This is a genomic window from Algoriphagus namhaensis, assembly GCF_042649705.1.
In the GTDB taxonomy this organism is placed as follows: domain Bacteria; phylum Bacteroidota; class Bacteroidia; order Cytophagales; family Cyclobacteriaceae; genus Algoriphagus; species Algoriphagus namhaensis.
Window position 1 is genome coordinate 806757 of the sequence record NZ_JBHRZS010000006.1, and the last position, 230686, is coordinate 1037442.

At 42.7% G+C, this 230686-nt stretch carries 206 protein-coding genes, 2 tRNA genes and 1 riboswitch (2 of these 209 only partly in view); of the genes, 125 read left to right on the plus strand and 83 right to left on the minus strand.

All coding sequences use genetic code 11. The features are described from left to right. Window positions 1-162 carry the start of an aspartyl protease family protein gene (locus ACFOSV_RS07050; RefSeq protein WP_377904813.1) on the minus strand. Its footprint begins 1194 nt before the window's first position, so 162 of the gene's 1356 nt are visible here — the first part of the coding sequence; its start codon is at window positions 160-162; its stop codon lies beyond the left edge, outside the window. Window positions 163-263: 101 nt separating this feature from the next. On the opposite strand from ACFOSV_RS07050, the gene ACFOSV_RS07055 reads away from it, so the two are divergent. After that, window positions 264-737 (plus strand): Fur family transcriptional regulator, encoded by a 474-nt coding sequence (locus ACFOSV_RS07055; protein ID WP_377904815.1) that lies wholly within the window; start codon window positions 264-266, stop codon window positions 735-737. Here ACFOSV_RS07055 and ACFOSV_RS07060 read toward each other — a convergent pair. Both ACFOSV_RS07060 and ACFOSV_RS07065 read right to left on the minus strand, forming a co-directional pair. Then, entirely contained in the window at window positions 734-1177 is a 444-nt protein-coding gene (locus ACFOSV_RS07060; RefSeq protein ID WP_377904817.1) for an SRPBCC family protein, read from the minus strand. The two genes, ACFOSV_RS07055 and ACFOSV_RS07060, sit on opposite strands and share 4 nt — an antisense overlap. A 103-nt stretch (window positions 1178-1280) precedes the next feature. Further along, window positions 1281-1886, minus strand: coding sequence for a cytochrome c oxidase subunit 3 (locus tag ACFOSV_RS07065; RefSeq protein ID WP_377904819.1), 606 nt, complete (start codon window positions 1884-1886; stop codon window positions 1281-1283). A 129-nt stretch (window positions 1887-2015) separates the two neighbouring features. Here ACFOSV_RS07065 and mfd point away from each other — a divergent pair, with 129 nt between their 5' ends. The 5 genes from mfd (at window position 2016) to ACFOSV_RS07090 (ending at window position 13269) form a co-directional block, all read left to right on the plus strand. Then, window positions 2016-5369, plus strand: coding sequence for a transcription-repair coupling factor (mfd, locus tag ACFOSV_RS07070; protein WP_377904821.1), 3354 nt, complete (start codon window positions 2016-2018; stop codon window positions 5367-5369). Window positions 5370-5545: 176 nt separating this feature from the next. Then, window positions 5546-6769, plus strand: coding sequence for a gliding motility lipoprotein GldJ (gene gldJ / locus ACFOSV_RS07075; RefSeq protein ID WP_377904823.1), 1224 nt, complete (start codon window positions 5546-5548; stop codon window positions 6767-6769). Between the two features lie 205 nt (window positions 6770-6974). Then, window positions 6975-10214 carry a WD40/YVTN/BNR-like repeat-containing protein gene (locus tag ACFOSV_RS07080; protein WP_377904825.1) on the plus strand — a complete coding sequence of 1080 codons (3240 nt, stop codon included), beginning with the start codon at window positions 6975-6977 and terminating at the stop codon, window positions 10212-10214. 200 nt (window positions 10215-10414) lie between these two features. Then, entirely contained in the window at window positions 10415-12847 is a 2433-nt protein-coding gene (locus ACFOSV_RS07085; RefSeq protein WP_377904827.1) for a S9 family peptidase, read from the plus strand. Window positions 12848-12912: 65 nt separating this feature from the next. Further along, window positions 12913-13269: a hypothetical protein gene (locus tag ACFOSV_RS07090; protein ID WP_377904829.1), complete on the plus strand. Its 357-nt coding sequence runs from the start codon at window positions 12913-12915 to the stop codon at window positions 13267-13269. 2 nt (window positions 13270-13271) lie between these two features. Here ACFOSV_RS07090 and ACFOSV_RS07095 read toward each other — a convergent pair whose 3' ends face one another. The 4 genes from ACFOSV_RS07095 to ACFOSV_RS07110 form a co-directional block, all read right to left on the minus strand. Beyond that, the gene (locus ACFOSV_RS07095; RefSeq protein WP_377904831.1) at window positions 13272-13814 is read right to left on the minus strand and encodes a hypothetical protein; all 543 of its coding nucleotides are present in this window, start codon (window positions 13812-13814) and stop codon (window positions 13272-13274) included. 119 nt (window positions 13815-13933) lie between these two features. Beyond that, window positions 13934-14659 (minus strand): tetratricopeptide repeat protein, encoded by a 726-nt coding sequence (locus ACFOSV_RS07100; RefSeq protein WP_377904833.1) that lies wholly within the window; start codon window positions 14657-14659, stop codon window positions 13934-13936. A gap of 43 nt (window positions 14660-14702) precedes the next feature. After that, window positions 14703-14990, minus strand: coding sequence for a winged helix-turn-helix domain-containing protein (locus ACFOSV_RS07105; protein WP_377904834.1), 288 nt, complete (start codon window positions 14988-14990; stop codon window positions 14703-14705). After that, window positions 14987-15553, minus strand: a complete 567-nt coding sequence (locus tag ACFOSV_RS07110; RefSeq protein WP_377904835.1) for a hypothetical protein — start codon at window positions 15551-15553, stop codon at window positions 14987-14989. Before ACFOSV_RS07110 ends, ACFOSV_RS07105 begins: the two co-directional genes overlap by 4 nt. 140 nt (window positions 15554-15693) lie before the next feature. Between ACFOSV_RS07110 and ACFOSV_RS07115 the strand changes: the two genes are divergently transcribed. From ACFOSV_RS07115 to ACFOSV_RS07125, 3 genes are read left to right on the plus strand one after another with little or no spacing between them, the layout of a single operon-like run. After that, window positions 15694-16146, plus strand: coding sequence for a DUF1569 domain-containing protein (locus tag ACFOSV_RS07115; RefSeq protein ID WP_377904837.1), 453 nt, complete (start codon window positions 15694-15696; stop codon window positions 16144-16146). Then, window positions 16143-16511, plus strand: coding sequence for a glyoxalase (locus ACFOSV_RS07120; protein ID WP_377904839.1), 369 nt, complete (start codon window positions 16143-16145; stop codon window positions 16509-16511). Before ACFOSV_RS07115 ends, ACFOSV_RS07120 begins: the two co-directional genes overlap by 4 nt. A gap of 49 nt (window positions 16512-16560) precedes the next feature. After that, window positions 16561-17013 carry a copper resistance protein NlpE gene (locus tag ACFOSV_RS07125; RefSeq protein WP_377904841.1) on the plus strand — a complete coding sequence of 151 codons (453 nt, stop codon included), beginning with the start codon at window positions 16561-16563 and terminating at the stop codon, window positions 17011-17013. Between the two features lies 1 nt (window position 17014). Here ACFOSV_RS07125 and ACFOSV_RS07130 read toward each other — a convergent pair whose 3' ends face one another. Then, entirely contained in the window at window positions 17015-17947 is a 933-nt protein-coding gene (locus ACFOSV_RS07130) for a hydrogen peroxide-inducible genes activator (protein WP_377904843.1), read from the minus strand. A gap of 140 nt (window positions 17948-18087) precedes the next feature. Between ACFOSV_RS07130 and ACFOSV_RS07135 the strand changes: the two genes are divergently transcribed. The 3 genes from ACFOSV_RS07135 (at window position 18088) to ACFOSV_RS07145 (ending at window position 20420) form a co-directional block, all read left to right on the plus strand. After that, window positions 18088-19392 carry a Gfo/Idh/MocA family protein gene (locus tag ACFOSV_RS07135; RefSeq protein WP_377904845.1) on the plus strand — a complete coding sequence of 435 codons (1305 nt, stop codon included), beginning with the start codon at window positions 18088-18090 and terminating at the stop codon, window positions 19390-19392. A 171-nt stretch (window positions 19393-19563) separates the two neighbouring features. Continuing rightward, the gene (locus ACFOSV_RS07140; RefSeq protein ID WP_377904847.1) at window positions 19564-20010 is read left to right on the plus strand and encodes a MarR family winged helix-turn-helix transcriptional regulator; all 447 of its coding nucleotides are present in this window, start codon (window positions 19564-19566) and stop codon (window positions 20008-20010) included. Further along, the gene (locus ACFOSV_RS07145; RefSeq protein WP_377904849.1) at window positions 19998-20420 is read left to right on the plus strand and encodes an organic hydroperoxide resistance protein; all 423 of its coding nucleotides are present in this window, start codon (window positions 19998-20000) and stop codon (window positions 20418-20420) included. Before ACFOSV_RS07140 ends, ACFOSV_RS07145 begins: the two co-directional genes overlap by 13 nt. Window positions 20421-20470: 50 nt before the next feature. On the opposite strand, the gene ACFOSV_RS07150 is transcribed toward ACFOSV_RS07145, so the two are convergent. Continuing rightward, the gene (locus tag ACFOSV_RS07150; RefSeq protein WP_377904851.1) at window positions 20471-21445 is read right to left on the minus strand and encodes an NADPH:quinone oxidoreductase family protein; all 975 of its coding nucleotides are present in this window, start codon (window positions 21443-21445) and stop codon (window positions 20471-20473) included. A 104-nt stretch (window positions 21446-21549) separates the two neighbouring features. Between ACFOSV_RS07150 and ACFOSV_RS07155 the strand changes: the two genes are divergently transcribed. Beyond that, on the plus strand, window positions 21550-22938 hold the full coding sequence (locus ACFOSV_RS07155; RefSeq protein WP_377904853.1) for a dipeptidase: 1389 nt from the start codon (window positions 21550-21552) through the stop codon (window positions 22936-22938). Between the two features lie 54 nt (window positions 22939-22992). After that, window positions 22993-25083: a protein-disulfide reductase DsbD family protein gene (locus ACFOSV_RS07160; RefSeq protein WP_377904855.1), complete on the plus strand. Its 2091-nt coding sequence runs from the start codon at window positions 22993-22995 to the stop codon at window positions 25081-25083. A gap of 50 nt (window positions 25084-25133) precedes the next feature. On the opposite strand, the gene ACFOSV_RS07165 is transcribed toward ACFOSV_RS07160, so the two are convergent. The 7 genes from ACFOSV_RS07165 to dapF all read right to left on the minus strand — a co-directional run bounded on the left by ACFOSV_RS07165 (window position 25134) and on the right by dapF (window position 34533). Further along, window positions 25134-25784, minus strand: coding sequence for a response regulator (locus ACFOSV_RS07165; protein ID WP_377904857.1), 651 nt, complete (start codon window positions 25782-25784; stop codon window positions 25134-25136). A 7-nt stretch (window positions 25785-25791) separates the two neighbouring features. Next, a complete protein-coding gene (locus ACFOSV_RS07170) occupies window positions 25792-27654 on the minus strand; it encodes a tetratricopeptide repeat-containing sensor histidine kinase (RefSeq protein WP_377904859.1) in 1863 nt (620 codons plus the stop codon). 83 nt (window positions 27655-27737) lie between these two features. Beyond that, on the minus strand, window positions 27738-28511 hold the full coding sequence (locus ACFOSV_RS07175) for a S1/P1 nuclease (RefSeq protein WP_377904861.1): 774 nt from the start codon (window positions 28509-28511) through the stop codon (window positions 27738-27740). Between the two features lie 59 nt (window positions 28512-28570). Further along, window positions 28571-29761, minus strand: coding sequence for a M20 metallopeptidase family protein (locus tag ACFOSV_RS07180; RefSeq protein ID WP_377904863.1), 1191 nt, complete (start codon window positions 29759-29761; stop codon window positions 28571-28573). Continuing rightward, the gene (locus ACFOSV_RS07185; protein WP_377904865.1) at window positions 29742-30284 is read right to left on the minus strand and encodes a hypothetical protein; all 543 of its coding nucleotides are present in this window, start codon (window positions 30282-30284) and stop codon (window positions 29742-29744) included. Before ACFOSV_RS07185 ends, ACFOSV_RS07180 begins: the two co-directional genes overlap by 20 nt. Before the next feature lie 7 nt (window positions 30285-30291). After that, on the minus strand, window positions 30292-33669 hold the full coding sequence (gene secA / locus ACFOSV_RS07190; RefSeq protein ID WP_377904867.1) for a preprotein translocase subunit SecA: 3378 nt from the start codon (window positions 33667-33669) through the stop codon (window positions 30292-30294). A 93-nt stretch (window positions 33670-33762) separates the two neighbouring features. Then, the gene (gene dapF, locus ACFOSV_RS07195; RefSeq protein ID WP_377904869.1) at window positions 33763-34533 is read right to left on the minus strand and encodes a diaminopimelate epimerase; all 771 of its coding nucleotides are present in this window, start codon (window positions 34531-34533) and stop codon (window positions 33763-33765) included. Window positions 34534-34746: 213 nt separating this feature from the next. Between dapF and ACFOSV_RS07200 the strand changes: the two genes are divergently transcribed. The 3 genes from ACFOSV_RS07200 (at window position 34747) to ACFOSV_RS07210 (ending at window position 36011) form a co-directional block, all read left to right on the plus strand. Then, a complete protein-coding gene (locus tag ACFOSV_RS07200; RefSeq protein WP_377904871.1) occupies window positions 34747-35019 on the plus strand; it encodes a hypothetical protein in 273 nt (90 codons plus the stop codon). 34 nt (window positions 35020-35053) lie between these two features. Beyond that, on the plus strand, window positions 35054-35467 hold the full coding sequence (locus ACFOSV_RS07205) for a superoxide dismutase (protein ID WP_377904873.1): 414 nt from the start codon (window positions 35054-35056) through the stop codon (window positions 35465-35467). A 76-nt stretch (window positions 35468-35543) separates the two neighbouring features. Beyond that, window positions 35544-36011 (plus strand): pyrophosphohydrolase domain-containing protein, encoded by a 468-nt coding sequence (locus ACFOSV_RS07210; protein ID WP_377904875.1) that lies wholly within the window; start codon window positions 35544-35546, stop codon window positions 36009-36011. Between the two features lies 1 nt (window position 36012). On the opposite strand, the gene ACFOSV_RS07215 is transcribed toward ACFOSV_RS07210, so the two are convergent. From ACFOSV_RS07215 to mutS, 5 genes are all read right to left on the minus strand, one after another. Next, on the minus strand, window positions 36013-36858 hold the full coding sequence (locus ACFOSV_RS07215; protein ID WP_377904877.1) for a mechanosensitive ion channel family protein: 846 nt from the start codon (window positions 36856-36858) through the stop codon (window positions 36013-36015). A gap of 77 nt (window positions 36859-36935) precedes the next feature. Further along, window positions 36936-37019: transfer RNA gene (locus ACFOSV_RS07220), tRNA-Leu, on the minus strand. Between the two features lie 66 nt (window positions 37020-37085). Further along, a tRNA-Gly gene (locus tag ACFOSV_RS07225) sits at window positions 37086-37158 on the minus strand. A 131-nt stretch (window positions 37159-37289) separates the two neighbouring features. Then, window positions 37290-38087, minus strand: a complete 798-nt coding sequence (locus ACFOSV_RS07230) for a LuxR C-terminal-related transcriptional regulator (RefSeq protein ID WP_377904879.1) — start codon at window positions 38085-38087, stop codon at window positions 37290-37292. Between the two features lie 50 nt (window positions 38088-38137). Further along, window positions 38138-40741: a DNA mismatch repair protein MutS gene (gene mutS, locus ACFOSV_RS07235; RefSeq protein WP_377904881.1), complete on the minus strand. Its 2604-nt coding sequence runs from the start codon at window positions 40739-40741 to the stop codon at window positions 38138-38140. Between the two features lie 87 nt (window positions 40742-40828). On the opposite strand from mutS, the gene ACFOSV_RS07240 reads away from it, so the two are divergent. After that, a complete protein-coding gene (locus tag ACFOSV_RS07240; protein WP_377904883.1) occupies window positions 40829-41362 on the plus strand; it encodes an RNA methyltransferase in 534 nt (177 codons plus the stop codon). Between the two features lie 54 nt (window positions 41363-41416). Here ACFOSV_RS07240 and ACFOSV_RS07245 read toward each other — a convergent pair whose 3' ends face one another. From ACFOSV_RS07245 to ACFOSV_RS07280, 8 genes are read right to left on the minus strand one after another with little or no spacing between them, the layout of a single operon-like run. Beyond that, window positions 41417-41866, minus strand: a complete 450-nt coding sequence (locus ACFOSV_RS07245) for a PaaI family thioesterase (protein ID WP_377904885.1) — start codon at window positions 41864-41866, stop codon at window positions 41417-41419. Between the two features lie 7 nt (window positions 41867-41873). Continuing rightward, window positions 41874-42449, minus strand: a complete 576-nt coding sequence (locus ACFOSV_RS07250) for a hypothetical protein (protein WP_377904887.1) — start codon at window positions 42447-42449, stop codon at window positions 41874-41876. A gap of 4 nt (window positions 42450-42453) precedes the next feature. Then, window positions 42454-43878, minus strand: coding sequence for a pyridoxal phosphate-dependent decarboxylase family protein (locus tag ACFOSV_RS07255; RefSeq protein WP_377904889.1), 1425 nt, complete (start codon window positions 43876-43878; stop codon window positions 42454-42456). Window positions 43879-43880: 2 nt separating this feature from the next. Beyond that, complete coding sequence (locus ACFOSV_RS07260) at window positions 43881-44639, minus strand: SDR family NAD(P)-dependent oxidoreductase (protein ID WP_377904891.1); 759 nt, start codon at window positions 44637-44639, stop codon at window positions 43881-43883. 1 nt (window position 44640) lies between these two features. Beyond that, a complete protein-coding gene (locus ACFOSV_RS07265; RefSeq protein ID WP_377904893.1) occupies window positions 44641-45540 on the minus strand; it encodes a hypothetical protein in 900 nt (299 codons plus the stop codon). Continuing rightward, window positions 45540-46955, minus strand: a complete 1416-nt coding sequence (locus ACFOSV_RS07270) for an MBOAT family O-acyltransferase (RefSeq protein ID WP_377904894.1) — start codon at window positions 46953-46955, stop codon at window positions 45540-45542. Before ACFOSV_RS07270 ends, ACFOSV_RS07265 begins: the two co-directional genes overlap by 1 nt. 27 nt (window positions 46956-46982) lie before the next feature. Then, the gene (locus ACFOSV_RS07275) at window positions 46983-47507 is read right to left on the minus strand and encodes a YfiT family bacillithiol transferase (RefSeq protein ID WP_377904896.1); all 525 of its coding nucleotides are present in this window, start codon (window positions 47505-47507) and stop codon (window positions 46983-46985) included. A gap of 6 nt (window positions 47508-47513) precedes the next feature. Continuing rightward, window positions 47514-48203, minus strand: a complete 690-nt coding sequence (locus ACFOSV_RS07280; protein ID WP_377904898.1) for a ComF family protein — start codon at window positions 48201-48203, stop codon at window positions 47514-47516. A gap of 75 nt (window positions 48204-48278) precedes the next feature. On the opposite strand from ACFOSV_RS07280, the gene ACFOSV_RS07285 reads away from it, so the two are divergent. The 29 genes from ACFOSV_RS07285 (at window position 48279) to ACFOSV_RS07425 (ending at window position 83364) form a co-directional block, all read left to right on the plus strand. After that, window positions 48279-48620, plus strand: a complete 342-nt coding sequence (locus ACFOSV_RS07285) for a carboxymuconolactone decarboxylase family protein (RefSeq protein WP_377904900.1) — start codon at window positions 48279-48281, stop codon at window positions 48618-48620. 8 nt (window positions 48621-48628) lie between these two features. Next, window positions 48629-48988, plus strand: a complete 360-nt coding sequence (locus ACFOSV_RS07290; RefSeq protein WP_377904902.1) for a hypothetical protein — start codon at window positions 48629-48631, stop codon at window positions 48986-48988. A gap of 3 nt (window positions 48989-48991) precedes the next feature. Next, complete coding sequence (locus ACFOSV_RS07295) at window positions 48992-49753, plus strand: exodeoxyribonuclease III (protein ID WP_377904904.1); 762 nt, start codon at window positions 48992-48994, stop codon at window positions 49751-49753. A 34-nt stretch (window positions 49754-49787) separates the two neighbouring features. Next, window positions 49788-50189: an ATP-binding protein gene (locus tag ACFOSV_RS07300; protein ID WP_377904906.1), complete on the plus strand. Its 402-nt coding sequence runs from the start codon at window positions 49788-49790 to the stop codon at window positions 50187-50189. Between the two features lies 1 nt (window position 50190). Next, complete coding sequence (gene ybeY, locus ACFOSV_RS07305; RefSeq protein WP_377904908.1) at window positions 50191-50616, plus strand: rRNA maturation RNase YbeY; 426 nt, start codon at window positions 50191-50193, stop codon at window positions 50614-50616. 61 nt (window positions 50617-50677) lie between these two features. Then, window positions 50678-52543: a tRNA uridine-5-carboxymethylaminomethyl(34) synthesis enzyme MnmG gene (mnmG, locus tag ACFOSV_RS07310; protein ID WP_377904910.1), complete on the plus strand. Its 1866-nt coding sequence runs from the start codon at window positions 50678-50680 to the stop codon at window positions 52541-52543. Window positions 52544-52551: 8 nt separating this feature from the next. Then, a complete protein-coding gene (locus ACFOSV_RS07315; RefSeq protein WP_377904912.1) occupies window positions 52552-53451 on the plus strand; it encodes a class I SAM-dependent methyltransferase in 900 nt (299 codons plus the stop codon). Next, window positions 53448-55118, plus strand: coding sequence for an Ig-like domain-containing protein (locus ACFOSV_RS07320; protein WP_377904914.1), 1671 nt, complete (start codon window positions 53448-53450; stop codon window positions 55116-55118). Before ACFOSV_RS07315 ends, ACFOSV_RS07320 begins: the two co-directional genes overlap by 4 nt. A gap of 458 nt (window positions 55119-55576) precedes the next feature. Further along, a complete protein-coding gene (locus tag ACFOSV_RS07325; protein ID WP_377904916.1) occupies window positions 55577-57325 on the plus strand; it encodes an AMP-dependent synthetase/ligase in 1749 nt (582 codons plus the stop codon). 240 nt (window positions 57326-57565) lie between these two features. Continuing rightward, the gene (locus ACFOSV_RS07330) at window positions 57566-58036 is read left to right on the plus strand and encodes a MarR family winged helix-turn-helix transcriptional regulator (protein ID WP_377904918.1); all 471 of its coding nucleotides are present in this window, start codon (window positions 57566-57568) and stop codon (window positions 58034-58036) included. 25 nt (window positions 58037-58061) lie between these two features. Beyond that, window positions 58062-60467, plus strand: a complete 2406-nt coding sequence (locus ACFOSV_RS07335) for a 3-hydroxyacyl-CoA dehydrogenase/enoyl-CoA hydratase family protein (protein ID WP_377904920.1) — start codon at window positions 58062-58064, stop codon at window positions 60465-60467. Between the two features lie 43 nt (window positions 60468-60510). Beyond that, entirely contained in the window at window positions 60511-61686 is a 1176-nt protein-coding gene (locus ACFOSV_RS07340; protein WP_377904922.1) for an acetyl-CoA C-acyltransferase, read from the plus strand. Between the two features lie 24 nt (window positions 61687-61710). Continuing rightward, window positions 61711-63507, plus strand: a complete 1797-nt coding sequence (locus ACFOSV_RS07345) for an acyl-CoA dehydrogenase family protein (protein WP_377904924.1) — start codon at window positions 61711-61713, stop codon at window positions 63505-63507. Between the two features lie 102 nt (window positions 63508-63609). Then, window positions 63610-64617: a DUF3500 domain-containing protein gene (locus tag ACFOSV_RS07350; protein ID WP_377904926.1), complete on the plus strand. Its 1008-nt coding sequence runs from the start codon at window positions 63610-63612 to the stop codon at window positions 64615-64617. A gap of 80 nt (window positions 64618-64697) precedes the next feature. After that, complete coding sequence (locus tag ACFOSV_RS07355; RefSeq protein ID WP_377904928.1) at window positions 64698-66539, plus strand: CBS domain-containing protein; 1842 nt, start codon at window positions 64698-64700, stop codon at window positions 66537-66539. 131 nt (window positions 66540-66670) lie between these two features. Next, complete coding sequence (locus tag ACFOSV_RS07360) at window positions 66671-67060, plus strand: response regulator transcription factor (protein ID WP_377904930.1); 390 nt, start codon at window positions 66671-66673, stop codon at window positions 67058-67060. Between the two features lie 10 nt (window positions 67061-67070). After that, a complete protein-coding gene (locus ACFOSV_RS07365) occupies window positions 67071-69101 on the plus strand; it encodes an LruC domain-containing protein (protein ID WP_377904932.1) in 2031 nt (676 codons plus the stop codon). A 169-nt stretch (window positions 69102-69270) separates the two neighbouring features. After that, the gene (locus ACFOSV_RS07370; protein ID WP_377904934.1) at window positions 69271-70047 is read left to right on the plus strand and encodes a sugar transferase; all 777 of its coding nucleotides are present in this window, start codon (window positions 69271-69273) and stop codon (window positions 70045-70047) included. A gap of 3 nt (window positions 70048-70050) precedes the next feature. Continuing rightward, complete coding sequence (locus ACFOSV_RS07375) at window positions 70051-71202, plus strand: acyltransferase family protein (RefSeq protein ID WP_377904936.1); 1152 nt, start codon at window positions 70051-70053, stop codon at window positions 71200-71202. Between the two features lie 11 nt (window positions 71203-71213). Then, the gene (locus ACFOSV_RS07380) at window positions 71214-71921 is read left to right on the plus strand and encodes a TolC family protein (protein WP_377904938.1); all 708 of its coding nucleotides are present in this window, start codon (window positions 71214-71216) and stop codon (window positions 71919-71921) included. Window positions 71922-71923: 2 nt separating this feature from the next. Further along, entirely contained in the window at window positions 71924-73966 is a 2043-nt protein-coding gene (locus ACFOSV_RS07385; protein ID WP_377904940.1) for a GumC family protein, read from the plus strand. A 5-nt stretch (window positions 73967-73971) separates the two neighbouring features. Beyond that, the gene (locus ACFOSV_RS07390; RefSeq protein WP_377904942.1) at window positions 73972-75096 is read left to right on the plus strand and encodes a hypothetical protein; all 1125 of its coding nucleotides are present in this window, start codon (window positions 73972-73974) and stop codon (window positions 75094-75096) included. 113 nt (window positions 75097-75209) lie between these two features. Next, window positions 75210-76658, plus strand: coding sequence for an O-antigen ligase family protein (locus tag ACFOSV_RS07395; protein WP_377904944.1), 1449 nt, complete (start codon window positions 75210-75212; stop codon window positions 76656-76658). Next, the gene (locus tag ACFOSV_RS07400) at window positions 76655-77833 is read left to right on the plus strand and encodes a glycosyltransferase (protein WP_377904946.1); all 1179 of its coding nucleotides are present in this window, start codon (window positions 76655-76657) and stop codon (window positions 77831-77833) included. Before ACFOSV_RS07395 ends, ACFOSV_RS07400 begins: the two co-directional genes overlap by 4 nt. Before the next feature lie 112 nt (window positions 77834-77945). Further along, window positions 77946-79085: a glycosyltransferase family 4 protein gene (locus ACFOSV_RS07405; RefSeq protein WP_377904948.1), complete on the plus strand. Its 1140-nt coding sequence runs from the start codon at window positions 77946-77948 to the stop codon at window positions 79083-79085. Next, window positions 79085-80383 (plus strand): lipopolysaccharide biosynthesis protein, encoded by a 1299-nt coding sequence (locus tag ACFOSV_RS07410; protein WP_377904950.1) that lies wholly within the window; start codon window positions 79085-79087, stop codon window positions 80381-80383. Before ACFOSV_RS07405 ends, ACFOSV_RS07410 begins: the two co-directional genes overlap by 1 nt. A gap of 7 nt (window positions 80384-80390) precedes the next feature. Then, window positions 80391-81197 (plus strand): class I SAM-dependent methyltransferase, encoded by an 807-nt coding sequence (locus ACFOSV_RS07415; protein ID WP_377904952.1) that lies wholly within the window; start codon window positions 80391-80393, stop codon window positions 81195-81197. Beyond that, window positions 81194-82084 carry a glycosyltransferase family 2 protein gene (locus ACFOSV_RS07420; RefSeq protein WP_377904954.1) on the plus strand — a complete coding sequence of 297 codons (891 nt, stop codon included), beginning with the start codon at window positions 81194-81196 and terminating at the stop codon, window positions 82082-82084. Before ACFOSV_RS07415 ends, ACFOSV_RS07420 begins: the two co-directional genes overlap by 4 nt. Window positions 82085-82191: 107 nt before the next feature. Next, a complete protein-coding gene (locus tag ACFOSV_RS07425) occupies window positions 82192-83364 on the plus strand; it encodes a glycosyltransferase family 2 protein (protein ID WP_377904956.1) in 1173 nt (390 codons plus the stop codon). On the opposite strand, the gene ACFOSV_RS07430 is transcribed toward ACFOSV_RS07425, so the two are convergent. Together ACFOSV_RS07430 and ACFOSV_RS07435 are read right to left on the minus strand one after the other, a co-directional pair. Further along, window positions 83361-84092: a LytR/AlgR family response regulator transcription factor gene (locus tag ACFOSV_RS07430; RefSeq protein ID WP_377904958.1), complete on the minus strand. Its 732-nt coding sequence runs from the start codon at window positions 84090-84092 to the stop codon at window positions 83361-83363. The two genes, ACFOSV_RS07425 and ACFOSV_RS07430, sit on opposite strands and share 4 nt — an antisense overlap. Window positions 84093-84140: 48 nt before the next feature. Further along, window positions 84141-86558, minus strand: coding sequence for a PAS domain S-box protein (locus tag ACFOSV_RS07435; protein WP_377904960.1), 2418 nt, complete (start codon window positions 86556-86558; stop codon window positions 84141-84143). 173 nt (window positions 86559-86731) lie between these two features. Here ACFOSV_RS07435 and ACFOSV_RS07440 point away from each other — a divergent pair, with 173 nt between their 5' ends. Genes ACFOSV_RS07440 through ACFOSV_RS07450 form a run of 3 tightly spaced genes read left to right on the plus strand, consistent with a single transcriptional unit; the run spans window position 86732 to window position 92120 of the window. Then, entirely contained in the window at window positions 86732-88402 is a 1671-nt protein-coding gene (locus tag ACFOSV_RS07440) for a PQQ-dependent sugar dehydrogenase (protein WP_377904962.1), read from the plus strand. Beyond that, window positions 88399-89679 carry a serine hydrolase domain-containing protein gene (locus ACFOSV_RS07445; protein ID WP_377904964.1) on the plus strand — a complete coding sequence of 427 codons (1281 nt, stop codon included), beginning with the start codon at window positions 88399-88401 and terminating at the stop codon, window positions 89677-89679. Before ACFOSV_RS07440 ends, ACFOSV_RS07445 begins: the two co-directional genes overlap by 4 nt. A gap of 17 nt (window positions 89680-89696) precedes the next feature. Continuing rightward, window positions 89697-92120 (plus strand): poly(ethylene terephthalate) hydrolase family protein, encoded by a 2424-nt coding sequence (locus ACFOSV_RS07450; RefSeq protein ID WP_377904966.1) that lies wholly within the window; start codon window positions 89697-89699, stop codon window positions 92118-92120. Between the two features lie 153 nt (window positions 92121-92273). On the opposite strand, the gene ACFOSV_RS07455 is transcribed toward ACFOSV_RS07450, so the two are convergent. Both ACFOSV_RS07455 and dgt read right to left on the minus strand, forming a co-directional pair. After that, window positions 92274-95276, minus strand: coding sequence for an AsmA-like C-terminal region-containing protein (locus tag ACFOSV_RS07455; protein WP_377904968.1), 3003 nt, complete (start codon window positions 95274-95276; stop codon window positions 92274-92276). A gap of 217 nt (window positions 95277-95493) precedes the next feature. Further along, entirely contained in the window at window positions 95494-96840 is a 1347-nt protein-coding gene (gene dgt, locus ACFOSV_RS07460) for a dGTP triphosphohydrolase (RefSeq protein WP_377905308.1), read from the minus strand. A 102-nt stretch (window positions 96841-96942) separates the two neighbouring features. Between dgt and ACFOSV_RS07465 the strand changes: the two genes are divergently transcribed. Genes ACFOSV_RS07465 through ACFOSV_RS07480 form a run of 4 tightly spaced genes read left to right on the plus strand, consistent with a single transcriptional unit; the run spans window position 96943 to window position 100081 of the window. Beyond that, window positions 96943-97746 (plus strand): DUF4382 domain-containing protein, encoded by an 804-nt coding sequence (locus ACFOSV_RS07465; RefSeq protein ID WP_377904970.1) that lies wholly within the window; start codon window positions 96943-96945, stop codon window positions 97744-97746. A 40-nt stretch (window positions 97747-97786) separates the two neighbouring features. Next, window positions 97787-98581, plus strand: a complete 795-nt coding sequence (locus ACFOSV_RS07470) for a DUF4382 domain-containing protein (protein ID WP_377904972.1) — start codon at window positions 97787-97789, stop codon at window positions 98579-98581. Beyond that, the gene (gene ribD / locus ACFOSV_RS07475; protein ID WP_377905310.1) at window positions 98581-99606 is read left to right on the plus strand and encodes a bifunctional diaminohydroxyphosphoribosylaminopyrimidine deaminase/5-amino-6-(5-phosphoribosylamino)uracil reductase RibD; all 1026 of its coding nucleotides are present in this window, start codon (window positions 98581-98583) and stop codon (window positions 99604-99606) included. Before ACFOSV_RS07470 ends, ribD begins: the two co-directional genes overlap by 1 nt. Next, window positions 99599-100081, plus strand: a complete 483-nt coding sequence (locus tag ACFOSV_RS07480) for a GAF domain-containing protein (RefSeq protein ID WP_377904974.1) — start codon at window positions 99599-99601, stop codon at window positions 100079-100081. The genes ribD and ACFOSV_RS07480 overlap by 8 nt, the downstream gene beginning before the upstream one ends. Here ACFOSV_RS07480 and ACFOSV_RS07485 read toward each other — a convergent pair. Next, the gene (locus ACFOSV_RS07485) at window positions 100078-100848 is read right to left on the minus strand and encodes an alpha/beta fold hydrolase (protein ID WP_377904976.1); all 771 of its coding nucleotides are present in this window, start codon (window positions 100846-100848) and stop codon (window positions 100078-100080) included. The genes ACFOSV_RS07480 and ACFOSV_RS07485 overlap by 4 nt on opposite strands. Before the next feature lie 12 nt (window positions 100849-100860). After that, window positions 100861-102774 (minus strand): 1-deoxy-D-xylulose-5-phosphate synthase, encoded by a 1914-nt coding sequence (gene dxs / locus ACFOSV_RS07490; RefSeq protein WP_377904978.1) that lies wholly within the window; start codon window positions 102772-102774, stop codon window positions 100861-100863. Between the two features lie 179 nt (window positions 102775-102953). On the opposite strand from dxs, the gene ACFOSV_RS07495 reads away from it, so the two are divergent. The 4 genes from ACFOSV_RS07495 to ACFOSV_RS07510 are packed head-to-tail and all read left to right on the plus strand — an operon-like array spanning window position 102954 to window position 108084. Then, window positions 102954-103703 (plus strand): segregation and condensation protein A, encoded by a 750-nt coding sequence (locus ACFOSV_RS07495; protein ID WP_377904980.1) that lies wholly within the window; start codon window positions 102954-102956, stop codon window positions 103701-103703. 2 nt (window positions 103704-103705) lie between these two features. After that, window positions 103706-104764 carry a lysylphosphatidylglycerol synthase transmembrane domain-containing protein gene (locus tag ACFOSV_RS07500; RefSeq protein WP_377904982.1) on the plus strand — a complete coding sequence of 353 codons (1059 nt, stop codon included), beginning with the start codon at window positions 103706-103708 and terminating at the stop codon, window positions 104762-104764. Between the two features lie 2 nt (window positions 104765-104766). Then, window positions 104767-107238 (plus strand): bifunctional UDP-N-acetylmuramoyl-tripeptide:D-alanyl-D-alanine ligase/alanine racemase, encoded by a 2472-nt coding sequence (locus ACFOSV_RS07505; protein WP_377904984.1) that lies wholly within the window; start codon window positions 104767-104769, stop codon window positions 107236-107238. Window positions 107239-107274: 36 nt separating this feature from the next. Beyond that, the gene (locus tag ACFOSV_RS07510) at window positions 107275-108084 is read left to right on the plus strand and encodes an ion transporter (protein ID WP_377904986.1); all 810 of its coding nucleotides are present in this window, start codon (window positions 107275-107277) and stop codon (window positions 108082-108084) included. On the opposite strand, the gene ACFOSV_RS07515 is transcribed toward ACFOSV_RS07510, so the two are convergent. Then, a complete protein-coding gene (locus ACFOSV_RS07515) occupies window positions 108076-109311 on the minus strand; it encodes a voltage-gated chloride channel family protein (RefSeq protein WP_377904988.1) in 1236 nt (411 codons plus the stop codon). The genes ACFOSV_RS07510 and ACFOSV_RS07515 overlap by 9 nt on opposite strands. 223 nt (window positions 109312-109534) lie before the next feature. On the opposite strand from ACFOSV_RS07515, the gene ACFOSV_RS07520 reads away from it, so the two are divergent. Continuing rightward, complete coding sequence (locus ACFOSV_RS07520; RefSeq protein WP_377904990.1) at window positions 109535-110419, plus strand: TIGR01777 family oxidoreductase; 885 nt, start codon at window positions 109535-109537, stop codon at window positions 110417-110419. Window positions 110420-110428: 9 nt separating this feature from the next. Here ACFOSV_RS07520 and ACFOSV_RS07525 read toward each other — a convergent pair whose 3' ends face one another. The 3 genes from ACFOSV_RS07525 to ACFOSV_RS07535 are packed head-to-tail and all read right to left on the minus strand — an operon-like array spanning window position 110429 to window position 111105. Further along, on the minus strand, window positions 110429-110602 hold the full coding sequence (locus ACFOSV_RS07525; RefSeq protein WP_377904992.1) for a PLDc N-terminal domain-containing protein: 174 nt from the start codon (window positions 110600-110602) through the stop codon (window positions 110429-110431). Between the two features lie 12 nt (window positions 110603-110614). Further along, complete coding sequence (locus ACFOSV_RS07530; protein WP_377904994.1) at window positions 110615-110845, minus strand: PLDc N-terminal domain-containing protein; 231 nt, start codon at window positions 110843-110845, stop codon at window positions 110615-110617. Further along, entirely contained in the window at window positions 110842-111105 is a 264-nt protein-coding gene (locus tag ACFOSV_RS07535) for a PLD nuclease N-terminal domain-containing protein (RefSeq protein ID WP_377904996.1), read from the minus strand. The genes ACFOSV_RS07530 and ACFOSV_RS07535 overlap by 4 nt, the downstream gene beginning before the upstream one ends. A gap of 159 nt (window positions 111106-111264) precedes the next feature. Here ACFOSV_RS07535 and ACFOSV_RS07540 point away from each other — a divergent pair, with 159 nt between their 5' ends. From ACFOSV_RS07540 to ACFOSV_RS07550, 3 genes are all read left to right on the plus strand, one after another. Then, a complete protein-coding gene (locus ACFOSV_RS07540) occupies window positions 111265-113820 on the plus strand; it encodes a M14 family metallopeptidase (protein WP_377904998.1) in 2556 nt (851 codons plus the stop codon). Window positions 113821-113948: 128 nt separating this feature from the next. Continuing rightward, on the plus strand, window positions 113949-115079 hold the full coding sequence (locus ACFOSV_RS07545) for an amidohydrolase family protein (RefSeq protein WP_377905000.1): 1131 nt from the start codon (window positions 113949-113951) through the stop codon (window positions 115077-115079). Window positions 115080-115089: 10 nt separating this feature from the next. After that, window positions 115090-115575, plus strand: a complete 486-nt coding sequence (locus tag ACFOSV_RS07550) for a hypothetical protein (RefSeq protein WP_377905002.1) — start codon at window positions 115090-115092, stop codon at window positions 115573-115575. On the opposite strand, the gene ACFOSV_RS07555 is transcribed toward ACFOSV_RS07550, so the two are convergent. Beyond that, window positions 115576-116952 carry a methyltransferase RsmF C-terminal domain-like protein gene (locus ACFOSV_RS07555; protein WP_377905004.1) on the minus strand — a complete coding sequence of 459 codons (1377 nt, stop codon included), beginning with the start codon at window positions 116950-116952 and terminating at the stop codon, window positions 115576-115578. Between the two features lie 73 nt (window positions 116953-117025). On the opposite strand from ACFOSV_RS07555, the gene ACFOSV_RS07560 reads away from it, so the two are divergent. Next, on the plus strand, window positions 117026-117388 hold the full coding sequence (locus ACFOSV_RS07560; protein WP_377905006.1) for a DUF1304 domain-containing protein: 363 nt from the start codon (window positions 117026-117028) through the stop codon (window positions 117386-117388). A 27-nt stretch (window positions 117389-117415) separates the two neighbouring features. On the opposite strand, the gene ACFOSV_RS07565 is transcribed toward ACFOSV_RS07560, so the two are convergent. Then, window positions 117416-118942, minus strand: a complete 1527-nt coding sequence (locus ACFOSV_RS07565) for a magnesium chelatase (protein ID WP_377905010.1) — start codon at window positions 118940-118942, stop codon at window positions 117416-117418. A 2-nt stretch (window positions 118943-118944) separates the two neighbouring features. Then, window positions 118945-120045, minus strand: coding sequence for a vWA domain-containing protein (locus ACFOSV_RS07570; protein WP_377905012.1), 1101 nt, complete (start codon window positions 120043-120045; stop codon window positions 118945-118947). A 59-nt stretch (window positions 120046-120104) separates the two neighbouring features. Here ACFOSV_RS07570 and ACFOSV_RS07575 point away from each other — a divergent pair, with 59 nt between their 5' ends. The 3 genes from ACFOSV_RS07575 to corA are packed head-to-tail and all read left to right on the plus strand — an operon-like array spanning window position 120105 to window position 122402. Beyond that, window positions 120105-120326, plus strand: a complete 222-nt coding sequence (locus ACFOSV_RS07575) for a hypothetical protein (RefSeq protein WP_377905014.1) — start codon at window positions 120105-120107, stop codon at window positions 120324-120326. A 35-nt stretch (window positions 120327-120361) separates the two neighbouring features. Continuing rightward, window positions 120362-121297 (plus strand): tRNA epoxyqueuosine(34) reductase QueG, encoded by a 936-nt coding sequence (gene queG, locus ACFOSV_RS07580; protein WP_377905016.1) that lies wholly within the window; start codon window positions 120362-120364, stop codon window positions 121295-121297. Beyond that, a complete protein-coding gene (corA, locus tag ACFOSV_RS07585) occupies window positions 121290-122402 on the plus strand; it encodes a magnesium/cobalt transporter CorA (protein ID WP_377905018.1) in 1113 nt (370 codons plus the stop codon). The genes queG and corA overlap by 8 nt, the downstream gene beginning before the upstream one ends. On the opposite strand, the gene nadC is transcribed toward corA, so the two are convergent. After that, complete coding sequence (gene nadC, locus ACFOSV_RS07590) at window positions 122399-123256, minus strand: carboxylating nicotinate-nucleotide diphosphorylase (protein WP_377905019.1); 858 nt, start codon at window positions 123254-123256, stop codon at window positions 122399-122401. The two genes, corA and nadC, sit on opposite strands and share 4 nt — an antisense overlap. Window positions 123257-123307: 51 nt before the next feature. Next, a complete protein-coding gene (locus ACFOSV_RS07595; protein ID WP_377905020.1) occupies window positions 123308-123700 on the minus strand; it encodes a DUF4783 domain-containing protein in 393 nt (130 codons plus the stop codon). Window positions 123701-123821: 121 nt separating this feature from the next. Here ACFOSV_RS07595 and gpmI point away from each other — a divergent pair, with 121 nt between their 5' ends. Together gpmI and ACFOSV_RS07605 are read left to right on the plus strand one after the other, a co-directional pair. Continuing rightward, complete coding sequence (gpmI, locus tag ACFOSV_RS07600; protein ID WP_377905022.1) at window positions 123822-125348, plus strand: 2,3-bisphosphoglycerate-independent phosphoglycerate mutase; 1527 nt, start codon at window positions 123822-123824, stop codon at window positions 125346-125348. After that, window positions 125345-125914 carry a hypothetical protein gene (locus ACFOSV_RS07605; protein WP_377905024.1) on the plus strand — a complete coding sequence of 190 codons (570 nt, stop codon included), beginning with the start codon at window positions 125345-125347 and terminating at the stop codon, window positions 125912-125914. Before gpmI ends, ACFOSV_RS07605 begins: the two co-directional genes overlap by 4 nt. Before the next feature lie 19 nt (window positions 125915-125933). On the opposite strand, the gene ACFOSV_RS07610 is transcribed toward ACFOSV_RS07605, so the two are convergent. Further along, the gene (locus ACFOSV_RS07610; protein WP_377905026.1) at window positions 125934-127607 is read right to left on the minus strand and encodes an amidase; all 1674 of its coding nucleotides are present in this window, start codon (window positions 127605-127607) and stop codon (window positions 125934-125936) included. A 74-nt stretch (window positions 127608-127681) separates the two neighbouring features. Between ACFOSV_RS07610 and ACFOSV_RS07615 the strand changes: the two genes are divergently transcribed. The 13 genes from ACFOSV_RS07615 (at window position 127682) to ACFOSV_RS07675 (ending at window position 142422) form a co-directional block, all read left to right on the plus strand. Further along, window positions 127682-128122 carry a hypothetical protein gene (locus ACFOSV_RS07615; RefSeq protein WP_377905028.1) on the plus strand — a complete coding sequence of 147 codons (441 nt, stop codon included), beginning with the start codon at window positions 127682-127684 and terminating at the stop codon, window positions 128120-128122. Window positions 128123-128143: 21 nt separating this feature from the next. Then, entirely contained in the window at window positions 128144-128956 is an 813-nt protein-coding gene (locus tag ACFOSV_RS07620) for a hypothetical protein (protein ID WP_377905030.1), read from the plus strand. A 169-nt stretch (window positions 128957-129125) separates the two neighbouring features. Next, window positions 129126-131969: a DNA polymerase I gene (gene polA, locus ACFOSV_RS07625; RefSeq protein WP_377905032.1), complete on the plus strand. Its 2844-nt coding sequence runs from the start codon at window positions 129126-129128 to the stop codon at window positions 131967-131969. Between the two features lie 3 nt (window positions 131970-131972). After that, on the plus strand, window positions 131973-133346 hold the full coding sequence (radA, locus tag ACFOSV_RS07630) for a DNA repair protein RadA (RefSeq protein ID WP_377905034.1): 1374 nt from the start codon (window positions 131973-131975) through the stop codon (window positions 133344-133346). Window positions 133347-133380: 34 nt separating this feature from the next. After that, window positions 133381-134274, plus strand: coding sequence for an NAD-dependent epimerase/dehydratase family protein (locus tag ACFOSV_RS07635; RefSeq protein ID WP_377905036.1), 894 nt, complete (start codon window positions 133381-133383; stop codon window positions 134272-134274). A 130-nt stretch (window positions 134275-134404) separates the two neighbouring features. Continuing rightward, on the plus strand, window positions 134405-135415 hold the full coding sequence (locus tag ACFOSV_RS07640) for a hypothetical protein (RefSeq protein WP_377905038.1): 1011 nt from the start codon (window positions 134405-134407) through the stop codon (window positions 135413-135415). A 6-nt stretch (window positions 135416-135421) separates the two neighbouring features. Then, window positions 135422-136516, plus strand: a complete 1095-nt coding sequence (locus ACFOSV_RS07645; protein ID WP_377905040.1) for a lipid II:glycine glycyltransferase FemX — start codon at window positions 135422-135424, stop codon at window positions 136514-136516. A 40-nt stretch (window positions 136517-136556) separates the two neighbouring features. Beyond that, window positions 136557-138302, plus strand: a complete 1746-nt coding sequence (locus tag ACFOSV_RS07650) for an arylsulfatase (RefSeq protein ID WP_377905042.1) — start codon at window positions 136557-136559, stop codon at window positions 138300-138302. Between the two features lie 9 nt (window positions 138303-138311). Then, window positions 138312-139781 (plus strand): pyridoxal phosphate-dependent decarboxylase family protein, encoded by a 1470-nt coding sequence (locus tag ACFOSV_RS07655; protein ID WP_377905044.1) that lies wholly within the window; start codon window positions 138312-138314, stop codon window positions 139779-139781. Window positions 139782-139899: 118 nt separating this feature from the next. After that, on the plus strand, window positions 139900-140583 hold the full coding sequence (aqpZ, locus tag ACFOSV_RS07660; RefSeq protein ID WP_377905046.1) for an aquaporin Z: 684 nt from the start codon (window positions 139900-139902) through the stop codon (window positions 140581-140583). Between the two features lie 57 nt (window positions 140584-140640). Then, entirely contained in the window at window positions 140641-141093 is a 453-nt protein-coding gene (locus ACFOSV_RS07665; protein WP_377905048.1) for an outer membrane insertion C- signal, read from the plus strand. A 378-nt stretch (window positions 141094-141471) separates the two neighbouring features. Further along, entirely contained in the window at window positions 141472-141918 is a 447-nt protein-coding gene (locus tag ACFOSV_RS07670; protein WP_377905050.1) for an outer membrane insertion C- signal, read from the plus strand. Between the two features lie 45 nt (window positions 141919-141963). After that, a complete protein-coding gene (locus ACFOSV_RS07675; protein WP_377905052.1) occupies window positions 141964-142422 on the plus strand; it encodes a YdeI/OmpD-associated family protein in 459 nt (152 codons plus the stop codon). On the opposite strand, the gene ACFOSV_RS07680 is transcribed toward ACFOSV_RS07675, so the two are convergent. The 9 genes from ACFOSV_RS07680 to ACFOSV_RS07720 form a co-directional block, all read right to left on the minus strand. After that, the gene (locus tag ACFOSV_RS07680) at window positions 142419-144824 is read right to left on the minus strand and encodes a TonB-dependent receptor (protein WP_377905054.1); all 2406 of its coding nucleotides are present in this window, start codon (window positions 144822-144824) and stop codon (window positions 142419-142421) included. The two genes, ACFOSV_RS07675 and ACFOSV_RS07680, sit on opposite strands and share 4 nt — an antisense overlap. A 73-nt stretch (window positions 144825-144897) precedes the next feature. Beyond that, window positions 144898-145620, minus strand: a complete 723-nt coding sequence (locus tag ACFOSV_RS07685) for a fatty acid desaturase (RefSeq protein ID WP_377905056.1) — start codon at window positions 145618-145620, stop codon at window positions 144898-144900. Between the two features lie 22 nt (window positions 145621-145642). Continuing rightward, complete coding sequence (locus tag ACFOSV_RS07690) at window positions 145643-146488, minus strand: 4-hydroxy-3-methylbut-2-enyl diphosphate reductase (RefSeq protein WP_377905059.1); 846 nt, start codon at window positions 146486-146488, stop codon at window positions 145643-145645. Between the two features lie 90 nt (window positions 146489-146578). Next, window positions 146579-147421: a phytoene/squalene synthase family protein gene (locus ACFOSV_RS07695; RefSeq protein ID WP_377905061.1), complete on the minus strand. Its 843-nt coding sequence runs from the start codon at window positions 147419-147421 to the stop codon at window positions 146579-146581. A 21-nt stretch (window positions 147422-147442) separates the two neighbouring features. After that, window positions 147443-148924 (minus strand): phytoene desaturase family protein, encoded by a 1482-nt coding sequence (locus ACFOSV_RS07700; RefSeq protein ID WP_377905063.1) that lies wholly within the window; start codon window positions 148922-148924, stop codon window positions 147443-147445. Window positions 148925-148928: 4 nt separating this feature from the next. Next, on the minus strand, window positions 148929-149441 hold the full coding sequence (locus ACFOSV_RS07705) for an RNA polymerase sigma factor (protein WP_377905065.1): 513 nt from the start codon (window positions 149439-149441) through the stop codon (window positions 148929-148931). 204 nt (window positions 149442-149645) lie between these two features. Beyond that, window positions 149646-150542 carry a MerR family transcriptional regulator gene (locus ACFOSV_RS07710; protein ID WP_377905067.1) on the minus strand — a complete coding sequence of 299 codons (897 nt, stop codon included), beginning with the start codon at window positions 150540-150542 and terminating at the stop codon, window positions 149646-149648. Then, entirely contained in the window at window positions 150539-150985 is a 447-nt protein-coding gene (locus ACFOSV_RS07715; protein WP_377905312.1) for a sterol desaturase family protein, read from the minus strand. Before ACFOSV_RS07715 ends, ACFOSV_RS07710 begins: the two co-directional genes overlap by 4 nt. Before the next feature lie 87 nt (window positions 150986-151072). Continuing rightward, a complete protein-coding gene (locus tag ACFOSV_RS07720) occupies window positions 151073-151741 on the minus strand; it encodes a carotenoid biosynthesis protein (protein WP_377905069.1) in 669 nt (222 codons plus the stop codon). A gap of 97 nt (window positions 151742-151838) precedes the next feature. On the opposite strand from ACFOSV_RS07720, the gene ACFOSV_RS07725 reads away from it, so the two are divergent. The 4 genes from ACFOSV_RS07725 to ACFOSV_RS07740 all read left to right on the plus strand — a co-directional run bounded on the left by ACFOSV_RS07725 (window position 151839) and on the right by ACFOSV_RS07740 (window position 155770). Then, window positions 151839-152144, plus strand: coding sequence for a DUF4286 family protein (locus tag ACFOSV_RS07725; RefSeq protein ID WP_377905071.1), 306 nt, complete (start codon window positions 151839-151841; stop codon window positions 152142-152144). Between the two features lie 174 nt (window positions 152145-152318). Further along, the gene (locus tag ACFOSV_RS07730; protein WP_377905073.1) at window positions 152319-153467 is read left to right on the plus strand and encodes a DUF4221 family protein; all 1149 of its coding nucleotides are present in this window, start codon (window positions 152319-152321) and stop codon (window positions 153465-153467) included. 29 nt (window positions 153468-153496) lie between these two features. Then, window positions 153497-154612, plus strand: coding sequence for a DUF4221 family protein (locus ACFOSV_RS07735; protein WP_377905075.1), 1116 nt, complete (start codon window positions 153497-153499; stop codon window positions 154610-154612). 12 nt (window positions 154613-154624) lie between these two features. Then, window positions 154625-155770 carry a DUF4221 family protein gene (locus tag ACFOSV_RS07740; RefSeq protein ID WP_377905077.1) on the plus strand — a complete coding sequence of 382 codons (1146 nt, stop codon included), beginning with the start codon at window positions 154625-154627 and terminating at the stop codon, window positions 155768-155770. A gap of 163 nt (window positions 155771-155933) precedes the next feature. Here the strand turns inward: ACFOSV_RS07740 and ACFOSV_RS07745 are convergent, their stop codons facing one another. From ACFOSV_RS07745 to ACFOSV_RS07760, 4 genes are all read right to left on the minus strand, one after another. Continuing rightward, window positions 155934-156686 (minus strand): DUF6090 family protein, encoded by a 753-nt coding sequence (locus ACFOSV_RS07745; protein ID WP_377905079.1) that lies wholly within the window; start codon window positions 156684-156686, stop codon window positions 155934-155936. 103 nt (window positions 156687-156789) lie between these two features. After that, window positions 156790-157512, minus strand: a complete 723-nt coding sequence (locus ACFOSV_RS07750) for a DUF6090 family protein (RefSeq protein WP_377905081.1) — start codon at window positions 157510-157512, stop codon at window positions 156790-156792. Between the two features lie 38 nt (window positions 157513-157550). After that, window positions 157551-157976, minus strand: a complete 426-nt coding sequence (locus ACFOSV_RS07755) for a hypothetical protein (protein ID WP_377905083.1) — start codon at window positions 157974-157976, stop codon at window positions 157551-157553. Between the two features lie 29 nt (window positions 157977-158005). Beyond that, window positions 158006-158896, minus strand: a complete 891-nt coding sequence (locus ACFOSV_RS07760; protein ID WP_377905085.1) for a Nif3-like dinuclear metal center hexameric protein — start codon at window positions 158894-158896, stop codon at window positions 158006-158008. Window positions 158897-159169: 273 nt separating this feature from the next. Here ACFOSV_RS07760 and ACFOSV_RS07765 point away from each other — a divergent pair, with 273 nt between their 5' ends. Then, window positions 159170-161380, plus strand: a complete 2211-nt coding sequence (locus tag ACFOSV_RS07765; protein ID WP_377905087.1) for a carbohydrate binding family 9 domain-containing protein — start codon at window positions 159170-159172, stop codon at window positions 161378-161380. Between the two features lie 62 nt (window positions 161381-161442). Here the strand turns inward: ACFOSV_RS07765 and ACFOSV_RS07770 are convergent, their stop codons facing one another. The 6 genes from ACFOSV_RS07770 to ACFOSV_RS07795 form a co-directional block, all read right to left on the minus strand. Next, window positions 161443-162045, minus strand: a complete 603-nt coding sequence (locus ACFOSV_RS07770; protein ID WP_377905089.1) for a trimeric intracellular cation channel family protein — start codon at window positions 162043-162045, stop codon at window positions 161443-161445. 77 nt (window positions 162046-162122) lie between these two features. Beyond that, complete coding sequence (locus ACFOSV_RS07775; RefSeq protein ID WP_377905091.1) at window positions 162123-163232, minus strand: DUF2855 family protein; 1110 nt, start codon at window positions 163230-163232, stop codon at window positions 162123-162125. Window positions 163233-163360: 128 nt separating this feature from the next. Continuing rightward, window positions 163361-163750, minus strand: a complete 390-nt coding sequence (locus ACFOSV_RS07780; protein WP_377905093.1) for a nuclear transport factor 2 family protein — start codon at window positions 163748-163750, stop codon at window positions 163361-163363. A 316-nt stretch (window positions 163751-164066) separates the two neighbouring features. Beyond that, window positions 164067-164483: a hypothetical protein gene (locus ACFOSV_RS07785; protein ID WP_377905095.1), complete on the minus strand. Its 417-nt coding sequence runs from the start codon at window positions 164481-164483 to the stop codon at window positions 164067-164069. A 355-nt stretch (window positions 164484-164838) separates the two neighbouring features. Continuing rightward, window positions 164839-165453, minus strand: a complete 615-nt coding sequence (locus ACFOSV_RS07790; RefSeq protein ID WP_377905097.1) for a class I SAM-dependent methyltransferase — start codon at window positions 165451-165453, stop codon at window positions 164839-164841. Next, a complete protein-coding gene (locus tag ACFOSV_RS07795) occupies window positions 165443-166342 on the minus strand; it encodes a patatin-like phospholipase family protein (RefSeq protein WP_377905099.1) in 900 nt (299 codons plus the stop codon). The genes ACFOSV_RS07790 and ACFOSV_RS07795 overlap by 11 nt, the downstream gene beginning before the upstream one ends. A gap of 59 nt (window positions 166343-166401) precedes the next feature. Between ACFOSV_RS07795 and ACFOSV_RS07800 the strand changes: the two genes are divergently transcribed. Genes ACFOSV_RS07800 through ACFOSV_RS07810 form a run of 3 tightly spaced genes read left to right on the plus strand, consistent with a single transcriptional unit; the run spans window position 166402 to window position 169132 of the window. Further along, the gene (locus ACFOSV_RS07800; RefSeq protein ID WP_377905101.1) at window positions 166402-166824 is read left to right on the plus strand and encodes a VOC family protein; all 423 of its coding nucleotides are present in this window, start codon (window positions 166402-166404) and stop codon (window positions 166822-166824) included. A gap of 11 nt (window positions 166825-166835) precedes the next feature. Continuing rightward, on the plus strand, window positions 166836-167894 hold the full coding sequence (locus ACFOSV_RS07805) for an aminotransferase class I/II-fold pyridoxal phosphate-dependent enzyme (protein ID WP_377905103.1): 1059 nt from the start codon (window positions 166836-166838) through the stop codon (window positions 167892-167894). 5 nt (window positions 167895-167899) lie between these two features. Continuing rightward, window positions 167900-169132, plus strand: coding sequence for a serine hydrolase (locus ACFOSV_RS07810; protein WP_377905105.1), 1233 nt, complete (start codon window positions 167900-167902; stop codon window positions 169130-169132). A 274-nt stretch (window positions 169133-169406) separates the two neighbouring features. Here the strand turns inward: ACFOSV_RS07810 and ACFOSV_RS07815 are convergent, their stop codons facing one another. After that, window positions 169407-170834, minus strand: coding sequence for a DASH family cryptochrome (locus ACFOSV_RS07815; protein WP_377905107.1), 1428 nt, complete (start codon window positions 170832-170834; stop codon window positions 169407-169409). A 193-nt stretch (window positions 170835-171027) separates the two neighbouring features. Here ACFOSV_RS07815 and ACFOSV_RS07820 point away from each other — a divergent pair, with 193 nt between their 5' ends. Continuing rightward, window positions 171028-173436, plus strand: a complete 2409-nt coding sequence (locus tag ACFOSV_RS07820) for an alpha-L-rhamnosidase-related protein (protein WP_377905109.1) — start codon at window positions 171028-171030, stop codon at window positions 173434-173436. Window positions 173437-173602: 166 nt separating this feature from the next. Here the strand turns inward: ACFOSV_RS07820 and ACFOSV_RS07825 are convergent, their stop codons facing one another. The 6 genes from ACFOSV_RS07825 to ACFOSV_RS07850 form a co-directional block, all read right to left on the minus strand. Beyond that, on the minus strand, window positions 173603-175759 hold the full coding sequence (locus ACFOSV_RS07825) for a DUF5916 domain-containing protein (protein WP_377905111.1): 2157 nt from the start codon (window positions 175757-175759) through the stop codon (window positions 173603-173605). 151 nt (window positions 175760-175910) lie between these two features. Then, a complete protein-coding gene (locus ACFOSV_RS07830) occupies window positions 175911-176342 on the minus strand; it encodes a secondary thiamine-phosphate synthase enzyme YjbQ (protein ID WP_377905113.1) in 432 nt (143 codons plus the stop codon). Window positions 176343-176351: 9 nt separating this feature from the next. After that, window positions 176352-176825: a hypothetical protein gene (locus ACFOSV_RS07835; RefSeq protein WP_377905115.1), complete on the minus strand. Its 474-nt coding sequence runs from the start codon at window positions 176823-176825 to the stop codon at window positions 176352-176354. Between the two features lie 286 nt (window positions 176826-177111). Then, entirely contained in the window at window positions 177112-177471 is a 360-nt protein-coding gene (locus ACFOSV_RS07840; protein ID WP_377905117.1) for a TfoX/Sxy family protein, read from the minus strand. A gap of 46 nt (window positions 177472-177517) precedes the next feature. Further along, the gene (locus ACFOSV_RS07845; protein WP_377905119.1) at window positions 177518-178390 is read right to left on the minus strand and encodes an alpha/beta fold hydrolase; all 873 of its coding nucleotides are present in this window, start codon (window positions 178388-178390) and stop codon (window positions 177518-177520) included. An 11-nt stretch (window positions 178391-178401) separates the two neighbouring features. Beyond that, window positions 178402-179244, minus strand: a complete 843-nt coding sequence (locus ACFOSV_RS07850) for a fumarylacetoacetate hydrolase family protein (protein WP_377905121.1) — start codon at window positions 179242-179244, stop codon at window positions 178402-178404. Between the two features lie 104 nt (window positions 179245-179348). Continuing rightward, a riboswitch (TPP riboswitch) is annotated at window positions 179349-179445 on the plus strand. A 134-nt stretch (window positions 179446-179579) separates the two neighbouring features. Between ACFOSV_RS07850 and ACFOSV_RS07855 the strand changes: the two genes are divergently transcribed. After that, complete coding sequence (locus tag ACFOSV_RS07855) at window positions 179580-181967, plus strand: TonB-dependent receptor (RefSeq protein ID WP_377905123.1); 2388 nt, start codon at window positions 179580-179582, stop codon at window positions 181965-181967. A 37-nt stretch (window positions 181968-182004) separates the two neighbouring features. Here ACFOSV_RS07855 and hflX read toward each other — a convergent pair whose 3' ends face one another. Further along, entirely contained in the window at window positions 182005-183273 is a 1269-nt protein-coding gene (gene hflX / locus ACFOSV_RS07860) for a GTPase HflX (RefSeq protein WP_377905125.1), read from the minus strand. Between the two features lie 157 nt (window positions 183274-183430). Between hflX and rfbC the strand changes: the two genes are divergently transcribed. From rfbC to ACFOSV_RS07905, 9 genes are all read left to right on the plus strand, one after another. Next, complete coding sequence (gene rfbC / locus ACFOSV_RS07865; protein WP_377905127.1) at window positions 183431-183985, plus strand: dTDP-4-dehydrorhamnose 3,5-epimerase; 555 nt, start codon at window positions 183431-183433, stop codon at window positions 183983-183985. Next, entirely contained in the window at window positions 183982-184728 is a 747-nt protein-coding gene (locus ACFOSV_RS07870; protein WP_377905129.1) for a tyrosine-protein phosphatase, read from the plus strand. Before rfbC ends, ACFOSV_RS07870 begins: the two co-directional genes overlap by 4 nt. Before the next feature lie 6 nt (window positions 184729-184734). After that, a complete protein-coding gene (locus ACFOSV_RS07875; protein WP_377905131.1) occupies window positions 184735-185688 on the plus strand; it encodes an NAD-dependent epimerase/dehydratase family protein in 954 nt (317 codons plus the stop codon). 125 nt (window positions 185689-185813) lie between these two features. Further along, window positions 185814-187232: a tetratricopeptide repeat protein gene (locus ACFOSV_RS07880; RefSeq protein ID WP_377905133.1), complete on the plus strand. Its 1419-nt coding sequence runs from the start codon at window positions 185814-185816 to the stop codon at window positions 187230-187232. A 10-nt stretch (window positions 187233-187242) separates the two neighbouring features. Next, entirely contained in the window at window positions 187243-188013 is a 771-nt protein-coding gene (locus ACFOSV_RS07885) for a phosphosulfolactate synthase (RefSeq protein WP_377905135.1), read from the plus strand. A 59-nt stretch (window positions 188014-188072) separates the two neighbouring features. Further along, window positions 188073-189008 carry a DUF368 domain-containing protein gene (locus tag ACFOSV_RS07890; protein WP_377905137.1) on the plus strand — a complete coding sequence of 312 codons (936 nt, stop codon included), beginning with the start codon at window positions 188073-188075 and terminating at the stop codon, window positions 189006-189008. Further along, entirely contained in the window at window positions 189005-189754 is a 750-nt protein-coding gene (locus ACFOSV_RS07895; protein WP_377905139.1) for a shikimate dehydrogenase family protein, read from the plus strand. The genes ACFOSV_RS07890 and ACFOSV_RS07895 overlap by 4 nt, the downstream gene beginning before the upstream one ends. Beyond that, a complete protein-coding gene (gene purU / locus ACFOSV_RS07900) occupies window positions 189751-190605 on the plus strand; it encodes a formyltetrahydrofolate deformylase (RefSeq protein WP_377905141.1) in 855 nt (284 codons plus the stop codon). Before ACFOSV_RS07895 ends, purU begins: the two co-directional genes overlap by 4 nt. Before the next feature lie 12 nt (window positions 190606-190617). Further along, window positions 190618-191211 carry a DNA-3-methyladenine glycosylase I gene (locus ACFOSV_RS07905; RefSeq protein WP_377905143.1) on the plus strand — a complete coding sequence of 198 codons (594 nt, stop codon included), beginning with the start codon at window positions 190618-190620 and terminating at the stop codon, window positions 191209-191211. Here the strand turns inward: ACFOSV_RS07905 and ACFOSV_RS07910 are convergent. From ACFOSV_RS07910 to ACFOSV_RS07920, 3 genes are all read right to left on the minus strand, one after another. Beyond that, complete coding sequence (locus ACFOSV_RS07910; RefSeq protein ID WP_377905145.1) at window positions 191208-192728, minus strand: sodium:proton antiporter; 1521 nt, start codon at window positions 192726-192728, stop codon at window positions 191208-191210. The two genes, ACFOSV_RS07905 and ACFOSV_RS07910, sit on opposite strands and share 4 nt — an antisense overlap. 176 nt (window positions 192729-192904) lie before the next feature. Further along, window positions 192905-194131 carry a Glu/Leu/Phe/Val dehydrogenase dimerization domain-containing protein gene (locus ACFOSV_RS07915; RefSeq protein WP_377905147.1) on the minus strand — a complete coding sequence of 409 codons (1227 nt, stop codon included), beginning with the start codon at window positions 194129-194131 and terminating at the stop codon, window positions 192905-192907. 51 nt (window positions 194132-194182) lie between these two features. Further along, a complete protein-coding gene (locus tag ACFOSV_RS07920) occupies window positions 194183-195271 on the minus strand; it encodes an anhydro-N-acetylmuramic acid kinase (protein WP_377905149.1) in 1089 nt (362 codons plus the stop codon). A gap of 108 nt (window positions 195272-195379) precedes the next feature. Between ACFOSV_RS07920 and ACFOSV_RS07925 the strand changes: the two genes are divergently transcribed. From ACFOSV_RS07925 to ACFOSV_RS07975, 11 genes are all read left to right on the plus strand, one after another. Further along, window positions 195380-196096 carry a type III pantothenate kinase gene (locus ACFOSV_RS07925; RefSeq protein ID WP_377905151.1) on the plus strand — a complete coding sequence of 239 codons (717 nt, stop codon included), beginning with the start codon at window positions 195380-195382 and terminating at the stop codon, window positions 196094-196096. Beyond that, on the plus strand, window positions 196086-197372 hold the full coding sequence (locus ACFOSV_RS07930; RefSeq protein ID WP_377905153.1) for a hypothetical protein: 1287 nt from the start codon (window positions 196086-196088) through the stop codon (window positions 197370-197372). Before ACFOSV_RS07925 ends, ACFOSV_RS07930 begins: the two co-directional genes overlap by 11 nt. Window positions 197373-197474: 102 nt before the next feature. Next, window positions 197475-198773: a tetratricopeptide repeat protein gene (locus ACFOSV_RS07935; protein WP_377905154.1), complete on the plus strand. Its 1299-nt coding sequence runs from the start codon at window positions 197475-197477 to the stop codon at window positions 198771-198773. 84 nt (window positions 198774-198857) lie between these two features. Next, the gene (gene lptC / locus ACFOSV_RS07940; protein WP_377905155.1) at window positions 198858-199394 is read left to right on the plus strand and encodes an LPS export ABC transporter periplasmic protein LptC; all 537 of its coding nucleotides are present in this window, start codon (window positions 198858-198860) and stop codon (window positions 199392-199394) included. Beyond that, on the plus strand, window positions 199391-199597 hold the full coding sequence (locus ACFOSV_RS07945; RefSeq protein WP_377905157.1) for a hypothetical protein: 207 nt from the start codon (window positions 199391-199393) through the stop codon (window positions 199595-199597). The genes lptC and ACFOSV_RS07945 overlap by 4 nt, the downstream gene beginning before the upstream one ends. Beyond that, window positions 199598-200878 carry a hemolysin family protein gene (locus ACFOSV_RS07950; RefSeq protein ID WP_377905159.1) on the plus strand — a complete coding sequence of 427 codons (1281 nt, stop codon included), beginning with the start codon at window positions 199598-199600 and terminating at the stop codon, window positions 200876-200878. Between the two features lie 83 nt (window positions 200879-200961). Continuing rightward, window positions 200962-203073 (plus strand): SurA N-terminal domain-containing protein, encoded by a 2112-nt coding sequence (locus ACFOSV_RS07955; protein ID WP_377905161.1) that lies wholly within the window; start codon window positions 200962-200964, stop codon window positions 203071-203073. A 71-nt stretch (window positions 203074-203144) separates the two neighbouring features. Continuing rightward, the gene (locus tag ACFOSV_RS07960) at window positions 203145-203411 is read left to right on the plus strand and encodes a DUF493 family protein (RefSeq protein WP_377905163.1); all 267 of its coding nucleotides are present in this window, start codon (window positions 203145-203147) and stop codon (window positions 203409-203411) included. 11 nt (window positions 203412-203422) lie between these two features. Next, window positions 203423-203653, plus strand: coding sequence for a 4a-hydroxytetrahydrobiopterin dehydratase (locus ACFOSV_RS07965; protein ID WP_377905165.1), 231 nt, complete (start codon window positions 203423-203425; stop codon window positions 203651-203653). After that, a complete protein-coding gene (gene rsmI / locus ACFOSV_RS07970; protein WP_377905167.1) occupies window positions 203653-204342 on the plus strand; it encodes a 16S rRNA (cytidine(1402)-2'-O)-methyltransferase in 690 nt (229 codons plus the stop codon). The genes ACFOSV_RS07965 and rsmI overlap by 1 nt, the downstream gene beginning before the upstream one ends. 3 nt (window positions 204343-204345) lie before the next feature. Next, window positions 204346-205155 (plus strand): inositol monophosphatase family protein, encoded by an 810-nt coding sequence (locus ACFOSV_RS07975; RefSeq protein WP_377905169.1) that lies wholly within the window; start codon window positions 204346-204348, stop codon window positions 205153-205155. Here the strand turns inward: ACFOSV_RS07975 and ACFOSV_RS07980 are convergent. Together ACFOSV_RS07980 and ACFOSV_RS07985 are read right to left on the minus strand one after the other, a co-directional pair. Then, window positions 205152-206063 carry an AEC family transporter gene (locus ACFOSV_RS07980; RefSeq protein ID WP_377905171.1) on the minus strand — a complete coding sequence of 304 codons (912 nt, stop codon included), beginning with the start codon at window positions 206061-206063 and terminating at the stop codon, window positions 205152-205154. The genes ACFOSV_RS07975 and ACFOSV_RS07980 overlap by 4 nt on opposite strands. 326 nt (window positions 206064-206389) lie before the next feature. After that, on the minus strand, window positions 206390-206764 hold the full coding sequence (locus ACFOSV_RS07985; protein WP_377905173.1) for a UDP-glucuronosyltransferase: 375 nt from the start codon (window positions 206762-206764) through the stop codon (window positions 206390-206392). A gap of 154 nt (window positions 206765-206918) precedes the next feature. Here ACFOSV_RS07985 and ACFOSV_RS07990 point away from each other — a divergent pair, with 154 nt between their 5' ends. From ACFOSV_RS07990 to ACFOSV_RS08005, 4 genes are all read left to right on the plus strand, one after another. Further along, window positions 206919-208187, plus strand: a complete 1269-nt coding sequence (locus ACFOSV_RS07990; protein ID WP_377905175.1) for a serine hydroxymethyltransferase — start codon at window positions 206919-206921, stop codon at window positions 208185-208187. Between the two features lie 14 nt (window positions 208188-208201). Then, the gene (gene tatC / locus ACFOSV_RS07995; protein WP_377905177.1) at window positions 208202-209059 is read left to right on the plus strand and encodes a twin-arginine translocase subunit TatC; all 858 of its coding nucleotides are present in this window, start codon (window positions 208202-208204) and stop codon (window positions 209057-209059) included. A gap of 11 nt (window positions 209060-209070) precedes the next feature. Next, entirely contained in the window at window positions 209071-209502 is a 432-nt protein-coding gene (gene rpiB, locus ACFOSV_RS08000) for a ribose 5-phosphate isomerase B (RefSeq protein WP_377905179.1), read from the plus strand. A gap of 127 nt (window positions 209503-209629) precedes the next feature. After that, window positions 209630-210418, plus strand: coding sequence for a peptidoglycan-binding protein (locus ACFOSV_RS08005; RefSeq protein WP_377905181.1), 789 nt, complete (start codon window positions 209630-209632; stop codon window positions 210416-210418). Window positions 210419-210424: 6 nt separating this feature from the next. Here the strand turns inward: ACFOSV_RS08005 and ACFOSV_RS08010 are convergent, their stop codons facing one another. Beyond that, window positions 210425-211807, minus strand: coding sequence for a hypothetical protein (locus ACFOSV_RS08010; protein WP_377905183.1), 1383 nt, complete (start codon window positions 211805-211807; stop codon window positions 210425-210427). Window positions 211808-211888: 81 nt separating this feature from the next. Here ACFOSV_RS08010 and rbfA point away from each other — a divergent pair, with 81 nt between their 5' ends. Next, a complete protein-coding gene (gene rbfA / locus ACFOSV_RS08015; RefSeq protein WP_377905185.1) occupies window positions 211889-212272 on the plus strand; it encodes a 30S ribosome-binding factor RbfA in 384 nt (127 codons plus the stop codon). Between the two features lie 11 nt (window positions 212273-212283). After that, window positions 212284-213510 carry an FtsX-like permease family protein gene (locus ACFOSV_RS08020; protein ID WP_377905187.1) on the plus strand — a complete coding sequence of 409 codons (1227 nt, stop codon included), beginning with the start codon at window positions 212284-212286 and terminating at the stop codon, window positions 213508-213510. 2 nt (window positions 213511-213512) lie between these two features. Here the strand turns inward: ACFOSV_RS08020 and ACFOSV_RS08025 are convergent, their stop codons facing one another. Together ACFOSV_RS08025 and ACFOSV_RS08030 are read right to left on the minus strand one after the other, a co-directional pair. Beyond that, the gene (locus tag ACFOSV_RS08025; protein ID WP_377905189.1) at window positions 213513-214706 is read right to left on the minus strand and encodes a tetratricopeptide repeat protein; all 1194 of its coding nucleotides are present in this window, start codon (window positions 214704-214706) and stop codon (window positions 213513-213515) included. Between the two features lie 4 nt (window positions 214707-214710). Then, a complete protein-coding gene (locus tag ACFOSV_RS08030; RefSeq protein ID WP_377905191.1) occupies window positions 214711-218307 on the minus strand; it encodes a hypothetical protein in 3597 nt (1198 codons plus the stop codon). A 169-nt stretch (window positions 218308-218476) separates the two neighbouring features. On the opposite strand from ACFOSV_RS08030, the gene ACFOSV_RS08035 reads away from it, so the two are divergent. The 3 genes from ACFOSV_RS08035 to ACFOSV_RS08045 all read left to right on the plus strand — a co-directional run bounded on the left by ACFOSV_RS08035 (window position 218477) and on the right by ACFOSV_RS08045 (window position 222170). Next, complete coding sequence (locus tag ACFOSV_RS08035) at window positions 218477-219076, plus strand: hypothetical protein (RefSeq protein ID WP_377905193.1); 600 nt, start codon at window positions 218477-218479, stop codon at window positions 219074-219076. 69 nt (window positions 219077-219145) lie between these two features. Continuing rightward, entirely contained in the window at window positions 219146-220309 is a 1164-nt protein-coding gene (gene solA / locus ACFOSV_RS08040) for an N-methyl-L-tryptophan oxidase (RefSeq protein WP_377905195.1), read from the plus strand. A gap of 67 nt (window positions 220310-220376) precedes the next feature. After that, on the plus strand, window positions 220377-222170 hold the full coding sequence (locus tag ACFOSV_RS08045; protein WP_377905199.1) for an ABC transporter ATP-binding protein: 1794 nt from the start codon (window positions 220377-220379) through the stop codon (window positions 222168-222170). Window positions 222171-222173: 3 nt separating this feature from the next. Here ACFOSV_RS08045 and ACFOSV_RS08050 read toward each other — a convergent pair whose 3' ends face one another. Then, window positions 222174-222842: a class I SAM-dependent methyltransferase gene (locus ACFOSV_RS08050; protein ID WP_377905201.1), complete on the minus strand. Its 669-nt coding sequence runs from the start codon at window positions 222840-222842 to the stop codon at window positions 222174-222176. 158 nt (window positions 222843-223000) lie between these two features. Here ACFOSV_RS08050 and ACFOSV_RS08055 point away from each other — a divergent pair, with 158 nt between their 5' ends. Both ACFOSV_RS08055 and ACFOSV_RS08060 read left to right on the plus strand, forming a co-directional pair. Next, window positions 223001-224371, plus strand: a complete 1371-nt coding sequence (locus ACFOSV_RS08055; RefSeq protein ID WP_377905203.1) for an exopolysaccharide biosynthesis polyprenyl glycosylphosphotransferase — start codon at window positions 223001-223003, stop codon at window positions 224369-224371. Then, on the plus strand, window positions 224361-225284 hold the full coding sequence (locus ACFOSV_RS08060; protein WP_377905205.1) for a class I SAM-dependent methyltransferase: 924 nt from the start codon (window positions 224361-224363) through the stop codon (window positions 225282-225284). The genes ACFOSV_RS08055 and ACFOSV_RS08060 overlap by 11 nt, the downstream gene beginning before the upstream one ends. Here the strand turns inward: ACFOSV_RS08060 and ACFOSV_RS08065 are convergent. Beyond that, on the minus strand, window positions 225281-226195 hold the full coding sequence (locus ACFOSV_RS08065; protein WP_377905207.1) for a universal stress protein: 915 nt from the start codon (window positions 226193-226195) through the stop codon (window positions 225281-225283). The two genes, ACFOSV_RS08060 and ACFOSV_RS08065, sit on opposite strands and share 4 nt — an antisense overlap. Before the next feature lie 110 nt (window positions 226196-226305). On the opposite strand from ACFOSV_RS08065, the gene ACFOSV_RS08070 reads away from it, so the two are divergent. Further along, window positions 226306-226848, plus strand: a complete 543-nt coding sequence (locus ACFOSV_RS08070) for a 2'-5' RNA ligase family protein (protein ID WP_377905209.1) — start codon at window positions 226306-226308, stop codon at window positions 226846-226848. 75 nt (window positions 226849-226923) lie between these two features. Here ACFOSV_RS08070 and ACFOSV_RS08075 read toward each other — a convergent pair whose 3' ends face one another. Then, the gene (locus ACFOSV_RS08075) at window positions 226924-227424 is read right to left on the minus strand and encodes a DUF6702 family protein (protein ID WP_377905211.1); all 501 of its coding nucleotides are present in this window, start codon (window positions 227422-227424) and stop codon (window positions 226924-226926) included. A 93-nt stretch (window positions 227425-227517) separates the two neighbouring features. Between ACFOSV_RS08075 and ACFOSV_RS08080 the strand changes: the two genes are divergently transcribed. Together ACFOSV_RS08080 and ACFOSV_RS08085 are read left to right on the plus strand one after the other, a co-directional pair. Beyond that, on the plus strand, window positions 227518-228099 hold the full coding sequence (locus tag ACFOSV_RS08080) for a HupE/UreJ family protein (protein WP_377905213.1): 582 nt from the start codon (window positions 227518-227520) through the stop codon (window positions 228097-228099). Window positions 228100-228413: 314 nt separating this feature from the next. Then, window positions 228414-230686 carry the 5' portion of a M1 family metallopeptidase gene (locus tag ACFOSV_RS08085; RefSeq protein WP_377905215.1) on the plus strand. 58 nt of this gene lie beyond the right edge of the window, so 2273 of the gene's 2331 nt are visible here — the first part of the coding sequence; the start codon lies at window positions 228414-228416; its stop codon lies off the right edge, out of view.

The following is a 230686-nucleotide window of genomic DNA, read 5'->3' on the forward strand; positions in this document are numbered from 1 at the left end:
ACTGAGGCTAAGACTTAGCCCAAAAACAAAAATCAAAATGAGTAAGACCCTCCTATTCATTGGCAAAGCATGGATGATTCTATAATTTAAGGAAAATTGCCGAAGCGAACTATCTCGATAACGAGTCCAATCAGGATGATGTTTATCTCTGGTTTCGCCCATCCAAATAAATTAGAATAAAATCAAATTACTGGAATGATCTCGGTGAGTGTTGCCCTTGGCCACAAAATCAAGCATCTTTATCATTTAAGACCCAAAGTAAAATGGCAAATCCAGAAGTAATCGATAAGGCAAAAAAAATATTTGAGGATTTTTTGGCAAAACAAGGAAGTCGAAAAACGCCTGAGCGCTTTTCTGTGATCGATGAGCTCTACGCACTCCCTCAAGATGAGCATATCGACGTGGAAGGCTTATTTCTGAAAATGCGAAACTCTGGTAGTACAATCAGCCGAGCGACGATTTACAATACGCTGGATCTACTCGTTGAGAGTGGATTGGCCGTAAAGCATCAGTTCAAAGATAAAGTAGCTCTCTATGAGCAAGCCTTAACTTACAAGCATCACGACCATCACGTGTGCAACCAATGCCGAAAAATCAGAGAATTTTCTGACCCAAAAATAAAAGAAATAAAAGAGGCAATCGGTAAGGAGTTTCAATCCTCCATTATCAGTCACTCGCTAGTTTTATATGGAGATTGCACCATAAAAAACTGTGAAAATCTTCCACAGCCTATTTAAGAGGCCTTTTTGAAAATCTTTTTGTATATCGGTTTACGATAAGCAAACTGCAAAAGCATGGCTGGATAGAGCAGCCAAGTGAGCAAGAAAAAGGGGCCTTGATACTCAATCTCATCTCTAATTTCTGATCCTGTTTCGCTTTTCAAAATTCGGTGCTTATGCGTCCATTTATTTAGAAAAAAAGGAAGCTCCACTCCCTTATCGATGAAATAAAACTCCTCCGAAGTGAGTTTGTCTTCCGTGATCTCGCTCACCCATTTTTGCTTGAAAAATATAAAATTCAGTTCCAAGGCCACCAAGTCTCCTGTTGCTGATCCATCAAATCGCAAAAGCTTCACCGGTGGAAAGGGAGGACTGAGTTTTACAAATAAGGATTCATTAAACCCTTCTTTTACACTCAGGTAGTCCTGATCTACAAAGGTGCTGATGGTTAATTTCATAAGTTTAGGGTTTGAGTTTTATCGATCGGTCTGTTGGTGGGATTTGTTTTGTGATTGTCCGCTAGTTTAGACGCTTTTCTCAAAGGGTTTTGATAAAGTCAAATTAGAAACTAATCACAAATAGGAGAAAAAGAATCAACCAAACCGCATCCATAAATCGCCAGTAAGTAGTGAAAAGCCTGATTCTCATTTTTTCAAAGGGATTCACTACAAGAATCAGAGCCTTCACTTCATCTTTTCTATTATTCCGCAATTGGGACCAAAGAATTACTGCGAAAACCATGGCTCCAAGTAGGTGAAAGATATGAATTCCTGATAGCACATAAAGAAAACTGCCCGAGGGAATTCCTTTAAAATCAATCCCCATCTGATCTAGTTCTCGCCAGCCAAGAAACTGCAATAAAGTAAACGTGGCTCCCAGAAAAAGCGTGATTAACAAGGATCTTTCCAGTTGATCGATTCGCTCTTCTTGATAGTAGAGACGCATTTTAGTGGCAGAATAGCCACTCAATACAAGCAAGAAAGTAGAGACTAAGAAAGAAATGGGCACATGACGATTGTACCCTTCCAACTGATTGATCCCTGAGGACAAAAACGCCACAACCAAAAACAAAAAGATCAAACCGCTCCCAAACATCCCTAAATAAAGCAGGGTTTCGTAAGGGTGCAGCCTTTCCACGCGCTGAAACCAACTTAATTGCTTATCCATATCCTTCATCCATTGCTAAACATTATTGAAGTCCATAGGTTCAAAATCCCATAGAATTTGAGAATCTTTCTCCAGAATAATAGAAAGCCCTAAATTTGGCCTTCTCAAAAGTATTAAGCCACACCTGTTTTGGATCACAAAGCCTTTTTATCACTTTACCAAACCCACCCCCTTTTTCAAAATCTGGAACTTGAAATCCTGAAAGAAGGTAAGGAAAACATCCAAATCAAAGGCCTTTCCGGAAGTTTGGATGCCGTACTGTTGAGTAGTATTTATGCCCAAAAAGGCGGAATACACGTTGTAATCGCCCAAGACAAGGAAGAAGCAGCCTATTTTAGCACAGACCTTCAGAATCTTCTTGGATCCGAGCAGTATTACATTTTTCCTACCAGCTTCAAGCGCCCGTATCAATACGATGAAGTAGACAACGCTAATGTTCTAATGCGTGCGGAAATGCTTTCAGAGGTTTTGAACGCGGACTTAAAGGATAGAATCATTGTCACGTATCCTGAAGCCCTTTATGAAAAAGTGATCAATAAGCGCTCCTTGCAAGAAAACACCCTAATCGCTAGGGTAGGCGAAGCTGTGGATATGGAGTTTATCTCTGAAATCTTAGTGAGCTATGATTTCGAGAAAACTGACTTTGTCTACGAACCAGGCCAATTTGCCATTCGCGGTGGAATTTTGGATGTTTTTTCGTTTTCCCATGAAAATCCCTATCGCCTAGAACTCTTTGGAAAAGAAATCGAAAGCATCCGAACCTTCGATCCAGAAACTCAGCTATCTATCGCGGATGTGAGTTTTATTTCTTTGGTCCCTAACGTTCAGACCAAGCTCCTGCAGGAAATAAGACAGCCTTTTCTGGATTTTTTACCTGATGAAACGAAGATCTGGATCAAGGATTATCAGCTCACTTTGGACGTCTTGGACGAATGTTTTCACAAAGCGGACATTGCATTCAAGCAAATGGTGGACAAGTCCAAGTCGGACAAACTTCTCCTCAAGCCGGAAGACCTTTTTCAGCAAGGAAAGGAATTTGTCAAAACCATTTCTCGCTTTAAACTGATTGAATTTGGCCGTCAATTCTATCTAAAGCAAAGCAGAACCATAGCTTGGGATAGTCAGCCTCAGCCTTCTTTCAATAAGAATTTTGATCTCCTCGTGGAGAACCTCGGGCAAAATGCCCGTAAGGGTTTTACCAGTATTCTGACGGCAGAAAATGAAAAGCAACTGAACCGTTTGCTCGGTATTTTTCATGAGCTCGATCCAACCTTAGAGGTTCAGACCATGCTCATTGGCCTCAAAGAGGGTTTTGAGGACAGAGATTTGAAATTGGCCTGCTATACGGATCACCAAATTTTTGAGCGTTTCCACCGATATAAGACCAGAAAAAAGGCGAGCAAATCAAAGGCACTTACACTTAAAGAACTCAAGGCACTTCACCCGGGAGACTATATTGTACATGTGGATTATGGTGTGGGCCGATTTGCAGGGTTAGAGAAAGTCAAAGTGAATGATAAAATGCAGGAAGCGGTACGATTGGTCTTTCGGGACGACGATTTGCTTTATGTAAACATTCACTCGCTCCACAAAATCTCAAAATTCAGCGGACAAGAAGGCACCATGCCCTCCATGTCCAAACTAGGCTCACCTGAATGGGATAATAAAAAATCCCGTGTCAAAAAGAAGGTGAAGGATATCGCGAAGGATTTGATTGCCCTTTATGCCAAACGAAGATCAGCTCAGGGCTTTGCCTTTCACTCGGACTCAGTCCTCCAAGTGGAACTGGAATCTTCCTTTGTCTACGAGGATACACCCGATCAGGCTCAAGCCACATCTGATGTCAAAGAAGACATGGAAAAAGGATATCCCATGGATAGATTGGTCTGTGGTGATGTGGGTTTTGGTAAAACAGAAGTCGCCATTCGTGCGGCCTTCAAGGCCGTAAATGACCGAAAACAAGTAGCTGTGTTGGTTCCCACCACCATTTTGGCTATGCAGCACTTTCAGACTTTTTCGGAGCGCCTCTCGGGCTTTCCTCTTAAAATTGACTACATCAATCGCTTTCGAACTGCAAAGGAGGTTAAAGAAATCGTCTCCCAAGTAAAGAGTGGGGAGATAGACATTCTGGTGGGAACTCACAAAATTGTGAACAAAGACATCGTCTTTAAGGATTTGGGATTGCTGGTTATAGACGAAGAGCAAAAATTTGGGGTGAAGGTCAAGGATCAACTGAAAAACCTTCGTGTGAATGTAGATGTACTGACTTTGACTGCCACACCTATTCCGCGGACGCTTCATTTTTCTTTGATGGGGGCTCGTGACCTTTCTGTAATCGCCACGCCTCCACCCAATAGGCAACCCGTAACCACAGAAACGCACACCTTCAAAGAAGAAGTAATCCGAGATGCTGTTGCCTACGAGCTAAGACGTGGGGGACAGGTGTTTTTTGTCCACAACCGAGTGGGTGAAATAGATAGCATTGCTAATCTCATCATGAAGCTTGTGCCTGACGCCAAAGTTGCTGCGGCCCATGGCCAAATGGACGGGAAAAAGCTGGAGCGGATCATGGTGGATTTTATCAATCATGAATATGACGTGCTGGTATCTACTAACATCATCGAGTCAGGACTCGACATCCCAAATGCAAACACCATCATCATTAATCGGGCGCATATGTTTGGTCTGAGCGACTTACATCAGATGCGTGGCCGGGTGGGTCGAAGCAATAAAAAGGCTTTTTGCTATTTGCTGACCAACCCCATGTCTGGACTGACCGCAGAGGCAAGAAAACGACTACAAACCTTAGAAGAATTCTCCGATTTGGGCGACGGGTTCAAGGTAGCCATGAAGGATTTGGACATCCGCGGAGCTGGAAATCTTCTTGGAGCCGAGCAAAGCGGTTTTATTACTGATTTAGGCTTTGAGATGTATCACAAAATCCTAGACGAGGCAGTTCAAGAATTAAAAGAAAATGAGTTTGCTTCCATTTTTGAGGTAGATCTCAAGGAAAAAACTGCCGTATTGGTTCAGGATTGTACGATTGAGACGGATTTGGAGCTTTTGATTCCGGAAGAATATGTGAGCAATATTTCTGAACGTCTAGGACTGTATTCAAAACTGGATGGAATCAAAAATGAGTCAGACTTGGAAAAATTTGCACTAATGCTCACCGATCGATTTGGACCGATTCCGGAAGAAGTCTCCGAACTGATGGAAACCGTCCGGCTTAGATGGATCGCTGAAAAGTTAGGCATTGAGAAACTCGTCTTGAAGTCAGGGCTGATGAAATGCTACTTACTTCCATCAAGCAAGGCAGACTATTATTCCTCCGAGGTTTTTGGCAAAATCATGAAGTTTGCACAAGGATTGCCCAAAAAATGTAAAATAAAAGAGTACAAAAACCGTTTGATTCTTACGATCAGTGAAGTAACCTCGATTTCGAAAGCCGAAATCAGGCTTAAAGAGATGCAAAACCAATAAAAAGTAAATTTTTTACTGGCATAAATATTGCAGTTTCGGATACCGATTTTGTCGATGGTAGGGAAAACGCGTGTTTTTTAACATAATCGCAACCTATTGTCGTCCAAGATATATTGTAAGTGCTCCCTAATGCGTTTATATTAGCGGATTGAAATTGACAAAAACACATAAATAATATGCGTCAGAGTAAAAACTCAATGGGAATGTGGATGGGAGTAATCCTGATTGTCTTCGGGACCATTCTTTCCTCATGTAATAAAACCCCTGGTTACGGCCGTAGAACTGCTAACAAGCCTGGGAAAAAAAGCGCTACCACCGGAGCCGAATTCAGTTTCGATGAGCAGGATTCTACGAATTTCTTTGTAGCTAAAAATGCTGAGCAAATTCCAGGTCCAAACTTGAAGTTTATCCAAGGAGGACGTGCTGTACTCGGTTCACAAGAAGAGGATATCATGGCTTTCCGTGATAATCAAGAACGTACAGTTACAGTTGCCTCTTTCTACATGGATGAAACTGAAATCACAAATAATGATTACCGCGAGTTTCTTTTCGATATGAAAAAGAAGGTCAGCGCTGACTCACTTTTAAAATTAGAGCCGTCTGAAGATGTATGGTCTGGTGCTATGTCCTTCAATGACCTGTATCAATCTTATTATTTCAGATTCCCTGGATTTAATTTCTATCCTGTAGCCGGAGTGTCTTGGAGCCAAGCAAACTCTTATGCAAAATGGAGAACCGAGTTCGTTCAAGAGCTGATCAGACAGGAAAGAGAACTTGACTCGGCGATGACTAAAAATCAATTGATTGAAAGAGGAGTGGCATTGGCAGACTACCGACTTCCAAACGAAGCTGAGTGGGAATATGCTGCGAAGGCGATGATTGGAACTCAATATCTTGAGGAAAACCAAGAGTATGGAAGGATTTATCCTTGGGATGGCCGCGGCGTTCGAAATCCTTACAACGTAAAGCGTAAAGGAAAGCAAGGTGATTTCCTTGCCAACTTCAAAAGAGGACGTGGTGACTACGCCGGTATCTCTGGTAATCAAAGAAATGACGGTGAAATCCTTCCAACCAACGTGTATGACATGGCACCAAATGACTTTGGCCTTTACCACATGGCTGGAAATATGAATGAGTGGGTGTATGACGTATACCGACCACTTTCATTCCAAGATTTTGACGACCTTAACCCATTGAGAAAAGATGGTGTATATGATGAAGCAGAAAATTACGAGACTTCATTGCTAACTGATGAACTTCGAGTTTACAAAGGTGGATCTTGGAAAGATGTAGCCTATTGGTTAGCTCCTGGAACACGTCGATTCATGCATCAGGACTCTGCTACCAATGCCATTGGATTTAGATGTGCGATGATCTCTATCGGAGAGAAAGGAAAATAAATAGAATAGCCCTTCGAACAGGCAAATCATTTAAGATGCCCCTGAGTAGTCAATTACTCAGGGGTATTTTTTTGCCCTCACCAAAATCTCCGTCTTTGCAGAAATGAGTTCAAATTCATCAAGCTTGGTGCAAAGTCATATATCCCAAAAAAGATTTTTGCATCTTAGTGGAGAAGAAAACTCCAGTATTTAATTCGACTGACATATGCGCAAATTTTATTCTTTACTATTTCTAATTCTTCTTTTGGCCAACAATCCTATGCAGGCACAAAAGAAAAGCTCCAGTTCGCGGGAGAAAACGCTGGCGGAGCAAAGTTTTTCGGCTTTTGCCTGGAGAAATATCGGACCCGCCTTCACTTCGGGACGTATCGCTGATATCGTCATCCACCCCGACAATAGGAATGTCTGGTATGTGGGTGTAGCTTCAGGCGGTGTTTGGAAAACAGAAAATGCAGGGACAACCTGGACGCCTATTTTTGACGATCAACCAGTCTTTGCCATTGGCTGTGTGACGATTGACCCTACTAATCCTAACCGAATCTGGGTGGGTACAGGTGAAAATAATGGTGGTAGGCACATCTCATTTGGAGATGGTGTTTACTTGAGTGAAGATGGTGGGTCCACATGGAAAACTATGGGATTGAAAGATTCCCAGCATGTGGGTAAAATCATCGTACATCCTGAAAATTCAAACATCATCTTCGTCGCTTCGCAAGGACCGCTTTGGAATAAAGGAGGAGATCGAGGATTTTATCGCTCCGAAGATGGTGGTAAAACGTGGACCAAAACACTTGGAGATGAAGAATGGACGGGTGTGGCAGATGCCATCATAGATCCTAGAAATCCAGATATCGTCTATGCTGCGACCTGGCAACGACACAGAACGGTGGCCGGCTATCTCGGTGGCGGCACCAAATCAGGAATACACAAATCAACAGACGGTGGCAAAACATGGACAGAGCTTACCAATGGAATCCCAGGCGGTATCAAAGGCAAGATTGGCCTAGCGATCAGCCCTCAAAACCCAGATTATGTGTATGCTGCTATTGAATTAATTCGTCGTACAGGAGGTGTTTTCCTTAGTAAAAATCAGGGAGCCTCTTGGGAGAAAATGTCGGATGCAGTTTCAGGAGCTACCGGCCCACATTATTATCAGGAATTGTATGCCTCGCCACATGACTTCGGTACCATCTATCTCGTAGATGTGCGGATGCAGGTTTCCTACGACCATGGCAAAACCTTCAGCCTACTCAATACTGAAGCCACTCACTCCGACAGCCACTCACTCAACTTCATTGCGGATGAACCAGACTTTTTGCTGCTAGGAACAGATGGTGGTATCTATGAGACAGTGGATGGTACCAAAAGCTGGAGATATATCAAAAACCTTCCGCTTACGCAATATTACAAGGTGGCCGTGGATGATGCGGTGCCATTTTACAATGTCTACGGAGGCACCCAAGACAATGGCTCTCATGGAGGTCCATCCAGAACAGATGATGAAAAAGGGATCCGCAATGCACACTGGTCACGAGTACTCGGCGGAGATGGTCATCAATCCGCCGTAGAACCTGGCAATCCAGAAATTGGCTATGCCGAATCTCAGCAGGGTTACCTCCACCGTTTGGACCGAATCACTGGCGAGTCCGTCTACATTCAACCTCAGCCCGCAGCCGGAGAGGGTGAGGAGCGATTCAATTGGGATTCGCCGATTTTACCAAGCCAGCATGTGCCGAGCACACTTTATTTTGCTTCGCAAAGGGTATGGAAATCTACCGACCGTGGGGATTCTTGGACGCCGATTTCCGGTGACTTGACCAAAGGAAAAGACAGAATTACGGAGCCAATCTTGGGTAAAAACCAAAGTTGGGATCATGCCTGGGATATGTATGCCATGTCCGAGTTTAGCACAATTACTTCCCTAGGTGAATCGCCCATTAATCCCGATGTACTCTATGCGGGTACCGACGATGGACTGATCCAATACACCAAGGATGGAGGAGAAAGCTGGACTGCTGTGGCAGTGGGAAGTATTCCTGGCGTACCCGCCAATGCCTTTGTGAATGATATCCGGGCAGATTTGTTTGACGAAGCGACAGTTTACGTAGTCTTGGACAATCACAAAGAGGGCGACTTCAAACCCTATGTGGCCAAAAGCACCAACTACGGTGCCAGCTGGTCTCTCATCACCTCCGGTCTACCCGAACCTTTACTTACCTGGAGAATTGTGCAAGACCATGAAAAAGAAGGACTGCTTTTCCTTGCCACAGAATTTGGTGTTTACTTCAGTATCAATGGAGGACAAAATTGGATGGAACTGAATGGAGGCCTGCCAACGATCTCCTTCCGAGATATCACCATTCAACGAAGAGAAAATGACTTGGTGGGAGCATCCTTTGGTAGAGGATTTTATGTCTTAGATGATTATTCCGCTTTGCGCGATGTGTCTCAGGAAATGCTGAGCAAAGAAGGTCACTTGTTCACTCCTCGAGACGGATACTGGTACACACCAAAGAATGCCGTGAATAATATGGGTGATGATTATTGGTTTGCACCAAACCCTGAATTTGGCGTCACTTTCGCATACTATGTGAAAGAAGGAGTTCCCTCCTTGAAAGCCGAGCGACAGAAAAAAGAGAAGGAGATGGGCGAGGCTTCGATTCCTTTCCCTGGATTCGAAGCAATCGAGGCCGAAATGATGGAAAATGAGCCAGAAGTTCATCTTGAAGTCTATGATGATCAAGGTAATTTCGTCCAACGAGTAAAAGCCAAAAACGCTTCTGGTTTTCATCGAACCACCTGGGATCTGAGTATGGCTAGCCAAAGTGTCATCGATCCGGACCGCCTTCGCTCTGGTGGCTGGGGAAGTATGATGGCACTGCCAGGAAGCTACAAAGCAAAACTCGTACGCCACCAAAATGGTGAAATGACCCAAATAGGTGAATCCGTCTCTTTTGAAGTGAACCCGCTAAGAGAGGGTGCTTTGGCGAGTAAAAGTGTAGCCGAGATTCAGGCCTTTAGAAGTGAACTCACTGACTTTCAAAATGACATCACACTTGCTAGTTCGGCCCTGGAAAAAGCCACCAAAGAAGTAGGAGCCATGAAAGTCGCTCTTACGCGCTCTGGAAAATCTGATGCCGCCCTAGCCAAAGAAATCCACGAAGCTGAGATGGCACTGAAAAAGTTAGACAGCAAAATGAACGGAAACCTAGCCAAGCGAGAACTACTCGACAATATGGCCCCAACTATTTTTGATCGATTCAGTGCGGCCTATTCCGGTGCATTTGGAACGTATGGTCCTACAGGAATGCAAAAGCAAGCACTTGCTGCTGGACGGGAAGAGTTTGCTCCACTGAAAAGCGAGTTAGAAAAAATAACGCAAAGTACGTTGCCAGGCATACTTGCAAAATTAAAAGCAATCGGTGCACCACCTATTGATGGGTAACCCTAAGACTTGTTCAAAAACAGAAAGGCCGGAATTCTTTAATTCTGGCCTTTTTTGTCCTTTTAGGAAAAATTCAAATGTCTCTGCCCTCCAAATTTGCTAAAAAAGGCTTCATCCAAAAAAGATTCTTACCACTGATGGGATTAAAAACTGCTCTTTCATTTTTCTACCTTATTTTACTAGTCTATCAACAAATGGACATGCAAAAATTCTTCAAACCTTTCAGCTTACTGATCTTTGCGCTTCTGCTTCAGGGCAGCTTACTCGCGCAAACTACCTACCAGACACCTCCGTCTTCGATCGTAGATTTGGTAGATAGCCCTCCTACACCCAGCGTCAGCTTCACTAGCGACGGAGAGTGGATGATGATCTTATCACGGCCCGGCTATGCCAGTATAGAGGACCTCTCTAGTCCTGAGTTGCGAATCGCAGGGACTCGAATCAACCCGCAAACTTCTGGGTCAAGTCGGTCAGGGTCTTTCAATGACATCACCTTCAGAAAAACCAGAAGCGGGGAGGAGAAAAAAGTCGCCGGTCTTCCTTCCAACCCCAAATTATCGGGCTTTTCACTATCTAGGGATGAAAAATATCTTGCTTTCGTCCATACAGAAAGCAATGGAATCAGCCTATGGGTAGCTGATTTGACCACTTTTGAAGCCAAAAAACTTACTGACCCGATCCTCAATGGAGTGCTTGGGACCGATGTGATCTGGATGCCAGACAATAGCATAGTTTTCCGAGCTGTCAACTCAAGACGTGGAGATTATCCACAAAAGCCTGCCGCTCCATCCGGTCCCACCATTCAAGAAACAGATGGCGACGCAGCAGCAACCCGGACCTACCAAGATCTGCTTAGCAACCCTTACGAAGAGCAGTTATTTGCCTATTTCATGGATAGTCAATTAATGAAAGTTACGCTTTCGGGTGAAGCTAAAGCACTTGGAAAACCAGGGATGATCCGAAGCGTGTCTGCTTCGCCTGATGGTAAATATCTATTAACTAGAACCATAGAAAAGCCCTTTTCATACCTCGTTCCAGCATCTCGATTCCCATATCAATTGGATATCCTATCTGCAGATGGAAATTTGGTAAAGACTCTGGCGAATATTCCATTGGACGAAGTGCGACCTACGGGATTTGATGCTGAAGTGACTGGTCCAAGAGATGTAAACTGGAGAGCAGACAAAGGCTCTGTACTCTATTGGGTGGAAGCTCAAGACGGGGGTGACCCAAAAGTGGAAATCGAGGAAAGAGATATTATCTACACGCTAGATGCTCCTTTCACAGGATCCAAAAAGAAACTTGCCTCCACCAAGCTCCGCTTTTCATCAATCGATTGGTCGGATGACTCTTTCGCAATTGTAAATGAGCGCTGGTGGTCGAGCCGGCAGGAAATGAGAAGTTTGATCAACCCATCTAATCCAAGCCAAGAAAAAAAGACTATCATCGATAGATCTTATTCAGACATTTATACGGATCCAGGTAGCCCACTTTATGTGGAAAATGAATTTGGGAGATCCGTTTTGATGCGAGATGGCAACTTGATTTACATGACCTCAGAAGGTGGATCACCTGAAGGAAGCATGCCTTTCCTTTCCGCTTTTGACGTATCGACTGGTGAGCAGGAAATCATTTGGAGATCACAGGCTCCTTTTTACGAGCGGGTTGTAAAGGTTTTGGATATTAAGCAGGGTGAAGTGATTAGTCTAAAAGAAAGCACCGATATCCAACCAAACTATTGGCTAGTACAAACCAAAAAGCGTATGGCACCTCGCCAGCTGACCAATTTCCCGAATCCATATGAAGGTATCAGTGATATCAACAAGGAGTTGGTCACATACAAAAGAAAAGACGGACTGGACCTTTCTGCAGTCATTTATACCCCAGCAGGCTACGATCCTGAAAAAGATGGACCACTTCCTGTTCTGATGTGGGCCTATCCAAGAGAATACAAATCAGCCGCCATTGCTTCCCAAGTACGGGGCACGAAGTATGGTTTTACTCGTCTGAATTGGGGTTCGCCTATTTACTGGGTGACTCGCGGCTATGCGGTAATGGATCGGACGGAGATGCCCATTGTCGGTGAGGGAGATACAGAGCCAAATGATATGTTTGTAGATCAGCTGGTCGCCAATGCTGAGGCAGCTATTGATTATATCGTGGAGCGAGGTATCGGTGATAGAGAACGAATCGGAGTAGGAGGGCACTCTTACGGAGCCTTTATGACGGCCAATCTCCTTTCGCATTCGGACTTATTTGCCGCAGGTATCGCCAGATCCGGTGCATACAATCGTACCTTGACTCCTTTTGGCTTCCAAGCTGAGGAGCGTACTTTCTGGGAAGCTCCAGAGGTGTATTTCACCATGAGCCCATTCATGCATGCACATAAAGTGAAAGAGCCGATTTTGCTGATTCACGGTGAAGCGGACAATAATTCCGGTACTTTCCCCATCCAATCTGAGCGCTACTATGCCGCGCTGAAAGGAAATGGCGGAACCGCCCGACTGGTTTTCCTACCTAACGAAAGCCATGGATATGCTTCTCGCGAATCCATACTCCATACGCTTTGGGAAATGGATACTTGGCTGGAGAAGTATGTGAAAAACAAAAACACAATTGAGCCCAAGAAATAAATTAATCAAACTCGACCCTCTTTTGGAATACTAGAGCTAGATTGAGATCGTTAGTCTTGATAACTATGCACACCAAAAACTATGTTTTTTTATTCCTTGCGTCACTGCTAGTTTGGACCCTGAGTTGCGCAGAAAAAGAGGAAATAGACCCAAATTTGACATTTACCCTTCTGGTGGAGAACGCTCTCCCCAGATCGGTAGATGTCTATATCAAACCTCAAGCAGAAATCGACGAGCCTTTTGTATTAGATGCCACAGCTATTTCGGGGCAAACTATAGAAATACCGGAATTGATAATTAGGGAAGCGTATAGAATTCGCTTTGTGAATCAAGGTCGACCACTGAGTGAATTTTTTGAAGAACGGGCAATCGCGAACTTAGACGAGCTCCAGGCAGAACTACTTCTGGTCATTTCGGAATAAACTTAAAGCCTTTTGGCAAGACCAATTCCAATGTTGGTCGCATCGTATGCATTCCACCTGAAATCCTGAGTAAGCACACCAAAAACCTCCCACCTTTTCGGTAATTCTACGCCATACTCAATGGAAAATCGTGTGAGTGTAAAGCTTTCTTCATCAGCAAATTCCCGACCCATACCAAAAGCAAACGACCAACGATGTGCTGGTTTGAACACCGCCATTAAAGCAGGGGCTATAGGGCGGTCTCGTTCGAGAAGCTCGCCCTTATTCGTCTCTACAAAAAAGTTTTCATTCAAAAAATCCGTGTGCAATCCCACAGCCCATTTTTCGGTAAACCAATAATTATAGTCAAAAGCAAAGCCTGGGACCACCAGATATTCTTTATCTCCTTCAAAGTTTCGCCCCTGACGGATCCAAGAATGTGTCAGCACCAGAGATATAGTGTGTTTTCCCTCAATCTCTACCTCAAAAGATTCTTCCTCCTCTTGCGCAAAAGCAAAAGATTGTAGACCAAGACTAAAAACAAGAAATAAAAATGTCCTTTTCATAATGATCAAAAATAAAGCAATCTGTATGGCTATCAAAACTGACTAGGACAACATCCAAAGAAAAAAGGCAAGGGTAAAACCCAAGCCTTTTCCGAATAAAAACCTCTGAAATCAATAGCTTAATCCAAAGCAGGCAGAAGGGACTTGCCTACCCAGTGAAAATTCGGTTCTATATCTAATGCCTTTTCATAGACTTCACGTGCCTTTTCTTTTTCTCCTTTCTCGGAGAGAATGATTCCTTCCCAAGCTAGGTTGTCTAAGTGCATCCAGCTAGCCTTTACCACACTTTTTTCAAAAAGAGCTGAACTTTTTCTAAATAATTCCAAAGACTTATCCACATCGCCTCCCCACATGGCAGGCGTGAAGTATTTGTTAGCTGCTAGCATTTTGAGCACAATTGGTGAATTGGGGCTGATCTCCACAGCTTTCTCTAAAAGCTTTGAGCTCTTAGGGCCAAGCGTCATAGATTTCCAAGGTGAATAGGCCATTTTGAAACCCATTAGGGATGAAAGCATAGCATTAGCTTCCCCTGTGTATTTGTTGCTCTTGGTGAGTTCTTCCAAGTGCTCTTCACAGTTATCCACATAATCATCAAAGAGATCCTCATCCTGATCGGCTTGAGTGATATTCAGCAGACCATACTCAGTTTGGGCAAGATTGAATAAGTTATCCACAGTTTGATTCTCCTGATAAATCTTCGTAGCCAAGGCAACATTTTGCTTCCAAATTTCCTTATCAGCACTAAGATAGGCGCGGTAATTTTTTTTCATTAGCTCTTGTGGAGAGGTCATCGCCACTGTAAAAATGAGTAGCGGAAGTAGCAGAAATTTGATGTTCGTTTTCATAATGTAAATTGGTTTATATTATAAACTAAATTGAGAAAATTTTTTACTCGATATATTTTTTAAGATTTTCCACATACGTCTCAAAAGCATCCACGCCTTTAGGAGTAATCTTACATGTGGTCAAGGGTCGTTTACCTCGAAAGGATTTTTCTATGGAGATGTATCCAGCTTTTTCGAGTTTATCCAATTGCACACTAAGATTGCCAGCGGTGGACTGAGTTTCCTCTTTGAGAAAGGTGAATTCGGCCTCTTCCAATCCAATAAGGAGTGAGACCACGGCCAAGCGAAGTTGGGAGTGCAAAAGAGGATCCAATGGACTAAAGGAGCTCAAGACTTATTTTTTTTGAGTGAATAACCAGGTACCAGATATCCGATCATGATCGCGATTCCAGCCACCAAATATTGCTCGGTAATTGGCAAAAAGAAAGCAATCAAAGCTGCAATGAACAAAATGATCCCTCCATACTTTACCAAATTCACCTGAATCATCGCCCCTGTAGTAAAAACGCCTATACCAGCCAAAATCAAAATAACAGGATTTTGATAGAAGTTCAGTTGAGGCATAAAGGCCAAAACCATTAGTATTCCTAGGAATACCATAAGCCATAATTGACTCAAGACCGCATCCAAATGCGTCTTCACTCCAGTTTTCTTGGATTTAGTTACCGAAAACCAAATGCTTACCCCTACGACTGGGATTAGCGCAAGCCAAACTATATAAGGTGCAGGATAATCTATTTTGGCCAATACATAATGTCCAAGATTACAAAGTGCTACGGCCCAGCCCCACAGAAGCATTTGAAAACTCCCATCACCGGCCGCCCGCCTTTTTGCCTTGCCGATCATCTGAGTGATCAGTTCTAAGGACTCTTTACTTGTCAGTTCTTTTTCCATTTTTTCAGTGTTTGAAAAGATTAACGATTCAAATATAAATAGGTTTACATTATAAACCATTTTATTTTAAAAAATTCTTGTCGTACCTAATTCCTTCCCCTCAATTATTTTGGTATCTTGACCAAAAACCCACATTTGTCATGAAAAATATTTTTTCTCCTTCAGTCACCGATGAGGTCATTTCCCGCATCGAAGCACTCAATTTGGATACTAAGCCCCAATGGGGCAAAATGAGTGTAGACCAAATGCTCGCACACTGCAACGTAGCCTATGAGATGGCTTTTACGGACAAACATCCCAAGCCAAACGCCCTGATGCGCTTTATGCTCAAAACATTTGTGAAAAAAGGGGTGGTAAATGAAACCCCTTACCCTAAAAACAGCCGCACTGCCCCTGCCTTTATGATCACAGATGCACGCAATTTCAAAGAAGAAAAAGAGCGACTCATCGCATTCTTAAAAAAATGCAGCGAATTAGGAGAGGCTCATTTTGAAGGCAAAGAATCATTATCATTTGGCAAAATGAGTGCTCAAGAGTGGAACAACTTGTTCTACAAACACCTAGATCACCACCTAACACAGTTTGGTGTATGAAAGTACAAGCCAAGTCCATTCGGCCATTTATTGGTGCCAAAGATTATGAGGAGAGTCTTCGCTTTTATAGAACCTTAGGATTTGAAATCAAGTCTCTTGGACCAGTGATGTCTGTTATTCGCATTTCCGAAGGCCACTTTTTTTACCTTCAAAAAGCCTTTGTGAAGGATTGGGTGGATAACACCATGCTTTTCCTAGAAGTGGAAGATCTTCAATCCTATTGGGAAGCGGTAAAAGTTTTGGGTCTTCCTGACAAATTCCCTGGCGTTCGACTATCGACAATCCAATTCCAAGAATGGGGAGCCGAGTTTTTTCTTCATGATCCCAGTGGCATTCTCTGGCATATTGGAAGTTTTAAACCGTAATTTGAGATTAGCAATTTATAAATTTCCCATTTCTGTCAATTGTACTCAAATGAACAAATTCATTCCTGCTTACCTTATACTCCTTTTATTAGGTGCTTGCGAAAGCAAAATTTCTAAAGAAGTCTCTGGAGAAGAAAATATCAAAGAAGAAACAGTCAATATACCTCTGGGTGACAACTCACAAGTAAGCCTAGATTGGAATGGCACTTACAAGGGAACCATTCCCTGTGCGGACTGCGAAGGAATAGAAACGACTCTCACATTGAACACCGACCTAACCTACGTTTTGGTGACCAATTATCTGGGCAGAAATGATGCCTTGGAGGAGAGAAACTCAGGTAGCTTTACCTGGGGTGAATCTGGAAGCAAAATAACCTTAGAAAATACCGGCTCGGGCCCACATCAATACAAAGTAGGTGAAAATAGACTTTGGCACCTAGATATGAATGGGGAGGTAATCACAGGGGATCTGGCAGATCACTACATTTTGACCAAGCAGTAGACTATTTGAATCGAACGATCTTCCCGTGAGATTTAGAAGTCATCTCAACAGGAATAGCCGCGGTGATTTCGTCATGAAGTAGTTTGACTAGTTTCTGCTTGAGAAAGCTTCTGTTCAAAATAATACTCACTTCACGAATTGGTGTCTCGCCAGCAAATGGCCGAATTCTACTTTTTTCTTCCTGAGACAATTCAAAAGTAGCTAGCTCAGGCAGCAATGTGACACCGCGATAACGATTTACCATGTTCTTGAGCCCTTCTAATGAACCACTTTCATAGTGGAAATTTTGGTGACCACTGAGCGATTGATCACAGAGATTGATTACTTGGTCTCGAAAGCAATGCCCTTGCTTCAAAATCCAGAAATCCTCCTTTGCAATCTGTTCTGGATGAAATTCCTTCTTTTGCAGAGCCGGATGGGTACTTGATAAGTAGGCGAAAAACTTTTCATAAAAAATGGGCTTTTCGACAATTCCCTGCTCCCCCAAAGGCGTAACTACGATTCCCAAATCAAGCTCATCATTTTTGAGTTTAGTCACTACTTCTTCCGTAACCATTTCATGTACCTTGAGCTTCACCTTCGGATACTTCTCAAGAAAGCTTCTCACAAATAAGTGAAGCAAATATGGAGCAAGCGTCGGAATAATTCCGATACTGATCACACCGGAGACATCGCCTTTCATCTGAGCCACCAGCTCATAAACACCCTTTGATTCAGAAACAACCTTCTTAGCTTGGGCGATCACTTGAACCCCAATTTCCGTAGGAATTACCGGCATTTTACTTCGATCAAATAGCACCAAGCCCAACTCTTTTTCAAGCTTACTCAATTGTGCGCTGAGCGTAGGCTGGGTAACATGACAGGAATCTGCCGCATGTCCAAAATGCCGGTGTTTATCCACGGCTAGTAAGTATTCTAATTGTTGTATGGTCATATTCCTATTTCACTCATTTTGAGGTTATTCACCTGGCATCCTGGGCTTTCATCCACCCATGGAATTTTTGCAGAGAATCCTTCGATACTCAAAGGAAAAGCACTAATTTATTGAATCAGAATCCATAAAACCTAAACCCCATGAGCAAATCAAATTTTTCCCGAAGAAAATTCCTTTCAACCTCACTTCTCACTACCGCCGGATTAGGAGCTTTGCCCACCCTTAGCTTTGCTTCTAGTAATAACACACCTTCTTTAGCTGGAGAAAAAGTCAGGCTCGGTTTTATTGGGCTAGGCAGACAGGCCATGGGGCTACTGAATAATTTTATGCGAAACCCAGCAGTAGAAGTAATAGCTGGGGCTGATGTGTATGAAGTAAAGCGGGAACGATTTGCACTTCGAACCCAAGAACTGTATAAAGCTCGTGGCTCTGCTGCTCCAAAAATTTCGCTTTCGCATGACTACCGGGAGCTGCTAGATAATCCAGAAGTCGATGCCGTAGTCATTGCCTCCCCAGATCACTGGCATGGACTGATGGCCATTCACGCCTGCGAAGCAGGAAAAGATATTTATCTGGAAAAGCCCCTCACTTTTACTGTAAAAGAAGGCCAAATGCTTGTCCACGCCGTCCGTTCAAATAACATAGTCCTAGCAGTGGGTAGTATGCAGCGATCCGCTCCGAATTTTCAGCATGCAGTGCGTATGGTCCAAAAAGGCTATTTAGGAAAAATAAAAACTGTGTATGCCAATGTCGGTCCAGACCCGTTTCCAAAGGCAGTGGATTATGAAGCCCAGACCGTACCCGCGGGCTTGGATTGGAAAGCATGGGTCGGACCTCGTCCAAATATGCCTTATATGCCAGATCTGAATCCTCCCATTTCACTAGATCCAGTAGAAAATGAAAAAGCTTGGGGAGCTTGGCGCTGGTATAAGAATACAGGCGGAGGGCTCATGACTGATTGGGGAGCACACATGTTTGATATCGCTCAATGGGGAATCGGAATGGATCGCAGCGGACCTGTTCAAATTATCCCAGACCAAGGTGACCAACCCTTGAAATACACCTATTCCAACGGAATCGAAATGCTTGTAGCTCCATTTGACGATAGACGTCAAGGAGTGAAGTTTATTGGAGAAAAAGGATGGATCACGGTGTCAAGAGGAGCATATGATAGTTCGGTGGACGCTTGCAAGCGTGAATTCACTCGTGAAGAATTTGGATTTGGAGCGCATCACGTTGACTTTATCGATTCGGTCATCATGCGAAAAGAACCAATGGTACCAGTAGAAATTGGACATAGTACCTGTACCGTTTGTACCATTGGAAATATTGCCCACGAACTAGGCCGGTCTCTAATTTGGGACCCAAAAGCTGAGACCTTTGCAGGTGATTGGGAAGCGAGTACCATGCTTCATTACAATTACGAAAATGGGTATAAAATTTAGTCTTCATCCACATTTTAAAAACATTAGAAATATTTGTGAATAACGTAACAGGGATCAAGAATGGCGTAAACCTAAAAATTTGCTTTTCGTAGTGAATCAATAAAAAAACTTAATAGGTCTCATTTTTAAAATTTTTATCAATTAAATTGTGCTAAATCAAATAGGCGCAAAATGTTAATAACTCATGATATCTCTCTTGGTCTCTATTCCTCTTCAAGACTTTTGATTCAATTAATTCAGTCAAAATTACTGGAATATAGTCTGACTTATCCACAGTATTTGGTCATGTCTGAGCTTTGGGAATCCGATGGTCTGCGCGTAAACCAAATTGGGGAAAAGTTGAATTTAGATTCGGGAACTTTGACCCCATTATTAAAGAAATTAGAGAGTCAAAACTACATTAAGCGAGTAAGAGGAGAAGCCGACGAACGAACCGTCACGGCCGAACTGACCTATCCCGGAAAATCACTACAGTCCAGAGTGGAGGAGAGCCTGAAAGAAATGGAAAATTCTTTAGCCGAAAGATTCACAGAAAATACAGCAGAACTAAACCAAACAATTCAAGCTTTGTTAGAACAATTACAAACCATTAAAAAAGAATCAACATGGAAAAACTGAATATCGATTATACAGCAGTGGCTGTAAACACAGGAGGAAGAAAAGGACATGTCCGCACAGATGACGGTATGCTGGATTTTGACGTAGCTATGCCAAAGGAAATCGGGGGAGAGGGTGGAAAAACCAATCCGGAGCAACTTTTTGCCTGTGGTTATGCAGCTTGTTTCGGTGGAGCATTAGGAGCTGTAGCTGGCAAAACCAGTTTAAGAGACTCAGAAATCAAAGCAAAAGTTCATCTTGGAAACTACGGTCCTGGATCATTTGGCCTTGCTGTGGATATTGAAGTAAAGATTCCTCAAGCGGAATCGCTAGAGCATGCACAGCAACTTGTCGATGCAGCGCACCAAGTTTGCCCGTATTCTAAAGCGACTAGAGGAAACATTGAAGTCAATGTGAAGGCAGTGGCTTAAATCCAATACATTCCCATACAAATAAGGCCGGGATTTTCCGGCCTTATTTGTTAGATCACTACAACTCCTTTCCCTAGCATCCTACGCTGTTCAAGGTCTTTCAAGGCCTCGGAAGAATCCTCGAGTGAATACCTTCTACTGATATGCTGCTTAATTTTTCCTTGAAGGATCCATTTGACTAACTGCCCTATATTTTCAAAACTTTGTTTTGGCTCGAGCTTTGAAAATTGGCCCCAAAACACCCCTTGAATCGAACAGCCCTTGAGCAATGGCAAATTCATTGGAATTTTGGGGATTTCTCCATTTGCGAAGCCAACAATCAAGTATCGTCCTTTCCATGCAATCCCTCTCAATGCTGACTCAGTATAAATTCCTCCGACAGGATCATAAATTACATTAGCTCCCTTTCCGCCAGTGAGTTCTTTGATTCTCGTCTTGAGATCCTCCTTTGAGTAATTGATTACTTCATGGGCTCCTTTTTCTTTACAAAGTGCTAATTTCTCCTCTGAGGAGGCTGCTGCAATTACCTTGGCTCCCATTAATCGACCCAACTCCACAGCCGCCAAGCCCACTCCTCCTGCAGCTCCTAAAACCAACAAGGTTTCGCCTTCCTCTAATTTTGCGCGATCTTTTAGTGCATGAAAAGAAGTCCCATAAGTATATAAGGTGGTGGCAGCTACCTCAGCGGAAAGTCCAGGCGGTAATGAGAAAACCCGATCTACGTCTACTACGACTTGCTCGGCAAATCCACCCCAACCACAAAGCGCCAGCACTTGCTGACCCTCAACAAATTCTGTCACATTTTCACCCACTCGGATCACTCTACCAGCCACTTCTCCACCAGGTGAAAATGGCAATTCGGGCTTGAATTGATATTTATTTTGTACGATGAGGAAATCTGGAAAATTCACCCCGCAAGCCTCCACGGCGATTAAGACTTGGTCTTTTCCCGGCTTGGGATCTGGAAGCTCTCCAAATTTCAAATTTTCAGGAGGTCCAAACTCCTCACAAATGATTGCTTTCATGCTTTAGTAAAGTCAAAACTATAGGTGGAAATATGGGTTTAAAGTAGGCATTTCAGCTCGAAAAGGATAATTTTGAGCACTTTAACGGAACCAAACCCCCAAATATGGCAGTCAACGATTATATCCGCGCAAACCAAGATAAATTTCTCAACGAGCTTCTCGATTTATTGAGAATTCCTTCAGTAAGTGCCGATCCCAAATTCAAAAATGATGTCATCTCCGCGGCGAAATTTGTGGCAGATGCTATGGAAAAAGCAGGAGCAGATCTTGTTGAGATTTGTGAAACTCCCGGATATCCCATCGTCTATGGAGAAAAAATAATCGACCCTAGCCTACCTACCGTACTGGTTTATGGCCACTACGATGTACAGCCAGCGGACCCATATGAGCTTTGGGATTCTCCTCCTTTTGAGCCAGTGATTAAAAACACCAAGATCCACCCAGAAGGGGCAATTTTTGCACGCGGATCCGCTGATGATAAGGGCCAATTCTACATGCATATCAAAGCATTCGAAGCTATGATGGCCGAAAATGAACTGGTCTGCAATGTGAAATTTATGATCGAAGGAGAGGAAGAAGTAGGGTCAGACAATTTGGAAAAGTTTGTCGTGGAAAATAAAGAGCGCCTTAAATCCGATGTAATTTTGATTTCGGACACCCACATGATTTCCATGCAAAACCCCTCCATCACAGTTGGATTGCGAGGTATGGCCTACATGGAAGTGGAAGTAATCGGTGCCAATCGTGACTTGCATTCCGGAACCTATGGTGGAGCAGTGGCAAACCCAATTAATATCCTTTGCCAAATGATTTCTTCCATGCTCGATGAAAACAATCATGTGACCATTCCAGGGTTTTATGATAAAGTGCAAGCCTTGACTGAGGAACAGCGAAAACGCCTAAACGCTGCACCTTTCGATCTAAATGAATACAAGGAAAAATTAGATATCGCCGACGTTCACGGCGAAAAGGGTTACACGACAATTGAGCGTGTAGGGATCAGACCTACCCTAGACGTGAATGGAATCTGGGGTGGATATATAGGCGAAGGCGCCAAAACAGTATTGCCATCCAAAGCCAATGCAAAAATCTCCATGAGATTGGTCCCTGACCAAGATTGGCATGAAATCGCAACACTATTTGAGGATTACTTCAAATCTGTGGCCCCAAAATCCGTCAAAGTGAAAGTGAAATCTCATCACGGAGGGTCTCCAGCAGTGGTGTCTGACAGCTCGGTGGGCTATCGCGCAGCTGAAGCGGCCATGGAAGAAACCTTTGGAAAACGACCAATCCCAACTCGAGAAGGTGGATCCATTCCAATCGTAGCGCTATTCCAGAAGGAACTGGCGACAGACCCCATTCTTTTCGGGTTTGGTCTGGATACTGATGCGCTTCACTCGCCAAACGAGCATTATGGAGTGAAAAATTACTTCATCGGTATTGAAACGATTGCGGCCTTTTTCAAAAAATTTCGTGACTTAAGTCAATCTTAAAAGGTGAACTTATCCTACACAAGATTGATTTGAATAACATTCCTTGATAGCTCCATGAAATTCCCTCTAAATTTCAGCCGTTTACTCCTTTTGGTGGGTATGTTTTTTTCCTTTTACTCCGTAAATGGACAAATCATCTCTCCACCTGAGTGGACCATAGATTTGGAGCAACAGGAACAATTAGATGAGGCAAAAATCATCTTCACCGCTAAGATCCCAATTGGTTGGTACATTTATTCCAATGAGTTTTCTGCTGATTTAGGCCCCATTCGTACCCAGCTCGAGCTGCAGCCCTCTGATGCTGTGGAACTCGCCGGTGGCTTAAAAGCGATCAACCCCAAAACCAAATATGAAGAGGTTTGGGAAGGTGAGGTCACCTATTTTATGGGTACAGGTCGATTTGAACAAGGACTGAAACTCAAGAAAACAAGTGGAAGAATTTCAGGAATTCTAATCTATCAAATGTGTAGCGACCTTACCGGTCAATGCATTAATTATGAGGAAGATGTGGATTTGGATTTTTCTTTTGCGAGCATCGCAAGTTTAGAATCACCCGCTGCAAATATAGGCCAGAGCTCCACAAATAGCGCCGAAACAAATGACGAAGGCAACCTCTTCACACTTGAGGAAACACCAGAAAATCTAGATCAAAATCAGAAAAGTGAAGTCAAAACAACTTCGCCTGAGGCAGTAAACTTCGAATTGCCTGATGAGCAGCAGGAGTCCTTATGGGGCTTTATGATTTTGGCTTTCCTGGCTGGTCTTGCGGCCTTATTGACGCCCTGTGTCTTTCCGATGATTCCAATGACCGTGAGCTTCTTTACGGGCCGTGCGAGCAGCAAGGCGGCTGGCATTCGTAATGCCTTCATTTATGGATTCTCCATCATCGGCATTTACACCGTGGCAGGAACGGCAGTCTCTGCGATTCAGGGTCCTGAGTTTGCCAATTGGCTCGCCACACACTGGCTTCCCAATCTATTCTTTTTCGGAATTTTCATCTTTTTTGCTCTTGCTTTTTTGGGCATGTTTGAGATTACCCTTCCCTCTGGTTTAGTCAATAAAGTTGACGAAAAGGCAGAAAAAGGAGGTTTGGCCGGAGTGTTCTTTATGGCCTTCACCTTGGTTTTGGTTTCTTTTTCTTGCACAGGTCCCATTGTAGGGTCCATTCTCATCAGCTCCGCTGGCGGGGAATTGGTCAAGCCAATTTTAGGAATGTTTTCCTTTTCGCTGGCTTTTGCCATCCCATTCACCCTATTCGCGATTTTCCCTGAGTGGATGAATAGACTCCCAAAATCCGGGGGTTGGCTCAACTCGGTGAAGGTGGTTTTGGGTTTCCTCGAACTGGCTTTAGCCTTCAAGTTTCTCTCCATAGCCGATTTGGTCTATCATTGGGGCATTCTGGATCGAGATATTTTCTTGGTGATCTGGATTGTGATTTTCGCTGCTCTAGGCCTTTACCTTTTAGGTAAAATTAGATTGCCACACGATTCTCCACTGGATCATATCGGGGTGCCTAGATTACTGTTAGCGCTTTTTACTTTTATGTTTGTACTCTATATGATCCCAGGTCTTTGGGGCGCTCCGCTCAAATATCTAAGCGGCTATTTGCCTCCTTTGACCACACAGGATTGGAAAATCGGAGAAGGGTATTCCACTACGGAAGTAGAGACCAATGAAGTAAAATATGGTGATTTGCTGGAAATTCCTTTCGGGATACAAGGCTATTTCGATTATGAAGAGGCCTTAACCGCTGCAAAAGCTCAAGGAAAACCCTTACTCATCGACTTCACTGGACATGGCTGCGTGAATTGCCGAAAAATGGAGGAAAACGTCTGGTCTGACCCCCAAGTTTTGACTCGATTGAAAAATGATTTTGTGATGGTGGCCTTGTACATCGATGAGCGTCTAGAGCTTCCGGAAAGTGAATGGTACACCTCAACCTATGACGACAAGGTCAAAAAGACGCTTGGAAAGCAAAATGCAGATTTTCAGATTACCCGATTCAACAACAATGCGCAGCCTTATTATGTGATCTTGGATCATCAGGAAAAGTTACTCGCTCCTCCACGAGGATATGAAACAGATATTCAAGAATTCATCGAATTTTTGGATAGAGCTTCTCGTGAGTTTAAAGTGAGGAATTAAAAATTTAAAGTTTCAGTGACTTCACTTTACATTTTATACTTTAATCTCTTTTATCCTTCAATAATCCGATTTTTCACAGCTTTTTGCACCGCTTCAAGTTTGGAATGTACTTGGAGTTTGCTGTAGATATTTTCAATATGCTTACGGACCGTTTTGGGAGAAATAAAGAGATTTTCGCCGATTTGATTGTAATTAAGTCCTTTTGAGATTTGCTCCAAGATTTCAATTTCACGATTGGTCAGTCGGATATCTTCTTTGGGCTCCTCAAAATCAGGCGGGTTTCGGAGCAGTTTCAAGGCCTTCATGGCAACTGATGGAGTCATCGCGGCTCCGCCTTCCAAAGTGTCCAGAATACCCTGATGAAGCATCTTAGCATCTACTTCCTTTAAAAAATAACCATTAGCTCCAGCTTGTATCGCTTTGAAAATATTCTCATCATCGTCAAAAACGGTAATCATGACAATCTTGATTTGAGGATATTTTTTAGAAATCTCGGCCGTTGCATCAATTCCATTCATTTTGGGCATTTCTATGTCCATCAAAATGAGGTCGATATTAGGATTTTTATCCAGTTTTTCGATCAATTCAAGCCCATTCGAGGCTGAATACTTCACAAGGAATTCATCAAAAAACGAAAGCTTCTCCAAAATAGCTTTCAGTAAAAAAGAATTGTCTTCCGCGACAGCTAGTCTTATTTTCATATTCAAATTATAAAATACAGACCTCAGTTCCAGTTTGAGCTGAAGAATTGAGAATTAATTTCCTCCCGATTCGCTCTGCTCGAGTTCTCATATTGCTCAAGCCATTCCCCAAGCCATTTTGCTCTGATATTCCTCTTCCATTATCTCGTACTTTCAGTGCTACTTTTCCAGCTTCGGTTCCAAGCCAAGTTGTAATCTGACTCGCTCCGGAATGTTTCACGGCATTATTGACAGCCTCCTGAGCCACACGATACATATTCACTCCTTCCATTGAATTCAGCTTCTGATCCATCGACAATTTTTCATCAAACTGGAGCTCAAAATGTAGATTAGGGAAGGACGCTTGAGCTTTATTAATCAAATTGCTGAGCCGAACTTGAAGATCCTCCAAGCTGATATGATCCTTATTCATGGCCCAAATGGTATCGCGCAGTTCGTTTACCGTTTCCACAGTAAAGGCAGAAATCTGATCCACTTTACTTGCCATTTTTTCCTTCGAAAGCTCAATGTATTTCAAGTTATCCAAAGAAGAAACGATGAATGTAAGCTGGGCGCCAATATTATCATGTAGGTCTGACGAAATCCTATTTCGTTGCTCTTGAAGCCTCTTTTGGGTCTCCTGTTCGGACAAAATCGCCTGTAGTTTTGCCTCTTGTTCGAGATGGCGATTTTTTGTCATTTGCCGGTAATAAATGAAAAAGGCAACACCCAAAACTATCAGGATTAACACGAGTAATAAAAGAAGCTGATTGTTTCGGTTACCGATTAGAACTTCATTTTCGGCAAGAGTTGCTCTTGACTCTGCGAGCTCTCGTTCCTTGGTTTGGATTTCATATTTGGCCTCTAGTTCGCCCATGAGCTTTACCCGCTCTTCTTTAAAAATGGAGTCTTTGAGTACCGCGTATTCTTCCAAATAAGCCATGGCCTGTTCCGGTTTGGACATAGCCTTATGAAACCGAAATTGCTCATAGAGATAGTCACGTTTTTTCTCCGTGGATTGGCTAATCTCCACATACTTCGCAGCCGAATCCATCATGATATAAGCCTTACCAAAATCATTCAAATTGTAAGCAATGGTGGCAAGATTGGTGTAGTTGGCGGCCAGGCTATAAGCATCTTCATCTTGGTTATTCACACTCACTGCTGTTTCAAGCCATGACTGTGCTTCCGCATACTTTTTCTGCTTTAGGAGCGTATTTCCAATATTATTGAAGGTGAAAGAAATCCTTGTGCTATCGAGCTGGTCAATATTTTCAATGATTTTGAAGTGATAGTAAAGGGCACTATCCGGCTTACCCCAGTCGTCAAAATTGATACCGATAGCATTCAGGGCAAAGGCTTCGAAGGTTGGATTTCCTTGTGAAAATTCCGTGAGGAGGTTGTAGGCTTTTTTTCCGTATTCTACTCCCTTGGCATAATCTTCCATATCATGGTACACCACAGAAATATCCAACAAGGCATAGCCCATATAGTTTGTATCCAGCGCCGCTGTGGCATTTTCTAAGCCCTTTTGGGAATAGAATAGTGATTGATCCCAGTTTCCGGCCATGGACTCCAGTCGGTTGAGCCGGATATAACACAGGCTGATCATATCCGAAGTGCGGTCAGGATCAAGCAGGGAGGCACTTTTTAAAAAGTATTCCTTTGCCTTTTCATTTTGGTCTTGGGCTCTATTGAATTTCTCGGCATAGAAAAAAAAGTAGATGCCACTATCCCCAGCATTCTTGAGATTTACTTTTTCTAACTCAAAAATAATGTCCGCAGAGTCTGGATTTACGAATGAGCGCCCAAGCCTAGTCCTCAAATCCTGAGAAAGACTCAAATGGGAAAACAAAGAAAAAGAAGTGACTAGCAGTAAAATTCTGTACATCTAGGAAGGCAAATACCTTCTAAATATAAAAAATGGATTTGGCCTTTAGGGCTAGTCCAATAATTATTTATATTATTTTGAGACTAGCCATAAATTTCTTCAAGGATTTGGGCAAGCCTAACGCTAGCTGCTATCAGCCTTTCCTCCACCGTATCGTTCGCCTCATACATGTACACCCAGCTGATTTTCTTGCTCTCAGGAAGTTTGTACACCAAAGGTCTCAAGGCCACGGCCTCTTTCAACCAATCCTCCATGCTAGCAGATCTATAGGCATTTTGCATTTCAGGAGTCACTCTTCGATAAAGTTCATCACCCAATTCCGAGTAACTCATTCCCTTCCTATCGATCATCCCGCTATCCCAAAGGGCATGTAGATTAGTCGCTTGATTAAAAAATTCAATTCGAACATCATTTCCTCCACGATCTTCACCCGTGCCTACGTGTAAAGGTTGATGAATATCTTCAACAATGTGAATTAGCATTTTCAGCTTTTCAGCTTCCTCCTTTGGAGAAAGTCCTCCCGCTTTCAATTCTGCTTTCAACCGCTTTATCGCTTCAAAAGCATCTCCATCTTTTTCTTGGATTGTTGGATCGTATTCTCCGTTTTTCGAAGTGAGATAATGCCAAGTATTCGCATAATCATAAGATCGATCCGACCGAATCTCATCCATCCAAGTGCCACTTCTTCCCAAGGACATCGGATAAATGACACTTTCTACCTTTTTCAAGGTGGATTTCTTCATTTGCTTTTCAGCCATATAGCCAATCAGGTAATGCCCGATTTGTCCCCAAGCAAAAACCTGGGAAGAAAGTGTGCAGCAAAATAAAAGAAGGGAAAGAAGACGTAGTTTTTTCATTGGGAAAATATTGAATCGCGAAAATACAGGGAGAAATCCAAAGTAAGTTTATTCTAAGATTAACTTTTCTGGAGTTCGGCCACAGCCAGCCAAGCCATCAATCCTGCACCAATCTCCAAAGCATCCTCATCAATATCAAAAGTAGGAGTGTGTACACCGGATACGATCCCCTTGGCTTCATTTCTCGTACCCAATCGATAGAAACATCCATCTACAACTTGTGAATAGTACGCGAAGTCTTCTGCTGCCATCCAAATATCCAGATCCACTACATTTTCGGCTCCTAAGTATTCTACAGCGGCTTCTTTGGCACGAGCAGTCAATTCAGGATCGTTTTTCAAAAAAGGGTACCCTTTCCGGATTTCAAAATCCAATTCACCACCCATTCCTTCTACTATGCCATGGGCAATTTGGAGCATTTTCTGATGAGCTTTCGCTCTCCATGGCTCGTCTAGCGTTCGGAAAGTGCCTTGAATTTTCACCTCATTGGGAATCACATTCGTCGCTCCAAGCGCCTCCACACGTCCAAATGAGAGCACACTAGGTACCTTAGGGCTGGCGGCACGACTGACTACCTGTTGCAAAGCAACAATCAAATGAGAGGCAATCAGTACTGGGTCGATCAAAGTTTCAGGCATAGCTCCATGTCCACCCTTTCCTTTCACCGTGATATACAATTCATCTGCACTAGCCATATAAATCCCCTGCCGAAAGCCAACTTTACCTACTGGAATGAAGGGCATCACATGCTGACCGATAATACCATTAGGTCTGGGGTTTTCCAGTACTTTGTCCCGAATCATCAAAGAAGCACCTCCTGGAGCTACTTCCTCACCCGGCTGAAAAATAAGTTTGATCGTCCCTTCAAATGAATCTTTAACTCCATGAAGGATTTTGGCTGCACCCAAAAGTGAAGCCGTATGTGCATCATGTCCACAGGCATGCATCACACCAGGAGTTTTCGACTTGTAAGACACATCATTGGCCTCGATAATGGGCAAGGCATCCATGTCAGCTCGAAGTGCGATTACTTTTTTTGAGGGGTTTTTCCCTTGAATCAAGGCTGTCCAGCCTGTTTCTGCCTTTTGTTCTAGTCCATTGATACCGATTTCCTCAAGCTTAGCTTGGACAAATTTTGCGGTATTGTATTCTTGGTAGGAAAGCTCTGGATTAGCGTGAAGGTGTCGGCGGTTTTGGATGATCTCATCCTTTAAATCCTTGGCCAGGTTCTTAATTTTCTCCTTCAGCATAGTCATCTGTGACTTTTTGGATTTGGAAATCCTTTCGTTGTATACGGTCTTGAATAATTCGAGCCATAGGGAAAGTCTCCTTAATCAAGGAATAGTTTCTTTGTGCTTCGATTCGGTGGATATATTGTCCGACCTTAAGCAAATATCGAGGTTGCTCGTATTGCATTCTTGATTTTAGCTCAGGGAAAAAGGTCTCCAAATCTTCCTGTGCCTTGAAAGCATCAGTCCTACTGATGCCTGAGTACACCAAAACAGAGAAACCATCGAAATATGGCTCAGATTCATTTGCTCTCACCGTTTCCATTCTCAGTTGAGCAAGCCTGTCGTCGATTGCCAAATTCGAGTTTTCCTGTGGACTATTAAGCGATGCAATCTGCTCGGAGTAATCCGGATAGCTGGGTAAGGAGCTCTGCAAATTTTCCGAATAATTGGAATAATCCGCAACACCAGAGCTCGCTGGGCCTGATGCCTTACAACCCATTAAGATGATCAATCCTCCTAAAATTACCAGCTTGGTTTTCATTGCTTTTCTATTCTATAATCACACACTTTCCGGACTCTACATCCTGCTCCACACTCTTATACTTCACGTCTTTGACGGTTTTCCCGTCCACATATTGTACCGAAACTCGGTCATTTCTTCCGTAGGTCTTGTCTACTTTTCGAGGTGCTACCACCTGCACAGCTTCTCTTCCTGCCGAAGCCGCGGCTGCAGCTGCTCGATTTGCACCAGGATTTAGACTGCTGGATACTTCAGCTTTTGACGCTTGCACATTGGCTTCTTGCTGTCTTCTTGGCTGAGCCGCATTGACCTGGGATGGATCCTGCTTCGGCAAGTCAGCCCGAGTCAAGAATGAAGTTACATCCTCATTCAACTTACCAATGAAGCGCTTAAACATCTCAAAGGCCTCAAATTTGTAAATCAAAAGTGGATCTTTCTGCTCGTAAACGGCATTTTGTACCGACTGCTTCAGATCATCCATATCGCGTAGATGTTCCTTCCAATTTTGATCGATAATCGCCAAAGTCACATTTTTCTCCAAAGATCGGATCAAGTCGCGGCCTTCTGTTTCGAGCATTTTTTCCAGATTCACAACCACACCGATTTGCTTGACACCGTCCGAAATGGGAACCATGATATCTTTCACAGTGGCTCCACGCTCCTCCTGTACCTTCTGGAATACAGGGATGGCCGTCACCATGATTCTCTTATTCTTGTCCTGATAGCTTTCGAAAGCTAACTGGTACAGCTCTTGGGTTAAAACAGTGGCATCCTTGGTCTTCAAATCACTTTCAGAAACTTGAAAGTCAAGGCCCAAAGTGGTAAATACATTCATTCGGAAGTTTTCCTGATCTTCGGTGGACTTACCCATATCTACAAGGCCCTCGCACACATCGTAAAGGATATTCAAAATATCCAGCTCCAATCTTTCTCCTTTTAGCGCATTTCTTCTTCGCTTGTACACCACCTCACGCTGTGAATTCATCACATCGTCATACTCGAGCAGTCTCTTTCTTGTGCCAAAGTTATTTTCCTCCACTTTACGCTGAGCGCGCTCAATAGACTTACTGATCATGGAGTGCTGAATCACTTCTCCCTCTTCAAGACCCATGCGATCCATCAGTTTTGCGATACGATCGGAACCAAAAAGTCGCATCAAACTATCCTCCAGCGACACAAAGAACTGCGAGGAACCCACATCTCCTTGTCGACCCGAACGTCCTCTCAGCTGACGATCGACCCGTCGAGATTCGTGGCGCTCAGTACCGATGATGGCCAAACCTCCCGCTGCACGGGACTCTGGGGTCAATTTGATATCCGTACCACGACCGGCCATGTTGGTGGCAATGGTGACTGTTCCAGGCTTACCGGCTTCAGCTACCACATCTGCCTCTCTGGCATGCTGCTTCGCATTCAGTACTTGGTGAGGCACCTTTTTCAAGGTGAGCATTCTACTCAATACTTCTGAAATCTCCACCGATGTGGTACCGACGAGGACTGGTCGTCCCTGAGCTACCAATTCATTGATTTCATCTACTACAGCATTGAATTTCTCGCGTACGGTTTTATAGACCTTGTCTTCCTTGTCTGCTCTGATAATCGGCTTGTTTGTCGGGATCACCACCACGTCAAGCTTATAGATTTCCCAGAATTCTCCAGCTTCTGTCTCGGCAGTTCCGGTCATACCAGACAGCTTATGGTACATTCTGAAATAATTCTGAAGAGTAATCGTAGCGTAGGTCTGTGTAGCATCTTCTACTTTCACATTTTCCTTAGCTTCGATGGCTTGGTGCAAACCGTCAGAATAGCGTCGCCCTTCCATCACTCGGCCTGTTTGCTCATCCACGATTTTCACTTTTCCATCCACTAGGATGTATTCAGTATCTCGCTCAAACATACAATAGGCCTTCAAAAGCTGATTTACCGTGTGGATTCGCTGAGCTTTGACTCCATAATCTTTAATCGCTTCCTCTTTTCGGATGAGCTTTTCTTTTTCATCTAAAGATTCACTCTTTTCCAAATCTGCAATCACCACCCCAATGTCAGGCATCACGAAAAATTCCGTGTCTTCATTTTTGGTGGTCATCGTTTCGATGCCGCGGTCAGTAAGATCGACTACGTTGGTTTTTTCATCAATAGTGAAAAGTAGTGGTTCATCTGCCTCAGGCATATTTTTCTTGTTGTCCTGCAGGTAAAAATTTTCTGTTTTCTGAAGGATCACACGAACGCCTGGCTCAGATAGGTACTTAATCAAAGGCTTGTACTTTGGCATGCCTCGGAATGCTCGGAAGAGCGAAAGTCCACCTTCTTTTTCATTGCCATCGGCGATAAGCTTTTTGGCATTAGTCAAAAATCCTTGAACCAGCTTTCGCTGCTCATCCACCAAGGCCGCCACTCGAGGCTTCATGTCGTCAAACTCATGGACATCCCCCTTTGGCACAGGACCAGAGATGATCAGCGGAGTTCTAGCGTCATCAATCAATACAGAATCGACCTCATCAATCATCGCAAAATGATGCTTGCCTTGAACAAGATCGCTGGCATCACGAGCCATATTGTCACGGAGATAGTCAAAGCCAAACTCATTGTTGGTTCCGTAAACAATATCTGACTTGTAGGCTTTTTTACGGCCTTCACTATTTGGGGTGTATTTGTCGATACAATCCACCGTCAAGCCATGGAATTCAAAAAGTGGCGCATTCCATTCGGAGTCACGCTTGGCTAGGTAGTCATTGACTGTAACTACATGCACGCCACGCCCTGCTAATGCATTGAGATAAGCTGGAAGCGTAGACACGAGCGTCTTACCTTCACCAGTGGCCATTTCGGCGATTTTACCTTTATGGAGTACCATACCACCGATCAGCTGCACATCATAGTGCACCATATCCCAGACCACTTCGGTTCCTGCTGCCATCCAAGAATTTTTCCAGATCGCCTTTTCTCCTTCGATCTGTACATTGTCTTTTTTGGCTGCCAATTCCTTATCACGGATATTGGCCTGCACTTGCAGGCTTCCATTTTCCTTGAATCTTCTGGCCGTCTCCTTCACCACAGCAAAAGCTTGAGGTAACACTTCCTCCAAAACTTTCTCCAGCGATTCATCGCGCTCCTTCTCCAATTGATCAATTTGATTGAAAAGTTGATCTTTCTCATGGATGGCCTGAGCTGGTAGCTTTTCAATTTCTGCTCTCACTCCTTCGATTTTTTCATCGATAGGACGGAGGAAGTCATTGATGCGCTCTTTGATTTGTGTAGTCTTAGCTCTCAGCTCATCATCACTGATTGCCTTAAGTTTTTCAAATTCTGCGTTGATTTCCTTCACCCGTGGGCTCAGTTCTTTGATATCTCTATCGGACTTGGTACCAAAAACCTTGGCCAGTCCTTTTGCTATTGCGTCTAACATGTCGGCTTACTATTCTCTAATCGGGCGCTAAAAATACGCCCTTTTTGTTACAATTGATAATGCTTTGAGGTCTTTGGCATACTTGCTCCCAACCTAAATTTCTATATTTCCTGCAAAGACTTGTTCGGCTGGCCCGATGAGCCAGATGTCTTCAAATCCTCTTTCGGCATCCCATGCATATCGTACGGCTAGATTGCCTCCGAGGGTATTTATTTTCACCGTTTGGTTTTGATTTTTGGTACCAAAGCCCAATGCAGCAGCCGTCACACCTGTGCCACAAGACAGAGTTTCATCCTCCACTCCTCGCTCAAAGGTCCGTACGAAAAGCTCATTTTCACCTAAAAGCTCCACAAAGTTCACATTGGTCCCCAGCGGATAACGTTCCGAATGCCTAACTTTCTTTCCTTCCATCACTATAGGATAGGTCTTCACCTCATTCACTTTGCGAAGATGATGCGGCGACCCGGTGTCAATAAATAGATCTTCTTCTACTCTCTCCGTATCAGGGACATTACCCATGCGTAATTCTACCAGGCTTTGATCGATTTTGGCTTCATGAGGACCATCGATGGCCAAAAAACGCGTTTCTTGTTCCACTATGCCCAGAAACTTTGCGAAAGCTACTGCGCAGCGAGCTCCATTACCACACATGCTTTGACTTCCATCTGCATTGAAATACACCATTTCAAAGTCATAATCGGTATGATTTCGAATCAAAATGACACCATCTGCTCCAATTCCAAATTTGCGATCGCAAAGACGCGAAATGAGCTCAAGGTCTTGATGATCAAAAGAATTTTCGCGGTCGTCGATCATCACAAAATCGTTGCCGGTGCCTTGGTACTTGAAGAAAGAAATATTCATGGGCAAAAAGATGAGCTAGTCTCAGGTCAAAAACGAATCCAACCCTGCTTTGGTGCGCTAAAGGTACCGATCTTGTCAGAAAATCAGACGTATTGTCCGACCTAGGTTTTCGATCGCCTTGATAATTCACTAATTTTAAGTTAACCGAGCTCCAAACATTCAAGTTTAAACTTTATAAATAGACGAGAAAACTTACTCTCGAGAAGAACTTTTTTGTCCAATACCTCCAAAGCGAGTCTCGAACTAGGGCTGGCTACGTCGGGAATCCTTTCCGCCTGTAGCAATGCTGCCAATGGAGACCAAAAAGCACTTTTGGCCACCAGCTTCACGCAAACGCATTTGGCTTATGATTTCGCAGCACTTGCACCCAATATCGATGCGATGACCATGGAAATACACTACACCAAGCATGCAGCAGGATATGCCAAAAATCTTGGTGACGCCATCGGAGATGAAAATGCAGACACGAACAAGCCACTTGAATAGGTACTGGCGAATATCTCAAACTATACCACCAAAAATGCGAAATAATGGAGGCGGGCATTACAATAATGAACTATTTTGGAAAGTGATGAATCCAAATGGAGGAGGAATGCCTCTAGGTGATCTCGCGGGTGCGATTGAAGCTTCCTTTTGGAGTTTTGATGCCTTTTCCACAGAATTTGAAAATGCAGCAAAAACCCGATTTGGCTCCGGCTGGGCTTGGCTAGTGGTGGGTAAGGACAAAAAATTAGCTGTAAGATCCACGCCAAATCAAGACAATCCATTGATGGACATTTCTGACTTCAAAGGTACTCCTCTTCTTGGACTAGATGTCTGGGAGCATGCGTATTATTTGAATTATCAAAACAGAAGACCAGACTACGTTTCGGCTTTTTGGAAGGTGGTGGATTGGAACACCGTAGGCGCTCGCTATTCCGCGGCTATGATGTAATTAATGGATTATTCAGAGAAAAGACCGGAAGTTCCGGTCTTTTTTTTTTACTTCGAGAATTAAATCCGAATCCTCTATGCAAGATCCAAAATCTCTAACTTCAGTAGCTAAATTTCACGAAACCTTCAAGCATCCGGTGCTCTCTGAACCGACGATTCCTTCTGATACCCGTTGCAACCTTCGAGTTTCCCTTTTGTCCGAGGAACTGAAGGAACTTGAGGAGGCGATCGAAAATAAGGATCTGGTAGAAATCGCCGATGCACTATGCGATCTGCAGTATGTACTTTCCGGAGCGATCTTGGAGTTTGGGTTGGGAGAAAAATTCAAAGCCCTCTTTGATGAGGTGCAGCGCTCTAATATGAGTAAGGCCTGCGAAACCGAAGAAGAAGCTAAGGCCACGGTGGCACACTATGAAGCCAAAGGAACTCCTTGCTTTTATGAAAAAGAAGGGGAGCTGTATCTAGTCTTCCGCGAAGGAGATCATAAGACACTGAAGTCCGTGAATTATTCTCCTGCAGATTTGAAGGGGATTATAGAAGGGTAATTCAAGTAGTCTCTAGGGAATTTCCCTGATAGTTTTTGAGCTCGACGATCTTGGAGGGCAAGTTAAATCCGGCCTTTTCTAGAGCTTCCAAAACCGAAATAATGGCCTCCGTCTTGGTGCGCATATCCGAGCGGGTGCGATCAAAGGTATCCACCCAAAAAGTCACTTGGAGATTCAAAGTACTTTCAGCCAGATCGGCTATCCAGACATTGGGTTTTTTCCCATCAGTGAGTACCCCATCGACTTTTATAACTTCTAGAAGGATAACCTCCATCGCTTTGTGGTAATCCGATCCATAGTCTAGGCCAATAATAAAATCGTAGCGAAGAAAGCCATCGATTGTGAAATTGGTCAGCGGGTTTTTGATTAGGGTTGCATTAGGAATAAAAGTATCCTTTCCATCTCCAGTTTTGATCTGCGTATCCCTCAGGTTCATAGCCAACACAGTACCTCTCATGCCAACGATATCTATGACATCTCCTACTCGAAAGGGCCGCTTAAATGCCAAGAGGATTCCAGCAAGGAAATTTTCTCCTATGTCCTTGAGGGCAAATCCGATCACAAAAGCTGAGATCCCTGCTCCCGCCAAAAGTCCAGACACCACACCCGTCAAGCCTACCACTCTGAATACGACCATAAAGCCAATGATCATAATAATCATTCGGAATATGACCGAGATAAAATTAGCGAGTAGCGGATCATCCATGCGCCTCACTAGCCTTTTGCCTAGAATACCCTGAAGGAAATTGGCGAGGAAGTAGAAGCCAAGGAGGATTCCTATGGCTACACCAGAGGTAATCAAAACATCAGTGAGACTTTCCCAAGAGATATTAAAAAGATCTTTCATATCGAAAAATAGCCATTTTTATGGATTGATACCTTTGCCTAAAACACAAAAAGCCCCACATTTCTGTGAGGCTTCTGTACCAGGAGCGGGAATCGAACCCGCACGGCCTTACGGCCACAAGATTTTAAGTCTTGCGTGTCTACCTATTCCACCATCCCGGCTTCACCCAGACTTTACTGAGCTACTTATTGAATTAAACAACAAAGCCCTTTTGCAAGGGCTTTTTGAGCGAGAGACGAGATTCGAACTCGCGACCCCGACCTTGGCAAGGTCGTGCTCTACCAGCTGAGCTACTCTCGCGTTTGTACATCAGAACGTGATCCGATTGAATTGTGGATGCAAAGGTAATTTGTCCAGATAAATTTGCAAGCCTTTTGTGGGTAAATTATTTTCTTTTGAATGATTTTTATCCCAAAACTGCGCTCTTCAACCTAAAAGTCGTAGGATGCAAGGATCTTGACCATATCCATTACATTTCTTGCACCTAGCTTCTTCAAGATATTTTTTCGGTGTGTTCCCACGGTATTTACTGAAATATGAAGCTTATCGGCAACTTCTTTAGATGAAAATCCCTCCAAAATAAAGCCTGCAATTTGCTTTTCCTTTTTGGTCAACTTTATAGGTTGATCCGAAGGCCTGTTCTTACTGACTACCACCCGCTCTCTATCCTCTTTTACGTAAGAATAATTCCAATCATAGCTGGATATTTTAGGTGTATGATCCAAGCGGACAATGACATGCAAATCCATGGCAAAATTTCCATTTTCATCAATAAAATAGGGTTTTACCCTTCCCAACATCCAAAACACCTCTTTGCTAGTACGATGAACCCACCGAGTGGTGTATGAAAACTCAAAACTCTGCTTTTCTTTTAAGGTTAACCCATGAAATGCCTTGAATACTATCTCTTGAAATCTAAAAAGCTCAGGCCGATCATCTGGATGGATCATGGTAAAAGCGGCCTCCATTCCTGCCTTTCTGAATATTGAAGAAGGATAACCGACCAAATCTTCGACATTTTCAGTAAAAAAGGCCAGAGTCAGATGTCTGTAATCAAAACAAGCAATATACAAGCCTTCTTGCATGCCAATATTTTGACTGATCACTTCTAAGTTTTCCATGAGTTTGCTCTCATCAGGAGAAGACTTAAACTCTTGCTTAGCCCACTTCTGAAAAAACTTAGTGTACTTGTTTTGATTCTTAAGGTTTTTGAGGAGAATCTTATCCATTGACGTGTAAAAAGGTTTTTGAATATAAAAATAAATACGCTTTGAGATATCTATTGCAGTTTCTTTTTGATCTCATTGAGCTTTAACAGCGCTTCCACTGGAGAGATAGTATTAATATCAATCGCATCCAATAATTCTTGCGCTTCTTTGAATTTTGGGTCAAGCTCAAACATGCTCAATTGATAATTATTTTTGGGGACGTCCTTCAGAGAGCGCTTTTTGTCTTTAAATGATTTATCCTTTTCTAAATGATTCATAATCTCTGATGCTCGAAGTACCACTGGATTTGGCATACCAGCCATTTGAGCCACATGGATACCAAAGCTGTGTTCGCTTCCCCCTTTTTCCAACTTTCGCATAAAAATCACCTTGTTACCCACTTCCTTGACAGAAACGTTGTAGTTTTTGACCCTTGGAAAATCCTCCGTCAATTGATTGAGCTCGTGATAGTGTGTCGCAAAAAGCGTCTTTGCTTTAAATTGTGGGTGATTGTGCAAATATTCTACGATGGACCAAGCTATAGAAATCCCATCATAAGTAGACGTACCGCGTCCAATTTCATCCATCAAGACAAGGCTTCTATCTGATAGATTATTTAGGATACTCGCTGTTTCGGTCATCTCCACCATGAAGGTAGATTCTCCTTTGGAGAGATTATCTGATGCTCCTACTCGAGTAAAAACTTTATCAATAATTCCTATTCGTGCAAAAGATGCCGGGACAAAACTACCCATTTGAGCCATTAATACCACTAAAGCAGTTTGCCGAAGTAAAGCGGACTTACCAGCCATGTTTGGACCAGTGATGATGACGATCTGCTGACTATTATGATCCAAATAGATATCATTGGGAATGTAATCTTCACCTGGAGGCAATTGCTTTTCGATCACAGGATGCCTACCATCTTTTATTTCCAGAGTCTCTGTTGTGGAAACCTTCGGACGAACATAATTATTTGCTAAGGCAACCATGGCAAACGAAAGCAAGGCATCCAAGGTGCCGAGAACACGGGCATTCTGCTGGATCTCGGTGACATAATTTGCCGCCTCCTGAACTAAATCTTGAAAGAATTTTTGCTCCAAGCCTACCATTCGCTCTTCAGCATTCAAAATTTTCTCTTCGTAGTCTTTGAGCTCTTCGGTGATGTATCGCTCTGCATTTACCAGCGTCTGCTTTCGAATCCATTCCGTAGGTACCTTGTCCTTGTGGGCATGAGTGACTTCCAGATAGTAGCCAAAAACCTTATTAAAGGCGATTTTCAGGGAGGTGATACCCGTACGCTGTACTTCACGTTGTTGTATCCCTACCAAGTGCTCCTTGCCGGAGTTAGCCAATCCTCTGTATTCGTCCAATTCTGCATCCACACCATCCTTGATCACTCCACCTTGATGAATCAGCATAGGAGCATCCTCCATGAGCTCATTTTCAATTTTATCCAGCAAATATTCACAGGGATGGAGCTGATCAGAAAGTCGTTTTAGCGTTGGGTTTTTTTGATTCTTGAGAAGTTCTTTGATGGGTGCTGTGATTTTCAGAGCGCGCTTGATCTGATTCATCTCTCTAGGGTTAGCACGGCCTACCACCACTTTTGAAATTAGCCTTTCCAAATCGCCGATATGCTTAAGCTCGTCTGCTATTTCTTGAATCAAGCCGGGGTTCGACACAAAAAAGTCAACAACATTCAACCTCTCCTCAATCAGACTTTTTTCTTTTAATGGAAGGACCATCCACTTTTTCATCATCCGAGACCCCATGGGAGTCACGGTATGATCAAGAATTTGAATCAAAGGAACTCCCCCTTCATGCTGTGGAAAAACCAATTCAAGATTGCGAATGGTAAATTTATCCAGCCAAACATACTTCTCTTCAGCTATCCGAGAAATAGCGCTCACGTGTTGGACTTCCTTGTGCTCGGTCTCTTCGAGATAGTAGAGAATCGCTCCCGCAGCCACAATTCCCATTTTTAATTCTTCAATACCAAAACCCTTCAAGTTTTTGGTGCCAAAGTGATTGAGCATTCGCTCATAGCAATAATCAAACTGATATACCCAATCTTCGCAATGAAAGATGATGTATTCATTTTTGAGCACATCGCCAGCTAGCTGCCGAGCTGATTTGGAATAAATGATCTCAGCCGGCACGAAACTCTGTAGCAGTTTTTCGATGTAAGAAAGACTACCCTCTGCACACATATATTCTCCAGTGGATACGTCCAGGAAGGCCACACCATGAGTTTCTTGACCAAAAGCAATAGAAGCCAGGTAGTTATTTTTGCGAGTATCTAAGACCTGGTCATTGTATGAAAGCCCAGGTGTCACAAGTTCTGTAACACCTCTTTTTACTATGCCCTTGACTGATTTGGGATCCTCAAGCTGATCACAGATGGCCACACGGTTTCCAGCTCGAACTAGCTTTGGAAGGTAAGTGTCCAAAGAGTGGTGTGGAAAGCCTGCCAACTCGATGTGAGAAGCTGCTCCATTAGCGCGTTTGGTGAGCACAATATCCAGCACCTTACTAGCTACAATCGCATCTTCACCAAAAGTTTCGTAAAAATCACCCACACGAAATAGAAGGAGGGCGCCGGGATGTTTGGCTTTGATAGCATTGTATTGCTTCATCAAAGGAGTTTCCTTACCGTTTTTACTTTTACTCATAGGAGATACTGATGCTTGTTGTAGATTTGACTCAAGGTTTTAAACCTAAAATCGAAAATACGCATTCAGGTACCATAACAAAAGGAGATGAAAAAATTAAGCATGGAGGAGTTGAACAGACTCTCAGTCGAAGAGTATAAAAAAGCACCCAAGTCTCCACTGGTTTTGGTTTTGGACAATGTGCGCAGTCTGAATAATGTGGGATCGGCTTTTCGTACCGGAGATGCATTTCGAGTGGAAAAAATATATCTGTGTGGAATCACAGGAAAGCCTCCGCATCGGGACATTCAAAAAACGGCACTGGGCGCAACCGATGCAGTGGAATGGGAATACTGCCTCAATACCATGGAAGCTATTGCAAAACTTAAAGAATCTGGTTACAAGATCTGTGCACTAGAACAGGCCGAAAGATCCCAAATGCTCCATACTTTTCAGCCTGACCTAGACCAAAAATATGCTCTAGTGTTCGGAAATGAAGTTTTTGGGGTAGAGGATGAGGTTTTGGCGGCCTGCGATACAGTGATTGAAATCCCTCAAAAAGGAACAAAGCATTCCCTAAATATCTCCGTTTCCTTAGGCATTACCCTTTGGGATTTTATGCTCAAAATGAAGCAACTCTAAAAACAATAACGGAAAAAACGCTTTTTTTATTGCTCACAATTCAATTGTAGTAAATCAAAAACCAACATCTAAAAGCTTTACGTGGGTCTTGAGCATATTACTAGTTGCTTTGGCCACGATCTTTCCCGAATCTTTTCGTATTACGCATTCCCAATGATTTAGGTTTGATCCTTTTCGAATTAATGTTGCCTGCACAGTCAAAGTTTCTCCAATTTTAGCTGATGAGAGAAAATCTACATTCAAATTGATACTGGACATCAAATACTCTTCACTGGAAATTACATTAGCCATCCCTATGACTTCATCCAACATAAGAGAAGCCACTCCTCCGTGAAGAATTTTCCCGGGATTGCACATATTTTCAGTCACTGTATAGCTTACGGTCACGTGCTTTTCACTTACTTCTAAAAGGGTGCCTTCGAGCCAATTCACAGCTTTGGAAGGTGAATTCGTTAGTTTACTTCCAATTTGAGACTGGAAAATCTGGAAAATCTTTTGGTTCATGCGTTGGTTAGTTTACTAGTTCTTGATAATCGTCAAACACGGTATTTAGATAGGATAATTCTTCAGGTTCATTCCAAAAAAGAACCCATTTATCTGTATGAAATAAGTATAGGCCTTCTTCATTCCGAAGGAAATTTTCCAATACTTTGGCATTTGCTAGATGCGTTTCCCGGTTTCCATTTTCTAAGGTTATTTCAGGCCCATTTTCTGCTTTAATCCGTATCGGCCAGTCCAAATTCACTGGCTCCAAATAAATATAAGCTTCATCCTTCAGTGAATTCATCAAGATTACTAGGTCAATAGAAGGTTCATTGGTTGTTTTTTTTCGCTTATCATGTCTGAAAAGCGTCATCTGAGCATCTTTTCTCACTTCTCGCTCATAGGAAAGCGATCTTACATTCAAAAAATAAAGTCGATCAGAAGCCATCATTTTGAAAGTTTGATCCTCACCGGTATTGTTGGCTCGCCTTGTATTGAAGAACGACAGAATTAACACCAACCCTATGGAAACCAAGCCAAAGATTTTGAAGATCCGAAGCAATTCGGGAGTAATAACCGAGTCTGTTTTTTGCCTGTTGGGCATGCGTTTATTTTTCTTGAAGCACTTGTTCTAGGTTCTCTTGAAGCAAAACCCATGCGGATTGGATATGTTTGAGCTCCACATCGGTCTGCCCAATGACCCAACGAATGACGTACTTCCCATCAAGCTTGGTATGGGTGAAAAAGGCTTTACGCGTTTCGTTTACACGATTCATCCAAGCTTCATTCAAGGAATTGAGCTTTTCCAGCGACAAGTTCGAATCCACATATCGAAAGCAAATCGTATTGAAATTGACCGGAGCTAATATTTCGAGGTTTTCTTCAGCTTCAATCCATGATTCAGCCTTTTTGGCTAAAGCGATATGATTCCGGATTTTACTTCGAAGACCCTCTAAGCCATAGGAGCGAATTACAAACCACAGTTTCAAAGCCCTAAAACGACGACCCAAAGGAATTCCCCAATCCCTATAATTGTTTACCTGATCATCAAGCTGAGTTTTGAGATACTCCGGCGTCAACCCAAAGGTGTTCACCAAAGCCTTTGGTTCTTTCAGATACATAATGGTGCAATCAAAATTGGTCATCATCCACTTATGTGGGTTGAAAACGTAGCTATCAGCTCCTTCGTGTCCTTGAATCAAGGGTTTGTACTCATCAAGTAGTAAGGCCGTTCCGGCAAAAGCTGCATCTATATGATGCCAAATCCCATATTTCTGGCTAATCTCTGTGATGGATCCGATGGGATCCACTGCTGTGGAACTGGTCGTTCCCAATGCTGAAATGACCATCAAAGGACGAAAACCAGCTTCTTTATCCTTTTGAATGGCTTTCTCAAGTTCACTTGGAATCATCCCGAAATTTTCATCCACGGCAATCCTCACCAAGTTTTCCACACCTATTCCGCTTATTTTGACCGCTTTATCGATGGAAGAGTGAACATGAGATGAAGAGTATACCCTAAACATTTCCTTTCCAGAGAAGCCTTTGGTATTGATACCAAAATTACTTGCTCTTTCACGGGCAGTGAGCAATGCACTCAGCGTAGCCGTACTGGCCGTGTCATGAATGCAGCCCTTCCAGCTCGGATCGATGCCTTTTGCTATTTTTAGCCAATCACAAACTCGCTCCTCCAGTTCTGCTGCTGCTGGAGAGGTGAGCCAAGACATGCATTGGGCACCTAATGTTGCCGTGAGCATTTCAGCTAATATTGAAGGCTCAGAATTATTTGCAGGAAAATACCCGAAAAAAGACGGATGCTGCCAATGGGTCATGCCAGGAAGTATAACCTTTTCGAAGTCCTGAAAGATGGTATCAAAAGATTCACTCTGATCTGGGCCAAATTCCGGGATTTGAGCCATGATCTCGCCAGGAGAAACCGCAGGAGTAACAGGGAAACTTTCTTTAGATTCGAGAAAATCTGCCATCCAATCGACCAATTGATGGCCACGCTTTCTGAATTCTTCCTTGTCCATAATCAATGTACGTACGAGCCAGCGTTAATGTCTATGCTAGCGCCAGTGGCATGATCCGCCATTCCAGAACAAAGCAAAGTAATCATCGGCGCAAGATCCTCTGGTTCAGTTAATTTAGGCAAAGCAATATCATTCAGTGCAAAACCCTCTCCGTATTCAGAAAGAATTTCATTGGCCATGTCCGTACGAGTAAAACCTGGAGCAATCAAAAACGCCTTGATTCCTTCTTTTCCATAGTGTCGGGCAATCGTACGAGTCAAACTTACCACGGCCCCTTTGGACGCAGCATATGCGATATAATCCGTGGTATCTCCCCTGAAAGCAGCACGAGAAGAAATATTAACTACCCTTCCTCCTCCTGCTTTTCTGGCCTGATCAACAAATTCCTTGCACAGAATACCCAGTGATGTGGCATTAATATCCATCGTACGTTGCCAAATGTCTAGCCATTCTTCCGTCTCTAATGTATCTGAAGCTGAAATGGACACACCTGCATTATTCACAATCGCTGTTAACTTGCCATATTTTTCACACAAGCTTGGGATAAAGCCTACCACTTCCTTAGGGTTTGCCAAGTCGCATTGGGCTAAAAAGGAGGACTTGGTAAGAATGCTCTGTAACTCAAGCGCTGCATCCTCATTTTTATTGAAATGAATAATCACTTCTGCTCCCGATTCTGACAGTTGTTTGGCCACTGCTCTGCCTATGCCACGAGAAGCACCTGTGACTAGAATACGCTGATTTTCAAGTGAAATGTTCATGTTAGGGTTGGTGTTTATTTTTTGCTAACTCCAGATTCAAGGCCTTTGTAGCACTTATTTTTCCAGCATTCACTAGATGGATATTATCTGAAAAGAATTTCGCCTCATTCAATAACCTTGAATGGTTAATTATGTACTGAAAAGAAGCTCCTTCAATTCGTATATCTTCTTGAAGATATGGAGCAATGTAAATAATGAGTTTTGCTCCTTTTTGCTCCACATACTGACTTATTTCCTCCAAAATAGGGTTTTTTAAGGAAGTTGCTCGTGGAGAAGCAGCTGGAAGTTCGGAAAGGCCGAGATAATCTGGATAACCATAATTTCCCAGTTCGTCAAAAAGATATTTATAACTCGGCCGGATGGCACTGATCAAGCTAGGATAAATCAATTGGGAGTTGTAAAAGCCATAAGCCAATAGAGGCATCCAATTGGAATTTGCCAAAACTCTCAGTCCAGTTTGGTCATATTTTTGGTAAAATTCCTGTACATATCCTTCTCCGGCAAAAGGAGCAAATTTAAAGTCCGCATCACCTGTCTTCACCTGAGACTTTTCGAAATCACCCAAGTCAACAGAGAGCAAAACAAATTCAGCACTATTCCCTTGCTCAAAGAAATGCTTAATCATTAAAAAATGGGTCGGCAATGCCGTATCGGTCATACATAGATTGAGACATGGAGCTCCTTGAGCCTCAGATATCATTTTGGAATCCAGTGCCGCCAAACCCCTACTAGACCCAAAAACCACTGTATGAAATGATTTAGAAGGCAAGCCATTAACCACAAAAGATGGTTTGTAAAAATTTCCTTTAGATACAAGCCAAAGTCCAAAGCCTGAAAGCAGAGTTGAAATCAGCAGAATTCCGAGAAAATAAATCAGGCCTTTGGTAACGAATTTTTTCATCAGAACTGAAAATAAATGAAGTCCTCAGGATTATTAAACGCGCCAAAAAATACAATTGCTAACACCAGCAAACCTAAACCATAACTCGGAAGCAATACCTCTGATTTCTGCTTGATTTCCGCTTTAAATTCAAGAAAAAGCATGGCAAATGAGGAAATCATCACAATAACTAAAACCAATAGCCTTTGATTGGACGCCAAAACCATATTTGCAGATCCTGAATTGGTGAACAACCCATAAATATAACCTAGTGCATCTGTCAGACTCTCTGCTCTGAAAAATATCCAAGCGATACAAACGAGAGAGAAGGTTAAGAAAATATTAGGCAACCTTCGCAAAGGCTTGTGAACGGTAAGGTTTTGTTTTGACTTATTGAGAAACATGGGTATGTAAAGTAAACCATGCAGGATGCCCCAGACGATAAAGGTCCAATTGGCACCATGCCAAAAGCCACTTACTACAAAAACTATCATCACATTTCGCAAGGCAAAAAGAGAAGATCCATGACTCCCACCGATAGGAATATAGAGATAATCCCTAAACCAAGATGAAAGCGAAATATGCCATCTCTTCCAAAAATCATTAATGTTTTGTGCCAAATAAGGAAATCGGAAATTCAGCATCAAATCAAAGCCTAGAATCCTGGAAAGCCCAATTGCCATGTCAGAGTAGCCACTGAAGTCGCCATAAATTTGAAAGGCAAACAGAATGGCACCAAACATCAAAGCTGCGCTGGACTGATCCGAATAATTGGCAAAAATAAGATCTACTAGTGAGGCCGCATTATCGGCAATCACAACTTTCTTGAAAAATCCCCAAATGAAAATTCGAACCCCCGAAACTGCAAAAGCATAGTCAAAACGCCTAGGCGACGTGAATTGACCAAGCAAATGTGAGGCTCTTTCTATGGGACCTGCCACTAATTGGGGGAAAAAACTAACAAAACTAAAAAACGCCAAAACGTCTTTGGTCGGACTTAGTTTACCACGGTAAATATCAATGGTATAGCTGAGTGTCTGAAAAGTATAAAAGCTGATTCCAACGGGTAAAACGATATCCAGCCTAGCTACAGCCATATTTTGTCCGAAAAGTGAAAAGGCTTCGGAAAAAGACTGAAGGAAAAAATTGAAATATTTGAAAACCCCCAAAAGACCCAAATTGGTGAACAAACTCAACCCAAGCAAACGCTTTTTCTTGAGCTTGGAAGTAGTTTTTCCCATTTGCAGACCAATGAGAAAGTCAATGAGTGAACTGAAAATAATCAGACCCAGAAACCTCCAGTCCCACCAGGCGTAAAAAAAATAGCTAGAAACTAAAATAATTACTAACTGTGTTTTTCGATGTTTTGCTGTCAGCCAATACAGCGCAAAAACCAAGGGTAAGAAAATTGCAAATTCTATTGAAGTAAAAAGCATAAAGTATTGACTTGCAGTGCTCTTGGCTTATTTGTACGAAGAAGGTAATTGGATATGTCCCAGATGGTGCTCACCATGCCAATGATACAGGAGGCAAGCTTCCTTTAGACTTACTAATGATTTGGACTCCGGGTGAAAATAACAACGTTCAAATTCATCATCCTTCATAGCATCAAGAATAGTCGCCCATTTCAAATGCACTGAAGCAATTATGTCCAAAGAATGAGATATATCTAAACTCATATCTGCCAAAACAGCCCATTCATGCTCTAAATACGGCTTTATCACGGGATTCTCTTCTGTCAAAGCCAATTTAAATCGGATAAATGCATTCATATGACTATCCGCCACATGGTGGATCACTTGTTTCACTGTCCAGCCTCCCGGCCTGTAAGCCAGATTCAAGTAAGTCTCGTCCAGATTCTCACAAGCATTTTTAATTAGGATAGGATAATTCCTAATGTATGTGATTGCAGATTCCAATTGGTCTGTCGTGACCACTTCTGGAAGCTTAAATCTCCCAATCGGGTACTTCAAATGCTCTATATCCATTTCAAATCAATTTCCTGCTGCAATAGTAAGGAAATCCACGCTTTTTGCACCTGCACCAAGCAATTCATTGGCACAGGAACAGAGGGTGGCTCCAGTGGTCATCACATCATCGACAAGTATTATTCTTGAATTCTTGACCATTTCTGCATTTTTGACTTTAAATACGCCTTGTACATTTTCTAATCGCTCCAGCCGTGTTTTTTCAGTTTGAGTATCGGTAAATTTAACTCTTTCTAAAAGTTGACGCACTGGAATTTCCAGATTTGCAGACAAACCTTGCGCAAATTTCTCGCTTTGATTATACCCCCTTCTTTTTTCCTTCATCAGATGCAAAGGAACTGGCACGATGTAATCCACATCGGCAAAAAGTTTATCCTTAAGCATAGTGCCATAAATCATCCCTAGCTCCTCAGCCACCTTTGGTTTTCCCTTATATTTGATAGCATGGAGCAGTTTTTGGCTTTTTCCAGACTTAGAAAACCTTAGAAAAGAAACCACCATACGAACCTGCGTAAGCCCTTCTACTTTTTGCTTGAGGTCATTGTCCCAAGGTCTGAGATGATAATTGGTTACTGGTAAAGTCCCCTTACAAGGAACGCAAAGATTAGACTCGAAATCAAATAGGGCTTTACCACACAGCTCACAATTGCGGGGAAATACCAAATCCAAAAAATCTTTCACAAAAAATAAACGCATTGCTCTCTTCGTCTGTTGGTATCCAAATAGGGCTTGATCGTAGTATATTTGCCCAATAGATAATCAATTAAGATAATGAATACCCCAGAAGAATTCAATGAATACCGCAGCCGCATGAATGAGAGCATTCTCGGGGCAGATAATAAAGTCATAAAACGTATCTTTAATTTAGATACAAACACCTTCTCAGCAGGAAAAATAGATGTTAGGACCAAGGAAATGATTGGTTTGGCTTCATCTATGGTTTTACGCTGTGATGATTGTGTGAGATACCACCTGGGCAAATGCCATGAGTTAGGTCTCAGTAAAGACGAGGTATTTGAGGTATTTTCCATTGCTACTTTGATCGGAGGTACTATCGTTATTCCGCATTTGAGACGAGCCACTGAATACTGGGAATTACTTGAAAATCAATAATTTATACAATGAAAAAGGATTTAGAGTTTGAGAGAAGATGGGGCAGGCTGCTGGAAGGTCTCAAGGATACTATTGGAAAAAAACCCAATGATCTGAACGGCGTCCTTTTTCTGATAGGTGTACAGGAACTTGGCCAAGGGCTTAAAAATTTTAGTAAAGAGCAGAAACAAGATTTAATGCACATTGCAATTTGTAAAGTGCTGAGCTTTGAGGGCTTTTATGAATTAGAGTATGTAGACCAAGAAGGCTGGCCACATTGGAAACTTGTCAAAGAATTACCTCACATTGATCTGCTTGATCAAGAAAAACTTCTAAAAATTCAGGTTATCGACTATTTTGAACGCGAATACCAAATCAGCATCCCTTAATTCATGAAAATTATCTCTTACAATGTAAATGGCATTCGTGCAGCGCTCAACAAAGGTTTCGATGAGTGGCTGGCAGAAGAAAACCCAGATATCATTGGTTTACAAGAAGTTAAAGCATTAGAAAATCAAGTAGAACTCGCAAAGTTCCATGATCTTGGATACGAAACTTACTGGTTTCCCGCAGAAAAAAAGGGGTATTCTGGAGTCGCCATACTCAGCAAAATCAAGCCAAATCATGTCAAATATGGCATGGGGGAAGAATTGTTTGACGCAGAAGGCCGTGTCATTCAAGCAGATTTTGATGGCTTCTCATTTATTTCTGCCTATTTCCCGTCCGGAACGACTGGCGACATCCGGCAAACAGTAAAGTATGAGTTTCTGGACAGTATGTATGACTACGCTCAGAGCTTACTCAAATCCCACCCAAACCTTATAATTAGCGGTGATTACAATATTTGTCATAAAGCGATAGATATTCATAATCCTGTATCCAATAAAAATAGCTCTGGTTTCTTGCCTGAAGAAAGAGCTTGGATGGATAAACTTACGAGTAACGGCTTTTCAGATAGTTTTCGTCAGTTTCACGACGATCCACACCATTACACTTGGTGGAGTTATCGAGCAAATGCGCGTAACAAAAATTTAGGCTGGCGGATCGATTACCATATGACTTCAGATGAAATGAAACATAAAGTAAAAAGTTCCGTAATTTTGCCAAACGTCAAACACTCAGATCATTGTCCCATAAGAATTGAATTGAAATAACCATGTTTTCTACCAATTCATTAACATTCCGCCGATGAAATCAATAAAAATATCAATACCATCTTTAATAGATAACATTAAAGTGATAGAAAGCTTCATCGACAATGCCAGAGACAAATTTGAAATCAATGATGATATCTATGGTAATATCATGATTTCGGTAACTGAGTGTGTTAGTAACGCTATTATACATGGCAACAACAAGGACAAGTCGAAGATGGTACATTTAGAGTTGATGATGGAAGATGATTTGTTGAAATTTGTCATTTCGGACGAAGGTGATGGATTTGACGCAAATAATCTAAATGATCCCACAGCCCCAGAAAACATTGACAAACCTGGTGGTAGAGGTATATTCCTGATTAAAAACTTGACAGATGAATTCAAGTTTGAAGATGGAGGCAAACGTGCCACCCTCAGCTTCTATTTAAATTAAGATGGCAATTTCCTTTTTTTCTGAAGACACGAGTTTTACTCTAAAGGAGAAAAACAGAAGAAAAAAATGGCTTAGAAGTATAGCCTCTGAAAAAGGACGACAAATCAAGGATCTAAATTACATTCTTTGTTCTGATGAGTATCTTTGGCAAATCAACATGGATTATCTCAATCACAATGATTACACCGATATCATCACTTTCGATTCTTCTGAAAATGAAAATGAAATCTCAGGTGATATTTTCATCAGTATCGAGCGAGTAAAAGAAAATGCATCAAAGCTCAATGTTGAAGAAGAAGAAGAACTAAGCCGAGTTATTAGTCACGGACTATTGCACCTTCTCGGATACAAAGACAAGTCTCCGAAAGAATCAAAAGAAATGAGAGCTCAAGAAGATCGAGCCATAAATTTATACGAATCCATTTAACTGTTCCACGTGAAACATCTAAGCACCTAGCCAAACTGTTTCACGTGGAACACCTCAAAATATGTTTCAAGAATACGATGTGATAGTAGTGGGCGCTGGGCATGCTGGATGTGAAGCTGCACATGCCGCAGCTACCATGGGATCAAAGGTTCTCCTTTGCACCATGAACATGAACACTATAGCACAAATGTCATGTAACCCAGCCATGGGAGGTGTGGCAAAAGGACAAATCATACGTGAAATCGATGCTCTTGGTGGTTTATCTGGAATTATCTCAGATAAATCAATGATCCAATTCCGTATGCTCAATAGATCAAAAGGTCCGGCCATGTGGAGCCCCAGAAGCCAAAATGATAGAATGAGATTTGCCGAAGAATGGCGGTTAGCACTAGAAAACACGCCAAATGTAGATTTTTGGCAAGAAATGGTGACTAGCCTAATTGTAAAGGACAAAAGGGTGATTGGTGTAGAAACAGGGATTGGAATAGAAATTTTTGCCAAATCAGTAGTTCTTACCAATGGAACATTCTTAAATGGCCTTATCCATATTGGGGAAAAACAGTTTGGTGGTGGACGAACAGGTGAATCTGCGGCCAGAGGAATTACAGAACAATTGGTGGAACTAGGCTTCGAAGCTGGACGAATGAAAACCGGTACTCCTCCAAGAGTAGATGGTCGAAGTCTAGACTATTCGAAAATGGAAATCCAATATGGAGATGAAAACCCGGAAAAATTCAGCTATTCCGACGAAACAACCACATTAACAGAGCAAAGAACATGCTGGATTACTTATACCAATCCAAGTGTCCATAAAAGCTTAGAAGAAGGTTTTGATCGGTCTCCTATGTTCAATGGGCGAATTCAAGGCCTTGGCCCAAGATATTGTCCATCTATTGAAGACAAAATCAATCGTTTCGCAGAACGTGATAGACATCAGATTTTCGTTGAGCCAGAGGGTTGGAATACCGTCGAAATCTATGTCAATGGTTTCTCCACCTCTCTACCCGAAGATATTCAATACAAGGCTCTCCGTAAAATTGAAGGTTTTGAAAATGCAAAAATGTTCAGACCAGGATATGCGATCGAATATGACTATTTCCCTCCTACCCAACTGAACCTCACTCTTGAAACTCAATTAATCGAAAACCTCTACTTTGCTGGCCAAATTAATGGAACAACCGGCTATGAAGAAGCAGCTTGCCAAGGATTGATTGCTGGAATCAACGCTTCATTAAAAACTCAAGAAAAGGAACCATTCCTTCTCAAGCGTTCCGATGCATATATCGGGGTTTTAATTGATGATTTAATCAACAAAGGGACCGAAGAACCTTACCGCATGTTTACATCGCGTGCAGAGTTCCGGCTTTTACTACGACAGGATAATGCCGATTTAAGATTGACTCCTTTAGGCCATAAATTAGGGTTAGCCTCTGATGAACGCATGAACAAGGTTCTTCAAAAAGAAAAGAACACAAATACTTTATTAAATGACCTCAAGGATAAGAAACTCAGCCCGGAGGAAATTAACTCGGCACTTGAAGAGGTTAACTCAGCTCCTATACATGAGAAAATTACAGTAGAAAAACTAATTAAACGGCCTAATATAGGCTTATCTACCTTCCTAAGCATGGATAACGATTTGAGTTCATACTTGTCAACCTTCTCAAAAGACGAGATCGAGCAAGCAGAAATTCAAATCAAATACGATAGCTATTTGCAAAAGGAGCAACAAATGGTTGAAAAAATGAGCAATATGGAACACTTTAAAATTCCAAGTTCCTTCAACTATCTCGACATAACGGCTCTATCTGCAGAAGGAAAACAAAAGCTTTCTAAGATTCGCCCCGAAACTCTAGGCCAGGCATCACGCATCAGTGGAGTATCTCCTGCAGACCTTTCCATTATCACCGTATATTTGGGAAAATAATTAGTGCGATGCTCGAGTCCTTAACTCAATGCCCTCTTTGCTCAACTAAAGAAATACGATCCGTAAAAACCATCATTGACCATGCTGTAAGTCAAGAAAGCTTTCAGGTTTTAGAATGCACTTCTTGCAGACTGCTATTCACCAGTCCTCGTCCATTAGCTAACGAAATTGGACCCTATTACGAATTTGATGAGTACTATTCTCATTCAGACGACGCAGGAGGACTAATACCTACCATTTACCAGCAAGTAAAACAATACTCGATCAAACAAAAGATCAAGCAGCTTAATCAGTTTGTCACAAAAGGGACATTACTTGACTACGGCTGTGGCACTGGTGAATTCATATTACAAGCGAGCAAACAAGAATGGTCAGCATTCGGAATAGAACCAAACGATAAGGCAAGAGCTATTGCTTCAACCAAACTCAAGGAGAAAGTTTATGCATCGCTCCAACAGCTGATAAAAGGCCTCAAGTTTGACGTCATCACGCTTTATCATGTCCTAGAACACATACATGAACTCGATGACACAGTAAATAAATTACTTAGCCATCTCAATCCTGGTGGGTATATCTTTATTGCCGTTCCTAATCCAGAAAGTCCTGATGCTCAATTATATAAGGAATATTGGGCAGGATGGGACGTACCCCGGCACTTATACCACTTTACCCACCAAGCTATGATGACCTTTGGGGAAAAATTTGGATTAGAGCACATAGAAAGCAAACCACTTAAATTTGATAGCTTCTATGTCTCATTACTTTCTGAAGGATATCAAAGTCCAAAGCAATCTAAGCTAAAAACGTATTTTCAAGCTTTTAAAAATGGCCTAAACTCAAATATCCAAGCCTCAAAAGCCAAAAGGCCTTCTTACTCAAGCAACTTATATATATTTAGAAAACCTTGAAAAAGAGCCAATATATCGCCCTCATCTTACCCATGATTATTCTATGGAGCTGTGCAAAACAAAGCACTCCAACTGGAGGTCCACGAGATGAAACACCACCAAAAGTATTAGCTCAATATCCTGAAAACCAATCACTTAACGTAAATCCTAAGGAGATTTGGATAGAGTTTGACGAATACATTAAACTCGATAACCCCAACAAAAACATCATTATTACTCCTCGCCTCAACAAAGATGAGGTTATTACCACCGCACTAAAGAACAAAGTTACTGTAGAACTCAATCAGGAATTAGAACCTAATACAACATACGTTTTCAACTTTCAGAAATCGATTCAAGATTTATCCGAAGGAAATCCAGCGGAGCAGTTAAAAATAGTTTTTTCAACAGGCCCAACCATCGACAGCCTAGTAGTCACGGGTAGGACAAATTTCTTGTTTCCCGACCGCCAAACAGTTTATGATGATGTCTTAGTAGGCCTTTACGAAGCCAACGACACCACAGATGTATTCACCGCACCTCCCTATTACATCGCTCAGGTTGATTCCTTGGGACAATTTAAGCTTGAAAACCTTCGCTCTGGCGCTTATCTGGCTTATGCCTGGCTAGATGCCAATAATTCATTAAAAGCCGAATTTAAAACTGAAGAGTTTGCATTCATCTCCGACACATTGATCATAGATCCACAGAGTGAAAAAATATTACACTTTAATTTAGCAAAAGCGGATCAAACAGCTTTCAAACTAACACGATCATCCACAACGGGTTCTTCCTATCAATTAGTATTCAATAAAGGACTAAGAGAAATTGAGATTATCCCGGACGACAAAAATCAACAGATCCTGCATAAAGTAGAAAAGGATCGAGTTAAACTATACCGAGAGTCACCCACAACAGATAGTCTTCTGATACAAGTGAAAGCTAAGGATTCGATTCAACAAAGCTTAGATACTTTAATTTGGGCGAAGTTTGAAGCGAGTGATCGCCGAAAGGATGAATTAAACGTCACTGTTGCATCAGGAAAAAGCTTCTATCAGGAATTAAAAATGGAGCTCACTTTTACCAAACCCGTGACACAAATCAGCTTTGATTCCCTTTTCGTCTCATATGACACGGCTTCTATATTTCCAATTGCTCCCAGCATGTTATACTGGCGAGATTCTGCCAAACTCGATCAATTGGATATTTTAATGAACATTCCAGACTCTCTCTCATTTAATATCTTCACCCTCATAGCATCAGATTCCACCTTTAGAGATATTGAGGGTGAATACAATTCCAAACTGATAAAAGCTAATTTCCGCAAGCTACAAAGAGAAGGGTTGGCAGATGAAATTGCAGGAACGATACAAACAGACCATCCCTCACTGATAGTCCAGTTGCTCACTGCCAAAGACGAACTCGTTAAAGAACTGATTCTAGAAAATGAAAATGCCTTCTCTTTTACTCTTATTGAGCCTGGTACTTATAAAATAAAGGTCATTGAAGATGACAATCAAAACGGGGAATGGGACCCGGGTGACTTTAGCTTAAAGCGACAAGCAGAAAAAGTATATTACTTCCAAGACCCTGAAACCAATGAACAAACCATCATGATTCGTGGTGGCTGGTCTATCAATACTTTACAGATCAACAGTGTCCCAAACACTGGAATTCTAAAGAATTAGCCTTGTGGATAAGCCCCTATTACCCGTGCATAACTCTACTGCCAACGAGGGTACAAATGAAAGTTATCACCATCTCCTAAAATTGAAAAACCGATTCACCAATAAAACGGGGATATCCCTTCATTTATCAACACTTCAAGGACAAGAAACCCACACAATTTTTACCCACAGTAATTTGGTCACAATAAAACGAAATTATGTCAACAACCTTATAACACACTGATTTTAAGAATTTTGAATGTGAATAAGATGGGGATAATATCATCCTTTTTAAACCTCAAAAAGTTGATAAAGCTATATGGATCACTTACCCACAAATCCACACCCTTAATAGTAACCATAAAAGATTTTAATTAATTAATCTATTTAAATAAATAAGATGTTGGTAATTCACTGAATACCTTGTAAAAGCTTACTCCATTTGGTAATATTAGAGGGTTAACCAGAACCCAAAATCGATGGAAATCAAACGACTCTTTGATCTAATTCCTTTTCAAATAACTAAATACGATAAGGAAGTCACGCTTGCAAAAAAAGAAAATGCAACGTGGAAGACCTATTCTTCCAGGGACGTCAAAGAGATTGTAGACAATCTTAGCTTAGCATTTATCAATTCTGGAATTGGAGCTGGGGATAAGGTCGCCATCATTTCAGACAATTGCCCAGAATGGAATTTTGTAGATTTTGCTCTACAGCAAATAGGTGCCGTATCTGTACCTATGTATCCTACCATTACATCTGATGATTACGAGTATATTTTTAATCACGCTGAGGTTAAAACTATTTTTGTTGGGAACGAAGAGATTCTTAAAAAAGCTTCCAAGGTATCTAGAGACAGAAAGATTTTTTCTTTTCAAAGATTAAAAGGCGCTGAATTTTGGGAAGATTTTTTGGCTACCGGAGTAAATGGTGATTTGGAAAAGTTAGAATCAGCTAAGGAAAATGTCACTGAGTTAGATCTATTTACTATTATTTATACCAGTGGAACAACCGGCAGGCCTAAGGGAGTAATGCTAAAACATTCGAATGTCGTTTCTAATGTTTTGAACATTGAAAAAATTATGACTCCAGAGCCTGGAACCTCTAGAGCTCTTAGCTTCCTCCCACTATGTCATATTTATGAGCGTGCTTCCTCTTTTGCTTTCTATTATATCGGTTACTCTGTCTATTACGCTGAGAGCATGGAAACGATCGCTGATAATTTGAAGGAGATCAAACCTCAAGTTTTTAATACAGTTCCACGATTACTCGAGAAAATCTATGACAAAATCGTTGCTAAAGGATATGAGCTTTCTGGCATAAAAAAGAATCTATTTTTCTGGGCTCTTAATCTCGGTCATAAATATGACCCAGCTGCTGATATGGGAAGATGGTATGATTGGCAGCTCAAAATGGCAAACAAAATCATTTTCAGTAAATGGCGTGAGGCTTTGGGTGGAGAGGTGATGCAGATCAATTCAGGTGCCTCTGCATTGCAGCCACGATTGGCTCGGGTTTTTTGGGCAGCAGGAATCCGTGTATGTGAGGGCTATGGTCTTACTGAAACCTCTCCTGTAGTTTCAGCATCCATTTGTACCAAAGAAGAAATGCGGATCGGCTCTGTTGGAAAAATAATTGAGGATGTTGAGGTCAAGATTGCTGAAGATGGGGAGATCCTTGTGAAAGGACCCAATGTGATGATGGGTTATTATAAAGAACCCGAACTTACTGCGGAAGCCATCAAGGATGGTTGGTTTCACACCGGAGATATAGGCGAATTGGACGGCCGATATCTGAAAATTACAGACCGAAAGAAAGAAATGTTCAAAACCTCAGGAGGAAAGTATATAGCTCCTCAGGTGATGGAAAATAAGTTTAAGGAGTCAAGTCTTATCGAGCAATTGATGGTGGTCGGTGAAAATAAAAAATTCCCCTCTGCCATTATTGTTCCGAGCTTTGATGGCCTTCGTGACTATTGCAAGCATAAAGGTATTCCCTATACCGAGGATGCCGAGATGATCCAAAAAGCCGAGATATTAAGCAAATACCAACGAGAGATAGATGGCTTAAACAAATACTTTGGCAAGTGGGAGCAAATTAAAAAGTTCACGCTTCTACCTAGGTCTTGGGGGGTGGAATCGGGAGAGCTCACTCCTACTATGAAATTGAAGCGAAAAGTGATCAAGGCAAAATTCGAAAATGAACTTGAAGAACTTTATAAGCTTTAGCGGCTCGAATACATGAAAAAATAATCGGAATGCATCTTCAAAACTTCCTATTGAAAACGAAGCAAAATCTATATTTTGTTTCGTTTTTTTCATTTATATCCTGATTGGTTGAAATTTTATAGCAGGAATCTGCCTTTTAGAAGGGATTAATTTGTGATGCATGCATAATTATTTTTCCAATTTTGTATGCATGCATACTATTTTTTTTTACATTAGTCCTCCCTTAGGAAAATGAAATCCATGAAGAGAGAAGAAACAGTCGATTATCACATTAAGAGCGCATGGCATGCGATTTCTAGGATGTATAATCAACAAGCAGCTAAAGAGGACTTTACTACGGCAATTGGATTTGTATTGATCAACATCAATTCAAAGGAAGGAACGCCTGCGACGAAAATTGCACCGATGATTGGTCTGGAGACCCGAAGCCTGACGCGAATGCTTAAAACGATGGAAGAAAAAAACCTCGTTTATAAAAAGCCAGATGCACAGGACAAGCGCTCTGTGAGGATTTACCTTACGCCTGAAGGCAAGAGGAAAAAGGAAATTTCGGTTCAAACTATCAAACTCTTTAACGAGCAAGTGCGAGAAATCGTCTCAGAAGAAGAATTGGACAATTTCTTTGAAGTCTTCCGAAAGATCCAATTAGTCATAGAGCAGGTTCAAGCTGAAAACGAAACTGAACTACAAAAGTCAATAATTGAATTTTAAACTAGAACAATAAGCCACAAATAACATGAATCGAAGCATTAAAAAAGTCGCCGTTTTAGGTTCAGGTGTCATGGGCTCAAGGATAGCCTGTCACTTTGCCAATATCGGTGTAGAAGTACTTCTACTAGATATTGTTCCATTCGAACTAAACGAAATGGAACAGAAGAAAGGCCTGACAAAAGAACATCCGGTCGTAAGAAATAGAATCGTGAATGATGCCTTGGCCAATACTTTGAAGTCAAATCCATCAGCGATTTATGACAAAGCTTTTGCAAGCCGCATTACCACAGGAAACTTCGACGATGATCTTGCTAAAATCAAGGATTATGATTGGGTGATGGAAGTGGTCGTAGAAAGACTTGACATCAAGCAGCAGCTTTTCGAGAAGGTAGAAAAATACAGAAAGCCAGGAAGTCTCATTACTTCCAACACTTCAGGTATTCCGATGCACATGATGTGCGAAGGAAGAAGTGAAGACTTTCAAGTGAATTTTGCTGGAACTCACTTTTTCAATCCGCCGCGTTATTTGAGACTCTTGGAGATCATTCCTGGTCCAAAGACTAATCCGGAAATCATAGACTTTTTGATGGAGTATGGGGATAAAATGCTGGGTAAAGAAACTGTCCTTTGTAAGGATACTCCTGCATTTATTGCCAATAGAATTGGAGTGTATGCCATCATTTCAGCTATGCATACCATTGAGAAAATGGGTATGGGAGTATCTGAAGTGGATAAACTTACTGGCACTATCATTGGCCGAGCCAAGTCTGCCACATTCAGAACCATGGATGTGGTCGGGTTGGATACCACCGTCAATGTTGCCAATAACTTGTATAAAGTCCTTCCTCACGATGAATCAAGGGATAAGTTTAAGCTCCCAAATATTGTAGAGGTCCTTTATAAAAATAAATGGTTTGGAGATAAGACTGGCCAGGGTTATTTCAAAATGATCCGTCATAAGGACGGTAAAAAAGAACTTAAAGAGCTTGATTTCAACACCTTTGAGTACAAGCCAGTAGAAAAGCCAAGCTTTAAGGCTTTAGAAGCCTCTAAGGGAATTGAGGACTTGAAAGAGAGGATCAAATTCTTAGTGAATTTTGATGACAGAGCAGGTGAATTTTACCGTGCGACTTTCTATGATTCTTTTAAATATTGCTCAAATCGAATTCCTGAAATTTCTGATGAACTTTATCGAATCGATCAGGCGGTTTCAGCAGGATTTGGCTGGGAGCTTGGGCCCTTCGAAACTTGGGACGTTTTAGGCGTTAGAGATACCGTCGAAAAAATGGAAGCGGCTGGTGAAAAAGCAGCAGCTTGGGTTCATGAAATGCTTGATGCAGGTCATGAGTCTTTCTATAAAGTGGATGGAGGAAGAAAGCTTTACTACGATATTCCAAGTAAATCTTATAAGGAAATCCCTGGAATGGATGACTTCATTATCCTCGATACATTGAAAGCTGCAGGCAAGAAGGTATGGGGAAATGCTGGAGCCACCATCTATGATATGGGTGATGACGTGATCAATCTTGAATTCCATAGTAAGATGAACTCTATGGGACAGGAAGTAATCGAAGGAATCAATACGGCGATTTCCATGGCTGAAAAGTCTTACAAAGGTCTTGTTATTGGAAATGAAGGGGCTAATTTCTCTGCAGGAGCCAATCTGGCAATGCTATTTATGTTTGCAGGGGATCAGGAGTTTGACGAAATCAACATGATGATCGCACAGTTCCAAAACACCATGATGCGAGCAAGATTTTCTTCAGTTCCGGTTGTGGTAGCTCCTCATAACATGGCTTTGGGTGGTGGATGCGAGCTTTCGCTTCATTCAGATCATATTCAAGCTCATGCAGAGTTGTATATGGGTCTAGTTGAAGTGGGTGTTGGTTTGATCCCTGCTGGTGGTGGTACCAAAGAAATGACACTTCGATTCTCAAATAGCCTAATCGAAGGTGACGTGGAAGTAAACCAATTGCAGGAGTACTTTATGAACATTGCCACTGCAAAAGTAGCCACCTCTGCAGTGGAAGCCAAAAATCTAGGTTACCTCAGACCGACAGATGGAATTACGCTGAACCGTAAAAGACAATTGGCAGAAGCCAAGCAAAAGGTAATTGAAATGCAAGCTGCCGGTTATACCCAACCGATTCAGCAAACAAATATTAAGGTTCTTGGAAAAACTTCTTTGGCCTTGTTTGAAGCAGGAATTACTGGAATGCAGTACGGAGCTTACATCTCAGATCATGATGCTTTGATAGCACGAAAGCTGGCATGGGTGATGTCTGGAGGTGACCTTTCTGCTCCTACTCTTGTCTCTGAGCAGTACTTGCTAGACCTAGAAAGAGAAGCTTTCCTGAGTTTAACGGGTGAGCAAAAGACTCTTGAGCGAATTCATAGCATTTTGTTCAAGGGTAAGCCATTGAGAAACTGATCTTTTTAACCTCTAATTATTAAAAATCTAAAAAATAAAAATCATGGATGCATATATAGTTAATGGATATAGATCGGCCGTTGGGAAATCAAAAAAAGGAGGTTTCCGGTTTTATAGACCAGATGATCTAGCTGCGGATGTAATCAAGCATTTGGTAGCAAATACTCCTGGATTAGAAACTAAACACGTACAGGATCTGATCGTAGGGAATGCAGTACCCGAAGCCGAGCAAGGCATGCAAATGGGACGAATGATTTCCCTTTTGGCATTGGGTATAGACAACCCAGGTTTCATCATCAATAGATATTGCGGTTCAGGACTCGAGGCTATTGCTTTGGCTTCCGCCAAAATCAATGCTGGTATGGCAGATTGTATTATCGCTGGAGGTACAGAGTCAATGTCCTTAGTTCCAATGATGGGATACAAAACTGCTTTGAACTGGAAAATCGCGTCTGAGCACCCGAGCTATTATTTAAGTATGGGCCTTACTGCTGAGGAATTGGCTAAAGAATATGATATCACTAGAGAGGAAGCCGATGCTTTTTCTGTAGGGTCACACGATAAAGCTTTAGCAGCGATTGCTGCCGGGAAATTCAAGGATGAAATTGTCCCTGTTGAAGTGGAAGAAACATACCTAGATGAATCGGGTAAGAAAAAAGTTCGAAAGTATGTAGTAGATACTGACGAGGGACCTCGACCAGGTACGTCTATGGAGGGCTTAGCTAAGCTGAGACCAGTTTTCAAGCAGGGTGGACAGGTGACTGCAGGGAACTCTTCACAAACCAGTGACGGGGCCGCTTTCGTGGTTGTCATGTCAGAGCGAATGGTTAAAGAATTAAACCTTGAGCCTGTAGCAAGAATGATGTCTTATTCTGTAGCAGGTGTGGATCCAAGAATCATGGGAATCGGGCCAAAGGAGGCCGTTCCAAAGGCATTGGATCAGGCAGGACTAAAGCTTTCCGATATAGAAATGATCGAGTTGAATGAAGCCTTTGCGGCGCAAGGCTTGGCAGTGATTAAATCTTTGGATTTGAATCCTGATATCGTGAATGTAAATGGTGGAGCAGTAGCACTTGGTCACCCACTTGGATGTACCGGAGCTAAACTCTCTGTGCAGCTTTTCAATGAAATGAGAAGACAGAACAAGAAATATGGAATGGTGACAGCCTGTGTGGGTGGAGGTCAGGGTGTGGCCGGAGTCTACGAGCTGCTCAAATAATTAGAAAACAAGAAATAGAATAAAATGGAAACAGTAGTTGAAAATTCCCTCAATGGAGGAGAATTCCTAATCAAAGACGTAAAGGCTCGGGAGGTATTTATCCCAGAGCAATTCACAGAAGAGCAGCGCATGATGGCGCAGGCATGTCAAGACTTTATCGATACGGAAATCACTCCGAATATCGAGGAAATTGACAGTATGAAGAATCCTGACCTGGTTCCCTCTATTTTCAAGAAAGCAGGAGATTTGGGTCTTTTGGGTATTTCTGTTCCAGAGCAGTATGGAGGAATGGGCATGAGCTTTAACTCGTCTATGCTTATCGCTGATATTATTGGCGCTGCGGGTTCATTCTCCACCACCTATGGTGCACACACTGGGATCGGTACACTTCCGATTTTGTACTACGGTACAGAGGAGCAGAAAGCGAAGTATTTACCAAAACTCGCTACAGGTGAGTGGGCAGCTTGCTATTGCTTGACTGAGCCGGATGCTGGATCGGATGCCAATAGTGGTAAAACCAAAGCCACACTGACAGAGGATGGAAAGCATTACATGCTGAATGGACAGAAAATGTGGATCTCCAATGCTGGCTTTGCAGACGTTTTCATCGTTTTTGCCAAAATCGAAGACGATAAAAATCTTACCGCTTTCATCGTGGAGAAATCCTTTGGTGGAATCACCATGAACGAAGAGGAAAAGAAGATGGGAATTAAAGGGTCTTCTACCCGTCAGGTCTTTTTCAATGATTGCAAAGTTCCTGTGGAAAACATGCTTTCAGATAGGCAAAATGGCTTTAAGATCGCGGTGAATATCCTGAATATTGGACGTGTGAAGTTGGGAGCTGGTGTACTAGGCGGTACGCGAACCGTGACTAGCCTTGCTATCAAATATTCTTCCGAGCGTAAGCAATTTGGCGTTAGCATCAACTCATTCGGAGCTGTGAAGGCAAAGCTTGCTGAAATGGCGATCAAAACTTACGCATCTGAGTCTTTATGCTACAGAGCAGGACAAGATATCGAAGATAGAATCGATGAATTGGCGGCAAAAGGAATGGAAGAAAACCAAGCTAAGCTAAAAGGTGTAGAGGAATTTGCGCTCGAGTGTGCTATTGCCAAGGTTCATGGATCTGAAGTATTGGATTATGTAGTGGATCAAGGCGTGCAGGTTTATGGTGGTATGGGCTATTCTGCTGATGCTCCTATGGAAAGAGCGTATAGAGATGCTCGGATTGCCAGAATCTATGAAGGTACCAACGAAATCAACCGTATGCTCATGGTTGGAATGTTGTTGAAGAAGGCTATGAAAGGTGAAATCAATCTCTTTGAGCCGGCCATGGCTGTTTCTAAAGAATTGACATCTGTTCCTTCTTTCACTTCTATCGATAATTCTCAGTTTTTGGCTGAAGAAAAAGAAGTTCTTAAAAACCTGAAAAAGGTCTTTTTGATGGTAGGAGGAAAAGCTGCAATGGCTCTTCAGGATAAAATCGAAGACGAGCAAGAGATCATGATGAATCTTGCAGATGTTATGATTGAGATTTATGCGGCAGAATCCGCACTCCTTCGTACCGAGAAGCTTGCCAGCATCAAAGGTGAAGAAGCTGTTTCAAATCAATTGGCAATGAGCCGAGTTTATCTATCAGAAGCGGTGGACAAAATTACTGCTGCGGCTAAAGAAGCAATCGCTTGCTTTACCACTGGAGATGAGCAAAAGGTGATGCTCATGGGTTTGAAGCGCTATACTAAAGCACCGCTTGTCAACACCAAAGTACTAAGAAGACAAGTGGCTGATTACATGATAGAGCAAGGAAAATATCCTTTCTAATTGAAATATAGATTGAGTCTAAGCCTCTGGTCATGAATTTGATCAGAGGCTTTTTTGATTTTATTGCGTAGATTGGAAGAAGACCCAAAAAGAACCCCTGCTATGAAAAAGCTGATTTACGCCCTGCTTCCGACCTTACTTCTTTTGTCCTTCATTTTCATGAAAATGAAAAAGGATCCAGCCAAAGATTTCCTCAATAGCTTAAGTCCAGAGCTTTTACAAAAGGCTCAGCTAGAATTTGATCATTCTGAAAAGACCAATTGGCATTTTGTTCCAAGTAGTATGTACCAGCGTGAAGGGGTATCTTTAAAGGAGCTCAACAACAATCAGCGTGAAGCGCTTCAGTCCCTTTTCAAAACGTATCTTTCCAAGTCAGGGGTTGAAAAAATAGAGCAGATTATGGGCCTTGAAGCAGTTTTGAGGTCCATGTCTGGAGATTCGGTGATGCGTGATCCAGGGGCTTACTATGTAAGTTTTTATGGTGATCCTTCAGGGGATAGTCCTTGGGCTTGGTCATTTGAGGGACATCACATTTCACTTAATTTTACAATAGTCGGAGATGAAGTGGTTGCCACTCCTCGATTTTTTGGATCAAACCCAGCCACTATTCCGAGTGGACCTCGAGAAGGGGAGCGTACGCTGAAAATGGAAGAAGATCTAGGTTTTGAATTAATCAATTCGATGAATTCCGATCAGTTGGAAATAGCAATTTTTCAAGAAGAACCCATGAGGGAGATAACTACGAGAAACATTCCCAAGGCAGACCCATTAGATCCTGTAGGAATAACTTATTCGAGCTTAAATCCTCAACAGAAAAAAACGCTAATAAAGATCATTGATGAATACCTCAGCGCCCTACCCAAGGCTCTGTCGAACAAGAAAAGAAGACAAGTGGAGGATGAAGGAATGGAGCACCTAAGGTTTGGATGGGTTGGAGCCAGAGAAAAGGGATCTGCCCATTATTATCGAATTCAGGGATTGTCATTTCTACTTGAGTTTGACAATTCTCAGTCTGGTGCAAACCATATTCACACTGTTTGGAGGGATTTTGACGGAGATTTTGGTAGAGATTTGATCCTAGAACACTATGCAAACTCTGATCACCATTAATTCATTTTTCTGACGAAAATCAGCTTTGTCCTTGCATTGCCGCAGTTCTTTCTTTTTGGTTTGATAATACTTTAGCGATCATGGGGGACTTAAAAATTGAACAAACTTTTTCCGATGCGCAGAAGGCTCGTTTCTCTTCGCATTTATTGTCGGATTTAGAGGCCTTGAAGGTTTTGTTGCAAAAGGGCAAAATCGAAAAAGGAATCACAAGAATCGGAGCCGAACAGGAGTTTTGCCTTATTGACAAATTGGGAAGACCTTCTGCCAAAGCCTTGGAGATTTTAGAGCTTATTAACGATGATCATTTTACTTCGGAGCTTGCTCTTTACAATCTTGAAATCAACCTTGATCCAGTCGAGTTTAAAGGAAATGCATTGGCGAAAATGCTTTCCCAACTTAATTCGCTACTGGATCTTGCCAGAGAAAAAGCGAAAAAATTTAATGAAGATATTTTGCTCACAGGAATTTTGCCGAGCATTACCAAGCGAGAGCTGGAAGACGAATACATGACACCCCTTCCGCGCTACAGAGCCTTAAATGAACGTTTCAAACAACTCAAGCGCGGAGATTTTTCGCTTTTCCTGACAGGAGTGGATGAGCTTTCAATCCAACATGAGTCGGTGCTTTTTGAGGCATGTAATACCAGCTTTCAGCTTCATTATCAGATTGATCCGGATGATTTCCGGGCTTCGTACAATTGGGCACAAGCGATATCTGGACCTTGCTTGGCTGTTGCTTGTAACTCTCCCTTGCTATTAGGCCGTGAACTTTGGGCGGAGACCCGGATTGGATTGTTTCAGCAAAGTATAGACTCCCGACCCTCTACTTATGCGCTCAAAGAGCAATTGGCACGAGTAACTTTTGGTCATGCCTGGGCTGATGGAGATGTGATTGATTATTTCAAAAATGAAATTGCAAACTATCGTGTGATCTTAGGAAAAGAGATTCAGGGAGACTCACTGAAAGCAGTAAAAAATGGTGAGGTACCTAAGTTGGAAGCTTTAAATCTTCATAACGGTACCATCTATCGATGGAATCGCCCTTGCTACGGAGCCAGCAAAGGAGTTGCTCATTTACGAATTGAAAATCGATATTTGCCCGCGGGGCCATCTACTTTAGATGAATTAGCTAACCTTGCCTTTTGGGCTGGATTGATGCATGGCAGGCCCAAGAAGTATGACAATATTCATGAGAGCATGAATTTCAGTGACGCCAAAGCAAATTTTATCAACGCAGCGAGAGTAGGCAAACGAGCACAAATGTGCTGGATGGGGAGTGACGTGCGCGTTGAGGATTTGATCCTAGATGAACTTTTACCAGTAGCAAAAATAGGCTTGGAAAAAGCGGGTATTGATGCAAAGGATATAGAAAAACTACTCGGAATAATCTCAAGTCGGGTATATGGAAGTACCGGGTCTGAATGGATGATTAAGAATTATAGAGCATTAAAACCCGGAAATCGAACCGATCATGCGATTTTGGATCTGGTGAAAAACATTCAATTTTTTCAGGGACAGGGCATACCTATCCATCAGTGGCCAGAAGCCTCTCCCATAAATGGCTTGGGTAGCACTCCAAAAGTGGTGGCTCACAAAATGAGTACACTGCTTTTTACTGTGAATAAGTCTGATTCTGCAGAAATGGCAACACAAATCATGAAATGGAAGAATATCCACCACGTGCCAGTAGAGGATGAGACGGGGCAGCTTTGTGGGCTGCTCACCTGGACGCACTTGAATAATATAGCTAGTTTGGATGCGGGAGCGATGGTGGATGAACTTATGGTACATGAAATTTTCGTTACACATCCCCAAACGCCATTAGCGGAGGCCAAAGACTTGATGGAGAAACACCGAATAGGTTGTCTCCCTGTGGTAGAAAGAGGGCACCTAGTCGGAATTATTACGGATAAGGATTTTTAAACACCATAAGCCCTTCCACTTATCGAAGGAAAGTTTCCACTCATCGCCGAAGCCCTCACTCTGGTCTTTTAATCTATTTCGAGCAAAGCCCTACAGCTACTTTTGATGCAATCGAAAGAAAAGAAATAGATATGAAGACCATTTTACTCATCGAAGATCACGACATGATGCGCCTGTTTTTGGCGAATTACTTTGGAAGCGATTATGAAGTGAAGGCAGTTTCAGATGTAGATCTTGCGCTCAATTGGTTGAAAAACCATGACGCGGATCTAATTCTAGCTGATTTCCCAGCAGATCCTAATGGATCTAGCATCCACAGAATTAGTCATCTATCCAGTCACAAGAATATCCCATTAATTATCCTTACAGATCAGGATAAAAGTGAACAGCGAATTCGAGCTTTCCAATGGGGAGCAAAGGATAGCATTAGCAAACCTTTCAACCCTGCCGAGCTTAAGTTGCGCGTCAACTGCCATTTACCAGCTTTCACTCAAGTAGGTACTTTCTCTACTGTAGCCTAATCCATCTGTCATGAAAAATATATATCTCATCCTTTTGGCATTTGGGCTATTTTCCTGTGTGCAGGAGCCTGATTTTGTCAAAGAAACCAAAGATGCAGAGCAGCAGCTCTCCACCAATGAGTATGGAAATTTTGACTTTAGCCTCACTAATTCTGTCAACTTTATTGCCAATATCGCTGACGAAAAAGGACTTCCTTTTTCTGGAGTGAAAATCAAGCTTACCGACCCAGAGTCTGCTAGTGAGCTTTTTGTGGGCTTTACGGATGCCAAAGGATTGTTACAGCAAGAGATTTCTTTGCCCTCGGCAGTTAATTCTGTTTTCCTAGAGGCCAATTACATCGGAATTACCGAAAAGGTCCTGCTTCCAGTGGATAATGATCGTATCACCTTTGACTACCTAGGATCTGTTAATGAAAATCAGGTCCTTCCCTATGAGGAGACCTTTGACGATCCAGATTCAAGAGTTTATGCCAGAGTGAATAATTCCTTCAAGCTAGTCTATGCGGCTAGCTATAATTCTAGCGGTTTGCCATCAAATCTAGAGCCTCAACGGGAATACATTTCATCTACTTTGCTCGAGTATATCAATGCATCCTTGCCAGAAAGCAAGCCTGTCCCTACTTTTCATCCTACTTATCTGGCTGAAGGCAAAAAGACTACGCTAGATATTCTAGAGACAGCGGATGTTTGGTTCACCTTTGTCCATGAAGGTGCTGGCTGGCGAAATTCAATTGGCTTTTATACCTATCCCACCCAAAGTCCGCCCCAAACGATAGCTGACATTGAAGAGATCACAATCCTATTTCCAAATCTATCAAAGAAAGGAAGTGGGGGATCTCTTGAGTCTGGACACAAAGTGAGACTCGGTAGATTCGAACCAGGAGTTTCTATAGGAATTGTGCTATTGGCCAATGGATGGACTGGCAGTGAAGTGGCTGGTTATCCTTATGCACTTTTTGCTGATAAAAGGCTAAATCCTGAGTCGGATCCAAATCTAAAACAACATAATGTGTTGCTTTGGGATGAGGAAAATAAGCAGTTCTTGTTGGGTTTCGAAGATGTTCGTAGAGATTCAAATTCTTGCGACCAAGACTTTAATGATGCCATTTTATTTATTTCTTCAAATCCTGTGAAAGCTATCTCGACCGTCAATGTAAGCCCCATTGATAGACCTGGGACTTTGGACCGAGACAATGATGGAATAAATGACACGCTCGACGAATATCCGGATGATCCAAACAGAGCTTACAATAGTTACTATCCTTCCGCAAGTACCTTCGGTAGCTTGGCTTTCGAAGACAATTGGCCAAATATGGGGGACTATGACTTCAATGATCTGGTGGTGGACTATCGTTTTCAGTTCGTTATGAATAGTTCCAACCGGGTGGCTGAATTGGATGCGAAGTTTAAGTTTCGTGCGGCCGGAGCAGGATATAGAAATGGATTCGGTTTTGCCACAAACCTCCCTAGCAGCGCAGTGCTTTCTGCAACAGGCTCGAATTTGGGACCAAATCTAATCAAACTCAATCCCAATGGAACCGAAGCGGGACAGAGCAAAGCCGTGTTTATTGTGGCCGATAATGTCCACCAATTATTCGGTGTGAGTAGTTTTATTAATACTGAAATCGGCCAGCCAGCACTTCCAGACCGAGAGGTGAATCTTGAAATTGTCCTTTCCTCCCCAGTGACTCTTTCTGAAATCGGAACAGCGCCTTACAATCCCTTCCTGATCGTTTCCCAGGATAGGGGAAGAGAAGTGCATCTACCAGGCTATAAGCCAACCGACTTAGCGCATACAGAGCTATTTGGTACGGCCAATGATGGAACCAATCCGGCTCAAGGAAAGTATTACGTTTCCAAAACGAGCTTGCCCTGGGCGATTCACCTACCAGAAAGCTTTGATTATCCGGTAGAAAATGTCGATGTGCGGGGGGCTCACCTGCTCTTTGATACATGGGCTAAAAGCTCCGGCTATTCTTACATGGATTGGTACAGAAATCATGATGGATATAGAAATAAGAACAAGGTTTTTAAAAAATAAGCTTAACACCTGCGAAAAAACCCGACTGATTCAGTCGGGTTTTTTTGTGTCCTTTTTTGTCAAAATTTACCCAAACTACTTATCGTCTGATGCAGTCCATTGATCGGCAAAAAACGGTCAATTGGCGTAATTTAGGCTGTTTTGGTAGTAGGTAAGCTAATTTTGTTTCATGAAAAGATCGAAAAAACTATCCGCTCCCAAAGTTCCTAAAATCAAACGAAGCTTTGACATCCTTGTGGCTTCTTTACTGATTCTATTCCTCAGCCCCTTGTTTTTACTGGTGGCTTTGCTGATTCGCTTGGAATCCAAAGGACCCATATTTTACTACTCGTATCGGGTGGGGATGAATTATCACATTTTCAAATTCTACAAATTCAGGTCCATGCGAACGGATGCTGATCAGCTCGTGGATAAGCTGAAGCATTTGAATGCCTATCAAAAATCTGCACAATCCGAGCAGACTGTACAGGGGTTTACCCGCGACCAGATCCTAACTCTCGACGAAAGAGCTGTGCGTCTGCAGGATGCTGGGCTGATTACTGAGGCGGCTTACGAAAGTCAAAAAGAACAAGCTTCTCAGCAGGCCTTTGTGAAATTTGAAAATGATCCTCGAATCACGAAAGTGGGCAAATGGATCAGAAACCTTAGCATTGACGAGCTCCCGCAGCTTTTCAATATTCTGATTGGAGATATGTCTCTTGTTGGAAATCGCCCACTCCCACTCTATGAAGCTGAACAACTCACTGCCGATGAATCTATCGGAAGATTTATGGGTCCTGCAGGTCTTACAGGTTTATGGCAAGTGACTGAGAGAGGTAAAAAAGGTGTGGATGCTAAATCGCGATGTGCGCTGGATATTCATTATGCTCAAAATCACAGCTTTTGGATGGATCTCAAAATCCTCGTAAAAACTCCTCTTGCCGCCATCCAACACGAAAACGTCTAAGCCATGAGTTTATTCCAAAACTTAAAAAGCGAATTGATTCGCAAGCCGAACTCAGGTAAGCATTTACCCTTTGTAGATGGATTGCGGTTTCTGGCCATTGTGCCTGTGATTTTTCAGCATGCCAATGAGCGACTATTCAAATACGGAAACCTTCCCGAGCTCAAGGGTTGGGAGGAGCAAGTTTCCTTTTTGATTTCTCGTGGGACTATTGGAGTATTCATATTTTTTGCGATTAGCGGATTTATTCTCTCTCTTCCTTTTTCAAGAGAAAACTCTAAGCTGAACTATAAGACTTATCTAAAAAGAAGATGGCAGAGAATTGAGCCTCCATTTATATTTTGGATGACTTGTTGTGCCTTGATTTTGCTTGTGATGCAGGCTTACCCGATCGGAGAGCTTCTTTGGCATTATCTTGCCACCGTCACTTATACCCATCAGTTATTTTACCAAGAGTACTCCATCATCAACCCAGTAGCATGGTCTCTGGAGGTGGAGATTCAGTTTTATCTCTTAGCGCCATTTTTTGCATTTGCCTATTTTCAAGTTCGCTCACTTGCAAAGCGGAGATCCTTGTTGATCGCCGGGATTTTTGGTTGGATCCTTTTACAGCATGGCATGGGTTGGCATTTACAGCCGTGGAAAGCCACTCTTTTGGGGCAATTGCCTCATTTTCTTGTTGGGGTATTAGCTGCTGATCTCTACCAAAAGCCCGTCAAGTGGATTCGTGATTTCCGCTTTTGGGACCTGGTTTTTTCTCTTTTGCTTTTGACTCTGGCCTATACTTGGACTGAGGAGTTGGGCAAGACTTTTCTTTTTGAGCTCTCACTTTTGGGCTTACTCTTATCGGCAATTTATGGACGCTATACCAGCCGGATTCTTTCCCTTTCCTGGATCAGTATCATCGGTGGAATGTGCTATACGCTGTATTTGATGCATTTACCCTTGTTAGAAGGCTATTATTCATTCATCGCCCGCTTCGGTCAGTGGTCGGGCTATATCGGTCAGTTATCGATAAGTCTGATTATCGTCCTTCCAATAATTTTCCTTTGTAGTGTAATAGCCTTTCGATGGATCGAGCAGCCATTTATGAAGAAGAAAGATCAAAAGTCTCTTCGCTCTAACCCAATCGGCAAACAGGTTTTGTCAAAGGCTTAAAAGGAAATATTATGAAAAAGAACTTACTCATCGCGCTAGCCTTTTTGCTCTCAGTCCAGTCTTGGGCGCAGGACTTCAAAGGTATCAGCGTAGATCGATTGCGACCTTTGGATTCTCTGATTGTGGAAGCTTTGGAAAAAGCCCCTTTGATCCACAGGTTAACAAAAGGTCAGGAACAAAAACAGCAGGAAATCATCCTGAGCCGAAAGGCTTGGCTTCAGCATATTGCCTTGACAGGAGGCTATAATTATGGCAATGGAGTAGTCGCCGATAATCTCACAACAACTTCAGATAATCAAGCCGTGTGGAGAACCAGCAATTTTGCGACTTTCAGTCTGGGGATTTCCTTCCGCCTTCCTGTTTCCGAAATTACCAATCAGAAAAACCAAGCAAAGATCAATCAACTCGCAATTGAGGAAATGGAATTCCAAAAGGAAGATCTCCGAAATGTGATAGCAGAAGAGGTAATCAAACGCTACAATAATCTAGAGCGCACGCTTACCACCATTCGCCTTCAATCCTTGAAAGTGGAGGCAGACGAAGCGGCGGTGCAAGTCACAGAGTCCCATTTCAAGCAAGGCACCGCAGATATTGACCAATATCGCATGGCTATGGATATATTGACCACGGCAAAGATCGAGTTGGAAAAATCTAAAAGCGATGCCTGGTTTTACAAGCGTACTCTTGAAGAAATCGTAGGTTCACCCATTTTCCGTTAATCATGAACTTTGCCCAAATCGTCCGACTTTTGGTGCGCTTTGCACCGTATATCCTCGTGTCAGCATTTGTGTTGGCAGGAGCTACAGCCTACATGTCCCTCAATGCCAAAAAGCAATACAACAGCCACACACTGCTCAATACCGGCCTTATTTCCGGGTACAATATTGAAAGTAATCAAGGGCAGCGAGTGGATTATGCCTACACCAATAATGAAATCGAAAACCTAATCAATCTGGCTACCTCCTTTGAAACGTACAAGGAGCTTTCTGCCAGATTACTGGCTGATCTGATGCTGGCTCAGGCCAATGGACAAAAAGTTCTCATAGGGGATAATTTGGGCGAGTGGTACACCGTATTAGAAGACTTACCTCTTCAGATACAAAAAACCGAATCTCCAGAAGCTGTTTATGAGCGAATCAAAGCCATTGCGGAAGCAGACAAAGAAAATGCCATCTACAAGTTGATGCACTCCAAAAATCCATTCATCGGCTTGGAGACTTTGGAAAACCTCAAAGTAAGTCGTGAGGGTAGCTCTGATATGATCCGGATGGAATATACTTCCATCGATCCTTATTTGTCTCAAAAAGCACTAGAATTGCTTACTGAGATTTTCATGACCAAGCAAAAAAGTATCAAAGAAGGTCAAACGGATTCGGTAATAAACTTTTTCGAAGAAGCTACGCAAAAGACGCTGACGCGATTGCAGGGAGCTGAGGATGAATTGTTGAGATTTCGGGTAAAAAACCAAATTATCAACTACTACGAGCAAACTAGATTTATTGCTGGAAATCGAGAGGAATTGATCAAAAAATATCAGGAAGAGCTCCGCACCAAAGCCGCAGCAGAATCTTCCTTGCAGCGAGTGAATACTGAAATCCAAGACAAAAAGTCCTTGGCAAGATTGCAGAAGCAAATTGCCCAAAATCAGGGTAAAATCGCTGATTACAATTTTGCCCTAATGGAGCTGGAGCTCATGAATCCTGATCAGACTTCTGGATCGGACGAAAGCCTGAAAGGTGACTTGGAAAACAAATTGTCCTCCCTCAGAAATGAGATGCTCGATGTGACTTACGAGGTAATGGAAACCAGCCAAACTTCAGATGGGGTTCCTACGACCAATCTCCTGAGCCAATGGCTGAATTCTACCATTACTGTGGAGGAATCAACCGCGAGAATAGAAGTGATCAATCAGCGGATGCGGGAATACGACGAAATCTATGACCGATTTGCACCACTGGGCTCTACCCTGAAGCGACTAGAAAGCGAAATCGATGTCGCAGAACGAGAATACTTGGAAAACCTGCATTCTTTCAACCAAGCCAGATTGCACAAGTACAATATGCTGATGTCCAGCAATCTTAAGGTGATCGATAAGCCATTTTACCCGGCTCAGCCGGAAAAATCCAAAGCAATCATTATGCTCGTACTTTCTTTTGTGGTGGGTCTGATTGTTCCTTCCGGAGTTTTGATCGGTGCTGAGCTGATGGATGCGAGCTTGAAAACTCCCAAAAATGCGAGTGCTACGACCAAGTTGGCGATCGCAGGAGTATTACCCATGTATCCCAAAGCGGTGGACAAAGACCCGATTGACTTCGATATTTTGGACAGACAAGCAATGAATCTATTCCTTCAAGAGCTGAAAGTAGCGAGCATAGCGAGCTCAGGCCAGGCCAAAATCACCGTTTGTAGCATTCATCCAGCAGAGGGTAAAAGTACAGTGATCGAGAAGGTTCGTGATTTCATCCGTGAGTTTAGCCCTGCCGATTTGGACAAGTTTGAGTTTCGAGAGATTCCTTCCTTGCTCAATCATCCTTATGTAGACGATTCACTTCGTGAGTCAGAAATACACTTGCTCGTAGTGCGTGCAGACCGCAAATGGAACGAGGCTGATCAACATGCCCTGAAAGTGTACAAAAAGTTTGTGGGTCAGAAGCCGTTACTTTTCCTCAATCGAGTGCGCACCGATATCATGGAGGAAATTACTGGAGAAGTACCCAGAAAAAGAAGTTGGATCCGAAAAAGAATCAAAGCCCTCCTTAGCTAATCCCTATGCAAACACTAGTCTGCCAAAGCTTTCCCGCCTGGGATACGCCCTATGTGAAATCCACGGTGGAGATCTTGAAAAGAGTCTCCAAAACCAAACGCGTGATATTTTTGGATTATCCTTACACCCTAAAAGATCTCTGGTCCCATCCCAATGTGCCAAAAAAAGCCATTTGGAGCCGAAAACCACGACTTATTCAAACTGGATTTGGGGAAATCGAAGTGTACAATTTCCTCCCTGTTTTACCAGTGAATTGGGTAAATAGTCCCATTCTATTCAGATTTCTGATGTGGATTAATGGGATCATTCAGGGCTGGACCATTCGTAGAATCCGAAAGCAATTGGACCCTAAGGAGACTCAAGTCATCAATGCTTTTAATCCGGTCAATGGACATTTCACTAAGACTTTTTGGAAGGGTTTCAAGCAGAATTACTACGCCTATGATCAGCTGGAGGCTACGGCCTGGGCAGGAAAGTGGGGCAAGCATTTCGAGCCGGAATTTATTCGGTCAGTAGATCAGATTATTGTGAGTTCGAGCGGTTTGAGGCGGAAGTTTGAAAAGCTGCATCCCAATGTGAAATGTGTGAAAAATGGAGTGTCGCTTGAGCATTTTCAGCATCCCACAATGGAAAAGCCGCAAACAAAGAAAATGGGTTACCTAGGCGCATTTGATGATCGGGTCGATCTAGAGTTGATAAAGCAGGTGGCCGAAGCCTATCCCGACTATCTGATGGAGATCCTCGGCCCAGTAAAGATTTCAAGTGAGTCATTTCCAGAGAATGTATTTTTTTTGGGTACCAAAGACCCTTCTGAACTCAATACCACGGTTCAGGACTGGTGCCTTTGTCTGATTCCTTTTGTGAAAAATGAATTTACCCAAGCGATTTATCCTTTAAAGATCAATGAATACCTAGCTGCCGGGAAACCGGTGGTGAGTACTAATTTTGCTGATTTAAGTGATTTTGAGGGAATGGTCCGGGTAGTAGAATCACATGCAGACTTTATCAAAGGAATCAAGAAAGAAATTCGCTACAACAATCGCCTGAAGATATCCAAGCGGATCTCTTTTGCAAAGCAAAACTCCTGGGAAAGCCGTGCGGAAGAGTTTCTGCTCGCTTTGGCATCCTGATTTCCACTTATCTGCCGTGGGCGTTCATTCACCGATACAGGTCAGACACTCATCGTAAAGCGCCCTTCAAAGCCCTGAATCCAAGGTACTTTTGAGGAAAGAAAACGATGAAAATGAACGCATATCAAGAGACCTTCTTCAAAAAGTACGGAGCCCTACAATTCCTCAGCGGATTTGGGTTGATCCTGCTTTTGGGCTTTTGGCTTTTGAGTGTAGGCTTTGTGCATGTATTGGGATTGGGTGGGATTATCCTGCTTTTGCTCATTCCGGCAGGGATGGTACTCATGATGTACCTCTGGGCAAAGCCCAAAACCGCGATCTGGGGAAGCCTGATCATGGGGTTTTTGATCTCTGGCCTGGGTCGCTATGTTGCAGCTCCCTGGGGTTTGAGTATCGATATTTTTCTCTTTTTGGCGGTACTTTTTGTTGCCATCAATCCCGCCATCGTTAAAAACTGGAAGCACGCCAAAAACGACATCGTTTTGTTTTCTCTGGTTTGGATGGGCTATTTGGGTCTGGAGATTTTCAATCCTGCCGGTAATGGTTTCGAAGCCTGGTTTTATGCCATGCGGGGAATAGGTTTTTACCAGGTGATGGCGGTGCCTTTGGTTTATTTGCTTTTCAGAGAGGAAAAGGATTTTCAGCTTTTCATTAAGATTTTGATTGTCTTTTCTCTCCTAGGCACGATGTGGGGCTTTAAGCAGCAGATTTTCGGAGTCGATCAGGCGGAGTATCGCTGGCTTTGGGATGAAAACCATCATGAGGAACATATCCTTCACGGAGTGCTTCGGGTGTTTTCATTTTACAGTGATGCAGGTCAGTTTGGTGCTTCACAAGCCATGATGTCCATGTTGATGGGAATCTTAGCCTTCGGCCCTTTTAGTACTTGGAAAAGAATTGGCTATGCAGTTCTGGGTGTAATTTTCTTTTTAGGTTTTGCGATTTCCGGTACCCGAGGAGCATTAGCAGTTCCACTTTTTGGAGGCTTGGCGTATCTCTTTTGTACCAGAAATTTCAAAGTGCTAATCGCAGGCTTGGGGGCTATGGTCACGGTCTTTATCATCCTGAAATATACTTTCCTTTTTCAAGGAGTGGAGCAAGTTCGTAGAATGCGTACGGCTCTAGACCCTGAAAACCCATCACTTCAAGTGCGGCTGGATAATCAGCGGACCTTCGGTAGATATCTCGCGGACAAGCCTTTTGGTGGTGGCGTGGGCACCGCTGGCTTTTGGGGAGCTCGCTTTAATCCCAATTCCCTTATGGCCAATACAGCAACCGATTCCTGGTATGTGAAAATTTGGGCAGAAACCGGTTTCGTTGGCCTCGCTATTCATCTCAGTTTCCTTGGCTATGTGATCGGAAAAGGGGGCTATCTCTCCATGAATATTCCAAACAAAAAACATCGAGCCTATGCCATGGCCGTCTTTTCCTGTATCGTAGGGGTGGTCTTTTCAAGCTATGGCAATCAGGTCTTTGGGCAAATGCCCACCGGCATGGTGATGAACCTTGCCATTCCCTTCTTATTTCTCATCCCTGAGTGGTCTAAAAAACAAGAAAAATGAAACTAATTCTCTTAAGCCTCTTGGCTTTACCTTTCTTCTATCTCTTTGCCAGCGCGTTGTATCAGTTGATTCTGGCATTGGCATCTAAGCGGCATCAAAAAGCTGCGATCCAACCTGAAAACGAGCTACCTATCTGTGTGGTGGTGCCTTGCTATCAAAGTGATGAAACTATCCTGAGTGCTACAGAGTACAATCTCAACTTAATCCAAAAATCAAATCATCCAGTAGACTTATTGGTCGTAGGAGATGGGCTGCAAAAGGAAACTATTGTCCAGCTCAAGGAATTGGGCGCCAAGGTTTTGGAAGTGGCCTTTGAGAAAAGCACAAAGGTAAAAGCCCTACAGAGTGCAGTGGCTTACCTTCGAGAGCACCGGGTTTATGATTCGGTATTGGTATTGGATGCGGATAATTTACTCGTGGAGGGTTTTGATCGTGCGATCAGTCACTTCCGAGAACGAGGAGTCACTTCCTTACAGGGAGAGCGACTGCCGATGAATCAGGATACGACGATGGCATTGCTGGATGGTCTTTCAGAAAAAGCCAACCAAGAGATGCTTTGCAAAGGAGCCAACGCACTCGGTCTTTCCAGTAAGTTAACCGGCTCGGCGATGGCCTTTGAGTTTTGGCTTTTCACGGAAATGATTCCTCAGCTCAATGCTGTGGGAGGATTTGACAAGGAGCTGGAATTATTGTTGACAAGCAAAGGCACGTTTATTCAGTATAGTCCTGATTTGATGGTCTTGGATGAAAAAGTACGTGGGGCGGCAGATTTTGAAAAGCAAAGAGGAAGATGGCTGGAAAGCCAGTATGCATTCTTGAGAAAATCCATCCTTCCTGCTCTTTTTGCGGCAGCAAAAGGTAATGTGGACTACTTGCACAAAAGCCTTCAACTAGCGCTACCTCCAAGGGTTTTGGCTCCGGTTGCTTGGTTTGCTCTGATCGTGATTTCCTTGCTTTCTGGATTTGATACGCTTGCTCTGCTTTCCGTCCTAGGCTTGACCATTTTGATGAGTTCTTACCTTTTGGTCATCCCGTTTCACTGGTGGTCAGGCAAAGTGATGTCCATATTGAAGGCACTTCCCGGACTGTTTTTCTCAGGCTTTAAGTCCTTGCTTTGGATGAAAAAGGCCAAGACTCAATTTCTTCACACTCAACACCAAGCTGTACAGTCATGATTACTGAAGGAATGCCTTGGGCCACCTTATTGCCGCTAGCTTTTTTATTCCTCCTCTGGGGGATTCGTTCCGGAAAGGCTGATTTGAACAAAAAATCTCTTAAGACCAAAAAATGAAAAGCTCACTCTCGATTCTGATTCTGTGTAAATCTTTGCCTTGGAGGTTTAATGGAGGGATACAAACCCACGTATGGGATCTATCCAAGACTTTGGTTTCCAAGGGGCAAAAAGTAACTATCCTTACTGGCGGAGCTTGGAGGTCAGGAATCAAAACACTTCAAAAAGATGGGGTAGAAATCGTTGAGATTCCCTTCTTTCCTGGTAGACATTTGCCGCTGTTTTCATATTTAGCTGAGGAATTTTCATTCAATGTGGAGGCAAAAAATTGGGTAAAAGCCAATTGCGATCGCTTCGACATTATTCATGCTCAAGGTAGAAGTGGTTATTTGCTTTATTCCATTCCTTCCTTGCTTCCAAAGCTGGTGCAGACAGTACATGGGCTTACGCAACGAGAGAGCGATTCATTTACATCTGCTTCAATAAACCATAAGTCGCATAGCTTTTTTGCGCAGCGATGGGAAAGAAAGTTGATGGCTTCGTCCAGAGAAGTTATTGCGGTGAGTGAGGATTTGAAAAGTAATTTGGGATCAGAAAAAGTAAATGTCATTCCAAACGGGGTGAGCTTGAACCTTCCCCGCTCAGGTAAGGTGGAAAGCAGTAGCGAAAAGTTTGTATTTGTAGGAAGGCTGTCTCCAATCAAAGGTTTGCTTCCTTTGATCAAGGCAATGGCTCATCATACAGAGAGGTTGGAGCTAGATATCATCGGGGATGGCCCACAGCAGGATGAAATCAAAAAGTTGATCCAAAAACTGGGTCTAGCCGATCGAGTGAAGCTTCTTGGTGCTTTAAGCAACGAGGAAGTACATGGGCTTTTACCAAATTATCGTGCTTTGGTTTTGCCTTCAAGCTACGAGACTCAAGGGATCGTGCTTCTCGAGGCAAACTATCAGGGGTTGCCGGTAATTGCTTCTGATCTGGCTTCTATTCGCGAGAGTGTAAAGCATGGAGAGAACGGATTGCTCTGCAATGTGGAGAATCCACACTCTTTTATCCTCGCTATGAAAAAATTAAAAGCCAAGCCTGAATTGGCCAGAGAAATGGGGCAAAGAGGAAAGGATCGGGTGCTTCGCGAGTTTTCTTGGGATCACATTGCCGATACCACACTTGCCCTTTACCAAAAAATAGCAAGCTGATGAAAGCACTACAAATCATCCGAAGGCTTTCTGCAAGTGGTTTTTCTATTGGAGGGCAAGGTCTCTTCATGTTGGGAAACATGTTGGTTTTCTACGTGTTGGTGCGGAATTTTTCACCGGCGGAGTTTGGGGTATGGGCTTTGTTTTTGGCACTAGTTTCCATCGTGGATGGAGTGAGACAGGGATTGATCCAAAACCCATTGACCCGACTCCTGATGCTACATCCTGAAAGAGAGGCAGAGATCTTCACCTCGGCGTCTTTGATGCAGCTTGGCTTTTTGCTTCTGGCCTCACTTCTTTTCTTACTTTCTGGACATTGGATGGCGAGTCTGATGGACATGCCGGCTTTGGCGGAATTGTTTCCTATGGCCTTTCTTCCATTATTTGGGTTGGGAGCGATTCAGTCTTTTGCTTCTTTGGCGATAGCCAAGGGGAAATTGGGCCTGTATTTCCTGCTGAATGGCGTGTATTGCCTGACTTTGATTTTGGCCCTACTGCTACTTCATCATTTTTCGTTGCTTTCCCTGGATTATATCCTCCTGCTCTATGGTTTTACAGGACTTGTGACGGTTTTGGCTGCGGCTGTTTTTGGGCTGATCAAATTTGGCAAGCCAAAGCTTCACTGGATGAATCAGATTCTTGATCAAGGGAAATACAATAGCGCGACAAACCTTTGTTCTCTGCTGTTCCAAAAGGCTGATATTTTCATGATCGGATACTTTTTGAATCCCGCAGCGGTGGGTGTGTTCCAGTTGGCCACCAAAATCATACAGTATGTGGAGCTTCCGCTATCTGCCTTTGGGCAAACCATTTATCCGCGATTAGCGGCTACTCAACGGGAAGGAAATGCGACTCACCTTAATTTCGAATATGCCCGAGGGCTAGTCCTTTTATTTGTACTCATTATTCCTGGGGTACTCGCGGTTTTGGCTTTTGGGCAAAATCTGATCGAGATCCTCGGAAATGGATCTTACGGAGAAGCCGTTTTGATTTTGTTGATTTTGGTTCCTGCTAGTGTATTCAAACCCCTGGGAAGAGTATTCGGGCTGACCCTAGAGTCGATTGGGCTTTCGCAGATCAATTTTCAGATGCTGCTTTTCAGTCTTGTGGTGAATGTGCTGCTGAACGGGATTTTGATTCAAGCCTACGGACTTCCGGGTGCGGCAATCGCAACCAGTCTCAGTACCATCAGCACCATCCTGATCGGGCAGGTAAGATTAAAAAAGTATGTGAATGTGGCCTCTGGCCTGAATTTATGGATTACCATCAAAAAAGAAGTTTTACCCTCATTTAAATAAACACATCATGCAACTCACTTTTGGACAAGCACAAGTTTATACCAGCAGTCGGATGAAAAACCATCCGGTATTGGCAAAGCTTTTTCAGCAGTTTTTTGGATATACAAACGTTGGCAACTATGCCCGCTTCACCATTTTCAAAAAACTCATGAAGCAAATTCCTCTTCCTGAAAAGGCAGAGATACTAGACCTCGGCACTGGATATGGAGAATACGCCATCAGTCTGGCACAGGCAAATCCCAAGGCTATTATTCATGCCTTGGATATTGATCAGGAAAGGATTCAGACGCTCAATCGGGCACTTACCAGGGCGAATATTCCAAACGTAAGGACCTGCGACACCTATCTTCAGGATTCCTCGATTTGCGATCTGGATTTTATTTTCTCCATTGATGTGTTTGAGCACATTCGGCCTGAGGAAATGCCCTTTGCGACAGCCTATGAAAAGCTCAAAAGTGGAGGATATTTTATGGTGAAAATCCCTAACAAAGTGCAGCGAACGATATTTCCAGAGCATCTTTTTGAGGAGCATCAGGAATGGCTAGAGGATGAGCACGTGGGCCAAGTGTATGATTTGGACGGTTTGAAAACACGATTTGAAGCAGAAGGCTTCGAGGTGGTTCATGCCTCCTATTCAGATGGCTGGACGTCAAGATTAGCTTGGGAGTTGGCTTATTTGGGCAAAAAAGCTGGAACCATCACGCAGCTGCTTAGTCTGCCTTTGGCAAAAGCTTTGATCCATGTGGATCGATGGGTGCATACTGGTAAATCAGGAAATGCCATCCAGGTGATCGGCAGAAAGGTGTACCCATGAGCGAGCCAAAAGTATCCATTATCACGGTGAATTATAAGCAGCCTCAGGTCACGAAGGACTTGCTTCGTAGCATCGCCGAACTCAGCTATCTAAACTTGGAGGTGATTTTGGTGAATAATGAGCAAGATGAGGGGTTGTTTGCCGAAGGTCCTGACTTTCCGTTTGAGCTTTTGGAAATCAATTCTCAAGAAAATATTGGCTTTGCGGGAGCAAATAATCTGGGCATTACCAAAGCCAAAGGAGACTATCTCTTTTTCCTAAATAATGACACGGAACTGAGCGACGGAGTGATCGAAAAGTTGCTCTCCGGATTTGATTCTCCTGAGATCGGAGCCGTCTCTCCGATTTTGAGATACCATGAAGCTCCAGAAAAAATTCAGTTTGCCGGATATACCGAGATCAATGCCTGGACAGGTAGAAACAGTTTGATTCAGCAGCAAAACGTGGAAACTTTTACCGAATCGCCCTATTTTCATGGAGCAGCAGTGATGCTTCCACGTTGGGTGGTTCAGGATGTGGGGAATCTACCTGAAAGTTACTTTCTCTACTATGAAGAGCTCGACTGGTCGGTACGGGTGAGAGAAAAAGGTTATCAAATAAAGGTTTGTCAAGAAGTCTCGGTACTTCACAAAGAATCTGTGAGCACCGGGAAAAATTCTCCCTTGAAGCTGTATTATCAAACCAGAAATAGGGTGTTTTTTATGTACAGAAACTCCAAGCATGCCTGGCTGTTTTTAGGCTTTTTCCTTTTGGTGAGCGTTCCAAAGAATCTTTTGACGCAAGTTCTCAAACGTAATTGGCTTCATTTGCGAGCCTTCCTTTTGGCTTGCCAACATGCTTTGATTACCAAGCAGAGCGGCTGGATCGATGCCAGAAATTTCAGCTGATTCCCTTTATCGACACATTTGGTCAGTAAGCTAGCCAAATCCGTCGCTCATCGAACGCCTCAAATCCACAATGTCCTGGAGCCTACTTTTACCTAAAATTCAAGAATATGGAAACTGTATTTATCGCCAGTTTGGCTTTAGTGATCTTTGCTTTTGTAGGATATCCTATCCAGATTACCCTATTGGCCGGATGGAAAAGAAAAGGGGGCTCGTATCCAAAATTGGATGCTGAAGATCTTCCCGAGGTAACTTTGCTGGTTGCGGCTTACAATGAAGCGGAAATTCTTCCGGAGAAAATTCAGAATAGCTTGGATTTGAACTACCCCAAAGAAAAACTGAAAATTCTGTTTGTCACAGATGGTAGTACCGATGAGTCGATGGAGCTTTTGGCAAAATCGGGGGGAGTCAGTTTTTCACATTCTCCGGCACGGAAAGGAAAAATAGCAGCGATTAATCGCATCATGCCCGAAATCAGCACAGCTATTACGGTTTTTACCGATGCGAATGTGATGCTGAATGCAGATGCCCTGTGGAGCATGGTGAATCATTTTCAATCCAATCTGGTCGCAGCCGTCTCAGGAGAAAAAGTGGTACTTTCTCCGGAAACCGATGCAGCTTCGGGTACTGGTGAAGGAGCCTATTGGAAATATGAATCCTATCTAAAGAAAAAGGATGCCGAATGGAATACCTTGGTGGGTTCGGCTGGTGAATTAGTAGCTATTCGCACTCGGCTATTCAGCCCTACGAAAGAAGATACGGTGATCGAGGACTTTGTGATGACCGTGGGCTATGCGCTAGATGGGTATCAGGTAGCTTATGAGCCTTTGGCTGTGGCCACCGAGCACGCCTCTGCTAATGTAGAGGAAGAAGAAAAGAGAAAAATCCGAATCTCAGCGGGAGGTATTCAAGCCATCAGCCGATTACCAAAAGCACTAAATCCTTTCCATGACCCGGCGCTGACTTTCCAGTACATCTCCCATCGGGTCTTGCGCTGGACTTTAGTCCCGCTAGCCTTAATCTTGCTATTGGTCTTAAATCCTTTCTTGATTGATTCAGGAAGCTTTTTTGTACTGACTTTTGTGGGACAGGCCGTATTTTATGGACTGACGGTGCTAGGTTATTTATTCAGAAATACAGCCACCAAATGGAAGCTAATTTACATCCCATTTTACTTCACATTCATGCAGGTATGCGTGATTCGGGGCTGGTGGAGGTTCTTCAAGGGTTCTCAGGCCGTGACTTGGGAAAAAGCAAAACGCGCTGCAGTCCAAACAGCTTAAAGCAAGTTGAGGCGCTTCATGAGCGCTTCTTTATTCGCTCGGGAGATCGGGATAACCTTGTCTTGGATCAGCAAATTGGACTCTTCGATATCCACGATTTTTGGGATATTGACCACGAAAGAGCGATGAACCTTTTGGAAATTGTAATCTGAAAGTCGCTGCTCCACATGCTTGATGGTGGTATGGACGATGTATCCTTTTTCTTTGGTTTTGAAAAGAGCATAGTCGCCTTTCGCTTCGATATACAGGATATCTTCGATTTTTACCTTGATCAGTTTACTATCCACTTTCAGAAAAAGACTGTCATCCACGATTTTGGAAAGTGCAGAAGCTTTTTGCTCAGCACTTTTTAATCGATCAAAAGAAGCCTTGGCAATCTGAATGGCGGCATTTACTTCTTTTACACCATAAGGCTTCACGAGATATCCAAAAGGACCTTTGTCTCTTGCGCGTAAGATGGTTTCGTTATTGGCGTAGGCAGTGGTGAAGATGAAAGGAATGTCAAATTGATCACGAAGCAATTCAGCGAGTTCCACTCCATCGATATCTCCACTGATCTGAATATCCAGCAAAGCCAAGTCTGGTATGGTTTCATTGCAAATAGAAATGGCTTCATCTGCACTCTCGGCGCTCCCAATCACGGTATGATTTAACACACGAAGAATGTCATTCAGACTGGCAGAAATCATGGGGTCGTCCTCGACGATCAGAATTTTCAGTTGGCTCATTTCCATTCTTAAATGAACAAAGAAATTCTAATACCTCCAACACGATTTCTAGTTTGATGGCAAGCTAATAATAAATTCTGTGCCTTTATTCACGTCACTGTTCACATCGATGGTTCCATTATGGAGCCTTACAAACTCCTTGATAATGGAAAGACCGAGACCGGTGCCTTGAATGTTTTTCACGTTCGTGGCTCTAAAGAACGAGGAAAATAGGCCCTTTTGGTCTTTTTTTGGAATTCCTATTCCGTAATCTTTACAGGAAATTTTGACTTCAGATTGCTTATTGAAGTTTAAAACAACCTCAGGGTCTTTGGTCGAGTTTGGTGAATATTTCAGTGCATTGGAGAACAAATTGGAGAACATATGTTCCATGAGTTGGGGGTCTAGTTTCACCAGTCTAGGCACACCGATTGACTTCAAATGAATGGTACGTTCGTCTGATCTGCCTGTACATATCTTAGAGATAGCATCAATTGCGAGTTTTTCAAGGTTGATTTCTCGGGTATGGATTTCCACTTTTCCTGCCTCGATTTTTCCTAGTAGCAGAATGTCATTCATGAGATTTGTTACTCTGCTAATTTCAGAATCGATTCGTCCAAAATAGCGCCCAAAAGCCTCCATAGCTTTCGGATCTTGGTTTTCGAGTTGGAAGCTGATCAAATCTACATTTTGCTTGATTGTGGTCAAAGGAGTCCGAAACTCGTGTGAAGTCATGGAGACAAAGCGCGATTTTAATTCGTTTAGTTCGCGCTCCTTGCTTAGTGCTTTTTCCATCTCATCTCGGGTGGATTTGAGCATGGTGATATCGCGGATGAACGCGGTAAAGGTGTGTACACCTCCTCTTACAATTGGGATAATCGTCAATTCGATAGGAAATTCCTCTCCCCCTTTTCTCATCGCCGTAAGCTCTATCCGTTGGTTAAGGACAGGACCAATTCCATTGGCCAGATATCGTTTCATACCGGCATCATGTGCTTTGTGGTGTTGGCTAGGAATGATATTACTTGTGAGCGAGGTGCTTATAACTTCTTCTGGTGTCCAGCCAAAAATTTCACCTGCTCTAGGGTTCCATTCTAGAATATTGCCCTGTTCATTGATGGTAATGATGGCATCAAGGGCAGATTCGATTACTTGGCGGAGCTTGGTTTCGCTGTCTCGAAGTTCCATCTCCACCTTTTCTTGCTTTCTTTTGGCTTTGGCATTTTTGAGTCTGGATGCGGCTAGGTTGGCTATGGTGGTGAGTGTATCCAGATGTTTTTGGGTGAAAAAATTCGGGTCTGGATGTTCAGAATCGATAACTCCGATCACCTTATTATCCGCTTTGATAGGCACACTTAGCTCAGAAAGTCTCCGTTGGTCGTCTACTATATATCTTGGGTCTTTACTTGTGTTAGGGATGATTTGGGCTTGTCCAGATTGGGCTACCGACCCGACTACTCCTTCGCCAAGTTTGATCTGAATTGGCTCCTTGATTTTTCTTCCTTTTTGCATTTTCGGCCCATAGGCGGCCATTTGCTCTAGGCAGTGCTTTTCCTCATTCCACACATAGATAACACAATCCTCAAAGCCAAATTTTTCGATTACATTTTCAGCAATTTCCCATGCAATACCTTGAATATCGTCTATGTCTAGAAGATGGGTGACAAAGCTATTGATGGCAGAAAGAAAGCGTTGGTTTTCCTGAAGTTCTAATTCCTTTTCTTTTCGCTCGGAGATATCTACATGAATACCAATAGATCCAATTCGGCGCTGTAAGGAATCATAAGAAGGTGCACCTGAAATGAGGGCATAGAGTTTTTTACCATCTTTTTTCAGAATCTCAGCCTCATACACCGACGATTGGTTTTGATCTCGAAGCGAGTGCTGTACTGCGATTTTACGTCGCATCTCCTCATCAGTCAAAACTTTTGAAGCTACTTGACCAATAAGTTCTTCCCTAGAATATCCAGTGATTTCACACATGGCATCATTGATAAAGGTAATCCGCTCGTCAAGATCAACCTCTATCAGCCCAAATTGAAGGTTTTGGATGATGCTTCTGTATTTTTCTTCGGATTGTTTTAAAATGTCATTTGCCAGATATTTATCGGTAATTATCCGTGCAACCGCCATCGTTCCTCTGATTTTTTCTCCGCTATATAGGAGCTGTACATGTTGACCAAGCCAGATAGTTTGGCCTGATTTTGTCAATGCCGGAAACTCTAGATAGGTGCTTTGCTTTTTCTCCTTAAATTGATCCTTATAGAAATTTTGAGTCCTCTCAACGTAATCTGGGTGGATAAATTGGGTATACTTTTTTGATAAAAGTTCCGAACGCTGATAGCCTAGGACTTCTTCTGCTCGCGCATTGACAAAGGTAAAGTACCCCTCATCGTCTGCTTCATATATCACATCCAATGCCTCTTCAACCAAGATCCTATATCGGTCAAGGGAAAAGCTTGGGAACTCTGTAGAATGGTCTTTCAAAATATGGTCTTAAGAATCCAAATTACAAAACAGACAGAATTTAGGTCAATTGCACGAGATTTTCGATGAATGAACAGAAATCGCCGACGAATGAAATATTTTGGGACGATCCTAATAGCTTCAGAGTCAGATTCATTAACGTTTTGTATTTTAAAGTTCATTTAATCTTACCTATGAAATCAATCCCATTTATTGTTTTACTTTTCCTGATTTTGATGGCTTGTACAAAGCCCAGTCCTGAGTTCGGAGCCGATATTTCTCAAGCTCAAGACCAAATTATCAAAGGAAAGGCGATTTTTAAAGAGCAATGCTCGAGTTGTCATGAGTTTAATTCCAACGCGATAGGTCCAAATCTTAGTGGTCTCACACGTAATGTGGAAAGCTCTTGGATCAGAGATTTTATAAAAAATCCTCAAGCATTGTTAGACGCCGAAGACCCTAGAGCTTTGGGCTTGCTAGAAAAGTATCGTACGGTGATGCCAGGTTTAGATGGATTATCTGAAGACGGGATCAATTCGATTCTGAGTTATCTGCACACCTTTGAATTCGTGATACCTGATACGGATCCCGATTCTTTGGTCAACTTGATCGAGGCTGGAATTCCTGACTCTGGGATAGTTCTGGACTTGGAGTTTTTCAGCCAGTTGCCTCCATCAGACACAATTCCAGCTCTGGCGAAAATGACCAAAATGGAGCCTCTTCCACAGTCGAACCGACTTTTTATTAATGATCAAAGGATTGGGATTTACGAATTGGTAGAGGCTGAGCCTAGACTTTATTTGGACCTGAAGACTGCACGACCTAAAATGGTGAGTAAGCCGGGTTGGGGTACTGGCTTGGGTAGTTTTGCCTTTCACCCTGATTTTTTACAAAATGGACTTTTTTACACGGCACATACTGAGCCGGGTGGAACGGCGTCATCGGACTTTGGGTACACGGATAGTTTGGACGTTTTTATGCAATGGGTACTGACTGAGTGGAAAGCCACAGATCCCTCAGCAAGACAGTTTAAGGGAAGCAGTAGAGAGATATTTCGAATAGATAATGCCTCTCAGGCGCATGGGATGCAGGAATTGACCTTCAATCCCAATGCAAAAAAAAACGAGTCCGATTATGGTTTGCTCTATATTGGATTTGGGGATGCCGGCACAGCTGAAAAAGGTTTCGCCAATATCGCTAACCATCAAGGGTCTGGTATTTACAGCAGTATTCTCAGAATTGACCCCCTCGGAAATAACGGTAAAAATGGTCAATACGGAATCCCGGAAAACAATCCCTTTGCTCAAATCGAAGGCAAAGCTGGGGAGATTTATGCTTATGGCTTCCGAAATCCTAACCGAATTTTCTGGACCGAGGAGGGTACGATGTATGCCACTGATATCGGGCAGCATAGTATAGAAGAACTGAATCGTATTGAGCCTGGCAAATTTTATGGCTGGCCTGTTCGAGAAGGAACTTTCGTGATTAATCCTTACGGAAGCTTTCGGCAAGTTTTTCCCCTTCCAAAGGATGATGCCAAGCTAGGTGTTACTTATCCGCTGATCCAACTAGAACACGATGAACTCGCAGCAATTTTTGCCGGCTATATCATGCCTTATGGTCCTATAAAAGAGAAATTAATCTTTGGAGACATTCTTTCAGGCCGCTTGTTTTTCGCTGATCTCGACCAAAAACCCAAACCTGAAGTTCAAAGTCTGAAGGTTAGATTTGAAGGGAGGGTTATGACTTTGGAAGAGTTGGTGGGCGGACGTGTGGACTTAAAATTCGGAATGGACGCCGAAAAGAATGTCTATATTATGAGCAAAAATCAGGGCAATATTTATAAAATTTTAGATTCTCAATGAGAAAGTATCTGCAAAAAAATCTTGTTTTAGCCTTAGGGCTTACCCTTTTAATTTCTGCATGTGACAGAGAGGAGCAAGTCCAAAGGATAATTGATACCGATGCAAAAAGTCGCTTGGACTCCACACTTCAAGCCTATGTAAATTCGGGAAATGTAGCGGGAATCTCAGCCTTGATTTTTGAAAAGGATGAGGAAGTTTATTTCAATGCTTTTGGCTATGCGGACCGGGAGAATGAGGTGCCAATGGACCGCAATACTATTGTCAAAATTTACTCCATGACCAAGCCCATCACAGGTACAGCCCTGATGACGCTTTGGGAAGAAGGAAAATTTCAGCTTGATGATCCTTTGGAAAAATACGCTCCTGAATTCGCCAATATGAAAGTTTATCAGGGGGTTGATGAGTCGGGAAATATGATTTTGGTGGATGCGGATCGACCCATTAGTATCAGAGATATTACTCGACATACTGCAGGATTTCCAAATAGACCTGACATTCCTGGTTTGAGTGAGGTAATGGCTGAGAAAGATGCCCGCAGCTTTGAAAATACGTTAACATTGATGGCGGAGAAAATGGGAAGTACTCCGCTTTGGTTTCAGCCTGGCGCCCAATGGGAATACGGACTTTCCGTTGATGTTCAGGCATTTTTGGTAGAGCGGATTTCTGGAATTCCCTATGCAGAGTATGTACAAGAAAAGGTTTTGAATCCCCTCGGAATGGCAGAAACGAGATATTTTTTGCCTGAAAAAGACCGAGGAAGATTTGCTGCAGCTTACAATCGAAGCGGGGAAGGTCAGCTAACCAGAATACCAGATTCTACAGCCCATGTTTTCAATTATAACCATTGGCCTCTTACTCCCGGTGGATTTGGGTTAACTTCCACCTTGGACGACTATATGACTTTTGCCCGAATGCTAGTAAGAAAGGGAGAGATCAATGGAACTCGCGTCTTAAACCCTGAGACTGTTGAATTGATGGCTACTAGTCACTTGCCGGATTCTGTGACAGAACGTTCTTGGCTTCCCAGCAAAGGTAGAGTCGGCTTTGGGATTGACTTTGCGGTACGGACTGATCCTCCGCAAGGGCCTGAAGAAATGAATGGAGTCGTAGGAGAGTTCTTTTGGGATGGAGCGGCAAGCACACTGTTTTGGGTAGACCCAAAGAATGAACTAGTCGCCGTTTTATTCGTGCAGCTATTTCCATATGATGGGATTGGCCTTCACAAAAATTTTAGAGATGCGGTCTATGGAAAATTCATTCCAGACTCAGCTGATTAGTCGATAAAACCATCATTATGAAGAAATTTTTCAAAAAAGCCGGAGGCTGGATTAAGGCTAAACTAAACCTTATCAATCCCGGGAAATTTGCTGTCAAGGGTGCCGCCATCGGCCTAATCACTCTAACTATCCTAGTTTTTGTGGTGGAGGTGATGGGTATGAGCCTGAGTTGGGGTGACCCATGGATTTTAGTGTTTGGCTTGTTGATTATGCTTGTAGCCACACTAGCAGCATTTTTGGGTAGTTGGCTGATTAGGCAACTGTATGAAATTCCGAGGATTTATAAGCTTGCCTTGATTTCAAGCGGAATAGTATTAAGTCTGGTTCGCCTTGGGGATGAGCGCTTCGCTGTTTATATGGTTCTAGTCTTCTCTCTTTTTGGAGCGGGAGTTGCCATGTTTTGGAAGGGACACTTTAACCGATTGACCCTCCCCAAAAAGGTGGTTTCTATCTTTGGACTATTGCTTGGAACCGCCGGAATAGGGATGTTGATTTACTTTGGAAGTATTCGTGGATTGGAAGTGGATGAGCAGATCAACGCTGCAAAGCTTACAGAGGATAGTGTACCTCCAATCCAAGCTGATTCTCCATCCGCAAGAGGAAACTTCCAGTTTTCCACCTTTACATATGGTTCGGGTAAAGACCTTCGTCGAGAAGAATTTGCCGAAGGCGTCGCATATCAAACCGAATCGGTTGATGGGCGGGCCTTTATTGATAATTGGGAGAAATTTGGAGGCTGGTGGCGTGAGAAATACTGGGGCTTTGATGCCAAGGAATTACCCATAAATGCGCGAGTTTGGATGCCAGAAGGAGAAGGGCCATTTCCTTTGGTATTGGTGGTTCACGGGAATCATTCCATGCAAGATTATTCCGATCCGGGATATCACTACCTTGGCGAGCATTTGGCCTCGAGGGGAATGATCTTGGCCTCTGTGGACGAAAATTTTATCAATGGAACCTGGACCAATCTTTTTGGACGTTTGGAAAGAGAGAATGATGCCAGGGGGTGGATTTTGCTCGAGCATCTGCGAGTTTGGGAGCAGTGGAATCAAGATGCTTCTCACCCACTTTTTGGTAAGGCTGACATGGATAAAATTGCCTTGATGGGGCATTCCCGTGGAGGTGAGGCGGTGGGCCATGCTGCCATGCTGAATGCATTGGAGTACTATCCAGATGATGCTTCCATCAAACTGGGCTATCATTTCAATATCCGTGGGATTGTGGCAATTGCCCCAGTAGATGGGCAATACAAGCCTGGAGGATCAGGCACAAAATTCGAAAATGTGGATTACCTCACGATACATGGAGCTCAAGACGCAGATGTCACTTCTTTTGCGGGGGCGATGCAGTTCGAGCGAATCAAGTTTACAGATAGTACTTACCACTTCAAGTCCGCAGTATACATTTCGGGAGCGAACCACGGGCAATTCAATACCTCATGGGGAGATAATGATTATGGAGTGACATTTAAAGGCATCCTCAATCTCGGCCAACTCATGCCAGCAACTGAACAACAGGAGGTAGCAAGGGTTTACATCGGAGCATTTTTGGAGGCAAGTTTGAATCAGCGTAAGGAGTATTTACCTCTTTTCGTTGACGTAAGAAAGGGAAGAAATTGGCTTCCAGAGTCAATTTATTTGAGCCAGTTTGAGGATTCTAATGCTCGAATTTGGGCAGATTTTGATGAGGATTTTGAGCTGACTAGTACTAGCACAGGAGGTGGAGCGAAAGGTGAAAATCTTAGCGTTTGGCGTGAGGCAGAAATCGATTTGGAATATGCCAAAAAGGGAAGCAGAGCGGTGTATTTGGGATGGAATTACGAAAAATTAAATGAAGGAATTGATACGCTTTGGAATGACGGGTCGAAGCCAACTTTACCAGACTCAGCCTTGGCGAGCTATTCGATTCTGCTAGATTCCATGAGTTTCCGTCCTGATTCTACCTCAGTTTTGATTTTTTCGCTAGCAGAATCCTCCGAAAGTTCCGATCCTAAAAGTGGAGGAAAATGGATAAACGATGGGAATGAAAATGAAGAAGCTGAGACTGAGGAGACGGAGAATAATGCAAATAATTTAGCCGAAAATGAGGAAGATAAAACCGACGAAGAAGAGGAGGAGAGCGAAAAAGAAAAGACCCCAGAGGCACCACTAGATTTTACAATTGTCTTGACCGATGATGAAGGAGCAGAAGTGAGCTTTCAACTCTCTGAGTTTTCACACCTTCAGCGACAGATCAAGTCCAGAGTGTTGAAGCTAGATTTCTTGGATGATAAAGATCACTCAGAAAATATCTTCCAGACTTTCCTATTTGATTTGGAAAAAGTGAGCTCACAAAATCCAGAGTTCAATCTTGAAATGCTCAGGGAGATTCGCTTTGAGTTTGACCAAAATGAAAGCGGAGTGATTATTTTTGATCAACTGGGATTGACCAAGCGATTTTAGCTAGGAGAAATAAAAGAGGCTGTCTCATAAATACCTTTTGTCACATTGGTCCCGACAGTTGTACGGGATCGAAATTTTGCTTGATTATTCACAAATTGACTTCGACTTCGCTCAGTCTGACACTAGTACCCCTTTTGAGACAGCCTCATTTTTCTAATTATTTACTTTAACCGTATCCGGCTTAGTCGTTTCCTTGACTTTGGGTAGGAATCCTTTCAGTAGTTTCTTGGCTTCGTCCACAGCTTTTTCTTTGCCGACGTTGACTTGCTTCTGCAATTCATTTTTGACACTATCCTGAATCACTTCAGCTTTGAGTTTCAATTCTTGCTTCAGGCTATCTTGCACTGCATTGAATTGTTCTGTTGCTTGATTTTGTAAGGACTGAGTCTCCCCCGCCACTCTTGCTTTCAATGCATTGCTCAATAAGGTTTCCATGCTATTTCCACCTGCTAAAGCGATTTTGGGAGAATTATACGTGCCGCTTAGGTTTAGGGCTATGGGGATCAAAGTACTTTCGTTTACAGCATTTCCGGAAATAGTTGCAAGCAATGAATTTGCTTGAGCACCAAATTTGCCGGCAGGTACTTGCATATTGATTAGGTAATTCATCGAGCCATCAAAGCCTGCTGAGCCTTGAATATTCGCTTGGTAATCCCAAAGCTTCACGTCAAAGGGGCGAACATCCATTACCCCATTTTCTATGGTGATAGGTATGGAAATATTTTTTAATTGAAGCGTATTCGCGTCTTTGAGACGAGTCAGGCTGGTGATGCCTTCGAGGACTTTGCTATCTCTCAGAGCTGTCTCGGCTACTCTTAAAAGTCCCTTTGCATCAAGGCTAGACAATACCGGCATCATATCCTGGCCTAAGATTCCTGAAACGTTCAGACTTGTATTGAAGCGTCCCGTGAGATTTTGGGCGACAGGAGCAAACGCTTTTACCGTATTGAATGCCTTGAATGATTCAGCGATACTCAAATCGAGAATATTCAGATCAAAGTCAAATTTGGGATTAGTCAAATCCCGGGGATCGTAGCTACCATTCAAGCCAATGGTACCTCCTAACGTTTTCATGCTTGCATTGGAAAAAGTCAAAAGTCCATCTCGCAGCGTCATGGTGCCGCCAATTTCATTGAGCGTGAGCTTTTCATACAAAACCTCTGTTGCTGCTGCTGACAAGGTAAAGTCAACATTTTTGGGAAGTTCGATTACACTTAGGCTTTCCGTAGGCTCTGTGGAGGCACTTTCTGTCATCCATTCGTTGGCGTTAAATCGTGGGCTTTTTACATTCAGCTGACCTCGGAGAATACCATCTGGGGTCAGCAAATAATTCATGTAATTGGACAATGTTCCATTTGCTTGGACCACGCTCTGTCCAAGCTTGGAATCAAATTCCGTCAGCTCGATTCGTTCGGGGTTGAAGGTGGCTCTGGCCTCTGTGATTTCTACTCCCTGTGGTACATCCGTGGAAGTATACTTGAATTGGTCCACAGCCATAGTGCCACGAGTTTCTAGTTGATTGTACTTTTTGGCCTCTACGGCGGCATAAGATCCTTTGGTTTCTAGATCTGCTTGGATTCTTCCCTCCAGATTCATGTCTTCCATGGGAAAAATGGTCAGAAGCTTTTTCAAATCAACTGCACCTGAAATGGCTCCATCCCAAATCAATTGGTCAAAATCTTTGATTTTTAGCTTTCCACTTATCTTTTCCTCCTCTAGGGTGAATCCAAATTGGCTCAGGTCAATCAAAAAATCACTCATTTTGCCACTTGGATTTTGAATGCTAGCATTCACATTCATCTGCTCTATGGGAGCAGGATAATCAGCGCTTTTGGCATAGCCATCAGTGAGTAAAAGTTTTGCTTCGATTGCTGGAATGATCTGTGCTACAGAGTCATACCTTCCCTTAGCAAAGGCATTGACCGCTAGATTTCCTTTTAGCGAGAGGCCTTCAATAGGAAAAATTGTGGTGAGTTCTTCCAGATTCAATTTTCCATTCAATGCACCTTCCATGGTGTAGCTGATCAAATCTTGAAGAAAGAAATTTCCCGATATGGGGTTACTTCCAAAATCCAGATTAAAGGTTGAAATCCGAATGGAGGTGTTGTCTAGCTGGGCGGTCTCGTTTTTTGCCTGAAATGCAAGGTTCACATTTTTGACAGGTCGGGGAAGGTCTGGATACTGAAACATGCCATCTTTTACAGCCAGAGAAACATCAAAAGAGGGGAATTTTTCTTCGGAATAAATACCTTTCACAAAACCATTGAAATCCATGGTTCCTGAGGATTCTAAACTCGAAAAGCTTTCTGTGTATATTCCTGGTACCAAAGAAAGAAGGCTCTTGAATGAATTATCTTTTCCAGAAAAAACTAGATCAAATTCTATGTCCTCTGCTGGCATGGCAATAGACCCTCCAAGGTCAAACAAGAAATCATTGATCTGGAAATCCCCTTCAGTCAGTTCAAACTTCATTTGATCTATGTCTACCTGCATTAGCGTTTCACCCCTAAAGAGTTTGTCGGTGAGATAATTCACCCCTTCATAAGTAATGTTGGCAATGGTTGCATCCATTTCTATGGGTAGGGTGAAAACAGAACTGGTAAATTCTCCTGAACCTTTAGCTTGGATACCGCCCAAAGCCATAAAGTAATCCAAAGACCTATCATCATAGACCAAGTTCAAATCTTGAATTTCAATTAGATTAGCGGCAATTTTTAGGTTGCTGTCCTGAGTACTTTCGACTTCTTGCGTTTCGCTTATGGCGATATCATAGTTGGCCTGACCGTCTTGGAGGACTTTCACATAGAGACTTCCCCCATTTAGGTGAATTCCGGTAAGTGTAGGATAATCATCAAAGAGCACAGACCGTAAGTTAAAGTCCACCTGGATTTCATTAAGTGAAACCAGGGTGTCTCCTTCAAACGGGGCATAACCCACAATTTTGAAATCCTGGGCTGAAGCTGAAATATTCGGGAATTCTCTAAAGAAACTCAGGCTTATTTTGTCCAAATCATAAATCACCTGAGCATTGACTGATTTCTGGATTTCCCGATCAATAAGAGCGACAATTTTGTCTTTGAAAAGAAAGGGAAGTGCCAAGCCTGACAAGATCAGCAGAAGAAAAACACCAAAGAAGGCCAATAATATTTTTTTCATAGAATGTTGTAAATCAAAGGATTTGATCTGAGTCCAGGGTGGGGCGATGTGAGCCGTGGATGTATACGAGTCAGCTCACATTAAGTGACAAGATTCGCGCCGAATTATTAAAATTTTACAAAGTAGAACCAATTATTAATTGAGCTTCTCAGATGCCTCAATCTATATTTTTCAAATCGAGGTATTCGAAGAAAAGAACAGATGATTGGATCAAAAATCAGGATCCTGGGAAGGAGATTCCTTTTACCCTTCTGTATAGATTCAAGGCATATTTATCGGTCATCCCGGAGATAAAATCGATGAGACTTCGGAGTAGTGGATAGGGATTCACTTCTTCACCCCAGCCCTTATGTAAGGGAAAATCTTCAGGTAGTAGCCTTAGGATGCTTTTGTCCTGTCCACTGAAATTTGTCGGATTGTAAAATTGGTGATACAGAGCTTTGGAAAAAACGGATAGTAAACCTTCGAGGACCTGAAAGCCTGCGGCTTCTTTTTCCAAAACTACTTTGGAGCGATAAATCTTCTGAACAGAAACTTTGGTGATTTCTCCAAGTGCTTGGGCTGAAGGGATGATATCCGTTAGCGCTTTATCAAAAGTGCCCTTGCGCATACTTTCCTCATATTGGTCAAAAACTTCCACGGTTTCGCGGATCAGGGTTCCGATTGCCATCGCCCGCAAAGCTCCCAAATTCTGAGATTGGCTTTTGCCTTTGAGCTTTTCAGGGTTGAATTTATCCTTCAAAATAGGCTGAAGTAGTCTCACTGTTTCCTCAAAAGTGACCAAACCCATGGTACAGCCATCTTCCAGGTCGATGATGCTGTAGCAGATATCATCTGCCGCCTCCACGAGAAATGCCAGCGGATGACGAAACCAGCATTCGGGACTTGACTTTTCTAGTCCCAGATATCGTCCCATGGATTCAAAGTCCGAAAGCTGATTGATGAAAAAGCCATATTTCTTTTGACTCTTCCTGGAGATATCGCGATGAGGAATGAAACTAGGCCGAGGGTATTTGGTAAAGGCGGCGAGAGTTGCATAGGTGAGTTTAAGGCCAGATTCTTTGGATACGAGCATGCGAAAGCCTTGTGCATTTCCTTCAAAATCACAGAGATCAGCCCATTGTTCAGGTCGTACATGAGATTCCCAGCAGGTTCCCATTGGATGAAACTTGAAGAAATCAGAGATGGCCTCTTCCCCAGCATGTCCAAATGGGGGGTTTCCAATGTCGTGAGTCAAAGCTGCCGCGGCTACGATAGCCCCCATTTCATATGCGGTGATTCCGGTAGATTGGAGATTTGGGTATTTCGCCAAGAGTCTTGCCCCGGCCTCCTTGCCTAGTGATCGGCCCACCGAAGAAACTTCCAAACTGTGGGTAAGCCGCGTATGTACAAAAGCCTGGTCGGGAAGAGGAAATACTTGAGTTTTGTCCTGCAAGTTCCTGAATGGAGCCGAAAAAATTATACGATCATAGTCAATTTCGAACTCACTTCTACTGCTATCTAAATTAGTATCAGTTGGTTTTTCACCAAATCTGCCACGAGTCAAGAGCCGTTCCCATTTCATCATGCCCAAAAATAAGAAGTAGCTTTCGTTTAGACTTAACAAAACCGAAATTGTATCTTTGGATTGATTCTTGTATTTCCAATGCAACAAAAGAATACGACTATGAAAAAGCTTATATATTTATTTCCCTTACTTATTGTATTCTTATTCCAAGGATGTGGTGATGAAGTGGACTCTCCCGCTTCGGGAAGCGCCAAAGTCAATTTTTATCTAGTTGATGCTCCCGGGGACTTCGAAGAAGTTTGGATTGAAATTTTAGCCATAAGGGTGCTAATGAATGATGCAGCTGAGGACGATGAATCTGAATGGATTGAGGTTCCTTACAATGAAAATGATAGATATGTGAACTTGTTGACCCTCGTTGGGGAAAAATCTGAATTCTTGGGAACTGAAGATTTGCCAGAAGGAGAAATTAAGCAAATACGACTGGTTTTGGGTGATGATAATTTTGTAGTTATTGATGGGGAAAGGTCTGATTTGAAAACCCCAAGTGCACAGCAAAGTGGCTTGAAAATTAAAGTTGACGAACCAGTACAAAGCGGACAAGTTTATGGATTGGTTATTGATTTTGATGTGGAAAAATCCATTGTTGTCGCTGGAAATTCAGGAAATATCATTTTGAAGCCTGTCTTGAGGGCCTATATGGAAGAGTCTGCAACAGGAGTAATGGGGCAAGTCTTGCCTGTTGAAGCTCAACCTATAGGAGTGAAAATGGTAGGAGCTGGTGAAGAGTATAATACCCAAGTGGATGATGATGGTAACTTCAAAATCCTAGGTGTGGAAGATGGTTTGTACAGCTTAGAAATTTCTCCGAATAATACTTACAAGGCTTTAACCATCGAAAATGTAGCTGTGGAAAATGGAAAGATCAAGGTTATCGATCCCATTGTGCTTGAGGTAAATTAAATTTAACAAATGGCCCTTGGCCCAAATGGGATATAGATCGATGGGTAAATTTTTAGTCATTGCTTTAATTAGCCTCTTCCTATTAAGTTCATGTGAGGATCCATCGAGCGATCAGAAAGCCTTGCTCAATGTGATTTTAGTAGACTCTCCAGCCAAATGGGATTCGGTATTTGTCAGTTTTCTGGGTGTGGAGGTGGATGTACGGGTGCAAGGAAGGGAATCAACGCTTGAAACTTTTTATTTTGAATACAAGCCTGGAGTGAAGGAAATCGAGATTAGCGCCCTCGTTGGAGGGGAGGCTTTGTTGATGGCGAGAGGTGAACTACCTGTGGGGAATATTGTGGGAGGTAGACTTCTGCTAGGAGACACACATTATCTTTGGCTAAATGATAGGCGCTACCCATTGCCGTTGGCAGATTCTCGGCTTAAAGAGATTCCTTTAGATTTTGAAGAAGAAGTTGAGTTTGGTCTAGCTTATGATATGTTGGTCGATTTTGACTTGGAAAGATCTATCAAAGTCTTGAATGAAGATCCTTTGACGCTGAATCTTGATCCCAAAGTCACGGCTATTTCTGGAATCGGCTCCGGCGAAATCGAAGGTAGAATTTCACCCTCAGCGCTGAAACCGGCCATTTATGTCATTTCAGGGGATGACTCACTTTCCACTCAAACCAATACTTCTTCGACTTTTTTATTTAGAATTCCCTCGGGTGTTTACACCATATACGTAGACCCTAAGGATGACCGATACGATTCTTTGGTCATCCGAAATGTACCCGTAGAAACTAATTCACAAACGGACTTGGAGCTTTTGACTATTCTTCCCAAAGAATGATGACTCGAGACGAAATGTACATGCGAAGGGCACTGGAGCTGGCTGAGCTGGGTCGAGGTTCGGTCTCACCAAATCCTATGGTCGGCTGTGTAATCGTCTATGCTGATCAGATCATCGGCGAAGGATACCATCGCCAATATGGAGAGGCTCATGCCGAAGTCAATGCTATCCACTCGGTCAAGCAACCCGAATTGCTTTCCGAAGCTACTGCTTATGTCACGCTGGAGCCCTGTGCACATTTTGGGAAAACCCCACCCTGCGCCAATCTCTTGGTAGAAAAGAAAATCAAATCTGTGGTGATCGCCACGATGGATTCTAATCCGCTTGTTGGTGGAAAAGGGGTTAAAATCCTTGAAGACGCTGGAATAAAGGTTAAGGTTGGAGTTTTGGAAGCAGATGCTCGTGCCCAAAACCGAAGATTTTTCACCCAAATGAATCTTCAAAGACCCTATATCATACTTAAGTGGGCTCAAACCCAGGATGGCTTTGTAGCGAGAAAGGATTTCTCTTCCAAATGGATCAGTAATCCAGCAAGCCGCCAAATGGTGCATCGCTGGAGAGCGGAGGAAGACGCGATTTTGGTGGGAAAAAATACGGCGAAGTATGATGATCCATCACTGAATGTGCGCGATTGGGTGGGAAATGATCCCTTGCGATTGGTGATCGATTCTCGACTGGAATTAACGAAGGGTTTGAACCTTTTTAATGGCACCATTCCTACGATTTGCTACAATACCCAGAAAAGTGAGAAGCAAGAAAATTTGGAATACGTCAAGTTAATAGAAGACTTTTCGCTTGAAGAATTGTTGTCGGACCTCAATCAGCGAAAGGTTCAGAGCCTTATCGTGGAGGGGGGAGCTTTTCTATTAAATAAATTCATCTCTGCCGAACTATGGGATGAGGCTCGGGTGTTTACCGGTCAAAGCAAATTTGGAGAGGGAATTCCTGCACCTGTACTACCCTCCCCGAGTCAAAACGAATTAGAACTTGAAGGAGATATCCTCCGATTTTACTACCATGTCTGATAGTCTTTACGTACCACAAACTACTTCTAGAACAGAGATCTATGAGGTAATTCTACCCCAGATAGAAGCACTCATTAGTAGCGAGCCAGATCTTTATGCTAACCTTGCCAATATTTCAGCAGCACTGAAGGAGGCCTTTGGCTTTTTTTGGGTTGGCTTTTACTTAGTTAAAGGAGAACAGCTCGTTTTGGGGCCATTTCAAGGACCTATCGCATGTACGCGAATCAATAAGGGCAAGGGTGTCTGCGGTACTTCTTGGGAAAAAAGTCAAACCTTGATCGTGCCCGACGTCGATGCCTTTCCAGGTCATATCGCCTGTAGCTCTGCGTCAAGGTCGGAGATTGTTGTTCCGGTTTTTAAGGGCAAAGAAGTTTTTGGGGTCTTGGATATCGACAGCGAATCCTTGAGCGATTTTGATGAGGTGGATCAAAAATACCTAGAGAAGCTAGTCTCTCTTTTGGGCAAAACGCTCTAATCTAGCGTACTAAGGCAAAAGTCTCTCACCATATCAAGTGTAGTGGCCTTCTCTTCGATCATACCCATATGCCCCATTCCCTCTAGTTCAAAGTACTGAGTGACTAGTGAGTTTTGTGCCCGACTAGCTTCAATTCTTACCGCGCCATCTTCTGTTCCTGCGATGAGCAGACTTTTACCTTGGAAGTGAGCAAGAATTTCCGATCTATCCTTCCTATCACGCATGGCTTTGGTAAAGGCCAAAAGTCCATTTAAAGACGATTCTTGGGCTTGACTCACGGCCTCGTCTATTTCTGAAGCCAGTTCTTCGCGTCGGTTTTCAGGAAAAAGCTGTGGGACAAATGAAGTGACAAACTTCTTTGCGCCGTTTTTCTGTAAAAAAATCAAGGTACGATCACGCATTTCCTTTTTGGATTCGTCGTCTGCGAAGGAGGTACTATTAAAAAGGCCAATCGCTTTGATTTGACTGCCCAAAAGCTCAGCAAGAGCCAGAGCAACATAGCCACCTAGGGAATGTCCAATCACTATGGGATCCTCGATATATTGCTCCTCCATCCACTCTTCCAGCCAAATGGCAACTATTTCAAGTGAAAGCTCATCTGCATCGAGACGGCTTTTCCCAAATCCAGGCAGATCTGGGCAGATTACTCTAAAGTCTTTTGAAAGTTCCTCGGCAAAGTGCGTCCACATTTTTCCTGTTTCACAGAATCCATGAATCAGGATTAAGGGCTGACCTTCTCCTTTTTCAAAAAAATGAATCTGAGACATGAAAGGGTGGAATTATTTTGCTTTTGCCACTTCACTAAAGCTCCTTACAGCCTCGGCTATACCCTCTGGGTCAAAGCCACATTCGCGATGAAGCTCAAGTTGTGTTCCATGTTCGATCACTTCGTCTGGAATACCGAGACGCTTAACTTGCGCTTGGTAGCCATGGTCAGTCATCCACTCAATCACGGCAGATCCAAAGCCACCCATGAGACAGCCATCCTCTACAGTGATCACTTTTTTGAACTTGCCAAAGATCTCATGTAGTAATTCTCCATCAAGCGGCTTTACAAATCTCATGTCGTAATGAGCAGGGTTCAGGCCTTCTTTTGCGAGTTCTTCTGATGCTTCAACAGCATAATTTCCGATGTGCCCAATAGTCAAGATCGCTACATCTTCTCCTTCTTTGACAATTCGACCCTGCCCTGTTGGGATTTTGCTTAAGGCGGTTTTCCATTCTGGCATGACACCCGTTCCTCTAGGATATCGGATGGAATAAGGACCTTCTTCTGCAACAGCAGAGAACATCATATTCCGGAGTTCTTCCTCATTCATGGGTGCTGCCACCACCAAATTTGGAATACAGCGGAAGTACGCGATATCGTATGCACCATGGTGCGTAGGGCCATCTGCTCCAGCAAATCCAGCTCGATCTAGACAAAAGACCACGGGTAAATTTTGAAGGCAGACATCATGCACAACCTGATCATAGGCACGCTGCATAAATGTGGAGTAAATGTTACAGAAAGGGATCAAACCACGTGTGGCCAATCCTGCGGAAAATGTCACCGCATGCTGCTCAGCTATTCCCACATCAAAGGCACGATCAGGCATGGCCTTCATCATAATATTCAATGATGATCCTGATGGCATGGCTGGTGTAACACCCATAATTCTGTCGTCCATTTCAGCCAATTCCACCAAGGTATGGCCAAATACATCTTGGTATTTCGGCGGCTGTGGCTTTGAGGGCTTCTTCTTATAGATTTCTCCAGTGACTTTGTCAAAAGTTCCTGGGGCGTGCCAAGTAGTTTGATTACCATTTTCGGCAGGCTCGTATCCTTTGCCTTTGGCAGTGATACAATGCAATATTTTTGGACCAGGAATATCCTTGAGGTCGTTTAGCACTTCAGCCAAATGATTGACGTCATGCCCATCTACTGGACCGAAATAGCGAAGATTTAGCGATTCAAAGAGATTACTCTGATTCAGTAGGGTAGACTTTATACCACCTTCGACTTTAGAAATGATCTCTTGTGCACTTGATCCAAACTTGCTCAGCTTACCAAGCATTTTCCAGACCTCGTCTTTTACCTTATTGTAAGTATGTGATGTGGTGATGTCGGTCAGATAGTCCTTTAGCGCTCCCACATTGGGATCGATGGACATACAGTTATCATTCAGAATGATAAGTAAGTTGCTGTCGCTAACGCCCGCGTGATTCATCCCTTCGAATGCCATACCACCAGTCATGGCCCCATCACCGATTACAGCGACGTGCTGAATATTGGACTTTTTGTATTTGGACCCAACAGCCATTCCGAGTGCTGCGGAAATTGAGGTACTGGAGTGGCCTACGCCAAAGGTATCGTATTCGCTTTCCTTGCGTTTTGGGAAGCCAGAGAGGCCGCCGTATACACGATTGGTGTGGAAGCGATCTCTTCTTCCGGTTAGAATTTTGTGCCCGTATGCTTGATGTCCTACGTCCCAGACGAGTTGATCTTCGGGTGTATTTAGTACGTAATGAAGAGCAACAGTGAGCTCCACTACACCAAGGCTAGCGCCAAAATGGCCACCATATACCGAGACGTTGTCAATTATAAATTGACGCAGTTCATCACAGATTTGTACCAGTTTGTCCTTGGGTAACTTCTTCAGATCATCTGGGCTATTTATTTGGGCTAGTAATTCTCCTGGTTCGATTAGCATCGTACTTGCTTTGTTGGGGTCAAAAATGAATAACCGCTGACGATCAGCTTTGTTTTCGACTTGTCTAAAATCTCAATTTCTTTAGACTGTTCTTTATCCAAAGTCATTCCAATAGTTTTAGCTTATTTGAATATCTTTGGTTTCCAATCAGCAAAATTAACCATTAATTTAAATATCCTTTGAGTTTCGAAATCAAATTACCCCTTTTCGAAGGTCCGTTTGACTTAATGCTTTTCTTCATTGAGCGAGACGAGCTGGATATTTATGACATTCCAATTTTTAAGATCACTCAAGATTTTCTGGATTATCTCCACCATTTGGAGAAAATGGAAATTGAAGTAGCGAGTGAGTTTATTCTTTTCGCGGCCACGCTGATGAAAATCAAGTCGAGAATGCTTTTGCCGAGGCCGGAGCTCAATGAGCAAGGAGAAGAGATCGATCCGAGAGAGGAACTGATTCGGAATCTCCTTGAATATAAAAAGTACAAGTCTGTCATCGAAGAGCTAGCGCAAATGGAATATGACCAGCTCCACAAAGAGAAGCGGGGCAATGTATTGGAAGAGTTTTATTCTTTATCCAAAGATGAGGACGTAGATGCCGAAATGCAGCATGTTGATTTGTACAAATTGCTGAAGGTATTTCAGCGAAAAATGGCTCAATTGGCAGCGCGTGAGCAAGAAACCAAGCATACCGTAATTCAATATCCGTATACCATAGAGCAGCAGAAGAATTTTGTCTTGGAGCGGGTGAGTCTAAAGAAAAGGATGCCCTTCTCTGATTTTATCGATTACAAACCGGATAAGATCTTTGTGATTTATACTTTTTTGGCGATCCTCGAACTGTTGCAGCTCTCCGAAGTTACTCTTGTCATTGGCGAAGGGTTCAATAATTTTTGGGTGGAGCGAATAGAACCCGTGGAGGCTGCCTAACTATGAAGCTGGACAACAAGAAAATATTTCAGACCTTAAATCCTAACAAGGTTTGGGTACCGGTTTTGATCGGCCTCGGGATCGTCTTTGCTATGTTTTACTTCGATCCATCGGTGAATGCGACCACCCTCAAGGGAGTTTTTGATGCGTCTGTTCCATTTCTTCTTCTGGCGGCACTCCTCATTGTCTTTCGGGATGTGGGCTATGTCTATCGAATTCGAACCATTACCAATCAGGAACTCACTTGGACTCGGTCGATTTATGTGATCATTCTTTGGGAGTTTGCCTCAGCGGTGACACCATCCGTCGTAGGAGGTACAGCAGTTGCTATTTTTATTCTCAATAAGGAAGGAATTAAGCTGGGTCGAGCGATTGCCTATGTCATGGTCACGGCCATTTTGGATAATTTATTCTTTGTCATCGGGGCCCCCATTATTCTGTTTTTTGCCAAGGGAAATATCTTTCCGGAAAGTCAAGTATTAGAAAGTCAGCTTCAAAATAGCCTAGAGTACATTTTCTGGATTAGTTATTCACTTTATGCGATTTACAGTGTGGTGATGGCTGCGGCCTTGTTTTATAGACCAAGAGTTTTCAAGTGGGTACTGATGAAGATCTTTACACTTGGTTTTTTGAGAAAATGGAAGCACGATGCCAGTGAATATGGAGATCAAATCATTGAGGCTTCCAAGGAGCTTTCTGGAAAAAGTTGGAATTATTGGCTCCCAATTATTTTGGCCACGATCTTCATCTGGTCTTCCAGATACCTAATGCTTAATGCGCTGATTACAGCATTTGTGTCCCTCTCACTTGAAAATCATGTGATCGTTTTTGCGAGACAAGTGATCATGTGGATAGTAATGATGATCTCACCAACTCCAGGAAGTAGCGGTACAGCTGAGTTTTTCTTTGGGCAGTTCTTCACCCAGTTTCTGGAGGGTTACACCTTCGTTACGAGTATTTTGTGGAGACTTCTGTCCTATTATCCATACCTTATTTTAGGAGCGATATTTTTGCCACGCTGGATTAAGCAAGTATTCTTTAAGAAGAAAAATAAGTCATAGCCATGCTGCAAGGTCTTAGCATATCCCAGATTGTAGACCTGACCGGAGGGAAATTACTCTGCGGTGAAAATGAATTTGTCGTCACCAATGTTGCGATCGATTCGCGGCAGGTAGTACGAGCTACAGAGACTCTTTTTGTGGCACTTCAAGGTGCAAAAGCGAGTGGAGAGCTGTTTATTCCGGACTTGATTTCCCTTGGGGTGAAAGCTTTTTTGGTTTCGAAGAGCTTTGATGAAAATAAAATCCGGAAGGATGAAGGTCTCATTTTTATTGCAGTTCCTGATACTCGCGAGGCGCTCCAAAAAATAGCAGCTTTTCAGCGAAAGCAATTCAAAAAGCCTTTGCTCGGGATTACTGGCAGTAATGGAAAGACCATCGTAAAAGAATGGCTAGGTCAAGTTTTATCTGAAGAGTATACGGTGGGCAAAAGCCCAAAGAGTTACAATTCTCAAGTGGGAGTTCCTTTATCCATTTTTGGGCTATCTGCTTATCACCAAGTAGCGATCCTTGAAGCAGGGATTTCCAAACCCGGTGAAATGGATGCCTTGGAGAATATGATCCAGCCACACCTTGGGATTTTCACCAATATTGGTAGTGCGCATGATGAAGGGTTTCCTTCTAGGAAAGCGAAGATTTGGGAAAAGTTGAAGCTTTTCAAAAGATCAAAATTTGTCATTTATCAGAAAAATGATTCGGAACTAAGTAATTCTATTGAGCAAGAATTTTCAGCAGATCGATTGATCAGCTGGGGCGATGAGCCAGGAGCCACTTTCGTGCGATCGGTAAAAAAATTAGAGCAAGGTACAAGAATCGTATTGCTCAAAGAAGATCTGGAAATGCTCACTTTTAAGGTTCCTTTTTCAGACTCTGCTTCACTCGAAAATATCACCCACGTACTTGTGGCAGCATTGACCTTAGGGGAGCAATCCACCAAAATCCAGCAAGCACTAGATCACCTGAAGCCTGTGGAAATGCGCCTGACGTTGAAGGATGGAGCCAATGAGTCCTTATTGATTGATGACACCTATAGCAATGATCTAGCTGGTCTACGTGTAGCGCTTGATTTTATGAAGCTTCAACGTCCGAAAAAGCGCCGAGTGGTGATTCTTTCAGATGTACTGCAGCATGGCGCAGTGGAGGAGGTTTATAGTGAAATTTCGGGGTTACTCAGCGAATATGAAATCGATCAGGTCTATGCTGTCGGAAAGGAAGTTCATCGAATTTCCAGTGCTGGGTCGATGGAAATTGCCTTATTTGAAACTACTCAAGATTTACTTCAGGGAATATCTCCAAATGATTTTCAAGAGGATCTGATCCTGATCACTGGCGCACGAGTTTTTGGTTTTGAAAGAGTTGTGAACTTCTTACAAAGGCGCATCCATGGAACTACGCTTGAGATAAACCTAAACGCGCTCACCCACAATTTCAATTTTTACAAGAAGCAGCTCAAACCTCAGACCAAAGTAATGGTAATGGTCAAGGCTTTTGCATATGGTGGTGGGGCTGCAGAAATCGCAAACCACCTCCAATCCATGGGGGCAGATTATCTAGCAGTAGCATTTACTGACGAGGGGGTCGCCCTTCGAGAAGAGGGAATCACTCTCCCCATTATGGTTTTGAATCCGGTGAAAGAATCACTTCTGCTTTGCCAACAGTATGATTTAGAACCCGTTGTTTTTAGTCCCTCTTTTTTGCGATTTACAGCAGCATTGACCCAAAAAGAGAAAATCGAACTCAGTATTCACTTAGACTTCGATACTGGGATGCATCGCTTGGGTTTTGATGAAAGCGAGCTCGCCGATCTCGGGGAAATCCTACTCGCAAATCCACAATTGGAGCTCAAAAGTATCTACACTCATTTGGCCGGTGCGGATGAAGAAGTACATAAAGAGTATTCTATTCAGCAGTTGGAAACTTTCGCGAGGATCAAGGAAAAGCTGAAGCTAATGCTTTCCATTGCACCGCTAGCGCATGCTTTGAATTCTGCTGGGATTTTGGCTTTTCCAAGTTTTCAATTTGATATGGTTCGACTGGGGATAGGACTTTACGGGGTAGAAGTAACTGGAAAAAATGAGGGGGCTTTGAAGCCCATTTCGACTTTGAAAACCACTATTTCCCAAATCAAGGAGATTCCTCCAGGTGGCACAATCGGCTATTCCCGCAAAGGGGTTTTACCTGATGGAGGAAGAATAGCTACGCTGGCAATTGGCTATGCTGATGGCTACGATCGGAGATTTAGCAATGGAGGTGGATTTGTTTTGATTCATGGACAAAAAGCCCCAATCATTGGGAATGTCTGCATGGATATGTGCATGGTTAATTTGGAAGGTATTGCTGCTCAGGAAGGCGATGAAGCCATCGTTTTCGGTCCTGAGGTGTCCTTAAGTGATTTGGCTAAAGGAATCGGAACTATTCCTTATGAACTCCTCACAAACATCAGCACTAGAGTTAAGCGCGTGTATTACTTGGACTAGATTGGGTACAAGCGTTTATTTTTCATAAATTCCATCATGGACTTGAGTAAAAAGCGACTCGCGCATATTGTCTTTGAAGCAGATGATTTACCAGGGAAGATATTCGATATCGTCCTGCTGGTGATGATTTTAGGTAGCATCTTAGTTGCTATATTAGACTCAGTCGCCTCCATCCGTGCTCAGTATGGTGAGATTTTTTTCTTCCTAGAATGGCTCTTTACCATTCTTTTTACGATTGAATTCTTATTGCGAGTCTGGCTCTCTCGCAAAGCCACTGGATATATTTTCAGTTTTTATGGAATGGTGGATTTGCTGGCGATCTTGCCTACCTACTTAAGTTTTTTTGTAGTCAATTCCCAATTGCTAACCGTAGTTCGGGCTCTCCGATTATTGAGAATTGTTCGGATTCTGAAATTGGGGCGATATGTGAGTGAAGCAGAGTTTTTGAAACGGTCCATTCGATCTAGTTCCCATAAAATTTTATTGTTCATAGGTTTTATCTTGACCATAGTCCTCATTATGGGTACGCTGATGTTTATCATTGAAGGGCCAGAGCATGGTTTTTATAATATCCCCATCGGAATGTATTGGGCGATTGTGACCCTCACTACAGTAGGTTTTGGTGATATTACCCCCGCAACGCCTTTGGGTCAGTTTTTTTCATCCATAATTATGCTTTTGGGCTATGCGATCATCGCCGTTCCTACAGGGATCGTAAGTTCTGAGATGGCCGCTCAGCGAACCAGAGAGCAATTAGCCAAAGGGATAAAATGCAATACCTGCGGCAAAGCTGGCCTCGACCCTACGGATGCATATTGTAAAGCTTGTGGGGAGCAGTTACCCTAAAGGAGGTTTTCGCTTGAAAAAGATAGGTTTTGAGGATAAATCCTGAGCTGAATAAATGCTAGATTCTCCCGAAGCTAAATAGGCTATGGCGCAGCTCAAGGCTAGAAAAAATCCTGCTTCCAGTCCAAATAGCTCAAGTCCCATTAGTGTACAGGCCACAGGAGTATTAGTGGCTCCAGAAAAAACTCCGACCAGACCGATTCCCGCTAAAAGGCTCAAGGGTAAGGGAATCCAAACAGCAAGTGCATTGCCCAAAGTGGCTCCAGTAAAAAATAAAGGTGTTACTTCACCACCTTTAAATCCTGCACCAAGAGTGAAGGCAGTTAAGCCGGTCTTTGCCAGCCAATCGTACCAAGGCAGTGGGGTCTCAAAGGCCTCCACGATTCGGGGAACACCAAGTCCGAGGTAATCTGTATTGTCCGATATCCATACAACCATGGCGATCAATAGTCCACCAATGACCGGTCTGATTGGGGGGTAAGAAATAACATTGGAAAAAATTTTCGTGAAAAAATGGGTGGACCAGGCAAAGAGTCTTCCTGAAAATCCAAAGGCAATAGCAGCAGGGATTACCCACAAGAAATTTACTAGGGTATGAGGAGGAACTTCCGAAATGACATAGGCCGTATGCCCCACTCCCCAAGCCCATTCACATGCCCAGTCAGCCACAAAGGCTGTAGCAAAAGTGGGCAACACAGACTTCCACCTGACCTTCCGATCCAGCATCCATTCCAAGGCAAAAAAGGCACCTGCTAGGGGAGTTCCAAACACCGAAGCAAAACCTCCTGCTACACCACAAATCAGAATTAATCTGCGCTCACTTTGGCTCAGATCAAACCACTTATCGAGTTGGTCTGCTAGTGATCCTCCCATTTGAACAGCTGTACCCTCTCGACCCGCTGAACCGCCAAAAAGGTGCGTAATGACCGTTCCAAGCAATACCATTGGAGTCATTCGTAAAGGAATAGGCTCTTTTTGCTGGTAGATTTCATCAAGCAAAAGATTATTTCCCTTTACAGCCTTTGATCCGAAACGATGATAGGAATAGCCAATTAACAACCCACCTAAAGGCAACAACGCGATGATCCAAGGATTGGCTTCTCTATAGTTGGTAGCCCACTCTAAAAGGATCAGAAAAATAGCTGATGCAGAACCTGAAAGTAGCCCAATCAGGACCGCAAATCCAGACCATCTGCCAGTGTATCGTAAGATTTCCTTTGGAGTCAAAATTTTTACTTTTCGCCAAGATAGAAATTATCTTATTTCCGCCTTGGCCTAGGTCTAGTTGAACACGTTTGAGTCTAGCAAAAGCTGATAAAAATGTCATCCATCAAATAAAAGTAAGCGAGAATCCAGAAAGCCTTTTTTATTCGGTATAACTTTTGAATTTTAAATCACCAAAGATTTCTACCTTCAACAATGCTGCAGGTTTGGAGTTAAGTGAATTACTATGAAAAATGTCCTCATCACAGGTGGTTCTGGTCTTGTCGGCCAAAAAATTACAGATCTTCTGGAAGAAAAGGGCTATGCCGTGGCTTGGTTGAGTAGGACTATTCAAAATAGGAAATCTTTTCTCTGGCAAGTGGACAAAGGGATGATCGATCCAGAGGCCATCGAATGGGCCGATGCGGTAATCCATCTGGCGGGAGCTGGAGTAGCAGAAAAACGATGGACGGATGATCGAAAGAAACTCATTTTAGAGTCACGGACCAAAAGTACTCAGCTACTTCATGATGCGATTAATTCTGCGGTCAATAAACCCAGTACCTTTATTTCTGCTTCAGCAGTTGGGTATTATGGGTTCAATACCGGTACGAATTTGATGACAGAATCATCTTCAAATGGGACTGATTTTTTAGCCCAAGTAGTGATCGCATGGGAAGAAGAAGCCCGAAAAATGGAAGAGCTTCAGCTGCGAACCGTGTTACTCCGAATAGGAATTGTGTTGGATAGTAGTGGCGGAGCACTTAAGGAAATCCTTAAGCCACCCTTTGCAGCACCACTTGGGTCAGGAGATCAATGGATGAGTTGGATTCATATCGCGGACTTGGCCAAAATGTTTGTTTTTGCTCTAGAAAAAACCACACTACAAGGCACATTCAACGCAGTGGGTCCCAACCCAGCTACCAATCAAGAAGTAACCAAGGTGGCTGCACAGGCCACAGGAAAACCGTATGTAGGTTTGGGAGTACCTGAATTTGTATTGAAATTGGTTTTAGGCGAAATGGCAGCGATGGTGCTCGGAGGCAATCGTGTTTCTAGCCAAAAAATCCAGAAAGCAGGCTTTGAGTTTGATCATCCGAACTTAAAAGAAGCTATGCGGGATCTATTCTGATCCAATTACTCAGATTCTTTTTCCACGGCCTACAGCAAACCATAAAATGGTGCCCAAAAACGGCAGCAAAATCACGATTAAGATCCAAATCAATTTGTCATTGCTCTGGTGAAAATTGCTGATGACCACATCGTATATGGTGTAGGCGTAAATGAGAAAGCCGATTATTCCAAGTCCGAACATATAGAAAACTGATTAGGTAATTGAGGTTTTGGTGGATTTGCCTATGGCCAAATAAGCTAATGGGCCGATTATATGTGCGAAAAGAATAATGATCACCCAAATTATTTTCATGTTTTGATCCTTGAAATCAGATCGGATTACGTCCACTAGACAGTAAATCCAAAAAGCCAAGTAAGCTAGACTGAGAAGCAGAAAAACAATTCCACCTAGACCCATATTCATAAAAAACAGTACTGTCATCATTTTCTAAAGTTTATTCGTTTTTGGAAATATGAAGAAGTATTCATTTTGGAAGCTTTTGTCCTTCTACTCATACTGAGGTACAGGAATGTTCCAAAAACAGGGATGAAAATAAGGAGCAAGGCCCAAATCAATTTTTGGTTTGGATCTCTGAATTCAGATCGGATCATGTCCAAAAGAGCATAAATCCAAAACCCCAGATACACTAGCATAGTGACCTGGGCAATCCATAAATAACTAAAATCGGGAGTGATGATTTCCATCTCTATTCTTCCATTATTTTTGCCACTGAACGAAAATAACTTTTCCCAAGGGAAAATTGTAAGACTTTTACATAAAATCTGTATTGATTCGTTATCGAGTCGGCCTTTAGGGATAGGATTTTCAAATTTAACTTAGCCAAAAATTCAAATTTGCTGAAAATGAAAAAAATAGTTGCTCTCTTTCTTTTTATCTCTTGGTCTTTGGGCAGTCAGGCCCAAGTGGACCTCTCCTACTATTTGCCGCAAGGCTATACTTATAATCCTTCAGTACCTACTCCAGAGCAGGTCTTGGGGTATCAAGTCGGTGAATGGCATGTAACTCATGACCAATTGGTGATCTACATGAAAGCAGTAGCCGAAGCTTCCGATCGCGTGAAGTTTGAAGAAACTGGACGGACCTACGAGAAAAGACCACAGACTTTATTGACTATTTCTGCACCAAGCAATCTTGCCAAAATCGATCAAATCAAAGCCGATCGTAAAAAGCTCAGAGACCCAAATGCATCAATTGACACAGAAAATATGCCCGTAGTGATGTTTATGGGCTATTCAGTGCATGGGAATGAAGCTTCTGGCGCAAACGCTTCTTTGCTCGCTGCTTATCACTTTGCTGCCGCAAATGAAATCGAATCAGAGCTTCAAAATATCGTACTACTTCTTGATCCTGCCATCAATCCTGATGGGGTAAATCGCTTTGCTTCTTGGGTGAATTCATTCAAGGCCTATAACCTGAATGGAGATCCAAACGGAATTGAATACAACGAAGCTTGGCCTAGAGGGCGTACGAATCACTATTGGTTTGACCTCAATAGAGATTGGCTGCCAGTGCAGCATCCAGAGTCCAGAAACCGAGTTCGGGTGTTTCAAGATTGGCTACCGAATATTCACCTCGATTTTCACGAGATGGGCACGAATAGCACCTTTTTCTTCCAGCCAGGAATTCCTTCTCGCGTTCACCCTTTGACTCCAGAGAAAAACATGCAGCTTACCGAAAAAATCGGAACCTATCACGCCAAGGCTCTTGATGCCATTGGCTCGCTTTATTTTACGCGGGAGAGCTACGATGATTTTTACTATGGAAAAGGTTCTACTTATCCTGATGTGCAAGGCTCAATCGGAATTCTTTTTGAGCAAGCCAGTGCCAGGGGGCATTTACAGGAAAGTGATAATGGAATGTTGAGTTTTCCTTTTGCGATCAGGAATCAGTTTACCGCAAATCTTTCTTCCTATAAAGCTGCTATAGAAATGCGACAAGAGTTGAACGCTTGGATGCAGGAATTCTATGATGACATTGCTTCCGAATCTGAGGCAGATGTAAATAAGGCCTACATTTTTGGAAGTCAAGATGATGATGCTCGAAGCTTTCATCTGGCTGATTTGATCTTGCAGCATGATATTGAGGTGTTCAAGTTAAAAGAAGACATCTCTGTCAATGGACAAGAATACCAAGCCGAAAACGCTTATATCGTACCAGCCAATCAGCCTCAGTATCGCTTGATTAAAGCGATGTTTGAAACCAGAACGAGCTTTCAGGATAGTCTTTTCTACGATATCTCAGCTTGGACATACCCTATGTCTTTCAATCTAGATTACATGGCACTAAACAGTAAAATCCTGAATCTAGCCAATGTACAACAAGTGGATAAAGCATTTCATACCTTGAAGTCTGGACGAGTTTTAGGTACGCCCGGAGCCTATCAATATGCCCTACCGTGGACAGATTATTATGCACCAAAAGCTGCCTTTGATTTGATGGAAAACGGATTTAGAGTACGGGTGGCGACTGAAGCATTTGCTACTGCAGAAGGGCAAGAGTTTGGTCGAGGCACCTTGTTAATTGATGCGGGAGAGAGCGGCCTCGATTCGAATGAGTTTTTTGCAAAACTCCAAGAAATCGCTACAGAAGCAAACGTAGATATCCATGCACTTAGCAGTGGGTATACCTCAGGAGTCAATCTTGGTTCTCGTACCATTTTACCACTTAAAAAACCAGAAATTGCCCTTTTGGTAGATGGAGGAGTGGACAGTTATGAAGCGGGTGAGATTTGGCACTTACTCGATCAGCGCTATGAAATGCCAGTGACTTTGTTACCAATGGATCGTGTTCGGAGTTCTACGATTGATCGCTATAACGTGATTTTGATGCCTGATGGCAACTATGGTGGGCTTGGCAAATCAGGTGCAAATGCCCTTCAATCTTGGGTTGCTTCAGGAGGAACACTTTTAGCAAAAGGTGGTGCCTTACGATTTTTGGCAAGTAACGAGATCGGTGACTTCAGCTTCAGAGATCGACTTGAGGAGGCTCCGGCACTTCAAAAGAGCTATGCAGATTATTCCAATGCTACAGGGGCAAAAGTGACAGGTGGAGCTATTTTCAATGCCATTTTGGACACGAGCCATCCCGTTGGTTTTGGATATACTAAACCCGAAATCTATACCTTCAGAAATGATAATCTGTGGATGGAGCCATCCAAAAACCCTTATGCAAATCCTTTGGTTTACACAGATGAGCCTTTAGCTTCTGGTTATTTACACCCTTCCAATCTAGAGGGTCTTAGAAATGGTTCTGTGATTCGTGTATCTGGAGTAGGTAGAGGAAGAATCATTGGTTTTGCCGATAACATGAACTTCAGAGCCTTTTGGTATGGTACCAATAAGCTTTATGCCAACGCAATTTTCTTTGGACAGATCATCGACGGAGGAACAACTAGATAAGGCTTAGAGAATCTACTACAGAAACCCCGGGGATTTGACTCTCGGGGTTTTTTGTTGCCACGATTATGTGAAAGGTTAGGCTTTGAGCCAGAAAAGTGATTATTTGTATGTGTTCAAAAACTAATTCTATGCGTTTTATTCCAATTAGAAGCCTTTTCGCTTGCCTTCTGTCTCTTTTTCTCTTCGTAACTTTCTCTGCATTGGGCCAAGACATTACTTTCGAGGAGTATAATCCACCGTCAACTTTGAAGGTGCCAGAGCATATTTTGACCAAGGCGAAGTTTCCCTTTGTGGATATCCATAGCCATCAGGGAGGTATTGATGAAGCCAAAATTGACGGGCTTCTTTCTGAAATGGAGGAATTGAATATGGGAGTTCTGGTCAATTTAAGTGGTAGAGGTTTCGGTCGAGGTACCAGTAATTCCCAGCAAGATTACATTCGATCCATGTTGAAGGAATTTGAAACTCATGCTCCCGGACGATTTATGGTTTTCACCAACCTTAATTTTGCCGGCTTTGGGGATGAAAACTGGACTAGAATTGCAGTGAAAGAATTGGAAGAAGATGTTCAAGCGGGTGCAGTTGGCTTGAAAATATACAAAAGCCTAGGCCTATCGGTAACCGATATCAATGGGATTCGAGTGCCGGTCAATCATCCGGATCTAGACCCTGTTTGGGCAAAAGCTGGAGAATTGGGTATTCCTGTTTTGATTCACTCAGCCGATCCTGCACAGTTTTGGGAGCCATTTGACGCGAATAACGAGCGCTGGCTTGAGCTAAAGCTAAGGCCAAATAGAAAGCGAAGTGATACTGATCCGGCCCCTTTTGAGCAGATAATCTCTGAGCAGCATGATGTTTTTGCGAAGCATCCTGGTACTACTTTTATCAATGCGCATATGGGCTGGATGGCCAATGATCTGGATAAGGCGGAAGCACATTTGGAAAAATATCCGAATGTGAATTTTGGGATCGGAGCAGTGATTGCCGAATTTGGGAGGCAGCCACGCCGAGCGAAGGCATTTTTTGAAAAATATCAGGATCGAATTCTTTTTGGGAAAGACGCTTACAATAAAGAAGAGTTTCACACCTATTTCCGCGTTTTAGAGACTGAGGATGAATATTTTCCTTATTACAGAAAGTATCATGCCTACTGGAAAATGTACGGATTGGGGCTTTCTGATGAGGTTTTGAAAAAAGTGTATTACAAAAACGCTTTGCGGATCGTCCCAGGAATGGATAAAACTTTATTCCCAGATTGAGTTTCCTCAGATGAAGAGTTTTCAACATGTCAACCAATCTTTTTGGACTCGAGGATCGACTATACCAGGGGTTATTTCGCTTTTGGCTGGTATTGGAGTTCTGCTTAGTCCGCTATTTGGAGTTGAAGCCAGTTTGAAAATTTGGCTCGTTGGAGGGATAGCCGTGATTTTGGGACTGCTTATCCTTAGTACTTTCTCGGGTGTAGAGATTGATTTTGACAAAAAGCGCTTCAAAAAGTTCGATCGAATTGCCGGATGGAAATTTGGACAGTGGGAGGATTTATCCGCAGTGAATCGTCTGGACGTGATACAGCATGAGTATCGCAGTTCAAATATTCCGAATGGAGTTTCTCCAACCTTATCTGGGGTAGTTTTGGTGCATAAACTCGTGTTTCTTTCCTCGGATCAAGTGGTTTTAGAGTTAGATCATACTAGTTCCCAAAAAGCAACCCAGTCTTTAGGGAAAATCAAAAAAGGCTTGAGGCTACCCGTTTAATCAAAGCCGGATTCTCCATTCTTTGGGATAATAATTATTGACGCGATTACCCAAATTTTTCACCCAGCCCAGCCCTTTCCCTTGGTAGGTAATCAGTACCCAACCTTCGGGCAAATTATTTTGCTCGAGTTCCTGCTTTCTTAAAAAAGTCAAGGCCTCCTCTAGTTCTAAATCTTTTTTAGCAAAGCCTTCTTTTGGCAAAGTGCTCATTGCCCAGGCAGTGGTTGGGAGCCAATGATCACCTTGTTTTTTACCTAGTTCTACACCGAAATAACGTACATTCAGTGCAGAAAGAATGGCTTCGAAATGTGGTACAAAACTCTGATTGACCCGAAAGAGAGAATCGTTTAGACTGTAATATTTCCCAGTTCCGTCCATTCCCAATTCTTCATCGAGCGCCTCAGAATCCTTCTTCCAAATTTCTTTTAAAAAGGGATGCTTGAAATCTTTCGATTTTTTTGGATCAAAGCTGTAGGTGTCTGTGGGTCTTTTGAGCACAGAAACGAAAAAGCCTTCGCCTGGTACTAAGTGCGGGAAAAAGCGGTAGCCATAAAAGTCCTCATCATCAGCAGAAATGCTAGATTCACGAATGCCCCATTGTGAATTCAGAGGAAGTCGAACCGGCTCGAAGGAAAACTCATTCACCAGGAATTGGATCATTTCCTCATTCTCTTTTTGATTGAATGTGCAAGTGGAATAGATCAGATACCCTCCAGCTTTGACCAAGGCGCCTGCTTGATCCAAAATCCGTGTTTGACGAGCTGCGCAAAGCTGCACATTGTCTGGAGACCACTCATTCCGAGCTTTTGGGTCTTTTCGAAACATACCCTCTCCTGAGCAGGGAGCGTCGATAAGTACCAGATCAAAAAAGCCCTCTAAGTCTGAGAAATGTTCCGGATCATTGTTTGTGACCACACAATTTCCCAGGCCCCATTTAATGATATTTTCTTTTAGAATTTGGGCTCTGGATTGAATTACTTCATTTGCTACAAGCAGACCTTCGTCCCCAAGATAAGCCGAAAGCAAGGTGGATTTTCCACCTGGAGCGGCCGAAAGATCCAGATAAACGCCTTTAGGTATTGAAATTGAATTCAGAATCCAATCCAAAAACATGGATGAGGATTCCTGCACATAGTAAGCTCCGGCATGTAGCGCAGGGTCGCGAGTAAAAGAGGGCCGCTTGCTCAGAAGATATGCGTTTTCACACCAGGGAACAGGTTGGCTGCCCACAGGAATCAATGGAGATTTTTTGGGATTGAGACGAATGGAAGTCTTGGAGTTTTCATCCACTGCATCGGCAAAAGCCTGATATTCTACCTCACCGAGCAGCTCACGCATCTGATCTTGAAAGGGGGATGGAAGCTCAATTTTTGACATAGGGTAAAGATAAATGTTCTTTGAATTTCAGAGAGGATTGACTTGAAAAATGTATTTTGAAAAAAAATAGACTATGGAGCTAGCCAGTAAAATCATCATTGCCCTCGTGGCACTTTTGCATCTCTACTTTTTATACTTTGAGATGTTTGCCTGGGAAACCGTAGGGCGAAAAATATTCAGACAGTTTCCGAAGGAGTTTTTTCCAAAAACCAAAACTTTGGCTGCGAATCAGGGACTCTACAATGGGTTTTTAGTGGCTGGTTTAGTTTGGTCATTCTTTATCTCGGACCCGGAGTGGTCTAGAAATGTGGCCTTATTTTTCCTCAGCTGTGTAGTTGTGGCGGGTGTCTATGGAGCATTGACAGCCAGCAAAAAGATTTTTTGGATTCAGGCGATGCCTGCTTTGCTGGGGATAGGTTTGATCTTGCTGAAATAAAAAAAGAGCCTTTCGGCCCTTTTCCTTTTAGTTAAATTCATCTTCATCAAAGTCCTCATCGGCTCCCGAGCCCATATCAAACATGGAGCTAAACAAGTCCTTGAATTGGAGTCCAGTGTCTAGTAAATTTTTACTCAATTGCGAGTACTCTGCTAGGCCATGAAGTGCAAACTCCATAAAGAATTCCTTCTCTTTCTCCGGTAGGCTTTTCACCATTTGGGTGACCACCTGCTCCAACCCGGGAACGTCATGTAAGGCTTGCTTGTACTCCTTATCTGACTGAGAGGCCAGAATATCCAATACATTTCCCTCACCAAACCAAGATAAGGGTAAGACGTACGGATTGCCTTCTTTGTCTTTTTTCTTTTGTTCGGGACTTGGGAAATAATTTACAAACTGGGTTCGTATGGCCTTGCCGATTAAATTATAGGCGACCAATCCAGCACCTTCTTGCTCCCCCTCATAGACTAGCTCCACCTTGCCGGTGATCGCTGGGATTACTCCAATGAGGTCAGCAATACGTATCACGGTGGAATTCTCTCCATTCATATAAAGCCTTCGCTCTGCTGCTGATATCAAGTTTTCATAAGCCGAAATGGTCAAACGAGCAGAAACACCACTCTTTTCATCCACATATTCAGAGCCTCTAGCTTCTATTGCTATTTGTTCGATAAGGTCTTGCATCAGTGCAGGCACATGAATCTGATCTACGGGCTTACCCTTTAAGTTGGCCTCCTGAGCTGTGATTTTCTTCCCGATCTCGATAGATTTAGGATAATGCGTAATAATCTGACTCTCGATACGGTCCTTCAGTGGAGTCACGATGCTTCCCCGATTGGTATAGTCCTCAGGATTTGCAGTAAACACAAACTGAATATCTAGCGGCAGTCTCAATTTGAAACCTCGAATTTGAATGTCCCCTTCCTGCAAAATATTAAAAAGGGCCACCTGGATTCTAGCCTGCAGATCGGGTAATTCATTGATGACGAAAATGGATCGGTGTGATCGGGGGACAAGTCCATAGTGGATCACGCGCTCATCGTCGTAGGAAAGCTTCATTGTAGCTGCCTTGATGGGGTCCACATCACCGATCAAATCTGCCACAGACACATCTGGAGTGGCCAATTTTTCGGTATAGCGTTGCGATCTGTGCCACCAAGAGATGGGAGTGTCGTCCCCTTTTTCTTCGATTTGATGCTTTGCAAAGGAAGTAAGTGGCTGCAAAGGATCATCATTTAATTCTGAACCATAGACCACTGGCACATATTCATCCAGAAGTAAGGTCATCATCCTTGCGATCCGGGTTTTCGCCTGACCACGAAGGCCGAGCAAGTTGATGTTATGTCTAGAAAGAATCGCCCGCTCAATATCGGGAATCACCGTATCCTCATAGCCCCAAATGCCTTCGAATACATTTTCTTTCGCCCGGATTTTCTGAATCAGGTTGTCTCGAAGCTCTTCTTTGATTGATTTGGGGACATAGCCACTGGCCTTCAGTTGGCCCAATGTTTTTATTTTCAGGAGATCTTTAGAACTCATGTTTTGGTATTCCATGCTTAAAAGCGTTTGGTTCGGTTTCGTCTATAATCTTCAAAAATCAGGTCGCCAAGGCCCTTTAGAGAGCTGTAGTAGGCGTTGCCATTATTTACTTTGGTGAATTCCTTCACAAATTCCTTCAGATATGGATCGGAAGCAATCATAAAGGTGGTTACTGGGATTTTCAGTTTTCTGCATTGGGCAGATAGCTTTAAGGTTTCGCTAAGAATCTTGCTATCGATCCCAAAGCTATTTTTGTAATACTTGATGCCTACTTTGAGACAGGTAGGTTTGCCATCGGTGATCATAAAGATCTGCTTGTTGGGATTTTTTCTCCTTCGGAGCAAATCCATCGCAAGTTCCAACCCGGCTACGGTATTCGTGTGATAAGGTCCCACCTGCAGATAGGGTAAATCTTTGATTTCAATTTGCCAGGCATCATTTCCGAAGACAATAATATCCAATGTGTCTTTAGGATAGCGGGTTTTGATGAGTTCGGCCAAAGCCATCGCCACTTTCTTCGCAGGAGTGATTCTGTCCTCTCCATAGAGAATCATGGAGTGAGAGATATCGATCATCAGCACCGTGGAGGTTTGCGAGCGAAACTCGTTTTCCTGCACCTCCAGATCTCCCTCCGTGAGCAAATAGTCTCCACCAATCCCGTGATTGGCCTGAGCATTTCTTAGCGAGTCCGTCAGGGCGATTTGGTCCAAGTTGTCACCAAATTCATAGGCTCGTCTATCGGTTCCTCGCTCCTCTCCTAGTCCACTATGTGTGGTTTTGTGCTGACCGGACTTCCCACGCTTGAGTTTGCCAAAGATTTCTTCAAGGGCTGACTTTCGTATCGTTTGCTCGGCTTTTCCTGTGATTTTAAACTCTCCTTTTTGGTTTTCCTCGGTTAGATATCCTTTCTCTTTCAAATCATCGATAAAGTCTCCGATTCCGTAGTTGTGATTGGTGAGCTGGTACTGCTTATCCAGATTGGTAAGCCAGCTAAGTGCCTCAGCCACATCTCCTCCAGTCATGGTAACTAGCTGAAGGAAGATATTTAGGAGGTTTTCAAAGGTATTCTTTTGAGGATCCTGAGTGGGGGTGTATTTCGTGAATCGAAATCCTTTCATGCGTTCATAACAACTTTCTGTGCCTACGAGTTTACCATCTGTATCAAATAAATGAAATAATGATCAACTATAAGACAGTAGTGGGGATTGTGACGGGAGCTTTGATAGTTTTTGTCACGTTGATTCAGTTTGAAGTGAGTTTGTTTTTGATTTGGCTACTGTTTTTGGCAGGGCCATTTCTGGTGATGTGGATGGTGTGGTCAGTGCTGGTGGCACCTGTAGAAATAAAGGAAACCTTCGACGAACAGTTTTATCAGGATCGGAGCAATCAGGAATTGTAATTTTTTTGATACTTTTCTGAAGTCATACCTCTTGCATGAGCCCTTCAGAAAAAAACGCTTCCTCAATAAAAACCACCGCAAAAAAATTAGGCTTTGACTTTTGCGGCATCGCCAAAGCTGAATTTCTTGAGGAGGAGGCGCCTCGACTAGAAGAATGGCTCAACAGAAACTATCAGGGTCAGATGTCCTATCTGGCCAATCACTTTGATAAAAGACTAGACCCACGAAAGCTGGTGCCTGGTGCCAAAACGGTGGTTTCTCTTGCTTACTCCTATTTTCCGGAGCAAGCTTTACCTGAAGGGCCAGAAAAAATCAAACTCGCCAAGTACGCCTATGGGGAGGACTATCACTTTGTAATCAAGGATAAGTTGAAAACTTTTCTGGAAATTCTTCGAAAAGAAGTGGGTGAAATTGAGGGGAGGGTATTCGTGGATTCGGCCCCAGTGATGGAGCGTCAATGGGCTCAGAAAGCAGGAATAGGATGGATCGGAAAAAATAGCTTATTGCTCAATAGGAAACAGGGGAGCTTCTTTTTTTTGGCTGAACTCGTCATAGATCTAGATGTAAAGCCGGACGATCCGATCACCAAAGACTATTGCGGCACTTGCACCAAATGTCTAGATGCTTGTCCTACGGATGCCATACTTGCACCTCAAGTGGTGGACGGCTCCAAATGTATTTCTTATCTTACCATTGAGCTGAAGGAGGAAATCCCGATGGAGTTTAAAGGCAAAATGGAAAATTGGGCTTTTGGATGCGATATCTGCCAAGATGTCTGTCCTTGGAATCGTTTTTCCAAACCACATCAAGAATCTAAGTTTGACCCTCCTGCGGAGCTGAAAGGGTTCACTAATCGGGATTGGGAAGAGATGACGGAGGAGACGTTTCGAAAGGTATTTAAGAAATCTCCGCTAAAAAGAACCAAGTTTTCTGGAATCAGCAGAAATGTAAGATTTTTAAAAAATGGCTAGAAAAAAAAGCATTTTGACTCGGGCAATGATTCCCGGCTTCAATCTTTTCAAGAAAAATAAAAGTAGCAAACTGGGATTGCCACCAGGGGCCTTGGTTTTTACTGGAGATAAGAAACTCGAGGAGCTGCACATTGAAGTCACCGAGTACAATGAGGAGAGCCTAGAGCAGCGGGCTTTAAGCTTAGAGGAGTTGCCAGAGATCCTTAAGTCTGTAAAAAATAAAGTGCTTTGGATCGACATCACAGGTCTACATGACATTGCCGCTATGGAGCAGCTGGGGAAGCTTTTTGGAATTCATCGCCTGAGTTTGGAGGACATTCTGGACGTAGACCAGCGGCCTAAAATGGAAGTGGTGCAAGATTATATTCACACCTCAGTCAAAATGATTCAGAAAATAGACAATTCAGGTCAGTTGGATCTGGAGCAGGTCAGTTTTGTACTGAAGGAGGGGCTTTTGGTCACCTTTCAGGAAAGGGAGGGGGATGTTTTTTCATTTGTTCGTGGCCGGTTGGCTACTGCCACAGGAAGTATCAGGAAACGAGGAGCGGATTATCTCCTTTATGCCTTGCTAGATTCGATAGTTGATAGCTACATAGTCATTTTGGAGGGGATTGGTCTTGAATTGGAAGAGTTGGAAAACTCAGCGATCAATAATCCGGGTGATGATACCTTAAACTCCATTTATTATCAGCGCAAGCAGCTTATGGGTATTCGTCGAGCTATTCACCCATTACGGGAGGTAAGTGGAATTTTCCAAAAGTATAGTGAACCTCACGTTTCAGTTGAAATTTTGCCTTTTTTGCAGGATTTAAACGAGAATATCACGCAGGTGATAGAAATGCTCGATAGTTATCGCGACCTCTCCAATAGCGTTTTGGATCTATGCATGAATGTGCTTTCCAATAAAATGAACAACGTCATGAAGGTCTTGACGGTGATCTCCACTATTTTCATTCCCTTGAGCTTCGTAGCCGGTGTATACGGGATGAATTTTGAATATATGCCTGAACTTCAATGGAAGCAGGGCTACTTTTTTGTTTTGGGAGGAATGGGATTAAGTATTGTGTTGATGCTGGGATTTTTCCGTTGGAAAAAATGGTTTTAAAAGGCCTTTAGGCTGATATCCATACTTTTCACGGAGTGTGTCAATGCTCCCATGGAGATGTAATCCACCCCGCATTCAGCTACGTCCACAAGAGTTTCCTCAGTGATTCCACCAGATGCTTCTGTTTTGCATGCTCCATTGATGATGGCTACAGCTTCACGCATGGTTGCATAGTCCATATTGTCGAGCATAATGCAGTCCACACCACCTACGGCTAGGGCTTCTCGCACCTCATCCAGATTTCTAGTTTCCACCTCCATTTTGAGGTTTAGTTGATGGTCTAGCAGATATTTTTGGGTGCTTTTTACGGCTTGAGTGATGCCTCCGGCAAAGTCCACATGATTGTCCTTCAGCATGATCATATCATAAAGTGCAAATCGGTGATTGATTCCTCCACCTATAGCCACTGCCCACTTTTCCATCAGCCGGAAATTAGGTGTAGTCTTGCGTGTATCCATCAATCTGGCCTTGGTGTGAAGGATTTTTTGGGTGAGCCCATTCGTCAGAGTGGCTATTCCACTCATGCGCTGCATGCAATTCAGCACCAGGCGTTCGGATGACAAAATACTGACCGCATCCCCATAAACACGAAGACCTATCTCTCCAAAAGTAACAGGCTGACCATCCTCGAGCAGTAGCTCAACTTCAAGTTTGGGGTCAAAAGTTTTAAAAATTCGCTCAGCCAGTTCTACTCCCGCTATGATTCCCTCCCCCTTGATGATGAGTTGTGCTTTTCCTGGCGTTCCCAGAGGGATAGAAGACAGGGAGGAATAGTCTCCAGGTCCGATATCTTCTTTGAAAGCGGATTGAATAAACTCATCCAGAGATTGTGGGGTAAGATATGGGAGATTCATATGGCAAAAATAGCCAAACAAATCAGGAATGAACCTAGGATGTGAAGGGATTTAAGCAGAAACAAATTCCAGACTATAGAGCCTGACTTGTTGTTTTTGATCGATGACTTTTAAAAAAACCTTATAAGAACCCCCATTACTTTGATAGTCACCAACATAGGAGCTTAGACTCGTACTGTTTTCACTTTTGTAAACTACAGAGAAGCTGGTGGGTGGGTTTTTCTTAAAAAACTCCTTTAAAACCTGTTCAGCTTGATTTTTTGAATAATTGCCCTGTTGCCCGTTGACATTGAGCTGAATACTCGAGTCAAAATACTCTGCTAAGTCACTGCTCGATCCTCGATCTAGAGCAGCGAAAATAGTTTCGACAGAATCCGCCTGTGAAACAACGCCTGCTGCTCCAAAATGAAGAAAAAAGGAAAGAAGAATCGAAAGGATAAACATCGACAGCCTTATGGCAAATACTAAGCCAAGACGATTTTTGAATGTTAAAATTTGCAGGTTATCCCAAAAAGTAGGTGAAATGAATCGGAGGCATTGGAGTGAAAAATAATATATTTGTCCCATGGAAAAGAAAGTACTTTTGATGATTTTGGACGGGTGGGGTTTAGAAACTGACGCTGAAGTTTCTGCTATTGCCAAAGCCAACACGCCTTTTGTAGACAGCCTTTACGAAAAGTATCCTCATGCCAAATTGGAAGCTAGCGGTCTAGCCGTTGGATTGCCTGAGGGTCAGATGGGAAATTCCGAAGTGGGACATATGAATATTGGCGCAGGCCGGGTAGTCTATCAGGATCTGGTCAAAATCAATCAGGCCGTAGCCAATGGAGACCTCAAAAATCATCCAGTGCTGACTGAAGCTTTCAAACAAGCCAAAGAAAATAAGAAAAAGGTACACCTGATCGGACTGGTGTCTGATGGAGGGGTGCATGCACATATTAAGCATCTTTTGGGTCTTTGTGATGCTGCCAAAGCCAATGAGGTCGAAGAGGTCTATATTCATGCCTTTACAGATGGCCGAGATACCGATCCGAAAAGTGGAATTAAGTTTATTGCTGAATTGCAGGATCACCTCAAGGATTCCGCAGGGCAAATTGCCAGCGTGACTGGCCGCTATTATGCCATGGATCGGGATAATCGCTGGGAGCGCGTGAAGCTTGCCTATGATGCGATGGTCAAAGGAGAGGGAGAAAAGTCGAGAGATATTCTAGCCAGTATCCGCAAATCCTACGAAAACAATGTGACGGATGAGTTTATACGGCCGATTATTGCTGCTGGAGCAGATGGAAAGCCTCGTGCCACAATTGAATCTGGTGACACGGTTATTTGCTTCAATTTCCGTACAGACCGAGGTAGAGAAATCACTCAGGTACTTACCCAGAAAGACTTCCCGGATTTTGGGATGACTAAACTCAAACTCAATTACATCACCTTCACCAATTATGATGAGAGTTTTGAGGGAGTAAAGGTTCTTTTTGAAAAAGATAATCTGAAAAACACCCTTGGAGAAGTCTTGCAGGGGGCGAAGAAAAAACAGATACGAATCGCTGAAACTGAAAAGTATCCGCATGTGACTTTCTTCTTTTCGGGAGGTCGAGAGAGCGAGTTTGAAGGAGAAAGCCGAATTCTTTGTCCTTCTCCGAAAGTGGCGACTTATGATCTCAAGCCTGAGATGAGCGCCTTTGAGATCGCCTCAAAAATCAAAAATGAACTCAAAAAAGAAAGCGCTGATTTTATTTGCTTGAATTTCGCCAACGCGGATATGGTCGGACATACCGGGGTTTTTGAAGCTGCGATGAAAGCCTGTGAGGCCGTGGATCAGTGCGCGAGTAGCGTGATCGATACTGCGCTGGCTCATGGCTACACCACGATCGTGATCGCTGATCATGGCAATAGCGACATGATGATCAATCCGGATGGCAGTCCAAATACCGCTCATACCACTAATTTGGTTCCCTTTATCATGGTTGATGATCAGGATAGGCTGGAAGTTCGTGATGGAAAACTTGGGGACTTAGCACCCACAATTTTGACTTTGATGGGGCTGGATATTCCCAAAGAAATGTCCGGTGAAATATTACTTAAATCATGAAGTTTCAAAATTTACTCTTAGTACTGCTCGCCTTTGCTTTTTATGCTTGCGGGTCTGACTTGGAAAAGGAGCAATCCGAAATGGAAGTCCTTCCATATTTCGATTTGTCAGGATTTATAGATAAAGAAGTATCAGAGCTTCCGGATTCTGTTTTGGTGAGCAAAGGAACCAGAGTCAATGGAGACCAGAAATTTGCCGATGTGGTGCTGTCTAGAGAGGATATCGCCAAGGAGCTGGAGATCTTTAAGGAAGCAGATATCAATAAGCCTACATTCGCGCTTTCTTATGAGACTCAAGTGAAGGGTAGATATTTGATCCATGAACTGAAAGACGGTGAAAAGGGAAAGCTGAAAACAATGACCGTCACCTATGGTAACGATGAAGTCACGGGCTTAACCATTAAAATGAAGGAAGAGAATATCTTTTATTCCTCTACCACCATTGCATCTCTTTACTTATCCGCTAGAGGCTTTAACCTAGACCATTACTCGGTCGAGACCACTCAAAAGATTCGATGGATGGAGCCAAACAACATGAAAATTTCGGGAGTCCTTCGTATGGACTAATCCCGAAATTCTTCTCCGATTATCGATTGAATATAGGTGGTCTCTTAGCCTGCCAATCTGAATTATTTTGGATCAATTCTCCCAGCATCACCAGCTTCTCTTCGTCAAATAAATTTGCCAAAAGCGTGATAGAAGTAGGACTTCCTGAATTATTGAATCCATTCGGTAGACAAAGTGCCGGATGGCCCGTAAGGTTGGTAATTTGCAACTGAGGGTCTCCAAAAGTAGGTGTGACGATGACGTCATAATCCTTCATGACTTGATGGACTTCCTCTATCAGCAGGCTTCGTTGTCTAGCCATATTTACATAATCCACAGCGGAAATAAATCGTGCAGCGCGAAATAGGTTTGGCCAAGCACCTTTATGTTGTGCTACTAGCTGATCATCCCAACCCATACGAGTCAGTTCATCAAATGCAGCGGCACCTTCAGCCATGAGCATCATGACTATTGGGGTGGCATCTATTTTATTATCAAGCTTCACAGGATGGAGTTCTATTCCTTGGCTTCTGAGCAAGTCGAGAACAGCCAAATCATTTTTGTCTTTTCTTCGGTCAAAAAATGGTTCGAAATACCCGACTTTTAAGGATTTTACATCTTTTTCAGCAGAGTAATTGAAGGCTGCTGCGATGGTGCTGGGGTCCTGTGAGTCAGGTCCGTTGATGGCTGCAAGCACGATGGCATTGTCTAGGCTAGACCTTGAGATTGGTCCGATCTTGTCCATGGACCAACTCAGTGCCATTGCTCCAGCTTTACTCACACGTCCATAGGTGGGGCGAAGTCCTGTAACCCCATTTCTCGTGGAGGGAGAGACTATGGAGCCTAGGGTTTCCGTACCAATGGCAAATGGAACCAATCCAGCACTCACCGCAGATGCTGAGCCGGCAGATGATCCACTTGAGCCTTGGGATAGATTCCAAGGGTTTTTGGTCACACCACCGTACCAAACATCACCCATGGCTAGGGCGCCAAGGGTAAACTTACCCACAAGGACTCCTCCCGCTTCATCCAATTTTCTCACCACCGTCGCGGTTTCATCAATTTCTTGATCCTTATAGGGAGCAGCTCCCCAAGTGGTTTTAGTCCCTTTTACTGCGAGTAAATCTTTAATTCCATAAGGAATTCCATGTAGAGGACCACGGTAGTTTCCGGATTTTATCTCAGCGTCCATAGCACGGGCTTTTGCTAGTGCACTATCTTCCATCTGTGTGATCAGGCATTGCAAGGTGTCTGAGTAAGTTTTGATCCGGTTGAGGTAAATCTGCGTTAGTCGCTCACTACTCAGCTTCCCATTGCGGATCAACACTGCCAGATCATGAACCGGCATATATGCAATATCAGCTTCTCGTTCCGGTAAAGAGACATTTTGAGAAAGTCCCCAATTAATTTCCTTCTGATTTTGATCAGGTTCAAAACCCTTTGGGAGGGGATTGAAAAGTAGGGCAGGACTGACAGAGTTTTGGAGGGGAGTCTGCCGTAATTCCGCAAGATTTGACCGCTGTGTATTTAGTCTGCTGATCATGCTGTCTTTTTCGGCAGGGCTAAATTCCAATCCCAGAATTTCTGCTCCACCATCAATGCTTTGAAGCGTGATTTCTCCAGTCATTCGCCCTAAAGTGAAACCAAGTGAGAGAATTGCCATTGCACCAAGAGCCACAAATGCAGCCGATTTTAAGCTTTTATTATTTTTCATTGGATAGATTTGTATTTCTAAGAAACTTCGAGTGCCTCAAGGTGTTCAATAAGCAAAAGAAAATCAAACCGCTCATGGATCAGAAACCTTCTTTCCCAGTTTTTCCAATGTACTTCAGAGGCTTGTTATTGCTAGCCGGGATGTATACTGTGGCTTGGTCGGCATTTTTCAAATGGTTTGGGCCTACCCTTTTGGCTTGGCTTGCCATGGATTTACCAGCAAATGAGGGTCTGACTTCAAACTATTATGGCACTTTTGGATTAATTATTGGGGTGGTAATTTTCGTTAGCGCCTTTTATCCAGTCAGCTGGATAAAACTGATTTTGGCTGGAATTGTAGGTAAACTGATTTTAACACTTTGGTTTTCCATCGGTTATTTACCTGAATTGGGCTGGAATAAGCGAACAGCTTTTCATATCTTATTCAATGAAATTCTTTGGATGGTTCCTCTGGCCTTGATATTCTTCCGTGCTAAAGCAGTCAAGGAATACCTAGAGAAAAGCGAAAACACATAATTTGAATTAAAAACAAGAGAGATGAAAAAAACAGTGTTCTTAACCCTACTTATGCTGGTAAGTGTGATGACCTTCGCTCAAGAGGGTGATTTTGATAAAGTGGTGAAAGTGAATGGTGAAGAAATGATTGGAAAAGTAGTGTCTATTGATGATACAAGCATTCAGTTTATTTACAAGGGCGAATCACTCAAATACACCGTGGCAAAATCGGAGATCAACAAAATCCAATTTTCAAGTGGAAGGGTTCAGTTTTTTACAGAAGCTCCAACAGCTGAGACTTCAACAACAGCTGCCCAATCTACCGCAGGCCTCCAAGACCACCATAATCTAGTTGCAGTTTTACCATTTGACTATATGAATTCCGGCGGGTCTAGGGATGATAAGATGGGCCTGAAAGTTCAGTCAGATTGTTATACCTATTTGAGAAAAAAGGCGAAGCTTTTTACTATCCAAGATCCAATGACAACCAATGCGACCCTTTTAAAAAATAATCTTACACCGGATAATTTGATTGGTCTTACACCACAAGAGATGGCACATTTACTCGACGTAGAGTATGTGGTCTATGGCACTGTAGTGATTACTCAAACGGGCGTTACAAGTACTTCTAGTAATTCTTATAACAGTAAAAGTGACGGAAATCGATACTCGAGCTCCAATTTTGGATCTTCTTCATCGAGCGCCAGCTTTAACACCAATGTGGATTTAAAAATCTATAACGATCAAGGCCAAAATGTTTATTCAGATACCCATGATAGCTTTTGGCCATCTGAAAATGCTTACGAAGTCACTTTGAATTACTTGATTAAGCGTACTCCGCTTTATAGTAAATAGCCCTTTAAAATATGACAGAGCCCGTCTGAGTTTTTCAGTCGGGCTTTTTTTGTTTTTCTAATTCATAAATTCATGTCGTCAAGCCATAAAAAAACAGAGTCCTCACACCCCTTTTTTTAGTAACTTGAAGGCTTAAATAATTTCGAAATTTCTTTCAAAAAAGTATAAAATGTCCCAAAAACAGCCCTGTAAGCTTTTTTTACTCGATGCCATGGCACTGATTTACCGTGCCCATTTTGCCTTTAGCAAAAACCCAAGAATCAACTCCAAAGGACTGAATACCGGGGTGATGCTCGGCTTTACCAATACCCTTATTGAGATTCTCGATAAGGAAAAACCGAGTCATATCGGCGTGGCCTTCGATACGAAAGCACCTACTTTTAGGCATGAGCGATACGAGCCTTATAAGGCCAATAGACAAGAACAGCCCGAAGACATTGGGGTAGGGATCCCTTGGGTAAAGGAAATCGTAAAGGCATTCAACATTCCTATCCTTGAATTAGATGGTTTTGAGGCGGATGATGTGATCGGTACCCTAGCCAAAAAGGCCGAAAAGGAAGAATTTACAGTCTATATGATGACTCCGGATAAAGATTATGGTCAGCTGGTGGACGATCATATTTTTCTTTACAAACCAGCTTTCATGGGAAACGGCGTGGATGTGATGGGGCCACGTGAAATCTGTGAAAAATGGGATATCGAACGAGTGGATCAAGTCTGCGATATGCTTGGTCTTATGGGAGACTCTGTGGATAATATTCCTGGTATTCCTGGCATAGGTCAAAAGACTGCGGTGAAGCTTTTGAAAGCCTACGGTACGGTGGAGGAGCTTCTCAAAAACACAGAAGACCTCAAAGGAAAGCAGAAGGAAAATGTGGTGAATTTTGCCGAGCAGGGGCTTCTCTCTAAAGAATTGGCCACGATTAAAATTGATGTACCCATAGACTTTGTCGCCGATGAGTTGAAATACGAGGGATTTGATGAGGAAAAGCTGAAAGGCATTTTTTCAGAGCTTGAATTCAGGACTTTAGCCGCAAGAGTTTTCAAGTCCGCAGACAAAAAGGCTACCATCCGAAGCAATGAGCAGCTTGGGTTATTTGGCGAAGCTTCAGCCCCTTCCACGAGTATCGCACCTGTGTCTGAAGCGGAAGTGATGAGCTACGAAGAAGAAGCTGCGAACCCCTATGAGCAGGCCATCCCTGAATCCATCTTGACTTCCGGCGTTCATTACCATAAAGTTAAAGGCGAAATAGCCATCCAAAAACTGGTCGAATATATGTCATTGCAAAAAGAGCTTTGCTTCGATACAGAGACAACTTCCTTAAATGCAATGGAAGCGGAATTGGTAGGAATTGCATTTTCTTATGTGAAAGGTGAAGCATATTATTTGCCTCTTCCCGAGGATAGAGCGGAGGTAGATCAAATTCTAGCCATGCTGAAGCCGATTTTAGAAAATGAAAGCATTGTCAAGGTGGGTCAAAATATCAAATACGATCTCCTAGTGCTCAAAAACTACGGAATCGAGGTCAAGGGAGTATTATATGATACCATGCTTGCGCATTATTTGATTGAGCCCGAAGGCAAGCATTCCATGGATTGGCTCGCGCAGCAGTATTTGAATTACAAGACTGTTTCCATTGAGTCCTTGATTGGTAAAAAGGGCAAAAACCAAGGAAATATGCGGGATGTAGACGAGGATAAAGTAACTCCATATGCTGCAGAAGATGCGGATATTACTTTGAAGTTGAAATCGGTATTTGACCCACAGCTTAAGGAAAATAAAGTAGAGGAGTTGTTTTATGAGGTGGAAACGCCGCTGATTGATGTACTCGCCGCTATGGAATTTGAGGGAGTGAAGATTGATACTGAAGCTTTGGCTGAGCTCTCTACCGAACTCGAAAGAGATAGCCTGGAAATAGAAAAACGGGTTTATGAATTAGCCGGGGTTCGGTTTAATTTGGCTTCTCCCAAGCAACTTGGAGAAGTACTTTTTGATAAACTGGAACTTGATGCAAAGGCCAAAAAGACCAAAACGGGACAATATGCAACCGGTGAAGAGGTTTTGAGCAAATTGGCGGGAGAGCATGAAATTGCCCGAGCTATTTTGGATTATAGACAAATGGTCAAGTTGAAATCTACCTATGTGGATTCATTGCCACTTTTGATTAATCCTAAGACCAACCGAATTCACACTACTTACAATCAATTTGTGGCAGCAACGGGTAGACTTTCGTCGGTAAATCCAAACCTTCAAAACATTCCAATCCGAACGGAGCGAGGAAGAGAAATCCGAAAAGCCTTCGTACCTCGAGATGAAAATCATGTGCTTCTGGCGGCAGATTATTCACAGATTGAGTTGAGACTCATGGCAGTTTTTTCTAAGGATGAGTCTATGCTCGATGCATTCAAAAATGGAAAAGACATTCACTCGGCCACGGCTGCAAAAGTCTTTAAGGTTCCTTTGGAAGAAGTGACCTCAGATATGAGAAGAAAGGCCAAAACAGCCAATTTTGGTATAATCTACGGTATTTCAGCATTCGGGCTGTCGCAGAGACTAAGTATCCCAAGGGGAGAAGCCAAGGAGATTATCGACTCCTATTTCAGAGAATTCCCTGCGGTGAAAGAATACATGGATGGAATTATTGAAAAGGCCCGCACCGACGAATATGTGGAGACCATATTGGGCAGAAGGCGCTATCTCCGAGACATCAATAGCCGAAATGCAACCATGCGTGGATTTGCAGAGCGAAACGCAATCAATGCACCAATTCAGGGATCTGCCGCCGACTTGATCAAAGTCGCGATGATCCATGTTCACAATTGGATGAAGAAAGAAAAACTCAAATCAAAAATGATTCTTCAGGTACATGATGAATTGGTTTTTGACGCGCACAAGGATGAATTGGAGATTTTGAAAAAGAATATTCCCAGCCTGATGTCAGATGCCATTAAATTGGACGTGCCGATTATTGTCGAAGTAGGTGTCGGTTCTGATTGGCTACAAGCTCATTAATTTATGGCGAAAGTAAAGACGACTTTTTTCTGTCAAAACTGCGGTGCTCAAAGTGCCAAATGGATAGGTAAATGCCCCGCATGTGGAGAGTGGAATACTTACGTCGAAGAGATCGTACAAAAGGAAGAAAGCGGAAAAGGCACTTGGAAAACACCTAATTCTGGAAGTAAAAAGGCTAATTCACCGCGAAAAATCCACGAAGTCAAGTACGAGGAGCAGGCTAGATGGGTGACAGGAGATTCAGAATTGGACCGCGTACTTGGGGGAGGAATCGTACCGGGATCATTGGTTTTGATAGGTGGTGAGCCAGGTATTGGAAAGTCCACTCTGATGCTGCAAATCGCATTGATTCTGAGAGATAAGAAAATCCTTTATGTTTCTGGTGAGGAAAGTGAAGCTCAGATCAAAATGCGAGCGGATCGGATGGAGGCAAAAAATCCCGATTGCTTTGTTCTTTCAGAAACCACCACCCAGCATATTTTTCAACAAATTGAGTTACTAAAACCAGATTTGCTAATCATCGACTCGATTCAAACCTTGAATAGTCAGTATGTGGAATCTGCCGCTGGCTCTGTTTCCCAAGTGAGGGAATGCACAGCTGAGCTGATGAAATTTGCCAAGGAAACTGGGACTCCTGTTTTTTTGATTGGGCATATCACCAAGGATGGATCCATTGCTGGACCCAAAGTTTTAGAGCATATGGTAGATACGGTTTTGCAGTTCGAGGGGGACAGACATATGACTTACCGCATTTTACGAACCTCCAAAAACCGTTTTGGCTCCACCCATGAGTTGGGAATTTATGAAATGAGAGCAGAAGGACTTCGAACAGTCGCCAATCCATCAGAGATTCTTTTGACCCAACGGGAAGAAGTATTGAACGGTGTGGCCATTGGTGCAATGATGGAGGGAAACCGCCCCTTGCTTATCGAGATTCAATCTCTAGTGAGTCCGGCGACTTACGGAACTCCTCAACGGAGTAGCACAGGACATGATTCTAAACGACTGAATATGCTTCTGGCTGTACTCGAAAAACGTGGAGGAATGCGCCTAGGCCAGCAGGATGTATTTTTAAATGTAGCTGGAGGGATGAAGGTGGATGATCCTGCATTGGATTTGGCGGTTTGCGCTTCTTTGATTTCTAGCTATGAAGATACCCCCGTATCGCCAGACCTTTGTTTGGCAGGGGAAATAGGGCTAGGAGGAGAAGTGCGCGCCGTTTCGCGGATAGAAAATCGAATCGCCGAGGCAGAAAAGCTTGGCTTTAAGAGAATTATTGTTTCCAAATATGCCGTTAAAGGGCTTGACTTGAAAAAGTATCAAATTGAGGTGATCGCTGTGAGTAAACTGGAAGAGATGTATCAGCGCATCTTTTGAAATTGGAAACTGAAAACATTTAAAACGTCTGAACATGAGAATATTCTTTACCGGAGGATCAGGGAAAGCAGGAAAGCATGTGATTCCTTACCTTCTAGACCAGGGGCACCGGGTGATGAATGTGGATCTGAAGCCATTGGAATATCCAGGAGTAGACAATCTAATTGCTGATATCACGGATTCTGGTCAAATGTTTAATGCTATGAGTTCCTATGCGGGATTTGATGAACTCGAGCCGGGCACTGGGGTTCCTAAATTCGATGCAGTCGTTCATTTTGCTGCGGTGGCTAGGATTCTGATCAATCCAGATAATGAAACCTTTCGGGTGAATACCATCGGCACCTATAATGTAATCGAAGCAGCGGTGAAACTGGGGATCAAGAAGATCATTATCGCATCCTCTGAGACTACTTATGGTATTTGCTTTTCAGATGGTCAGACAAATCCTCATTCCCTACCCTTGGAAGAGGATTATGATGTGGACCCCATGGATAGTTATGGCCTTTCCAAGGTCGTCAATGAAAAAACTGCTCGTGCTTTCCAGCGTCGATCAGGTGTAGATATTTATGCCTTGCGGATAGGGAATGTGATTGAACCACACGAATACAAAGAACTCTTTCCTCATTATTTTAAGAATCCTGAGGTTCGACGAAGAAATGCCTTTTGCTATATAGATGCCCGAGATCTGGGTCAGATTGTTGATTTGTGTTTGCAAAAGGACGGTCTTGGCTATCAGGTTTTCAATGCGGGAAATGATCATAATGGAGCGATCATTCCGAGTAAAGAATTGGCCGAGCGTTTCTTTCCTGGAGTCCCTTTAACTCGAGAGTTAGGAGAGCATGAAGCTTTATTTTCCAATCGGAAGATAAAAGAAGTGCTAGGCTTCAAAGAACAGCACAACTGGAGGAAATACGTGAAACCACACTAATTGGTGTTTTCGCTAGATAATATCTTTAAGTCATCGTAAGAACCCTCATTCAGTATAAAAACAAGGAACCAATTAGCTTAGCAAAGCCAATAATGTTAAATTCATTTTATTCTAATAGTGAAACCTTCAAATGACCTTAAGCCTCCGTAAATCCCTCCCATTTTTCTGTCTTCTTTTGCCGCTTCCCATATTTGGGATTTTGGTTGGTTCGACAGAGTTTTTGCAAAGGGCTGATATTCTTTCCTTAGGTATTACGGTTGATCTGGTATTTGTGATTCCCTTTCTCTATTACCTACTGATTCGAAACCGAAAAATCCCTAAGACTACAGTCGTTCCTATTTTTATTCTTGGAGTGATATGCGCCACATTTATCCTTCCTGAGGGTAATCAATACTACCTCTCCTTAGTAAAAACTTGGCTTGTCCCTTTGGTCGAATTTACGGTAGTAGGGTTCGTGATTTTTAAAGTCCGCCAGATGATCATAAGTCACCGTCACAATTCAAATTCAGCTGATTTGGATTTCTATTCAGCTTTGAGTCAGACTTGTGAAGAAATCTTTCCATCTTTAGCAGCGAAGGCCGTGACCATGGAGGTGTCTATTTTTTACTATGGATTTTTTCATTGGGAGACCTCAATAGAAAAAGAGAATGCATTTAGCTATCACCGAGAATCATCGGCGAGAATTGTGCTTGGCATTTTAATTTTATTGGTTGTGACCGAGACTTTGGTTTTCCATATTTTAATTATGAATTGGAGTATGGTCGCCGCATGGATTCTTACTGGGCTCAGTGTCTATTCAGGGTTACAGGTTTTTGGCATATTACGTTCCTTGGCTGTTCGTCCCCACCTTGTTCAAAGAGATTCACTGGATTTGAGATTTGGGATTTTGAACCAATGTGCGGTCAATTTTGATGACCTTGCTACAATCGAAAAGTCTTCTCGAGAGCTCGAAGAAGGCACATTCAGTAATCTATCGCCCTTAGGCAGCATGGATCCTCATAATGTGATCATTGAATTCAAAACTGAACAGACAATTTCTGGACTTTATGGACGTGAGCAAAAGACTTCTCTTCTCACTATTCATGTTGACCGGCCAGATGATTTTGTAGCTGCTGTCAGGAGTAAAATGAAAAACCATTAACATTTGATGTCAAGAGCGAAGCTTACACTTTCTATATGCTCAGATGGTGAAAACTGGAGACTTTGGGATGAGTTTTTATCAGTGACCAAAAGAGGAATTTATCTTCAATCCAGCGACTGGTTGAAGAGCTACAAGGCGTATGGTTTTCAGTCCTTTTTGATCTTGGCAAAAAATGCTCAAGGATCCATACTTGGAGGAATGGGGGTGGTACTAGCGCAGACAGGGCCTTTCAAAGTATTAATTTGTCCATATGGGCCAATTTTGAATGAATCTGATCCATATCTTTATCAAAGCTTAATAGAGGAGTTTAAAATGGAGGGGAAGCGGAAGGGGGCCTTTTTAGCTCAGATTTCACTGCCCTTTGATGTGCAAAACACGGGTTGTTTTCCCGATCATTTCATTTCCAATGAACTCTCGGAATTGAATATTTCAGAATCTGGTAAAGGTGTACTATTCAAGTATGTGACTGGAATAGATGGTGTCAGAGCGGTAAAGTTGAATTATGAGGGAAAAGGGTATGACCCTGTTTTTGAAAACTACAATTCGGGTTGCAGGAGAAATGTCCGTAAGTCTTCCACTTTTGGGCACGAGTTTTTATTGGCCGAGGAGGAAAAGGAGATAAGAGAAGCCTATGCTGTGATCGAGGCCAATGCAGAGAATCAAGGCTATGCCATACGGACTTGGGAAGAGTTTGGACCTACACTGCTTGACATGGTAAAAAATGGGGCCTGCTTGATCGCATTCTGTAAAAATCAAGACCAAATCAAGGGCGCCTTGGTAGTTTTCCAGTTTGGTAAGAAAATGCATTACATCATGGGTGGAACACTTAGAGAGGAGGTAGATCAGAAGGTGGGACATTTTTTGCATGACCAGATTATCCGTCTAGGGGTAGCCAAAGGCTTTGATTTCTATGACATTTCAATGGGAGGAAGTGACGGAGTGGTCCGATTCAAAGAAGGTTTTGGCGGCCAAGTGATTCCTTTAAATGACACCAGGTATTGGATTTTGAAGCCTGGATATTTTTGGATTTATCAAAAGTTGATGCCTTTTGTCCAACGCAATAAAAGAGTAATTGCCAGCCTTTTGAGTAAATCGAGGTAGTCTGTCTCCAAATCCTTAACTTGACCAAAAACCTTATTTTATGAGTAGATTTTTGTTGGTGTTGTTGGTCATTTCTCTCGTTTCCTGTCAAAAAGAAATAACAAAATCTCCCCCCAATGTGATCCTCATTCTCACAGACGACCAGGGCTACGGGGACTTGGGGATTCATGGAAATAAAGCTATTCAAACCCCAGTTTTAGATCAACTCGCGAATGAATCTGCAAGATTTGAGCGCTTTTATGTAAGTCCACTCTGTGCTCCTACGAGGGCAAGTATGCTCACTGGGAGATATCATTTGCGAACAGGCACAGTATCCGTTTCGAAGGGCTTGGAGACGATGGATGCTGAGGAGTATACGTTGGCGGAGCTTTTTAAGGACAATGGCTATTCCACCGCCATATTTGGAAAATGGCACAATGGACAGCATTATCCCAATCACCCCTTGGCGCAAGGGTTTGACGTGTTTACTGGTTTTTTAGGAGGACATTGGTCTAATTATTTTGATACTCATCTTGAGAAAGATCGCGAAATGCAGAAAATAGAGGGTTACATCTCGGATGTGTTGACCGACGAGGCGATTAATTTTTTGGAGGAAAATAAAGATCGGAGTTTCTTCACCTATTTGGCTTACAACACTCCACACAGCCCTCATCAAGTTCCAGATGAGTACTTTGATCGGTACAAGGCCCAAGGCCTAGATGATGAGCTGGCAGCTATTTACGGTATGGTCACCAATCTTGATGATAATATTGGAAGGCTCCTCCAGAAGGTCAAAGAGCTTGGTTTGGAAGAAAATACTGTTATCATCTTTTTAACTGACAATGGGCCAAATGGAATTCGCTTCAATGATGAAATGAAGGGAAGAAAAGGAAGTGTGCACGAAGGGGGTGTTCGGGTCCCATCTTTTTGGAAATGGCCTGGAAAAATCCCTCCAGGAGTCCAGACGACTCCGGCTTCACATATCGACATTTTGCCGACTTTGGTCGAGCTATTGGGATTAGAATTTGAAGAGAAACGACCCTTGGATGGTGTAAGCCTAGCCATGTCACTTCGAGGCGAAGATCAAGACTTTTCACGGTCTATTTTTTCCCATGTTGCCCAACCGGAACGTAAACTTGATCCATTTCCTGGAGCGATTCGCAAAGATTCATTGGTTCTCACTCACCTTGAAGCAGGGGATGAACTCTATGATCTGAAGAATGATCCTTCGCAAAAGAGCAATTTGGCAGATACCTATCCTGAGTTGACCATGGCACTCAGCGAAGAGTACAAGGCTTGGTTTGAAGAAGTGACGGAGGGAGCAAATTTTGACAGACCTATCCCGATCAGTTCCCAGAGCAATGAAATCCTCTTGGCTTCCTATGAGTCTCTTTTTTCCGGTGAATTAAGTTTTTACGAAGGACATGGTTGGGCTCAAGATTGGCTTACTCAGTGGAAAGATTTGGATGATCGAATCACTTGGTCCTTAGATGTGCTAGATCCCGGAACTTTTGAGGTGATTTTTGAATATGCAACTCCTGAAGATCAGATCGGTTCTCAGCTTGTGCTCCAGCAAGGCATGAGTCAAATTTCATTTGAAATTACAGAGCCATTTATTGGAGAAACCATTTCAAGCCCGGACCGAATTACACGAAAAGAGGCCCCAGAGAAGACTTGGAAAAAAATAGCTATCGGGGAAATTTCGCTAGAAAAAGGAAAGACAGACCTGACACTTTTTGCCAAGAAGATCCCAGCAGATGAGGTAGGCGATTTGTATAGTCTGCGTCTAATTCCTGTGAATAAATAAGGCCAAATAATGAGTAAAAAGAAACCACAAAACCAGACCCTGGATCCTGAAAACTGGGACGAAATTCGAGCGCTTGGTCATCAAATCATAGATGACTTGGTGGATTACTGGAAAGGAATCAGAGAAGAACCGATCTGGAAACCGATCCCAGAGGAAGTGAAAAGTACTTTCAAGGACTCACTTCCCGCCAATGGGAAAAATCCCATGGAAGTCTATTCCGAGTTTAAAACCAATATTTTTTCCTACAACAAAGGCAATGTGCATCCTCGCTTTTTTGCTTGGATTCAAGGGACAGGTAATCCCATAGGGGTTTGGGGAGACTTATTGGCCTCTGGGATGAATCCAAATGTCACCATTGGAGAGCATGCCCCATTGTATGTGGATCAGCAGGTTGTGAACTGGTGCAAGGAGATGATGGGGTTCTCAGAGGATTCCTCGGGGATTTTGGTCAGTGGAGGGAGTATGGCAAATATTACCGCACTTACTGTGGCCCGAAATTCCTTTGCCGATTTAAATATTCGATCTAGGGGACTACAAGAGATCTCCAGCAAAATGCGGCTTTACTGCTCAGAAGAAACCCATAGCTGCATCCAAAAAGCAGCAGAGATCATCGGCCTGGGGACAGATTCTGTGGTCAAAATCCCAGTAAACAATCAGTTTGAAATGAATACCCTCGCCCTCGAAACACAGATTAAGGAGGACATTGATGAAGGGTTCATGCCTTTTTGCGTGGTGGGTACATCAGGTACAGTCAACACTGGCGCAATAGACCCCATGGAGGATTTACTCAAGATTAGCAGGAAATATGGACTGTGGTTCCACGTAGATGGGGCTTATGGTGCACTTTGTAAGCTGGATCCAGTTTACGCCGGTAGGCTAAAAGCTATGGAGCAAGCAGATAGTTTGGCGTTTGACCTTCACAAATGGCTCTATGTACCTTATGAAGTAGGCTGCACTTTGATTCGAGACAAGGCAAAGCATAGAGCGTCTTTCGCTGTAAATCCAAATTATCTCCTTCAAGAGACTCGTGGGTTGGCGGGTGGACCTGACTCCATCAACAATTACGGATTTGAATTGTCGAGAGGCTTTAAGGCATTGAAGGTTTGGATGTCCATTAAGGAGCAAGGGTTCCTGAAGTACCAACAGATGATTGCTCAGAATAATCGCCAAGCGGAATACCTAGGGGAATTGGTTAGAGAGTGCGAGGAATTGGAGCTGACTGCTCCCGTTTCGATGAGTATTACTTGTTTTCGAATGGTTAAGAAAGGGTACTCCGAGCCGAAGCTTAGGAGCCTGAACCGAGAGATTTTGCTGCAACTCCAGGAACAAGGTATTGCCTCTCCAAGCTCTACGATTCTGAATGGGAAATACACGCTTCGCGTGGCTAATGTAAATCAAAGGGCCCGATTTGAAGATATGGACTTGTTGGTTGCAGAGGTTTTGCGGATCGGGAGAGGACTTATAAATTCAATCGAGTAGCTCTTAGGTTGATTTGGAATAATAGCTTTGTGCCAAATATTAGTTTAAATATTTGAAACAAAACAAATTTTTATTTCTATTTTGATAGGATAAACAACCAAACTAACCTTATCAAATAATGAAAAAACTAGCAGCAGAATTTATTGGCACCCTATGGCTTGTCCTAGGGGGCTGTGGTAGTGCCGTACTGGCAGCAGGCTTTCCCGAGCTGGGAATTGGATTTGTAGGAGTATCGATCGCGTTTGGTCTTACGGTGGTGACCATGGCATATGGAATTGGTCATATTTCAGGTTGTCATTTAAATCCAGCGGTGACTATGGGACTGTGGATGGGGGGAAGATTTGAGGCTAAAGAAGTGCCGGGTTATATTGTAGCTCAGGTACTAGGAGGCTTAGCAGGAGCGGCTATTCTGTATGTTATTGCTACAGGAAAGGCCGGGGTTGAGCTAGGAGGATTTGCATCTAATGGATATGGAGAGGCCTCTCCTGGAGGATATAGCATGACTTCCGCCCTAGTCACAGAGGTGGTAATGACATTTATTTTCTTGTTTGTGATTCTCGGTTCTACACACCCCAAGGCTCCAGCAGGCTTTGCAGGATTGGCGATTGGATTGTGTTTGGTACTCATTCACTTGATCAGTATTCCAGTCACCAACACTTCTGTTAATCCGGCTAGAAGTACCTCACAGGCTATTTTCGCAGGTGGAATTTACTTGCAGCAGCTATGGTTGTTTTGGGTTGCACCAATAGTTGGCGCAATATTAGCGGGATTTGTATATAGATTTTTATCACCAAATGAGTAAATTGAAGAAATTGAAATATTTGTAGACTATTTTATCTTTTATTTAAACAATCTTAAAATGAAGTATTTAAAAATTCTTTCTATTGTCTTGTTTTTAGGGATGGCGGCATCCCTTGAAAGCAATGCACAGGAACTTGGTATTAGGTTCGGTCAATTTGGCGGAAACAACGTGGCACTTGATGGAGTTTTTTCATTAGGGGAGTTTAGTAGGATTCATGGAGATCTTAGTTTTGGCTCGGGTGTTGGAATTGACCTTCTATGGAATCCTATTTACAGGCCTGTAGGGGCGAGTGATTTCAATTGGTATTTAGGTGTAGGACCGTCTTTATATATTGATGATCCCTTTTCTTTAGGGATAGCAGGCGAAATAGGAATAGAATATGCCTTTGCTGAAGTTCCGATTGTAATTGGAGCAGATTGGAGACCAACCTTGAGAGTCATTGAAGACACAGACTTCTTTGCTGATGTTTTTGGCTTAAACATTCGATGGAGATTCGGTAAAGTAGAATAATATTGAAAGCAGACTTTAGGTCTGCTTTTTTTGTGCAACTCGATGTAGAAGTACAATGCTTATTAAAAAAATTTCCAGGTTAAGGGAGATTGATATATTAAGCTTTTAGAAGATTTAATCAAAACAAGCAAAGTCTTTGGAATGATGAAAATTTCTAGTAGAATTGATACATATTTCATGGGATAAAAGCACTTAATACCAGTGGGGAATGGATTCGTTTTATACCAATTCCAAAACCGGTTTGTAAAGAGGAAGGGAATATCGTTTAGATAAAATTATTCAATGTAGAAATCCCTTAGCAACCTCCTCAGGAATTAATAGAATGCTTAAGATGATCCTAGGAAATGTGAATTATTTAAAACTTTTAATTTCTTTAAAATGAAACACTTGAAAATCCTATTTGTCAGCGCATTGTTGTGCGTAGGTCTTGCTTTGGAGAGCGAAGCTCAAGAAGTCGGAATTAGATTTGGTAATTTCTCCGGAAATAATGTAGCCGTAGATGGTGTCTTTGCCCTTGGAGATTTTTCCAGAATTCACGCTAATGTAAGCTTTGGCGGTGGCGGAGTTGGAATCGATGCGCTTTGGCATCCCTTGTTTAGACCTGTAGGCAACAGTGATTTCAATTGGTATGCTGGATTTGGTCCTTCTCTTTTTCTCGGAGATCCCTTTAGTCTGGGTGCCGCAGGAGAAGTAGGTATTGAATATGCTATTGCAGACGTGCCAATTACGATCGGTGCAGACTGGAGGCCGGTGTTTGTCATCGTAGAAGACACGAGGTTTACCGGTGATGGCTTTGGATTCAATATTCGCTGGCGATTTCAATAAAAATTAATTTGACGTTTAAAGCAGGATTAACCTCCTGCTTTTTTTATGAAAAAAATTTTAGAGGGTAATTTTCATTTAGAGCGATTCACCGGAAAGGGTGGCTGGACTTATGTGCCCTTACAAAAGCAGCAATTTACCGGAGTCAAATCCTTTGGAATGCTCAAAGTCTGGGGCAAAATTGATGAGCATTCTTTCAAAGAAAAGCACTTGATGCCCAAAGGCGATGGCACCTTGTTTTTGCCGGTAGCTAAAGACATTCGAAAAGAAATCAAGAAAGAAGCCGGCGATTTGGTTCACTTAGAGCTTTTTGTTCCGGAACCTCCATCATCGACTCCACAGGACCTGATTGATTGCCTAAAGGATGACCCAGGAAAATTTGAGGCATTTAAAAGGCGGAGCCAGGCGGAGCAAAAGGAATGGGTGGATTATATCTATGAAACTCAGTCCTTAAATCTGCAAACGAAGCGAATTCTCAAACTTCTCCAGCAGCTCCAAATAGATTAAAACTCGATAATAATTCCTACGGTCGGAAGCAAAGTACCAGCTGTATTCTCCAAGAATCTCAGTTGATATCTACTCGGGTCATTTGGGTCCACCAAGATATTTTCTCCAGACTGATCGTACACCGGAACTAGCAAAGGAGGTTGCTCTGCCTGGAAGTTGTAAGCGTTTTGAATATCGATATACCAGTTGAGGTTCCACTTGTTGAAATAGTATTTTTTATCGATTCGCAGATCAAGTTGGTGGAATGCTGGAAGACGCTCAGCATTGATTTGGTTGAAATCTAGAATACCTGTATTTCTCAGATCCCAATTGCTAATCAAAGAAGACTCTTCTACATCAAATGGTGTGTATGGAGTGCCTCCAAGGTATCTCCATCTTGCACCCACTTCCCAGTTTTTGCCAAAACGCTTCCCTGCGGTAAGACTGACAATGATACGATTGTCCCAAGATGAAGGAATAAATCCATCGGTATTAGGATTGGTAAATTCACTTCGCACTAAAGTTAATGCAGCAATTCCATAGAAATTGTTGAAAAGTCGCTGCTGTGCAAGGAATTCAAGCCCGTAAGCACGGCCTTCAGAATTGGACTCTACAGGTTCGTTTCCGATGACCCCAAAGTCTGCACCCAGATTAGCTAAAGAGACTCCATTTCGAATGGAGGCTGGATAATTTGAATATCTTTTGTAAAAAGCCTCTGCCGTAAATCTTCTGTTTTTCTCCGGCACAAGGAGTTCTATACCTCCAATCAGCTGTGAATTTCGGATAAAGCGGATGTCATTTTCTTGATTTAATAGAACCCCATTTTCATCAATATATCCAAGAGCAGTGTAGGGAGGCTTTTGATAGTAGATCCCTGCATTTGCTGTCGCAAATAGATTGGGCTTCAGTTGGTATGAAAAGGAAACTCGAGGGCTGATTTGATTCAATGGATTACTCGCCGTCGCGCCAAAATCACTTCCGTCCATTCTAACTCCACCTGTGATGAGTAAGCGCTCATTGTAGAAGGTCTTGCTTCCAGAGACAAATGCTCCATAGCTATTGTAATTGCTCTTTGACTCAATGTCGATGATCTGGCCAGTAGCGGCTAAGGTAGACCGATCAAAATTATCAATGAAATATCGAGCATACTCGTAATTGACACCATATTTGAGCGTATAGCCTGCACCGAAGATGCTATTTTCTGCTCTGAATTTATTTTCGGATTCTTGAGAAACGTAGTTGAACAACAGGTTATTTTCATTGCTTGCATCGTTATTTTGATACTTAAAGGACTCATTGTTCAGCATGTTTCTGCTCAAAATGAACGTCCAAAACCCGTTTTCTCTAAATCGCTTCAGTTTAAGACCCGTTGTGTAATTCCATTGTTTTTGGATAGGCAGCACATCGAGCAGGTAAAGCCTGTCCGCCCTCTCGTCTTCAGTTTCGTCATCTGGTACATCTTCGTTAAGCACAAAGTCATCGATGGCGCCTACGCCGATGAAGGTCAACTCGGTTTTGTCATTGAGTTTAGTGGTGGTTTTTACCTGAAAGTCATTGAATGTGGGCAAGAATGGAAGGCCAATAAGACGGAAAAGGCCACTCAAATAGGAACGTCTTGCTGAGACAATATAACTTGTGTTTTCACCGATGGGACCTTCATTGGATAGGGTAAGTTCTGAGGCACCCACTGTGAATTGTGTGAACATCTTGTCGCGACGTCCTTCTTTCAATTGAAACTCGAAAAAGGAGCTTAAAGAATTCATCCGATTCGCTGGGAAGCCTCCGGTGATCACATCCACATTCTTAATCAAGTTTACATTCAAAATCCCAACTGGGCCACCTGAAGACCCTTGCGTCGCAAAGTGGTTGATTACCGGCACTTCGATTTCGTCGACATAAAACTTATTCTCGTTGGGAGCACCACCTCGGATGATAATATCATTCCGGAAGCTGGCGCTACTTGCCACACCTGGAAGGGATTGGATTACTCGCGAGATATCCCGATTTCCTCCAGGATATCGCTCGATTTCATTTGCATTTAGCTTTCTGACCGAAACAGGAGTTTCCTCATTTCTGGTAAATTCTGAATTCACCACCACCTCGGATAGCTCGGAAGCGTCTTCTAAAAGTTCAAAGTCCAATTGCACTGGTCGTGCTAATGTTACTTGGATTTCGTATTGCGTTTGGGTTTTATAGCCTACAAAGCTTGCTCGGACATTATAAAGCCCAGGAGGAATGTTTGTGATCTGATAGTTTCCATCCTCATCTGAAATCGCACCAAGCTCTGAGCCCAGAATAAAAACATTAGCAAAAGCTACTGGGTCATTATTTACTGGATTAACGATTTTCCCTCGGATGATGCCTTGGGCAAAAACTGCCGCCGAAAATAAAATAAAGGATACTAGAAGTACTAATTTTCTCATGACGTAGGATTAACTAACATCAAAATCAATTCTATTCCAAAAAGTTTCGTGGAAAGGGGATTTTTGACGAAAGTCACCGATTTTCGGCAGTTTGTTTCTCTTTTTCTTCCCAAAGTTTCCACCAAGGAGTTCCTGGAGAGTCGTGATGCTCGAAATGATAGCCAAAAAAGTAGCATGAAATGAAAGCCCAAAAGTGGTTCTTCTCCTGAGATTTGGAGTGGTGCTCATTGTCACTTTCTCCCCTGTGAGGGAGATAGGTGCCGAAATAAAATAGCTGAAATGTGGAAAGAATTGCTGGAAGCATCCAAAAAACGATGAGGTTTTCTGTGGGTAGAAATAGCTTCAAAATATTGAAAGTGATGGCCATCAAAAGGATCTGCCAGATATTCACATACTGCTTTGCAAAACTGAAATACCAGATCAGAAAATTATCTGATTCATGATAGTCGGGGTCTTTATCCGTAGCGACAAAGCGATGATGTTCATGGTGCTTTGGAAAAAGTCTCCAATAGAAATTATAGGAAAAAAGTATGGCACAGACCCACCCGATCGCGTGGTTCAGTCGACGATTGGGAGATACGAGTCCATGCATGGCATCGTGCGCAGTGATGAAAAGTCCGGTGTAGAGATGGGTTTGGAGAAGAATCCCGACATACACCAAAGGATTGCTCCAGCTTATTTCAAAGTTTAGCAAAAGCACAAGGGATACACTCCAAAGGAGCATAATGATCAAAGCGACCATGACACCTTTGTTCCCTAATTTTTCTGAATGGTAAGTTGGATTCGGCAAAGCCATAACCAAATATCGCTTGAATTTCTTAGAAAGTCAGGATTCTCTCCCGCACTTGCTCCATGAGCCACATGGGTGTGGAAGTAGCTCCACAAATTCCCACGGTATCATTTTGATCAAACCAATCACTAGCTATTTCATCTGAATTGGAGACAAAATGGGTGTTGGCATTTTTTTCTTTACAAACATTGAAAAGGACCTTTCCATTGGAAGATTTGGTACCACTTACGAAGATGATTTTGTCAAATCTGTTGGCAAAATCCCGAAGTTCCTTGTCTCGATTCGAGACTTGGCGGCAAATAGTATCATTTGTCCGTACGGTGATCCCGTTTTCGCTCAGAATTTGATTAATCTCGTAAAATTTGTCAGTTGACTTGGTCGTCTGACTGTAGAGCGTAATGTTTCTCGGCATGGATGGAAGATCCAATTCGGAGATGTCCTGAAAAACAATCGCCCTGTTATTCGTTTGCCCTAGCAATCCGATCACCTCTGCATGTCCATGCTTTCCGTAGATATAAATTTGCTCTTCTTTATCGAAAGAGTTTTTGATTCTATTCTGAAGCTTCAATACCACAGGACAACTCGCATCGATAAGTGTAAGGTTGTTGGTGATTGATAGTTCATAAGTCGAAGGTGGCTCCCCATGAGCGCGGATCAACACTTTTTCATTTGTTAGACTATTGAGCTCATCATGATTGATGATTTTGAGGCCCTTGCTCGTCAGTCGCTTTACCTCTTCATCGTTATGAACGATATCTCCTAGACAGTAGAGATATCCTTGTTCTTCTAAAATCTCTTCAGCCATCTCGATGGCATACACCACTCCGAAGCAGAAGCCTGAATGCTGATCGATGGAAACCTGAAGATTTTTCATACTTAGATAATTTAAGGCTTAGCGAAATGTTTTTTTCAAGTCATTATTTTATATAATCGGTCTTTTAAACACAGAAATTGGCTCTAACTTTCATGAAATACCGAGTTTGTTTTCAAAATAAGAACCGACCAAGAGGGATAATTTTTTCGAATTTGGGATTCGAATTCTTTCCTGCGTGATGGTTTCTGCCGGGAGACCTTTGATTTTATCAAATAGTTTTTGGTAATACAAGTAAGCTACCTTTACACCTAATTTTGCACCATCAGGGAGACTTTCGATGCCAATCAGGGAATCATCAAAGTCCTTTTGAATATCTTCTTCTATGGCTTGTTTCGCAGTTTTATCAAACTGAGAATAATCTACTCCTGGGAAATATACCCGACCTCGCTCTTCAAAATCACTTTTAATATCTCTTAGGAAATTCACTTTCTGAAAAGCCGCACCAAGCTTGCATGCAGGAGCTTTTAATGAGTCATACAGCGCACTATCCCCTTCACAAAAGACCCGCAGACACATTAAACCTACAACCTCGGCCGAACCATAGATGTATTCATCGTATCGGTTGTCATTGTAAGTTTTAAAATCCAAGTCCATAGCCATGCTATGCAAAAAGGCTTCAATCAAATCCAAGTCTATTTTGTAGCGATTGACCATGAGCTGGAATGCATGCAAAACAGGATTAAGAGACAATTTAGCCTCTATCGCCTCATAAGTATCTTTTTTGAAGCGTTCCAAAAGAGCGGCCTTATCATGATCATGAAAGGTATCGACTATTTCATCCGCGTATCTTACAAAACCATAAATGGCATAGATAGGCAGATGAAATTTCTTGTCCAGAGTTTTAATCCCTAGCGTAAAGCTGGTACTGTACCGCTGAGTAATCAGTCGACTGCACTCGAGTGTGGTTTGGTCATATAACTCTACAGCATCCATGGATTCGATTTTACTCTTAATTTATGAATTTATTTCCTTCATTACCTCATTTGATACCACTCGTCCCGAAATCAAGGACGGAGGAACTCCAGGGCCTGGTACTGTGAGCTGGCCTGTATAATACAAATTTGAGACTTTTTTGTTTTTTAAAGAAGGCTTCAAAATCGCTGTTTGCGTGAGCGTATTTGCTAATCCGTAAGCATTCCCCTTGAAGGCATGATAGTCGGATTTGAAGTCGCTATGGGCATAGGAACGCTTATAAATGACGTGGTTTCGCACATCTTGACCGGTGATTCGCTCTAGACGCTCCATAATAATGTCATAATACTTTTCTCGCATTTCCTCCGTATCCTCCAGATCTGGAGCCAATGGGATGAGTAGAAATAAGTTTTCCATTCCTTTTGGGGCGACCGTAGGATCCGTAATGGAAGGAACAGAAGCATAGAAAAGTGGCTTTTCTGGCCATCTTGGATTCTTATAGATCGCATCCGCATGAGGGCCTAGAGGCTCGTCGAAAAACAAATTGTGATGCTTGAGATTTTTTAAACGCTTGTCTACTCCGAGGTAGAAGAGAAGACTCGATGGAGCCATCACACGTTTATCCCAATATTCTTCCGAATAATTGGAATATTTTGGATTGATGAGATGCTTGTCCACATGGTGGTAATCTGCCCCAGCCACGACAATGTCAGCTTCGATTTTTTCGCCAGAAATCAATCGAACACGTCTTGCCTTTCCGTTTTCAATTTCAATTTCCTCGACCTCGGCATTGTATCGAATGCTTACCCCATGCTCTTCAGCCAATTTTACCATGCCTTTGATCACCTCATGCATGCCACCCATGGGATACCATGTACCCAAAGCGATGTCTGCATAATTCATCAAGCTATAAAGTGCAGGAATATTTTCAGCCGTTTCTCCCAAAAACAAAACCGGAAATTCCATCAGACGAATGATCTTGTCGTGAGTGAAAAACTTCCGCACGTGTTTGGACATGGATTGGAAAATATCCATCCGAACCATATCCACAAGTAGCTTGGGAGAGGTAAACTCAAAAACTGAACGACTGGGCTTTTGGACCAGATCGTGGATACCCACCTCATATTTGTATTTGGCTTGTGCCAAAAACTCATCGAGTTGCTTTCCTGCTCCAGGCTCGATATTTTCAAGCATAGCCTTGAATTCATTCAGATCGGCAGGGATGTCCAAGACATCCTCCTCACCATAAACCACGGCATAGGAAGGATCAAGCCTTTTGAGGGTGTAGTAGTCCTCTACTTTTTTCCCGAAATGGGCAAAATAATCTTCAAATACGTCAGGCATCCAATACCAACTCGGGCCCATATCAAAAACAAACCCCTGATGGTTGAACTTGCGCGCTCTTCCTCCAGGGGATTCGTTCTTTTCTATCAGGGTGACTGAATAGTTATTCTTTGCCAAGTGGGTTGCTGCGGATAATCCTGCGAAGCCGGATCCGATAACCACCACTTTTTTCTGGCTCATAGCATTAGTTTTTGTGTCTGTAGACCATTAGGTCTTCTTTTAAAATCTTCCGAGCAATATGGATTCTATTTTTAACAGTTCCAATTGGAATATCCAACTTGTCGGCAATTTCATGATACTTAAAACCTCTGTAGTGCATCATGAATGGAGTTTTGTAAACATCATCCAGATTATTGATGGCCTCATAGGTGTCATCCATGGTGAAGTTTTGATACGCTCCGTTTTCTATTTGAACACTACTTGAATTTAAGTAATGTAGATTTTCGGTAGTGTCTACAAAGGTTCCTCTTCTTACCATTCTTTGGTAGTTGGTGATAAAGGTGTTTTTCATGATCGTGTAAAGCCAAGCCTTCAGGTTGGTACCCTCGGTAAACTTGTCTTTGTTAGTGAATGCCTTCACCATTGTATCTTGTAAAAGATCGTTGGCATCATCCATATCTCTGGTCAACTTTAACGCAAATGGCTTCAAGCTGCTGGATAGTTTATTCAAAGAGTAACTGAATTCAAGAGTCGTCATGGTTCCTTTGATGTTTTTGTTTAATCAAATGTAGCATTGATTAAACAAAATCCAAAGGTTTTGTTGAATTATTTTCCAAATAAATTAAACAGAATGAATTGTTTAGAATAAAATCCTCTAATTTGGCCGTTTAAGGCCGATTTGGAAATAAAAAAGGCATTCGTGAAGAATGCCCTTGTTTAAACAAAATGAGAAAAATCTCAACTATTTCTCTTGAGGTACGCGCTCTACTGCCTCTACATACTCTTTAATATCTCGAATATAGTTTAGGCATTTGACATTATCAGGGAAGGTTAGATCTTGACCGATCACTTGATATCCGGTCACAAGGATCGTCGACTTCGCGAATCGCTCTGATAAGGCATCGATATAATCCTGTGCGTATTCGGAGGAGGGTGAGGTCGTGATCACCGTCATCAAATACTCAGGTTCATGCAATTTATATACAGAAAGCAAATCATCACTCGGTGTACTTTGGCCAAGGTAGATGACACGGTGCCCTTTACTCTTTATTATATAGCTGGCAAATAATATAGAAACCTCATGAAGTTCACCTTCTGGGAGGAAGAGCAAAAACTTCTTCCCGCCCTGCACATGAATTTGTCCATCAATGGCCACGATAAGTTTTTGTCTCACCAGGTTGGAGATAAAATGCTCCTGGGCAGGATTGATAGCACCTGTTTGCCACAGCACACCAATCTTGGACATAAAGGGATAAATGATATTGAGCATAGTCTGCTCAAATCCTAATTTCAGAATATTGGTAGAAAGTACTTTGTCAAACCGCTCCTCGTCCATTTCTATCATACAAATGGTCAAGGCGTGAATTTGATCGTCGTGTGTGAGGGATCTTTCCGTCAGTTTTACGACCTCCTCTCGCATTTCTGCGAAAGTCATGGAAGCGATTTTACTGATTTTAAAGCCATTGTCATTTAGCAATGCTACATTCAAAATCAGCTTGAGATCTTCATCATCGTAATATCGGATATTCGTTTCGGTTCGCTTTGGGTCCAAAAGATTATATCTCTGCTCCCAAATACGCAGCGTGTGCGCTTTGATGCCCGAAAGCTGTTCCAGATCCTTGATTGAATACGTGCTCACTTTTCTTTGTCTTTAAAATACTCCTTGGGCACCACAAATAAACCGAAGGATACAGCGTCCTCTTTGCGGTTGGTGCGATGATGGGCCTGATGGGCTCTGAAAATCCCTTTCAAAAAAGAGTTCCCAGGTCTATCAAACCATTTTAATCGTCTATGAATCAACACATCATGAAGGAAGAAGTATAATACGCCGTAAAGGCTTATTCCAACTCCCATCCAAAAGCGATAATCCAAGGCATCAAACCCCAATATGATCAGTACAATGGCAATACTTCCAAATAACAAGGAAAACAAATCATTCAGCTCAAAGAAACCCTTTGAAGCTTGGTGATGAGTTTTGTGAATTGACCAAAGCGGCCCATGCATCAAATACTTATGAATGGCCCATCCTGAAAATTCCATGGCGGCAAATCCTATTAAAATAAAACCTACGGCTTTTACCATCATCTTGACAACCTTAAAGTAAGCGTTTTGTTTTTATCTATCGTATCAAATTCTGATCCGTTCTTTTGCGCTCCAAAATTAATTCATTTATGTCAATGTGAAATTCAACACCGTAAAGAACACGATCATTGCAATCAGTAAAATCCGCGCAAGGGGATTTTCTTTGTGAAAGTTGCACTTCCTGTAGATGAGATGGATCAAAAAGGCTACCCCAAGCCAGCCCAAATAATTGCTCCATGGGATAATCTCAAACTTCCAATACCACATATCCATGGCTACAGCTACAGGTTCCATGATATAATCTAAAGCTGTCATCACCAAGGCACCCATCAATGCCGCTACATAATCATTGGTGATATGCTTGGCAAAAAGAGCCCCAGAAAGATACACCAGCAAAAACCAATTGACACCAATTACCAGCGGGACTTCCCAAAGCTTGGGTCCCAGAGTAGGGCCATAGACATAATCTCCATACAGGTATCCCGTATGAATCCCAATGATCTCTGATCCAAAGCCTATCCAAAAAGCTGCGGCCCCGAAAATCGGAAAGGCATCATTCCAGCCTCGGTGAAAGCCCAAAAGCAAAGCCGTGGTGAGTATCAGCTGAAAAGGGGTAAGCGAAAGAAAGAGGTCTCGGTAATCTGGTAAACTCAAGCCAATTATCCCAACCGCATAGATTGCAAGCACTAATATTCTGGCAATTAAAAGTTTGGTATTCCTCTGTGGTGACTCAATGAGCGGCTCAGTATCTGACATTTTTCAGTGAAAGGGGGAATTTCAAATTTGGGATTTCTAACTTTGCTAAACAGTATTTGTTCCCAAAAAAAAGAAAATCCATCCAAAATCTACTCCTATGATCCTGTATAATATCACTTACACCGTAGCACATTCTGTAGAGGAAGACTTTGTCGCATGGATGCGTGGGACACATATCCCAGATGTATTTGCCACGGGCCTGTTTACAGATCATAAGTTTTATCGGCTTTTAAATAGTGCCGACGACGAAAGCACTAATTACAGTATTCAGTTTTTTGCAGAGTCTACGGATAAGCTGGTGGAATATGAGCGACTCCATGCGCAGGAGCTCAGAATCAAGCCGCAGATTCGATATGGAGAAAAAGCCATGGCTTTCAGAACCTTACTACAAGAGGTGCTCTAAACCTTACCGCTCTTTTGGGATGCGGTAAATGTGAAAACTTTAAGATTTTTTTAGATTTTTTGTCATATAGAGTCTGATTTTTCCAGACATATTTCGGAGATTAACTATAAATTAGAGAGCTGTTTTTGTGCATTGCACCAGTCCAGCTGATCTTTCGAACTATTCTTAACTATTATGATGAAAACCAAACCACTGATACTGCTTCTAGCAGTCTTGATTTTTTCTTGCTCTGAAGACAAAACCTCCGGAGAAAACCAAACCAAAAATATCCTTGAAGGTCTGACCTACAAAGTAGATACCGTCGTGGTGGATCCAGGAGAGGAATTGCTCAATCTACAATGGGGGCTAAGGCTAGCTGGATTAAATGAGAGTAAAAGCAAAATTTTTCTCTTGAATGAAGTCAACACTACCCTTGCCGAGATAGACCTTGATGCGCTAAAGCTTGCGGAGATACATCAGTTAGAAAAGGAAGGGCCGAATGGAATTGGGGAGTACATCAGCGATCTGAGTGTGCTGGGAGGTGATAGGTTTATGCTTTCCAGTTTTAGAAGCTCCGGTATTTTCAATACCTCTGGTGAAAAGCTGGCTGATCTGAATTTTTCTCCCAAAGAAATTGAGGGAATAGAGTCTGATGACGACATGCCGATGACCAATGGCCTGACAATCAACGCTGAAGGTACCAAGGCTTTTGCTCTACCTGGTAATTTTTTCGAGGGAACACGCGATTTGGCTGTCGTGGATGTAGCCAGCAAAACCGGTAAACTCATTGATATCCCCGCCATGGACATTGCAGGAGATTTTCGGATTGTCCTGAAGAGCGATGAGATGATGTCTGTCTATGTAGAGGAGGTGGAGATTACCCCCATTTTGGACAAATTCTACATTACCACATCGGTGTCCTCGGACATCTATCGATACGATCCAAAGTTGGATTCTTTGGAGTTATTTTCATTCACCCCCACACTTTTTCCATCGGTAAAGTCAGGTACTGTGAAAAACGAGGTGAGTTCACAAGAAGAATTTGAGAGTGAGATGCAGAAACTGTCCACTCAGGTTGGTTTTGAGAAACTCCTTTGGGATGAAGAAAGCAGTAGATTCTATCGTTTTGCTCGGAAGTTTTACCCTAGGGAAGATGAAGAAGCGCCCAGAAAAGTGGATGTTTTTTTAATGGCCTTGGATAAGGACTTAAATCTGATTGGAGAAATTCAATTAGATGATCTGAAATCCGTTCCCTCCTACCCTTTCTTCAAAGACGGCGAGCTCTGGTCCTATGTCAATGTGGAGGATGAGTTGGGGTTTGCGGTGTTTACGTTTGATTTTTAACGCCGATGAGATACCTCCTTGTCTTACTTATGGCACTTACAATTTTCTCTTGTTCTGAAAAGGAGGAGCAGATTTCTAATTCCAATATCTTAGAGAGCCTTTCTCTTGAAATAGATACAGTGGTAGTGGATCCAGGTGATTATTTGATCAATTTGGAAGCAACGGTTGACTTTGCGATTTCAGAAGACCAATCGATCTTGTATCAATTCAATGGCTTGAATGATGAGGTTTTCGAGATTAATATCATAGATGCGACGCTGGATGCCGTCTATTCATTTGAAAGAGAGGGTCCCAATGGTATTGGAGTCAATGCGAATAATTTTCAATGGCTTGCCCCCGATAATTTTAGCTTTGGTTCGATCAATTCGCTAGGTATTTTCGATCAAGAGGGAAACAAAATAAAGGACATCTCTCTTGGAAAGAATGACTTGGCCGGACTTCCATCAGCTTTTGAGTCCAACCTTTATCAGCGAGTAAAAATTACTCCAGAAGGAAAATACGCCTTATCCGTGCCACAAGATGAAGAGGGTGGATTAGAAGGCTTATACAGGGTAAATCTGAATACGAATAAAGCCAAACTAATTCCCATTCCTGCTTTTGATGAAATCGTCCGGAAGTTTTATTTGAAGCTAAGAGCAGAAAATGTAACTAGTGTATTTTCAGATTTTGTTCAACAAGAAATTGTGAATGGAAAAGTTCTGCTCACTGCGAATTCAACCAGTGAAACCTATGTTTTTGACCCTAAAACTGCATCCATCAATCTAGTTTCTTTTACACATGCCTTGGTACCCTCAAAGCGTGCGGGAGACTATTCGCAGGCATTAAGCAGCCAGGAAAAATTCAATGAGCAAAGGGCAGAAATTAGTCAGCAGATCAGTTTTGGAAAATTCATGTGGGATGCAGGAAATAAGCGCTATTACCGTATAGCAACTCAGCGAAAGCCATCATTGGACGAGAAGACTCCTTCACGGACAATTACCTACCTGTTTAGCTACGATCAGCAATTCAATTTAACAGGTGAAAGGGAAATGAAAGAATTTACAAGACCTCCAATTTTCCCATTTTTTACGGATGGGAAAATGTATGCGATTGTCAATGTGGACGATGAGCTGGGCTTTGCGGTATTCACTTTTAACTTTAATTAAACCAACATAACAATGAAAAAACTACTTTTATTACCATTACTCGCTCTTCTTTTTTCCTGCGGGGGAAATGAAGGAGGGGAAGAATCTGCCTCTCCCCAAATAGAACTGACTTATGAAATCGACACCGTCATGGTGGATGCGGGAGATCACTTTTTCTTTTTGAATTATGGGCTGGGGATGTCCAGCCTCAGTACAGATGCTAAATTACTCTACAATCTCAACCCCCAGGCGCTACTTTTGGAGGTGATTGACTTGGATGCTTTGGCATTGAAAGAGACGATCCAATTGGAGCGTGAAGGTCCAAACGGTGTGGGTGGAGGATTTATTTCCGGAATGCAGGTATTGGCCAATAGGAATCTCAAATTCTTTGATTTCAATAGCATCATGGAAGTTAATCCTGCTGGGGAGCTTGTGGATAAATTTGAATACGTACCCTCCGAATGGGAAGGATATCAATTCAATGAAGATGAGGAGGAGTTTAGATATAGCGGCGTGTTTACTCCAGATGGACGAATCCTCTATACGACGATCGCAGCCAATGATTACACCGAGCCGGCCAAAGGTATAGCCAAGTTAAACTTCGATACCAAACAAATTGAATTCTTTGAAATGGGTGATATGTTTGATCGTTTGGATCGGTTTGCCATCACCATGCAGTCTGATAACATGAGTATGAGCGCAGGAGAATCGATCAATCTTAATGAGGTAAAGGGGGACTTGCTGATCGGAAATTCGGCCTTCAATGAGTTGTTTGTGCTTAAGTCAGGAGCTGATTCACTCATTCATCACACATTCACTTCTGGTCTGACCAGAAATGAAAAAACCATGGAGGCACCAAACACTGTGGAAAGTCAGGAAGATTTTAGGGCTGCCATGAAAAAGCGTGGGGAGCAGGTAAGTTTTGGTAAGATGATCTACCATCCTGAGGAAGATTTATTTTGGCGGTTTACTTCGGACAAGGATAGGATGATCGCAGATTCCCTCGTAAAAAAGCAGGTACTGACGATTTTTGATTCGGAACTTACTATGCTGCATGAAGAGAAAATAGAGAATTATGGAATCTCAGGACGTCAGTTTTTCAAGGATGGTATGCTTTACAGCTTTCTAAATATGGGTGATGAAATGGCATTTGTGAGGCTGAAGCCAATATTCAATTAAAAAAGCCTTTTGCCATATCCTTTGTATTCTTTGATTCTGAACTCTCTCTTTCCGCACAAATAAAGAGAGAGTTCAGATTTTACAGCCTTGTCCAGAAAGAGCTAGCTTAATTAAATTGATACGAGATAGACGGAGTTGAATTTTTTCTCGAAGCAGACTGTGGTCAATTTTCGCTGCTCAGTTCTTCACGAACCAATTCAAGTATTTTCAAATTAGTGGCCCGAACACTATTCAATTCATTCACCGCATCCAGCGTCCTCGAATAACGATCGGAAATATAGTCTTCGAATAGCGGATCCAGCATCAACCCCATATAATCCGAAGTAAATTTGCTACTTCCTAATTCAGTTCGATCTGTACTTCTATAATCTACATTCCGAACATGTTTTTCGATCACGGATTTTGCCTCCATGCGAGTATTTAGCGCCCTTAGCTCATCCTCTCTGGCATCAGCTACAAGGTCTTTCCAGCTAAAAAGCATATTGGTCAAGATCTCATCCGAAATAAGATTAATCTCACCAGAGGATATACCTGATTGAAGAGCTCCATTTTGGGGATCAAATGTCCATGTCCAACTGGTATTTTGTAATAATTGCCTTAAATAGGCCGTACTGTCGGCAACCGAGTCATCCGGACGTATTTGCAAAAATTCAAATGAACTTTGGACCACCAAATTATCATATTTCAATACCGTATCGAGCTGTTCCAAATTTTGGGTGAATTCGATTTCAATGGCCCTAAGCAAGGTGTTTTTGGTCAAAAGCCCCTTTCTCTTTTCATTCCAATCGTTTATCGCCAATGCAATCAAGATTCCGATGACGACTAATACGATCTCCCCAACAGCATAAAGTACATAGCTGCTTACCTTATTCTTTGAAAGAAGTTTCTGACGGATTTTTCTAAAAAATTTGATCATGCTCTTACGAGTCTTGGTAAAGGAAGCAGTGTAATTTAGAATATGGATCAACCAATTAAATTCTGGTAAGATTTTTTTTAAAGAGACTATTCATTTGTTATTTCTAAGGACTTTTTATTCCCAATTCATTGGAGTATTCATCTAGGATTCTAAGAAGTTGATTGCATTCATTGATGACGTTTTCCACAGAATTGACTCTTCCATTCGCAAAATTCCTGTGTATGGTATTTGCCAATTTTGGCTCGCGCAAAAGCACTACAATTTCCTCATTAGAATAATCAGTGATATTGTTCAAACCAGCCTTCGCCATTATGAAAATTTCTCTGGTGGATTCTCTGTACAGGTTTTCATCTTGAAGGAAAAGTTCATAGGTGTTATAGATGTCAACAATGTGTTTTCTGATGCTTTCATCTCGAATAATTTTTAGGTCTCCATTGCTTTTCATCTCATCAATCGTGGATGTACTAGGGGAAAAAATTTTGTAGGGATTCCATTGGTGACCAAAGCTTAATGCTAACGAGTCCAGGTTTGATTCTCGGTTTCTTAGATGTGCCGTAATGTAATTCTTGGCTTCAGACGAGTTTATGGCTTCGACGTAAATACCCTGTAAGATGGTAGAATCCCGCTTTAAATTGACTCTTAGGTCTTCGAGATATCGCTTTTCAAGTTTTTTGTTCTGATTTTCTTGTTGCCAGTTATTTATGGAGAGGGCAATCAAAATACCGATCACAACTAGCACGATCTCTCCCACTGCGTAAAGCACATAGCTGCTTACCTTATTCTTTGCGAGAAGTTGCTGGCGGATTTTCCTAAAAAATTTAATCATAAGGTTAATCTAAGAAATTGGCCGAAAGTCCGCTAGAATTATTTCTTCATAGTATGCTTCCCTTTTACCATCCAGAGTATGGAGCCACCTACAGCCCCAAGGGCAATTCCTACCGGACCCGTGAATATAATACCGAACATTGGTCCTTGATTAGCATCCGGAGTAAGAAGAATTGGCCCTACAAAGCCTAGGATAAACCCAATAAGTCCCAGTCCCAATGCACCGTTGACTATGTAAGTTCCATGGCTTGGTTGGGTATTTCGGGATTTATCATTTTTTTTCCAAACCAAGAAAGCCAAATATCCCGCTGCTATTACGCTAAGAGTTGTGGATAGAATATAAATCCATTTTGGTCCCACTTCCCCAAAGGGAATTGAAACCAGTGCGGAAGAGATCCAAAAGGCAAAATAAAACGAAAAAATTAGTGTTACTAAAGAAAGAAGGACCTGTTTTACTTTTTGCATGGTAAGTGTGAGTTTTTTTTAAAAATGATTTAGATAATGTTCAGTGAATTTCCACTGGGAATATGAAAAGTCGGGATCTCTGGAAACTCAGTTTTGACCCAATTTGCCATAAATTCGGATCCGCCTTCTTCGCTCGCTGAGTGGCCGATCACGATCAAGGATAAGTTGATGCCCATTTCATTGGAATTTCTGACGTATTCCGGGGTTTCCCATTCGGGAGATTCACCCACAATGATGACGTCAGGCTTTTCTTGCATGGCCATTTCTATTTGTCTTCGTCCCCCAATGGCACCCGGAAGTAGCAATACCTTTGAAACAGGTTGACTCAAATCACCCACATAGCGCATAGCAGGTACTTCAAGTTTTGCCTTGATATGGGAAATCAGTTCTTCTAATGTAGAAGTAGGTATTTCCAAAACTGCGTTTTGTTTGTAATAGTCATCCCATCCAAGTTGCTGTACTACTCCTGCCTGTACTCCATCTATTTCTAGACGGTGGACATAGTCATGATTTCTCCACACTGCAATTCCGTTTTTTGCCAGCAACTCCTGCTTGAATTGGTAAACCGGATCATTTTCCAGCCATTCTGTTTCGTCAAGATGATTATAAAAAGTGGGCTCATGTACGATGATAAAGTTTGCGTTCAGCTCAATGGCTTTTTTGATCACGCTGACGGTAGCAAACATAGTGGTCACTATTCCAGTGACGACTTGAGTCTTTGAACCGGTTTTCAGCGTGTCGACAGTATTTTCAAATGGTGCACCCGGAACTTGTGCAATAAAGGCATCCATGATTTCGCCCACGGTAAAGGTGGCCTTTTTTGCGTGTGAGAACAATTCAATGGGATGAAGAAAAACCCCAGCAGCCAAAAGGGTAGAGGATTTTGAAAGGAAATTACGGCGACTCGTAAAAAGCTTCATTTCTAGGGAGTTTGATTATCAAGATAGAGAAATGAATTGAATTTCAAGATAGTCTGATTTTATCTTGAATATTGGCTCAATTCGAAAGTTTGGCAACCTATAAAAATGAGACAAGGGGTTTTATGGTCTTATTTCAGGTTTGCCGTTCACATAAAAAAAGGACTAGAATTAAACTTGTCATGCCCCTCTCGGTTTATTGCCCTGACTAATAACAGGAAGACCGCTGATATAAAATCCCAACAGGCGGTCACCTCATTCGACTAATTTTGCATCATGATTTGGAGAGGCATCTTTCTTTTGGCGTTCACAGTTTGCACCACAGCTGCGATGGCCCAAGACATCATATTTAAGAAAATTGACACCCCGATTACTATCGATGGGGAGATTGATGAAATCTGGGGTATGGCAGATTCGGCCTACAATTGGATGCAATACTTTCCGTATGACTCCTCTTTGGCGGTAAACCAGTCAGTAGCAAAGGTTCTATACGATGACAAGAACGTCTATGTACTTGGCATTATGTACAATGCTACGGATGACCGAACCTATGTGACGCCATCACTAAGACGTGACTTTAGGGGTGCGGCTAATGATAATTTCACAGTTATTCTAGACACTTTTCAGGATAAGACTAATGCTTTTACCTTCGGCATTAATCCTTTCGGCGTTCGACGAGAGGGCTTAGTGGCTAATGGTGGAACAGGCGAAAACTCATTTAGCTTGGATTGGGACAATGTCTGGAGAGGAGAAGCAAAGACATACAAGGGGTATTGGGTGGCGGAAATTGCCATTCCACTAAACTCCTTGCGATTTAATGAGGGTCAGCGAAATTGGAATATCAACTTCTATCGCATCGATAGCGAAAGTGCTGAAAGATCCACTTGGGCACCTATCCAACGAAACTTCACGCTCTTTAATCTGGCCTCAACGAAAGTGGCGGAATGGGAAGTGCCAACGAAAAGGAGCGGGAAGAATCTTTCATTTATCCCATATGTATCAGGTAACTACAATAGGAACTTTGAAGATGGGCAGGATGCTCAGTCAGGATTTAACGCCGGTTTTGACCTGAAATATGGCATTACTCCAGGCTTGAACTTGGACTTGACTGTGAATCCGGATTTTTCACAGGTAGAAGTCGACCAGCAAGTGACCAACCTAGATCGATTTGAGATCTTTTTCCCAGAGCGTAGACAGTTTTTCTTGGAAAATGCCGATCTGTTTTCCGATTACGGCCAAAGAGGGACCACCCCGTTCTTTAGTCGAAGGATAGGTGTATCTCGGGATGAAAGTACAGGTCAGAACATAGAATCTCCCATCCCACTTGGCCTCCGGCTCAGTGGCAAATTAAATGACAATCTCAGACTGGGTGTCTTGAGCATGCAGGTGGCAGACGATGAAACGGCTAATTTGCCGTCCTATAATTATTCCATGATTTCTGTGCAGCAAAAAGTCTTCGCCAGATCGAATATTTCAGCGTTTTTAGTCAACAAGCAGACTTTTGAAAACCAGAAGGAGTATGACACTTTGTATAATGAGTGGGACCGAACCTTTGGTGTGGATTATAATCTAGCTTCGGCGGACAACAAGATCAACGGAAAGCTATTCTATCATTACAATGCCAACCAGGCAAATATGGATAGTACTTTCGCCACAGGTATGGAACTCCAGTATAGCGTTCCTGAATGGTCATTGAATATGCGGGCACAAATAGTCGGAGCCAACTATGCCCCCGAAGTGGGATTTGTCCGAAGGACGGATATTCAGCAATTGGCCATGACTTACAGAAAAAGCTTCTTTCCCTCCTCTGGGGGTGTTCAGCGGCATGGCCCTGGGCTTGATTTTGATGTATTGGGAAATGAAACCTATGGCGTTCTGGACTGGGATGCAAATATCCTCTATGACATTACCTGGCGATCTTCAGCTTCGTTTTCCATGCGCTTGCGTAGGCAATACACTTACCTTTTCAATGGCTTTGATCCGAGCGGTACGGGAGGAATTCGTCTCCCCGCCAATACTGAGTACACTACCAATTTGATCATTGCTCGATATCGATCCGATGAACGAAAGAAATTGTCTTACGAGTTGAGCACTCGATCTGGTCAGTATTTTAATGGTATGCGCTGGAATCTCGAGGGTAGTATTCAATGGCGCTATCAGCCCTTAGGATTTACGAGTATTGATTTTGCTTATAATGGGATCAGGCTTCCCAATCCTTACAATGACGCCAACCTATTCTTGATCGGTCCTAGGTTTGACTTTACCTTCAGTAAAAAACTCTTTTGGACCACCTTTGTCCAATACAATAGCCAAATCGAAAATGTGAATATCAATTCCAGATTGCAGTGGCGATTTGCTCCTGTTTCGGACTTTTTCCTAGTGTACACGGATAATTACCTCGCGGAAAGTCAAGAAGGGTTTATTCAATTTGGAGGGTCAAAGTCGAGGGCATTGGTCTTTAAAATGACCTATTGGCTGAATCTGTAGCCTACTGCTAATTTTAAATAGCTGGAGTTACCTTTCTTTTCTAGCCTAAAGTCAAACCCATCCTACTCTAGTCGTGGTAGACTGAGGCGATACTTCACAGAAATCAGACGAATGCTGATAACCAAAGACATGGAAATCAATAGATTGTAATCCCGAGGTACCTCAAAATAATTCATCACCAAGTAAAAAATCGCTCCTGCCAGGCAAGCGGAGGCATAGATTTCTTTTCGGAAAAGCACGGGGATTTCATTCGTCAATGTATCGCGAATCACCCCGCCCATCACTGCTGAAAACATCCCCATAATAGCTGCAATCTCCGGCCGCACGCCGAGACTCAGCGCTTTTTCCACACCCAAAACTGTGAAAAAACCAATACCGAGCGTATCAAACAAAAAGAAGGTTTTTCGCAGGCGGCTGAGAAATTTGGGGAAAACAAAAGCAGCCAAAATCCCAGCGATAATTGCATAGAGAAACCAAATATCTCCAATCCAAACCAAGGGATGACTGTCCAAAAGTATATCCCGCAGCGTACCGCCACCGATGGCAGTGATAAACCCAGTAAATCCTGCTCCAAACAAATCATGCTCCCGCTCCCGAATGGCCAGCGCACCAGAGATGGCAAAAACAAAAGTACCGGTGAGCTCTAGAGCATATTGCAGTTCCATGACTCAAAGGTAAGAAGAAGTCTTCGGCTATTCAGCCGAGAATCTTAGGATGTGATGCGGCTAAGAAATTTTGGTCTTCAAAGAGCTTTGCCTAAGCTCACCATATTCCCATGGCTTGGGTCGATTTGGCCGTTAAGCATATCGAGATAGAGTTTTTCTAAGCCATCCCTGCCCTGATAATTTTTGATCAGTATGGAAGATTGGATGGCTTCTAAGAATATTTGCCAAGCCATTCCCAACTTTTCGTGAAACCCCGAGAGCCCCCACTCTTTTTGCCGTTTTTCGGCATGTGTTGGGGCAAAAAAGAGCTCTCCCCTTTTGGGAAGAGGATTCTTACCCCTATGGTTTTGCCAGTCTACTAGACCCACCAGGCAATTGTAGGCTAGATTTTGACTCAAGTGAACCTGCAGCTCGAATTGAGTTTGATGGTTGCCTGTAAAATCTACTACCACGGATTTCTTGTCAGCATCTAGTTCGGCAAAGGAATCGTAACTCAGCACTTGATCGTAATGACCCAAGTCCTTAACGAAATCCACATTTCGAGTCCCGGTAAGTCCTATGATATGAAAATCCTGCTTTTGTTGTTTTTTTCGGTGAGCAAGTAGACAGGCCAAAGCCTGAGCAGTCTTACTAGATGCACTGGTGAGAATGATTTGCGAAGCATGGAAGAACTCCTTTTCTGCAAGAAAATCATCGATCAAAAAGGAAGTAGCAAAGAGGGGGCGTAGAATGGCGATCAGTTCTTCTGTTTCTGGAGTATTTGCCGGATCCAAAGCCACATTGGTATAGTAGTTATAGATAGTCGGTAAGGTTTTCCGGTGCTCGCCGACGTCAATAAACCCCATACTACCCACCTTGTCTACATGGACGAGTAGATGTGTACTCATCGGGTAATATCCATAAAAGCGCTGATCTACTTTCACTTCAGGGTGTGAAGAATGTGCCACCTTTGCAAAGCCCCAGGCTGGAATAATTCCGTAGCCAGTCTGACTGGGGAAAAACTTCCAATAGTTCATCTTCTCTCCCATCACAGCATAAGTGATGTTATTAGAGGTGAGAGAGAAGCTTTCGATTTCGAAGAGAACCTGATTGGAGGCTAGATCTCCAGAGTAGGTCTTTGTAATGAATTTGGTTTGATGGAGCTGGTCCTGCTTTACTGCAAAATCTAGTGCTTGTATGGTGGACATGGTTTTTTTGGGTCTAGGTGAGCAATGTTATCATATAGTTTGCTTCAGATGAGAGGGCTAAGTCCATGAATTCACAACATCAGTAGCTAAACAAATAGCTAGTTTCATAGAGATAGAGAAATGCATTATTAATTATCAGGAGGACTTGAGGCAATTTCCGATGCTTGCTGAAAATAGGAGATTTTCCAGGCGTCATCAATTTTCCTAAATAGAATAGAGCACACATACGGTTCATAGATTACCTGAGTAGAATCTGTCAAAACCACATTAAGTTTACCAGACACAACTACTAGGGCATTGTCTTTATTGATTAACTGAAATTTGATCGAGTCCCTGACGAGCTTAAATTCCATAACAAGTTTCACGCCTTCTTTTGTGGCATCTATTAGATTTGCGTAGTTATAAATTTCAGTATCAGTTAGGCAGATAAAATCCTCATTATCCCAATACATATTTTGTAGTTTTTCAACATGTGTATTTTGATCATAATCGAAGAATTTATCGACTTGATTTGTCAATTCAGATTGGATTAATTCCTTGTCATCGGGGCTTAAAGACTTTTGACAAGAACACAGTATCATCAGCAAAAAACATGTGTATCGTAAACTCTGAATTTTCATAAGTCCCTTATTTATGGGTTTAAAGAATTTTTTAAGTGTATCTGGACCGACAAGTCACCACCATAAGAAATATCAAAGTAGTCTAAATCGACTAAAAAGGCTAAACGATAACCCCCGATATTTTATGTAGATGGATTTACCTTCAGCAGTAGGCTTTTACCTGCTAAATCTCTGACCAAACCCATCGTTTCATGGCAATTGGTATCTCCTTTGGCTAGTGCCAAGAAGTCTTTTTTATTTCCTTTCTCAATTTCAGAATATCGATAAGATGAGTCCAAATGACAATGGGAACAATCGTAGCGGGGAGAAGCACAAATGGGAAATAATTTATGGCTCGATTAGGCTGCTCAAATCCGAATTGCTGGAAAGGGAGTTCAGCAGAAAGAATCCCATTGCCTAGAATGAAAAGCACAAGGCACAATCCAATCACATTCCATGCAAGTAAGATTTTTTTGTTGATGTTCTTTTTTATGACTAACCATCCAATGATCGGAGCGGTGATACCCATAAGGATGTCAAAATTTCTTCCTTCGAATGTCATTAATTCTGGGATCATTTGATGGGTAAATAGTCCGTAAAGCACGATTTCTACGGGGAGCCTGACCGCATGCAAAAAAGTACTGAATTGCATAGCTCTATGGTCTAAGGCCTATTTTCTTTGTTTTGGGAGTAATCCAAAAACAATCAGAAGTGCGGATGGAATTAAGACTAATCCAAATCTTGGTGGTAGAGAATCCGTGATTTGGTAAAAGCCAAAGTAGGCTAGAACAGACTGCAAAGCAGACCAGAGAATAACTAGTAAAGTCAGTTTGGTGGGTTTTCCATTCGAAAAATGAAAAAGCACTACAGTCAAAACCCAGGTAATTAAAAAAAGTAACTCAATCCAGTTGGGGAGATTTTCGATCATTTTTCAGTAAATCATGAGGGTCCAAAACTCTTTTGTTGGATAAGCTATCTAGATTACCCGAGAAAATTTCAGTTTAGGGTTACTTTTTCTCCAATACAAAAACCCCCATTTCTCGCTGTTCCAAAACCAAGACAGTCTTAGGGGCTTCCAAAAAATTGAACCCTTTTTCCAGCAGTTTGCCCAAATGTCTCTCTTGAAGCACAAAGCGTTCGGACTCATCTGGGAGCAAATATTTTCCTTCGCCAAGGTCTTTGCTTTTCTCCAAAATCCCCCCAAAACCTGTACACATCCGAAACCAAAAAATACCGCCTGGCTTCAGCACTCGACAGATTTCATTGATCATCTGCCAAAAATTACTTTCACTCTCAGCAAAGTGTAGAACAGCTGAGCAGATCACCGCATCAAAAGCCCCGGCATGAAATGGGATCTCTTCCATTTGCCCCACTTGAAACCGAAGGGCATCATACTCAGGATTGAGGGTCTTGGCTTGGTAGCGGAGGTACTGAATGGCTAGTTCTTCCTGATCTATTCCAAAGATCTGATAGCCCTGATTGATAAAATAAACTGTGTTTCTTCCTTCTCCGCAGCCCGCATCCAAAATTCTCATTTCCGGAGTGAAGCGCTCTTTCAGGATTTGATCCAGCAGATAGATATCGATATTTCCGAGCAGTTGATTGAGTGCTTTAGGATTCATTTTCAAGTTGGTCTAGGGCCTGCTCCATTTTGATTCGACCGATTTCTATAAGTTCTGCGGCTCTATAAAACTCCATGGTACTGGCTTGTTTTTTACTGATTTCGATCAAAATATCCACTGGATGCTTCTCTAAGACTAGTTTAGACACCCTATCGTGTAGCAATTCCATGGAACGGTTGAGCAAGTCTAGCGAGCCAAGGCTCTTTTTCTTGGGAGGGGTTTCAGTTGACTCAAAGTAGCTGGACATCTTTCTTTTGTAGTCCTTCATCCATCCTGGCATTTGGATCATGCGATTGCCCTCATGATCCTTTTTGGGAGGGGAAATGTAAGAGTCCACCAATGCATTTAAGTTTACCGCCACCACAAGGTTGTCTTTTCGATGCTGAAGTAGCTGCACAGGTAGTGGATTTAAAACACCTCCATCGATATACTCTTTTCCGTCAATTTTGGCGGGTTGAACTAGCGTAGGAATACTCACCGAGGCACGAATTGCAGAAAAAAGACTGCCCTCGTCAAATACTCTCTCCGTGCCTTCATGATAGTCTACTGCATTGCAGTAAAAGGGGAGTGACAAATCTTCGATGAGCTGTTCTTCCACGATTTTCCTAAGCTCATCAAATACTTTTTCACCCTTAATAAACCCTTTGCTAGAAAATGAAAAGTCCATAAGGCCAAAAACATCCACTCTCCCGAGGTTACAGATCCAATCCTTAAAATCCGGGAGTTTGCCAGAGGCATAGATTCCCCCGACTAAGGCCCCTACCGAACTACCCGCAATCTCTTCGATTTGATAGCCTCGTTCTTCCAGCACTTCGATCACCCCAATATGTGCCATGCCTCGAGCACCGCCACTACCCAAAACCAAGGAAACAGTTTTCTTCGCTTGCATTTATTGATGATTTTAATTCTAAATTTGAAATCCCTTAAACCAAGACTAAATTTAGGAATATGAGCGAATTTAAACCTTTTCATTTGGCTTTCCCGATTCGGGACATTGAGGAAACCAGAAGTTTTTACGGCAATCTTTTAGGCTGTGATATCGGAAGAAGCACGGACAAGTGGATTGATTTCAATTTCTTTGGCCATCAGCTTTCTGCGCATGTGAAGCCAGAGGAGTTGGCACAAGCCCAGACAAATGCTGTGGATGGTAAAAATGTTCCTGTTCGCCATTTTGGAGCGATTTTGCCTTGGCAAGAGTGGCACGACCTAGCGGATAAACTTAAGGATCACGGAATTGAATTTGTGATCGAGCCTTACATTCGTTTTCAAGGAGAGGTGGGTGAGCAGGCTACCATGTTCTTTTTAGACCCCTGTGGCAATGCACTGGAATTTAAATCTTTCCAAGACCCTTCTCAGATTTTTGCCAAATAGACCTCACGCTCTTGCATACTTTCAACCTGGATCAAAGGATCGATCGATTTATTCATTATCAGGGAAAAAGCTATCGCTATTTCAGCGGGACATCCTATTTGGGGATGGGCTTGTCTGAGACCTTTCAGGAAAAAGTAATTGAAGGAATTCGGATTCACGGGCTCAGCCATGGACAGAGCCGCAGCAACAATGTGAGGCTGTCTATTTACGATGAATTTGAGAGTTTTTTTGCCGTACAGGCCGAGGCAGATTCCGCAATTGTAATGAGTTCGGGGTATTTGGCTGGCAGTGCAGCCTTGCAGATCTGTATGGATGCAGACGAAGTTTGGGTCGCGCCTGATACACATCCGGCCATCCTTCCCACAGATTTGATTCCAGATATCCAGCAATCATTTGAAAGTTGGCAAGAAGAATGTCTGGAGAAATCTGCCAGTTTGAGTTCTCGAAAAATATTGATTCTAGGCAATGCGGTGGATCCCCTGACCAGTCGTGTTCATGACTATGCGTGGATTGCCAAAATTGGGGCGAAGCATCAGCTTAGTATTTTGATTGATGACAGTCATGCCTTTGGAGTACTTGGTAAGGGCATTTTTGGTAGCTACGCAAAGTTGAAAAGTCTGCCCGCAGAAGTATTGGTATCAGGCTCTTTGGGTAAAGGCTTGGGTCTGCCTGCTGGGATTATCCTTTGTTCCAAAGCTGTCCAAGAAAAAGTGCTTTCGCTCAGAATATATGGAGGAGCTTCACCTTGCCCTCCCGGCTATTTGTATGGATTTATCCACAGTCAGGAAGTTTATGCTTCGCAAAGGAAAAAGTTATCCACAAATGTGAAAGCATTTTTTGAAAAAACGACCAAAATCCCTCAAATTAAAGGTTCTGAAGCTTTTCCAGTATTTATTTATTCTGAAGATCATTGGGCTGAAAAATTGGAAAAAGCCCTTTTCATCACTTCCTCTTTTCCTTATCCTACAGCTTCAGACCCTAAAATCAACCGAATTGTTGTTTCAGCATTTCATGAAGCTGAAGACCTTGACTTATTGAGTGCAGAATTAGAAAAACTTGCTTCCCTCTAATCCTTATGAAAAACTATCTCTACCTATTTATTTTTAGTCTGATCATCGCTTGCCAGCCCAAAACACCTGTGCCGTTTGAAGATGGCTTGGAAAAATATCCGGTGCTCAGTCAGGTTTTGGAGAATAAGGACAAGTATAAGGTGCAGATTCTTTATACGCAGATTGAGCGAAATGAGCATAGAAATCCATTGATGACCGATTTCAGTTTCAACCTGGATGATGAGCGATATTTCTACCCCGCAAGTACGGTGAAATTGCCGGTAGCGATTTTGGCTTTGGAGTGGCTAGGGGAGCAAGACATTGAAGGTCTGGATGTAAATACCATCATGTTGACAGATTCAATTCACCCATCCCAAGTTCCTGCTCTTGTGGATTACTCTGCTGCCGATAGCTTGCCTAGCATTGCACAGTACATCAAAAAAATCCTTTTGGTCTCAGATAATGATGCTTACAATCGGCTTTATGAGCTCCTTGGTCAAGATTATATCAATCGGAAAATGGCTGAAAAAGGCTTGGCTAATACCGTTATCAATCACAGATTGAGTTTTGCTGCCTCTCCTGAGGAAAACCGTATGTTCAACCCGATCCGATTTGTGGATGGTGAAGGAGAGCTTATCCATGAATTACCGGCTCGGAAGGAAGAAAGAATCTATTCCAATGCAGAAGTTCCGGTGATTGGGAGGGCCTATTACAGTGGGGATTCCTTGATGGAGGAGGGCATGGAGTTTACCTTCAAGAATAAATTTGCCTTATCGGATCTTCATGGTACGGTGCAGCGCATTATTTTTCCATTGGCATTTCCCGATTCAGAGCGGTTCAACTTAAATGAGGAGCACCGAAATCTCGTTCTTAAATACATGAGCATGATGCCGGGAGAAAGCGATTATCCGAATTATCCTCAGTCGGAATATTGGGATACTTACTCGAAGTTTTATCTCGATGGCAATGATAAAAATCCGGTGGCAAAAAATCTGAGATTATTCAACAAAACCGGTCAGGCTTATGGACATCTCTTGGATGCGAGCTATTATGTGGATTTGGATAAAGGAGTTGAGTTTTTTGTCAGTGCGGTGATTTATGTGAATGAGGATGAGACACTCAATGATGATCTCTACGAATACGATTCGATCGCTTTCCCATTCTTCGCGGAGCTTGGGGATTATTTATATGAAATAGAGACTTCGAGAGAGAAGATGATTCCAGCTGATTTTAGTGAGTTGAGGTTTGTCTATCCTTAAAATGAAAAACCTGCAAAAATATTTGAAGAGTAGTTGGCCCTTTATGCTATTGTATATTGGGTTGTTTTTAATCTCCGAAGCCTACGTATATCCAGAGTTGAGATTTGATTTCACTCAATTGCTAGATGTAGGAGTATGGCTCAAAGTTTTTCTGAATGCACTGGTTTTCTATACCATTTGGTATTTCGTTTTTTGGAAGCGTAATTTTTTGAGTAAGGAAGAAAGTAAATTAAAAAAATAACCCCCGAAGTGTAAACTCCGGGGGCATCCTATCCTACATCCACTTTTCCATCTCCACCATTGCCTCTGGATAGGTTTTTCCTAATTCTATTCGTTTGGACCTTAAAATATTAGCTGGAAGCTCCTGCGGTTGATGAATATCAAATCCCTCAATACTTGCTAATTCAGGGATCCAAAACCTGACAAAATCTCCGTTTCGATCATAGTTTCTCGCTTGACGAATGATATTGAAATAACGGTTTTCTCTCGGATCATTTCCCACTCCTCCTACGTACATCCAATTGCCCCAATTGGAACAAACGTCGTAATCGATCAACTTACTTTCGAAATAACTTGCCCCCCAAGTCCAATCAATGTTTAGATCATTCACTAGAAAACTGGCCACATTTTGCCTACCACGATTAGACATAAAACCGGTGGTATTTAACTCACGCATATTGGCATCTACAAATGGGACTCCTGTCTTCCCCTCACACCAGCGCTGAAAATCAGCACTATCTCGACGCCAGGAGTCCCCTTGATTTTTGATGCCTTCTATTTGAAAGACCTTGTTACCATGTTTTTTGCAAATGAATCGGAAATAGTCTCTCCAAATCAATTCAAATACTAACCAATAGGTACTTTGATTCTTTTTTCGCTCTTTTTCGTAGCGTTTTACTTCCCAAAAGATGGATCGTGGAGAAATACATCCCAGAGCCAGCCAAGGAGAAAATTTTGAACTGTAGTCCAACCCCAAAAGCCCATTGCGGGTCTCTTTGTAAATCTTTAGGAGGTCCTGTTTCCAAAAATAGGACCCAAGTCGCTCCATGCCACTGCATTCTCCACCATCAAACTTCATCACTTTGTTTGGCAATGACGGGAACTTCTCGAGTCCGTATTCTTTTTGTATATCTACCTCGGTTGCTTTTACGTCCTTTCGAGGAAAATTGATCGTCTTTGGAATGTCTTCAGCCCGACGGATGCTTGATAACTTTTCTACAGACTTTCGAAATTGAGTGAAAACCTCCGGTAATTGAGATACCGGCATAGGCAGGTCATCAATATGATAAAGCGTGCTTTGCCAAAAACTTTCCGTTGCAATACCTTTTGACCAGGCCTTTTTTTCAAGTTGATGTTCGATTTTTACTTCTTCCGCCGTTACTTCTTCGGAAAAGAAGATCGCTTGTGCCCCATGTTGCTCCGTAAAGCTTGTTAATATCTCTTCGGGATGTCCTGTTAGAATAATTAGATCTGCATTTAGGTTTTGCAGACTTTCTTTGAGATTTAGGATGGATTCCAGAAGGAATTTCTTGCGTAGCTCACCCATTTTTGGGAATCCTAGATTTGTGGTTGCAAAACTTCTAGGATCAATACAGAATACAGGAATCACCTCCTTACTCTGGGCAAGGGCTCTGGTGAGGGTTTCGTTATCTCTGACCCTCAGATCATTTCGAAACCAGACGACGGATCTTCCATACTTCATGTGGGCTCAACAGACTGTGTAAGGGAAGTGTTTGAGGTTAATTTGAAAAAATATGTAAAGCTTTTTTCAGTAATTTCAGCAGTGAATGAAGCTGTTATGAAAAAATCACTTTTCATCCTCCCAAACCTGTCATTGATCATTTTCTAGCTTGTATTTCAGACACTTAAAGAAAATTCGAAGAATTACATTAAATATGAATAAGAACATCTATTTACTTATCTGCTTACTGACCTTTGCCTGTGGGCCAATTCAGAATCCGGAGTACTTGATCTTTGAGGACCTCAGCGATCAGGAAGAGTTCAAAGGAAAAGCGGAGTACTTGGCTAGCCCCTATGTCACAGCTGGAGATAGGTTTTATATGGTAGGGCATCAGGACGGAACTTTTCCAGATTTGGGCTGGCACGTGGAAGGTGAAATGGGTGGACTCTGGATGCATCCTATCAAGCTGATGGATGGGTTTACGGCGTCTCTGGGTACTGCTGAAGAAACTGTTTGTCTAGATAAGGCTGAGGCTTTTTACAATTATCCTTTTGCCAACAAGCATGAATTCGGGAATTTATTAATCGGGATACAAGTAGATCGTGTACAATTTGTTTCCGATGGAAAAGAGGGAATTATTGTGCTTTTCCGCTTCGAAAATCAATCAGAGCAAGTCCAGAATTTTGATTTCTATTTTGAGGCAAATGTAGACCTGAGACCCGTTTGGCTTGGTGAAAAAAGTGGGATGATTGATAGTCCGGATCAGGTGACGTTCGAAGCAATGACCGGCACCTTTACCGCCAAAGACTCAGAAAATGATTGGTTTGCTGTTTGGGGAAGCTCAGCGGATTTCGAGCTTGAAGAAGCTAGGCCGAGTTGCACAGTGGAAAGCGCCGGTGAGTTTGGTGTGAAGTCTGGGTTTAGTACTGGCCTAACCTTAGAATCGGGGGAAACTAAGGTACTCCCCATTTTTATAGCAGGCTCTGATCGAAGCGAACTCAAAGCTTTGGAAACCTTAGCTTCCCTCAAGGCAAATTATGTAGAGGATTGGTTTGACAAAAAGGCTCGGTACGAGGAGCTTTTTGCTCTTTCAAAAATCACCATTCCCGATGCAGCACTTCAAAAAGCCTATGAATGGACGAAGTACAATACCGATTGGTTGATTCGGGATGTTCCAGGAGTAGGTAGAGGCTTTGGAGCAGGTTTGCCGGATTATCCTTGGTGGTTTGGGGTGGATAGTGAATACACGATTCAGGGACTGATCGCCACGGGTAGAAAGGATTTGGTTTATGAAACGCTCGATTTATTGTCCGAGCTATCCGAACTAGAAAATGGAAATGGGCGCATTGTGCACGAAGTGTCCACCAATGCAGTGGTTTTCAATCCAGGAAATATCAATGAGACCCCACAATTTGCCTCAACGGTTTGGGAAGTTTATCGCTGGACTGGAGATCGAGCCTTATTGGAAAAGTATTTCCCCCTGATCGAGAAGGGACTAAACTGGCTTCTGGAGGAAAATGATCAGGATGGAAATTTGCTGGCCGATGGCTATGGCATGATGGAAATTCATGGATTGGAATCAGAAATGATTGACGTGGCGGTTTATAGTTACAAAGCCTTTGCTGATGCGGCGCAAATGGCTGAGATTTTGGGAAAAAGCGAGTTGGCCCAAAGTTATCAACAGACTGCAAATACCCTAGCCGAGACGATAAATACAGACTTTTGGGTTCCGGAATTTGGTAGTTATGCGGATTTCATAGGAACGACGGAAGAGGCTCTTCATTTGATTGAGGGAGCGATTATTCGGGCCGATACGCTCAATAAGCCTTGGGCGGTGGAGGAATTACGAGCGACTCAGGCCAAGTTATCCACATTGCCCAAGGACCAAAAACAAGGTATTGTCCTGTACCACAATTGGGTGGTGAATACGCCCATGGAAGTTGGGGTGGCAGATCCTGAAAAGGCCAAAATTGCCTTGGAGACTGGCAGAAAGTATACGAATCCTTTTGGAGTCTTTGTAACTGGAATAGATCGGGATGAACTAGCGGAAAATGAGGATGGAACCTTCAAGGGAAGTCAGATTTTTTCTTATACCGGAGCGGTAATGACTCTTCCCACAGGCGTACAAGCCATAGGTGAAAACAAGTATGGAAATCCGGATGCGGCCCTGGACTACCTGAAGCGGATGACTCGAAGCTTTGGTTTTGCAATGCCAGGATCTATTTATGAGGTTTCTCCTGATTATGGGATGTTTACCCAGGCTTGGAATCTGTATAGCTTTGCCGTACCGATCGTCATGCAGTTTTTTGGGATACAGCCCGATGCGGCTAATCGGGTAATTTACATCCGTCCTCAGATGCCGAGTGATTGGGAAGAAGCCAAGATAGAAAAAGTGAAAATTGGCGATAATGAGATTTCCATGACCTTCGAGCGAGATGGAGATGCCATAGCCATAGAGATCAGTCAGACCGAGAAAAAATGGGGAATCTCCGTAGAAATCCCTGAAGATTTTGATAAAAGAGTGAAGCTACTCGGTAAGGAAGTCAATGTAGACACTCAAAATGGATATAGACGATTTTTGATGTCTGGAGCAAAAGTGCGAGTGGAGGCGAGTAAAAATTAAACGTAGTTTTTTCTTATTGACTCAGACTAAAAGCTGAAAAGAAATGGAGATTTTTAGCTATCCGCTCTGAGCTTTTTCCTTGCAGGTATACTTTTCGCTCAGGTAATCATTCTTTAATGACCAACTTAACTTATCAGAATACTAAGATTTAATAAAGTTAAGAACCTTAAATATTCAGCCAATAATTCAGCTTTAGCACCAGACTACGCTGTTTTGGAGCGAAAGTATCAGGGAAATAATTATCTGTATATACTAGGAAGAAGTCAGATACCGGAGCAAATCTCCACTGAAGTCTGGTGTTGATATTGATATTTTCGATCTGATTGTTGTACTGGATAAAGGTCGTCCAGAAAAGGCTCTTGCTGAAAGTTAAATCGATTCGAGGACCTACCAAAAGAAGGTCCGCATCATTCTGAGGCTCTGGAAGACGGATTCGGTTGTAGCTGAAATTCATTCCAATATTTGCCGTATAGCCCATACGGATGCCAAGCTGGCTACGGATAGAGGTGATTTTCCCTGTAAAATATTCTCCAAATTCAGAGTTTACTTGGATATTGAAGGCTTTGCGTGGATCGCTTTGGAAGCGAAGCTCCACGGTGTTATTGTAGTAATCTGTGCCTGCAAGTAAAGGCTCTCCCCCAGTTCTTGTTGGGTCGAAATCATTGAATAAATAGATATATCGATTTTTCTGGGTCACTTCCAATTGAGCTAGCGACTGAAAACGAACCTGATAGCCTATGTTGAAATCCCGATCTGTGGTGCCCAGCTCCTCATTGAATCGCAATTCGTATTCCATGGTTGGACCGTGTCGATTGATGATTCTACTTTGCGGAAAGAAGTTGTAACCGATATCGGGATTGAGTCGCTTGTAATTCACCCTAGGTACGAAACCTACTTCCGGATTATATCCCTCTCCGATGTCTAGGTAGCTGATGCTCCAGTTCCAGTGTAAATCACTGTAGAGTACGTAGGCATTGAAGGTCCTAGGGCTGTTTCGATCCTCTTTTTCAAAGGTGCGATGATAAAAGGCTTTGCCGGTCCATTTGCCATCCGCAGAGGCAAGGTTATATTCTAAGCCCAGCAGACGATTGGATTCGTCCGGATCAAATACGTTTTGGCTTTCATTGGGAGACAAGGTCTCTCGATCTACGAAAATGAACCCAATGTTCGATCGGTTGAAGACTTTACGCTGAATAGCGGCCACGCTGAAATTATTTCCGACAATTCCCGCATCTTCATCATTGGCCGTTTGCATATTCATCAGTCCCACTCTCCAGTCGTCTGTGACCTTTCCTGAGAGTCTCGCTCCGTAGAGAATCTGATTTTGCACATTTTGACCCGTGTTTTCATCACGTGCCACACCTATTCTTCTGGAGAAAAAAGGTCGGGCCAGCGGATGCCCAAAGTCTGCAAACAGATCCCCATTTTCTAGGAAAAACTGCCTTCTTTCTGGGAAAAAGATTTCAAATCGATCCAGATTGGTTACCTGTTCGTCCACTTCTACCTGCGAAAAATCCGGATTCACTGTCAGGTCTAGATTCAATGCAGGACCTATTCCCACTTTTGCATCGCCTCCAAAAGAAGGGGAGAATTTTTCCTCTGTTCCTTCCAGAAAATTCTTTGAAGTTCCTCCTGCGATATAAGGAATGATGGAAATATTGGCAGAAGTCTTCTTTAGAGGTTCTTCAAAAATCAGCTTTCGGCTGAAAGCCAAAGAAATAATCGAAAAATTTCGGGGAATTGGAGACCACGTACTGCGCTCACCGGTGTCACTATCGATTCTGTAGAAATTGACATTCCAGTTTTGACCTCCATCCTTAAATCTCAGGGTGGCCAATGGAATGATGGCTTCCACCACCCATCGATCATCCAGGATCGTGGCCTCCGAATACCATTTATTATCCCAGGCTAGACTCAAATCCGTACCCCGGTTTCCTCCATTGGCCAAAAGGCCTTCTCGCTGTACTCCATATGGATTTACCCCAAACTGAAAAGCGTTTGTCTTGTCATTAAAGGTATCAAAGACGAAAGTCACTCCGTCATTTTGCTCCCCTCGATAATCTCGTCTCAAAGAGGTGGACACGTAGTCACGATCTCCTCGGTTCATCATTTCAGCCGCCAAGTATAGGTTTTCATCATCAAAGGCAACTTTGATTCGAGTCTGGACCTCAGCGCGTGAAGTATCAGATGGGAAATACTGCATGAAATCCGTATTCCATCCCTCAGCATCCTGCCAAATCGCTTCATCAAGTACACCATCAAGTTTGATAGGCTCCCTCAGTTTAAAAGCGAATGCATTGGATTGTCCCTGATCCTGGGCCATTAGGCTGGAAGAAGCATGGAAAAGACACAAAACAAGAAAAAAGGAAAGCGGAACTCTAAGGGTCATCAGGGCAAAAATACCTGAACTATCAGAAGCCTTTGCCTGATTTATATCAGTGGTGAATTAGAAGTATGTACTGGGCTTTTAAAGTCTAAAAAATTTCGCCAAAGGCGGTTAAGACCAAATTTCTTGGACTTGCATAGGTCCGAAACTCACATAAATAAACTCCCTGCCAAGTCCCAAGGGCAAGTCGTCCATTTTGAATTGGGATTTGTAATTGGGTATCAAAAAAACTGGCTTTGATGTGGGCAGGCATGTCGTCAGGGCCCTCATAGGTGTGAATAAAGCGCGGGTAATTTTCTGGAATTAATTCGTTAACAAAGGTTTGAAAATCTCGCCGTACGGTAGGATCTGCATTTTCATTGATTGTTAAGGCTGCAGAAGTATGCTGAATGAAAATTTGAAGAAAGCCAGTCTTGATGTTACGAATTTCCGGAATTACTTCTAAGATCCGGTCTGTAATCAAGTGGTATCCTGAAGAAAAGACTGGAAGTTTAAGCTGTCGTTGAACCCATTCACTCATACAGTGAATTTAGAAAATAAAGCTATTTCCAGTACTATCCTCTTTCCTGAATACTAGATTAGGGCCGTCGCATGCTCCCCAAGAACCCATTAACTTACCATCTTCTCGAATAAGTATGGGTTCGAAATCTTGGCCACAAAAGTGAATCGTGCCAAAATAATCTGAAGAGCTATCAAGATTTAAATTAGAGGAAGCCTCGCTATACTGCAAATGGAGATACTCTCTCCCATCCATCTCTGAATATTTATAAAAAGTACCATTGAGCTGCAGGCTCCCCAAGGTTTTAGAAAATGTGCTATCGGGGCGAAAAGTATAATAATAAGTGGTATCTGTCACAGCAACGAATTCATCTGGATTCAGACAAAAAGTACAAGTATAACCTTCCAGGCTCCAAATCTCAGAACTTGGTTGAGCAGGATTTTCATTTTCCGTGCAGGAAGCAAGGACCAGTGTTAAGGCGAGGATAGTTAGAAATGGTTTCATGAATTAGATATTTGGACTATTGTACGGTTGAATAGTGGGTTTTGGTTTAAAACCCACTAATGATTGTCAGATTTTCTCGAAGTGAGGTCATCAAGGCTTCTAGGGGTGTTTATAGACTGATTTTTAGTCCTCATTTGAATTTGAGATCGTCCAATTACTTTACTATTAAATTGAAAAAAGATTCAAAAAGTCAATTTGAAGTTTGATTTGCCTTCGTACAGATGCATTTTGGATTTTCGAGAAGGAAATCCTTGAGAAAAATCAAAGGAAAGATCTTATAAGATCATTATCTTCCTTTGCTTTTTTTGGCTTTTGGATTAAAGGCCAAAGCAAGGTCTACCCAAAACTCCAAATCCTCTTCATTGTCATATCCCTCCGGGTAAATGAAAACAAAGTCCTTCATAGGCCGGCCTGTAAATTCCATGGGTCTGCACCCAAGCCTCTTTTCATTTTTCACTTGGGCCTCCTCTCCGATTCGAGCCATGATGCGATCTTCTTGGGTCTTTTTGTCTCTGGCAATGCCAATGCACATTTTGTCGTCTACCATAAAGACCAATCCTCCCATCATCTTTTTTTGGTAAAAAAGAGCTTTTCTTTCAGAAAGGACCCGTTCTATTCTTTCGGCTAAGTATTGATCGTAGGCCATACAATGTTAAGTTAGGAAAAAGCGGGAAAAGAGCTGAGTAAAAAGATCAAGTTGATTTTTTTGAATTCAAAAAACCTAGGATGTGTTTCAGGACTTCCTTGGGAACTTCCACGTGGGGATAATGGCCTGCGTCAGGAAGGTGACAGATATCTGGAGAAGGAATTAGCTCGGCATACCTATGGGCCATATGGAGGCCAGAAACTGGGTCTTGATTTCCATTAATTAATCGAATGGGGATAGTTGAGTTTTGTAGCGCTCCAACCCATCTGGATCGTTTGGCGCTTCGCTCCGACATGTATCGAATCAACCTGGGAAGCACACGCACCCCATCCTTGTAATTCAGCAAATACCAAAAGTCCTCAATCAATTCTTCAGATGGGGGATATGAATTGCTGAAAATGCGATTCATACTCTTTCGGAAAGTCTTTTTTCTTGTAAGTTTCGCTACCCATTTTCCGATTGGAGAAATCAATAATTTTTGAATCAAAAGTGGTCTGTGGGTCTCTGGGAATAGTCCGCCATTCAATAAAACACAAGATTTCCATGTCACTTTACTTTTACCCTCTAGACTTCGGGCCAGGAGTTCTTGAGCCACGGTATCTCCTAAATCATGAGCCAGCAAGTGGGCAGAAGAAATATTTTCAGCCAAGCAAAGCGACTCAATCATATCGGCCTGATCTGCTACAGAAATAGGTTGATCCGGTTTATCCGAGAAGCCCAAGCCAATTAAATCTGGAGCGATTAGTTGAAAATTCTCAGAGAGGTCTTTCCAGATTGGCAAAAAATCAAAAGACGCCGTGGGAAATCCATGTATGCAAAAAATCACCTCTCCTTTTCCAGATTTTTGGTAGAAAATCTTACTTCCATTGAGATGGATTTCTAGGCCTGTAGACTTCCATTCGGTTAAATTCGGGGACATGGGATTCAGGATTAAATTAGCCCCACCACGTTTTCTAGTGTTCCAATTCCTGTAATTGAAATCTTCACTAGATCGCCTTCTTTAAGGGTAAATCCATCAGGAACAATACCCGTTCCAGTCATCATCAGACAGCCGATTGGAAAAGTATTAGCTCGATAAAGCCACTCAGCTAGTTCCTTCGGCTTGCGCTTCAATTGGGTAAGGTCTGTACTTCCTCCAGCCTCAAACGTCCCATTTCTATGAATTTCTAGTTTGATTTCCGTGTTTTCAGCAATCTCGTCTTGAATCAAAAGGCAAGGCCCAATCGCAGCACATCCTTCATAGACTTTTGCTTGGGGCAAATAAAGTGGGTTTTCTCCCTCGATGCTTCGGCTACTCATGTCATTACCAATAGTAAACCCTTGAATTTTCCCTTTGGGAGAGATTACCAGCGTGAGTTCGGGCTCGGGTACGTCCCAAGTAGAATCCTTACGGATATTCACTTGGCCTCCCGGATTAGAAACTCTCGAAGCAGTGGCTTTAAAGAATAGCTCTGGGCGATCAGCGTTGTATACCTTGTCGTAAAATGTAGCCCCACCTGAATCTTCTGATTCCTCCATTCTCGCGGTCCGGCTGCGGTAGTAAGTCACTCCAGCTGCCCATACTTCTTGATTACCCATGGGAGCCAAGATTCCCGAGTCTATTTTTTCTTGCACCTTTTCAGGAGAAATGCTTTCCCAGGAAGATGATACTTCGAGCAAGTGATTTTTCAACTGCTCTTGGCTTAAGAGCTTGTCCCAGTCTAGCGAAGGACCAAGCAGATTTTTGTCATTTACAATTAGAAGTGTGGCTTCTTTGAGTTTGTAGAGTTTCATAGGCGGAAAGGTTCAAAGTGGAAGATACTAATTTTGCTTAAGCACAGATTGGGATTTTTTGCGAAAGGGGCTTGAAAATCAAGTTTTGCAACTTACTTTTGCTTCCAGATCATAAGGGGTGCCTTAATAAAACGGGCTGAGATCATACCCATACGACCTGATCCGGGTAATGCCGGCGAAGGGAAATGAGCAAGCAAAAGTAAAAGTTTAATGAAGTCGAAGCGGTACCCTTCTATTCATTGCTATTGCTTTCGCAAATCGGGTAAACAATCACGGAAAGCTTCCCTTGAGTTTTCTCATGTTTCACTCAAATGATCCCGAAAGGGAAGATTATCATGAAAAAATTAAGTTTAATTCTGGCTTTATGCTGGATGAGTTTTGCTGCTTTGGCACAAGAAAAGCTAAGCGGAAAAGTACTGGATGCCCAAACCGGAGATCCTCTGATCGGAGCATCCGTATGGACAGAAAAAGCAGGCCGAGGTGCCGTCACAGATGAAAGTGGTCGCTTCACCTTAACCAAGTTGCCTAGCGGCGAAGTACGATTGAAGATTTCATACCTAGGTTATGAAACCTATGAGGAATCCATCTCTATTCCCTATTCTGGGGACTTGGAGGTTCGGCTGGAGTCTAGGGATTTGTTGACGGAGGAATTTATCGTATCAGCGACAAGAGCCTCATCTACCACGCCCACCACCTTCAAGACCATAGATAAGGAAGAGCTTGCCAAACGAAATCTTGGGCAGGATATTCCTATTCTCCTGAATTTCACTCCTTCCGTGGTCTCCCATTCGGATGCTGGTGCTGGAGTGGGATACACAGGATTGAGAATCAGAGGTACGGACCAAACCCGAATCAATGCCACCATTAACGGCATTCCGCTGAATGATGCCGAATCTCATGGAGTGTTTTGGGTGAATATGCCTGATTTTGCGAGCTCGGTGGACAATGTACAGATCCAACGAGGGGTGGGGACTTCCACCAATGGTGCTGCGACTTTTGGCGCCAGCCTAAACTTCCAAACCGATACGCGTCAAGATGAAGCCTACGCGGAAGTACAAAGTGGTGTGGGTTCATTTAATACCTTCAGAAATACCGTGAAAGCTGGAACAGGCTTACTCAATAACCGCTTTGCAGTTGATGCTCGACTATCGAAAATCACTTCGGATGGCTACGTGGATCGGGCATTTTCTGATCTCAAAAGCTTTTACGTGTCAGGTGGATACTATGGAGAGAATAGTGTGATCAAGCTCAATATTTTCTCAGGAGCAGAGCAAACCTATCAATCCTGGTGGGGCCTTCCTGAATCCAAGCTGGAAACCGACCGAACGGATAATTTTTACACCTATGAAAACGAAACGGATAACTATCAGCAGGATCATTACCAGTTGATCTATACTGGAAAAATTGGAACGAATTGGAAAACCAACCTCGCACTTCACTATACTTATGGACGGGGCTACTTTGAGCAATATCGGGAAGATGATGACTTTGCCAGCTATGGACTCCCTGATGTGACTATAGGTGATGAAGTCATCTCAAGTACAGATATCATTCGCAGGAGATGGCTGGACAATGATTTCTATGGTTTCGTCGGTTCGGTGAATTATATCTCTGACAATGGAAAACTGGATTTCATTTTAGGTGGAGGAGCCAATCGATACGATGGAGATCACTTTGGTGAGATCATTTGGGCAAGAGTGGCAGGCGACACCGATATCCGAGAGCGCTATTATGATAATAATGCCGTGAAAGATGATCGTAATATCTATGCTAAGGCCACGTATGAAGTGCTGCCAGGATTTAATGTTTTTGGAGACCTTCAAGTAAGAGGGATCGATTATTCTTTCTTTGGGGTGAATGACGATCAGCGGATCGTGGACGGCCAAGAGAATTACACCTTCTTCAATCCCAAGTTTGGACTGAGCTATGAAAAAGATGGGAAGACCTGGTACGCAAGCTATGCCGTGGCAAATCGTGAGCCGACTCGATCTGACTTCACCGATAATCCGATTACCGAGGTGCCAAGACCTGAGCGATTGAATAATGTAGAGGCAGGAGTTCGAGCACAAAGTGGCAGGTTCACGTATAATGCCAATTTCTACTACATGAAGTATAAAGATCAGCTCATTCTTACTGGTCAGATCAATGATGTGGGGGCTTATATCCGTGAAAATGTACCGAATTCCCACCGAATAGGGATTGAATTAGATGGAGCCTATCAGGTTTCTAAACAGCTGACTCTGGGTGGAAATGTTGCTTTCAGCCGAAATAAGATTCCGTTCTTTATTGAATTTGTGGATGATTACAGTGGAGATGATTTCTCTCAGGAGAGCTTTGCCTATACGGATACCGACATTGCTTTCTCACCCAATACTGTAGCATCGGCAATTATCGAATATAGTCCGGTCGAGAACCTTTCGATCAACTGGCTGAGCAAGTATGTAGGACAGCAGTTTCTGGACAATACTTCAAATGAAAACCGAGCGCTTGATGCCTTTTTCACCAATGATATTCGTGTGAGCTACAAAGTACAGCCTCGCTTTTTCAAAAGTCTAGAAGTGAATTTGTTGGTAAATAATATTTTCAATGAAATGTACGAGCCCAATGGCTATACTTTCAGCTACTTTATCCCTGGTGATACAGGTAGGGAGTTGATCACTGAAAATTTCTACTATCCGCAGGCCGGTACCAATTTCCTGCTAGGAGTCAGCATGCGATTCTAAAAGCAAAAGGCTCGAATGAATTCCATTCGAGCCTTTTTTAGTTTTCTTTTTCCTCTTCTTCTTCCCAAGTGTACACCTCGGGCTCTAAGTAATGTGGATAGATCTTTAGATGTTGTTTTTTCACTTCAGCTGTGAGGCGTTTTCTGAAAAGCTCCACATTATCTCCAGAATTGGCTGCCATAAATACTGGCTCAATACCGGTTTTTTTGGTGTATGCATTTGAAAGCGCATCAAAATCCTTGAAATCTGCTTCTTGGAGTTCTATTTCGGTCATGTGTTGAATCGCTTCTTCCGAAGGCATGGTCTCTACGAGATCAATCTTGTTAAAGACCAAAAGTTCTGGCTTATCTCCTGCCTTGATTTCACGAAGGGTTTGATGAACCACCTGAATGTGATCTTCGAAGTTAGGATGCGAAATATCCACCACATGGACGAGCAAGTCGGCTTCTCTGATTTCGTCTAGAGTACTTTTAAAAGACTCGATCAGGTGAGTGGGGAGCTTCCGGATAAAACCTACCGTATCGGAAAGGAGAAATGGAATTCGATCCAACACCACCTTCCGTACGGTGGAATCCACCGTGGCAAAAAGCTTGTTTTCAGCTAAGATGTCAGATTTGGTGATAAGATTCATCAATGTGCTTTTACCCACATTGGTGTACCCTACCAAGGCGACTCTCACGATTCCTTCTCTTCCCTTTCGCTGGGTATGCCCCTGCTTTTCAATTTGACGAAGTTTAGCTTTGAGCAAGGTGATTTTATTTCGGATGTCTCGCTTATCAGTCTCGATTTCCTTTTCACCAGCACCACCTCGAGTGGAAGTTCCACCACGCTGACGCTCCAAGTGAGTCCACATTCGGGTAAGTCTTGGAAGCAGATATTGAAATCTGGCCAGCTCCACTTGAGTTTTGGCTTGGGCAGTTTGCGCTCGCTGAAGGAAAATATCTAAAATCAAGAGTGACCTATCATAGATTTTGACCTTCAGTTCGTTTTCCAAATTCCGCATTTGCGAAGGAGAAAGATCATCATCGAAAATGAGCATATCTACTTCAAAGTGCTCGATGTATGCTTTGATTTCTTCGAGTTTTCCACTTCCTACGAAGGTGCGGATATCTGGCTTTTCTAGTCTTTGGGTAAAGCGATAGATCGCATTTGCCCCCAAAGTTTCTGTTAAGAAAGCTAATTCATCGAGGTTATCGGAGATTTCACGATCCGATTGTCCTTGAGCGATCAGACTCACTAGCACCGCCGAAGGGACGGTGGGAGCAGTATCGTATAGTTTCTGAAGCTTTCTTGAAAATTTCCCCATAGAGTTCCTAACTAGTTGTTTTGTAGGTTGATAAATCTTTGCCCACACAGGATGCTAACAAGGATTTAGGTTCACAAAGTTCGCCATATTTCTTGGTAATAGATTAGGATACTCAATAAAGGCATGGTTATTTTGTGGATTATTCGAGTAAATCTTCATGACAGAAATAAAAAAGACTTCGATTCCGGGTGTTCTGGAGATTTTGCCAAGAATTTTCGAAGACCCAAGAGGATACTTTTTTGAGTCGTTTCGACAAGATTGGTTCAAAGCAGAAGGAATTGAAGAAAATTGGGTTCAAGATAATCAGTCGAGCTCCAAGAAAGGAACAATCCGCGGTTTGCATTTTCAAAGATCTCCCTATGCTCAAGCGAAACTTGTCCGGGTGATTCAGGGGAGAGTATTGGATGTGGCGGTGGATTTGCGCGAAGGTTCCAGCACTTTTGGGAAGTCTGTCGTGGTAGAACTTAGCGCCGAAAAAAACAATCAACTTTATATTCCAAGGGGATTTGCACATGGGTTTTCCGTGTTGGAAGATTCAATTTTTGCTTACAAGTGTTCCAATTATTACCACAAAGAATCCGAGGGAGGTATACTCTGGCAGGATCCTGATCTAGGAATTAATTGGGAAGTAAGGGAGCCAACGATTTCTGAAAAGGATGAGGTTTGGCCCACATTGCAAGAGTTCATCGATAGGGAGGGTAGTTTAAAATGAATTTCTTTGACATTTTCAGAAGTAAGCCGAGTGAAGTCGAGCCTTTGAGGCTAGACTGGCTAGAGGTGGATATGCATTCGCATTTGATCCCAGGAATAGACGATGGGTCTAAAAGCATGCAGGAATCCCTGGATTTGATTTCCAGACTTTCGGATTTTGGTCTGCGCAAATTGATCACCACTCCACACATCATGTCGGAGTATTATAAAAACACCCCGGAAATCATCCGAATGGGGCTAGAAGACCTTCGGAAAAGCGTAAAGGCCGCTGGGATAAATATCGAAATTGAGGCCGCTGCGGAGTATTACTTGGATGAAATATTCTTGGAGAAAGTCAAAGACGGGGAGGAAATACTGACCTTCGGAGATAATTATATTTTGGTGGAGACAGGATTTATCAACCGACCCCAAATGCTCCTGGAGACGCTTTTTCAATTAGAGATGAGCGGGTATAAACCTATTTTTGCACACCCTGAAAGATACCAGTATTTGTTGGGCGACAAGCAGTTACTTGAAGATCTGGTAGATAGAAGCTTGCTTTTTCAAGTGAATTTACTCTCACTTACTGGATTTTATTCTAAGCCAGTGAAAGACTTTGCAGAGACCCTTTTGGAAAGAGGTTTGGTCCGGCTTTTCGGAACAGATTGCCACAATCCACGTTACCTAGACATGCTTGAAAGCTTACCCAAATCCAAGAATTACCAGAAAATCCAAGAATTAGACCTGATCAATCGGTCACTTTAATCTCAGATGAATATACTCATCACAGGCATCACCGGCCTTTTTGGAAGTTACCTCGCCAAGGTTTTTTCAGAAATAGGCCAAATTCACGGACTTATCCGCGAGGGCTCCTCAAAAAGGCTGCTCGAAAACGCGGATTTTCCGATCCATTGGAGAGAGGGTGATGTTTTGGATCCAGAGTCACTTAGTGTAGCCTTGATTGACATAGATTTGGTCATTCATGCCGCTGGAAAAGTTTCATTTGATCCTAAAGACAAGAACACTCTTTATGCTGTGAATGTCCAAGGCACGGCCAATTTGGTCAATACCATGCTCGCTGACGGAGTCAAACGTCTTATTTACATCAGCTCGGTGGCCGCCATTGGGCGCTCGCCTGAATTAAAATCTGTGGATGAAAAGCATAAATGGACAGAATCACCCTTAAATACAGACTATTCGATCTCCAAATATTGGGGTGAATTAGAAGCGTGGAGAGGGGAACAAGAAGGTCTAGATCTGATGGTGGTCAATCCCTCGATTTTGCTGGCTAAAACTTCTGATGATAGAAGTAGCACAATGATCTATGAATACCTCAAAGAAGGCAGAACCTATTATCCTAAAGGCACGGTCAATTTTATAGATATCCGGGACGCAGCGATCTTGGTGAGAAGACTCTATGAAAAAGAACAATGGGGAGAGCGGTTTATCCTCAATCGAGAAAGTATGGCATACAAAGAGTTCTACGAGTTGATGGGGCAAGTCTTCGGAATGAAAGCGCCGAATAAGCCTTTGGCTGACAGTTTATTGGCTTGGGTACTTCGAGCTCAATGGCTCTTTTCAAAGCTCAGGCTGACCAAAACCATCTTAAATAAACAGACCGCACTGATCGCTCAGCAGCAAATATTTTTTGATAATCAAAAAGTAAATCGTCTGCTTGAATTCAATTACAGAAGTCTAGAGGAGACATTTGAATGGGCAAAGTAAACTAATCCTCCCAGGTATACGTTTTCGAAAGCAACCTAGACCCCACCAAGCCTCAAAAAAAAGTCAAATTTCGATTTTGAAGCACCAATTTAATTGGTAAATTAAAAGAACCTTAACCCTTCCGAATGACAGGAGATCATGACTACGATTGGGAAAATGAAAAAAAGCTCATCGAGCGATTTGAAAATTCCCTCAAATCTAATTTGGATTTGTACTTTGAAGAAGAGGAACTTGAAGACATCATCCGCTTCTACTTTGATCAGCAAAAATTCCTAAAGGCCCTACGTGCTGCCGAATTTTCTCTCGAAAGATTCCCCTATTCCGTTGATATCAAGATGCTCAAAGCGCAGTGCCTGATTTTCAATGACGAACTAGAGGAAGGAATGGAAATCCTAGAGAACATCAATAACCTTTCCCCCAACAATGAGGAGATTATCCTTGCTTTGGCCAATGGGCACATTCTAGCTGGATCGTATGATCAGGGCATAGAACTGCTCGAGAATTATCTTTCCCTTGCAGAGGATAAAGCCGAAGTGAACTACTCCCTCGGGAATCTTTACCGAATCAAAGGAGATAATAAAAAAGCCACGTTCTACTTCAAGGAGGCCGTCAAGTGCCGAATCAATCACGAAGACGCTCTTTTTCAGTTGGCAATGATCACTGAAGAAGAGGGGTCCTTTGATGAAATATTAGAATTCTACCAGCAGTTTATCGATCAGGACCCCTACAGCGCGGGTGCTTGGTACAATCTGGGCGTAGTCTATAATCGTCTCGGCAGGTTTGAAGAAGCCATCAAGGCATATGATTATGCTTTGCTGATCGATGATTCATTTGCCTCTGCGTATTTCAATCTTGGTAATGCCCTGATGAATACACAGCAATACGAGCTTGCTCTGGAAGCCTATCAAAATACCATCAATTGCGAAGGTGCCAATGCGGAGAACTGCTGCTATATGGGGGCTGCATACGAGAAGCTTGGCAAAATCGAGGAGGCATTCAAGTATTTTAAGAAGTCCGCTAAACTAGACGAGGAGTACGATGATGCTTGGTTTGGTCTGGGAATGTGCATGCTTAAGAAAGAGAAGTATTTCGAGGCCATCCATTATTTCAAAAAGGCACTGAATTTTACCAAGGGAAATCCGAATTACTGGGTGGGCTTGGCAGATGCTGAATTCAAACTGGGAAATCTACAAGCTAGTTCTGAGGCCTACGAAGAGGCAATCAATCTCGAGCCTGGAATAATGGAGACCTATGTCAATTTATCGGTAATTTACTTTGATCAAAATAGATTTGAGGAGTCCATAGACGTGATCACCGAGGGAATAGATGAGCTTCCAGAGGAGGCTGAGTTATACTATCGAATGGTTGTTTACCAGATAAAAATGGGTAAATACAAGGAGGCATTCTCATTTTTAGAAAATGCATTAACTTTGGACTTCGAAAAGCACACGATCCTGTTTGAATTAATGCCTGAATTAGAAAAACAAAAGGCTATTTACAAGATCATTGCACAGTACAAAGAAGACAATCCTGATAAAACCTAAAACCTTCTGAATGAATTACGAGCTAAAGAATATACCGGTACGTACTCAAAAACCACGCGCCGAAGGATTTACTATGGCTATGGACAAGGGTCTGAGCCTGAGAGAAGTAGAAGATTTTGTAGATAGCTGCGGAGATTATGTAGATATCGTGAAGTTGGGTTGGGCTACCTCCTATGTCACCAAAAACCTGAAAGAGAAAATAGCGCTGTACAAGGCAGCAGGAATCCCTGTTTATCTCGGAGGAACCCTATTTGAAGCTTTTATTGTCCGCGGACAATTTGATGATTACAGAGGGGTTTTGGATAAGTATGGCTTAGAGTATGCTGAAGTTTCTGATGGATCCATCACTTTGAATCATGACAAGAAGTGTGACTATATCTCTACGCTTGCCAAACAAGTAACCGTACTATCTGAAGTTGGCTCTAAGGATGCTGCAAAGATCATCCCACCATACAAGTGGATCGAGCAAATGCAAACCGAGCTTGATGCCGGTGCATGGAAAGTAATCGGTGAGGCACGAGAAGGAGGAAATGTGGGTCTTTTCAGAGATTCTGGAGAAGTAAGACAAGGATTGGTGGAAGAGATTCTTACCAAAATACCAGGCGACAAGATTATTTGGGAAGCTCCGATCAAAAGTCAGCAGGTCTGGTTTATTAAGCTATTGGGGACCAATGTCAACCTTGGAAATATCAGCCCATCGGAAATCATTCCATTAGAAACTATCAGGCTTGGCTTGAGAGGGGATACATTTGATATGTTCCTCGATGGTATCAGCTTATAATCGTACGAATCTTTAAATTTGGGCTGATTAGGTACTCTAGTCAGCCTTATTTTTTATCCATGGAAATAGTCAAAAGGTATTTGCTCATCTTCTTCAAAGGAATGGGTATGGGCGCAGCAGATATAGTTCCAGGGGTTTCTGGAGGTTCTATAGCCTTGATCACAGGGATTTATCAAAGACTCCTCGACTCCATCACTTCAATTAATGGAGATACGCTGCGCTTGTTGCTAAAGGGTAGATTTGTGGATTTTTACAAAGGAGTAAATGGTACCTTTTTGTTGGCGCTCTTGCTAGGAATCATGACCAGTATTTTCCTGCTATCTGATCTTATCACCTATTTGATGGATGAGGAACCCATTGCACTTTGGTCCTTTTTCTCCGGTCTTATTTTGATCAGTGCTTTTATGATTTTGAAGGATATTTCAAGGTGGCACTTGGGAGTGGTTTTCGCCATTATTGTGGGTATTGTGTCGGCGTATTTCGTGACCGAATTGCCTCCCATCTCCTCTCCAGACAGTCTTTGGTTTACCTTTGTGGCAGGTGCGATTGCCATTTGCGCCATGATTTTGCCGGGAATTAGCGGTAGCTTTTTATTGCTGATTTTGGGTAAATATGAATCTATCCTTACCGCATTGTCTGAGCGAGATTTCTTCACTTTGGCAATCTTTGCCTCTGGATGTTTAGTAGGAATTCTTTCCTTTAGCCGGTTGATTTCCTGGCTTTTGAAAAAATATTATGCCACCACTATAGGCCTACTTTCTGGATTTATGCTGGGTTCGCTGAATAAACTTTGGCCATGGAAACTAGTGACAGCATATCGCACCTCATCAAGTGGTGAAGAAAAGCCTTTTTTGACTGAAAACCTTTCTCCGGGTTCCTATCAAGAGATGCTGGGAGAGGATCCACAATTGTGGATTGCCATTGGAGCTTTTGCTTTTGGGATCTTGTTGGTGTTTTCTATTGATCGTTTGGCAGCTTATTTTTCTAAGAAATGAGAAAATTCGGACTCATCGGCTTTCCTCTTGGACATTCTTTTTCGAAGAAGTATTTCAGCGAAAAGTTTGAAAAAGAAGGCTTGAGCGATTGTGAGTTTGAGTTATTTGAAATTCCGAAAATCGAGAATATTAAGGAGGTACTTTCTTCTCATCCTAACTTAGAAGGCCTGTGCGTCACTATTCCCTATAAGCAGCAAGTCATGGATTTTGTGGATGAAATAGCTCCTGCCTGTCAGCGGATAGGCGCAGTGAATTGCATCCAATTTTCTGACGGCAGCCTTATCGGTCACAACACGGATTATGTTGGGTTTAAAAACTCATTGCAAAACTGGCTTGGTGACGCTCGTCCGAATGCTTTGATCTTAGGAACAGGTGGTGCTTCTAAAGCCGTAAAGGTAGCCTTAATGGATTTAGGAATTGAGTATTTGATGGTTTCTAGGAATCCATCAGAAGGTCAAATAAGCTATGAGGATTTGAAGTCAGATCCGAATTTATTGACCGCTCATCCATTGATTGTTAATACCACACCCCTAGGAACATTTCCTAAAATTGATCAACATCCAGATCTTCCGTTGGAGCAACTTAATTCTTCCATCTTGTACTACGATCTGGTCTATAATCCAGACCAAACGACTATGATGAAGCATGTGGAGGAGAGAGGAGGAAAAGCGATTAATGGACTAGAAATGCTAATAGGACAGGCCGAAGCTGCTTGGACCATCTGGAACACACCCAAGCGGACATGAGAAAAGCTATCCTAATCATCCAATGCCCCGATCAGAAGGGGATTGTGGCAGCGGTCTCTGACTTCCTCTATCATCGCGGAGGTAATATTCTTGAAGTAGACCAGTATGTGGATCATGAAGCCAAGCGCTTTTTTATGCGGGCCTGCTGGGAATTGGATTCATTTGCTTTAGATCGAGATCAGATTTTATCAGAGTTTGAGGAGAAGGTGGCAGGTCGTTTTGAGATGAGTTTTACGCTTCATTTTAATGATCCCAAAATTCGGATGGCGATTTTTGTGAGTAAACTCTCGCACTGCCTTTTTGATATTTTAGCACGGCATCATTCCGGACAATTGGAAGTGGACATTCCTTTGGTGATCTCAAATCATGAGGATATTCGCGGGGTGGTGGAGGCTTTTGGGATTCCTTACTTCCACATTCCTGTGAGCAAAGATTCTAAGAAGAAGGCAGAGCAAAGGCAGCTCGAATTGATGCGAGAGCATGAAATCGATTTTGTGGTTTTGGCTAGGTACATGCAGATTATTTCGCCTGAGTTTATCCAGCATTTTCCCAATCGGATCATCAACATTCATCATTCCTTTTTGCCGGCTTTTGTGGGAGCAAAGCCCTATCATGCAGCTTTTGAACGAGGCGTGAAAATCATTGGAGCTACGGCTCACTATGTGACAGAGGAGCTAGATGCAGGGCCGATTATCGAACAGGAAGTAGCCCGAGTGAGACATCATAATAGCATTTCAGAGCTCGTCAGCATAGGTCAAGACGTGGAAAAAGTGGTGCTCTCAAGAGCCATTAAGTCTCATCTTGACCGAAAAGTCATGGTGTTCAGAAACCGGACAATTATTTTTTATTAAAAGGCTAATTGCATGAAATCTGTTCAACCCACTGATTCTAAAGTTAGATGCCCTTGGTGCCTAGGTTTCGAGGACTATGTGATCTATCATGACACGGAGTGGGGAGTACCAGTTTACGATGACAAAATTCACTTTGAGTTTCTGATTTTGGAAAGTGCACAGGCTGGTTTGAGTTGGGCTACGATCTTAAAAAAGCGCGAAGGTTATCGAAAGGCATTTGCGGACTTTGATTATAAAATTGTCGCTGGTTTTCCTGATAGCTATGTGGAGGAACTCTTGGAGGATAAAAGTATTATTCGAAACCGCCTCAAGATTAAAGCTGCGATCAATAATGCCGAACGATTTATGGAAGTGCAGCAGGAGTTTGGAAGTTTCTCTAACTACATCTGGGGATTTGTGGGAGGTAAGACGAAGGTAAATAAGCTGAAATCTATGTCTGAAGCTCCGGCCACTTCTCCCGAATCGGATGCCTTGGCGAAGGATATGAAAAAGCGTGGGTTTAAATTTTTAGGAACTACCACCCTCTACGCACACATGCAGGCTACGGGTTTGGTCAATGACCATTTGGTGGATTGTTTTCGCTTTAGAGAGGTGCAGAAAGCTTAATGAAAAGCAAAAAAGATTAGCCACACCAAGAATAGTAAGGGTAGGAGAATTGGCAAAGAGAATCGGATGATGTAGCCAAAGAAGGATGGCATTTTGATTCCACTTTGCTCTGCAATAGACTTCACCATAAAGTTTGGACCATTTCCAATGTAGGTCATTGCTCCAAAGAATACGGATGCGATGGCAATTGCCATCAGCTGGAAAGAGGAATCTGGATAGCCATCTGCGGCAAATTGACGTACTTCCTCGATATTATTGATCGAGCCTCCACCAGAAGCCATTGCCGCCGCTAAGAAGTTTAAGTAAGTGGGAGCATTGTCCAAAAAGCCTGACAGCACTCCTGTTCCCCAATACAAGGTATTTGCAGTGATCAGTTGTGCACCCTCTGGAGACTTTGCAAAGTTCCCCACAAGCTCGAGAGCAGGCATCATTGTTCCAAAAATACCGATGAAAATAAATGCTACTTCTCGAATTGGTTCGAAGTTAAATTCATTGCCTTTGATTGCTCGCTGGTCCGCCAATCGATAGGAAAAGAAAGCTACAGAGAGCATGATGATCTCACGGATAAAGGAGAACTTCTGTCCATCGTAATGGATGGCAGGAACCCACTCAATCACATTGGGATCAAGGAATACCGAACAAATTATGATAAAGAGCCAACCAAAATTTTTGACTCCTAAAAGGGTAAATTTATTAGAATAAGTGACCGGCTCAAGTTCGGAGCTATCTGCAGATCTGCCCATCTTTTTGTCGATGAAGTAAAAAATCACCGCCAGCATACTTAGAGCAAATACCCAAGCTGGCCAGTTATGTTCGAGAGTCCAGAAAAATGGAATTCCCTTGAGAAAACCCAAGAACAATGGAGGGTCTCCAATCGGAGTCAGCGAACCTCCAATGTTACTCACCATGAAGATGAAGAAGATAATATGGTAGGCCTGAATATTTCCTTTGTTCAGCCGAATAAAAGGCCGGATCAAAAGCATTGAGGCACCTGTGGTTCCGATGAGATTGGAAATCAAAGCGCCTACCACAAGTAGAGTTACATTGGCAAGAGGAGTTGATTTTTTATCAATTTCTATCAAAATGCCCCCTGAGGCTATGTACAGCGAGGCAAGCAGTGCTATAAATTGCACGTACTCTGCTAAAGCATGCACAGGCCCATGTACATTATCTAGAACAAAGAGATAGTAGAAGACTACCAAGATGGCGAGACCCATCGCAATTTTGGGATAGTTTTTATGCCAAAAATGCTCGTAAAACAGCGGTCCCGTGGCAATCATTAGCAACAGGGCTACAAAAGGAATCACTAGCCAAATCGGAGCGGAGTGACCATGCTCTTCATCGGACCCATGCTCGGCACCCGCCTCAGCGTGCGAGTCTTCTTGATCGACTTGGATTTCATCCAAAGCTAATGTTTCCATGGCCATTGGTTCATTCGAGGCCAATACCTCTTGTGAAGCCAATCCCGTGAAGGCAAGGGCGAAAATGAAAAACAAACGACAAAGAAAAATCTGCATATGTTGGGTGAAGGCTATTTTTTCAAATTAAAATTGGGTATTTCTCAATCCTCCTTTTCAAAAAGTAGGGTGTCTTGTGCTAAACTACTGATTTTGCCTGAGAATCTCCAAGCAGGTTTTGCTAACGGTAAGATTTATTCCAAAATTAATTCAGAGAACTTGCGAGCGGTATGAGGCTACACAAGTTCTTGTAACGCGATTTTAAAGGAGTTCTGGGCGATTTTAGTTTTAGATGGATTAGTTTCATGGGATCTTCTCAAGGCCTTTGCGATAGTTTCACTGACATCGGAGAAAATTGCTTGATCGGTAACCTCAGCACTTTCACTCATTAAATATGCAAATACACGTGCCATACCACAGTTGGCAATAAAGTCCGGAATCAAGGAAACACGCTCATCTGTCCAAAGGCCGATAGGTCCAAAGAATATTTCAGGATCTGCAAAAGGGACATTGGCTCCACAGGAAATTACTTCCAGCCCAGCATTTACCATTCGCTCTGCCTGATCCTTGGTGATCAATCTAGAAGCTGCTGCCGGAATAAATATTTCACTTTCCAAATCCCAGATTTTCTCATCGATTTCTTCAAAAGGAATAAAGTGGTCGGCTACAAGTGTATTTCCCTTTCTATTGATAAACATCTCTCTGACCTCATCTAGGTTAAAACCAGCTTCATTTATCACTCCTCCATCCTTATCGATGATGCCTACAATCTTGACACCTTCTACAGCTAGGAAGCAGGCTGCCGCTGCGCCCACATTTCCCCAGCCTTGGATTACGGCTCGTTTACCGGATATGTTTCCTCCCCAGATTTCATAGTAATGCCGAACAGCCTCAGCAACTCCATATCCGGTGATCATATCGGCTACTGTGTATTTTTTAGGTCCGTTTGGAGTATACTCTGGGTCTTCCAAAACCTTGGATACACCCTGTCTCAATTGACCGATTTTGCGAATTTTTTCTGGCTCGGTAGCATGGAAGTGGCCATTTACGATGCCTTCTTGGGGATGCCAGATTCCATAGGACTCAGTGATAGGAATGACTTCGTGGATTTCGTCTACATTGAGATCGCCTCCAGTGCCATAATAGTTTTTGAGTAAGGGGGTAACGGCCTTGTACCAACGCTTGAGAACATCATTTTTCCTAGGGTCTTTTGGGTCAAAATTGATTCCTGATTTTGCGCCTCCGATGGCTGGTCCCGATACGGTAAACTTTACCTCCATGGTTTTAGCGAGTGATTCTACCTCACGCTTATCGAGGCCCTTTCTCATTCGAGTTCCTCCCCCGGCAGCTCCTCCACGTAGGGAGTTGATCACCACCCAGCCTTCGGCTTCGGTCTCACTATCGCTCCATTCAAATATGACCTCAGGTTTTTTATTCTCAAACTTCTTAAGTAAATCTTGCATTGGGTAATTGGGTTTATAGTCGGGCAAAAATAGAAAAAATCACATTCCTTCCTATCGTCCTTGGGATGGTCGGTAATCGTACCAAGTTCCACCGCTAGAATCCTCTCTAGCACCGGTCACGCTGGCTAGACAATTATTTTCCTCACACATTTTCAAAACTCCCAAAAATCCAAAAATGAGAGCTTCTTTAAACTCAATCAATTCTCGTTTAGGTATGACAATTTCTGTTTGGCTGTGCAGCTCTTTTTTGAGATCTCGGATAAAGGTTTGGTGATAGGCCCCACCTCCTGTGATGAGTACCTTGGAATCAACCGAGGACTGCGAAGTGCGAATGATTTTGGCGATTTGAAAAGCAAAGTGAGCACTCAATGTGGCCAGAAGGTTTTTTGTCGGGATTTTGCTTCGCTCCAAAATAGGTAAGAAATCAGCTTGAAGATCTTCTCGGCCTAAAGATTTTGCGCCAGATTTTTGATAATAAGGGAGTGAATTGAGCTCATCCAATAGGCCTGGATTCACTTGTCCTTCCGCAGCCCATTTGCCATTATCATCGTATGCCGCTCCTAGCTTTTGCGCAAAATGATTGAATAAGCCATTGAATGGCGTGCAGTCGAAGGCTTTTCTTTCACCTTTCACCTCCATACTGATATTTGAGATTCCGCCCAGATTCAGGCAAAAATCATAGTCTGAAAACAGGAGACGATCTCCGATCGGGACCAGTGGTGCCCCTTGCCCTCCAAGAGAAATGTCTTTCATCCGAAAGTCATTCAAAACCGGTATTTCACTTTTTTGCGCAAGCCAGTACCCATTCCCAATTTGAAGGCTCAGGCCTTTTTCTGGCTGATGAAAAACGGTATGACCATGGGAGCAAACAGCCATTGGCTTCTCTGGGAGGTCTGCACAAAATTCCTTTACCGCCATTCCCATCCATTTTCCGAGTCTTACATCAAGTAGTTGAAGCTCGATGCTAGATAGTAAGTGAGCCTTCATTAGGTCCTTTTCAAGGTCTAGGGGAAACGTGATGGTTTGACATTTTAAGAGCTCAAAACTCCAAAAGCTGTCTCTGGTAAATGAACAATGAGCAATGTCTAAACCATCTCCGGAGGTACCGGACATCAAGCCAATGACGGAGAACTTTTCCATGGGAGGGGGTTAAAAGTTGTTAAGCTGACTCGGGATCAGGACTTAATTAAAGTTAAGCAAATCTATGGCTTTTTTTATTTCCTAATTTGCAAGCTGATACTACTGCTTATGCCCAATCTCTGTATCGATATCGGAAATTCACGGATCAAATCTGCTCTTTTTGAAGGGGAAGATTTGCTTGTGGAATCTACGTTCGGAAGCCTCGAAAACGCCATAGAATCGTGGATATTAATGGATTTTGATGCTTGTATCGTAAGTTCTGTCCGATATTCCAGAGAAGTACTCCATGTTCAATTGCCCTTTGAGCATCTATTTCTAGATCATCAAACGCCCACCCCGCTAAAAAATGAGTATCAGAGTCAGTCCACCTTAGGACTGGATCGATTAGCTGGGGCAGTTGGAGCCTGGTCTAGAGCTGGAGGAGGTTCTGTTTTAGCCATTGACTTGGGCACTTGCATCACCTTTGACTGGGTAGATGGCAATGCTACGTACCAAGGTGGTGCGATCAGTCCAGGCCTGAGACTGCGTGCAGAAAGCATGCATTCACTCACGGCAAATTTGCCCTTGGTGGCTCTGGACGCTCCCGTTACCTTTCGAGTGGGAAAGACCACCGTGGATTGTATGAAAACAGGAATTTGGCAGGGTATCGTCTATGAGGTTATGGGTCAAATTGATTCATATCGTCAAGAATTTCCAGAAATCAAGGCCTTTATCAGTGGAGGAGATTCACATTTCTTTGATTCATTGGCAAAAGACCACATATTTGTAGTCCCAAATTTGGTCCTCGTTGGATTGAATTGCATTCTAAACCACAATGTTGAGTAAAATCAGATTGACTTTCTTGGGTGTCCTAAGCGCCCTTTTCTTGTTTTCAGAGGTGCAGGCACAGTCCAGTGCTTCCACTTATAGTGCCTTAGGAATTGGTGAGTTTAATTACTCAGGATTAACACATAATCAAGCCATGGGTGGGCTAGGCATTAGCTTTGGAACTGCCTGGAATCCTAATGTGGTCAATCCTGCACTTTCCACTCGAAATACGGTATTTAACTTTCAGGCAGCGCTGAATTATAAGCGAATAAATGCTCAAACGAATGTCGAAACTTCCCAAGTAGATGGAGGAGGACTTTCGTATATCGCCATGTCCTTTCCATTCAAATCAGGAAAATTTGGTGGAGGAATGGGGCTAAACCAAATCACCAGTGTGAATTATAGATTGGTGGTTGGTAGTGATGTGAGCGGTGCTGCCAATGTGGATGCCAACAATTTCATCGAAGGAGATGGGGGAATCAGTGAAGCCTACTTAAACTTCGGCTATGTGCTGGCTAAAAATCTGAGTATTGGGGTGACTGGTTCGTACTTGTTTGGCTCTACGATTAGATCCAATCAGCTCACTTTGACCAATGACAATGACAACGTAGTGGGTAACCGAACTGAATATTATGAAAGATTAACAGTCAGTGATGTGGGCTTTAAAGCAGGGGCTCATTACTACTTTCCAATCAGTGCCACAGGCAATCTACACCTCGGAGCGATCTATCAATCACTAGGGGATGTAAGAGGTACGGCTTATGCAAAACTTGCAGCCTTTGGTCAAGCCTCTGATCCAGACTCCGACGGAGACCTTATCGCGAACAATGAACCGGGCTCAGTTTATATCCCAAATCGCCTTGGATTCGGCGTCAGTTACGAAAAATCAAATAAATACGTGATTGGATTTGAAGGCCAATATCAGGACTTCAACCAGTACCGATCCTTCCTTGGAGAAGAGACGCTTTTGAAGGAAGCAGTGAAGATTGGTTTGGGCATACAAATTACCCCAAATTATCTTGCCATTGACAATGCTTTGAAGCGAGCGACTTACCGATTCGGATTGGAATATCAGCAGACTCCTTACGCTTTAAACCAGACAAATGTCAATGATGTTGGCATCAACTTTGGAGCTTCTGTTCCAGTGAATCAGCTGTCCCTAGTGAACTTTGCTGTCAAGGTAGGAAGGAGAGGAACTTTGGACAATGGCTTGATCAGAGAAGACTATGTGAACTTCACTCTCGGGTTCAGTTTGAATGATAATAGCTGGTTTTATAAAAGACCATTTGAATAAATTCAAAAAAAAATCCGAAATTGAAGGCCCTTATTTGGAGGAGATAAAGAAATTAGAAGCTTAGAATATTAATCGCCGAATTAAATAATTACGAAAATGAAGATGAAATCATTACTACTCAGCGTAGCAGCATTTTGTGTCATTGGACTGGTCCAAGCGCAGGATGGATGGAATTGGCCCGCTGATCAAGCTGCAGAAGCGAAAGCGAGAGAGCTCAATGCGGCCTATACAGATTACATGAAGTCCGAGCAGTTTCCTCAGGCCACTGGCCCCTTGAACTGGTTGCTAGTAAACGTGCCTGAACTTAATGAATCGCTATACATCAATGGTGTGATGATCTACAAAGAAGTGGCAGATGCTGAAGCAGATGCTGCTAAGAAGCGAGTATATCAAGACTCCGTAATGGCGATCTACGAAAAAAGAGCAGAGTTGTATAACAACGAGCCAAACTGGATTGAGAATAAAGCTTACTACGGATACGACTTCTACAAAGGAAATAAGGAGAAGCTTGCCGAGGTGGTTGAAAACTTTGAGAAGGGAATTGAGATGAATGGTGAGCTTTCTATCCCATCTTTATATGCAGCATATTTCGATGCAGTATATAGACACAATGCGTATAACAAAGCCTACACGGATGATGAGGTTCTAGAAAAGTACAACCAAATCCAAGGATATTTGGACGCTGCAGAAGCTAAAGGAGTAGACGTAGCCGGCACTAGAGCTACTACGGAGCGAGTTTTGGTAGCAATGAAGTTGATTGATTGCGATTTCATTGAAAATAAAATGGGCCCAAAACTATTGGCAGACCCAACAAACGAAAAACTTGCTGATCAGATTTTCAAGTACTCTGTACAGTACAAATGCTTTTCTTCCGACGCATTCTTAACTGCCTTGGAGTTGATTGACTCAAAAAATCCAACCTTCGCAACTTCTCAAGTGAGAGCCATGAGATACTTGCAGACTCAAGATTATGACAAAGCTTTGCCAGTATTGGAAAAAGCTTTTGAGCTAGCTGAAAACGACACCCAAAAGGCAGAAGTTAAGCTTGAGCTAGCGAAGATCTATGCAGAGAAAGGGAATCGTTCTAATGCTAGAACTGCAGCAAGAGAAGCTGCTGACCTAGATGCTGAAAAGGCTAGCGATGCTTGGAAACTAATTGGAGATTTGTATATCGGTTCATTCAATATCTGTAAAGGTGGAGAAAGTCGTGCAAAAGATTACTCGGTATTTATCGCTGCATATAATGCTTACCAAAGAGCAGGTAACAACCAAGGGATGGCCAATGCACGTGCTAGATTCCCATCCAAGGAAGAACTCTTTACGGAAGGTCTTCAGGTAGGTGCTACTATCAATACTGGATGCTGGATCGGAGAGACAGTAACCTTGGCTACAAGAGATTAATTATCTAGCAATATCATAATGAGAGGCAGTTCTTACGAGCTGCCTCTTTTTTATTTCGCATGCTTTAATAGTTATCTTTGGGGTATGAAAGCTTACAGTTTTCTCTTTTATACACTACTTCTTCTGGCTTCTTGCAGGGAGGATGTCAATGTTTCTGCATTGGAAGTCTATGACGGTCCTATCAATTCAGCTACAGATATACACTTAGTGCAAAGCGATTCGGCCATCATTCGATCAGAAATTCGTGCCCCAAAGCAACTCGAATATGCAAATGGCAATCTGGAATTTCCAGAAGGGATAGACATTACTTTTTTTGAAAAGGACGGAACCATCGGTACGACCATGCGCGCAGATCGTGGATATTATCTTAAATCTGATAATATTTATAAAGGAGTGGGGGACGTCAAAGTGAATAATTTGCTCGAAGACCAAAAACTTCAGGCCGAAGAATTATTTTGGAATCCAACGGAAAAGCGAATTTATACAGAGACCTTTGTCACCGTGCAAGACGGGCAAACGCTCTTTAATGGAACTGGGATGGAATCTGACGAAACGTTTACCAATTATCAATTGAAAAATATTACCGACAGTCGTACGGTACTACCAGGAGAAGGCCAATGAAACTAGGAGACGCTTTATTATTATCCCTTTCTTTGGCCCTGATCATTATCGGTATTCATCTTTCGCTGACACAGGGAGTAGGGAGTTCGTATGCCATTTTTATGTTTGCGATTGCCTTGCTATTTTGGTTCCAATATCGCCGCATGAATCAAGCTGAGGCAAAAAAACAATCAGGTAAAAAACCGAATAAACGAAAACGCTAAATGGCTATCCCTTTTCTGATTTATGTAGTCATTACGCTGATGTTTTCGGCATTTTTCTCGGGAATGGAGATTGCATTTATCTCATCCAACAAACTCCAGATCGAACTTCAAAACAAACAAGGAAACTTGAATGGCCGGATTTTGAGTGGCTTTGTTCAGAGACCGGGTCAGTTTATCGGTACCACCCTCATGGGCAATACGATCTCACTGGTGCTGTACGGTATTTTTATGGCATATCTTCTGGAAGGTCCCATTGTAAACGTACTGCCAGAGGTACTAAACAACGAAGCCGTTGTATTGCTTTTGCAGACCTTGATTTCCACAATCATCGTATTGGTGACTGCTGAATTTTTACCAAAAAGTATCTTTCTGCTTAATCCGAATAGTCTGCTAAATGTCTTTGCTATTCCTTTCTTGATCATTTACCTTCTCATGTACCCTGTGGTATGGGCAGTAGTGGGTTTGTCGAGGTTTTTTATTACCAAAGTCCTCAATCTAGAGTATAATGAGGACAAGCCCGTTTTTACGGTCACCGATTTGAATAGCTTTATTCAGGATCACATGACCAAGAGCTCAGAAGATAATGACGTGGATATTGACACCAAGATTTTTGATAATGCGGTGGAGTTTAAGACTGTGCGACTGCGCGAGTGCATGGTGCCACGTACGGATCTGGTGGCCGTGGAGGTGGATGATACGATTGAGGACCTTAAAGCTGTGTTTGCGGAAAGTGGTCATTCTAAAATCATCGTCTATCGAGAGACTATTGACGAAGTAATTGGCTATTGTCATCAGTTGGAGCTATTTAAGAAGCCCAAAAGCATCGAAGATATTCTCACCCCGATTATCATCGCTCCTGAGTCTGCTTTGGCCAATGAGCTGCTGATTCAATTTATCCAAGAGCGAAAAAGTTTGGCCTTGGTAGTCGATGAATTTGGTGGCACAAGTGGCATCGTTTCTATGGAAGATATCATCGAAGAAATTTTTGGCGAGATCGAGGATGAGTACGATAATGATGATTTGATCGAGCAAAAGGTCAGCGACCAGGAATATTTATTGAGTGCAAGACATGAGATTGACTACCTGAATGATAAGTATGGATGGAATTTGCCTATTGGTGATTTCGAAACATTGTCTGGCTTAATCCTATCATTGACGGAGAATCTTCCGAAAAAGGGGGAATCGGTTACCATTGGCCCCTATACTTTTACAGTAGCCTCAAAGCAGGATCATCGAATTGATTCGGTAAAGATGAAAATTAATTCATCTGGCGTCTTTTAGTTAAGGCTTTGATTCATAATATATTTTGAAATTCGTTAGTAATGCAGTTATTTTGCGACTCCTAAAAAAGCGTAGTAACAAGAATGGCGTTAATTAAACAAATTAGACAGAGAACAGGTCTCGCAATCGGTGTTATTGCCGGCGGGTTGATTTTATTCCTTTTGGGTGGCGATCTTTTAAGCCCAAACTCCACATTGCTCAATTCCAGCCAGAATATAGTTGGTGAAATTGCAGGGGAGGAAATCACCTATGAAGAATACATACAGCAGGTTGAAGAATTTAGATTAAGCTTCCAGCAGCGATCAGGAAGAGCACCTTCAGAAGTGGAGATGTTTTCTGTACGTGAGCAAGCTTGGCAAGCCATGATCGTGGAGCGAGTGTTCAGAGAAGAATACGAGAAGCTCGGTTTGGAGATTTCAGATGCCGAACTAGTGGATATGGTTCAGGGTAAGAATATCGTTGCCGAATTACGTCAGCAATTGGTAAACCCACAGACTGGAGAGTTTGACAAATCTCAGTTGATCTCTTTTCTACAATCTCTTGAGACTGCAGATCCTGCACAGCAGGCCTTTTGGGCGCAGCAGGAGCAGCTTTTCGCAGACTCCAGACTTCGTATCAAATATGATAATCTTCTTGCTACCTCTGAATATGCCACTAGTGCAGAAGCCGAGGCAGCGTATAAGGCTGACAATAGTGTAGCGGATGTGACTCACCTTTATGTGCCATTTTATGCAGTAGCAGATTCGGCTATTAAAATCACGGATAGCGAACTGAAATCCTACTTAGACAAAAATCAGAGTAAGTTTCAGACTGGTAATACTGCAAACATGGAGTATGTCAGCTTCAGCATCCTTCCAAGCGGTCGTGATTCTGCAGAGTTGATCTCTACCATCAGCGAATTGACTGAGGAGCTTAGAGCATCAGATAATGATTCTGTTTTTGTGACTCAAAATTCAGAAAATCAATTCCCATTTTTCACTTATAGAGCGGGTGATGCCTTGCCTGTAGGTTTGACTGGGAATGTAGATGAAATCGTTGCAGGTGAGACTTATGGTCCATTTGTAACGCAAAATTCATCTTATGTATCGTACAAGGTAACGGAGCAATTCGATGGAACCCCTCGAATGAGAGCTTCACATATCCTTTTCAGTACTGAAAACATGTCTGATTTGGCCAAAGAAGACGTTCGCACTCAAGCCCAGTCTGTTTTGGAAGATATCCAAGCAAATGGTGGATTTGAGTTAGCCGCCCGCCAGTATGGTCAGGACGCGTCAGCACAGCAAGGTGGAGACCTTGGATGGTTTGCTAAAGATGAGTTCGTAGAGGAATTTGCTAATGCTACCTATGCGGTAAGACAGACTGGTTTGATCAATCGACTAGTGGAGACAGAATATGGCTATCACATCATTAATGTAACAGAGCTTCCCAAAACGCAATACACCAAATTGGCAGTTTTGGAACTTGAGCTAGTAGCTAGCGACGAGACTCGAAATGAGGCCTTCAGAAATGCGGATTCATTCGCTGCTGAAAGTGGCAACAGAAATCAGTTTACTGAAAATGCTCAAGAAAGCGGATATAGAATTATTCAGGCGAATAATGTAGATGCGCAAGGCAGAAACCTAAATAATATTCAGAGTGCTCGTGAAGTAATTCGTTGGGCTTTTTCTGAGGCTTCTGTAGATGAGGTGTCTCCAGTTTTTGAATTGGATAATTTATACCTTGTGGCGTCTTTGGTGAGCAAGAAAGAAGAAGGCGATGCAAAGCTTGAGGATGTAAGAGATCAAGTGACCCTTCAGTTGAGAAACGAAAAGAAGGCAGCCTACATTCAGGAGCAGCTAAAGACAAAGACAACACTTGAGGAAATGCAAGCACTTTTCCCAGATGCTGCATCCATCAATAGCACTCCAGATTTGAAGTTGAGTTCTTCTGTGATTCCAGGGATTGGTTTTGCACCAGCGGCTATTGGTGCTGTATTTGGCTTGAAAAATGCCGGAGACATGACCAAGCCTATCCATGAAGATGTGGGTGTGATCGTGGCGAAATTGAATTCGCTGACTCCAGCAGGTGAGATCGGAGATTATTCCGGTTTCCAAGGTCAATTGACCCAGAGTGCTTCGCAGCGAACCACTTACCAAGTGATGATGTCACTTCAGGATATGGCAGATGTGAAAGACTACAGATACAAGTTCTTCTAAAAGGACTTACAGATTTTGAACCCATGTCTCACAGCATGGGTTCTTTTTTTACAAGCCAAAATTGAGTATCAATGAAAGAGAAGTTTGATAAAGTAAATTTCAGGGAAAAGCTTTTAGCGAGCGGAGAATTCCCTATGCTTTATATGTTTAAATTTATAGTGCCTAAGGGCAAAAAAGACGAGGTATCTGATGTTTTTCCTAAAAATAAGGTGGAGCTGAAGGAAAGCTCCGGAGGAAAGTACATCAGTGCCACCATCAGAATCATGGCAGAGTCTCCGGACCAAATCATCAACTATTACGAGGAGGCGGCCAAAATTGAAGGTGTAATTTCACTTTAACCCAAAAAATCATGTGGAAAGAGGAAAATGATAAGTTAAAAAGAACATTCAAGTTTCAGGATTTCACAGAGGCTTTTGCCTTTATGACCCGTGTGGCATTTTTGGCAGAAGCACACGCTCACCATCCGAATTGGAGCAATGTGTATAATACCGTAGAGATCGAACTCACCACGCATGACGCTGGGAATGTGGTTACAGAAAAAGACAGAAAACTCGCAGCAGCGATAGATGCAATTCTTTGATGACTGAGGCCTTACCACATCTTACACTAGTCCCCACACCAATCGGTAACTTGAAGGATATCACCCTTCGAGCGATTGAAGTACTGCAAGCCGTAGATGTGATTTTGGCAGAAGATACCCGCACCACTGGAAAGCTTTTGAAGCATTTAGAGATCAAAAATTCACTTCAAAGCTACCATATGCATAATGAGCATCGAGCAGTGGAAAAGCTTCTCGATCGAATGAAAGAAGGGGTGAAATTTGCCCTGGTCAGTGATGCTGGCACACCTGCTATTTCAGACCCTGGATTTTTGCTTGTTCGTGAAGTGATCGAGGCGGGTTATGACGTGCAGAGTCTTCCGGGGCCAACCGCGTTTGTTCCAGCTTTGGTAAATAGTGGCTTACCTGTGGATCGTTTCGTTTTTGAGGGCTTTTTGCCACACAAAAAAGGCAGAAAAACCCGTATCGATCTTCTGGCAGAAGAAACCCGAACCATGGTCTTCTACGAATCCATGCACCGTCTGATTAAAACACTGGGTCAGCTAGCAGAAGTATTTGGTCCTGACCGGAAAGCTTCTGTCTCAAGAGAAATTACAAAACTGCACGAAGAAACCGTGCGGGGGACGCTACAGGAGATTGCAGAATATTATGAAACCAACCCCCTCAAAGGTGAACTGGTCTTGGTAGTGGCCGGCAAGCAAACCAAATAAATCATGAGTATCTTTTCAGACGATCGACTCGATCAAATCCTCGCCGAAGTGCAAAGTATTGCCAAAGAGGCGGGAGCATTCATTCGTCAGGAGCGATTGAATTTTAAGCAGTCCAAGGTCGAACATAAGGGATTTAATGATCTCGTGTCCTACGTGGATAAGGAGGCTGAGAAATTGATCGTGCAGCGGCTTGAGAAGCTTTTGCCCGAGGCGGGCTTTATTACTGAGGAAGGCACAAACACCACACAATCCGACTCTTTGAATTGGATCATTGATCCTTTGGATGGCACCACCAACTTCATCCATGCGCTTCCTGTTTTTTCGGTGAGTATTGGCTTGGAGCAAAAGGGAAAAGTGATCCTTGGAGTGGTTTACGAAGTGAACCGATCAGAATGTTTTTCAGCCAGAAAAGCTGGTGGCGCGTTTTGTAATGACGAGCGAATTGAAGTGTCTCCGGCACCCGATTTGTCAGCTTCACTGCTCGCCACAGGATTTCCCTATTATGATTTTGAACAGATCGACAAATACCTCTTTGCCCTGAAAGGGCTGATGCAAAAAACGCATGGCCTACGCCGTATGGGTAGTGCTGCAGTGGATTTGGCCTATGTAGCCTGTGGGAGGTTCGAAGGTTATTTTGAATACAATCTCAATTCCTACGATGTAGCTGCTGGAATTATTCTTGTGCAAGAAGCAGGTGGAAAGGTTACTGATTTTTCAGGAGGAGAAAATTATCTTTTTGGACGAGAAGTGGTGGCCTCGAATGGGCAAATCCATTCTGAGTTTCTTTCAGAGGTAGAATCCATCTGGACTTAAGCGCCAAGGAAGAAATACCACAAGGCTAAACTTAAGACGGCAATTGGCATACCCAAGCCGGCAAGCTGCGAGGCAAGTTTTGGATTCAAATCGTATTGGATCGCTACGATTGATCCTGTAATCATTGGAGCCATGCCGCTTTCCAGGACCATCACCTTGAATTCAAGACCAGTTCGGTCCAGCCAGAATCCATAAATCATCCAAACCAAAAGTGGGGCAAGAATCAATCGATAACTCATTGCCTGCCAAAAAAATCGGGAACGTAATGTGCTGAGATCCAATGACAGCCTTAACCCTATGGCCAAAAGTGCCATAGGAGCCATAGTCATTCCAATCCATTCAAGCGGCGGGATCAATACTTCAGGGAGTTTAATAAGAAGGAGGCTGAGTATGACACTGAGTACGAGAAAAAGAAATGGCGGGAAGCTGATGATTTTTAAAGGGATCCGTCTGAGATCGCCTTCTTTTTCACTGTAAATGGATCCCACCACAATGGAAAGAGACGACACGAGTAAAAAGGAACCTCCTTGGTCCATCAAAAATGCAGTAGGCAAACCTTCCTTACCGTAAACAAATTCGATCACAGGAAAGCCCATGAAAGAGGTGTTGGCTAAACCCGCCACGATGATCAAGCACCCTGTCATATTTCTTCCCCAATTGAGGTACTTGCCCAGCAAGCCGAAGATCAGCCAAGAAAGAAGAAAAGTAAACCAAGCTGCGGAAATGGGAATGAGCAATCCTGAGTGCATTTCCATACTTGGAATGTAGAGCAGGGCTAAGGCGGGTAAGACTAGGTAAAAAAGGTAGTTATTCACCCACTTGGAAGCGGTACCGATAGGAAAGCTTTTTTGGCTTCGGAGGAAAAGCCCAAGGAAAAGAAAAAATACCGCGATTAGAGCTGAAAGCATTGAAGTAAGGTATAAAAGTTACCTTTTATTAACATAATGATAATTGAGTATTTGCTATATCTAGCTGAAAATGAGGCTAGTTTTGAGGTATAAATTTATGACATGACCAAACTTGTACCCATTATTATAGGAGGAAACCGCTGGATTCAGATCAGCCAGCTGAGTGCGGCTCAAGCACGAAGTTTGAAAAGTTGGCTTCCTAGTCACCGTCTTAAAAATTTGAATTTTAATGGTATACTTTTGAAAGATTGCGTGGATTTTTCGTCCTATGAATATTGGTTCAAAACTCATGCTTTGACCTCAAATACTCCTTTGTTTCACGATTTTTAAGGCAGGTCGAAATTTGCCCTTTTTTCATTAAAATAGGCTTGAAGCTCTGGATAAAAATCACTTTCTGCTTCAGGTATTCCATTAAGCACTAGGTCTGCATTGCCTTCCACCGAATCTGAATTGATCTGCATTCCTTCGATCAAATAAATGATATCTTCGAGACTCAAAGGCTCTTCTGCTTTGCTGGGATAAAGCATGTAGTCATTCCCATAAAAATCTACTGCCTCAAACTCAATCGCTCGATCTAAAAGGTGAGCATAAATACTAATCTGCTCCCCCCATTGACTTTCTGGAAAATGTAATTTTACCAAAAGCACGGAATTGGTGCCTTCTTTAAAGTAAGTTTCCGGAGCGAATTTGAAGTTGTACATCCCGTAAAATTAGCAATTCATTTTTTGAGGAGGTTAAACTTTTGTCAATGCCCTGTGAAGATTGGATTATCGGGAGTTTCGGACTATTTTTGGCCGTGCAAGTACCACCTCAGTATTTGCCTATCCAACCTAATCACGCCAAATTCGAGCAAGTATGAAAAGAGACTCAGTAATTTTTGATTTAATCAATCAGGAAGAAAACCGTCAGAGAGTAGGAATTGAATTAATCGCCTCCGAAAATTTTGCGAGTAAGCAAGTAATGGAAGCGGCAGGCAGTGTATTGACAAACAAATATGCGGAGGGCCTTCCAGGCAAACGCTATTATGGTGGTTGTGAGGTGGTGGATCAAATCGAGCAGCTTGCCATCGATCGCGCTAAGGAACTCTTTGGGGCCACTTGGGCCAATGTGCAGCCTCACTCTGGCGCACAGGCTAATGCAGCTGTTTTTTTAGCCTGCTTGCAAGCTGGAGATCCGATTCTTGGATTTGATCTTTCTCATGGAGGACATTTGACTCATGGTTCGCCAGTGAACTTCTCGGGCAAACTTTATGATCCGCATTTTTACGGAGTAGAAGAGGAGACCGGCGTGATTGATTATGATAAGGTAGAAGCCAAAGCCCTTGAAGTGAAGCCAAAGCTATTGATTTGCGGAGCCTCAGCTTATAGCCGTGACTGGGACTACGAACGATTAAGAGATATTGCAGATCAGGTGGGAGCAATCCTACTTGCGGATGTTTCGCACCCATCTGGATTGATCGCTCGTGGCTTGTTAAACGATCCTTTGGAGTATTGTCATATCGTGACGACTACGACCCATAAAACACTTCGCGGACCTCGTGGGGGATTGATTTTGATGCGGGAGGATTTTGATAATCCTTTTGGAATCAAAACCATGAAAGGCGAAATCCGAAAAATGAGCTCCCTATTGGATGGAGGAGTTTTTCCAGGAACTCAGGGTGGACCTTTGGAGCATATCATCGCAGCTAAGGCAGTCGCTTTTCAGGAGTGTCTTTCTGATGAATACATGGATTATATTCTTCAGGTAAAAAAGAATGCATCCATTATGGCTGATGAATTCGTAAGTCTAGGGTATAAGCTTATATCAGGAGGAACTGATAATCACCTTATGCTGATTGATTTGAGAAATAAAGATATCACCGGAAAACTAGCAGAGGAGACTCTAGGCAAGGTGGACATCACCATCAACAAAAACATGGTACCTTTCGATACGAGATCACCTTTCGTGACTTCTGGAATGCGAGTGGGTACTGCAGCGATTACCACCCGCGGCCTCAAAGAAGATCACATGAAAAGAATCGTGGGACTAATTGATGCGGCGCTTCGAAATCACGACAATGAAGCTAAGCTTGCCAAGATTAAAGCTGAGGTGAATGAGTGGATGGTAGGTTTTCCTTTATACTAAGACTTGAATAAAAAGTGGCATTAGATCAATACGTGGAAGAGGAAGAAGAAGGGATGTCCTTCTTAGATCATTTGGAGGCATTACGTTGGCATTTGCTGAGGTCGGTGGCTGCCATTTTGATTTTTACCGTGATTGCTTTCCTTTCCAAAAGCATTGTCTTCGGACAGGTGATTTTGGGGCCTTCTAAGATTGATTTTTTCACCTATCGTTGGCTTTGTGATATAGGGAATTACCTAGGGATTACAGCCCTTTGCATTGAAGAGCTGCCTTTTACCATTCAGAGTAGACAGATGACTGGTCAGTTTTCGATGCACATGACCTCTAGTTTTGTGGTCGGATTTATTGTCTCCTTTCCGTATGTCTTCTGGGAAGTGTGGCGCTTTATTAGCCCTGGGCTTTATGATCAGGAGAAGAATGCAGCTCGAGGCGCTGTGTTTTTTGTGAGCTTACTATTTTTCTTGGGAGCAGGCTTTGGGTATTATATTTTATCCCCTTTGTCTATCAATTTCCTCTCAAATTATCAGCTGGATCCTTCTATTCTCAATGAGTTTGACATTACTTCCTACGTCACCACCTTGACGATGCTGGTATTGGCTTCGGCAATTATGTTTCAGCTTCCGGTAGTGGTTTATTTCCTTGCCATGTCTGGACTGGTGACCTCGGGAATGCTGAGATCGTACCGTAGACATGCCATCGTGGTAATCTTGGTGCTGGCGGCGGTGATTACGCCGCCTGATGTAATTAGCCAGATTTTGATCGCTATGCCGATTTTGGTTCTTTACGAAGCAGGAATTCAGATTGCAAAAAGATTGGAGAAAAAGCGTGAAATCAAGCGAGCTAAGGAAGAAGCAGAAGATGCCTTAAATCCATAAATTCAAAAGATATGAAAGTAGCCATAGGAGGAGATCACGCAGGGTTTGAATACAAAACTAAGCTTATCGATAAGCTCACCTCTTTGGGGCATGAGGTGAAGGATTTTGGTCCTTTTTCGGACGCGTCCGTGGACTATCCTGACTATGTCCATCCATTAAGTGATGCTATCGAAGCTGGGGCCTATGAGCTAGGTCTTGTAATCTGTGGGAGTGGTAATGGAGTGGCCATTACTGCCAACAAGCACCAAGGAATCAGAGCCGCGCTCTGCTGGAATGAGGATTTGGCTGCTCTTGCTCGACAACATAACAATGCCAACGTATTGGCTCTTCCCGCTCGCTTTATCAGTTATGAGTTGGCAGAGAAATTGGTTGAGATTTTTCTTAACACGGATTTTGAAGGGGGTAGACATCTGAACAGGGTAAACAAAATAGCTTGTACCTAATAGCTTAAAATACTTAGGGTTTAAGTCTTTCTTTTTTTCTGAAGACTTGTCGTAAGGCGTTGATAGAGAGGAATAAAAGTGATATCTTAGGAAGAATCATTTTTATTCCTCTTTAATTTTTAATTCCATGGACACGCACGAACTCACGGTATTTATTCAAACTTGGCTCAAAAAAAAGGGCTGGTACACAGGGAAAATTGATGGTGACTTTGGCCCAAAAACCAGAAAGGCGATCGCCCACATTACCGCTATCCCAGAAGATTGGTCTGATCGTAGAAAACTTGTTGGGACGGTGCAATATATCTGCCTTGAGGAAGGGGAGCTTCCTGGAAAGCTAGACGGATACTATGGGCCAAGTACTGATAATGCCTACAAAAGAACCGTTTTCAAACTGGAGAATAATGAGCCAGCACCTCTTTGGAGGCCTGAAGAAATTGTACAAGTTAAGAAATGGCCTAAGGCATATACCCCAGAGTTTGATGCTTTTTACGGACCAAAGGCCACAAATCTAGTGAGAATGGAGGTACCCTATCCTCTCAGGATCGCGTGGAATCCCAATCAGCTTATTCAAAGTTTCAGTATTCATGCTAAGGTCAAAGACAGTGCAGAGCGAGTTTTTGCCGAGGTGTTGAGGCATTATGGTATTGATCAAATTAGAGCGCTGAGATTGGACTATTTTGGAGGTTGTTTCAACGATAGACCGATCCGAGGTGGATCCAAGCCAAGCATGCATAGCTGGGCAGTGGCTATAGATTTTGACCCCATTAATAACCAACTCCGATGGGGCCGTGATCGAGCGACTTTTGCGAAGCAAGAATATGAAGCGTGGTGGAAAATCTGGGAAGCCGAGGGTTGGACTAGCTTAGGCCGTCAGCGGAATTTTGACTGGATGCATGTGCAGGCAGCTGATATTTAAAATATCTTATCGCAATTCAAAAACCCCATTTCCAGCTTTTCTATACTCCTTGGCTAGGACAGGAAATTGTTGAAGTAGTTTTTCAAACTCTCCATCAGGGTCTAGGACACGTCTTGACTTTTGCGTTTCCAGAAGGACGAAGAGTCTTGCCTTTTGTCCATAATCTTTGTCCTTGGCGAGGAAGATTTTTGTCATCTCATAGTTCAAAAATGGTCCGTCAAGAGTGTTTCCACGGAGTGGACTCAAATCATTTTGCAAAACCATCATGCTTTCTGTCTGACCATTTTGATTCTCCTTAACCAAATAGGAGGGGTTTTGCTCAAGATACCCTTGCCAGTATAAAATACTCGCACCAGGAAATCCCAAGATCAGAATAAGAAAAAGGGTATTGGCAATAAATTGTTTCTTTGCAAAGTGAAAGAACTGTGTGATCAGATAACTCAGAGTCGGGATCAGCACAGCAAGTTGAAAGGCGGCTTGGTCCTTAATTAGAAAGAGTTGAAAAGCAGAAAGAAAAAGCCAAAGGATAAGTAATTGCCGCTGTTTTTGCTGATTAATAGTGGATCCGCGAAGCACCGCGCAAAACACATAACCCAAGCTAGCTAGTAAGATGGGAAGGCTGCCCAGAATACCCCATGAGAGCAAGCTTTGATAGGCGACGCGTGGAGTCATAAAACTGATGGGCCAAACCTCGATCAATCCCCAAACCCCATCATTCCAGAAATAATAGGTTCCGATCAATAAAAGTGGGAGAAGGAAGCCCACTAAAGAAAGTAACAGTTCTCGAAAAGAGAATCCGCTGATCACAATCCCCGTGAAGATCAAATAGGGTAAAAATATGATGAAGACAGAATGAAAACCTACGGCAAGACCTGCATAAAGCCCGATTAATAAGGTGGATTCGCTCGTTTCTTTCTGCAAGACAGTCAAAGAAATCAGTTGTCCCAATGCCAAGAGTAAAAATGAGCTTCCCAATAATGCCGGGGATAAGCTGAGCATGTCAAAAGAAAAATGAAAAAGTACCACCAAGATAATGGCTGGGAGATAGGAGGTTTCATCAAAGACTCTATAGCGGATCAAGGTGAGATTCCAGTAAATTGCCTGAGCCAAAATCAGTATCCTGCCCAGAATTTCATAGACTAAAATATCTCTTCCAAAAATTGAATTGAGGATGGCAAAAACCGCAACGGATAAGGGGGCGGTGTCGTCTATGATTTCATAAAATGGTAAATAGCCTTGTGAAGCTCGTTCTCCAACTACGAGCCAGGAAAGCTGAGATTGAGTCAGGGAAAAAGGATTTAAAAGGAAATAGACTGCACTAAGACCCAATAGAAAAATAACTACTGCGATGAGTCTGAATGGGTCATTGACTTTGAAGAAGTTTAACAAAATACAGGGTCTTGAGTAATGTGGCGTAGCGAAATTAAGCCATGCCCAACTATTTCGCTAAATTTGTATCAAATACTTCACATGGAAAGCAAAAGACAACAAAAATACGCAAAGTTGATTCAGAAAGAGCTTGGAGAGATCTTTCAAAAGGAATCAAGATTACTTGTAGGTCGAGGTATGATCACCGTCACTCGTGTAATGGTGAGCCCGGACTTGGGTTTTGCGAAGGCCTATTTGAGTATTTTGATTACGGATCCGGAGCAGACCTTTGATAAAATCGATGGAGCAAAGAAGCAAATCCGTCATCAGTTGGCTAAGCGCATTGGAAAATCCGTCCGGATTATCCCTGAGCTAGCATTTTTTCCTGATGATTCGGCCGCTTATGCCCAGCATATGGATAAGGTCATCAACAAGCTGAATATCCCCAAAGCATCTGAGGAAGACGGGGAAGAGGACGAATCTTAATTTCGGGTGAATTGGACTTTAGCTTCTTTATAGCGGCCAGATATTTCAGGAGTAAGAAAAAAAGGAATTTCATTACCATTCTTTCAAGCATCTCCATGATTGGTGTAGCTGTGGGCACCATGGCTCTGGTGATCGTCATGTCGGTATTCAATGGCTTGGAGGACCTGATTCGTGGTTTGTTTGCGAGCTTTGATGCCGAGTTGAAGATCGAAGTCGCTGAGGGAAAAAGCTTCGAAGTGACCGAGGAATGGCTCGAAGAAATCCGAAATCGACCAGGTGTGGCAGTCCTCACAGAAGTCATCGAGGATAATGCATTATTTGAATACAATGGCAATCAACTCGTTGCTCGAATCAAAGGGGTCTCAGACAATTTCTTAGATCAAGAGAGGTTTTCAAAAGGGTATTTCTGGGGTGATACCACCTTGGGAACAGAGCTTAATCCAGGTGCCATCTTAGGTCGAGGGGTGGGGTTTTTTCTTTCTGTAAATCTTGATAATGTAAATGTTCCGCTCAAAGTTTTTTATCCCAAGGCTCCTAGAAGTGCAGCAACCCTAGATCCAAATCAATTGTATACTTCTGGGTTTCTAGAACCAGTAGCCTATTTCAGCATTGAGCGACAGTTTGATGACGAGTATGTGATTGCCCCGCTTGCCTTTACTCGAGATCTTTTAAATTATGGATCGAAAAGAACCGCACTAGAGGTTAAAGTGGCTAAAGATTATACCATCGATGAGGTGCAAAGTGAACTCCAAGATTTTCTTGGGGCCGAGTTTTTGGTGAAAAATGCCGATGAGCAGCATGCGGGACTTCTGCGCACCGTCCGACTTGAGAAGCTTTTTGTCTTTCTAACCTTGACTTTTATTCTTGGGATCGCATCTTTCAACATCTTTTTCTCTCTCAGTATGTTGGCGATCGAAAAGAAAAAAGACATCGCGATTTTGAAAGCCATGGGAGCCCCTGAAAAGATGGTTCGCAGAATATTCCTAAAGCAAGGTGCATTGATTGCACTCAGCGGAGCAGTGATAGGCCTTGTCCTAGGATATTTGGTCTGTTGGTTACAGGCGACTTTTGGTCTAGTGTCTTTGGGGATTCCCTCGGCAGTAGTGGATTCCTATCCAGTAAAGATGATCTGGACTGATTTTTTCTGGATTTCTATCGCAGTTTTGACCATTACTATTTTGGCGTCTTATCGTCCTGCTTGGATTGCTTCCCAAGTAGAGACTACCAAAGAGCTTTAGTCTCACTTACAGATTTTCTCTAGGACCTCCACTGCCTGGATCATGCCTAATTCATCAGCTTTGATTAGTTCTTTGCAGGCCTGATCAATATTCCCCAAGCGATGATAAGTAATGCCTTTGTGGAAATAACCTGTAGCGCTATCTGGATCTAAGCTGACCACAATAGTAAAATCGGCCAAAGCCTCTTTCAGCTTTTTTGAGCGGTAACGTGCTTGCCCACGAGATAGAAAGTAGTCAAGATTTTGAGGGTCTATGCTGATAGATTTGGTAAAATCTCGCTCAGCATCCTCAAAGTTCTCAAGTATGGAATGTGCCCGGCCTCGATAATAATAAGTTTCTGGGTCTGAATCATCCAGATCTAAGGCTGAATTGAAATCGGTCAGTGCACCTTCTGGGTCTTCATGATTGAGTTTGTAAAACCCTCGTTGTTTGAAGGTTTGAGAGTTTGCATAATTTTCCTCTATGGTTCGATTCAGATCCTCAAGAAGTTCTTCCGAACCCCCGTTTTTCACTTGATTCAGACCTTGTTTAGCCGAAAGATTATTTTCATCCAAAGCAAGCGCCTGATCAAAAGCGAGGATAGCGAGATCATTTTCTCCGATTCTTCCAAGTGCTCTTCCTTTTTCTGAAAAGTAGTTGGGATCGCTGGGTTGGCTTTCGATAGCCATATCAAAATAAAGGACCGCACTTTCAAATTCTTCTAGACCCATACTGCAAAGACCGAGATGATAATACGCTTGTGCCGGATTTTCAGTCTGAGCTGTGAAAATCTCCGAATAGCCAGAATTCCCTGGGGATTTTCGGAAAATGATTTGATTGGTTTCTCCTTTAGGAAGTTCTAAATAGCTGAGAAAATCTTGCATCGCATTTTCATACTGTTCTAGAAGATATCTCGACCTGCCTCGAGCAAAGTAGGCCTCGGCATAAGCAGGCTCCAAATTGATAGCGATGGAAAAGTCCGTGTTGGCTTTCAAGTCATCGCCTAATTGTTCCTGTGTCTGTCCCCGAAGGACATAGGCTTTGGCGTCCCCAGTATGATCTGCGATCCAAAGGTTGAAATATTCGAGGGCATCTTCCCATTTTTCCTGATTAAAAGCACTCATTCCTTTTTCCAGATCGTTCATTCTGGATTCTTGGGCTTGGGTAATTGTACTACTTAAGACAAGAGTAATTAGAAGGAGTGAGATTTGGCGCATTAAATCAGGATTCGCTTTTGCCAAATTTAATACCAGAAAGTCCACGATTCAAAAGTGCATAAAGACTTCCTAGTAATCCAAGGCTTCCGGTGAGGTAGGCATAGGCCTCGTTAAAGAAATTTCGATCAAAAATACCTATCAGTGCAAAGCAAATCAGCACAAAGCTTACGATTGAAATCTGAATTAGGCTCGAGTTACCAAATCGTTTTTCAAACTTCTTAAATTCTTCAGCTTCTTTTTCTGTGATATGAGAAAGGATGAATTTTCGAAACATGGGACTAAATAATTGCCATTCAGTCCAAGTATCCTTGGCCGTATTTTCTTGAGAGCTATCAGCCTTTGGTATTACCACCCCCTTTTGATTTAATGAGGAAAGTGTGTCGGATTGTGCTGGATTGAAGAAACCCTCCATGGCAAAAGAATAGCAAGCCAGGCGCTCGTCAAAGTTTAATTCTGACCAAATATTCGCGTAAAAAGACTTTCGTTTCCGGAGTTTTTGAAGAAGATCTTCATTGCTCAAAGATTCATTTGAGGGAGTATTCTCTGGCTTAAGCGGGATGAAATCAAAATAGAAATCAGCAAAAACTTCAGAAAAGGCAACCTTAGTGCGATTGTCAGGAATCAGGCTAAATAACTCCTTCCAGCTCAAACCAGAGCTAATAACCAGCCGACTGTTTTTTGAAATAAACTCTTGGCGCATCTCCTGAATTAAAGGAAGGCTGGCTCCATAATCCTTTTGAGTATGGAAGTTTTTGATGTGATACGTACTGTTCCACCGGATATTTTTCAGCTGACTAAGTTCTGGATCGAAAAGCATGTCTATCTCAACGGCATCTATGATTTTGCTTTCAATCAAACTGGAATCTAAGCAGGATACAAAGGAAAGGGACTTTTTAAGAAATTGATTTTGGTTTTTGAATCGCGGGCCAAATCGATAAAAAATACTGTTTTGGATGGTGGTGATAAAGTAACTAAAGGCAATTCCCGCACCGAAAATCCCTAGTAATACCCAGAGGGTGTTTCCGGTCAAATTTGGTTTGATGCCCGCCGAAAGGGTCCGGTAGAAATTCATTGTATTGGGTGCTACGAAGGCTTGAATTTTCCCGTCAAAAAGATCAGTCAATTGGTTCATGGATTGGCGGCGGCCTTTTTCAAAGGAAACAAAAGTTGGATTGAGCTTTACGGAATCTGGCGAACCTGAATTTTCCGAAACTTTGGTCTGATTCCAAATGGCGGACTCGAAGAGTTGAGTCTTGGATTGGATCATGTAGCCCGGGAAAAACCCGATAACGATAAACCAGATACATAAAAATGCTGGGAGGATTTCTGTTCCCTTCACCTTATAGCCTTGAAATTTTTTATTGCTCATGCCCCAGACAAAAGCAAGGAGAAATGAAAGCAAGAAAACTAGGGCAAAAGGGATAAAACTTGCTTCAAACATGAAGATGGCGATCGCCCCCAAAATGCATAATATAACACCCATCAAAAGGACTGGTAAATATTCATGGATCAGGCCTTTTAAAAAATTACCTAAGGTGGTGTCGTCATTGATTACATTCACGAGATAGTTGAGGAGTGAAACACATACCGCCATAAAGCAGCAGAAAATCAAAAAGCCTAAGTGATTCATGTCGAATCCATAAAAGATCCCCACAAAAACACCACCCAATATCAACATAGAGCCAAATAAAAAAATCAGTTTAGGCCCATTTTGGTCTGTAGGCTTTAGCCAATTGTAAAGAAAGACCTTGAACCCTTTTTCAGAAAGTGTCTGGCTGCTGAGCCTTTGGACTACCATCAGTAGAATAAGAAAAAGGAAATAAATCACCATCAGACTTATAGATTCCAAACTGGTGAGTGAAGACAATACGTGTGTCAGGTTTTCATTTACCAAAAAGAGCATCCATATTTTTTGATCAAACCCCTCTCGCTCGATCTGACGCAATACCCCTGAGTACTGGTAGCCATTAAGGTAAAGACTAGTCTCGAGTGATTGGCTATCATTTAAGTCAGGGTTACTTTTGATCAAGGAGGAAATTTTGGTCCACATGTCTCCGCTGAGACCTTCGTCAAGGTAGCTAATGGGTATATCGATTTTGTCGCTTTTGTAAAGGATTTTTCCATCCTCCTTAAAAAGTAAAAAACGATAATCGTCACTGATGTAATCTTCGCCAGATTGAGGATTGAGAGCCGGGTCTATATTCTGCAGACCAAAGGTGATGGCATTGAGGTATCCAACTTGCCCTTTTTTGGACATGACCGCTTCTAAATTTCCAGTTCCCCTACTATAATGTGCGCCGAAATAATACTCATCTCCATGATTTGTAGAGGAAAAGTAATTAGCATAAGCACGATCTGAAATATCTATAAATGACTTGGTGCCGTCAGTATCACTGAAATCTACCGGCTCGATAGAAGTTCCAGCAAATACCAGTTTTTCAATTAGATGTACCGGGTTGTCGTTTTGACAACTTGTCACTAAAAGGAATTCATTGATGTTTTCGCCAGGAGGGATCTTGTTGGTGTTTTTGGTCTTAGTGGCCAAGAGATTCTTTTGATTAGAAATTCCTTTTCTAAACAGCGACGCCATCTCATTGATGGTTGGGGTGACAGTTTCCGTAGCATTTGGGAGGTTTCTGAAAAATGAGGAAGCAAAACCCAAAAGCAAAGCCAGACCCAATAGTGAAATACCCACATTGATGACCTTCAATTGACTTAATGAATCCCCTTTGCTGAGATTAAGAATGCTGAGGATGGGAATGATAGCTACCAAAATGATCAAAAAGAAGATTAAGGTGGCAAGCATTAGGAAATTGATTCTTAACCCTACCTTTTGAAAGATATTTTCTTCAAACATCCCCACAGCATAGAGTTCTAATCCTTCAAGATTTAGAGGAGCCACATAGCTTCTATACCGTTGATTGGAAAAATCAATTTGCTCTACATAAACTCCACTTCGGGTACCGGTAGTGTCAGAGATTATAGGTTTGGGCTGGAGAACTTTCACCCCCTTCCATTCCTCAGGATATACTGCGTTTCCCGAAGAGTCAACGAGTAGCAGGGAGCTAAACTGTCTATTGCTTTGCTGCTTTCGAAGAAGTATCTCAAAGGGAATCTCTAGATCCACATAGGGCTGATCATTTGCGGCTGAAGAAAAGGATTTATTGATCTTCAGGCCACTTTGGACAGAATCATTTTGAAAGTCCGATCGTTGGCTTTCCGTTAGCTGAAGGGCATAGCCTTGTTTTCTTAATCCGGTTTTGGTCAAAGTCAGATTACTCTCCTCTCCCTGTCTCGAAAGAGTCAAATTGGAAAAGCTAGGATCACTTCTTTTGAAAACACTAACAATCTTTTTAGCCTCTCTTCGCATCACTTTATCCTCATGATAGTAGGAGTAGCCCAGTCGTAAAAAGTAACTGTCCACTTGAGCATAGTAATCATCCAAAGCCCGAATGGCATCGTTTCTAGTGGCAGTGATGCTTCGGATTAATTGGCCTTCAAGTTCCTTTTGATTATTGGTTGATTGCAGAAAAAGAATCACACCAATCACAGCGATAAGCGGAAGCAGAAATAGCCAGATCTTAAAGGTTTTCAGTTTCATAATAAAAAAATCAGATTAGAATCTAGTTTATAATTCGCTGAAAATCAACAATCAACGAGTCTTATATTCTATCTGGCGGGCATTGGTATCAAAAAAGAGCATATTTTTGCAAAAAGGCATGTTTATTGAAACGTGCTTTGCTTCGCATACAAGAATTACAATCCATTAGATGAAACGTTTATCCGCCCTTATTTTCAGTACCCTAATTCTCCTTTCAAATTCCACACTATTTGCTCAAGAAACCGAAGAAAAGGTAGCTCCTCTAGATGGAGGAACCATTGAAAATCAATTTGACTATATCTATTCTACCTCGAATAATTTCCAAGAGTACAAAGTGGTGAAGCTTACAAACTTGGACAAGCTTAAAGGAAATGTTCTTGATTCTTTAGTAGCAAAACGTGAAGAAGCCGAAGCTCTTAAAGTTGATATTAGAGCTCAAAAAGATTCAATCAGTACGCTAAATGCAGACTTGCAGACAAGTCTAGAGGAAAAGCAAGAAGCCTTAGACGCTAAGGATAATTTTACTTTTTTCGGAATTGGAATTCACAAGGCTGTGTATTCTTCCATCATGTGGTTGCTCGTCGGTGTTCTGGCAGTGGCATTAGGTTTCTTTTCTTTTCAATACTCACGGAGCTTCCGCAAAATCAAAAAAGCGGAAAAAGACCTTCTTGATGTTCAGGAAGAGTTTGATCAGCACCGAAAAAACACGCTGGAGCGCGAGCGAAAAATGAAGCGCGAGCTGATTGATGCCCAAATGGGCAAAAAGTAATTCACTCAATCGAAATTTTCGATACGGAATTTCTTTTTTAGTACATTGAATCAAGACCCTTGATTCACAATGAAAAGCCCTCAGTTATCCACTGCTCAAAATGTATTTGACTTTGCCATTGTAGGACTGGGTGCAGTGGGATCAGCTGCGCTTTATAATCTGAGCAAGTTTACATCATCCGTGGTTGGAATAGATCGCTTCGATCCTCCTCATATTTTGGGGTCTTCTCATGGAGAGACTCGAATCACCCGTTTGGCTGTTGGGGAAGGTGAGGATTATGTGGCTTTGGCAAAAAGATCACATTTGCTTTGGGAAGAAATAGAGCGTCAAACAGGTCAAAAATTGAGAGTTCCATGTGGGGGTTTATTGATGGACTCTGGTATACAAACCTGGGAAAAACATGGCACAGAAGGATTTTTGAATCGGACGATTTCTTTTGCTCAGCGGGGAAATATTCAGCATCAAGTCCTAAAAGCCGATGAGGTAAAAGACAACTATACGTTTTTCAATCTTGAAAACTCCGGAAAGGCATACTTGGAGAAAGAGGCTGGTTATCTTTTTCCCGAAAAGTGTATCCAAGCCCAACTTGACCTTGCTACCCGAAATGGGGCATCGATCCGACGAAATCTACCCATTCTAAAAATCGAAGAAGTTGAAGGAGTTCTAAAGTTGGATACTGCAAATGGTCCAATATTCACCAAAAAGGTATTGATCAGTGTGGGTGGTTGGGTCAAAGATTTTTTGCCCAAAGTGGAGCAAAAGCGCTTCAAAATCTGCCGACAAATCCTTCACTGGCTAGAAATAGAAGATGCAAGTAATTGGAGAGACATGCCGGTTTTCATGTGGGGATTTGGCCCCCGACCTGAGGACTTTGTGTATGGGTTTCCTAGTTTGGATGGAAAGTCCATCAAGGTAGCCACAGAGTCTTTTTTGGAGACCAATCATCCGGATCAGATCGTGAGGGAAGTATCTCAATCGGAGCAAGAAGCTTTTTGGAATGAAATAATAAGTGAAAGGATCAAGGGCTTGACTGGTAAGATCATCCGATCTGAAGTGTGTTTTTACACCGTAACTGAAGATGCTAGATTTGTGATCGAACCGCACTCTACCTTAGATCAGGTGACGATGGTTTCTGCATGTTCTGGACATGGGTTTAAACATTCGGCCGCTTTGGGTGAGTATTTGGCTGACAAAATGATGGGGAATATCCCTTCAGTTCCAGATTTTATGTGATTGGTTCTGGATTACATCCCGCCTTTCTCACAAAAAGCGTACTTTTGTCAGCGAATTAAATTAGCGTATGGCAAAGAGAAGAGGCACTGCTTTGGAAGAGCATGAAAAGCGGAAGTTGAACAAGCAGAATTTCGCCAAAATCAGAGGGATTTTCAGGTTTTTAGTTCCCTACAAATGGGCCTTTATTCTGGGCTTAGTATTTCTTTTACTGTCGTCCCTCACGCTGTTGACATTTCCATTTGTAGCAGGAAAACTTATTGATGCTGCCCAAGGAACCGAATGGATCGTCAATGACATCAACTCGATTGCACTCATGCTATTGGGTATTTTGGCCGTACAAAGCGTATTTTCCTTTTTTCGAGTTTGGTTGTTTGCATTGGTTTCTGAGAAATCCATGCGTGATATTCGGGAATCCCTGTATTTCCGACTTGTACGCCTACCGATGACCTTTTTTGATCAGCGCCGAACAGGGGAACTTATCAGTCGGATTACTTCTGATGTGAGCATGCTTCAAGATACTTTTTCTGTGACCCTGGCTGAGCTATTTAGACAGATCATTACTTTGCTGGCAGGGATCGTGTTTCTTTTGGTGACTACACCAAAACTAACCTTGTTTATGCTCATCACTTTCCCTGCTTTGGTATTGATAGCGATGATTTTTGGACGTTTTATCCGACAACTTTCCAAAAAGACTCAAGATGAACTTGCTGCTGCGAATGTAATCGTGGAGGAGACGCTGCAATCTATTCAGACAGTGAAATCTTTCGTGGGAGAAGTTTACGAAACCACCAGATATAAGCGTGGTTTGGACCGCGTGGTGCATGTGGCTTTGCGAGCAGCTAAATATCGAGGAGCATTTATCTCCTTTATCATTTTTGCCCTTTTCGGTGGGATCGTTGCAGTAATGTGGTATGGGTCTAGCCTCGTGGCAGAAGGCCAAATGAGTGTAGGAGAGCTTGTCTCTTTTGTGCTTTACACTACTTTTATCGGCGGATCCATTGCAGGACTTGGAGACATTTATGGTCAAGTTCAGAAGGCCATTGGCTCATCGGAGCGAGTTTTGGAGATTTTAGAAGAGCCACTTGAGCCAGCTAATGGAGTAAATTCTCCAAGATTAAATGGTGCCATTGAATTTGATCAGGTTAGATTTTTCTATCCAACCCGTCAAGAGGTAGTGGTATTGAAAAGTATTTCATTCCAGGTCCAGCCTGGAGAAAAAGTAGCCTTGGTTGGGCATTCCGGTGCCGGAAAGTCTACCATTATCCAACTGCTACTCAAACTTTATAGCATTGAATCTGGCCAAATCAGACTGGATGATAAGAAAATCGAAGATTGGGACCTGTATCAATTGCGGTCGCAGATTGGTATGGTACCTCAGGAGGTTTTACTTTTTGGAGGGTCGATTCGGGAAAATATCGGCTACGCCAAACCTAATGCAAGTGAAGAAGAAATCATCGAGGCGGCCAAAAAAGCTAACGCTTGGCAGTTTATTTCGAAATTTCCAGAAGGCTTAGACACTCTTGTTGGAGAGCGTGGAGTAAAGCTTTCAGGTGGACAAAGGCAGCGTGTGGCAATCGCCAGGGCGATCTTGAAGGATCCATCCGTCCTTATTTTGGATGAAGCGACCTCTTCTCTAGATGCAGAATCTGAGGCATTGGTTCAGGAGGCTTTGGATGAGTTAATGAAAGGACGAACTTCCATCATTATTGCACATCGATTGGCCACCATACGTAAGGTGGATCGAATCTATGTCATCAAGGATGGTGAGATTGTGGAGCAAGGCTCACATCAGGAATTGCTTTCAGCAAGCGAAGGTTTTTATTCAAACCTTGTACGCCTACAATTTTCCGATGCAGAATAAGGTTTAGAGATTGTGTGCGGCGAAGGACTTGACCAGTCCCAGCACCTTTTCTTTATAGAGCTTTGCCTTTGGAAACAGCTTTTCCATGTCCTGAGCACTCAGGAGTCTGATTTCATCCAAATATTGCCGAGCATCCTTCTGATCCCATTTTTGTAATCTGCTTAATTTAGTTTTCGTCAGTAGAAAATACACCCAAGATTTGGGCATGTACTGGGCAAATGGAAGTGCATAGTGAGCCTCAACGGGAAAAAACTTATTGGGCGTCTGAATGAAATACTTTTGTCCTACACGCTGGATTTCCTTGGCCATTCGTTCTTGATTATCAAAATCGTAGAGATGCTCGATGACTGAATTAGAGAAGACTAAATCGAAAGAACCATCCTCAAACTGACTCATATTGGTGGCATCACCGGTCACAGCCTTTACAGCGGGGTGAGAGGATTGCTCCAAATGTAGATTGAGCAAGGTGATCTCGACTTGTGGCAAATTCAAAATCGAACTCTCCTTCCAGAAATAGTCTGTTCCACCAACGTCTAGAATTCGAATGGCTTGATTTTCAGAAAAATTGTTGAAAAACAGTTTCTCGAAGTCCTTTAGCCTTTTTGACCTGAATTTCGCTCCAAGAGAATTGGGCTGATCCGAAGAGGCAAAAAGCTTAGAGAGGGCTGGCATTTAGTTTTTTGAGGGAAATGAGAGTACAAATAAAATGAAAAGTAATCAGGCATGAGAATTCTTTTCTTAATTTTACTGCTGAAAGCGAAAGCTTTTCTTTTTTGAAAAAGATTTGTGCGATTTTTGTATTGACTTGCACAAGTCGGAATAAAATTTTTATGAAAAGAAGGTTTGATAAGTACTTCCCTTGGCTTTTTCTGGTGGCTGATTTTTTAGCTATCAGTCTGGCGCTTTGGATTTGTACCTCCATTTTGGTGAATTTATCCCTTTTCGATCCAGTCCCCTTCTTTGCTGTTTTACCACTTTCCTTTCTTTGGCTCTTAATTGCCGGGCTGCGAAAGGATTACAAGATTGGTCGAACGGACGACTACGAAGCCACTCTAAAGCATTTGGGCGTAACGGTATTCTGGTTTCTTGGAGCCATGGCCATCCTTTGGGTGCCACTGCATAAGCCACAATTTCAGCTGATTCCTATTGTGGTCTTTGGGCTGGGGCTCATGCTTTTGTTAGGGATCTTCCGTGTGAGCATTCACATGATGCTCAAGAATTACCGAGCTAAAGGGAACAACTACAGAAATGCTGTGATCATCGGAAAGGGTGGTACCAGCCCTAGGCTGGCAGATGTATTTAGAATTCGGAAGGATTTTGGAATCAATTTCTTAGGCTATTTTGACAATGATGCGCAGTGTGATCAAACGCGAGGTGATGTAGCCTCATTTTTCAATCAGGCAGAAGACCTGGATCTTGATTTGATTTATATCCATGAGCAGTTGGAGCCGAATACAGTGCGAAAAATCATCAATTTTGCCGACGAAAATTACATCAAGGTAAAAATGATCCCAGGTGGAAGTTTGCAATTGGAAAAAAACCTTTCCTTTTCTCGATACGGAGATTTCTTTGTTATCAATGTCAATGAAATTCCACTCGATAACGCATTTAATGCTGTATTGAAGCGAGTTTTCGATATTCTGTTTAGCGCATTCATGATTGTTGCCGTGCTTTCATGGCTCATTCCTTTGGTCGGAATCTTGATCAAGTGGGAATCGAAAGGGCCGATCTTTTTTATCCAAAAAAGAAACGGAATTAATAATTCGGTATTTAACTGTCTGAAATTCCGTTCCATGACACCCAATGACTATGCGGATGAAAAGCAGGCAACTAAAAATGATCCACGAGTAACCAAAATCGGAGCTTTTTTGCGTAGAACGTCCTTGGATGAAATGCCACAATTTATAAATGTGCTCTTAGGAGATATGTCTATCGTCGGACCACGCCCTCATACCGTACCGATGAATAAGGATTTCAAGACTCAAATCGAGCGGTATGATTCTCGACATAAGATTAGACCTGGGATTACAGGGCTTGCTCAAGTACGCGGGTATCGGGGCGAAATAGAAAACCCTTATCAAATAAGAAACAGGGTAAGACTAGATAGCTTTTACATCCATAATTGGTCTTTTTTGTTGGACATGGGAATCATGGCCAAAACTTTCCGAGAAGTAGTCTCCAATAAGGACGATGCCTATTAGTCCAGGATCCTGTAAATTTTGTAATTCTTCACACCTGATTGAGTTTACCGCTTTTGAGCGGATGCTCGGCTTGGGGGATGAGTGTACTTACCAGCAATGCGAGCAGTGTGCATCCTTGCAACTGAAAGAAATTCCTCAAGATCTTTCCACATATTATCCAAAGGAATACTACTCTTTTGAACCTCTGGTTCGGTCTAATTCATTGCATATTTTTTTGAAAAAGCTCCGGATGAGAGCACTTTTTGCCGGAGTCCCAATCCCTGAGCCTCCGTATGCCTATTGGCTCAAGAAGCTTCATCCTAGATTTGATGATAAGATCGCGGATGTGGGCTGTGGAAATGGTCAGTTGCTCTACGAGTTGTATGCAGGAGGTTTTAAAGACTTGCATGGCTTTGACCCATTTATTAGCAGGGATCAACAGATTGCCTCCGGACTTCAGCTTTGGAAAAAAGAAATTGGTCAGTCCTCAGAGACCTTTGATTTGATTATGATGCATCATGCTTTTGAGCATATGGCAAATCCAAGGGAGGTTTTGAAAGCTTGCTTTGAAAGACTCAGGCCTGGCGGAAAGCTTCTGATCCGGACGCCTATAGCGGATGCGGCTGTGTTTAAGGCCGAAAAGGAACTTTGGGTACAATTGGATGCTCCGCGGCATTTGGTAATTGGAAGTCAAAAAGGCTTCCGTTTACTAGCGGAGACCGAAGGTTTTTCCTTGGATGAAATCGAATTTGACTCAGAGGCCTTTCAATTTATGGGCACGGAGTTGTATCAGCGCAATTTGCCATTGACACAGGCAAACTTAGCCAATGAGTTCACAGAAGGAGAAAAAGAGGAATTCCAAAAAAAAGCCCTCCAGTACAATCTAGAGGGCAAGGGAGATCAAGTTTGTTTTTATTTATCTCGGCGAGATTAGATTTTGAATAAGGCTTCAAAAAAGCCTATCGTTTCGCCTTTCTTTTTGAAGATCAGCATGGGAATGAGATTGTTTTTGGCGATGAGTTCCTCCGCCGTACTTCCCAACATAATCGCTGCAGACTTGGATTTTCCTCTTGAACCCAGTAAAATCATATCAGCTCCGATTTCTAAGGCGTGATTCAGTAAGATCTCTCCGTCATCACTTTTATCGCGAAGAATGAATTGACAAGCCACTTGTTTTTTGCCTTTCTTCAAAAGGAACTTTTGGTAATCTTTCTGTGCATTTTCCTTCATTATTTCTGCAAACTCCTCAAAGCTCTTTCCGGTCTTGGAGTAGCCATGAGGTACCTCATAAATATTCACTGGAACGATTTCCGCACCTACTTCTTTAGAGATTCTTTCACCAAACTCAAAGATCATATGATTGTGAGAGGAGAAATCCGTAGGAATCATGATCTTTTTTGGCATGTTCACAGGGCGCTTTTCTTGAAGCATCAGAATGGAGCAAGGCGCCTTTTTTGCGACTCCTTTGGCTAGGGAACCACTGCCTTCGAGCGTTTCTTTTCGGCCCATGACGATCAAGTCCACATCTTTAATCCTAGCCCAGCGCAGGAACGTGTCCAGTGGATGACTGCCCTCCTCGGCAAAAACTTCGACCTCCACAGAATCAGGAAAATTAAACTGCTTCAGCTTGTCCGCCATAATAGCTTCTACCGACTCATCTCCCGGCGCTACTAGGTCTGGATAGTTGTCCAAAATCTCCTGAGGGATAGCCAGATCCTTTGCGATATGAATGAAATAGCACTTTTCAATTCCTAAAAATTCGATAAATGTGATGGTTTTTTTGATCAGGATATCATCCATCTCAGTGAGATCAAGGCCTACAAGTGCTTTAGAAAAATTCTTCATGGGTTTTTTATTTGAACCTTAATTTAAGGCATTGCAATTGGAAATAGAATAGTTTTATGTTTTTTGGTAAAAAGCATTTTTACATCAACTGAGGATCAGCAGTGAAAAAGATGGAAAAGTATTTTCTGGCCATTGTGCCAGAAGGAGATATTCAGCAAAAGGCATTGTCTCTAAAGGAAGAAATCTGCGATAAACATGGGGTCAAGTACGCCCTGAAGTCTCCTGCCCATGTCACCCTTAAGATGCCTTTTGTATTTAACGAGGCCAAGGAGCCAGAGCTTATTTCAAAAATTGGAGACTTTTTAAAGGGGTATCCAATTTTTGACATTCGGATCGACGGTGTTCGAACGTTTGGAAATCGAGTGATTTTTTGGGACGTGAAAGCGGATGCTTCACTTTTCAAGCTTCAGTCAGAATTGAACCTTTTCTGTAAGCGGGAACTCAAGCTTGTAGACGAATTGGCGGATAGAAATTACACTCCACACATGACTATTGCTTTCAAGGATTTGAAGCCAGTCAAATTCGACCCAGTTTTTGAGTTGATTAGAGAAAATGCAATTTTCCAGAACTACTCGGTAAGCGATATTTCTGTTTTGAAAAAAGTAGATGGCCGCTGGAAAGAGCTAGAGAGGATTTCATTGGCCGAAATCTAGAGCCTTATAATAAAACAGAATTTGGCTCTAGGGAAGGGTTTCTTTAAGCCAAAAAGGCTAAAATGAGCCTGGAGCTTACTCCTTCTTCACTAATCCCGATTCCTCGCCCTTGCCGAGCAATAGGCTTCTAGGTGTAGAATATCCAGGAAAATAGACGTGAACAATGTTCTGTTGTGTGGAGAAATTTTTGAGTAAAACAGTGTTTTTTACTTCCAAAACAGTCAAGGGAGAAAGTGGCTCAGACTGTATGTAAAACCAGACCGCATCATCGTCTATTTCGTAGCCTAAATATTCCAAGGGGAGGTTCTTTCCGTCGATGCGGAGTTGATTCTGAGCGAGCAAATAGTCTTTAAACTGCTTGTTCAACTTGGTTTTATCCTTTGGATTGAGAATGTCCACGGATTCTCCCAAAAGATCATTCAATTCCACCTCTAGGTCATCCCAAAATATTTTCTGGGCGATTTCCAATCGACCGGACTCCGTGTTTTGGCGGATCTCTGTGAGGCTAATAAAAAATGGGTGAACGGCCCATCCCATCCATCCCCATATTATCAAAACGATATAATTTTGAAGCATTTGGTATATTTTGCTTGTAGTATGTAAGGTTAAACTCCTATACTTGCCGCAATTTACTTCTTTAGAAGTTTAAATAGTACCATTCATCACCCTATGAATTCATTTCAATTGTATTTCAAGCTTGGCGTCCAGCATATTTTGGATTTGCAGGGCTTCGATCATATTCTTTTTGTGCTGGCACTTTGTGCAGTATTTATCCCAAGAGATTGGAAGAAAATACTCTGGCTAGTGACATTTTTCACCGTTGGCCATACAATTACTTTGGCTCTAGCCACATTCAAGCTGATCAATGTCAATGCGGCACTAATCGAGTTTTTGATTCCTGTGACTATCGCTATTACTGCGCTATCTTCGATATTTAAACCAAGACCTACGAATACCAGAGGATTTCAGTTTGCCTATGTGTATGCCTTATTCTTTGGTTTGATTCATGGCTTGGGCTTTTCCAATTACCTACGGCAGCTTTTGGGTGCTGAGGCAAGCATTTGGCAGCCGCTGTTGGCGTTCAACTTGGGCTTGGAGCTTGGGCAAGTAGTGATTGTAGGGATTTATCTGGCTGTGACTTCGGTTGTGGTTGGTTTGGCAGGCGTGAAGAGAAGGGAATGGGCCTTGATAATTTCTGCTTTTGTATTTGGCATTGCATTGATGCTAATGTTGGATGCGAAGTATTGGTGAGAGGGAGTTTGAAGTTTGGGAATAGGGATTAGGGAATAGCGAATGGGGATTGAGGTATAGGGATTAGGTAGATTAGAGTCTAAATACAACTTCAGGACCTCTAATTACTGATTCAGGACCTCGAGATACCCCTTCGAAACCTCGGCAAACAGGTTCGGAACCTTTAAATACCCGTTCAGAACCTCGACAAACAGGTTCGGAACGTCTAAATACCCGTTCAGAACCTCGATAAACAGGTTTGGAACCTCGAGCTAGAGTAGTAGAAGTGATTTTAACTTTGGATAAGAATTAGATTGATTTAAATTATACAGGAAATGAGAAAAATAGGATTACTAGCCTTGCTGATGATTTTGGTCGGTTTTTCCGGCTTTGCGCAGCAATCAGAGCGAAATCATGCGGAGCGATTTGAGCAATTGGGTACCATGCTCCGTTCACCCAACGTATACCGTACGGCATCAGGAGCGCCAGGACATTTGTACTGGCAGCAAAAAGCAGACTATGTGATCGATGTAGAGCTAAATGATGATAATCAGTCCATCAAAGGTGCGGAGACGATTACGTATTACAACAATTCCCCGGATGTGCTCACTTATCTCTGGATTCAGCTGGATCAAAACCAGCGTGGAAAAGATTCCGAAACTCCTAAAGTGACTGAATCTAGTATTTCCAGAGGAATGAGTTTGAGACAATTGCAAGGCATACTTTGGCATTCTGATGATTATGCCTATCAGCTTTTGGATATAAAGGATGAAAATGGGAATGCGCTTCCAGTAGCCTTGAATCAGACCATGATGCGAATCGATTTGCCACAGCCACTGAAGTCAGGCGAGTCCTTCAAGTTTTCCATCGATTGGACTTTTAATATCCACGACCGCATGAGCTTTATCGGAGGTCGTCCCGGTTATGAGTTTTTTGAAGAGGATGGCAACTACCTCTATACTATGGCAGAGTGGTTTCCAAGAATGGCTGTTTACTCTGATTTCGAGGGCTGGCAAAACAAGCAATTCCTCGGTAGAGGGGAGTTTGCCTTAGTTTTCGGAGATTATGAAGTAAATATCACCGTACCTGCAGATCATATGGTAGGAGCTACAGGGGAGCTACAAAATGCCGGCGATGTGCTTTCATCCACTGAGATGGACCGATGGAACAAAGCCAAAGAAACATTTGATGCACCGGTAGTCATCCGGACTCAAGAAGAAGCAGAAAAGCTGGAAAAAGGAAAGTCCAAAGACAAAAAGACCTGGTCTTTTAAAGCTGAAAACGTTCGTGATTTTGCCTGGACATCTTCCAGAAAATTCATTTGGGATGCCATGGCAGTAGAGCAGGGAGGCAAGAACGTAATGGCTATGTCTTACTACGCCAAAGAAGCCAATCCACTTTGGGGTCAATACTCTACCCGAGTGGTAGCACATACGATCAAATCCTACTCAGCTCATACCTTTGATTATCCTTACCCAACCGCAATCTCTGTAGAGGCAAGCAATGGGATGGAGTACCCGATGATTTGCTTCAACTACGGTCGTCCTGACAAAGATGGAACCTATTCGGAGGCCATCAAAAACGGAATGATTGGTGTGATTATCCACGAAGTTGGGCACAATTTCTTCCCAATGATCGTCAATTCGGACGAGCGCCAGTGGACTTGGATGGATGAGGGCTTGAATACATTCATGCAGTTTATGGCTGAGCAGGAATGGGATAGAAACTTCCCTTCTCGAAGAGGACCTGCACATAAGATCGCTGCTTACATGAGAAGTGATCAGAGCGTCCTTGAGCCGATTATGACTAATTCTGAAAACATCATTGGCTTTGGGCCAAACGCCTATGCCAAGCCAGCCACGGCTCTCAATATCCTAAGAGAGACCATCATGGGTCGAGAGCTTTTTGACTTTGCTTTCAAAGAGTACGCAAGAAGATGGATGTTTAAGCATCCTACCCCAGAAGATCTATTTCGCACCATGGAAGATGCTTCAGCAGTGGATCTAGACTGGTTCTGGAGAGGCTGGTTCTATGGCACAGAGCCAGTGGACATTTCTCTAGAGCAGGTCGCTTGGTACAAACTGGATAATCGTACTCCTAAGGATCGCAAGGCAGACGAGGAAAAAGCAGCGAAATTGGACGAAACCAATGTGAGTCGTGAGGCAAACAAGGGAGATGTTCCACAGACTTTTGTAGAGGCTGATCCGGCGACTCGAGATTTTTATGCGACTTACAATCCCTTTACAGTGACTTCAGAAGATCAGAAGACCTATGATGATTTTGTGAAAAGCTTAAGCCCTGAAGAAAAGAAAATCTGGGAAAGCAATTTGAATTTTTATGAATTGAAATTCAAAAATGTGGGGGGTCTGGTGATGCCTATCATTCTAGAATGGCAGTATGCAGATGGTTCTTCTGAGATCGAGCGAATTCCTGTTAACATCTGGAGGCTGAATGAAAAAGAGGTAACCAAGGTGTTTGCCAAGGAAAAAGAAGTCGTACAAGTCGTAGTGGACCCACTTCGTGAGACCGCGGATATAGATGAGTCTAATAATTACTGGCCTAGACAAATGCTTCCCTCTCGTTTTGAATTGTACAAGCGCTCGAACGC

Bases quoted from the DNA above. Each gene is read 5' to 3' on its own strand.
- ACFOSV_RS07365 (WP_377904932.1), top strand. From the start codon at position 67,071: ATGAAAAATATATATCTCATCCTTTTGGCATTTGGGCTATTTTCCTGT.
- ACFOSV_RS07470 (WP_377904972.1), top strand. From the start codon at position 97,787: ATGGGTAAATTTTTAGTCATTGCTTTAATTAGCCTCTTCCTATTAAGT.
- ACFOSV_RS07125 (WP_377904841.1), top strand. From the start codon at position 16,561: ATGAACAAATTCATTCCTGCTTACCTTATACTCCTTTTATTAGGTGCT.
- ACFOSV_RS07255 (WP_377904889.1), bottom strand. From the start codon at position 43,878: ATGGACAAGGAAGAATTCAGAAAGCGTGGCCATCAATTGGTCGATTGG.
- ACFOSV_RS07725 (WP_377905071.1), top strand. From the start codon at position 151,839: ATGATCCTGTATAATATCACTTACACCGTAGCACATTCTGTAGAGGAA.
- ACFOSV_RS07300 (WP_377904906.1), top strand. From the start codon at position 49,788: ATGAAATCAATAAAAATATCAATACCATCTTTAATAGATAACATTAAA.
- ACFOSV_RS07160 (WP_377904855.1), top strand. From the start codon at position 22,993: ATGAAATTCCCTCTAAATTTCAGCCGTTTACTCCTTTTGGTGGGTATG.
- hflX (WP_377905125.1), bottom strand. From the start codon at position 183,273: ATGGGGAAATTTTCAAGAAAGCTTCAGAAACTATACGATACTGCTCCC.
- ACFOSV_RS07150 (WP_377904851.1), bottom strand. From the start codon at position 21,445: ATGAAAGCAATCATTTGTGAGGAGTTTGGACCTCCTGAAAATTTGAAA.
- ACFOSV_RS07405 (WP_377904948.1), top strand. From the start codon at position 77,946: ATGAAAAGCTCACTCTCGATTCTGATTCTGTGTAAATCTTTGCCTTGG.
- ACFOSV_RS07395 (WP_377904944.1), top strand. From the start codon at position 75,210: ATGAACGCATATCAAGAGACCTTCTTCAAAAAGTACGGAGCCCTACAA.
- ACFOSV_RS07950 (WP_377905159.1), top strand. From the start codon at position 199,598: ATGGCTATCCCTTTTCTGATTTATGTAGTCATTACGCTGATGTTTTCG.
- ACFOSV_RS08060 (WP_377905205.1), top strand. From the start codon at position 224,361: ATGCCTATTAGTCCAGGATCCTGTAAATTTTGTAATTCTTCACACCTG.
- ACFOSV_RS08050 (WP_377905201.1), bottom strand. From the start codon at position 222,842: ATGCCAGCCCTCTCTAAGCTTTTTGCCTCTTCGGATCAGCCCAATTCT.
- ACFOSV_RS07705 (WP_377905065.1), bottom strand. From the start codon at position 149,441: ATGACGACTCTTGAATTCAGTTACTCTTTGAATAAACTATCCAGCAGC.
- ACFOSV_RS07775 (WP_377905091.1), bottom strand. From the start codon at position 163,232: ATGTCCACCATACAAGCACTAGATTTTGCAGTAAAGCAGGACCAGCTC.
- ACFOSV_RS07170 (WP_377904859.1), bottom strand. From the start codon at position 27,654: ATGTACAGAATTTTACTGCTAGTCACTTCTTTTTCTTTGTTTTCCCAT.
- ACFOSV_RS07565 (WP_377905010.1), bottom strand. From the start codon at position 118,942: ATGGAATACCAAAACATGAGTTCTAAAGATCTCCTGAAAATAAAAACA.
- ACFOSV_RS07110 (WP_377904835.1), bottom strand. From the start codon at position 15,553: ATGGAAAAAGAACTGACAAGTAAAGAGTCCTTAGAACTGATCACTCAG.
- dgt (WP_377905308.1), bottom strand. From the start codon at position 96,840: ATGAAATGGGAACGGCTCTTGACTCGTGGCAGATTTGGTGAAAAACCA.
- ACFOSV_RS07145 (WP_377904849.1), top strand. From the start codon at position 19,998: ATGGAAAAACTGAATATCGATTATACAGCAGTGGCTGTAAACACAGGA.
- ACFOSV_RS08080 (WP_377905213.1), top strand. From the start codon at position 227,518: ATGAATTCATTTCAATTGTATTTCAAGCTTGGCGTCCAGCATATTTTG.
- ACFOSV_RS07185 (WP_377904865.1), bottom strand. From the start codon at position 30,284: ATGAAAACCAAGCTGGTAATTTTAGGAGGATTGATCATCTTAATGGGT.
- solA (WP_377905195.1), top strand. From the start codon at position 219,146: ATGAAAAGCCCTCAGTTATCCACTGCTCAAAATGTATTTGACTTTGCC.
- ACFOSV_RS07180 (WP_377904863.1), bottom strand. From the start codon at position 29,761: ATGCTGAAGGAGAAAATTAAGAACCTGGCCAAGGATTTAAAGGATGAG.
- ACFOSV_RS07370 (WP_377904934.1), top strand. From the start codon at position 69,271: ATGAAAAGATCGAAAAAACTATCCGCTCCCAAAGTTCCTAAAATCAAA.
- ACFOSV_RS07375 (WP_377904936.1), top strand. From the start codon at position 70,051: ATGAGTTTATTCCAAAACTTAAAAAGCGAATTGATTCGCAAGCCGAAC.
- nadC (WP_377905019.1), bottom strand. From the start codon at position 123,256: ATGAATCTCCCATATCTTACCCCACAATCTCTGGATGAGTTTATTCAA.
- ACFOSV_RS07290 (WP_377904902.1), top strand. From the start codon at position 48,629: ATGAAAAAGGATTTAGAGTTTGAGAGAAGATGGGGCAGGCTGCTGGAA.
- ACFOSV_RS07555 (WP_377905004.1), bottom strand. From the start codon at position 116,952: ATGTCAAAAATTGAGCTTCCATCCCCCTTTCAAGATCAGATGCGTGAG.
- ACFOSV_RS08035 (WP_377905193.1), top strand. From the start codon at position 218,477: ATGAAACGTTTATCCGCCCTTATTTTCAGTACCCTAATTCTCCTTTCA.
- radA (WP_377905034.1), top strand. From the start codon at position 131,973: ATGGCGAAAGTAAAGACGACTTTTTTCTGTCAAAACTGCGGTGCTCAA.
- ACFOSV_RS07155 (WP_377904853.1), top strand. From the start codon at position 21,550: ATGGCAGTCAACGATTATATCCGCGCAAACCAAGATAAATTTCTCAAC.
- ACFOSV_RS07390 (WP_377904942.1), top strand. From the start codon at position 73,972: ATGCAAACACTAGTCTGCCAAAGCTTTCCCGCCTGGGATACGCCCTAT.
- ACFOSV_RS07795 (WP_377905099.1), bottom strand. From the start codon at position 166,342: ATGCAAGCGAAGAAAACTGTTTCCTTGGTTTTGGGTAGTGGCGGTGCT.
- ACFOSV_RS07820 (WP_377905109.1), top strand. From the start codon at position 171,028: ATGAATAAGAACATCTATTTACTTATCTGCTTACTGACCTTTGCCTGT.
- ACFOSV_RS07975 (WP_377905169.1), top strand. From the start codon at position 204,346: ATGAGTATCTTTTCAGACGATCGACTCGATCAAATCCTCGCCGAAGTG.
- ACFOSV_RS07890 (WP_377905137.1), top strand. From the start codon at position 188,073: ATGGAAATAGTCAAAAGGTATTTGCTCATCTTCTTCAAAGGAATGGGT.
- ACFOSV_RS07510 (WP_377904986.1), top strand. From the start codon at position 107,275: ATGGACTTGAGTAAAAAGCGACTCGCGCATATTGTCTTTGAAGCAGAT.
- ACFOSV_RS07645 (WP_377905040.1), top strand. From the start codon at position 135,422: ATGTCAAGAGCGAAGCTTACACTTTCTATATGCTCAGATGGTGAAAAC.
- dapF (WP_377904869.1), bottom strand. From the start codon at position 34,533: ATGAATATTTCTTTCTTCAAGTACCAAGGCACCGGCAACGATTTTGTG.
- ACFOSV_RS07380 (WP_377904938.1), top strand. From the start codon at position 71,214: ATGAAAAAGAACTTACTCATCGCGCTAGCCTTTTTGCTCTCAGTCCAG.
- purU (WP_377905141.1), top strand. From the start codon at position 189,751: ATGAGAAAAGCTATCCTAATCATCCAATGCCCCGATCAGAAGGGGATT.
- ACFOSV_RS07445 (WP_377904964.1), top strand. From the start codon at position 88,399: ATGAGAAAGTATCTGCAAAAAAATCTTGTTTTAGCCTTAGGGCTTACC.
- ACFOSV_RS07275 (WP_377904896.1), bottom strand. From the start codon at position 47,507: ATGGATATAGAGCATTTGAAGTACCCGATTGGGAGATTTAAGCTTCCA.
- ACFOSV_RS07215 (WP_377904877.1), bottom strand. From the start codon at position 36,858: ATGAAAGATCTTTTTAATATCTCTTGGGAAAGTCTCACTGATGTTTTG.
- ACFOSV_RS07080 (WP_377904825.1), top strand. From the start codon at position 6,975: ATGCGCAAATTTTATTCTTTACTATTTCTAATTCTTCTTTTGGCCAAC.
- rsmI (WP_377905167.1), top strand. From the start codon at position 203,653: ATGACTGAGGCCTTACCACATCTTACACTAGTCCCCACACCAATCGGT.
- ACFOSV_RS07760 (WP_377905085.1), bottom strand. From the start codon at position 158,896: ATGAAGCTTTTTACGAGTCGCCGTAATTTCCTTTCAAAATCCTCTACC.
- lptC (WP_377905155.1), top strand. From the start codon at position 198,858: ATGAAAGCTTACAGTTTTCTCTTTTATACACTACTTCTTCTGGCTTCT.
- ACFOSV_RS07280 (WP_377904898.1), bottom strand. From the start codon at position 48,203: ATGCGTTTATTTTTTGTGAAAGATTTTTTGGATTTGGTATTTCCCCGC.
- ACFOSV_RS07615 (WP_377905028.1), top strand. From the start codon at position 127,682: ATGGATCAGAAACCTTCTTTCCCAGTTTTTCCAATGTACTTCAGAGGC.
- ACFOSV_RS07830 (WP_377905113.1), bottom strand. From the start codon at position 176,342: ATGAGTGAATGGGTTCAACGACAGCTTAAACTTCCAGTCTTTTCTTCA.
- ACFOSV_RS07730 (WP_377905073.1), top strand. From the start codon at position 152,319: ATGATGAAAACCAAACCACTGATACTGCTTCTAGCAGTCTTGATTTTT.
- ACFOSV_RS07640 (WP_377905038.1), top strand. From the start codon at position 134,405: ATGACCTTAAGCCTCCGTAAATCCCTCCCATTTTTCTGTCTTCTTTTG.
- ACFOSV_RS08055 (WP_377905203.1), top strand. From the start codon at position 223,001: ATGAAAAGAAGGTTTGATAAGTACTTCCCTTGGCTTTTTCTGGTGGCT.
- ACFOSV_RS07765 (WP_377905087.1), top strand. From the start codon at position 159,170: ATGATTTGGAGAGGCATCTTTCTTTTGGCGTTCACAGTTTGCACCACA.
- polA (WP_377905032.1), top strand. From the start codon at position 129,126: ATGTCCCAAAAACAGCCCTGTAAGCTTTTTTTACTCGATGCCATGGCA.
- ACFOSV_RS07750 (WP_377905081.1), bottom strand. From the start codon at position 157,512: ATGATTAAATTTTTTAGGAAAATCCGCCAGCAACTTCTCGCAAAGAAT.
- ACFOSV_RS07360 (WP_377904930.1), top strand. From the start codon at position 66,671: ATGAAGACCATTTTACTCATCGAAGATCACGACATGATGCGCCTGTTT.
- ACFOSV_RS07500 (WP_377904982.1), top strand. From the start codon at position 103,706: ATGAAGCTGGACAACAAGAAAATATTTCAGACCTTAAATCCTAACAAG.
- ACFOSV_RS07545 (WP_377905000.1), top strand. From the start codon at position 113,949: ATGCGTTTTATTCCAATTAGAAGCCTTTTCGCTTGCCTTCTGTCTCTT.
- ACFOSV_RS07410 (WP_377904950.1), top strand. From the start codon at position 79,085: ATGAAAGCACTACAAATCATCCGAAGGCTTTCTGCAAGTGGTTTTTCT.
- ACFOSV_RS07095 (WP_377904831.1), bottom strand. From the start codon at position 13,814: ATGAAAAGGACATTTTTATTTCTTGTTTTTAGTCTTGGTCTACAATCT.
- secA (WP_377904867.1), bottom strand. From the start codon at position 33,669: ATGTTAGACGCAATAGCAAAAGGACTGGCCAAGGTTTTTGGTACCAAG.
- ACFOSV_RS07415 (WP_377904952.1), top strand. From the start codon at position 80,391: ATGCAACTCACTTTTGGACAAGCACAAGTTTATACCAGCAGTCGGATG.
- ACFOSV_RS07960 (WP_377905163.1), top strand. From the start codon at position 203,145: ATGAAAGAGAAGTTTGATAAAGTAAATTTCAGGGAAAAGCTTTTAGCG.
- ACFOSV_RS08025 (WP_377905189.1), bottom strand. From the start codon at position 214,706: ATGCGCCAAATCTCACTCCTTCTAATTACTCTTGTCTTAAGTAGTACA.
- ACFOSV_RS07090 (WP_377904829.1), top strand. From the start codon at position 12,913: ATGCACACCAAAAACTATGTTTTTTTATTCCTTGCGTCACTGCTAGTT.
- ACFOSV_RS07520 (WP_377904990.1), top strand. From the start codon at position 109,535: ATGAAAAATGTCCTCATCACAGGTGGTTCTGGTCTTGTCGGCCAAAAA.
- ACFOSV_RS07085 (WP_377904827.1), top strand. From the start codon at position 10,415: ATGCAAAAATTCTTCAAACCTTTCAGCTTACTGATCTTTGCGCTTCTG.
- ACFOSV_RS07530 (WP_377904994.1), bottom strand. From the start codon at position 110,845: ATGATGACAGTACTGTTTTTTATGAATATGGGTCTAGGTGGAATTGTT.
- ACFOSV_RS07810 (WP_377905105.1), top strand. From the start codon at position 167,900: ATGAAAAACTATCTCTACCTATTTATTTTTAGTCTGATCATCGCTTGC.
- ACFOSV_RS07505 (WP_377904984.1), top strand. From the start codon at position 104,767: ATGCTGCAAGGTCTTAGCATATCCCAGATTGTAGACCTGACCGGAGGG.
- ACFOSV_RS08005 (WP_377905181.1), top strand. From the start codon at position 209,630: ATGGACACGCACGAACTCACGGTATTTATTCAAACTTGGCTCAAAAAA.
- ACFOSV_RS07210 (WP_377904875.1), top strand. From the start codon at position 35,544: ATGCAAGATCCAAAATCTCTAACTTCAGTAGCTAAATTTCACGAAACC.
- ACFOSV_RS07270 (WP_377904894.1), bottom strand. From the start codon at position 46,955: ATGCTTTTTACTTCAATAGAATTTGCAATTTTCTTACCCTTGGTTTTT.
- ACFOSV_RS07245 (WP_377904885.1), bottom strand. From the start codon at position 41,866: ATGAACCAAAAGATTTTCCAGATTTTCCAGTCTCAAATTGGAAGTAAA.
- aqpZ (WP_377905046.1), top strand. From the start codon at position 139,900: ATGAAAAAACTAGCAGCAGAATTTATTGGCACCCTATGGCTTGTCCTA.
- ACFOSV_RS07575 (WP_377905014.1), top strand. From the start codon at position 120,105: ATGATCAACTATAAGACAGTAGTGGGGATTGTGACGGGAGCTTTGATA.
- ACFOSV_RS07295 (WP_377904904.1), top strand. From the start codon at position 48,992: ATGAAAATTATCTCTTACAATGTAAATGGCATTCGTGCAGCGCTCAAC.
- ACFOSV_RS07450 (WP_377904966.1), top strand. From the start codon at position 89,697: ATGAAGAAATTTTTCAAAAAAGCCGGAGGCTGGATTAAGGCTAAACTA.
- ACFOSV_RS07840 (WP_377905117.1), bottom strand. From the start codon at position 177,471: ATGGCCTACGATCAATACTTAGCCGAAAGAATAGAACGGGTCCTTTCT.
- ACFOSV_RS07130 (WP_377904843.1), bottom strand. From the start codon at position 17,947: ATGACCATACAACAATTAGAATACTTACTAGCCGTGGATAAACACCGG.
- ACFOSV_RS07465 (WP_377904970.1), top strand. From the start codon at position 96,943: ATGAAAAAGCTTATATATTTATTTCCCTTACTTATTGTATTCTTATTC.
- ACFOSV_RS07715 (WP_377905312.1), bottom strand. From the start codon at position 150,985: ATGGTAAAAGCCGTAGGTTTTATTTTAATAGGATTTGCCGCCATGGAA.
- ACFOSV_RS07060 (WP_377904817.1), bottom strand. From the start codon at position 1,177: ATGAAATTAACCATCAGCACCTTTGTAGATCAGGACTACCTGAGTGTA.
- ACFOSV_RS07240 (WP_377904883.1), top strand. From the start codon at position 40,829: ATGAAAAAATTAAGCATGGAGGAGTTGAACAGACTCTCAGTCGAAGAG.
- ACFOSV_RS07655 (WP_377905044.1), top strand. From the start codon at position 138,312: ATGAGTAAAAAGAAACCACAAAACCAGACCCTGGATCCTGAAAACTGG.
- ACFOSV_RS07230 (WP_377904879.1), bottom strand. From the start codon at position 38,087: ATGGATAAGATTCTCCTCAAAAACCTTAAGAATCAAAACAAGTACACT.
- ACFOSV_RS07455 (WP_377904968.1), bottom strand. From the start codon at position 95,276: ATGAAAAAAATATTATTGGCCTTCTTTGGTGTTTTTCTTCTGCTGATC.
- ACFOSV_RS07355 (WP_377904928.1), top strand. From the start codon at position 64,698: ATGGGGGACTTAAAAATTGAACAAACTTTTTCCGATGCGCAGAAGGCT.
- ACFOSV_RS07740 (WP_377905077.1), top strand. From the start codon at position 154,625: ATGAAAAAACTACTTTTATTACCATTACTCGCTCTTCTTTTTTCCTGC.
- ACFOSV_RS08065 (WP_377905207.1), bottom strand. From the start codon at position 226,195: ATGAAGAATTTTTCTAAAGCACTTGTAGGCCTTGATCTCACTGAGATG.
- ACFOSV_RS07785 (WP_377905095.1), bottom strand. From the start codon at position 164,483: ATGCAATTCAGTACTTTTTTGCATGCGGTCAGGCTCCCCGTAGAAATC.
- ACFOSV_RS07175 (WP_377904861.1), bottom strand. From the start codon at position 28,511: ATGAAAAAACTACGTCTTCTTTCCCTTCTTTTATTTTGCTGCACACTT.
- ACFOSV_RS07855 (WP_377905123.1), top strand. From the start codon at position 179,580: ATGAAAAAATTAAGTTTAATTCTGGCTTTATGCTGGATGAGTTTTGCT.
- ACFOSV_RS07980 (WP_377905171.1), bottom strand. From the start codon at position 206,063: ATGCTTTCAGCTCTAATCGCGGTATTTTTTCTTTTCCTTGGGCTTTTC.
- ACFOSV_RS07815 (WP_377905107.1), bottom strand. From the start codon at position 170,834: ATGAAGTATGGAAGATCCGTCGTCTGGTTTCGAAATGATCTGAGGGTC.
- ACFOSV_RS07755 (WP_377905083.1), bottom strand. From the start codon at position 157,976: ATGCAAAAAGTAAAACAGGTCCTTCTTTCTTTAGTAACACTAATTTTT.
- ACFOSV_RS07675 (WP_377905052.1), top strand. From the start codon at position 141,964: ATGAAAAAAATTTTAGAGGGTAATTTTCATTTAGAGCGATTCACCGGA.
- ACFOSV_RS07895 (WP_377905139.1), top strand. From the start codon at position 189,005: ATGAGAAAATTCGGACTCATCGGCTTTCCTCTTGGACATTCTTTTTCG.
- ACFOSV_RS07670 (WP_377905050.1), top strand. From the start codon at position 141,472: ATGAAACACTTGAAAATCCTATTTGTCAGCGCATTGTTGTGCGTAGGT.
- ACFOSV_RS07120 (WP_377904839.1), top strand. From the start codon at position 16,143: ATGAAAGTACAAGCCAAGTCCATTCGGCCATTTATTGGTGCCAAAGAT.
- ACFOSV_RS07695 (WP_377905061.1), bottom strand. From the start codon at position 147,421: ATGGATGCTGTAGAGTTATATGACCAAACCACACTCGAGTGCAGTCGA.
- ACFOSV_RS07570 (WP_377905012.1), bottom strand. From the start codon at position 120,045: ATGAAAGGATTTCGATTCACGAAATACACCCCCACTCAGGATCCTCAA.
- ACFOSV_RS07345 (WP_377904924.1), top strand. From the start codon at position 61,711: ATGGAAACAGTAGTTGAAAATTCCCTCAATGGAGGAGAATTCCTAATC.
- ACFOSV_RS07560 (WP_377905006.1), top strand. From the start codon at position 117,026: ATGGAGCTAGCCAGTAAAATCATCATTGCCCTCGTGGCACTTTTGCAT.
- ACFOSV_RS07875 (WP_377905131.1), top strand. From the start codon at position 184,735: ATGAATATACTCATCACAGGCATCACCGGCCTTTTTGGAAGTTACCTC.
- mutS (WP_377904881.1), bottom strand. From the start codon at position 40,741: ATGAGTAAAAGTAAAAACGGTAAGGAAACTCCTTTGATGAAGCAATAC.
- ACFOSV_RS08070 (WP_377905209.1), top strand. From the start codon at position 226,306: ATGGAAAAGTATTTTCTGGCCATTGTGCCAGAAGGAGATATTCAGCAA.
- ACFOSV_RS07665 (WP_377905048.1), top strand. From the start codon at position 140,641: ATGAAGTATTTAAAAATTCTTTCTATTGTCTTGTTTTTAGGGATGGCG.
- ACFOSV_RS07330 (WP_377904918.1), top strand. From the start codon at position 57,566: ATGAAGAGAGAAGAAACAGTCGATTATCACATTAAGAGCGCATGGCAT.
- ACFOSV_RS07880 (WP_377905133.1), top strand. From the start codon at position 185,814: ATGACAGGAGATCATGACTACGATTGGGAAAATGAAAAAAAGCTCATC.
- ACFOSV_RS08030 (WP_377905191.1), bottom strand. From the start codon at position 218,307: ATGAAACTGAAAACCTTTAAGATCTGGCTATTTCTGCTTCCGCTTATC.
- ACFOSV_RS07965 (WP_377905165.1), top strand. From the start codon at position 203,423: ATGTGGAAAGAGGAAAATGATAAGTTAAAAAGAACATTCAAGTTTCAG.
- ACFOSV_RS07850 (WP_377905121.1), bottom strand. From the start codon at position 179,244: ATGAAACTCTACAAACTCAAAGAAGCCACACTTCTAATTGTAAATGAC.
- ACFOSV_RS07825 (WP_377905111.1), bottom strand. From the start codon at position 175,759: ATGGCCCAGGATCAGGGACAATCCAATGCATTCGCTTTTAAACTGAGG.
- ACFOSV_RS07400 (WP_377904946.1), top strand. From the start codon at position 76,655: ATGAAACTAATTCTCTTAAGCCTCTTGGCTTTACCTTTCTTCTATCTC.
- ACFOSV_RS07920 (WP_377905149.1), bottom strand. From the start codon at position 195,271: ATGGAAAAGTTCTCCGTCATTGGCTTGATGTCCGGTACCTCCGGAGAT.
- ACFOSV_RS07480 (WP_377904974.1), top strand. From the start codon at position 99,599: ATGTCTGATAGTCTTTACGTACCACAAACTACTTCTAGAACAGAGATC.
- ACFOSV_RS07425 (WP_377904956.1), top strand. From the start codon at position 82,192: ATGGAAACTGTATTTATCGCCAGTTTGGCTTTAGTGATCTTTGCTTTT.
- ACFOSV_RS07260 (WP_377904891.1), bottom strand. From the start codon at position 44,639: ATGAACATTTCACTTGAAAATCAGCGTATTCTAGTCACAGGTGCTTCT.
- dxs (WP_377904978.1), bottom strand. From the start codon at position 102,774: ATGCTAATCGAACCAGGAGAATTACTAGCCCAAATAAATAGCCCAGAT.
- ACFOSV_RS07595 (WP_377905020.1), bottom strand. From the start codon at position 123,700: ATGTTTATCCTTTCGATTCTTCTTTCCTTTTTTCTTCATTTTGGAGCA.
- ACFOSV_RS07935 (WP_377905154.1), top strand. From the start codon at position 197,475: ATGAAATCATTACTACTCAGCGTAGCAGCATTTTGTGTCATTGGACTG.
- ACFOSV_RS07930 (WP_377905153.1), top strand. From the start codon at position 196,086: ATGTTGAGTAAAATCAGATTGACTTTCTTGGGTGTCCTAAGCGCCCTT.
- ACFOSV_RS07915 (WP_377905147.1), bottom strand. From the start codon at position 194,131: ATGCAAGATTTACTTAAGAAGTTTGAGAATAAAAAACCTGAGGTCATA.
- ACFOSV_RS07620 (WP_377905030.1), top strand. From the start codon at position 128,144: ATGAAAAAAACAGTGTTCTTAACCCTACTTATGCTGGTAAGTGTGATG.
- ACFOSV_RS07610 (WP_377905026.1), bottom strand. From the start codon at position 127,607: ATGAAAAATAATAAAAGCTTAAAATCGGCTGCATTTGTGGCTCTTGGT.
- ACFOSV_RS07540 (WP_377904998.1), top strand. From the start codon at position 111,265: ATGAAAAAAATAGTTGCTCTCTTTCTTTTTATCTCTTGGTCTTTGGGC.
- ACFOSV_RS07340 (WP_377904922.1), top strand. From the start codon at position 60,511: ATGGATGCATATATAGTTAATGGATATAGATCGGCCGTTGGGAAATCA.
- ACFOSV_RS07325 (WP_377904916.1), top strand. From the start codon at position 55,577: ATGGAAATCAAACGACTCTTTGATCTAATTCCTTTTCAAATAACTAAA.
- ACFOSV_RS07385 (WP_377904940.1), top strand. From the start codon at position 71,924: ATGAACTTTGCCCAAATCGTCCGACTTTTGGTGCGCTTTGCACCGTAT.
- ACFOSV_RS07140 (WP_377904847.1), top strand. From the start codon at position 19,564: ATGTTAATAACTCATGATATCTCTCTTGGTCTCTATTCCTCTTCAAGA.
- ACFOSV_RS07430 (WP_377904958.1), bottom strand. From the start codon at position 84,092: ATGAGCCAACTGAAAATTCTGATCGTCGAGGACGACCCCATGATTTCT.
- ACFOSV_RS07315 (WP_377904912.1), top strand. From the start codon at position 52,552: ATGCTCGAGTCCTTAACTCAATGCCCTCTTTGCTCAACTAAAGAAATA.
- ACFOSV_RS07845 (WP_377905119.1), bottom strand. From the start codon at position 178,390: ATGTCCCCGAATTTAACCGAATGGAAGTCTACAGGCCTAGAAATCCAT.
- ACFOSV_RS07870 (WP_377905129.1), top strand. From the start codon at position 183,982: ATGAATTTCTTTGACATTTTCAGAAGTAAGCCGAGTGAAGTCGAGCCT.
- rbfA (WP_377905185.1), top strand. From the start codon at position 211,889: ATGGAAAGCAAAAGACAACAAAAATACGCAAAGTTGATTCAGAAAGAG.
- ACFOSV_RS07440 (WP_377904962.1), top strand. From the start codon at position 86,732: ATGAAATCAATCCCATTTATTGTTTTACTTTTCCTGATTTTGATGGCT.
- ACFOSV_RS07885 (WP_377905135.1), top strand. From the start codon at position 187,243: ATGAATTACGAGCTAAAGAATATACCGGTACGTACTCAAAAACCACGC.
- ACFOSV_RS07350 (WP_377904926.1), top strand. From the start codon at position 63,610: ATGAAAAAGCTGATTTACGCCCTGCTTCCGACCTTACTTCTTTTGTCC.
- ACFOSV_RS07910 (WP_377905145.1), bottom strand. From the start codon at position 192,728: ATGCAGATTTTTCTTTGTCGTTTGTTTTTCATTTTCGCCCTTGCCTTC.
- ACFOSV_RS07285 (WP_377904900.1), top strand. From the start codon at position 48,279: ATGAATACCCCAGAAGAATTCAATGAATACCGCAGCCGCATGAATGAG.
- ACFOSV_RS07735 (WP_377905075.1), top strand. From the start codon at position 153,497: ATGGCACTTACAATTTTCTCTTGTTCTGAAAAGGAGGAGCAGATTTCT.
- ACFOSV_RS07685 (WP_377905056.1), bottom strand. From the start codon at position 145,620: ATGGCTTTGCCGAATCCAACTTACCATTCAGAAAAATTAGGGAACAAA.
- ribD (WP_377905310.1), top strand. From the start codon at position 98,581: ATGACTCGAGACGAAATGTACATGCGAAGGGCACTGGAGCTGGCTGAG.
- ACFOSV_RS07650 (WP_377905042.1), top strand. From the start codon at position 136,557: ATGAGTAGATTTTTGTTGGTGTTGTTGGTCATTTCTCTCGTTTCCTGT.
- ACFOSV_RS08045 (WP_377905199.1), top strand. From the start codon at position 220,377: ATGGCAAAGAGAAGAGGCACTGCTTTGGAAGAGCATGAAAAGCGGAAG.
- rpiB (WP_377905179.1), top strand. From the start codon at position 209,071: ATGAAAGTAGCCATAGGAGGAGATCACGCAGGGTTTGAATACAAAACT.
- ACFOSV_RS07485 (WP_377904976.1), bottom strand. From the start codon at position 100,848: ATGTCTCAGATTCATTTTTTTGAAAAAGGAGAAGGTCAGCCCTTAATC.
- ACFOSV_RS07690 (WP_377905059.1), bottom strand. From the start codon at position 146,488: ATGAAAAATCTTCAGGTTTCCATCGATCAGCATTCAGGCTTCTGCTTC.
- ACFOSV_RS07135 (WP_377904845.1), top strand. From the start codon at position 18,088: ATGAGCAAATCAAATTTTTCCCGAAGAAAATTCCTTTCAACCTCACTT.
- ACFOSV_RS07535 (WP_377904996.1), bottom strand. From the start codon at position 111,105: ATGGAAATCATCACTCCCGATTTTAGTTATTTATGGATTGCCCAGGTC.
- ACFOSV_RS07205 (WP_377904873.1), top strand. From the start codon at position 35,054: ATGCGAAATAATGGAGGCGGGCATTACAATAATGAACTATTTTGGAAA.
- ACFOSV_RS07100 (WP_377904833.1), bottom strand. From the start codon at position 14,659: ATGAAAACGAACATCAAATTTCTGCTACTTCCGCTACTCATTTTTACA.
- queG (WP_377905016.1), top strand. From the start codon at position 120,362: ATGAGCCCTTCAGAAAAAAACGCTTCCTCAATAAAAACCACCGCAAAA.
- corA (WP_377905018.1), top strand. From the start codon at position 121,290: ATGGCTAGAAAAAAAAGCATTTTGACTCGGGCAATGATTCCCGGCTTC.
- ACFOSV_RS07115 (WP_377904837.1), top strand. From the start codon at position 15,694: ATGAAAAATATTTTTTCTCCTTCAGTCACCGATGAGGTCATTTCCCGC.
- ACFOSV_RS07770 (WP_377905089.1), bottom strand. From the start codon at position 162,045: ATGGAACTGCAATATGCTCTAGAGCTCACCGGTACTTTTGTTTTTGCC.
- ACFOSV_RS07065 (WP_377904819.1), bottom strand. From the start codon at position 1,886: ATGGATAAGCAATTAAGTTGGTTTCAGCGCGTGGAAAGGCTGCACCCT.
- ACFOSV_RS07420 (WP_377904954.1), top strand. From the start codon at position 81,194: ATGAGCGAGCCAAAAGTATCCATTATCACGGTGAATTATAAGCAGCCT.
- ACFOSV_RS07925 (WP_377905151.1), top strand. From the start codon at position 195,380: ATGCCCAATCTCTGTATCGATATCGGAAATTCACGGATCAAATCTGCT.
- ACFOSV_RS07635 (WP_377905036.1), top strand. From the start codon at position 133,381: ATGAGAATATTCTTTACCGGAGGATCAGGGAAAGCAGGAAAGCATGTG.
- ACFOSV_RS07525 (WP_377904992.1), bottom strand. From the start codon at position 110,602: ATGTTCGGACTTGGAATAATCGGCTTTCTCATTTACGCCTACACCATA.
- ACFOSV_RS07945 (WP_377905157.1), top strand. From the start codon at position 199,391: ATGAAACTAGGAGACGCTTTATTATTATCCCTTTCTTTGGCCCTGATC.
- ACFOSV_RS07990 (WP_377905175.1), top strand. From the start codon at position 206,919: ATGAAAAGAGACTCAGTAATTTTTGATTTAATCAATCAGGAAGAAAAC.
- ACFOSV_RS07835 (WP_377905115.1), bottom strand. From the start codon at position 176,825: ATGAAACCATTTCTAACTATCCTCGCCTTAACACTGGTCCTTGCTTCC.
- ACFOSV_RS07165 (WP_377904857.1), bottom strand. From the start codon at position 25,784: ATGAAAATAAGACTAGCTGTCGCGGAAGACAATTCTTTTTTACTGAAA.
- ACFOSV_RS07720 (WP_377905069.1), bottom strand. From the start codon at position 151,741: ATGTCAGATACTGAGCCGCTCATTGAGTCACCACAGAGGAATACCAAA.
- ACFOSV_RS07680 (WP_377905054.1), bottom strand. From the start codon at position 144,824: ATGAGAAAATTAGTACTTCTAGTATCCTTTATTTTATTTTCGGCGGCA.
- ACFOSV_RS07745 (WP_377905079.1), bottom strand. From the start codon at position 156,686: ATGATCAAATTTTTTAGAAAAATCCGTCAGAAACTTCTTTCAAAGAAT.
- mnmG (WP_377904910.1), top strand. From the start codon at position 50,678: ATGTTTCAAGAATACGATGTGATAGTAGTGGGCGCTGGGCATGCTGGA.
- ACFOSV_RS07265 (WP_377904893.1), bottom strand. From the start codon at position 45,540: ATGAAAAAATTCGTTACCAAAGGCCTGATTTATTTTCTCGGAATTCTG.
- gpmI (WP_377905022.1), top strand. From the start codon at position 123,822: ATGGAAAAGAAAGTACTTTTGATGATTTTGGACGGGTGGGGTTTAGAA.
- ybeY (WP_377904908.1), top strand. From the start codon at position 50,191: ATGGCAATTTCCTTTTTTTCTGAAGACACGAGTTTTACTCTAAAGGAG.
- ACFOSV_RS07955 (WP_377905161.1), top strand. From the start codon at position 200,962: ATGGCGTTAATTAAACAAATTAGACAGAGAACAGGTCTCGCAATCGGT.
- ACFOSV_RS07550 (WP_377905002.1), top strand. From the start codon at position 115,090: ATGAAGAGTTTTCAACATGTCAACCAATCTTTTTGGACTCGAGGATCG.
- ACFOSV_RS07335 (WP_377904920.1), top strand. From the start codon at position 58,062: ATGAATCGAAGCATTAAAAAAGTCGCCGTTTTAGGTTCAGGTGTCATG.
- ACFOSV_RS07790 (WP_377905097.1), bottom strand. From the start codon at position 165,453: ATGAATCCTAAAGCACTCAATCAACTGCTCGGAAATATCGATATCTAT.
- ACFOSV_RS07700 (WP_377905063.1), bottom strand. From the start codon at position 148,924: ATGAGCCAGAAAAAAGTGGTGGTTATCGGATCCGGCTTCGCAGGATTA.
- gldJ (WP_377904823.1), top strand. From the start codon at position 5,546: ATGCGTCAGAGTAAAAACTCAATGGGAATGTGGATGGGAGTAATCCTG.
- ACFOSV_RS07905 (WP_377905143.1), top strand. From the start codon at position 190,618: ATGAAATCTGTTCAACCCACTGATTCTAAAGTTAGATGCCCTTGGTGC.
- ACFOSV_RS07605 (WP_377905024.1), top strand. From the start codon at position 125,345: ATGAAGTTTCAAAATTTACTCTTAGTACTGCTCGCCTTTGCTTTTTAT.
- ACFOSV_RS07800 (WP_377905101.1), top strand. From the start codon at position 166,402: ATGAGCGAATTTAAACCTTTTCATTTGGCTTTCCCGATTCGGGACATT.
- ACFOSV_RS07055 (WP_377904815.1), top strand. From the start codon at position 264: ATGGCAAATCCAGAAGTAATCGATAAGGCAAAAAAAATATTTGAGGAT.
- rfbC (WP_377905127.1), top strand. From the start codon at position 183,431: ATGACAGAAATAAAAAAGACTTCGATTCCGGGTGTTCTGGAGATTTTG.
- ACFOSV_RS07985 (WP_377905173.1), bottom strand. From the start codon at position 206,764: ATGTACAACTTCAAATTCGCTCCGGAAACTTACTTTAAAGAAGGCACC.
- ACFOSV_RS08075 (WP_377905211.1), bottom strand. From the start codon at position 227,424: ATGCTTCAAAATTATATCGTTTTGATAATATGGGGATGGATGGGATGG.
- ACFOSV_RS07250 (WP_377904887.1), bottom strand. From the start codon at position 42,449: ATGCCCAACAGGCAAAAAACAGACTCGGTTATTACTCCCGAATTGCTT.